The sequence below is a fragment of the Natronoarchaeum mannanilyticum genome, from assembly GCF_039522665.1.
In the GTDB taxonomy this organism is placed as follows: Archaea; Halobacteriota; Halobacteria; order Halobacteriales; family Natronoarchaeaceae; genus Natronoarchaeum; species Natronoarchaeum mannanilyticum.
In genome coordinates, this window is the sequence record NZ_BAAADV010000001.1 from 1 (window position 1) to 218,950 (window position 218,950).

Genomic DNA, 218,950 nt, shown 5'->3' on the forward strand with positions numbered 1-218,950 from the left:
TGCGGACGTACTTCCCAGGCGGCCCGTTTAGCGTCTTCACTGCGGCACAGCGTAGGCTCGTAGCCTACGCCACACCTAACGGGCATCGTTTACGGCCAGGACTACCCGGGTATCTAATCCGGTTCGTGACCCTGGCTTTCGTCCCTCACCGTCGGATCCGTCCTCCCGAGGCGCTTTCGCCACCGGTGGTCCGGCCGGGATTACAGGATTTCACTCCTACCCCGGCCGTACCCCTCGGGCCGTCCGGTCCCAAGCCACGCAGGTTTCGCCGGACGCCCACATGTTGAGCATGTGGATTTCCCGACGAACTTGCGTGGCCGGCTACGGACGCTTTAGGCCCAATAAGAACGGCCATCACTCGAGCTGCCGGTATTACCGCGGCGGCTGGCACCGGTCTTGCCCAGCTCTTGTTCCACCACCATCGTACGGTGGTGAAAAGCGAGGACTGTATGCCCTCGCACTGGGGATCCCCTTATCGCACTGGCGTGCAGTGTAAAGGTTTCGCGCCTGCTGCGCCCCGTAGGGCCCGGTATCTTGTCTCAGATACCGTCTCCGGGCTCTTGCTCTCACAACCCGTACCGATTACTGGCACGGTGGGCCGTTACCCCACCGTCTACCTAATCGGCCGCAGCCACAGCCTCTGGCGCCGGAGCGTTTGGCTCTCCGCCCATTCCAGGGCAGGAGTAGTATCAGGTATTAGCCTCAGTTTCCCGAGGGTATGCCTGTCCAGAGGGTAGTTTGGCCACGTGTTACTGAGCTATCTGCCACGAGTCTAAACTCGTGCGACTAGCATGGCTAAATCGGATCCCCATAGCAATGGCCTCCGGCAGGATCAACCGGAATGTGCCCCCAGAGTGGGGGCGGTGGGCGGGATGCTCTCCCAGAAGGGAGAGCAACACCATAATGTGTGGTCCCCGTCAGGGACCACGATCGTCTATTGCATGGGTCCGTAGGTCGACGACATCGCTCGATCGGCCGGATGTCGCCGAACTACCAAGGCTAACATCAGATCCCATCTGTACGGCGGACCGCAGGGGTGGAATCCTCATTTCCTTCGGACCTGAACGGAAGCGAGCAGGGCATATAACCCCTTCGGATCGGCCCGACGCCGATCCGTTCTCGCCCGTCCGGTCCGAGTCGTCGGCGGCGAACCGCCGTCGACCTCCGGACCAGAACGAAAGCGAGTGGGACGTATAAACCCTTCGACCCGGGACGGCCCCGGATCGATCTCGCGTGTTCGGCCCGTGATTGCGGGACGGTTTGAACGTCCCGCGACCACGTCGTGTCGTTCTTCGCATTACATTCCGAGGAGAGGGGTACATAAAAGGCCATCGTATCAGAGAAGCATTGGTAAGCGACACCTACCCCAGGAAGGGGAGAAGCTTGTGGCTCCACAAAAGATAGATAACGGTTCACACAGAATCGAATACACGTCACGAGGACGACGGGAACCGATGGACATCGACGCCCTACACGACCGCGGCCGTCGCCGCATCGAGACGCTAACAGCGGAGGTTGCCGCCGACAGCACCGTCACCGAGACGGCGACGGCGATCCTGAAAGCCGTGTACACCGAGGAGACACAGCAAGGTCGGTCGGTGACGACGATCGCCGCGGCGGCGGTCCACGTCGCCTGCAAGGTGGAGCGAGTGCCGGTGACGGCCGCGGCGATCGCGGACGCCGCCGACGTACAGGAGTCGCATCTGCTGCGACGTTCGAAGTGGGTCCAGTCCGAGATCGACCGTCCGGTCGAGGCGTTCGATCCCGGACCGTTCGTCGACGAGTACGCCGACGCGCTGGGGCTGAGCGACGAGACGCGCGAGCTCGCGCACAACGTCGTCACGGTCGGGATCGATCAGGGGATCGCCTCCGGCAAGTCGCCGGCGGGATTCGCGGCGGCGGCGGTGTACTACGCGGCGACGCTCCGCGACGAGCGCTGCACGCAAGACGAGATCCACGAGGTCTCGGGCGTCAGCAAGATCACGATCCGGAACCGCTACCAGGAGCAGGCCGAGGTCGTCGGCGACGTGACGTGAGGGCGCCGCGTCGAGGCGGGTCGGGCTATTCCTGAGAGCGCACGTGCGGCTCGCGTGCGAGCGCATGCGCGAGATGGATAACGAGTCTGCGAGCTTACGCCGGGTTAGTAACTTCTATACCGTCACGGTCCAACGCTCGTCATGAGAGTATGAGTCAGTCTTACAATCGTGGGCTCGTCGAGGACTTCGGCCGGTGGAAGGAGTTCTCGGCCGGGATGTGGGCCTGGATATTCCACAAGTTTACGGGATGGGTGCTGATCGGGTACCTGTTCACCCACATCGCGGTGTTGAGCACCGCAACGGAGGGGGCAACGACGTACAACCGGACGCTCGGAGGGCTCGAGGACCTGCTCCTCATCCGCGTGCTGGAGGTCGGTCTGCTCGCGGTCGCCGTGTTCCACATCCTCAACGGCGTCCGTTTGCTGATGGTCGATCTGGGTGTCGGCCTCGAGTCACAGGACAAGAGCTTCTACGCGTCGCTGATCGTCACCGCGGTGATCGTCGTCGCGAGCGTTCCGACGTTCCTCAGCGGGGTGGGTGCCTGATGGCCGAACACTACTCCTCGTTCGATCGGGGCGGCACTCGATGGCTGCTCCAGCGAGTCACGGCCGCGTTCCTGATCGTCGTACTGGCGTTCCACTTCTTCCAGCTCCACTTCGTCACCCACGCCTACGAGATCGAGCTCGCGGGCACGCAAGCGCGCATGGAGAACCCGGCGTACTTCGCGACGATGGTGCTGTTCCTCGTCACCGCGGCATTCCACGGCATCAACGGCGTCTACAACGCGCTGGTCAACCAGGGACTGGAGGGGACCCAGAAGACTGCCGTCAAGTGGGGTCTGATCGTCGCCGGTATCGTGCTGGTCGCCCAGGGAATCCGCGTCGCAACCGTCATGGCAGGTGTTTCGATCGCATGAGTACGCAAGAGACGAGCGCAGAGACCGAGGACGCACAGCCCGAAACGGAGCCGGCCGGATCGAGCCACCAGGACCGTCGGATGCAGGAAAAGCGCGAGCGACAGGCCGAACGGGACCGGCAGACCGAGGCGGACGCCGAAGCCGAAGCGGCCGAGAACACCGTCCAGATCAAGGTGTTCCGGTACGACCCCGAGGTCGAGGGCAAGCAGGAGCCGCGCTTCGACGACTTCCACGTCCCCTTCGAGAAGGGGATGACCGTGCTCGACGCGCTGATCTACGCGCGCGATCACTTCGACTCCTCGCTGACGTTCCGTCATTCCTGTCGACAGGCCGTCTGTGGCTCGGACGCCTTCTTCATCAACGGGAGCCAGCGACTCGGCTGCAAGACTCAGCTCGTCGAACTCGAAGAGCCCGTTCGGATCGAGCCGCTGCCACACCAGGACGTCGTCAAGGACCTCGTGGTGGATATGCAGCACTTCTACGAGCAGATGGAGGCAGTCGAGCCGTACTTCCAGGAGGAAGACCTCCCGGACGCCGAAAACCTCGAAGAGCAGCGCCAGGACCCCGAGAACCGCGAGAAGATCAAGATGTCCTCGCGCTGCATCTGGTGTGGCGCCTGCATGTCCTCGTGTAACATCGCCGCCGGGGACAACGAGTACCTCGGCCCCGCGGCCATCAACAAGGCCTACAAGTTCGCGATGGACGACCGCGAGGGCGAGGATCTCAAGCAGCACCGGCTCAACATCCTAGAGCAGGAACACGGCGTCTGGCGCTGCCAGACCCAGTTCTCCTGTACGAACGTCTGTCCGAAGGATATCCCGCTGACCGAGCACATCCAGGAGCTCAAGCGCGAAGCGGTCAAGAACAACCTGAAGTTCTGGTAACCACGAGATCACACTATGCACGAACACGACGTAATCGTGGTCGGCGCGGGCGGCGCCGGCCTGCGAGCGGCGATCGCCGCACAGAAAGCGGGGGCCGACACGGCCATCGTGACGAAACTCCACCCGGTCCGCAGCCACACCGGCGCGGCCGAGGGCGGCATCAACGCCGCGCTCCGGGAGGGCGACGACTGGGAACTGCACGCCTACGACACGATGAAGGGGTCGGACTACCTCGGCGACGCGCCGGCCATCGAGACGCTGGCCCAGGACGCCCCCGAGGACGTGATCCGACTCGAACACTGGGGGATGCCGTTCTCGCGCGAGGAGGACGGTCGCGTCTCCCAGCGCCCGTTCGGCGGACTCTCCTTCCCGCGGACGACCTACGCGGGCGCCGAGACGGGCCACCACCTGCTGCACACGATGTACGAGCAGGTCGTCAAGCACGGCGTGCAGGTGTACGACGAGTGGTTCGTCTCCCAGCTTGCGGTCACTGACCACGACGACCCCGAGGACCGGCGGTGCCACGGCGTCGTCGGCTACGACGTCAAGTCCGGCGAGGTCGCCGGCTTCAAGGCCAACAAGGGCGTCATCCTGGCGACCGGCGGCCCCGGCCAGGTGTTCGACCACACCACGAACGCCGTCTCCTGTACCGGCGACGGGCAGGCGATGGCCTACCGCGCCGGCGCGCCGCTGGAGGACATGGAGTTCGTCCAGTTCCACCCCACGACGCTCCCCTCGACGGGCGTCCTGATATCGGAAGGCGTCCGCGGAGAGGGCGGCATCCTCTACAACGACGAGGGCGAGCGGTTCATGTTCGAACACGGGTACGCGAACAACGAGGGCGAACTCGCGTCGCGCGACGTCGTCGCGCGCGCCGAGCTGACGGAAGTCGGCGAGGGCCGCGGCGTCGACGACGAGTACGTCCACCTCGACATGCGCCACCTCGGCGAGGAGCGCATCATGGACCGGCTGGAGAACATCCTCCACCTCGCGGAGGACTTCGAGGGCGTCGACGGCCTCGTCGAGCCGATGCCGGTCAAGCCCGGCCAGCACTACGAGATGGGCGGCATCGAGACCGACGAGAACGGCGAGACGTGCATCGACGGCCTGTACGCCGCGGGCGAGTGCGCCTGCGCGAGCGTCCACGGCGCCAATCGTCTCGGCGGGAACGCGCTACCCGAACTGATCGTGTTCGGCAAGCGCGCGGGCAAGCACGCCGCCGGCGAGGACCTCGGCGAAGCCGAGATCACGACCGGCCGCACCGACGAGACCGAACCCGGCGAGGTCGACTCGCCGGTTTCGCTCGGCGCAGTCGATACGTCGGACGAGGATGTCGCGGCCGACGGTGCGGCGATCGAGGGCGAATCGGTCGTCGAGCACGCCGTCGAATCCGAGCGCGAGCGCGTGAACCACCTGCTCGAAAAGGACGAGGGCGTCCAGCACGCCGAGATCCGCGAGCGCCTCCAGAAGGCGATGACCGAGAACGTCAACGTGTTCCGCAACGAGGAGGGGCTCAAAACCGCGCTCCGCGAGATCCGGAAGGCCCGCGAGGACTACCAGGACGTGTACGTCGACGACCCCTCGCGGACGTTCAACACCGACCTCCAGCAGACGATCGAGACACGCAACCTGATCGACATCGCGGAGACGATCACGCTCGGCGCGCTCGCGCGCGACGAGTTCCGCGGCGCCCACTGGCGCCAGGAGCACCAGGAGCGCAAGGACGACGAGTGGCTCAAGCACACGCTGATCTCGTGGGACGAGGGATCGCCGGATCTGTGGTACAAGCCGGTCGTGCTCGAGGGCGAGAACAAGACCTACGAACCCAAAGAGCGCAGCTACTGAACGCCCAGCGCTCCGAGCAGGTCGATCCCCACGTCCAACCACTGGATCAGTTTGTAACCGAGGTAGATGCCGACGATCCCCATCAGCCCTGGCAGCTCGGGCGGCGCCGGGATCGGGATCTGAAAGAAACTGAACAGCCCGCCGGCCAGCACGCCCGTCAGCAGCGCCAGAATCGTGAGGGTGAGGTCCATCTTCGGGAGACACATCCGCCGCCGGAGAGAAAAACCGTTGGGTCGCGGTCGGCCGACGATGACGGGACGGCGAGAGAGGATTTACAAGCGCCCCCCTCGTAGCGCACTACGAGGAAGGGTAGCTCAGTGGTAGAGCACCGTCGCGCCGGCGAACTATACACGTCGGCGGTGTGGCGTCAAGGCTTCGCGTGGTTCAAATCCCGCCCCTTCCGCTACGCTGTCGCGAACGGACGTGAGCGACGCGTCCGGAGACGGAGGGATTTGAATCAGGGAGTGGGAGGTGAGCGAGCGCGAGCGAGCGAACGGGAACGACCGTGGTTCAAATTCCGATCGACGCCGTCGGTCGGCGTTCGCGAACGCGACGCGTTCGCTCACTGCCGCCACTTCCGCTTCTCGAGTCACGGCCAGCGAGGCGTTTCATCGCCGAGCGATCGAGTGAATCGTGTACGGGCGACGCAGGAGCCCCTTGCATCACCGAGCAGCGGCGTCTCGACGCCCTCGGTCGGGCAGTTTGCACGACTGTCGTAACGGAGTCCCGGGACGGGGACCGATTATCGACAATCGTTGTAGGAGGGTTTTATTATCGTCGAAGAAATAGCTACGATCGATGACAGTGGCGTCTCACGACGGGTACGCGGCGACTGCCGCGGTCCCCGACGAACTCGAGTCCGCGGAGGCGAAGCTCGTGTATCTGAGTCTCAAAACGGCGGAGGGCGCGAGCGTGGACGAACTCCGCGAGAACGTCGGACTGAGCAAACTCACGCTGCACAGCATCCTGCGAACGCTCCGAAGCCGCGGCGTCATCCGGGAGGACGACGGGGAATACCGACCCGCCGCCGACACGCAGTAAATTCTGCAATCAGTTGCCGGTTATAGCTCGATTCGCTCGACCAGCGACTCGTCCTCGTCGGCGTGTTCGTTGACGGCGACGATGCGGATGTCGTCTTCGAGACCCGAACCCTGGAGCTTGTGCTTGAGGAGGTTGTCGACCTGGTAGACGCCGGCTGCATTAGTCATCTCGATCTCGACGAGCACGGCTCGTCCGTCGCCGGGCTTGAGCGAGACGTTGTGGATCGCCTGGCTGGAGATCGTGTTGATGCCGCGGCCGCCCTCCTCGTAAGGGATCCGCGAGCGGCCCCGTTCCATGTCCAAGGCGTCGGCGACGCGGATCACGCCCGCCTCGGTCGTCAGCGGCGTCTCCTCGGTGTGATGACAGAGGATCGCGTGGAGCACCTCGCCTTTCATCCTGACCGAGTCGGCGACGCCGTAGAACTCCGGCAGGATCCGGTCGAGCACGTCGGCCGCGAGCCACAGGGAGTGGTAGGCGTGGTCGTCGCGATGGACGACGTGCCCGATGTCGTGGAGCGTCGCGGCGAGCACGACGATGACGGCCTCGTCGGCTTCTTCGAGCCCTTGCTGAGCGGCGCCGTTGAACTCGACGCCGGCGTCCTTGAGCAGGTCGTAGAGACAGAGCGCCCGGTTGCGGACGATCTCGATGTGCTTGGCGCCGTGGTCGTTGTAGCGCTTCCGATCGACGGGGTTGACGTTCTGGGCCTCCAGGTACGCCTGGATCTCCTCGTCGTCCGCGACGAACTCCAGAACGTCGTTGACGCGCTCGTCGGGAAACGCGTGCTCGCCGTCCGGGTCGTAGATGCGGCCCGCAGTGTCAGTCTCGGCCATACCGGACACTGACGCTGCGGGCGAAAAAGCCCACCGGGCGTGACGTGTCGGCGGGGAGTGTAGTTCTCGGCGTGCAGTCGGCGAATTCCGTCGACGAGATCAGTCGGCGGCTTCGACGGCCTCGGCCTCGGCGGCGGCCTCACGAACCTCGTCGTAGTCCGGCTCGACGCCGGGGTCGTCGCTGACCCACGCGTAGGTGACCTCGCCGTCGGCGTCGACGACGAACACCGAGCGCTTGGCGACGCCGTAGACGCCGAGATCGTCGAAGTCCATCTCGACGCCGTACGCGTCGATGATCTCCTTGTTGAGGTCGCTGATCAGCCCGAAGCTCAGGTCGTTCTGATCGCGGAACTCGTTGAGGGTAAAGGGCGTGTCGCGGCTGACGCCGTAGACCGTCGCGCCGACGTCCTCGAATTCCGAGAGCTGGTCCTGGAAGCTGCACATCTCCGTGGTGCAGACGCTGGTGAACGCGCCGGGGAAGAACGCGAGCACGATCGGCCCGTCGCCGAGCTCCTCCGAGAGCGTGATCGAATCGACGTCGCCGTTCGCGAGCGGTGCGGTGAAGTCAGGGGCGGTGTCGCCTGTGTCGACCATTACGACCGTTCGTTTGCCGGATAGCACTATGTTAGTTACGTTTGTCTACGGCGAGCGTCCGCGGTAGTCGGTACGCCGGGCCTACCATCGCCTGAGATCGGCGCTGTCGTTCGCTCCCACCGCCTACCGGCGTTGCGAACGAACGTACAGAACGGGCGTCGAGCGAGACCGGCGGGAGCAAAAAGCCTATAATTGCGAGAGAGCAAGCAACAGGTAGAGATGGCACTCGAAACCACACCGCTGTTCGCCATTCCCGGCGGTCCGGAGATGCTGGTCGTCTTGCTCCTGGCCGTGCTCCTGTTCGGCGCCAACAAGATCCCCAAGCTCGCCCGATCGACCGGCGAGGCCATGGGCGAGTTCCAGAAGGGCCGCGAAGAAGTCGAGCAGGAACTTCAGGAGATGCGCGACGGACCTAGCACCGACAACGACCCAGAGATGGCCGACGACGACGAGTTCGTCGAGACCGACCACGTCGCCAGCGACGACGCCGAAACCGAGCGATCCGGCAACTAACTCGTTTTTCTCGCGTCGATTGGGCGTGTGGCCTAGCGGATAGGGCGAAAGGTTCCTAACCTTTCGATCGCGGGTTCGAATCCCGTCACGCCCGTACGCCGGCGAACGGCAGTGAGCCGTGCGTGCGGGTCCAGGGATTCGAAGTAGCCGAGACGCGCGCAGCGAAGCGAGCACGTCTCGGCGTGGTTCGACTCCCGCCACGCCCGCTGCCGTGCGAGGAGCGACCGAGACGCGTCAGTATCCGCCGGTGACGGCGTTGATCGTCGCCCCGAGCAGGATTATCACGCCCGCGAAGTACAGCCAGGTCAGAAAGAGCAAGATCCCGCCGAGCGCGCCGTAAGCCTCGAAACTCCCGGCCTGCGAAGCGTACACCTGAAATCCGGCCTGCAGGACGAGCCAGCCGACGGCGGTAAACGCCGCGCCGGGGAGCGCCTCGCGGGCCGTCATCTCGACCGGCGGCATCACGTAGAACAGCGGGAGAAAGACGACGAGCAGGCCGGCCAGCAGCGCGATCCAGCCGATGACGTTCAGGAACGGGACGCCGAAAGTTTCGGCGCGTCCGATCACCACGCCGATGCCGAGCATGAACACGACCGCGAGGGCGATCAGCAGGAGCGTCAGGATGCCGTCCCTGATCTGGCCGAGCAGCGACGTCTCGGCGTCCGGCAGGTACACCTCGTCGAAGGCGATGTCGACGGCGCGGAACATCTTGAGCGCGCTCCACAGCAGCGCGACGACGCCGACGATCGACGCTCCGGCCCGGCCCTGCGGGTTCGAGAGCGAGTCGGCGACGATCGACTCGCCCTGCGCCGAGAGGCTCCCGCCGATCGCGGCGACGATCCGGTCGGCGAAGGCCTGCCCGCCCACGAGCGACCCGATCGCGAGGATCAGCAACAGCAGCGGGAGGATCGAGAAGAACACGTAGTACGCGATGCTCGCGGCGAGAAATGTGATCTGCTCGTCGCGCGCGCGATCGACCACTGAACGAGTCGTCGAGGCCACGTCCATACGTGGAGTAAGACTTCCCCGACCACAAACCTTTCATCGGAGAGAGGTCGGCTGCGGGAAAGCTGGTACCGGCGCGATCGGCGAAGATACGATACCGTCCCGCTCCGCTGGAGCGCCCGCGAGCGGATGGGCAAGCTCGGAGAGCACGCCCCGAGGATGCGCTCGGTTTGTAAGCGAACGACAGCCGCTGCGACGGACTGCCGCATCCGGATCCGAGGCGACGCTGTTTTCACCGCTGCCTACGGACCCGTACGCAATGATCGACGACGCCGAGATTCCCGAGGACCACCCCCGACACGACTCGCTGGTCACCCGTCACCGGATCGAGGACGGCGTCGATCGGGGCATCACGAGCCGGCAGGGGCTGATCGCCCAGGGTCGGGGCGAGGCGTTCGACTACCTGCTCGGCGAGCGGACGATTCCCAGCGCCGACGACGCCGAGCGCGCCGCGGCGGCCGCGCTGCTGCTGGCCGACCACCCCGTGCTCTCGGTCAACGGTAACGTCGCCGCGCTCGTCCCCGGGGAACTGGTCGAGCTCGCCGACGCCGTCGACGCCGATCTGGAAGTGAATCTGTTCAACCGCACCGAGGAGCGCATGGCGGCGATCGCCGACTACCTGCGCGAGCACGGCGCCGAGGAGGTGAAGGGACTTGCGGCCGACGCGCGGATTCCGGGACTGAGCCACGAGCGGGGGAAAGTCGACCGCGATGGCATCTACGAGGCCGACGTCGTACTCGTCCCGCTGGAGGACGGCGACCGCGCCGAGGCGCTCGGCGAGATGGACAAGACCGAGATCGTGATCGACCTCAACCCGCTCTCCCGGTCGGCGCAGGTGGCCTCGATCCCGATCGTCGACAACGCGGTTCGGGCGGTCCCCGGAATCACGGCCCACGCGCACGATCTCGCGGACGCCGACGCCGCGACGCTCCGGGAGATCGTCGACGAGTTCGACGCCGACGCCGCGCTGGCGGCCGCCGAGGACGCGATCCGCGGCGGCGAAATGGAGTAACCGATCCGGCTCTGTTGAGGTCCGAACCGTTCTGTTGCCGTCGATACGCTCCGACAGCAGTGCGCCAGTCGTGACGCCGCCGATCGCCGGGGCGTACCGGAAACGCTTTCAATTACTTTGTGGTAACACTAGGTGGTATGAGCGAATTCGATCAGTTCAGCGACGTCGGCGAAGCGGAAGTCACCCGAGCGATCGGCCAGGAGTGGTCCGAAGAGTTCATGGACTTTTCCGAGACGGAGGTCATCATCGTCGGTGGCGGCCCCTCCGGTCTGATGGCCGCCAAGGAGCTCTCCGAGCGAGGCGTCCAGACGATGGTCGTCGAGAAGAACAACTACCTCGGCGGCGGCTTCTGGCTCGGCGGGTTCCTGATGAACAAGGTCACGGTCCGCGACCCGGCCCAACAGATCCTCGACGAACTCGACGTCGACCACAAGCAGTCCGAAGAAAGCGACGGCCTCTACGTCGCCAACGGCCCCGAAGCGTGTTCGGGCCTGATCAAGGCCGCCTGCGACGCCGGCGCGAAGATGCAGAACATGACGGAGTTCACCGACATCGTGATCCGCGAGGACCACCGCGTCGGCGGCATCGTGATGAACTGGACGCCGGTCCACGCGCTGCCCCGCGAGATCACCTGCGTCGACCCGATCGCCGTCGAGTCCGAACTGGTGATCGACGCGACGGGTCACGACGGGATGGCCGTCAAGAAGCTCGACGAGCGCGGCGTGCTCGACGCGCCGGGCTTCGCGGAGGAGGCAAGCGGCATGGACAACACGGACGACGACACCTACGGCGCGCCCGGCCACGACTCGCCCGGCCACGACTCGATGTGGGTCGGCGAGTCCGAGGACGCCGTCGTCGAGCACACCGGCCTCGCCCACGACGGACTCGTCGTCACCGGCATGGCGACGGCGACGACCTACGGCCTCCCGCGCATGGGCCCGACCTTCGGCGCCATGCTCGTCTCGGGCAAGCGCGCCGCGCAGGTCGCGCTCGACGAGCTCGGCGTCGACGCCGACCCGGTCGACGTGACCGCGAGCGCGGCGACGCCCGCCGACGACTGAGCGGACGGTCGGTCCCCGATTCGGCCCTCCGACCGGTTCCGATCTACCCTCTTTTTCAGCGCGGTTCGACGCCGACGGTTTTCAGCGCGGCTCGACGCCGACGCCCTCGGCGATGAGCTCGTGCGACCGGAGCGCGTCCTCGTGGTTCGACAGGACGTGCTGGATCATCATCTCCTCGACGCCGACGCGGTCGGCGAGCTGCTCCAGGAGACCTGCCAGCGTCTCGGGGCTCCCTGAGATCGCGCGCGGCCACTCGTCGTCGTCCAGCGTCGCGGGCGTCGGATCGGGGACGCCGCCGAGCTCGTCGATCGCCTCCTCGACCGACGGCGTCGACCCGACGACGCCGCGCTGCATGCGCTTGAACGACGCCTCGGCGACCGCCCGGAGCCGCGCGGCGGCCTCGTCGGTCTCCGCGGCGACGGCGTTCACCGCGACCATCCCCTCGGGCTCGTCGATGCCGCCGGCCAGCTCGGAGGACTGGAACGACTCGCGGTACTCCTCGAAGGCGTGCGTGGCGAACTGCGGCCGGATGAAGGCCGCGAAACAGAAGGGTAGTCCGAGTTCGCCCGCGATGGCCGCGCTCGACGGACTCGATCCGAGCACCCACGGCTCGGGCGGCTCGGCGCCGGAGCGGGGAATCTCCAGATCGCTGTAGGGGTGGCCCTCGGGAAAGTCGTCGTACAGGTGGTTGACGACGCTCTCGATCTTCTCGGCGTGATCCTCGTCGGGGTTCTCGACGTGGCGCTCGGTCCCCAGCGCGCGGTCCGAGGCCGGCGAGCCGTTCGCCCGCCCGAGCCCGGCGTCGATACGGCCGGGCGCTAACCCGTCGAGAGCGCCGAACTGCTCGGCGACCTTGAACGGGCTGTAGTGGTTGAGCAACACGGCGCCCGAGCCGAGCCGGATCCGGTCGGTCTCGGCGGCGAGGTGACCCAGCAACACCTCCGGAGTCGTCCCCGCGAGCCGGTCGGCCATCGCGTGGTGCTCGGCCACCCAGAACCGCGAGTAGCCGAGCCGTTCGGCCTGCCGCGCGGCCTCGACGGTGTTCTCGTACGCCTCGGTGGCGGTGCCGCCCTCGGGGACCGGCGAGAGATCGACGATAGAGAGGTCCATGCTCGTCCTCGGGGACTTCGAGAGAAAACGGTTGGGCTCGTGGGCGGTTCTCGCCGCGAAACGGTCGGTCAGGATGCCGTTTGATAGCGGCGTGGGGCGCGGTTCGACGGCGGCGGCGAGACGTGATTTCGACGGCGGCGGGGATGGACTGCGCAGCGGCGTCAGGACGCCGCGGCGGCGCCGGTCGTCGCCCCGCCGTTCGCCACCGCGCCGGTCGTCGCTGGACCGGCCTCGACCCGGAACCAGCCGTCGTCCTCGACCCGCGCGTCGACGTCGACGGTCACGTCGCCGTCCGATTCCGAGATCGCGGTTCCCTCGCGGAACTCGTCGGGCCCCATCGCGATCGCGACAGTCCGGTCGCCGACGCGCTCGACGCGCGTGCGGTCGGCCCAGTCGTCTGTCCGGCGATCGAGGCTCTCCTCGAACGCCGCGACGAACTCGTCGGCCTCGCCCGAAGTCTGCCACCGGAACGTCCAGACGAACGCCTCGGGATCTCCCCTCCCGTCGCTGTCGAAGGCGATCGCGGAGTCGTTGCCCCAGCCCGCGGCGGCCGCGGCCGCGGTGTCGTTGTCCAGAGTCGCCCGGAGCGCGATGCGAGTGAACAGCTCGCCTTTGCGATCTCGGCTCGTCGCGGTCCAGTCGCTGTCCTCGGTATCGACCGATATCGACATCGCGAGCTGCTCGCCCGCAGACTCGCCGTGGAGCAGCTCGGCGGTGGTGGCCGGCGGGTCCGCGTACACCCTCTGGAGATTCGCGGGCGTGTCGAGTCGCTCGTCGACGTACTCGGCGCCGAAGTAGTACGGCGCGACGAAGAACCGATCGCCCGACGCCGAGCGCTCGTAGCTGCGGCGCATCTGCTCGGACTGGAGCGGAACGTCCGAGAGGTGGCGCTCGGTGTACTCGTCGCCGACGTAGGTCGCCCCGCCCTCGATCAGCGCGGTTTTGGTCATCTGCCGGTCGGTCGAGCCCGTCGGCTCGATGAGCCACGCCCCGAACATCGACTCGGAATACTGGACCGCGTGGGCGTACTCGTGGGCCAGCACCTGCTCGACGACGACCGGCGGCCCGTCGGCGGGCTCGACGTACACGCCGAAGGGCGTCGTGACGCCGCGCGGGCCGGCGCCGCCGTCCGAGATGGACCCCGCCGCCGAGGCGTTCAGCGCCTGTTTGAACGTCGACCGATCGGTCGCGAACGCCTGCCCGGCGGTCGCCGACGGCACCCCGACGGTGAGCTCGGGCTGCTCGGCGTCCGTATCCATCATCGTCGCGACGCGGTTCCACACCGGATCCGGTTCGATCGGGAGCGAGCGCTCGGTCCCGTCATCGGCGTCGTCGCCGGCGTCCGCACCGTCGTTCGACGCCGTTTCTCCATCGGCGCCCGCCGCCGTTTCACCATCCGCGGCCGCTTCGCCGTCGGCGACCGACGAGTTCCCGGCGACCTCGGCGTCGTTCGGTGGAGAGACGGGCGCGGTACAGCCCGCAAGCGAGAGCGAGAGGACCGTCAGGACCGCGAGCAGTCGGCGACCGTTCATGTCGTACGACAAGTATTAGTGCGAAATAAAGCTGCCCCTCGAACCGGGAGATGGCGCCGAACCGAGTGATCGGAACTGCGCTCAATCGATCCGGCCGCCGGTCAACCGGACGACGCCGAGCGCGTGCGTCTCGTGGGCGATCGCGCTCGACCGATCCCGGAGCGCGTCGCGCGCGGCGTCGACTCGGCGATCGAGCGTCGCCTGCGGATCGCGGTCGTAGCGGAATCGGAGCGTCGGCGGCGTCGAGAGGATCACGACGGCGCGGAAGAGGGCGTTGACGGGCGCGGCGTACGCCCGTTCGCTGCTGGCTGCATCGACCAGGACGACGTTGCCGCCGTCGACCAGCAGGTCGCACCAGTCGCGGACGGCCGCGCCGGGGTCTTCGAGCATCCCGACGACGAACGTCGCGAGGACGGCGTCGACGGAGTCGAGAGCGGCGTCGACGGTGCCGAAAGTGGCGTCGCCGGCGTTCGCGAACGGCGGGCGGGCGGCGTCGCCCCGAACCAGGTGGACGTTGTCGTACGCCGCGACTGATTCGCGCGCTCGATCGAGAACGGGGCGAGTGAAGTCGACGCCGACGACGGTTCCCTCGGGACCGACCCGCTCGCGGAGGTACGGTAAGTTCGCGCCCGTGCCACAGCCCATCTCGACGACTGTGTCGCCAGATTCTAGTTCCAGCGCCGCGGCGGCGCGCTCGCGAAGCGACCCGATCCCCGGCGTGTAGCGGGCGAGCGCGTCGTACAGCGCGGCCCAGCGGCCGTAGAACGACTGCGCGGCGGTGCTTCCTGATCCCGACGTCCCGGCGCTCGATCGGCGATCCCCGAGATCAGACATCGGTCAGACCAGCGTCCGGATGGCCTCGACCACGGCGTCGACGTCCTCGCCGAGCACGTACAGGATCGGCTCGACGCCGAAGCCGCCGGTCTGGTACAGCACGGTCGCGTCGGGCGACTCCTCTATCGCGGCCCCGATCGCGGCGTCGGCGTCGGCCTCGGCGTCGAACTCGACGGTCTCGTAGCCGGCCTCCTCGAGTCGGGCGACGAGATCCGGGTCGTACCGGAGATTCGCCCCCGCTCGGGCGTCGCTGCCGTGCCGCCGGGCCGCCAGCAGCACCGTTGCGACGTGCTCGCTGACGCCGAACTCGGGGTCGCCGGGAATCGTCGCCCGCCCCTTGACGTCGAAGATGCGGCCGGGGACGCCGGCGACGTCGTCGACGCCCTCGGCGTCGGGCAGGCAGGCGACGAGATTCGATCCCACGTTGGGGATCAGGCCGGCGAAGCCGCTCGTCGTCTCGAGTTTCCGGAGCCCGCGCCGAAGCGCGGCGAGCACGCGCTCGGCCGAGCGCAGCTCGTTGTCCGGATCGTGGACCGCGATCGTCGCGTCGCGGTCCGCCAACTCGGGAACGGCGTCCTCGTGGAGCTTCGCCAGCAGGTCGCCGTCCTCGAGGCGGCGGATCAGCACCTCGACCTCGACGAGCGCCTGAACCGGGCGCATGTCGCCCGACGCCAGCCCGTCGGCGATCTCCTCGACCAACTCGGCCACGCGCTCGTCGTCGAGCACGCGCTCGTTCAGGCTCACGTCGCCGTGGACGTACTTCGAGACGGCGCTCTGGCTGATTCCCAGCACGTCGGCCACCTCGTTCTGTGTCAGCCCCCGCTCCCGGAGCGCCTCGGCGAGCATCGACCGGAACGTGGGGAGGAACTCGTCGACGACGATCTCCTCGATGAATCGCATTCTCGGTGGGGAGTTGGCCCTCCCGGGAGATAACTCTGCGGCTCCGCGGACGACGCGGGGGGACGATACCACCGGGATCGGTCGCAGTTTCAGCGCCTGAAACCGTCGCTCGGGCATTAATAAGACGGACCGTATCTGTGGAAACGAGATGGCAGCGATCGAAACCAGCGGTCTGACCAAGCGGTACGGCGACGTTGTGGCGGTCGACGGCATCGACCTCACGGTCGAGGAGGGGGAGGTGTTCGGATTTCTGGGCCCGAACGGCGCAGGGAAGACGACGACGATCGACCTGTTGCTCGATTTTATCCGGCCGACGGAGGGCTCGGCGACGGTGCTGGGGCACGACGCGCAAGCCGAGACCGACGCCGTGCGCGAGCGGGTCGGCGTCCTGCCCGACGGCGTCGGCCTGTACGACCGGTCGACGGGCTACCGGCACCTGGAGTTCGCGATCGAGTCCAAGGGCGGCTCGGAGACGCCCGACGAACTGCTCGATCGGGTCGGCCTCGACCGCGAGGCCGCCGAGCGTCCGGTCGGAGGGTACTCCAAGGGGATGACCCAGCGCCTGACGATGGCGATGGCGCTCGCCGGCGATCCCGACCTGCTCGTGCTCGACGAGCCCTCCAGCGGCCTCGACCCGATGGGGATCCGCGAGATGCAACGGCTCGTCCGCGAGGAAGCCGACAGCGGGACGACGGTGTTCTTCTCCAGCCACATCCTCGGGCAGGTGTCGGCGGTCTGCGACCGCGTCGGCATCCTCGACGAGGGCGAGCTGGTGACCGTCGACACGATCGAGGGGTTGCGCGAGGAGGCCGGCGTCGGCTCGCGGCTCGTGGTGGAGGTCGGCGGCGACGCCGACGGTCGACTGGGCGGCAGTCCGACCGGCGGCGTCGACCTGACGGCGCTGCCCGGTGTGACCGCCATCGACCGCGAAGACGGCAATATCGTCGTCTCCTACACCGACGCCGCGGCGAAGGCGGCGGCGATCCACCGTCTGGTCGACGCCGGCGTCGAAGTGCTCGACTTCTCGACCGAGGAGGCGACGCTGGAGGATCTGTTCGCCGCCTACACCGGGACGGATGCCGCGGCGGTGCAGGAAGCCGACGACGAGGCTGGCGAACACGGCGACGAGGCGAGCGGCGACGGGGTTACCGGGCGCGTCGCCGCCGGGATAGGAGGTGGTGACGAATGAGCTGGCAGCTCGTCGCCCGCAAGGACTTCGAGGACACGGTGCGCTCGAAGATGATCTGGTCGATCGTCGCGGTGTTCGTCCTGCTGATGGGGATCGTCGGCGTCGGCACGACCGCCGGCGGCTCCGGCGACCCGACTGCGTCGGACGTGATCGGGCTGTTCGTCTCGCTGGCGGGCAACCTGCTGATCCCGGTCACCGCGCTGGTCGTCGGCTACATGGCGATCGTCGGCGAGCGCCAGTCCGGCAGCCTGCGCGTGCTGTTCGGGCTCTCCCACAGCAGGCGGGACGTCGTGGCAGGAAAGTACGCCAGCAGGATCTCGGTGATGGTGCTGGTCGCGCTCGTGACGCTCACGGTGGCGGGCGTGATGATTCTCGGGATCGTGGGGTCGCTCCCGCTGGGCACCTTCGGACCGTTCCTCGCCCTGACGGTGCTGCTCGCGGCGGCGTTCACGGCGCTGGCGGTCGGCGTCTCCGCGATGACCGACACGCGCATGCAGGCGATGGGCGGCGCGATCGGCAGCTACGTCGGCTTCGCGCTGCTGTGGCACCCGTTCGTCGCCGGCGTCCACTACCTCGTCGAGGGCGAACTCGCCGGACTCGACGCGCCGGGCTGGTACTTCCTCCTGCTGCGTCTGGATCCGATGGCGGCCTACCGCCAGTCGATCAGCCTCCTGACCGAGCAGTACCAGTGGCCGCTGATCGGCTGGACGAACATCGTCGAGGACATCCCCGCCGAGCAGGCCGCGGGCGAGAACCTGCTGCTGACGAACCGCGTCGCCGGCGACCTGCCGTTCTATCTGACCGAGTGGTTCGGCGCCGTCGTGTTGCTGGCATGGGTCGTCGTTCCGGCGGCGCTGGGCTACTGGCGGTTCCAGCGCGCGGACCTGAACTGAGTCGGCGGTCGGCGCGCGGGGCGACATCGGCGGTCGCACGCGAGACGGCGGGACGCCGCTACGTCCGCGCCAACCCGGCACCGGCGTCGTTTCGGCCCCGACTCGACTGCATCGTTTCGGCCCTCCACGCGGCATCGTGCGTTTCGGCCCTCCACGCGGCATCGTGCGTTTCGGCCCTCCACGCGGCATCGTGCGTTTCGGCCCTCCACCCGACGGTACGCGCTTCGGCCCTCCAGTCGATTCGCGCCGTGACGATAGCGCGGCATCCGATCGCGGTAGCGCGGTATCCGATCCTCGCGCACGCTCGCTCGCGGGCACGATGAGCAATCATATAGGGGTTCGGGCGGGACTGTTGAGCATGAAACAGGCGATCGTCGCGCGGACCGACATCGACATGGGCAAGGGGAAGCTCGCAGCTCAGGTTGCCCACGCGTCGCTGTCGGCCTACGAGGACACCGGCGAGCGAGCTCGACGGGAGTGGAAAGGCGAGGGCCAGAAGAAGGTCGTGCTGAAGGAGGCCGGCGAGCAGGCGCTGTTCGAGCTGGCCGACATCGCCGAGCGCAAGGGGCTGCCCCACGCCATCGTGCGCGACGCGGGCCACACCCAGCTCGACCCCGGCACGGTCACCGCGCTGGCGGTCGGCCCCGGCGACGAGGAGCTGATCGACGAAGTGACCGGCGACCTCTCGCTGTACTGATGCGCGAGGCACACCCGACCGAGCGCGCGGTGGGGATGGAGTGGTACGTCAGCGACGCCGACGGCACCGGCGGGCGGCTGCGCGACGACGACGAGGACTTCCGGGTGCGCGAGATCGAGCGCTTCGAGACCGAGCCGGTCGACGCCGATCCCGGCGGCTACCCGCACGTCGTCCTGCGCGCCCGGCTGCGCGGGTGGGACACCAACGACTTCGCCGCGCGGCTTTCCGACGGGTTGGGGATCAGCCGCGAGCGCGTCTCCTGGGCCGGCACGAAGGACAAGCACGCCGTGACGACCCAGCTGTTCAGCGTCCGCGACGACGATCCGGACGCCGCCGCGAAGTTCCGCGACGCCGCGTCGGAGATTCGCGACGCCGACGTCGAGGTGTTGGGACGAGCGGGCCGGAGCATCGAGTTCGGCGACCTCGTCGGCAACGAGTTCGAGATCGTCGTCAGCGACGCCGACCGGCCCGAGCAGGCCGAGGCCGTGGCGTCGGAGCTTCGGGCGTTCTGCGGCGACGCGGACAGTAGCGACGGCGAAATCGGCGTCCCGAACTACTTCGGCCAGCAGCGCTTCGGCAGCCAGCGGCCGGTCACCCACGAGGTCGGCCTCCACGTCGTGCGCGGCGAGTGGGAGAAGGCCGTGCTAGCGTACGTCGGCAACCCGTCCGAGAGCGAGCCCGAAAGCACACAGGAGGCCCGGGCGCGCGCCGACGAGGCGGCGTCGGGCGACCGCGACTGGTCGGCCGTGCTGGAGGAGTACCCGCAGCGACTGCGCTACGAGCGCTCGATGCTCCACTCGCTGGTCGAGAGCGGTGGGGACGATCCGGAGGACTTCCGTGAGGCGCTAGAGACGGTCCCAAGCAACCTCCAGCGGCTGTTCGTCCACGCTGCCCAGTCGTACGTGTTCAACCTGATCCTCTCGGAGCGTCTGGTGCGGGGGCTGCCGTTCGATCGACCCGTCGAGGGCGACGTGGCGTGCTTCTCGGATCGCTCGGCGCCTGGCGAGCTGGTCGTGCCCGACACCGATCGGCTCCAGCGCGTGACGGAGAAGCGCGTCGACACGATGGCCCGCCACTGCGAGCGCGGCCGCGCGTTCGTGACGGCGCCGCTGGTCGGAACCGAAACGGAGCTGGCCGAGGGCGAACAGGGAGAAATCGAGCGCGAGATTCTGGGGGAGCTGGATCTCGAACCGGGGGACTTCGACCTGCCCGGCGAGTTCGACTCGACGGGCACGCGGCGTGCGATCCTCGTCCGGACGGATCTCGACGTGAACGTCGACGGCGACGACGTCGGCGTGACGTTCGCGCTGCCGAAGGGCTCGTACGCGACGGTCGTGCTGCGAGAGTTCCTGAAGGCCGATCCGATCGATCTGGGCTGAGGTAGAGCGATCGGGCTGCGAGGAGCGGTCGCACTGCGAGGAGCGGTCGCACTGCGAGGAGCGGTCGCACTGCGAGGAGCGGTCGCACTGCGAGGAGCGGTCGCACTGCGAGGAGCGGTCGCACTGCGAGGAGCGGTCGCACTGCGAGGAGCGGTCGCACTGCACGAACGGCGCGGCGGCGCACGAAGCCTTTTCTCCCGCGTCGTGGTGACAATAGGTGATGCACAGCCGCCAGCTCCGGAAACGACTCGACGCCGCGATCGCGGACGGGTGGCAGATCGAGCAAGAGACGCCGGACCGGGTCGTGCTCGTTCGACGCAGCTACGGCAGCGTCGGCGTCCACCTCCTGCTGGCCGTGTTCACGGCATGGTGGTCGTTCGGCGTCTTCAATCTGCTGTACGCCGGCTACTGCTACCTCGAGGAATCCGAGCGGCGAGTACTCCGGGAGCCGACCGAGCGGGTCTGTCCCGAGTGCGGCGCGGCGTCGCGACCGGGCGCGGAGTTCTGCAGCGAGTGCGGGACCGATCTCGGAAGGACCGCAACTGGAGCCGCGCCCGGCGAAACGGCGGGCGAGCCGAGGACCTGTCCCGAGTGCGACGCCGTCGTCGAGGACGGCGCGCGCTACTGTGCGAACTGCGGGGCCGAACTCGCCGAGACGGCCGCCCGTCGGCGCGACGACTCGAGCGAGTGACGGATGCGGGGCTCGCGAGCGACGAACGAGCGACAGTTGGGCGACAGCCGGGAGCGACGACCGGCGGGAAAGCGCGCCGCTTTACCGGATGGACGCCGTTGCAGCGTACATGGAGTGTGGGCGTTGCGCCAGTTCGCTCGAGCGGCCGGGAGACTACTGTCTGGTCTGTAACACCGGCAACGCCGACACCGTGGTGCTCGATCTCGACCGCGACCGGGCGACGGTGACGATGCTCGACGGCGACGACGTGCTCGGCGCGACGACCGTGACGACGATGCCCGAGGAGGAAGGCGAGAGCGCGGTGATCGAACTCCGGAACTACGCCGGGAAGATCGCCGACGAGATCCGACGCAAGCGCCCCGACGAAGTGTACGCGACCGGCGACCGCGAGGTACTCCGGGCCATTCGCGGGCAGTCCCACTACGAGTTCTATCGCGTCGCCGGCGACGATCCCGTCGAGGCGGTGATCGAGCGCCGCGGCGAGCGCGCGCTGGAGGTCGTCGACCTGCCGCCCATGGAGAAACTCGGCGGGTCGCACACGACGCTGATCGGGAGTCGGGACGGGCGACGGGCCGTCCAGACCGTCGCCGAGCATCCCCACGTCAAGAAGGTGATCCCGGGGCCGATCGACGCCGGCGGCACCGGTTCCCAGTCCGGACTGCGCGCGAAGGTCACGCGCGCCGACGGGAACGGGAACGTTCGCCTGTTGTTGCGGGACGGGTCCAGCGTGCAGGAGAACCGCATCGTGACGACGGCCCGCGACATCGACGGCGGCGAGCGAGTCCGGGAGGATCTCAACGAAGCGCTCGACGACGTCGATCTCTACTGATCCGATATCTGCTGCCCCGATCTCGACTGACCCCGTCCGTACTGACGGCCACGTGTACTGTCGCGACACCAGGACTGGCGGGGAACACTGCGCGCGGAGCGACGTTGCCACACACCACCCTGTCGAGTGTTCTACGAACGAGAATGCCGGCGCTTGCGGCCGATTTTATCGCCGGTCGGGGAAGAATCGATCACCGGTCCCACCCCACATTGTCGAGTGTTAGTCGAGTACTGGCGGGGAGGGGGAGATATTATTTCGGTCACCCACCCCACCGCGTCGAGTGTTAGTCGAGAACCGGCGGGTGGGGGTGAGAGGAGAACGTAGTCGCGGTTCGAACGTTACTTAACGTAGGTATCCGCTAGAAGCAATCCGGACTTCGAGAGCCGGTAGCCCGACTCGGTCAGACCGTCGAAACTCGAGCAACGGGGCAACGAAACCGTACTCGAGTGTAGGACCCGAGTGGTGGAACAGAGATAGGGGCGCGGGGTCGGCGAACACGCGACGCGGTGGGGCGGCTGGAAGGCGATGGAACGGATTGAATGCGGTCACCGAGCTCGACGACAGGAGCGGTGATCAAACGACGCGACGAACACTCGACGGGGAGGGGTGTTCTAGTACATAAGCGTTTATATCACGTGACGCACTCGACACGCCGGTTTTATGTAGGACCTGTCCTAGTGTTTCGGCAATGCCGCTGTTCGATCGGGACACGACCATCTTCCGCGACGAGGACGTCCTGCGGGAGGACTACCAGCCCGATTCGATCCAGGAGCGCGACGAGGAGATCGACGCTTACAAAACCGCCTTGCAGCCGGTTGTCAACGGCGCCCAGCCGCGGAACGTCTTCCTCTACGGCAAAACTGGCGTCGGCAAAACGGTCGCCACGCGCTTCCTGCTCGATCACCTCCGCCGGGACGTCGAGGAGTACGACGACGTCGACCTGTCGATCGTCTGGCTGAACTGCAACAATCTCACGAGCTCCTACCAAGTCGCGGCGAACCTGGTCAACGAGCTGCGGCCTGCCAACGAGCAGATCAGCACGACGGGCTACCCCCAGCAGAAGATCTTCGACATGCTCTACGACGAGTTAGAGCGGCTGGGCGGAACGGTGCTGATCGTGCTCGACGAGATCGACCACATCGGGGACGACGACGATCTGCTGTACGAGCTTCCCCGAGCGCGCGCGAACGGGTATCTTTCCGCCGGGAAACCGGGGATCATCGGCATCAGCAACGATTTTAGTTTTCGCAGCGGCCTCTCGCCGAAAGTGAAGGACGCCCTCTGCGAGGAGGAGATCCACTTCTCGCCGTACGTCGCGAGCGAACTGGAGTCGATCCTCGACCAGCGCGCCGCGAAGGCGTTGCACGACGAGGTTCTCGCCGACGGCGTCCTGCCGCTGTGCGCCGCGCTGGCCGCCCAGGACACCGGCAGCGCACGCCAGGCGCTGGACTTGCTGTACAAGGCTGGTGACCTCGCGCGATCACAGGACGTAGCGGAAGTGACCGAAAAGCACGTCCGGGACGCACAGCGCGCGCTCGAACGCGGCCGGATCAAGCAGGGAATGGTGGAGTTGACCCAGCACGGTCACCTCTCGCTGGTCGCCGTATTGAGTCTCGCCCTCGAAGAGGAGACGCCGGCGCGCGTCCGCGAGATCTACCCACGATACCGCTCGGCTGCCGAGTACGTCGGAACGAACCCGCTGGTGCGGCGCCGGATGCACGATCACCTCTCCGACCTGGCGATGCAAGGCATCCTCCACCGGAACACACGCAACGAGGGGCGAGCCGGTGGAAAGTACTACGTCTACGATCTCGACGTCGCCGTCGAGATGGTGATGGACGTCGTCGACGATCTCGAGATGGTCGACCTGCCGCCGACGGTCGTTCGTCAGGCGGAACAGACCGATCTGACCGCGCACTGAACGATCGACACCAGTTCGCTCTCGAATCTCGATGGTTTCTCAGTTGTCGTCGAAAACTAGCCTCGTCTCCTGAAGGGAACACTCGACGTAGTGGTGTGGGGGGTGAAGTACACAGCTGGAAGAGACGGGAACTAAGACGGACAGAACAGCACCGAAACAGGCATCTATCACTGCAGCAACCGAGCCGTGTCGGCGTCATCGAACCACTGATCATGTTAGTTAGGGCGACGAGAGCGCACACGGGCTGTCTCGCCGACGATGACAGCGCGAACGGGCCGCCCCGTCGACTGAATTTCACCTCCGGACTTCCTCGCTTCCGTCACCCCCTCCCCGCCATCTACCGATAACACTCGACACCGTGGGGTGGGGGACCCGTCAGAGCCCTCTCGACGTAGCGGTTTCTAGGACTACACCAGGAACCCGTAAAACACTCGACAAGGTGGGGTGAGTGTGGGAGAAAAGCCCCGACATCGCATGGCGTCGTTTTCGCCGATCTGTCCGGTATCGCCGATATTTGGACGCCGAGAGGGAGAGAGTATCTCGGCCGCTAGTCCCGGAAGGCTTGTAAGAAGTGGCCTTTCTGATCCGCCCCGTCGCGACTCACCACCTTTACAAGGAGAGCTCTAATTACATCTAATTAGAGATGGCCTCCAGGCACGACGTGGTTCTGGCGGTACTGCCGTTCCTGGTCCTGAGTGGAATCGTCGTCCAGTCGTTCGCGGGAGTACTCGAACGGGTTGCAGGGATCGGCGGTGGCTTCGAACAGCTACCGCTGGCGATCCCCGGAATCCTGGCTGCGGCGGCGCTGGTCGGTCACGAGATCGCGATCTCCCCGCCCACCGCCGAAGATTGCTGACTTCTCGGATCGCCTTCCCTGATCGCTCAGTTCCTTGATCGCTCAACTCCCGGATTGGCGCCCCGAGTCCACCTTCTGACGCTCACAGGCGAGTTCGAGCAACCCGTCACAACGATCGCTCCGCCCCGGGGCACACTCCGCGTCCGTCACGACTCAAAGGGTTTATCTGTACCGTAGAGCTATCTCACGGTACTATGGCCGAAGGCAAGAAGGGACGGACCGGGAGCGCGGGTCGCTTCGGCGCGCGCTACGGTCGGGTCTCCCGCAAGCGAGTCGCCGAGATCGAGGACGAGATGAACGACGACCACACCTGCCCCGAGTGCGGCGGCGACACCATCGACCGCGAAGGGACGGGCATCTGGGGCTGCCGGCGCTGCGGCCACAAGTTCGCCGGCGGCACGTACCGCCCCGAGACGCCGGGCGGAAAGAGCGTCGAGCGATCGATCCGCGCCGCGCTCGCCGAGGACGAGGAGTAACGATGGCGTACAAGTGCTCGCGCTGCAAACGCGACGTCGAACTCGACGAGTACGGCGGCGTTCGCTGTCCCTACTGCGGGCACCGGGTGCTCCTCAAAGAGCGGAGTCGCGACGTGAAGGAAGTCGACGTCAACTGAGTCGACTTCAATCGGATGGATAACCCCGTCCACGAGGCGACGTACGATTTCGAGTACGATTCTGCGGACGCGGCGTCGGTCGTCGAGCGTAGCCTCCGCCGTGAGATCGGCGAGATCGACGACGATCGCTCGACAGCCGCCCTCGAACGCGACGGACGAACGCTCTCGATTCGCGTCGAAGCCGCTGATCTGGTCGCGCTCCGGGCCGCAACCAACACCTGGCTCTCGCTGGTCGACGTCGCCGAGAGCGCCCGGTCGGCCGGAAGTGAGCGCGACGGGTCCCCGACCGCGTAGCGGTTCGACCGGATCGAGTCCGCGTAGCGACCCGACCGCCCGACGACAATGCAGGGGTTTTTCAGTCCGGGTCACCACTTCGGACGTATGCAGGGTAATCTGCCGCCGGAAGCACAAGAGAAGCTCGAACAGCTCCAGGACCTTCAGGAGACGGCTCAGGAAGTCGCCGTCCAGAAGGAAGAAGCCGAGACGCAACTCAGCGAGTCCCGCACGGCCCTCGACGAGCTCGAGGACATCGACGAGGACACAGTAATGTACCGCGAGGTCGGCGAGCTGCTCGTCGAGACCGACTACGACGAGGCCAAAGACGACCTCGAGGAGACGGTCAACGACCTCGAGATCCGCGTCGAGACGCTGGACAAGCAGGAAGAGCGCGTCCAGGAGCAGTTCGAAGAGCTCCAGGAAGAGCTCCAGGAGATGCTCGGCGGCGGTGGCGGCGGCGGCCCGATGGGCGGCGGCATGGGCCCCGGCGGCGCCTGATCGTCCGATGCCCACCGACGAGACGGTCGTCCAGACCGCCGCGGAAGCCGCCGAAGGCGTGATCTTCTCGCGCATGAAGCGCTCCGCGGTCGACGACTACGACGTGCGAGTGACCTTCGAGGACGGCGTCCTCGAAGTCGACGTCTACGTCGAGGCGCCCGAGACCGACGCCGACGAGGAGCGGGTCGCCGACGACGCCGCGCTTGCGGCGCGCTCGGCGGTCGACGATCTGTTCGACGACGCGTGAGCGAGCGCCGGCGGACTCGCCGCTGACCGCGGGCGAGTTCGGCCGGTCTTTTCCACTCTTTCCCGATCTAACAGCGGCGACTCCGCGCACAGTCGCCGCGGCAGCCCGGAGTTACGACAGTCGTCGGGACGCATCTCGATCCTGATAGCCTCGGCGAAACTCCCGTCCGATACGAACCGCGCTCACGACGAACGCGACGCCGAACGCCGCGGCAAACCCGATGACGACGGTACCGTACCGCCCCGAGGCCGCGGCGGATGCCATCACAACCGCAAGCGCTCCGCTAACCGCCAGCACGCCGACAGAGACGACCCCGGCGAGTGCGATCCGTACTACTCGAACCCGTCGGCTCCCGCGACGCAACCAGTCGCCGCCGTGGAGCCGCCACGCCGCGATCTCGGTCGCAACCAGCACGGCGATCAGGAACGCGGTCATGTCGACGAGCAGCCGGACGGGCGCGGACAGCGATACGCCGGCGACCGCCAGAAACTCCTCGACGGCCCATATCGTCCCGAGAAATGTCGGTGGGGCGAACAGTAACAGCGCGCCGACCCACACCGCGCCGGCGGTCAGGAGGCGAAAACGGGACTCAGACATAGTATGAGATCACCCGCCGAGAAAATAAAATCACCGCCCTCAGAGCACCACGGCGACGTCGCGACGGCTCAGCGATCGCAGATGTCGACGAAGTTCTCGAACAGCTCCTCTCCCTCCTCGGTGTGGGCGACCTCGGGATGCCACTGGACGCCGTAGAGATTCCGGTCGACGTCGCTCATCGCCTCGACGCCGCAGACGTCGCTGCGCCCGGTCAGCGAGAAGCCGTCGGGCAGCTCCTTGACCTCGTCGGCGTGGCTCGCCCAGACGCGGGTTTCGGGCGCGAGCGATCCGGTCAGCGGGTCGTCCTCGTCGAGCACCTCGACGGTGACGTCGGCGTAGCCGCCGTACTCGCCGCCGCCGACGCGGCCGCCGAGCTCGTCGGCGATGATCTGCATACCCAGACAGATGCCCAGCACCGGCACGTCGAGATCGAGGTAGTCGGCGCAGCGCCCGATGTCGTCGATGTCCGGGCCGCCCGAGAGCACGAGACCGTCGGCGTCGATCTCCTCGGGCGGCGTCTCGTTGTCGATCAGTTCCACGTCGACGCCCATGTCCCGGAGCGCGCGCTGCTCCAGGTGGGTGAACTGGCCGTGGTTGTCGACCACGTCGATCTTCGTCATTGGGGCGTCGTAGTCGCGCGGTCGTTAAAAGGCGTCCGGAACGCGCCGAAAACTGCCAGAAACGCGGTCGAGCGGCGTTCGAACTGTGCCGGCGCCATCCCCCGGCGATTGACTCCCGCCGGGAGACAGCCCGCTCTCGGCACCAACTGCTCGCCAGTTTTTCGACGTGCCAACAGTGTTAACTCTCCGCACGCGAACAGCGTTGGTATGACGATCGACGCCCTCGACGAGTTCGACCATCCGGCGTGGCTGACCGCGGCCAGCACCGCGGTCGCCTACGGCGTCGTGCTGCTGGTCATGTTCGCGGCGCTGTTTCTCGTGCCGTACGCGCTGTTCACTCTCTTGTAACTTCGGCGGCGTCAGCATGGCTGGACTCGACGGCGCCGGGCCGCCGATCGGCGCCCAGAACCGCGCCCGCGACCAGCAGCGGGGCACCGACGACCGTGACGCTGAGAACGGTTCCGATCGCGGCGACGAGGACGAACGCGACCGCGACGACGCCGGAGAACGGCCCGCCGAACGGACCAGCCCCCATCACCGGCGTCACCGACAGCGCCGCGACGCCGAACGCGACCGCGGCGGTTCCGACGCCGAGGCGGCGGCTCCCTCGGCCCAGTGCGCACCCGGCGGGAAGGAGCGAAAAGACGGGAACGAGCGTCGGAACCTCTGACGCCAGCCAGCGCGTCGAGCCCGGCGCGAGCGCCGCGAGGGCGAGCGTGACCGCACCGGCGACGAGGGCGCCGACGCTCGCGAGTCCGACGAGCGTTCGGTACGACGCGCGCTCGCGAACGCCCTCTCGCCGGATTCCGATTCCGAGCAGGGCGTACGCGATTCCCACGCCGAACAGGGGAAGCAACGACGGGCCGATCGTCCGGACCGCGCCGATCCCGAGCATCGCGAGCGTTGTCGCCGCACCGACCGCAGCCAGGCTGGCACCCGGGGCGTCCAGTACCCGGTCGGCGGTCAACCCGACGTGAGAGAGCGCTCGATCGGCCGCCCCGACGAGACCGTCGCGTCGCCCGAACAGCGGGACGGCGACCCCGACCGCGACGCCGAACAGGAGCGCCGGCGTCACCGCGATCAGGAGCGCGTTGGCGGCGGCGGACGGGGCGACGAGTTCCGCGACCGCGAGCGAACTCCACAGCCACCCGAGCGCGGCGTCCCGCGGCACGAACGTCACGAGGCCCCGGTCGTCGAGCTCGGTGAGCGTCATCCGACTCCCGTCGTCGGAGACCGTCGCGCCGGCGACCGTCCACCCTATCTGATACCCCTCCGGAGCGACGACGCGGAGTCGGTCGGCGCCCAGCCCGTCGAGATTCCGGTACCCGTACGCGCTCGTGAACTCGCCCGATCGGAGCGTTCCGCGGACCGACCGCTCGGCGAAGTCGTTTTCTCGGTAGCGCAGCTCTAGGACGTCGTCCTCGGACAGATTCGCCGCGAGGAGTTCGGCGTCGCCCATCGCGCCGTCCGCGATCCGGTCGCGGTAGCTCGCGTTCGATCGCAGCTCCTCGGTCCCCGTCGAGTCGTCGAGCCGGTTCCGCACGATCCACGTCGCGGTCCCGTTCTCCCGCACGCGGACCTCGGCGGTGCTCCCGACGACGTCGATCGGATGGGTGACGAACTCGCCGTCGACGGCGACGCCGCGCTCCTCGACCCGCTGCTCGAAGCTCTCCCCGCAGGCGTCACAGAGCGGTTGCGGCGGCGGCGCGGCGCCGGCGGGCGCGACCGTCGCCGCGAGCGAGACGACGAGCAGACAACAGAGCGCTACGTGGAGGGGCTTCCGCGGGACCATACCCACCGTTCACGTCGAAGTGACATATGATTTATCCGTGAGGGCGCGTCAGCTCTCCTGCTCCTTTACCGTCGACTCGCACCGACGGTGGCCGTCACTCTCGGTCGACCTGCAGCTAGAGCGGACGAGACAGTGCAGAAAAGCCGCAGTTCGAGCCGCGAAACCGGTGTGGACGACGCCGCCGTCCGATCAGGCGAACGTCTTGGAGACGTCCTCTTCCTCGGTCTCCTTTTGGATCTTCCGCCAGGCCTCCTCGAAGTCCTCCATCCGGATGTCAGTGCGGTCGTCGCGGATGGCGAACATCCCCGCCTCGGTGCAGATCGCCTTGACGTCGGCGCCGCTGGCCTCGTCGGCCATCCGGGCGAGCTCCTCGAAGTCCACGTCGTCCGCGACGTTCATGTCGCGCGTGTGGATCTGGAAGATGATCTCGCGTCCCTCCAGGTCGGGCTTGGGCACCTCGATGAGGCGGTCGAACCGGCCGGGGCGGAGGATCGCGCGATCGAGCATGTCGAAGCGGTTCGTCGCCGCGATGATGCGGATCTCGCCGCGGTCCTCGAAGCCGTCCATCTCCGAGAGCAGCTGCATCATCGTCCGCTGGACCTCGGCGTCGCCGGAGGTCTTGGACTCGGTGCGCTTGGCGGCGATGGCGTCGATCTCGTCGATGAAGATCACGGCGGGCTCGTGGTCGCGGGCGACCTGGAACAGGTCCCGAACCAGCTTCGCGCCCTCGCCGATGAACTTGTGGACCAGCTCCGAGCCGGCCATCTTGATGAACGTCGCGTCGGTCTGGTTGGCGACGGCCTTCGCGAGCATCGTCTTGCCGGTCCCGGGCGGCCCGTACAGCAGGACGCCGCTGGGCGGCTGGATGCCGACCTCGTCGAAGGCGCCGGGGTTCTTCAGCGGCATCTCGACGGTCTCGCGGACCTCGTTGATCTGCTCTTCGATGCCGCCGATGTCCTCGTAGGTGACCTCGGGCGACTCGTCGACCTGCATCACGCGCGCGCGGACGTCCGTCTCGTCCTCGAGGGACTTGACGACCGACAGCGAGTTGTTCACCGCGACGCGGTCGTCGGGTTCGAGGTCCTCGCGCATCTCCTCGGTGACCTCGGTCAGGGCCTCCTGGTTGTTGCCGTGCTGCTTGATGATGACCCCCTCGTCGGTGAGCTCCTGGACGGTCGCGACGAACAGGGGCGACTGCTTGAGCTTCTTGTTCTCGTGGGTGAGTCGTTCTAACTTCTGCTGGTACTTGTTGTTCTCCGCGTTGGCGTCCAGCAGCTTGTCGCGCATCTCCTCGTTCTGGGACTCCAGAACTTCGAGGCGCTCGCGGAGGGCTTCTATTTTCTCCTGCATTGACGTATCCTCCTCGTCGTACGGGAGGTCGACGTCGTCCACAGTATCGCTCATCACCCGCTCCTAGGGCGTTGGTTCATAAGAGGCTTCGGGTAGGGTCGATTTACTGCACCGACGCCGTCGCCGCTGAGGCTGCCGATTTCGTCGACGCCGGAAAGAGCAGATGAGCGAAAGTAATAATTGAGAAGGGTTAATATTATTAGTCCGTATCTACTACCTCGGAGTATCATGAGTACATCAGAGACAGCGCGGCTGGACGCCGACGCCGAGCCGACGTGGGACGACGTTCGCGACCTCCCGCCGAGCGCCAAGCTCGTCGCGAAAGTGCTCGAGTACAACGACACGCTCACGCAGAGCCAGCTCGCCGAGGAGACGCTCCTCCCGCCGCGGACCGTGCGGTACGCCCTGAACCGGCTCGAGGAGCAAGGCGTCGTCGACTCCCGGTTTTCCTTTTCGGACGCGCGCAAGCGCCTCTACACGCTCGCGATCGAGTGAACCGAGGTCGAGTGAGACCCGATCGAGTGGGTACCACCGGTGACGCCTCGTCGCGTCTTTCTCTCCAACGCAGTATTCTCTCTGGCGAAGACTACCCGACCGATTCGCTCTGACCCATTCCGAACGAACCGGGCGTCTACGGTCGATCCTCCCGCGAGCTGACGCTCCGTTCGTCGATCCAGACGAACTCCGAGTCCCCGTCCTCGACCACGGCGACGGCAGTGACGGCTTCCGGCGTCGCCTCCGGATCGGTCCGCCGCGTCGGGTCGGCGGCGTCGTCGACGCCGTCGCGGCCCCGCGTTGCGACGTCGCGCTCGAGTCCACGAAACAGCTCGTCGATCGCCCCCGGCTCCTCGTCGCGCTCCCGCGAGGACGACCCCAGTACCGGCGTCGAGGACGTCGCCGGCGACGCCGGATCCGACTCGTCTGCGGTCGCTATCGGCAAGACCTCCGAAAGGTCGTCGAGTAGCGCGGCCACGTCGCCCGACGCCGCTTCACGGGTCGGCTTCGCGTCACCGGCGACGGGCGATTCGGGGTCGACGTCGGCGAACGAATCGGTCGAACGGTCGATCCGTCCGGCCAGATCGGCGAACGACTCGCCGCCGCTCCGGAACGAACCCCCGCTCTCGGGGGCGTCCGGCGATTCTTCGGCCCAGTCGGGGACCGGTACATCGCCGTCGTCGTCCCCGGTGGGGACGTACTCACTGGGCTGATGTTGGGCGAGGAGCCCCCTATTTCCGAACCGGACCGCGGTCCCGTAGCGACACCGAAGGTTGTCCAGCGCCGCCGTCTCGCCGAGGGCGAACTGCCAGCGCCGACAGGGGCCGTCGAGCAGAACCAACTCGACGCCGGTGCCCGCGAGCAGGTCGCGGTTGACCGCGTCGAGCAGCGCGGGGTAGTTGTCCCGACCCAGGGGAGTGTCCGGATACGTCACTGTTGCGCGAAACTCCGTCTCGTCAGCGTCCTCGAGTACGATCCGCCGGGTGTCGTCGCGGCGCCACTCCACGGTCACCCGGCAGTCGAAGGGGGAAAACAGGGCGTCGAGGTGGACCTCCGGGGCGTTCGCCCAGTACCGGGTCGGCGCGTCGACGCCGCGATCCGACGCCACCAGCGTATCGCGGACGAACGCCACCGGGTTCGGGAACGCCGACGGTCGGCGTCGCGCAGCACGAACGAGATCGGCGACCGACCCGCAGTCCTCGTCTAGCTCGTCGTGGCATTCGGTGACGTTCTCGACGGTTAGGGCGAACGCCTCGAGGACGTTCCCGCACCAGTGGGTGACATCGTCCGTCGAGCGGAGGGCCGATTGCGTAGCCACTGTCGGGTCATCACTTCCCACTCTCTTAATTTTTTCTTCACTATTGTTCTGCACGGTCTTCAGCTGGTGACCGACTCTCCAGAAATACTAAAATTATAGAAACAGATATTGTAATTATTACGCGAAGCGAGTCGATGGCGATCGGCAGATCCCGTCACCGCTGAACGTATCGGACCACACGATGGCGGCTTCACTTCCACTACGGTCGCGGAACCGATTTAAGACGCCGACGCCAAAGACCGGCAATGACACGGGTGATCCACACCGGCGACACCCACATCGGGTACCGGCAGTACCACTCGCCGGAGCGGCGCCGGGACTTTCTCGCGGCGTTCGAACGGGTCGTCGACGACGCCGTCGAGGCCGATGTCGACGCCGTCGTCCACGCGGGCGACCTGTTCCACGACCGGCGTCCGGAACTGCTCGATCTCCAAGGAACCGTCTCGGCGCTGCGGGACCTCGCGGACGCCGGGATCCCGTTCCTCGCGGTCGTCGGCAACCACGAGACCAAGCGCGACGGCCAGTGGCTCGACCTGTTCGAGGACCTCGGGCTGGCAACTCGGCTGGGCGCCAGTCCCGAGATAATCGGAGAGACCGCGTTCTACGGACTCGACTTCGTCCCCGAGTCCCGCCGGGACGATCTCGACTACGAGTTCGAGCCGACCGACGCCGACCACCGCGCGCTCGTCAGCCACGGGCTGTTCGAGCCGTTCGCCCACGCCGACTGGGACACCGAGGAAGTGCTCGCGGAGGCCACCGTCGACTTCGACGCCGTGCTGCTGGGCGACAACCACGCGCCCGGCAAGCGCGAGGTCGAGGACGCGTGGGTCACCTACTGCGGGTCGACCGAACGGGCAAGCGCCGACGAGCGCGACGATCGGGGGTACAACATCGTCCGGTTCGGCGACGCCGCCGGCGCCGACGCGGACGCGACGGGCACCGACGCGGTCTCGATCGCCCGCCGCGCGGTCGCCGACACCCGCGAGTTCGCGTTCGTCGACGTCGAACTCGCCGACGGCGAGGGCACCGAGCGCGTCCGCGAGCGCGTCCGCGAGTACGACGTCGAGGACGCCGTCGTGATCGTTACTGTCGAGGGCTCGGGCGAGGAGATCACCCCCGCGGCCGTCGAGGAACTCGCGCTCGAACGCGACGCGCTCGTCGCCCGCGTCAACGACCGTCGGGAGATCGACAGCGAGACCGACGTCAGCGTGAGTTTCGCCGACCCGGACGACGCCGTCCGCGAGCGCCTGCGCGAGCTGGGACTGAGCCCCGCCGCCCGCGACATCGACGAGGCCGTCCGCGAGAGCAAGGTCGCCGACTCGAACGTCCGCGAGACCGTCGAGACGCAGATCCGTGAGCGGCTCGACGGCGACGGCCTCGACGCGTTCGAGGGCGTCGAGGACGATGGCACTGCCGACAACGCTGACGCCGCCGACAGCGCTGACGCGGAGGCGTCCACCGACGACGAAGGTACGGCTGCGGACGGCCGCGACGTCGCGGATCCGGAGGTCGACGTCACCGACGCTGCAGACGCCGAGGCGGAGGATGACGATGCCGACATCGCCGACGCCGACGATTCGGACGCCGACGTCACGACCGACTCCGGCGACGAGCCGGACGCCGAACCGCCCGCGGAGAGCGCGCAGAACGACTCGCAGGCCTCCATGGAGGAGTACCTGTGAAGTTCCGCGAGATCCGCCTGGAGAACTTCAAGTGCTACGCCGACGCCGAGCTCCGGCTCGACGAGGGCGTCACGGTGATCCACGGCGTCAACGGCAGCGGGAAGTCCTCGCTGCTGGAGGCCTGCTTCTTCGCGCTGTACGGCTCCAAGGCGCTCGACGACCGGACACTCGACGACGTCATCACGAATGGCGCCGAGGACGCCGAGATCGAGCTCGCCTTCGACCACGGCGGCGAGGCCTACCGGATCGAGCGCCGCATTCGATTTTCGGGAGAGCGCGCCCAGACCGCCAAGTGCGTTCTCGAAGCGCCCGACGAGACGATCGAGGGCGCCCGCGCGGTGCGGGGCTACGTCGCCGACCTGCTCCGGATGGACGCCGAGGCGTTCGTCAACTGCGCGTACGTCCGGCAGGGCGAGGTGAACAAGCTGATCCACGCCTCGCCGAGCGACCGCCAGGACATGATCGACGACCTGCTCCAGCTCGGCAAGTTAGAGGAGTACCGCGAGCGCGCCAGCGAGGCCCGCCTCGCGGTCAAGGACGTGCTGAGCGAGCTTCGCGGGAACGTCGACGAGATCGACGGCCAGATCGAAGCCAAGGAGGAAAAAGGCCTCCACGAGCGGCTCAACGAGCTCGAAAGCGAGCGCAACGAGACGACCGCCGAGATCGAGCGGATCGAGGACCAGCTCGACACCGCCCGGGAGACGAAAGAGAGCGCCGAGTCGGTTCTCGAAGAGTTCGAGGAGAAACGCGAGGAGATCGACGAACTCGCCGAGGACGTCGAGGAGTTAGAGGAGACGATCCGGGAGACAGAGTCCGAGCGCGACCGGCTCAAAGACCGGATCGCCGAGAAGCGCGAGCGCCGCGACGAGTTGCGCGAGAAGCGCGACGAACTACTCGCGGAAGCGCAAGAGGCCGGCGACCTCGACGCGGACGGCTCGGCGTCCGGCAGCGATGACGGCGCCGACCTCGCAGAAGCCGTCGAGGACGCCCTCGCCGAGATCCGCGAGACGGACGAACGGCTCCAGGAGGAGCTGAACGACCTGAGCGGCGAGATCCAGAAACACGCCAGCGAGGCCGAGACCGCCCGCGAGCGCGCCGACGAACTCGAATCGACGGCCGCCGAGAAGCGCGAGGAGGCCGACGAGCTCGAAGCCGACCTCGACGACGACGAGTCGACGCTGGCCGAACGCCGCGAGAAGCTCGACGAGATCGACGAGGAGATCGAGGCCGCGAAAGACCGCTTCGAGGACGCGCCGGTCGCGTTCGGCGAGGCCGAGTCGCACCGCGAGGAGCTACGGGAGCGCAAGGACGAGCTCGACGACGAGCTCGGCGACGTGCGCGCCGAGCTCCGGACCGTCCGCTCGCAGATCGAGGAGGCCGAGGAGCTGCTCGAGGAGGGGAAGTGCCCCGAATGCGGCCAGCCCGTCGAGGACTCGCCACACGTCGACGCGCTCTCGGACGACCGGGAGCGCCTGTCGGAGCTCGAAGACGAGCGCGACGAGCTGAAAGCGGAGATCGAAGACGTCGAAGCCGATCTCGAAACCGCGAACGAACTCGTCGAGGCCGAACGCGAGGTCGACCAGCTCCGGGAGAACCGATCGAGCGTCGAGCAGCTGATCGACGAGCGCGAGGACGCCCTGGAAGATCGCCGCAAGCGCGTCGAGCGGCTCCGCGGGGAAGCCGACGAGCACGAGGCCGACGCCGAAACCAAGCGGAGCGAGGCCGCCGACGCCGAGGACCGCGCCGACGAGCGCCGCGAGCGGATCGCCGAGATCAACGCCGAGCGCGGCGACCTCCGCGAGCGCCGCGAGCGCCTCGAATCGCTGGGCGACGCCCTCGACGAGCTCGACGACGCCGAGGCCGACATCGAGGATCTGCGCGAGAAGCGCGCGGCGAAGGCCGACCTGAACGACGAGCGCCGGCAGCGACTCTCGGAGAAGAAAGAGCGCAAACGAGCGCTGGAGGACGAGTTCGACGCCGACCGCGTCGAGGAGGCCAGAGCCGAAAAGAAGCGCGCCGCGAACTACGTCGAGCAGGCCGAGTCGACCCTCGAAGACCTGCGCGAGGAACGGGACGACCTGATCGACCGCATCGGCGGCGTCCGGAACGAACTCGACGAGTTAGAGTCGCTCCGGGAACGCCGCGAGCGCCTCGTCGAGCGGCGCGACGCGCTGGACTCGCTGTACGAGGAGGCAGAGCAGCTCCAGGAGACCTACGGCGACCTGCGCGCCGAGCTACGCCAGCGCAACGTCGAAACCTTAGAGCGGATGCTCAACGAGACGTTCGATCTGGTGTACCAGAACGACTCGTACTCCCACATCGAGCTCGACGGCGAGTACGAGCTGACGGTGTACCAGAAGGACGGCGAACCGCTCGATCCCGAGCAGCTCTCGGGCGGCGAGCGCGCGCTGTTCAACCTCAGCCTGCGCTGCGCGATCTACCGGCTGCTCGCCGAGGGGATCGACGGCGCGGCGCCGATGCCGCCGCTGATCCTCGACGAGCCGACCGTGTTCCTCGACTCGGGGCACGTCGCCCAGCTCGTCGAGCTCGTCGGGTCGATGCGGGATCTGGGCGTCGAGCAGATCGTCGTCGTCAGCCACGACGAGGAGCTGGTCGGCGCGGCCGACGCCGTCGTCCACGTCCGCAAGGATCCGACGACGAACCGCTCGACCGTCGAGCGCGGCGAAGCGCCCGCGCTGCTGGCGGAGTAGCGTCCGGAGAAGCGCCCGCGCTGGACGCGGAGTAGCGTCCGGAGAAGCCGCGACCGCCGTTTTACTACTCGCGCAACGTCGCTATCGCCGTCTGCGCCGCCTCCGTGGCGTCGTAGCCGCGTTCCCCGGCGACCGTCGCCTCCTCGATCAATCCGGCGGCGCGGAGCTCGGCGAGCCGGCCGTGGAGGTCGCTCTCGCACTGGTCGTACGCGCCGAGCATATCCCGGATCGCGACCGGGCCGCGGTCGACGAGATCGGCGAGCAGCCCGATGCCGGCGTCGTCGTGGACGGCCGAGACGACGCGCCGCACCGGCTCGGAGACGCCGGCTGCGGCAGTCTCGAGGGGCTCCTCGCCGTCGACCGGTTCGATCCGGTCGTTCTCGACGTACTGCTCGCCTCCCGTCTCGGGATCGCGGACCAGACTGCTGTCGGTCGATTCTTTGAGGAGTACGTAGCGCTTGCCGGACTCGTCGCAGACCGTTCGCATCGGTCGACGGTTGGGCTCCAGTCCGGTTAGGCCCACCGGTGTCGCGCTGTGGAGCACGCCGAAAATGTCGCGCTACGGGGGCCTCGTCGCCGGCGTCGCGGGCTACTCGTACTCGTAGCGCCGGTAGATTCGATACGCGTGGAGACCGCCCAGCAGACCGACCAGAATCAGCCCGCCGCCGAGCTGGAGCCGGCCGCGGAAGATGATGTACATGACGCCGAGGCTGGCCGCGAGAATAGCGAGGTTCAGCAGCACGACGACGCTCCAGAACATCTTCTGGAGCTCCTCGGAGGCTTCCGACGCCGGCGGCGGTTCGGGCGCTTGCGGAATCTCCGGGGGAAGCGTCGATTCGGAATCGACGACGTCGAAGTCCAGTTCCTCCTCCGGAGCAACCTCGTCCGGTTCCTCGTCGGCCGGTTCGTCGAACACTATCGCGGTACTTCGAGGCCGAGCACAAAAAGCGTCCCGTAACGCCGAGCGGCGGAGAAGCCGCCCGGCAGAAGAGGATAGAGGAGCGGGCGGGGATCAGGCCGTTACACTTGCTCGGCGAGCGAGAGTGTGACGGACGCCTCCACCCACGCGAGCGGGTTCTGCGCGTCGAAGAACACCGTCCCGTCGTCGGTCTCGTAGCGCTCGACGCTCTCGGCGCCCCGCGGCTGCGTCGCTCCGGTCGTCGCGCTGTCCCACTGGCCGGCTTCCGGGTGGTCGGACATTTGCGTCACCTCTGGGGCTTGGTATGTAGTACCACAATATATGCTTTGTTGCCGTGCCACCGAACCGGCCAGCGCTTTAGTATCAGAAATTCCTAGTGGGCTCGAAATGTCAGAGCGCCCAATCGACAGGCGACGGGTTCTGGCGCTGGGCGGCGCCGCGCTGACGACCGCTCTCGCCGGCTGTGGGTCGAGGACCGAGGCCGAACAGCCCCAGCACCCCGAGCAGGCAGATCAAGCGTCGACCGAGAGCCCCTACGCAGCGGTGTACCGGGACGTCGCAGACGCCGTCGCGCTGATCCGAGCGCCCGGCGGACAGGGGTCGGGATTCGCGTACGACGAGCACCACGTGGTCACGAACGCTCACGTCGTCGGGACGGCCGACGCCGTCGACGTGCAGTTCCGGGACGGGCAGTGGCGTTCGGGCGAGGTGGTCGGCGTCGATCCGCACAGCGACCTGGCCGCGGTCGCGCTCGACGACCTCCCCGACGGCGTCGAGCCGCTCGCACTGGCCGAGGAGCCCGCGGTCGTCGGCCGGGAGGTCGTCGCGATCGGCAGTCCCTACTCGCTCGACGGAACCGTCACGACCGGGATCGTCAGCGGCGTCGACCGCTCGATTCCGGCGCCGACCGGGTTCCGGATTCCCGACGGCATCCAGACCGACGCCGCGGTGAACCCGGGCAACAGCGGCGGTCCGCTGGTGTCGCTGGACGGCGGCGTGCTCGCGGTGATCAACTCGGGCGGCGGCGACAACATCGCCTTCGGCATCTCGGCGCCGCTCGCGCGCCGGGTCGTCCCCGAGCTGATCGAGTCGGGGAACTATCGACACCCGTACCTCGGCGTCGCGCTCACCCCGGTCACGCCGGCCGTCGCCGCGGCGAACGACCTCGACGAAGCTCGGGGGATTCTCGTAGTGGACGTCGCGCCGGGCGGGCCCGCCGCGGAGCGGCTCCGACCGGCGACCGGGTCGGCGGCCGTCGACGGCGCCCGCGTGCGGACGGATGGCGACGTGCTGGTCGAGATCGATGCCACCGAGGTCGTGACCACCGAGGACCTCGGAAGCTACCTCGCGCTAAACGCCGCTCCCGGCGATACGGTCGAGTGCCGGGTCCTGCGCGACGGAACCGAACGGACCGTCGAGGTCGAACTCGGCGTCCGCCCGGGACGGCCGTCCGACGCCGTGTGATCGATACGGCGCGTCCGCTGTCGCCGCCGCTACTCCCGCAAGTCCCCCGGCCTCCGCGACGACGACCGAACGTACACTTTTGCCCGCTCGGTATCAACTGCCACCATGGCACGGAGGAGCGTGCTGTTCACGCCGGGGGACCGCCCGTCGATGCTCAGGAAGGCGCCGGCGTCGGGCGCCGACGCCGTCGTGTTCGATCTCGAAGACGCCGTCGCGCCCGATCGGAAAGACGAGGCCCGCGACGCCGTCGCCGAAACGCTCGCGGATCCCGAGTTCGATCCGGCGTGCGAGGTCTGCGTCCGCGTGAACCCGCTCCCCGACGGTCGAGCCGATCTGGACGCCGTCCTCGACGGGGAAAGCGCGGCGTCGATCGACGCGCTCGTCCTGCCGAAGGCGTCGGGCGCCGCGTCGGTGACCGATCTCGCCGCGGCCGCCGTCGATCGCGGGCGCGACCTGCCGGTGCTGGCGCTCGTCGAAACCGCAGCCGGCGTCCTCGCCGCCCCTCAAATCGCCGCCGCCGACCCGACGGACGCGCTGATCTTCGGCGCCGAGGATCTGGCGGCCGACCTCGGCGCTACTCGAACCGAGGAGGGGACGGAGGTACTGTACGCCCGCGAGCGCGTGGTCGTGGCGGCGCGAGCCGCCGGCGTCGACGCGATCGACACGCTCTACACGACGATCGACGACGAACGGGGGCTGCGCGAGGACGCCGCCGTCGCCCGGCAACTCGGGTTCGACGGGAAGCTGGCGATCCATCCCGTCCAGGTGGGGACGATCCACGACGCGATGACGCCGGACCCCGACCGCATCGAGTGGGCCAGGCGGATTCTGGACGAACGTCCGGACGACGCCGACGCGCCCGGCGCGTTCGAGGTCGACGGCGAGATGATCGACGCGCCGCTGCTCCGACAGGCCGAGCGCGCGCTGGAACGCGCTCCCGACGAGTATCTCGACGGCGGCGATCGATAGGGTTCAGATCGCCCCTCGGTGCCGATCGCTGGAAGTGTATAACCGAGACTTAGATCTTTGAATATACATATATCATAATACCCTCTTTGGGTATACATATACTATCAAGGAGCATTGAATACCGCTACTCTTAACCCTCACCTCCGATCATTCCGACGTATGGCAGAGGAAGTCAACCCGTTCGAGAGCCTACAAGAACAGATCGACGAGGCCGCGGAGTACCTCGACGTCGGCGACGACGTGATCGAGCGTCTCAAGCACCCCGAGCGCGTGCTGGAGACGAACCTGTCCGTCGAGATGGACGACGGCACCATCGAGGTGTTCAAGGCGTTCCGCTCGCAGTTCAACGGCGATCGAGGCCCCTACAAGGGCGGCATCCGCTACCACCCGCAGGTCTCCCGCGACGAGGTACGCGCCCTGTCGGGCTGGATGGTCTACAAGACCGCGACGGTCGGGATCCCGCTGGGCGGCGGCAAGGGCGGCATCATCATCGACCCCGACGAGTACTCCGAGAGCGAGCTCGAGCGCATCACCCGCGCCTTCGCCGAGGAGATCACGCCCCTGATCGGCGAGGACAAGGACGTCCCCGCGCCCGACGTCAACACGGGCCAGCGGGAGATGAACTGGATCAAGGACACGTACGAGACCCTCGAAAACACGACCGAGCCCGGCGTCATCACGGGCAAGGACATCTCCAGCGGCGGCAGCGCGGGCCGCGTCGAGGCGACCGGCCGATCGACGGTCATCGCTGCCCGCGAGGCGTTCGACTACCTCGACAAGGACGTCGAGGGTGCCACCGTCGCCGTGCAGGGGTACGGAAACGCCGGCTGGATCACGGCGAAGCTCATCGACGAGATGGGCGCCGACGTCGTCGCCGTCTCCGACTCCAGCGGCGGCATCTACAACGCCGACGGGTTCGACCCCGTCGACGCCAAGCAGCACAAGCGCGAGACCGGCAGCGTCGTCGGCTACAGCGAGGCCGACGAGGAGCTCAGTAACGAGGAGCTGCTGACGCTCGACGTCGACCTGCTGGTCCCCGCCGCGCTGGAGAACGCCATCGACGAGGAGCTGGCTCACGACATTCAGGCCGACGTGATCTCCGAGGCCGCCAACGGGCCGATCACGCCCGAGGGCGACGACGTTCTCGAGGACAAAGACGTGCTGGTCGTCCCCGACATCCTCGCGAACGCGGGCGGCGTCACCGTCTCGTACTTCGAGTGGGTCCAAAATCGCCAGCGCTTCTACTGGGACGAGGAGCGCGTCAACGAGGAACTCGAGGACATCATCGTCGAGCAGTTCGACACCCTCGTCGACGCCTACGAGGAACACGACCTGCCGAGCCTGCGCGTCGCTGCCTACGTCGTCGCGATCCAGCGCGTCGTCGACTCCTACGAGCAGTCCGGCAACTGGCCCTGAGCTGGGCTCTCGACCGGCACTCCCTTTTTTATTGCAGGCGTTCGGTCGTCTCGACCAGCGGATGCCGCGCGTAGTCGACGACCTCGACGTCGTCGAGTTCGGCCAGGCCCTCGCGGTCGGCCGTACGCTGCATTCCGAGATCGAGTTCGTCGTCGATCACGATCACGTACGCGTCCATCTCGTCGACGTCGATCCGGTGGGCCGCGAGCACGCGGTGGTGGCCGTCGGCGAGCAACAGCTCGCCCGCGTTGTCGATGACGACCAGCGGCTCGGCCAGTCCCCGCTCTAGCTCGTACCGACGCCCCTCGAGCTCGTCGGCGTACACCTCGCCCTGGGTCGGCGTCAGGGCGTCGAGCGCAACTTCGCGACGTTCCTGGCGCAGCTCGACGCCGTGGATGTTCTCCAGCGTCCGCATCAGCTTGCCCACCTTCTCGGGCGTCGCCCGCTCGATCTGGCTGCGGATCACGTCGGCGTTGCTGATGATCCCGACGAGGTGGCCCGCGTCGTCGACGACCGGGAGCTTCTGGATTCCCGAGCGCAGGATGACGCGTCCGGCGTCGTTGACCTTCATCTCGGGGTGAGCGACGATCAGGTCCGTCGTCATCACCTCGTACAGGTGCGCGTCGTCGTCGGCCAGCAGCAGGTCCCGTGCGCTGACGAACCCTTCCACCTGACGGCGGTCACAGACTGGAAAGCCGCTGTGCTCGTCGCTCTCTGCGATGCGAACCGCGACGTCGCCCACCGTGTCCTCGGGGGCGACAGTCGCGACGTCCTGCGTCATGTACTCGCGCACCCGCGCGTTCCCGGTGGTGCCGGCTATGCCCATGGCCGCCACAACGGTTCCCCTACCGAAAAACCTGTCTCGGACCCGTCCGAAGTCGCTCCGTTCGCATCGGCCCGTCGCTCACTCGTCGCCGCGTTCGCTCTCGCCGTCCGGCGGCGTGCGCTCCGACGGCGCGTCCGCCCCCACCGATCCTTCGGGCGCGAGCTCCTCGTGGCCGTCTTCGGACCGCAGCGGGAACTCGAACTCCGAGACCGCCGAGAGGTACTCGTTGGGCAGCTCGAACGGGCGTTCGCGCAGCGCGTCGAAAAAGCGTTCTCTGAGCACGGACTCGATCGCGTCGTTGGTCGCCTCGCCGTCCTCGTCGGCGGTCGCCAGCATCCCGACGGGGATCTGCGCGCCGGCCATGTCGGTGTGGCCGCCGGCGCTCCCGATCCTGTTGTAGGCGAGCCGGAGCGTCTCGCCGAGGTCGAGCTCCGAACCCTGCGCCCGCGCGGAGGCGTACACGACGCCGTCGAGCAGCCCGAACACGACCGTCGTCGTCACGCCCTCCATGTCGAGCAGCCTGTCGGCCGCCTGGGCCAGCGCGTCGCGATCCGACAGCTCTCCGACGAAGCTCGTCAGTATCGAGCCCTTCCGCTCGCGGTTCCTGATCGCGGCGGCGACGGTTTCCAGGGTATCGCCCGAGATGCTCGGCGACTCGACGCGCTCCAACAGTCCGACGTCGGCGTGGGGAACGAGCGTCCCGGCGGCCTCGAAGTCCGACTGGGCGACCTCCCGGGTGAAGTCCCAGGTGTCGATACGGATGCCGTACAGCAGCGCCGTCGCGACCGTCTCGTCGATCTCGACGCCGAACTCCGCGAAGTACTCCGTCAGGAGCGTGCTCGTCGCCCCGACGGTGCTTCGGATGTCGACGAACTCCGCGTCGACCGGCCCTCGCGGCGGGTGGTGGTCGACGACGACGTCGATCGGCAGATCCTCGGGAAGCTGGTCGTTGACGCCCGCCCGGCTGTGATCGACCAGCGCGAACCCCGCAAACTCCTCTAAGTGGTCGGGGTCGTCGGCGTCGAGTTGGCGCAGGTCCAGATCGAGCAGGTTGACCAGCGCGCGGTTCTCCTGGTGGGTGATCTCTCCGTAGTAACAGGCCTGGGCGTCGACGCCGATCGCGTCGGCCAGGCGGGCCAGCGCCAGCGCGCTGGCGATGGCGTCCGGATCGGGGTTGTCGTGGGCGACGACGGCGAGCGGCCCGTCGACGTCGCGTAGCGTGCGCCTGAGCTTCCGGGTTCGCTCGCCCGTCTCGCCGGACACGACGTTGAGCACGCGCGAGGCGGTGGCGACGCCAGGGTCGATCAGCCGGTCGGCGTGGCGCTCGATCCGCCGGCGGTCGGCGTCGGTCGGTCGGTAGCCCGTGTACGCGACGATCATCGCGCCGGGGTAGACGGTACGGGCCGCCCGCGCGATGGCGGCGTTTTGACTCGGTTCGTCACTGCCGACGAACACCACGTCGGCGGTCGGCTGGGCCGCTTCGAGTTCCTCCGGATCGGCCGGATCGGTTTCCGTGACGCGTCGGTTGTCACCCCGGAGCGTGTCCGTTCGGCCGGCGTCGTCCGTTACGATGTGCAGAGAGCGACCGTTCTCGGCGGTCCGATCGACGAGCGCCTGGCAGACGGCGCCGCTCCCCAGGACGAGCCGGGTGACCATACCGGTCGTATCCGGGCCTGTCGTTAAAACCTACCGTCTCCGGCGACGATGAAAGGCGCCCGCGCACGGCGAAAAAGCGACCAACAGCAGCGTCGAGACGCCGCGAGCGAAGCGACGGCGTCAGGCCAGCAGCGCGCCGGCGGCGTCGACGGCCGTCGAGACGACGGGGTTGAACGCGACCAGCAGCGCGACGGTGACGACCGCCGCGGCGATCACGGCGGTGTACAGCCCGACGGGCTGGCTCTCGATCCGGAGGTCGTCGGCCGGATCCTCGATCCACATCGCCTTGGCCAGCCGCGAGTAGTAGTACAGCGACAGCGCGCTGGTGATCGCGCCGACGGCGGCGAGCCACCAGATCCCGTTCGTGACCGCCGAACCGAACAGGAAGTACTTGCTGATGAACCCGGCGCCGATCGGCAGGCCGGCGAGGTTGAAGAGGAACACCGTCATCGCCAGCGAGGCGACCGGCGCCTTCGTCGCCAGCCCGTTGAAGTCCTCGAACGTGCGACCGACTTCCCAGTGTTCGGCCAGCGCGATGAACAGGAACGCGCCGGTGTTCATGAAGCCGTACACCAGCAGGTGGAGCATCGCGCTCCCGAGCACGAAGTCGTTGTACGCGCCGCCGCCGGTCAGCGCGGCGAGTCCGATCAGCGCGTAACCCGCGTGGCCGATCGAGGAGTACGCCAGCATCCGCTTGACGTTGTCCTGGACGGCCGCGGCGAAGTTACCGAGCACCATCGTCACGACGGCCAGCACCTGGAACACGAGCATCCACTCGATCCCGTTCGCGACCGACGCGATCGGGAACGCCTCGACGAACACGCGGAACGCCAGCACGAAGCCGGCGGCCTTCGACGCCGAGGAGAGGAAGGCGCTGATCGGCGCGGGCGCGCCCTCGTAGGCCTCCGGCGCCCAGAAGTGGAACGGGACGGAGGCGGTCTTGTAGGCGAGTCCGCCGACGATCATCAGCACGCCGATGGCGAAGATGCCCTGGTCGAACCCGCCCTCGGCGACCGAGGTCGCGATCTCGCCGAACTGGAGTCGACCGGTCGAGACGTACACCAGGCTGATGCCGTAGAGGAAGATCGCCGACGACAGCGCGCCGATCAGGAAGTACTTCAGCCCGGCTTCGACGCTGCCGCGGTTGTCCTTGAGGAACGCGACCAGCGCGAACGACGGCAGGCTCGCCAGCTCCAGCGCGATGAACGCCGTGACGAAGCTGTCGGCCATCGCCATCGTCGCCATCCCGGTCGCGGCCAGCAGCACCAGCGAGTAGAACTCGCCGGCGTGGGGCTGGTCCTCGAGGTAGTCGTAACTCGCCACCAGCACCAGCGCGGTGACGCTGGTGACCACGGCGACGAACAGCAGCGCCATCTGGTCGACGATCAGCGAGCCACCGAACAGCTCGAACAGTCCCTGGACGCCCGCCTCCTCGGGGTCGCCGGCGACGCCGACGCCGATCGCGATGTACCAGATCGTCACGCCCAGCGCGGCGAGCGTGCCGGCGATCGACGTGCCGGCGACCAGCCGGTAGTTCGTCGAGTCGGGGTCGACGCTGTCGATCAGGAACGCGAGCATCGCGGCCCCGACCAGCAGCAACAGCGGGGCGAGCACCTTGTACGTGTCGGGGTCTGAGATAGCTACTTCTGCCATTGTTATGCACCTCCCACCGCCGGGATCGCCCCGACGGCGTCACGGATCATCTCGAACGCGATCTCGGGCGCGACGCCCAGCAGGATGACGAGTCCGAGCAGGGCAAAGAGCGGCGCGACGTCGTGGAACGGCGCCCGCGTCACCTCGTAGTCCGTCTCCAGGCTAAAGGGCCCGAACAGGGTCCGCTGCATCGCGAACAGCAGGTAGCCCGCCACGATGACGATGCCGAACATTGCCAGCGCGGTAAAGACCGGCGCGAACGTTCCGATCGACTCGGTGGCGCCGAACGCGCCCGCGAACACGTAGAACTCGGCCGCGAACCCGCTCATCAGCGGCAGGCCCATGTAGCCGAAGGCGCCCGCGAGGAAGATGCCTGTCGTGATCGGCATCCGGTCGGCGAGCCCGGACATGTCGCCGACCATCCGGGTGTGGGTCGTGTTGTAGATGACGCCGACCGCCATGAACATCAGCCCGGAGATCAGACCGTGGCTGACCATCTGGAACGTCGCGCCGCCGACGCCGTAGACGGTGTAGGCGACCAGTCCCAGAATCACGTACCCCATCGACGACACGGAGGAGTACGCAACGATCCGCTTGAGGTCCTGCTGGGCCAGCGCCAGCATCGCCCCGTAGATCACCGACACCACCGCGAGCCCGGCCAGCAGCCAGGCGAACTCGGCGGCGATGTCGGCGAGCATCGTGAAGTTAAATCGGAGCAGGGCGTACGTCCCCATCTTCAGGAGGACGCCCGCCAGCAGCACCGACACCGGCGTCGGCGCCTCGACGTGGGCGTCGGGCAGCCACGTGTGGACCGGGACGACGGGCACCTTCACCGCGAACCCGGCGAACATCGCGAAGAAGACGGCCGTCTTGAGCGCGTCCGCGGAGACGCCCGGGAAGGCGTCGGGCGCGGCGCCGTCGACGACCAGCGCCTGCGCGACGTCGGCCATGTCGAACGTGTCGATGCCGAGGCCGATCACCAGCGCGACGTAGCCGATGAACATCACCAGCGACGCGATGTTCGTGTAGACGAAGAACTTGATCGCGGCGTACTTCCGGCGCGGGCCGCCCCAGACGCCGATGAGGAAGTACATCGGGATCAGGACGGCCTCCCAGAAGACGAACCAGACGAAGAAGTCCAGCGCGGCGAACACGCCGATCAGCGCGGCCTCCATGAACAGCACCAGCCCGTAGAACTGGGACTGGCGCTCGTCGATCGGCGTCCAGGCGCTGACGATCGCCAGGCTCGTCAGGATCGTCGTGAGCGCGAGCAGCGGCATGCTGATGCCGTCCAGCCCGACGTGCCAGTCGAGCCGGAACAGCTCGCCCACCTCGATCCAGGTCGTGCGCGTGTAGAACGCGACGTTCTCGGACGACGCGAGCAGGGCGTTCCCGCTGGCGTCGAACTGGCTGTACATGAACAGGCTCCCGACCAGCGGGAGCAGGCTCACTCCGAAGGCCAGGCGGCCGGCGTACCTATCGGGCGCCAGGAACGCCGCGGCCGCGCCGACCAGACAGACTGCGATGAGCGCTTCGATCATCATAGTAACCACCCTCCGGCGAGGCCGAAGGCAACCACAAGCACGACGAGGCTCAGCGCGAGCAGCGCCGCGTAGTTCGTCACGATGCCGGTCTGGATGCGTCGCACCCGTTCGCCGCTGAACAGGCTGACGCTGCTGGCGCCGTTGACGACGCCGTCGACGACGCCCTGGTCGAACGTGTCAGCGCTGCGAGCCGCGGGCAGCGTCACGCCCTCGGCGAGCCACACCTGGAACTCGTCCAGGTAGTAGTTGCTGAACAGGATCTCGCGCACCGATCCGAGGTTCTCCGTGTGGGGCTCGGGTCGCGAGACGTTGTACAGGAAGTACGCCAGCCCGACGCCGGCGAGCGCGAGGCCCAGCGACAGGCCGGCCGAGACGAGCACCGTCGCCACCTCGGAGCCGAACAGCGTCCCCGACGAGTAGGGGATCAGGCCGCCGTAGTGGTGGGCCGACAGCGCCGAGAACTCGCCCGTCTGGCTGTCGAGCCAGCCGTGCAGGAAGTCGATCCCCTCGATGTCCAGCACCTTCTGGACCGGCACCATGTTGACGAAGCCGGCGACGACCGCCAGCGTCCCGAGCACGGCCAGCGGCCCCTTGACGTTCCAGCGAACGCCGTGGGGGTCGCGCGCCGTGTCCGAGCGAGGCTCGCCGTGGAACGTGAGGAACACCATCCGGAAGGTGTAGAACCCGGTGAAGAACACCGCGAGCAGGCCCATCGCCCACGCAGCGAGCAGGAGCGGGCTCTCCAGGCCGTGGACGAGCGCCTCGTAGAGCACCTCGTCCTTCGACCAGAAGCCCGAGAACGGGAAGATGCCCGCGAGCGCCAGCGAGCCGGCGAGGAACGTCGCGTAGGTCACGGGCATCTTGTCCTTGAGTCCGCCCATGTCCCACATGTCCTCGTTGTGGTGCATCGCGATGATCACCGACCCGGCGCCGAGGAACAGCAGCGCCTTGAAGAACGCGTGGGTCATCAGGTGGAAGACCGCGGCGACGTAGCCGCCCGACCCCAGCGCGAGCATCATGTAGCCGTACTGCGAGATCGTCGAGTACGCCAGCACCTGTTTGAGCTCGTTCTTGACGACGCCCATCGTCGCCGCGAACAGCGCGGTGAAGCCGCCGACGAACGCGATGATCGCCAGCGCGGTCGGCGAGAGCGCGTAGAAGCCGTACATCCGCGCGACCAGGTAGACGCCGGCCGCGACCATCGTCGCGGCGTGGATCAGCGCGGAGACGGGCGTCGGGCCCTCCATCGCGTCGGGGAGCCAGGTGTGGAGCGGGAACTGCGCGGACTTGCCGACGACGCCGCCCAGCACCAGCAGTCCGAGGATCGTGAACCACGTCTGGACGTCGAAGTTGAGGAACGTCTCCGGTTGGTATTCGCCGTTGAGCGCCTGCTCGGCGAGCGCGGGGAACGACTCCGCGCCCGCGAACTGCGTCGTGCCGAACGTCGCGAGGATGCCGACGACGCCGATCAGGAAGAAGTAGTCACCGAAGCGGGTGACCAGGAACGCCTTCTTCGCCGCCGACGGCGCGCTCTCCGTGCGGAAGTGGAACCCGATCAGCAGGAACGAGCACAGGCCCACCAGCTCGAAGAACATGAACGCCATCAGCAGGTTGTCGGCGAACACGAACGAGAGCATGCTGAACGTGAACAGCCCAAGTCCGGCGTAGTACCGGGGCAGACCCGTCTCGCCCTCGTCGTTCATGTAGCCCAAGCTGAACACGTGGACCAGCAGCGCGACCAGCGAGACGATCACCAGCATCAGCGAGGACAGCGGATCGATCAGGATGCCGAACGTGAGCTGCGGATCGGCGTCAACCCACGTGTACAGCGTCTCCTGGTAGGACCCGTTGCTCCGGACCTGAACGAGCGTCAGGACCGACAGGATCAGCGACCCGGCCGTGGCGGCGATCCCCCCGAACGCGCCGCCTTTGGGCATATACTTGCCCGCGACCAGCGCGAGCAGGAACGATACGAACGGAAGCGCGGCGATCGCCGGAACGTATTCGTAAGCCATCTGTTACCACCTCATTGTCGTAGCCTTCCGAACGTCCACGTCGCGGAAGTTCCGCACCAGCACCAGGATGATCCCGATGCCGATGGCGACCTCCGCGGCGGCGAGTCCGATCGTGAACAGGGCGAACACCTGCCCGGTGAGGTTCCCGTGGAAGTACGAGAACGCGATCAGGTTGATGTTCGCGGCGTTGAGCATCAACTCGACGGAGATCAGGAACATCAGCGCGTTCCGTCGCGTGAGGATGCCGAACAGCCCGATGCAAAACACCGCGGCCGACAGCACCAGGTAGTAGTTCATCGGGACCGTCATCGGTCCTCACCCCGTCCGGTGCGGTCGTCGCCCCCGTCGGTCTTCAGCGCCGACGTGAGGTCGTCGTCTTCCTCGCGGCGCGCGAGCATGATCGCCCCGTCGAGCGCGGCGTCGAGCGCGACCGCGATCAGGATAAAGGCGACGAGGAACCCTTCGACCGGAACGCCGTCCGCGACGTCGACGTTCAGCAGCGCGAAGCCGATCGCCTCCATCACGGAGGCGTCGCCGAACCCGGCGGGATCGGCGAAGCCGGCGGTGAGAAACACCGTCGCCATGACGGCGAACAGCGCCACCGCGACGAGGCCCGGAAGCAGGTGCGAGCCGACGTCGAACTCGGGCTTTGTCACCGACACCACCTCCGAGTGCGGCCGGCCGTCCCGTCAGCTACCATGCCGCATCACCTCCTCGTCCGATTCGCGCCCGCGGGTCAGCATCACGCCGAACGTGATCAGGATCAACACGCCGCCGACGTACACGAGGATCTGGATCACTGCAAGGAACTCGGCTTGCAGCATGATGTAGAACCCCGCCACGCTGACCAGCGCGACGCCGAGGAACAGTGCGGCGTGCCACACGTCACGTACCAGCACCGCCCCGGCGCTGCTCCCGACGGTCAGGAGCGCGAACAGCGCGAACGCGATGTAATCAAGTGCCATTAGTACCCTCTCGTCGCGGATGCCCTTTGAAGATTTCGAGACTGTTCGGAGAGCGACCCCGCGACGGCCGAGTTTCGGTCGACTGTCCCGGCTCAGAGCGGGAAGTCGAGGGCGATATCGCCGTGTCAGGTCGGCCGAGCGATGGCGACGCACTTCGTCGTCGCTCGCGCGCACAGGAGGGGACCTCACGCGCTGGACAATTACCGGCATAATTGTTATGCGTGCAGAGCGGCTATCGCCTCATATGGCGACGGACGAGAACGAAACCACGGTCAACGAAAGCTTCGCCGTGACTATTCCGAAGACTATCCGTGAGCACCTCGATTTGGAACCCGGCGATCGGCTTCGGTGGCACGCCGACGACAACGGCGACCTCGTGGCCGAAATCGTCCGCGAACGTCACGGAGCGGCGTCCGACCTCAATCCTGTCGACATGGGAGAAACGGACGCTGTAGAGGTAACAGACGAGTACGACTGGTCCTGATGGCCGACGCTATCGTCGACTCTAACGTCATCTTTGCGTTCCGGAGTGCTCAGGATCAGTATCACGATCAAGCAGCGACGATCGTCGAAGCGATGGACACTGGTAGCCTCCCGAGAGGCGTAGTGACGAACTACACCTTGCCGGAAATTCTCAACCCCCTCTCGAAGCGTGCCGGTCACGACCGCGCCGTGGAGACCCTGACATTTCTCGAAGAGAGTCGCGGTTTCCGGATACGTCATCTCGCGCGTGAGGACTTGGCTCGCGGTCGAACCGTGTTTCGGCGTCACGAGGGAGTCGAAATAACCGATGCGATCCTCGTCGCACACATGCGACGGACCGAGACGGAGTTCGTTTACAGCTTCGACGACGACTTCGATCGGTTCGACGAGATCACCCGGTTGACGACGGCGGAAAACCCGTACGAACAATAAACCGAATCGCCGAAGAAAAGCTGAACTACGCTACTGGTAGTCGACTTCGCCTTCGCCCTCGCCGATCCAGGCGTCCCGATCGGGTTCGCGCGAGTTCAGTGGGTCGGATGCCACCTTTTTCTTCGTCGGGTGCGCTCACTGCGTTCGCGCACCTCTCCTCGAAAAATCTGGGCCAAAAAACCGGACGCTCTACTCGCTTCGCTCGATCGCGTCCGGAAAAACGACTCGCGCCGATGGCGCCCGTCGTATGATTACTGGTAGTCGACTTCGCCTTCGCCTTCCCCGATCCAGGCGTCCCGGTCGGGTTCGCGCGAGTTCAGCGGGTCGATGTCTTTGTACCACGGCACCGACTTGAGCTGCTCCTTGTTGTACACCAGGTCGTCCTTTGTGTCGCCCGTGAACTCGAAGTTCTGGGTCAGCAGGATCGCGTCGACGGGGCAGACCTCCTCGCACAGCCGGCAGTAGATACACTGGCCGATGTGGAGGTTGTACTGCTCGCCGTTGCGCTGCTCGTCGGTGACGATCTGGATCGTGTCGTTCGGGCAGACGTTCTCGCACTGCCGACACCAGATGCACCGCTCCTGGCTGAACTTGTGGACGCCGCGGAACCGCGGCGACACTTCGGGCGCTTCTTCGGGGTACTCGACGGTGAACGTGTTGCCGTCGAGCGCGTGCTTCATCGTCGTCGCCATCGATTTGAGGAGTCCGATCATAGCGTTAGCACCCCCACGATTACGGCCGTGAGCACCAGATTAGCGAACGAAAGGACCAGCAGGCCCTTCCAGCCGATCTCGATGAGCTGATCGATGCGGACCCGCGGAATCGCCGACCGCGCCCACTGGGTGAACAGGAACACGGCCCACATCTTGATCAGCATCCACACCAGTCCGGGCAGCACCGGTCCGGCGGGGCCGCCGAGGAAGACGACCGCGACGATGGCGCCGCCCAGGAAGATGTGGACGAACTCGCCGAGGTAGATCAGCACGAAGTAGATCGAGGAGTACTCCGTCTGATAGCCGGCGACGATCTCCGTCGGCGCCTCGGGCGTGTCGAACGGGTTCCGCCCGACTTCCGCGAGGTTCGCCGTCAGGAACAGCACGAACGCGAACGGGTTGACGAACGCGTACCACGACGGGATCGAGATGCCGGCGATCGTGACGAGCGTCTCGGTCTGGGCCGCGACGATCGTGCTCATCTGGAGCGACTCCGAGAAGATGACCACCGACGCCGCGGTGACGATCAGCGGGATCTCGTAGGCGATGTTCTGCGCGACCGCGCGCAGCCCGCCCAGCAGCGAGTACTTGTTGTTCGAGGCGTAGCCGCACATCACCAGGCCGACGCTCGCGATCGAGGCGATCGCGAACACGAACACCAGCCCGATCTCGGGGTCGGCGATCTGGAAGTTGATGCCGCCCAGCGTGCCGAAGGGGATCACCGCGAAGGCGAACAGCGCCGAGAACGCGATGAGGATCGGCCCGATGTCGTAGGCCGGGCGATCGGCGCCCTCGGGGACGATCAGCTCCTTGGACATCAGCCGAACCGCGTCGGCCACGATGATCAGCAGGCCGAACGGGCCGTGGCGGTTCACGGCGATGCGGTCGGTGAACGCGGCGGTGATCTTCCGCTTGGCCCACGGGCCGGCGAGCGCGGCGTTGGTCAGCATCAGCGTCGCGATCAGCGCCGAGGCGATGATGCCGGCGACGAACGTCCCGGCGCCGCCGTAGGCGTCGAGGCCGAGCCAGTTCGCCAGCTGCTCGGGCATCATCGCCGACTGGAGCGGCGCCGTCATCGGTCCACCTCCCCGAGCACGATGTCGAGGCTACCCAGCGAGGCGATCAGGTCGGCGATGTACTCGCCCTCGGACATCTCCGGCAGCGTCTGCAGGTTCGAGAAGCAGGGGCTGCGGATCTTGAATCGGCCGGGCTTGTCGGTGCCGTCCGATCGGATGTAGATGCCGAGTTCGCCCTTCGCGCCCTCGACCGCGCGGTAGATCTCGGTGTCGGGGTCGGGCTTGATCGTCCGCGGGACGTTGCTCTGGATGTTGCGCTCCTCCTCGGGCCAGTCCTCGAGCAGATCCACGCACTGGTCGATGATCTTCGCGGACTCCTCGACCTCGCGCATGCGGACGAGCAGGCGCGAGAAGTTGTCGCAGCCGTCCTCGACGACGACGTCCCAGTCGAGCTCGTCGTAGTAGCCGTAGGGGTCGTCCCGTCGAAGGTCGTAGTCGACGCCCGAGCCCCGAGCGACGGGGCCGGTCGCGCCGTACTGCTTCGCTTCCTCGGGCTCCAGAACGCCGGTGTCGATCGTCCGGGCCTGCAGAATCTCGTTGTTGGTGAGCAGGTTGTGGAACTCCTCGGAGGCTTCGGGCAGCCCGTTCGTGAAGTCGCGGGTCTTCTCGAAGAACTCCTCGCGGGGTTCCGGCAGGTCCCAGGCGACACCGCCGAGCCGGAAGTAGTTGAACATCAGGCGCTGGCCCGTCAGATCCTCGAGGATGTTCTGGGCCTTCTCGCGCTCTCGGATCGCGTACATGAACGTCGCGGTGAAGTCGCCGTTGATGTCGAGCGCGAACGTCGCGAGCGCGAGCAGGTGCGAGGCGATCCGACAGAGCTCGGCGCCCATCGTCCGGATGATCTGGGCGTACTCGGGAACGTCGAGATCCGCGAGGTCCTCGGCCGTGCGCGCGTAGGCCCACTCGTTGAGCAGCCCCGCCGAGATGTAGTCCCAGCGGTCGGGGTAGGGCATGATCTGGTGGCGGTAGGTGCCCTGCTGGCACATCTGCTCCTCGCAGCGGTGCAGATAGCCGATGTCCGGATCGACGTCGAGCACCTGCTCGCCGTCGAGCACCGTCTTCAGGTGGAGGACGCCGTGGGTCGCGGGGTGGTGGGGACCGATGTTGAGGAACATCGTGTCGGTCCCGTCGTCGTCGTTCTCGACCTTGTGATCGTCCTGCAGCGGGTTGGCGTGCTCGGTCAGCGAGACGACCTGCGGCTTGGTCTGGTCGTAGTCGCCGCCCAGCGGGTGGCCCGTCCAGGTTTCGGGTAGGAGGATCCGCCGGAGATCGGGATTGTCCTCGTACTCGATGCCGACGAGGTCGTAGGCTTCGCGCTCGTGCCACTCCGCCGTCCGAAAGACGGGCTCGGCGCTCTCGCTGACCGGCTCGTCCGTCGGCGTCGGGACGATGACGTTGACCTCCTGGGTCGGATCGTCGTACTTCTTGAGGTGATAAATCGACTCGTAGCGGTCCTCGTACTGCTGTGCGGTGACGTTCGAGAGGTGATCGAAGCCGGCCTCGTGGCGCAGCGTCGAGAGCACGTCCTGGACGTCGTCCGGCCGGATAACGAACCCGCCGGCGTTGATGTGATCCTCGCGCTCCAGAACCCTCTCGCCGAGCAGCGCTTCGAGCTCGTCGTAGTCGACCTCGCCCTCGTCGACGCCGACTTCGGGCGTGTCGGGGAGCTCCGACCGACTCATGGTGAATCAGCCCAGTTGTACCGCATCACGAGCTCTTCTTCGTCGATCTGGTCGGCCAGCTCGTCGACGATCTCGTCGCGCGGGAGATCGCCGAACTGCTCTAACTCGTAGGGTTTGACGGTGACCGGCGCCGACTCGCCGTTGGCGACGCGCTCCTGGAGCTTGACGACGCCGTAGATAAGCGCCTCGGGCCGGGGCGGACAGCCCGGGATCTGGATGTCGACCGGGATGACCTCCTCGGCCCCCTTGACGACGTTGTACCCCTCCTGGAACGGACCGCCGGAGATCGTACACGAGCCCATGCCGACGACGAACTTGGGCTCGGGCATCTGGTCGTAGACGCGCTTCATGCGCGGGGCGAACTTCGAGACGATGGTCCCCGGAACGATGATCACGTCGGCCTGGCGCGGCGACGCTCGCGGGACGCCGGAGCCGAAGCGGTCGAGGTCGTGCTTGACCGCGTAGGTGTGCATCATCTCGATGCTGCAGCAGGCGATCCCGAACTGCAGCATGAACATCGAGGAGCCCCGCACCCAGTTCATGAAGGAGTCGAACTTCGTGAGGATGAACGGAGACGCCCCCATCGCCTCGCGGAGCTTCGAGTTGAACCGATCGTCCGCCTCCGACCCCATCCGCGCCTCGCGGGTCTCTGTTAGCGGGTCTGTACTCCCGGTAATCGCTTCCCGTGGTGTGTCGCTACTCATTGTTCAATCTTCCGTGACCGGTCTTCGACCCGCGTGCTGCGGGCCCACTTGACTGCGCCGTTGCGCCAGGCCCAGACGAGGCCGACGACGAGGATGCCGACGAACACCAGCATCGGGACGAGGGCGCGCGCGAGTCCGACCTGCTCGATCGCGGACTGGTAGACGACCGTCCAGGGGAGGATGAGCACGGTCTCGACGTCGAAGACGACAAACAGGAGCGCGACCATGTAGTACTGGATGTTAAATCGGATGCGCGTCCCCCCTGTCGGGATCTCGCCGCTCTCGTAGGTGGCGCGTTTACTGTCTTCGGGCACGCTGGGTCGCAGCAGCCACGATACCGCCAGCATACTGAGCGGTACCAGCACGGCCACCAGCGCCAGCGCGCCGACTGCTATCCATGACATACGATGTTCTCCGTGACGTCCGGAGCTTAGGAACGCACCCATATAAGGGTTGATTCTTCCGTTTCCGCCCGCCAGCGCGGCGTCGGCCGGTTCTGCGGCCGGCCGAGCCGAGTCGACCGCCGGCGGAGGAGACTGCCCCGGAACCGGCTACTCCCGACGCTCGCGGAACGCCGGCGTCCCGAGTTCGTGGAGCTCCCGCGAGACGACGCCGACGTCGTCCTGCAGCCCCTCGTGGTACTCGACGAGCCGCTCCCGAACCTCCTCGTGCTCGCGCGCGAGGATCTGGGCGGCCGACAGCGCCGCGTTGAACGACTTCCCGGCGTCGACGGCCGTCAGCGGCGCGCCCTGGGGCATCCCGATCACCGAGTCGACCGACTTCTCCTGGACGGGGACGCCGATCACCGGGAGCGGGTAGGCGATCGAGGCCGTCATGTTCGGCAGGTCGGCGGACTTCCCGCCCGCGCCGGCGATGATCACGTCGATCCCGCGATCGGCGGCGGTCTCGCCGTAGGCGTACATCAGCTCCGGCGTTCGGTGGGCCGACACGACGAACGTCTCGAACGTAAATCGGCTCTCGGGCGGCTCCTCGTAGTCGGTCTGTTCCTCGAAGCCGAGCTCGTCGACGAACGCGTCGTACGCGCCGCCCCGGCCCTCCTCGCTGCCCATCATCACGTCGAGGTCGGAGTCGCTGCCCATGATGATCCCGACGTCCGGCGTCGTCTCGGGGTCGCGATCCTGTTCGGCCTGCGCTCGGAGCTCGTCGATTAACGCCTCGACCTCCTCGGATCCGGTCATACGGGAGAGAACGGACAACCGGTCAATGTACGTTTTGGGTTCGACTCGTCGTCGTTGCGTCGGAGAACGTTCCGGGACTCCGCCCGCTCAGCAGTCCGGCGACAGCGACGCCCCCTCGACGACCGCCGACTCGCCGGCGCCTATCGGCTCCGGCGTGACGCTGACGCTGCCGTCGCCGCGGACCGTCACGCCACAGCCCGCGTACGTGAACTCCACCTCGGGACCGTCTGCGCCGTCGCGGTCGTACAGCGCCTCGAGCGCGTCGGGATCGACCGCATCGTACAGCGGCGGGAGATCGAGCGGGTCGGCTCCGGCAACGTCTGTGGTCGACTCGACGATCCGTTCGGTGAGGCTGGCTGCGTCGGCGTCCGCGTCGTCGGGGGAAACGTTGAGTGTCACGAACCATCGTACACGGTTGTCCGGGAAGGGCGTTGCACCTACATCTACACCCCCGCCAATCGAACGAGGCTATTCATCTAGGGTCGGAGTCGCAGCGACGCCGAAAACGGCCGCGACGAATCAGCTCTCGTCCACGAACGTCGCCGCATCCCGGAGTTCCCGAGCGCGCGCGAGGAGGTCGTCGACGGACGCGCCCTCGTCGCTGGTTCCGGACGATCCATCGTCGCCGGTCAGCGTGACGTGGCCCATCTTCCGCAGCGGCCGGACATCGCGCTTGCCGTACCAGTGCAGGCCGGCACGCGGCGTACCGAGTACTTCGTCGACGCCACGAAGCTGGGCGGGCTGCGTTTCCTCGACGTCGCCCAGCAGGTTCGTCATCACCGTCGGCGAGCGCTGCGCGGTCGATCCCAGCGGCCGCCCGGTCACCGCGCGAACGTGCTGTTCGAACTGGGAGGCGACTGCCCCCTCGATCGTCCAGTGCCCGGAGTTGTGCGGGCGCGGCGCGATCTCGTTGACCAGGATTTCGTCGTCGGGGCCCTGGAACAGCTCGATGCCGTAGACGCCCCGACCGTCCATCAGTTCGAGGACGTCCGTCGCGACTTCGTGGGCTCGCTGCCGGACCGCCTCGTCGGCGCGCGCGGGCACGATCGTTTCTCGGAGGATCTCCTCGCGGTGGACGTTCTCGCCGGCCGGGAACGTCGCGACCTCGTCGTCGCCCTTGACGCCGATCACCGACAGCTCGCGCTCGTAGTCGACGAACGCCTCGACCATCGCCGCGCCACCGATCTCGTCGAGCACGGCCTCGGCGTCATCTGGCGACTCGATCGGCGCGTTCCCGCGGCCGTCGTACCCGCCCTCGCGGGCTTTCACCATCGCCGGCGTCCCCAGCTCGTCGAGGGCGTCGCGCAGCTCGTCGGCGTCGTCGACAGCGCGGTACTCGGGCACCGGGACCCCCACCTCTGCCAGCGCGTCCTTCTGGACGAGCTTGTCCTGAATCGTCCGGAGCGTGTCGGGCGAGGGGTGGACCGGAACGCCGGTTTCCTCTCGCACGCGGTCCAGCAGGTCCGGATCGGCCAGTTCGATCTCGAACGTGAGGAAGTCGGCGCGCTCGGCCAGTTCGCGAACGGCGTCGGCGTCGTCGAACTCGCCGACGATCTGGTCGCGACACACCGGCGCGGCCGGACAGTCCGGCGTGGGATCGAGGACGACCAGCTCGACGCCGAGCGGGCCGGCCGCCTCCGCGAGCATCCGTCCGAGCTGTCCGCCGCCGACGACGCCCAGCGTCGGGCCGGGCGTGGAGAGTGGGGTCGCCATATAGAAACAGGATTTCGTTCACCCCCGCTTAAGAATTGCCAACCTCGGGCGATCGTTTCGGTCGGCATCCGTCCCGAACGTCCGAAGAACTCGTTCCTCAGCTATCAACTATATATAATAACCTAACGGTCATGTGTATTTCCGAGCAGCTTTATATGATACTTTTGTCTCACAGCGTATGCTGGGGAAGGTTCGTCAACTCGTACCGCGGATCGTCAGGCGCAGTTACGCCGCGAAGTTCGGCATCACGCTGTTGATACTGGGACTTCTCGTGGGGGGAATCGGAATTACGGCGACGCAGGCGATCGAATCAGGCGTCGCGGAGAACACCAACGACGACTACGCCACGATGGCCGGCCAAGAGGCGAGCGCGGTCGAGTCCTGGAACGACAAGCAGCGCCTCGTTGCGGGCATGATGAGCGAGTCCGGGGTCGTCCAGAGCGGCAATACGACGCAGATCGGGCCGTATCTGAACCAGTGGCAGAGCCAGCTCAACGGTCGGAGCGACGGACCCCGCGGCGATTACGCGTACGCGATCCACTACGTCGACGTCGAGGAGGGGATGGTTCTGAACAGCACGGCCGGGTACGCCGGCGAATCTGTTTCTGCACTGGCGCTGCCGGAGGACGATCGGGCGGTTCTGACCGGTGATCCGCCGACCGAGGAGACCTACACGACCAGTCCGTACAAGATCGGCGCGGAGGACGTCTCTGGCACCCCGGCCGTTTCCTACGTCCGGCAGGTCGCGGGTGATCCCAGCCACGCGATTCTCTATACCGCCGACCTCTCCTCGTACTCGGCGAACTTCCAGAGCGCCGGTAGCACTACGACGACGATGGTGGTCGACGAGAACGACCGGGTGGTGTTCGACGACAGCTACTTCGGCGCCGAAAACCAGCTGTTCCTCGAACCGTACGACGGCAACGGCGACCTCACCGCCGCCGCGAGGGCGGCCGGTTCCGGGGACCCGCAGGCCCAGCGGATCGACGCGAACCCGCAGGGAGCGCTCGCGAACGGCGTCTACGGCTTCCCCGCCGAGTCCTACGTCGTCGGCGCCGCGCAGGTCGAGGGGACCGACTGGGTCGTCCTCGTTCACGAACCGGTCAGTCAGGCCTACGGCTTCGTCAACGCGGTCTCGACGTACGGCGTCTGGATCACGGGCGCCGTCGTTCTGCTGATCGGGCTCGTCGGCGCGGTGCTCGGTCGGAACACCGCGGTCGCGATCGACCGGCTCACCTCGAAGACCGAGGAGATGGAGGACGGCAACCTCGACGTCGACTTCGAGACTCACCGCATCGACAGCATCGGCCGACTGTACGACGGGTTCGCCAACATGCGCGACGCGCTGCGCGAGCAGATCCGCGAGGCCCAGGGCGCCCGGAGGGAAGCGGAAACCGCCCGCGAGGAGACCGAGCGGATGAACGAGCACCTCGAAACCAAGGCCGAGGAGTACCAGCAGGTCATGAAATCTGCCGCCGCCGGCGATCTGACCGCCCGAATGGACCCAGAGAGCGACAACGAGTCGATGGCCCAGATCGGCCGCACGTTCAACGACATGCTCGCCGAACTGGAGGCGACGACCGACCGGCTGAAGGCGTTCGCCGGCGAGGTCGCGACCGCCAGCGAGCAGGTGACCGCCTCCAGCGAGGAGGTCCGTTCGGCCAGCGAGCAAGTGTCCGAGTCGATCCAGGAGATTTCGGACGGCGCCGAGCGCCAGAACGAGTCGCTCCAGGCCGTCTCCCAGGAGATGGACGGGCTCTCGACGACGACCGAGCAGATCGCCGCCTCCTCGAACGAAGTCGCCGATCTCGCGGCTCGAACCGCCCAGACGGGCCAGGAGGGCCGCGAGGCGGCCCAGCAGGCGATCGAGGGGATGAACTCGATCGAGGCCGAGAGCGAGGACGCCGTCGCGGAGATCGAGCAGCTCCAGGAGGAGGTCGCCCAGATCGACGAGCTCCTGGAGTTCATCACCGAGGTCGCCGAGCAGACCAACATGCTCGCGCTCAACGCCAACATCGAGGCCTCCCGTTCGGACAGCGGCGAGTCCGGCGAAGGGTTCGCCGTCGTCGCCGAGGAGGTCAAGGAACTGGCTGCCGACACGAAAGACGCCGCCGAGGACATCGAGGATCGCCTCGACCGCATCAAGTCCCAGACCGACACCACCGCCGAAGAAGTTCGCCGGACGTCCAGCGAGATCACCGAGCACACCGACTCCGTGCGCGAGGCCGCCGACGCGCTCGAGGAGATCGCCGGCTACGCCCAGGAGACCAACGACGGCGTCCAGGAGATCTCGGCCGCGACCGAACAGCAGGCCGCCTCCACGCAGGAAGTCGTCGCGATGGTCGACGAGGCCGCGACGATCAGCGAGGAGACGACCGCCGAAGCCGAGAACGTCGCCGCCGCCGCCGAGGAACAGACTACCGCGATGACCGAGGTGTCCGGCTCCGCGGCGTCGCTCTCACAGCAGGCCGCCCAGCTCTCCGAGGCGCTCGACCGGTTCGACACCGACGTCGACGCGGGCGCTGATCGAAGCGCGCTCCCCGGCGACGGCCGATCCGACAGCGGAACCCCGGAGGAAGAACTCGACGCGCTGACTGACGAAGCGACGCGTGACCAAGAGATTCCGGACGAAGCGAGTCCCGACGGCGACGAAACGGCGAGCGCTCCTGCGGACGTTGAGTCGGAACGGTCGGACGACGATCAGTCCGAGGACGCGTTCACGTTCGGCTCTGCTGCATCCGAGTCGGAGGAAAAGTAGTCCTGCCGCCCCGTGCCGAACGGGTTCACTCTCGACGGTAGATCCGAAGTCGGCCGTCGAGGATGGTGAACTCCGACTTGAGGCCCGGCGGGATCGTCTCGGCCTTCCCGATGACGAGGTAGCCGCCGGGGCGCAGCGAGTCGGCGATCGTCTGTAAGATCGACTGCTTGTACTCGTTGTCGATGTAGATGAAGAGGTTCCGGCAGATCACCAGATCGAAGCCGGATTTCGGGTCGCCGTTGATCAGGTCGTGGCGTTCGAACGCGACCATCTCCTTGACCGGATCGCGGATCGCGAAGCGATCGCCGCTCTGGTCGACGTAGCGGTGGTAGTTCGAGAGAAACGTCAGCTGCTCGCCGACGTCGATGGTACGGGTGCTCTCGTAGACGCCCTCGTTGGCGTCGTCCAGCGCCGCCCGGTTGATGTCGGTCGCCAGGATCGAGAGCCGGTCGCCCGCCGTGCGCGGGTCGTCGAGCCCGAGCATCGCCAGCGAGTAGGGCTCGCGGCCGTCCGCGCAGGCGGCGCTCCAGGCGTGGATGCGCTCGCAGTCCTCCGAGAGACTCCGAAGGACCGACCGGATCCCCTCCCAGACGTCGGGGTTCCGGAAGAACCCGGTGACGTTGATCGAGAGCGTGTCGAGCAGTTCTTGCCCCTCGTCGGGGTCGTCGCGAAGGATGTCGAGGTACTCGGCGTAGTCGCCCGCGCCCGTGCGTCGCATCCGCGAGGAGAAGCGTCGCTGCAGGTAGCTGTCGTTGTAGTGGCTGGTGGCGAAGCCGAGGTTCTCCTCGACGTGGGCCGTCAGCCGATCGAACGCGTCGTCGTCGCTCACAGTTCCCTGACTTCCTGGTCGCCGTCGGCGGTTTTGATCGAGAAGGAACCGGTGTCGGTCTCGAACACGACCGTCCGGCCCCGCTGACCGCCGACCTCCTCGGCGACGATCGGCACGCCGAGCTTGTCGAGCTCCTCGCGGGCGGCGACGATGTTGCGCTGGCCGACGCCGTCGCCGAAGCTCTCGAAGTCGAACATGTCGCTGCCGCCCGCGACCTTGGCCTGGACGTCGGTGTAGCTCGCGCCCTTCTCGACCATCTGGCGCAGCATCGCGCGGACGGCCGTGTCGGCGAACTTGCCCGGCTTGTCCTCGCTGGCGTCGTTGGCGTCGCCGTCGGGCAGCATGATGTGGGCGAGCCCGCCGACGCCCGAATCCTCGTCGTACAGCGCGACCGCCAGACAGGATCCCAGCCCGTAGGACTTGAGCGTCTGGCCGCTGTCGCTGACGACGAACTCGGAGATGCCGACGCGGATCGGATCCGGGTCGGGCGCGCCCGGTTCGCTCCCGTAGGTTTTCATGTGTCAGTTTCGACCTCTTCGATGCTGGCCTTGGTCGGCGCCTCCTCGATGCGGTCCATCGGCAGGTCGTTGATCGCGCGTTCGAGATCGGCCTCGTCGGGGATCGCGTAGATGTTGCAGTCGAACTCCCGGTCGGCGGCCTGCACGACCGTGTCGAACACGAACGCGAACTCCTGGTTCTCGCCGAGTTGGATCACGACCGGGTCGATCACGGCCGCGCCCATGTCGTGGATGTACTCGGGCGGCGAGTGATCGATCGTCGTGTCGAGCACGTTGGCCCACCCGTCCAGGAAGCCGCTGGCCATGATGTTGCCCAGCTCCTTGATCGCGCTCTGGCCCATCTCGCCGAACTCGTCGTCCGGTTCGTTGGGAACCATCGCGCGCACGATCTCCCGGGCGGAGGACTCGTCGAACAGGAAGAGCAGGTAGCCGCTGGGCGTCCCGTCGAACTCGAAGGCGACGCCGACGAGCTGCTCGTCGTCGATCTCCTCGGGGAGCGCCTCCAGCGGGACGAAGTTGAGCCGCCGGATCTCGACGCTGGTGTCGATGCCGGTCAGCATCGTGACGTTGTTGGCCACCTCGTCGGCGCCCCGCTGGGCGAGCCGGTCGAAGCCGGCGAGCTTGTCGTACTCGATGCCGGACTCGCCGTCGGCGCCCTGGCGTTCGAGCACGTCGGCCATCGCGTCGTGCTCGGGGAACAGGTAGTACCGAAACTTGATCTCCGTGTCGATCGCCTCGATCTGGCTCTGGAACAGCAGCGCCAGGTCGTCGGCGCCCGGCGTCGTGTCGATGTCTGTGAGGAACGCCTCGGCGGTGTCGCCCTCGACGAACTCCGGCGTCGCGACGTCGATCGCGGTGCCGAGCACGTCCGCCCAGCCGTCGATAAAGCCGCTGTTCATGATCTGGCCGACCTCGGTGATCGTGCTCCGGTTCATCTCGTCGAACTCGTCGTCGGGACCCTCGGGCAGCGTCGGCGCGTCGTCGATCGTCGGCTGCAAGGTCTCGACGAGTCTGATCGCGCTCGCGCGATCGAAGACGATGACGGCGTGGCCGCCCAGCCCGCCCGACAGCTCGACGCGCACGCCGACCTTCTTGGTCTCGTCGGCGAGCTCCGCGCGGATGTCCGAGCCGCGCATGAAGTTGAGCTTCGTGACGCCGACGCGGGTGTCGACGCCGGTCAGGCGCGTGAGCCGGCCGGCCGCGAGCCCCGCGCCCTCCTGGGCCATCTGGTAGAACGTTCCGAGTGCGTTAACATCTAGTTTCATACATCACCTAAGCGTAGGAGGTCTCGATGCTGTTGACCATCTCGACGAACTCCTGGAGGTCCGGAAACGCGTAGATCTCGGCCTCGATCTCGTAGCTGGGCACGTTCAGGCTGGAGTCGAAGAACAGCGCCAGATCCTCCTCGCCGAGCCCGGCCGTCCGGCCGACGATCTCGGCGGCCGGCGCGTACACGAGCTGGGGCGTCGCGATGTCGATCGTCGTGCCGAGCACGTCGGCCCAGCCGTCGATGAAGCCGCTGGCCATCATGTTGCCCAGCTCCTCGACGGCGCTGCGGGCCATCTCGCCCGACACCGAGGACATGTCGTCGACCATGTCGTTGAGCATCAGCGCCGTGATCTTCTTGGCGCTCTGTTCGGGGAACAGGATGAGGATGTGCCCGTGGGGCGGCTCCATCAGCCGGACCCGGACGCCGACGCGCTTGCCGTCGTCGAGCTGGGCCGTCAGATCCTCGACGTCGATGAAGTTCGTCTTCGTCACCTCCATCTTGGCGTCCTCGCCGGTCAGCTTGCTCATGTTGTCGGCGACGCCGTTCGTGCCGACTTTCGCCATCTCGTTGATGAAGCTCAACTTCCGTATGTCGACCATCAGACTCATTGTATCACCATCATAGTGTTTCCACGTCCAGGATGTTCACGACGTCTCCCTCGCCCAGCACGGTCGCCCCGCTGAGGCCCGGGATGTCCCCGAGGAAGCCTTCAAACGGTTTGACCACGACCTCCTGCTGTCCGCTGATCCGATCGCAGTGGAGCGCAACCGGGCGGACGTCGTCGCGAACTTTCACCGTCATGCCGTCGCCGTTCCGGCCCCGCTCGGGCGTCTCCAGGGCGTCGGCGAGCCGGATCAGCGGGTAGCTCTCCTCGCCCCGCGAGATCACCTCGCGGCCGTCTTCCGTCGAGACCGACCCCGAGGGGCCGATCTCCTCGACGACCTTGATCGGGATGCCGTACTCCTCGCCGCCGGACTCGACGAACAGGACGTCGGCGATCGCAACCGAGATCGGAACCCGGAGCGTCACCGTCGTCCCCTCGCCGACGTCGCTGTCGACCGACACCGAGCCGTCGAGCTCCTCGACGGTCCGAGCGACGACGTCCATCCCGACGCCGCGGCCGCTGACGTCGGTGACCTCCTCGCTCGTCGAGAAGCCCGAGTGGAACACGAGGTCGTACACCTCCTCGTCGTCCATCTCTAAGAGCTCCTCGTACTCCGCGATGCCCTGCTCGACGGCCTCGTCGCGGATCGCGTCGACGTCGAGCCCGCGCCCGTCGTCGGCGATCTCGATGACGACCTCGTCGCGCTCGCGCCGCGCGCGGAGTTCGATCGTGCCCTCGGGATCCTTGCCCGCCGCTTCGCGCTCCTCGGGGGGCTCGATCCCGTGGTCGATCGCGTTCCGGACCAGGTGCATCAGCGGGTCGCCGATGTCGTTGAGGATCGAGCGGTCGAGCTCGACGTCCTCGCCGTCCATCTCCAGGGCGACCTGCTTGTCCTGGTCGCGCGAGAGGTCCCGGACGAGCCGGGGGAGCTTGTTGGCGACGGTCTTGAGCGGGACGAGCCGCACGTCCATCACCGTGTCTTGCATCTCGGAGGTGATCGTCTCCAGCTCGTCGACCTCGCCCTCGATCACGGTCCGGGGCTCGTCGGCCTCGACGGCCCGCCGGAGGCGGGCGCGGGTCGTGACCAGCTCCTCGACGAGGTTCATCAGGTCGTCGACCTGGTCGACGTCGACCCGGATCGACTGGATCTCGTCGGCGCTGACGCCGGTGCCGGCGGCGGCCGACGGCGCGGAGTCCGCGTCCGCCTCGTCGGTCCCGTCTGCCGCGCCGGCGTCGGTCGCCGTCGGGCCGGTTGACGCCGTTGCCGCAGCGTCGTCCGCGTCGGCATCGGCAGCAGTTCCGGCTTCGGCGTCGGCCTCGCCGGTGTCGATTTCATCGGACGCGGTTCCGGCGTCACCCGCCGCCGGTTCGGTGACCGACGATTCGGCGTCCGCCGGTTTCGCTTCGCTGGCGTCCGCGTCTTCGGGTTCGTCGGTTTCAGCGTCCGTCCCGTCGTCCTGCGACAGGGCGTCGGCACCGAACGACGTGGTCTCGACCGACGGTTCGTCGTCCGCGTCCTCCTCGTCGGAGTCGTCCAACCCCATCGAGAGGTCTAGCTCGTCGGCCGATCCGAACTCCTCGTCCTCGTCGGGGCCGTCGGGGTCGCTGAAGTCGATGTCCTCGAACTGCCCCGCGTCGCTGAGCTCGACGTCGTCGCCGTCCGCGGTGTCGCCGTCGTCGGTAGCGTCGTCGGGACCCGCGGCTGCGACGGGCTGGCTGTCGTCGTCGTCGCTGCCGAAGGGATCGTCCAGTTCGAGGTCCGGGCCGTCCTCGCCGACCTCGTCGCCGGTCGTCTCCGACTCGCCGAACGAGATGTCGTCGAGTTCGTCGTCGGTCGCGCCCTCATCTTCGGGCTCGCTTGCATTCTCCTCGTCCGATTCGGACGCGGAGGCGTCGAGCGCGCCGTCGAGGGCGTCGCCGATGTCGGTCGCCGTCGCGTCGTCGGACGCCGATTCGTCGGCGGCCGTCTCTGGGTCTGCGGACGAGTGTTCGTCCACGGCATCCCCGGACGCGTCGCCGGGAACCGGTTCGTCGTCGGCGTCCGCACTCGCGGACACCTCGTCCAGTTCCGGTTCGTTATCGGCGTCCGCAGACGGCTCGTCGGCGAACGGGTCGTCCGCGAACGGATCGTCTTCGACGCCCGCGGCGTCGGCATCGTCCACGTCGCCCTCGACAAGTTCGTCGACCGACGGTTCGTCGGTCGCCGGTTCGTCCTCGGATTCGTCCGAATCCTCGCCGATCAGCTCGCCGACCGACGGTTCGTCCGCGTCGCCGGCGCCGAAGGGGTCTTCCGCGACCTCGCCGGAGGCGAACGGGTCGTCGCCGCCGAGCTCGTCTTCGTCGAGCAGCTCGTCGAAGCCGACCTCGTCGTCGTCGAGTTCCTCGAACTCCAGCTCGGCGAGTTCGTCCTGGAGCTCGTCGAAGCCGACCGGGTCGACCTCCTGTTTGAGCTCCTGGAACGTGTCCGACGCGTCGCCCTCGCCGGCGTCGTCTGCCGTCGCATCGTCTGCGCCAGCGTCGTCCGCTGCAGCACCGTCCGCGGTCGCCTCGGCGTCGCCGGGATCGACCTCGTCGGGCGAGGGCGCGTCGACGTCGACGTCGCCGACTTCGACGTCGTCGAACGTCCCCGCGTCGCCCAGATCGTCGAACCCTTCGACGTCGTCGACCTGCTCGACCATCTCGTCCAAGTCGTCGTACTCGCTGAACTCGTCGAGCAGGTCGTCGACCTCCATGTCGTCGGGGTCGACGTCCTCGGCGGGCTCCTCGACGGCCGTCTCGTCGGACGCCGCCTCGGCCGCGGCGTCCTCGCGGTCGAGGCGATCGGTCACGTCGGCGATGATCGCGCCCTCGACTGCGTCGACGGGATCGAGCGCGGCCGATATCGAGCCCTCATCGACGGCGCTGGCGAACACGGCGTCGAAGCTGCCGCCGTAATCGCCGGCCGCGATCTCGTCCGCTTCGGGGGCGGTTCCCAGGAGGTCGAACGCGTCCTCCAGCGCCTCGACGACGAGCATCCCCTGGGATTCGAGCTCCTCGGAGACGTCGAGCCGGACGTGAAAGAGGTTGTGCGAGCCGTCGGACGGGGCGTTCGCGGCCTCGACGAGCTCGTCGATCTCGCGGTCGCTGGGCTCGGTCAACCCTTCGGCCGCCGCGAGCTCCTCGCGGAGCCGTTCGATCGTGTCTGCCGGATCGGTCCGGGGCTCGCCGTGCTCGGGCACCTCGTCGATCATCGCCTCGAGCTCGTCGACGCCCTCGAAGATGCGATCCATCAGCTCCGGCGACACTTCCAGCTTGCCGGAGCGCACGGCGTCGAGCAGGTCTTCCAGCGCGTGGGCCAGATCGCTCGCGTCGGTAAAGCCCATCGCCCCGCAGTTGCCTTTCAGCGTGTGGGCCGTCCGGAAGATCCGCTCCATCGCCTCGTCGTCGTCGGGATCCCGCTCCAGCGCGAGCAGCGCGTTGTTCAGCTCCGTTATGTTCTCCTCGCTCTCCTGAACGAACTCCCTGACGTACTCATCCATGCGTTTCCACCTCCGTCGAAAGGGCGTCTCCGATGCCCGCGGCGATCTCGTCGGCCGGCAACACGTGGTCGACGGCGCCCGTCGCGATCGCCTGGCGCGGGATGCCGAACACGGGGCTCGTCTCGCTGTTCTGGGCGATCGTCGTGCCGCCGGCGGCCTTGATCGCGCTGATGCCGGCCGCGCCGTCCTTGCCCATGCCGGTCAGCGCGACGCCGACCAGCGGCGGGTCGACCAGCTCGGCGGCCGACTCCATCGTCACGTCGATCGCCGGGCGGACACCGTGAACGCGCTCGTCGTCGGTCAGCCGCACGCGCAGTCCGCGATCCGAGGCGTGGGCGATTTCCATGTGCCGGTCGCCGGGGGCGATCAGCACCTCGCCGCCCGTGATCCGGTCGCCGTCGCTGGCTTCGCGGACGTCGTACTCGCACAGCGCGTCGAGTCGCGCCGCGAGCCGGTCGGTGAACTCCGCGGGCATGTGCTGGACGACGAGCACGCGGGCGTCGAGCTCGATCGGGAGATCGTACAGGATCCCCTCGACGATCTTCGGGCCGCCCGTCGAGGCCCCGACGACGATCGTGGGGTGCTCGCTGAACTCCCTGTCGGCGGGATCGGATCCCGCGTCGGGAGCGTCGGGCGCGCTCGGGTCGGACGGGGCCGTCGTGGCCTCGCCCGCCGAGCGGGTGTCGGCCGTGGCGGCTCCCGGCCGTCGGTCCGCCGCGCGGGCCTCGCTGGCCGACGCGCGGTGGGCCGCCGCCGCGGCCCGCGAGGGCGCCAGCGACGAGACGTCGGCGTCCGCGACGGCGTCGACGGTCTCGACCAGGCGGTCTTTCAGCCCGGCGATGTCGGTCGACACCTCCCCGCTCGGTTTCGCGAGGAAGTCGACGGCGCCCCGCGAGAGCGCTTCCAGCGTCTCCTCGGCGCCCTCGCGCGTGTGCGCGCTCAGCATGATTATTCGCGTCGGGTTCGTCGCCATGATCTCGCTGACGGCCTCGATGCCGTCCATCTCGGGCATCTGGACGTCCATCGTGACGACGTCGGGATCGTGCTTCCGGACGGCCTCGACCGCCCGCCGGCCGTCGCTCGCGCGATGCACGTCGTAGCCGTGCTCGGCCAGGACGTTGCCGATGACGGTCCGCATGAACTGCGAGTCATCGACAACGAGTACGCTCGTCATGCCGGGACGACGTCCTTGAGCGCCTTGCGGACGCTCGGCTCCTCGAACGGCTTCGTCACGTAGCCGTCTGCGCCGGCCTTGACGGCGAGTTTCATCTTCTCGCGCTGGCCGACGCTCGTGCACATGATGACCCGCGAGTCCGGGTCGAGTTTCTTTATCGCAGCCGTCGCCTTGATGCCGTTACACTTCGGCATCACGATGTCCATCATCACGATGTCCGGCTGCTGCTCTTTGTACAACTTGACCGCTTCAGCTCCGTTGGACGCCTCCCCTACGATGTCGTAGTCCTCCTCCAGAATCTGCCGTAGGAGATTCCGCATAAAATGAGAGTCGTCCACGATGAGCACCCCTGTCGACATTCAGTTGTTACACCAACCACCGCTTGGCGAAACGGGACCATAAATGCTGTCTCTACATTATCACATACGATAACCGAAAGGATCCGGTCGATCCGCCGTCGCTGGCGCCGGAAACGCCGAGCATCGCGCTCCCGGCTTGCCGGACGGGCAGCATCGCTCGCCGGGAGTCACGCGAGCGACCGAGGGGAGCGAGTGTGACGTCGGGGAGTCCACTGACTGAACGGAGCGAAGCGGAGTGAAGGAAATGGACTCCCCGGGAGTGACCGACACGCGAGAAGGTGGTCGTTCCTCAGGCGTCGCCCGCGACGGCGACCAGCCCTTCGACGTCGAGCAGCGAGATGCGCGTGTCGTCGGACGGGTCGCTGATCACCGCGCGCACGAGCTCGTGGGCCAGCGCGGCGTCGTCGACGCCGGCCTCGGGCGCGGGACGACGGTAGATCCGACTCACCGGGATCGACTCGACGCCGGTCACCCTATCGACCCGGATGCCGGCGCCCTGCCGGTCCGAGGACCGATCGAACACCAGAACGCGCTGGTCCTCGAGATCGGACGAAACGGATTCGCCGACGGGCAGATAGACCCGCGGATCGATGATCGCGGTGATGTCACCGCGGAGGTCCATCACGCCGTCGATGGCGTCCGAGGAGCGCGGGACCCGCGTGTACTCTCCGACCTCGACGACGCTCCGGACCGACTCGACGTCGACGGCGTAGCGATCCGCGCCGATCCGGAACACGACGAATCGCTCGCGCTCCTCGGTCTCTTCGTCCTCTTCTTGCGGGTCCGGATCTCGGTCGCCCGCCTCCTCGTCGTCGAGTTCGAGGAGTTTCTCCGGTAGTTCCGTCGACATCGTTTTGCTATTCACCGCGCCGGAGCACCAAAAACGTTGACCACCTCGCCTCGAGTACGTGCCGATCGCCCGTGTGCACTTGCCGTAAGATTCAAATCTGATAGATAGATAGTTGTGCGGACGAGATGTCCCAGGAACGTTCCGAGCAACCGATCGACGACGACGCGGCGCCCGAGCGGCTCCTCGCGGCGCTGGGCGGCAAGTACAGCGCCCAGATTCTCGCGGCGACCCGCACGCCCACCTCGGCCCAGGCGCTGAGCGACAGCCTCGGGATCCCGATCGCGACCTGCTACCGCCGGATCGAGGATCTGACCGAGGCCGGACTGCTCCGCTGCGAGGGCCGACAGCTCTCCGAGGAGGGCCGACGCACGAGCGTCTACAGGCGCACGCTCGACGGGCTGACGCTGGATTTCACCGGCGACGAGCCGACGATCGATCGCGAGGAACGCTCCGAGGCCAAAAATCGCCTGCAGGATCAGCTCGACGAGTAGCGGCGTCCCGATCGACTCGGCGGCGGCAGCGGTGGGGACGATCCGATCGCGGCGGCGGGAACGATTGCGCTCGGGACGAACGATTTAAGGTATTCTCCCTATAGTACTGCAGTATGACCGAGTCAGGAGCGGTCGCCCGCGACGACGACGCGGCCGACGCTCGAACGCCCGCCACCGACGAGCGCGTGCTGTACGTCGGCCGGGACCGACCGATCCGCATCAGCGCCGGACACCGCCTCATGCACCACGACGGCAAGTGCAGCCGCCCGCACGGTCACAACTACGAGATCGCGGTGCGCGTGACCGGCGATCTCACCGAGGAGGGGTGGGTCGTCGACAAAGGTGATATTACCTCGGTAATATCCGAGTGGGACCACATGTTCCTACTGGAAGCCGACGATCCGCTTGTCGAGGCGTTCGAGTCCTCTGGCGACGGCGACGCCGTCGTCGAACTGGAGCGCCCGCCGACCGCTGAGGTGATGGCCGCCGTTCTCGAGGAGCGGCTCGCCGACGCGCTGCCCGAGACCGTCAGCGACGTCGCGGTCCAGGTCAGCGAGACGGCCGAACTCTGCGGCGGGAGCCCGATCTGACCGTGCCCGTCAGCTCCGACGTCGAGGCCGAACGCGACGCCGACGCCGGTCAGGACGCCGACGCCGAGGAGTCGCCGATCGACGCCGGCGACGGCCTGCCGATCAACGAGCTGTTCTACTCGCTGCAGGGCGAGGGCCGGCTCGCGGGGACGCCCTCGGTGTTCGTCCGCACCTCGGGCTGCAACCTCCGGTGCTGGTTCTGCGACTCCTATCACACCTCCTGGGAGCCGACCCACGCGTGGGAGTCGCTCGAGGACATCGTCGCCGCGGTCGAGGAGTACGAGGAGGCCGACCACGTCGTGCTGACGGGCGGCGAACCGCTCGTCCACGACGCCGCGGTCGACCTGATCGAGCGCCTCGATGCGGCGGGCTACCACGTCACCGTCGAGACCAACGGGACGATCCACCGCGACGCGCCGATCGACCTCGCGAGCGTCAGCCCCAAACTTTCCAATAGTACGCCGACCGCCGAGCGCGATCCGGCGGGCGAGGGCGAGTGGGCCGAGCGCCACGACGACCGGCGGATCGATATGGACGCGCTGACCGCGCTCGTGGAGGACTACGATACCCAGCTGAAGTTCGTCGTCGCCGACGACGAGGACCTCCCCGAGATCCTCGACCTGCTCGACCGACTCCGGGCCGCCGCCGCGGTTCCTGTGCCCGACGAGGACGTCCTGCTGATGCCCGAAGGCGCGACCCGCGAGCGACTCGCCGAAACCCGCGAGCGCGTCGCCGATCTCGCGCTCGAACACGGGTTCCGATACACGCCCCGCCTGCACGTCGACCTCTGGAACGACGCCCCCGAAACCTGAACCGACGACAGACACGAACCCATGACCGACACTCCCGCGACCGAACCTGACGAGACGACCGACGAACAGTCCCCCGGCGCCGTCGTGCTGGCGTCCGGTGGTATGGACAGCGCGACCGCGGCCTACGAGGCCCGCGACCGGGGCTACGAGCTGTACCTGCTCCACACCTCCTACGGCCAGCGCACCGAGGGCAAGGAGTACGAGTGCGCCCGCGCGCTCGCCGAGGAACTCGACGTCGAGGATTTCCTTCGGGTCGAGACGAGCCACCTCGCCCGCATCGGCGCCTCGAGCCTCACCGACGACGAGATCGACGTCGAAGACGCCGATGATACCGACGACGACGAGATTCCCGACACCTACGTCCCCTTCCGGAACGCCAACCTGCTCTCGATGGCCGTCTCCTACGCCGAGGCCAACGACTGCGAGGCGATCTTCATCGGCGCCCACAGCGAGGACTTCTCGGGGTATCCGGACTGTCGTCCCGAGTTCTTCGAGGCGTTCCAGACCGTGGTCGACGCCGGAACGAAGCCCGAAACCGAGATCGAGGTCGCGGCGCCGTTCGTCGAGTTCTCGAAGACCGACATCGCCGAGCGCGGCGACGATCTCGGCGTCCCCTACGAGCTCACCTGGAGCTGCTACCGCGAGGAAGCGCCGGCCTGTGGCACCTGCGACGCCTGCGCCTTCCGGCTGGAGGCGTTCCAGAACCTCGGCCTTCGTGATCCGATCGAGTACGAGGAGCGGCCCGAGTACGCCGACTGACTCGCGGCGCCGTTCTCTCTCCCGCTGACTCACTCCCCGCTCGCGTTCGACGCCGACGACGCCGCGGCGTCCCCGCGCCGAGCGGTGCTCGTGACGTAGATCCCCGCCAGCACTACGGCGCCGCCGACGAGCGTGACGGGCGGGGGAACTTCCGAGAGTAACAGGAGCGCGAGCAGCGTCGAGCCGACGGGCTCGCCGAGCAGCGACACGCTGACGACGGTCGACCGGACGTGCTCGAGCGCCCAGTTGAGGACGGTGTGGCCGAGCACGCCCGGGCCGACGGCGAGGCCGAGAAAGAGCAGCCACTCGCGGGCCGGGTAGGCCAGGAGCGGGTTCCCCTGCGCGAGGACGATCCCCAGCAGCGTCGCGGCGCAGGTCGCGTACACCACCGTGACGTAGGGGAACAGCGACACGCGCTGACGGATCGACCGGCCGGCCAGGAAGTAGACCGCGGCCATCACGGCGCCGACGACCGCCAGCGCGTTTCCGACGCGGGCCTCGCCCGCGACCGCGACCGACGCGTCGGGATCCGCGACCGACATCACCACCGCGCCACAGACGGTCACGCCGATTCCGAGGGCGATCCGCCGATCGACGAACTCGCCGAGCAGCAGGTACGCGCCCAGCGCCACGAAGATCGGCTGCGTCTGGACGAGCGTCACCGAGGCCGCCACGGTTGTCAACGCCAGGCTCTCGAACCACGCCGCGAAGTGCAGGGCGAGCGCGACGCCCGCGACCACCGCCGACGCGGCGTCGCGACGAGAGAGCCGCCGGAACTCGCCTCGGCGGCGCCCCAGCGCGAAGGGAGCGACCAGCGCGAGGGTAAACAGGACCCGGTAGAACGCCGCGACGCTCGCGGCGGCGCCGCTCCAGCGGACGAGGATCGCAGCGGTGCTGACCGCGGCGACCGCGACGGCGAGCGCCGCCATCGGCGGGACGCGATCGTCGGCCCAGTCGCTGACGTCACCGGACACGTCCCTACAGGAACCTCCCCGACGCTTGAACGTTACTCCCGCGCGGCGGTCTCAGTCTTCGAGCAACTCCTTCGTCCGGCGGTGGCGGTACCGGAACATCGGCTCGAAGCCGACGACTGCGAGCGGTCCGACCGCCCGGCCCGCGGCGCCGCCCGGCAGTTCGTACTCGATGCGATCGCGAGCCAGCGTCTCGCCGCCCTCCGCCGCGAAAAACGAGTGCGTGTGGACCCAGCGCGCGAACGGCCCGTCGACCATCTCGTCGCGAAACCGGGCGACGCCTTCGCCCGATTCGCGCTCGACGATCCGGGACGTCCAGCGCTGGCGCGGCCCCACGCCGAACGGGCGGACCGACGCCCGAATTTCGGCGCCGGTGTCGAGCACGTCCGGGTCGCGCTCGCCGTCGGGCCCGACGATCGACTCGACGCGCATTCCCATCCAGTCGGGCGTCAGCGCGACCAGCCCGTCGACGGTCGAGTGGAACGCCCAGACGTCTTCGAGCGGCGCGCGGACTCGCGTCTCGCGCTGATACGTCGCCATACCGAGCCTACGGACGGGACGACCAAAACGGTCCGGACTCCGACAGTCGCGGCGAGGTTACTTCAGACGCTCCTGCAGGAACGATGGGTGGGCCGCGGTGACGCCGTCGATCTCCATGATCCGGTCGCCGATCACGTCGGCCAGCTCGTCGCCGTCGCCGGCGCGCACTTCGGCCATCAGCATGTGGTCGCCGCTGGAGGTGTACAGCGACTCGATCTCCTCCAAGTTCTTCAGCGCGCGGGTCGCCTCGACGTAGCGCTCGCTCTCGACGTCGATGCCGACCAGCGCGATCGACTGGCTCGACAGCTTCTTCGGATCGACGTCGGCGGAGTAGCCGACGATCACGCCCTCGTCTTCGAGCTTCTCGATGTACTTTCGAACCGTCGGCTTCGAGACGTTCGCCCGGTTCGCGATGTCCGCGTAGGACGCCTTCGCGTCCTCCTCGAGAACAGAGAGGATACGATCTTCCGTAGACTCGGTGCTCATGGGCGTATATTTTGCGCCGAACGGAAAATATCTTTTGAATCGGTTAACCCGCGTTCGTCGATCGCGACCTGTCGGCGCGACGAACCGTCGGCCGGTTCAGGCGTGCCGGTCGAGCAGGTCGTAGGACCGCTCGGACTCCCAGTCGTAGTCGTCGTCGAAGTACCGCTCCGCGAGCGGCTCGTCGGGCATCTCGCCGATCGCCTGCTTCTCCTCGGTGTAGGAGGGACGGTCGTCGTCGACGTAGAACCGGCCGGTCAGCACCTTGCCGTCGGCGAGGGACTCCTCGGCTTCCTGGGCCATGTTCGCGGCCGCGCCGCGGTCGTGGATGTCGTGCTCGTAGTCGTCGGACTCCTGGATGTCGATGTAGGGGACGTACTGCTTGGCGTCCTTGTTCCAGGTCGGGCACTGGGTCAGGAAGTCGACGTGGGCGAACCCGTCGTGCTCCATCGCCTCGACGAGGATCTCCTTGGCCTGGTTCGGGTTGACCGCGGCCGTCCGCGCGACGTAGGACGAACCGGCGGTCAGCGACAGGCTCAGCGGGCGGATCGGCGACTTCGCCGAGCCCGAGGGCTGGGTCTTGGACTTGTGGCCCTTGGGGCTGGTCGGCGAGGTCTGGCCCTTGGTGAGCCCGAAGATCTCGTTGTTGAACACGATGTAGGTCATGTCGTGGTTCTCACGAGCGGTGTGAATGAAGTGGTTCCCGCCGATGCCGTAGCCGTCGCCGTCGCCGCCCGCGGCGATCACTTCGAGGCCGGGGTTGGCGAGGTTGGCGGCGCGGGCGACCGGCAGCGACCGGCCGTGGATCGTGTGGAACCCGTAGCTGTCGAGGTAGCTGTTGAGCTTGCCCGAACAGCCGATGCCCGTACAGAGCAGCGTCTCCTCGGGCGAGCGGCCGACTTCCGGGAGGGCCTGCTTCAGCGCCTTGAGGACGCCGAAGTCGCCACACCCCGGACACCAGGTCGGCTGGGGCTCGATGCCAGGCGTGTACTCGTCGCGGTCGATCTCTCGTTCTTCACCGATTGCGTTGAATGCGCTCATACGTGAATCACCTCGTGGTTAGTCCCCGGCGGCGGGCTCGATGCGGGTGTTGGTGCCCGGCGTCTGGCCCTCGCCGTCGATCTGCGCCTCGAAGCCCTCGACGATCTCCCAGGGCTCGAAGGGGTTGCCGTTGTACTTGAGCAGGCTCGAGAGCTTGTCACCGAACCGGCCGAGCTCCTTCTGGGTCAGGCCGCGGAACTGGGCGGTGGCGTTCATCTCGACGACGATCGCCTCGTCGACGCTCTCGAGGAACTCGGTCATCTCCTTCTTGGGGTACGGCATCAGGTCGCTGACGCCGATGGACTTGACCGAGTAGCCCTGGTCGTTGAGTCGGTCGACCGACTCCTCGACGGCGCCCTGCTGGGAGCCCCAGACGACGAGCCCGTAGTCGGCGTCCTCGGGACCGTGGTAGGACTGCTGGGACTCGTGGTCCTCGTCGAGCTCCGTGCGGATGGACTGGAACTTCTGCATGCGCCGGTCCATCTGGGCGACGCGGTTTTCGGGGTCCTCGCTGATGTGGCCCGAGAGGTTGTGCTCGTTACCCGTGGCGAGGTAACGGCCGCCCTTCTGGCCGGGCAGCGAGCGCGGGCTGACGCCGTCCTCCGTGTCGTGGAGGAAGCGCTGGAACTTGCCCGACTCGTCGTGGGCCGCCTCGGCGATCTCCTCTTCGGTGAGGACGCTGCCCGGGTCCGGATCGGGCTGGCGGTCGAAAAAGTCCTTGGGGACGCTGCGGTTCTCGCCGGAGAGCTTCTGGTCGATGATGACGATCGCCGGGATCTGGTAGTCGTAGGCGATCTTGAACGCCATCCGCGTCTGCTCGTAGGCCTCGGCGGGGTTGCCGGGCGCGAACACGACGCGGTTCGAGTCACCCTGACTCGTGTACAGGATGTGCTCGAGGTCGGACTGCTCGGGCTTGGTGGGCATCCCCGTCGAGGGGCCGGCCCGCATCGCCTCGATCAGCACGATCGGCGTCTCGGTCATCTCGGCGAGGCCGAGGGGCTCGCTCATCAGCGCGAAGCCGCCGCCCGAGGAACCGGACATCGACTTCACGCCGGCGTGGCTGGCGCCGACCGCCAGCGCCGCGGCGGCGATCTCGTCCTCGACCTGCTCGGAGATCCCGTTGAACTTCGGCAGGTTCTGGGACATGATCGTGAACACGTCGGTCCACGGCGTCATCGGGTAGCCGGCGATGAAGCGGCAGCCGGCGTCCAGGGCGCCGTAGGCGACGCCGTTCGAGCCCGAAACGAGCACCTGCTCTTCCTCGGTGGACCCCTCGGGGACGCGCAGGTCGTGCTCGAACTCGTACTCGTCCTGCACGAGTTCGTAGGCGTCGTGGAGCACCTCGATGTTCTGTTCGAGGATGTCGCCGCCCATGGCCTCCTCCATGAGGTCCTCGAACGGTTCGAGCTCGATGTCCAGCAGCGCGGCGGTGACGCCGACGCCGGCGGTGTTGCGCATGACCTCGCGGCCGTGCTCCTTGGCGATCGAGCGAAGATCGATGTCGAAGACGTGCCAGTCGTTCTCCTCGGCGCGCTCCTCGAGCTCCGGGACGTCCTCGGAATCGAGCAGGCCGGAGTCGTACACGATGATCCCGCCCTCTCGGAGGTCGTCGAGGTTCTCCGAGAGCGGCTTGATCTCCTCGTCGCCGTAGTATGCTTCGTCCTGCGGGTTCCGGGCGAACGAGTCCCCCAGCGCGAGCAGGAAGTTGTACCCGTCACCGCGCGACTGTACGTCGTGGTCGGCGGCGCGAATCTCCACGTACGTGTGGCCACCGCGGATTCGCGACGGGTAGTGACGATGCGTGAACACGTTCAGCCCCGATCGCATCAGGGCCTTGGCGAAGTTCTGGCTCGTCGAGTCGATTCCGTCTCCGGAACCGCCCGCGATTCGCCAGATGAGTTCGTCGTCAGTCATATTTGGTGTCCCGGCCCGTAGCGGGCCAGCAGTATCTGAATCTTTGGACTGACCCGAACTAAAGCCTTTGCTATCCGTTGGCAAGGAACTATTATGAAGGTCTCCTTACACCGCAGAAATTCTAGCGTATATTCGTGATAGATTCGGATCGCCGCTGCTACGCGACCTCCGTCTACCGCCAGTTGGTACCACGGGCCCCGGCCGCTCGACTGCTCCGACTGGCGACCCGTCAGATCCGTTGCCTGACCGATCGGACGATCTCGTCGACGTCGAACTCGTCGTCGGCGACGTCGAAGACCGTCTCGCCGTCCACGTCGACTCTGAACACGCCGCCGTCGCCGGTTCGGAGCGTGACGGCTTCGACGTCTCGCTCCAGCGCCTGGAGGATCGCGCGCTGAAGGTCCATCGCCCGGTCGAGGTGGCCGCAGGGGACGCAGTACTCGATTTCGACTGTCGTCATGTGCGACGGTTTCGGCCGAACCGGCAAAAAGGCGCGGCCGGTCGACCGGCTCCGTTACTCGCGATCGTCGGCCTCGGCCGCGATCGCGAAGGCGGTGATGCGACGACGCCGGAGCGAGGCGATGTGGTAGCGCGTCGTCATCGCGGCGTACGCGACCAGCGCCGCGGCCGCGGGAAGCGCGATCGAGAGCGAGGCGCCGAACGCGAAACCGTTGACTACGAGTGCGGCCGCCAGCAGGAGCGGCAGGAACGTAAACAGCGTCGTGCGGGTCGGCGCCGCCCGGTAGAGCGTCGCCAGCGTCTGCAGTCGTGCGTCCATCGTGCTCGTCCGTCACAGACTCCCGCCGCCGGCAAAAACAGTTTCGGTCGGTCACCCGGAGCACGCGGTCGTACACTCCGTGCCGGGGCGGTCAGAGTTCGACGACGCTCTCGCCAGCCAGCGTTTCGGGGACTCGCAGCGTGTGCGTCGTGGTCGCCCCGGCCGCCGTCGTCAGGCGGACCGTCACCTCGTCGCCGGGCGATAGGCCCTCCCCCTCGTCGAGTCCCGCCTCGCCGTAGATGCGGACGTACCCGATGTCGCTCCCCTCGGTCAGTACCGCGTCGTCGTCGCCGACGACCTCGACGGAGGGAGACGGCTCGACGCCGTCGCCGACCGTCTGGACCGACGCCGACCCCAGGTCGACCGAGTCGGCCCCCGGTGCCGTCCGAACCCTGAGCTTGACCGTCTCGATGGTCCCATCATCGCCGACCTCACCGAGCGCCGAGACGACCTGCACTCGTTCGGTGAGTTGGTCGAGGCTCTCCTCGCCCGTCTCCTCGGCCTGAGCCTGCAGCGCGAGCGCCGTGTTCAGCAGGAGCGACGCCGCGATCGCCGCGACGAGGACCGCCGCGATGAACACCACCAGCAGCTCGACGCCGACCTGCGCGCGGTCGTCCTCTCCGTGTCGCCGGCCCAAATCCATCTTCGCCTATCGGCTAAAATACTATCGTGACCTGAACAAAAATACGTCGGTTCTTGGCGATGAACGAATCCGGAATCCGGGAGGAAAATCTCACCGCGACGGGTACGACTCGACGACGGCGTCGAGCGCCTCGTGGTGCTCGGTGGTGTGGGGTGCGGTCAGCGGGGAGACACTCACACGTCCCTCCACGACGGCCCGGCGATCCGTCCCCTCGGCGTCCTCGATGTCGCCCTCGGCCATCCGGTCCCAGATCCGGTCGTGGAGCGCGATCGTGTCGCCGTTGTGCGTCGCGTCCATGTCGTAGACGTGGGAAGGGCGCGTGACGGTCATCGGCGCCGGGTCGCCGTCCGGCAGCGGGGCGTTGACGTTGAGGTAGTCGGCCTGCTCGAACACGCCGTTCCCCGCGGCATTCTCGACGAGGTACTCGGTCGCTCGGGCGGCCTCGGCGTAGTCCTCGCGGGTCGTTTCGACCTCGTGGAACTCCATGTCACCCGTGGGCACGTACAGCGAAACGGCGATCGCGGGGATGCCGAAGAAGGCCGCCTCGACCGCCGCGCTGACCGTCCCCGAGCGACCGAGCACGTACTCGCCGAGGTTCGCGCCGCGATTGCAGCCCGACACCACCAGATCGGGGTAGGGACCGATCGCCTCCAGCCCGGCGACCACGCAGTCCGACGGCGTCCCGGCGATGGCGTAGCCCAGCTCGTGCTCCTCGATCCCGACCTCGGTCGACATGGCGCGACCGACCGCGCTCTGGTCGTCGGCCGGCGCGACCACGGTCACGTTGCCGATGTCGGCCAGCGCGTCGTGGAGCGCCCGGATCCCGACGCTCCCGATCCCGTCGTCGTTCGTCAGGAGGATCTCCGGCTCCTCGGACTCGTCCATGCCGGGACGGTCGGACGCCCCGGCGAAAAGCACACCGGTCGCCGATCGAACACTGCGCCCGCTCGACGCCGATCCTCGATCGGAACCGCCCGAATCCGGCGCGAGCGCCTCCCGTCCCGAATGCGAAGGCTCCGCACACTCGGGGCGGATTTATGCGTCCCGTCGACAACTGTTGACGCGTGACTACGTTCGTCGTAGTCGGCGGCGACGCCGCCGGCATGTCGGCCGCGAGCAAGGCCAAACGAGACGATCCCGATCTCGACGTCGTCGTGTTCGAGCGGGGCGAGTGGGTGTCATACGGCGCCTGCGGGCTGCCGTACTACGTCAAGGGCGAGATCCAGTCGCTGCAGGATCTGGTTTCGGTGACGCCCGAGGAGTTCCGCGAGGAACGCGACATCGACCTCCGGACTGGCCACGACGTGATCGACGTCGACCCCGACGACCGCACCGTCACCGCCCGCAGCGACGACGGCGAGGTGACGGTGGCGTACGACCACCTGCTGCTGGCGACCGGCGCGGCCGCCGTCGAGCCGCCGATCGAGGGGCTCGACCGCGAGGGCGTCTTCACGCTCGGCTCGATGTCGGACGGCAACGACCTCCGCGAGTACGTCGCCCGATCGCGATCCGACGACGACCTCCACCAGCCCGATCGGGGCCCGGCCTGCCAGTTCCTCGACACCTGCAGCGGGCCGGTCGGGGTCGTCGGCGGCGGATACATCGGCGTCGAGATGGCCGAGGCGCTGGCGGCCAACGGCTTCGAGGTCCACCTGTTCCAGCGCGGCGACCGCATCCTCAAGCAGTTCAGCGAGGCGACGAGCGAGCGCATTCTCGATCACCTCCGCGATCAAGACGTCGCGGTGTACCTGGAAGACGAGGTCGAGGCGCTGGTCGGCGACGACCGCGTCGAGGCGATCGAGACGACCGACGACCGCGTCCCGATCGACATGGCGCTGGTCGGCACCGGCGTCCGACCGCGGACGGAACTGGCCGAGGACGCCGGGATCGAACTCGGCGAGACGGGCGCGATCGCGACCGACGCCTACCGTGAGACGAACAAACCCGACGTCTACGCGGCGGGCGACTGCGCCGAGGCCGAACACGTCGTCACGGGCGAAGCGGCGTACGTCCCGCTGGCGCTGACGGCGAACCGCCACGGGCGCGCGGTCGGTCAGACCGTCGCCGGGACGCCGTCGAAGGGCGGCGGAATCGCGGGGACGGCCGCCGTCAAGGCCTTCGAAGTCGAGGCCGCCCGGACCGGCATCCTCGACCACGAGGAGGGCCGCGCGGCGGGGTTCGATCCGATCACCGAGACGATCGACGCAAAGTCCCGCGCGGGCTACTACCCCGACGGCGGGACGGTGACCGTGACGCTCACCGCCGACCGCGACTCCGGTCGGATCCTGGGCGGCTGTCTCGTCTCGGAGTACGGGGAGGGCGCCGTCCACCGGAGCCACGCGCTCGTCGGCGCCGTGACCGAGGGCGTCACCGTCGACGAACTGTCGGACTACGACCTCGCCTACGCGCCGCCGTTCAACACCACATGGGACCCCGTGCTGACCGCGGCGAAGGTGCTGGGCGGGAAGCTCGAACCGGATCGGTAGTTCTGGCGCGTGCGGCTCGCCGTCGACGCTGTCGCAGCGAACCGCGGCAGTGCGGTCGCTTGCTTCGAACTACGAAGTCAGGGCGCTCGACGTCAGAACGTGATGATCTCGTAGTCGCGGCCGACCGGCGAGCGGACGCTGAGACGTCGATCGTGACGAGGCCGGCGTCGTCGATCACCTCGTCGGCGCCGAACGCACCTGCACGGTGTGCGGTATCGGTCGGTATCAGTGTGATGCTGGCGGTATCAGTGATGGTGGTGATGCTGGTGGTCGCCGCCGCGAGTGAACTGCCCGGAGAACGCCCGCTGGACGACCTCCGAGAGCGCGGGGTGGATGTGGACCGACTCGCGAATATCTCGCACGGTCCCGGACCCGGCTTTCATCGCGACGACGACCTCCTCGATCAGGTTCGACGCTTCCGGACCGACGATGTGACAGCCAAGAATCTCGCCCTCCATATCGATGAGCGGCTTGACGAACCCCTCGGCCTTCATCGCGCTGCCACGGGCCGTGTCCTCGTACCGGTAGGTTCGCTTGGCGTACTCCGTGTCGGCGGTCCGCAGCTCCTGTTCGGTCGCGCCGACGCCGGCGACCTCCGGCGAGGAGAACACGGCGAACGGCATCGCGGTGTAATCGACCGGCTCCGGCTCGTCGCCGAGGACGTTGCGCGCGACCGCTTGCGCTTCGTGGTTGGCGCTGTGTTTCAGCAGGTACTCGCCGACGATGTCGCCCAGCGCCCAGACGCCGTCGGCCGTCGTCCGCAGGTACTCGTCGGTCTCGACGAACCCGGCGTCGTCGGTCTCGACGCCCGCCGCGTCGACGTTCAGCGTGTCCGTGTTGGGAGTTCTGCCGGTCGCGACGAGCAGTTCGTCGCCGCTGATGGTCACGCGCTCGGCGGCGCCCTCGCCGGATTGGGGTTCCGGGTACGGCTCTTCTCCCGGCTGCGGGTACTCCCGGGCCTCCACGGCGATCTCGCCGTCCGACTGCGAAACCGCCGTCGCCTCGTAGCCCGCGTACACGTCGAGGCGATCGTCGAGTCGCTCGGTGAACTCGGCGGCGACTTCCTCGTCGGCGTCCGGCAACAGGTTCGGACGCCGACCGACGATCGAGACGTCGCTGCCGAACGTGCCGAAGAAGTGGCCGAGCTCGGCGGCGATGTACCCCCCGCCGATCACGACGAGGTGTTCGGGCGGCGCTTCGAGCTGGAGCGCTTCCTTGCTGGTCACGTAGTCGACGTCCTCGATGCCGTCGATCGGCGGAATCGACGGTCGCGCTCCGGCGGCGATCAGCACGGTCTCCGCCCGTAGTTGCTCGCCCTGATCGTCGCCCGCGACGAGTTCGACCGTCTTCTCGTCGACGAACCGGGCTTCGGCCTGATACAGGTCGTGCCGGGAGGACGAGCTCAGGCCCCGCTCGATCGAGTCGGCGTCCTCGGCGACCTCCTCGTTGACCCCCCGGACGATGTCGGCGAACTCGACGCCCTCGACCGACGCGTCGATGCCGAACTCGTCGGCGCGCTCGATCGTTTCGAGGACCTCCGCGCGGTACAGCAGCATCTTCGAGGGGATGCAGCCGCGGTTCAGACACGTCCCGCCGAGCGGCCCCTTCTCCACGACGGCGACCGATTGCCCGCGGTTCGCCGCCGCGTTGGCGACGTCGAGGCCGGAGCCCGAGCCGATCACCAGAAAGTCGTACCCTTCCATGCGTCCGATTATCACGCCGGACGCAATGAATCCGGGCCCGTCATTGCGACCCGCGCGTCCGAACGCGGCGGGTTCTCCAGACCGAAACGGGGCGTCGTTACTGCGATCGAAACACGGAGGAAAACGTGTGGACTCGTCGGGAGTCACGCGAGCGACCGGAGGGAGCGAGTGTGACGTCGACGAGTCCGCTGACTGAGCGAACGAAGTGAGCGAAGGAAGTGGACTCGTCGGGATTTGAACCCGAGGCCTTCCCCGTGCCAGGGGGATGATCTACCGCTGATCTACGAGCCCTCGAACGCACTACTGGCTATCTGCCGCTCCGGTATAAACCTCTCGAAATAGACGACGGGACGGGATTGTGTGGCACGGGACAGAGATCCGTGACGGTCCGATGGCATCCCGAACCAGCTGATTTCGGCAGCTCCGGCGAGCGTTACGAAATCCTTTAGTCGGCGTCCGCGCAAGTTCCCGTCGGGAACAGCACGGCCGCAAATCTGACACGCCGCGTTTCTCGCGGCTCGGGATTGCGGAAGTGCGCCCGGCCCGCAGCGGCCGGATTACGTCTGCGGTTGTGCGGTTCCTATCCTCAAATACATGGCACGAATGCACACTGATCGCCGTGGGTCGTCCGGATCGGACCACCCCACGGCAGACGAACCGCCGGAGTGGAGCGACGTCGACGCCGACGAGATCGAAGAGCGCGTCGTCGAACTGGCAGAGCAGGGCCACGACCCGAGCCAGATCGGGATGAAACTGCGCGACGAGGGCGTGAAGGGCACGCCCGTCCCGGACGTCAAGCTGGCGACCGGCAAGAAGGTCAAGGAGATTCTCGAGGAGAACGACGCCGAGAGCGACCTCCCCGAGGACCTCCGGAACCTGCTCGAGCGCTCGGTTCGCCTCTACGAGCACGTCGAGGAGAACCCCCAGGACCACCAGAACAAGCGCGCGCTCCAGAACACCGAGTCGAAGGTTCGCCGCCTGGCCAACTACTACCGCGGCGACGAGATCGACGAGGACTTCAAGTACACCTACGAGCGAGCCAAGGAGCTCCTGTAGATCACGATGTCCGCCGCCGGTCGCACCGAACCCGACGCCCCCGCCGCCAGCGATATCGCCGCCGCCGTTCGCGACGCGCCGTTCGTTCGGCTGTTCGCGAACGCGGACGGCGACGCGCTGGCCGCCGCGGGCGTCCTCGCGCGAGCGCTCGACGACCTGCGCCGGCCGTTTCAGGTCGGCGTCGTCGAGACGGCCGCCGAGAGCGCCGACCGGATCGCCGCCGGCGATCCGGAGACGCTGGCCGTGACGGTCGGGAACGGCGTTGCGCCGACCGACGTCGACGCCGAAGCTGAGGGCGCCGGCGCACTCTCGATCTCGGCGACCGACCGACCGGCGAGCCTCACCGCCTTCGAGAGCGCGCGGGAGCTGGGCGCGACGCCCGATCCCGTCCTCGCGCTCGCCGGCGTCCTCGCGGCGGGCGAGACGCCCGGCGCGGGCGACACCAGCACGGTGCTGGAGGCCGCGCGCGAGGCCGGCGTCGAGCGGCGCCCCGGCGTCGGGACGCCGACGGCCGATCTCGCGGACGGGCTGGCCCACACCACGCTCGCCCGCGCGCCGTTCTCGGGCGACCCCGGTGCGGCGCAGGCGACGCTCGCCGAACTCGGGCTGCCGGCCGAACTCGACGCGGACGCGCACCGGCGCGTCGCATCGCTGTTCGCGCTGGAGGCGACCGAGACTGACGCGGCGACTGAACGCGCCGTCGACGCGATCGAGCACGCGCTCCGACCGCACGCCGCGCCCGCCGACGCGCCGTTCGCGACCGTCGAGGGGTACGCCGACGTGCTCTCGGCGGTGGCGACCGACGCGCCGGGCACCGGCGTCGCGCTCGCGCTGGGCCACGACGCCCGCGCGGACGCGATCGAAACCTGGCGCGCTCACGCCGCCGCGGCCCACCGCGGACTCGACGAAGCGACGACCGGCCGGTACGACGGCCTGTTCGTCGCGCGCGTCGACGACGCTCCGGTCCGGACGACCGCCCGGCTCCTGCGGGACTTCCAGTCCCCGGAGCCGGTCGCGATGGCCGTCTCGGACGACGAGGCCGCCGTCGCGGCCGCCGCGGCGTCCGGCGTGGACGCCGCGCTCGCCGCTGCCGTCGAAGAGGTCGGCGGCGCGTCGGCCGGCGGCCCCGAGCGCGGGTTCGCACGGTTCGACGGCGACACCAAGGCGTTCATCGCCGCGTTCAGGGAGGCGCTATGAGACGGGCGACGATCCGCTCCGAACTTGACGACGCGCACGTGATCGCGCGGGCGATCCGCCCCGACAACACCGACGAGATGTCGACGCGCGTCGAGCGGCCGGACGGGGCGACGGACGCCTCGTCCGACAACGCCGACGCGCCGGCCGACGCCGGGGAAGACTCGGCGACCGTCGTCACCGAGATCGAGCGCGAGACGACCGGCGGACTCAGGACCAACGTCGACGACTACGTGGTCAACGTGGACGTCGCGACGCGAGTCGCACAGCACGCGAAACGACACACCAACACACAATCATGAGCGAACGATCCGTATCGAAGCAGGCACAGGAAAAGCGGTGGTACACCATCCACGCTCCCGAGCAGTTCGACCGCGAGGAGCTGGGCGAGACCCCCGCAGACGAACCGGACAAGGTCCTCGGTCGCACGATCGAGACCACGCTGGGCGACCTCCGCAACGAGTCCAGCGAGAACAACACCAAGCTGAAGTTCAAGATCAACGACGTCGGGAGCGACGCGGCCTACACCGAGTTCGTCAAGCACGAGCTCACCCGCGACTACCTCCGCAGCCTCGTCCGCCGGGGCGCGTCGAAGGTCGAGGCGTACGTCACGGTGCTGACGACCGACGACTACCGCGTCCAGGTCCAGCCCGTCGCGTTCACGACGAAGAAGGCCGACGCCAGCCAGGAGCAGGCGATCCGCCGAACGATGATCGACCTGGTCGAGGAGTCCGCCGAGGAGCACTCCTTCGAGCAGCTGCTCGACAGTATCGTCGACGGCCGCCTCTCCAGCGCGATCTACGGCGAGGGGAAGGAGATCTACCCGCTGCGCCGCGTCGAGATCCAGAAGACGACGCTGGAAGCCCGACCCGAAGAGGTCGCCGCCGAGGAGGAGACCGCGGTCGACGTCGACGACGACGACGTCGAGGTCTGATCGGCGATTCCGAACTGAACCTTTTTCGCGCGCTCGACCGGCGAGTGGTAACGCCGCTCGGCGCCATGAGAGACTGCGACGGCGCTACTCGGTGACGACGATCGTCCCGTCCATCCCCTGCGGAACGTGGGGGATGCAGTAGTAGCCGTACTCGCCGGGCACCTCGAAGGTGTGCTCGAACGTCTGGCCGCGCTGGATGTTGCCGCTCCGGCTGTTCGTCCAGGCGTCCTCGGCCTCGGACTGGCTCTCGTGGCCGCCGGTCGCGAAGTACTCCGCCTCTTCGGGGATGTTGTCCTCGTAGGCCGTCACCGAGTGGCCGCGCGAACTGGTGTTCCGCCAGACGACGGTGTCGCCGACCGACACCTCGTAGGTGTCCGGCAGGAAGCCGTTCGCACTCATCCCGATGTCGTAGTCGTCGCCGCCGCTCTCGCCGAGTCCGAGGACGGTACAGCCCGACAGTCCCGCCGCGGCGACGCTCCCGACCGCGGCCAGGTACGCGCGACGCTTCATGCCTCTGTCTCGGGACCGGGAGGATTTATGAGCGCCGATTCGTTCGAGCGTGACTGATGCTCCCCGAGTCTCTCCACGGAAACTGCGACCACCTCGAAAGCCCCCGTCTGCGTCGGCTGACCTAACAGGCCATCGGGTGGGACTGAAAGGGGCCGGGGGCTTTCGAGGTGTTGACAGCGTCGATTGCCCCACCAAGAACAGCGAACGGTACTGCTAGCGCGGGGAATGTAAAGACGTAAGTCCCGCGTGGGCATTTCCGACGCACATGCAGCCTCGGTTCGTCGGCCGGGTGAGTCTCGCCGACGCGGTGACGGTGGCCAACGCGGCGCTTGGCTTTCTCGCCGTCCTGACGACGTTCGAGGACGTCGAGCTCGGCGCCCGGCTGCTGTTGCTCGCGGCCGTCGCCGACGGGCTCGACGGCGTCGTCGCGCGCCACGTCGGGAGCTCTGCGGCCGGCCCCTACCTCGACTCGCTGGCCGACGTCGCCTCCTTCGCGGTGGCGCCGGCGGCGCTCGTGTTCGTCGCCGTCCGAGACGGCTGGGGCGTGACGGCGCCCGCCCCGACGCCCGAAGCCGCGCTGACAGCGGGCGTTCCCGCGCTGTTCGTCGCGATGGCCGTGTTGCGCCTGGGGATGTACACCGCCTACGACACCAAAGACGAGTACACCGAGGGCGTCCCGACGACGCTGGCCGCGACGATCCTCAGCGCGGCCGTCCTCGCGGGGATGACCGACCCCGACGTGCTGATCGCGGCGACGGCCCTGTTCTGTTACCTGATGGTCTCGCCGATCGAGTACCCCGATCTGCTGGCTCGCGACGCCTTTATCATGGGCGTGACCCACTCGCTCGCGATTTTGCTGCCGTCCTACGCGAACAACTCCTTCCCGTTCGCGCTGCTCGTCCTCGCGCTGGCGTACCTGACGCTCGGGCCGCGGTTCTACTGGCGCGACGGGCTACCCGAGCCCCCGCTGGTGGGGTCGAAAGGAAACGCTTAGGGGACGTACGCACACAGGTTCGAGTATATGGTCACGAGTCCGAGCGGCGCGACGTCCCGGTCGGGAGCCGACGGCGCGCTCCCGGGGGTGTCCGCATGAGCGACGAGGAGAGCGGGGACGCCGAGGAGAACGGTGACCCCGAGCAAAACGGCGACGCCGCCGAGGAGATCACGGTCGAGTCGCTCCGCGAGCGCCTCGAGGCGATCGAGGCCCAGCTCGACGAGGCCGAAAGCGAGGACGATCTCGACGAGGTCGAGGCCGAGCTGGAAGACCTCGAGACCGATCTCGAGGCCGCGGACCTCCCCGAGCCGGACGACGAGGACGAGGACCCGCCCGAGGAAGAAATCGAGTCCGAAAAAGAGGACCTCGAAGAGCAGCTCGAAGAACAGCGAGGCCCCTACGCCGAGGACGTCGTCGCCGAGATCGAATCGGCGATCGACGAGATCGAGTCGAGCGAGTGGACCGAGGCCGGTGCCGCGGAGCTCGCGACGGTCGTCGACGAGTTCCTCGACGCCGCCGGCGACGAACTCGACCAGGCCTTCGAGCGGACCGGCGAGGAGACCGACGACCTGGCCGAAGCGCTCGAGGCGGCGATCGACGGCGTCGAAGACGCCGATCTCGACGCCGACGAGGACGCCGAGACGATCGCAGCGCTGCTCGAGCACGCCGAGGCGCTCGTCGCCGGCGTCGAGGACGCCGAGACGTGGAGCGACCTCTCGGTGCGCGAGAAACTCGACCATCACGGGTTCTACGACGTGCTCGACCACCGGAAGGACTTCCCGCCCGAGTGGCACGCGCTGAAGGTGTTCGAGAAGCGCGGCGAGGTCGACAAGATCCTCGTCGCGCTCGACCTGCTCGACTCCGATTTCATGGAGGAACACTGCCTCGAGGCGCTCCGCCGGATGGGCCCCGAGGAGGCCGTCGAGCCCATGATGGAACGCGCCCAGAAGCGCGACCAGGACGCCATCGAAATTCTGGGCAAGATCGGCAGCGACGAGCCGGTCGACACGCTCGTCGAGTACATCGAGGGCGACGGCAACCCCGGCCTCCAGAAGGTCGTCCTCAAGGCGCTGGGCGAGATCGGCAGCGACGAGGTGACCCAGGACGTCGCCGACAAGCTCGTCTCCGACAACGAGGAAATCCGCTCGCGCGCCGCCCGATCGCTGGGAATGATCGGCGACACCCGCGCGGTCGAGCCGCTCGCGGACGTTCTCGATAACGACGACTCCGACACGGTTCGCGCGAGCGCCGCCTGGGCGCTGGTGCAGATCGGCACCGAGGACGCCCTCGACGAGGTTAGTCGGTACAGCGACGACCGCGCGTACCTCGTTCAGTCGGAAGCCGAGAAGGCTATCTAAGTAGCGAGCGGCTCCGACCGCTCACAGCAGCAACTCGATTTCTAACTCCGTCTCGCGGATCGTCGCGTCGTCGGCCGCACAGGTCGCTTCGACGTCGCCGGTGCTTCCCGACGGCCCGTCCACGTCCGTCCATCCGTTCTCGTCGAAGTACCGCTCCCAGGCGTCGGCGTGGGTCGAATCCTCGATGGCGACGGTCAGGTTTCCGGACGACCTATTGAGGCCCGTCCGGTCTTTCGTCGCGCGGATGCGAAGCGTCGACGACGTCGACACCGACGACGGCTGCGTGGCCGTCAGGTTCGTGTACGACACGATGGCGCGATCGGGGCCGCTCGACGACGTCGTGCAGACGAACTCGGGCGGCCGCACCATCACGCTGTGTCCATCGTCGGCGCGGAACGCCGCGCCGAGTTCGTAACTGATCTCGGTCCCCTCGTGGTTGTAGTCGAGCGTGCCGACGGGCCCGTCGTACCAGGGAACCCCGTCGACGGACACGTTCAACCGGGTGCTGTCGTCCACGCTCACGCCGCCGCCGCGCGGGTTAAGCTGGCTCAGTCGTTCGACGCCGCGGCCCGTCTGCAGGTCGCTGAAACTCACCGTCATCGTCTCGAACGCACGCTCGGCGTTCCTGTTCTGTTCGTTGATCTGCGCCTCGCCGAGCGCGCCCATGCCGAACACGTACACGAGTCCGACCGACGTGATGATGATCGAGAACACCAGGATGAACGCCAGCACGTCGCTGACCGCCCGGTCGTCCGTGGGGTCGGGCCGTCGCATCGGCGTCGGTCCGATCATGCTTCCTCCAGCGTGATCTTGTCGTCGACGGTCTCGTTGTAGGTGATCCTGATGTCGCCGCCGGTGACGGAGGTCGGTTCGACGGCCGTCACGTTCTTGAACGGCACTTCGACGTCCTCGGACGTCTGGCTCGCGGAGAGTATCAGACACGTTTCCCGATCCCACGTCCCGCACGCGTCGTCACCGTGTGCAAGTTCGATGCGATAGGAGCTGCCAGCGACAGTATTCGGGTGTGAAACAGTGACGTTCGTCGTGCCGTTCGATGATCGGTTCGCCGCCTGGTCGACGGCGGTGATCTCCGCCCCGAGGCGTTCCCCGATCGTCTCCATCTCCTGGTAGGCCGCGCGGTCCATCTGGCTTTCGAGCATCGTCGTCGTCCCGATGAACAGCCCCGAGATCAGGATCGTGGTGATACCGATCGTCAGCACGTGAGTCAGCGCCGTCGAGACGCCGCGGTCGTCCGTGCTGAAGGTTCGTTTTCGTCTCATGGTGCGCTCACGTTGATCGTGGTTTCGCGCTGGACGGCTGACGTTTCGTAGATGATTCGGACCTCTGCCCAGTCGATTTCGGCGTCCGAATCTGATGGCCCGGTTTCGACCACGGTGACGTTGACGTACGTCGGACCGGACGCCGCGGTGCTGTTCGCTAACAGGTTGTTGTACGTCGAGACGTTCTCTTCGAGCTCGTCCGGGTAGCCATTGTCGACGTCCTCGTTGACCTCGTGGATCAGCGTGGCCGTCGTGTTCTCGACCGACTGCTCGACGCCGGTCCCGTCGGCCACCGTCTCGACGGTGCCGCTCGATCCGACGCTGGCGGTAAACAGCGTCGTCGAGAACACCAGCGCGATGGCGATGAGTATCAGCGCGAACGACACCGCGCCCGCGAGGATGAGCTGGCCGCGATCGGATTGTGTGTCTATCATGGTTACCAGATGATCGTCAGCCGCACCTCTACGACGTTGTAGATGTGGTTCGACTCGGACGTCGCCGGTGGGATCGGATAGTTCTCATCGTGCGCCTCTCGAAGTGTAAGTGGGTCCGAGTCATCGGTACACGACGACGTTAGCGTCTGGTCCTCGTATAGCGTGACAGTGTGTGAGACGGTGATCGACTTGCGAAGCGCGTTCCCCTGTTCGATGACCGATTGTTCACCTCCTTCGATCGCGTCTTCGCCCTCTTCCGGTCGATACACTGCCTTCATGGTGTAACTGCTGTATCTCTCCGAGAACGTCTCCGTAAGCATCGTCCCCAGCGAGTTGTTGATCTCATCGCCGTTGCGGTAAGCCCCCTCCGCGCCCGTTGACCCATTGAACCTTCCGTCTCCGGAAGTGTCCCAGCACCGTAACGTCGCCGAGAGATTGCCGTCCTCGTCGGCGATCCTGAGAACGTCGGTCGCCTGCTGCCCGACGTCTGACTGGACGCCCCTGTCGATCGTCCCCGAAGTCGAGGGAAGCAACACCGCCGAGTTTAGCGCCATCAGCACTGCGGTGAGCAGGATCATCGCGCCGATGATCCCTTCGAGGGTGTAGGCCTGTCCACGGTCGTCGTCGGATCCACCGTTCCCGATCATGGTCACCACACCCTCACGACTAGTCTGTACGCCGGACCAGGATCGTCTACCCAGTCGTTATCCCCTACGGTGACGATTCGAGCCGCCGTCGAGGTATCGCGTCCCTCCGGCGACGGCCCGACTGCCGCTTCGTCGGCGTCGATATCGGCGTCGTCATCGTCGAGAGCGATCGGACCCTCGCGATCAGTTCCGATAGTGGTTAGCGTCACGTTGACCTGAGTGTTCGAGGAGACGCCGACGGCTCTGCGAAGGTCATCCTCGTCCCCAGCGAACCAGTAGTTGATCTCGCTGCTGGTTAGCTCGTTCGTCCCCTCATCACCGGTCACGTTGTCGGCGATCAACATCCCGATCCGGTCGGCCTGGCTGTCGGGGCCCTCGTCGGCGATCGCCTGCTCGTAGGGGGTGAACAGCGACGGGAACATGAGAAACACCGCGCCCACGACCAGCAGGAAGATGCTGATGCCGACCGCGAAGTCCTGGACGGTCTGGGCGCGCTCGTCGTCGCCGAACGCCGCGCCGGGAAGTCGATCGCCGGACATGTTATCCGACGACCGCCCAGACGGCGAGCGCGATAGTCACCAGCACGACCACGAACTTGCAGCCGCTGAGCAGATCCGCGTCGCGGATGTAGCCGCTGATCAGGCCCGACAGGATCGCCTGCATCGTCACGGCGTGGAAGAACAGCATCGACATCAGCTGGGTGTCGACGTTGGCTCCCAGCGCCGCGGGGCCGCCGGCGCCGCCGCCCCCGCCCGCGCTGTCGGTCAGCCCGGCCATCACGTCGAGGAACTGCGTCTGCAGGATCGCCATCACCGCCAGCAGCGTCAGGTACGTCATGATGATGATGACCATCTGCATCCGCGTTCGTGACTTGCGCTCGCGGACGATGTCGTCCTGGTTTTCGCTGGCCTGCGCGGCGGTCGAAAGCACGTCCGAGATCTGGCTCGACGCCTCCTGGGCCTTGCTGATCAGCTTCACCGTGCGGGCGAGTCGCGGGACGTGGTACTTGTTGTTGAACTCGACCAGCGCGTCCCGCAAATTCATCCCGTAGTTGACCTTCGCGTACATCGTCTCGAACTCGGTTGCGAGTTTCCCCGTGGACGTCTCGGCGACGGTGTTGAACGACTCCAGCAGCGTCAGCCCGGTGTCGTTGGCGCTCGAGAGCTTCCGGAGGTTCTCCGAAATCTCACCGAGTACGCGCTTTCTGTAGCGGACGTTCCACTCGTAGAACACCGTCAGCGGCACCAGGATGATGTACAGCGGGAGGTAGACGTACACGAACGTCCCCCAGACGGGGTTGGACTTCATCGCACCCAGCGACGTCGGCGCCGAGCCCGCGACCAGCGCGGTCGAGACGATGACCAGCGCGGCGGGGACGGTCAGCGCCAGCGTCATCAGCGGGTTGTCCCGGAAGAAGATGTGCGGCCGCCGGAGCACGTCGAGTGTCTCCAGGGTCCCCTCGCGGTTCTTGATCCGGTCGAACACGCTGAACTCGCCGGTGTACGCCTCGATCAGGCCGAGATCGAGTAGGCCGCTGTCTTTGTCGACTTGCACCCACTGGCTCGATCCCTGCGGGTTGAGGAACCCGTCGCCGACCTCGTCTTCTTTCACCGTCGAGACCAGCACCAGGAAGCCCAGCCCCGTCAGCGGGATCATCCCGTAGACGGTGCCGTACAGCATCTCGGTCCTGCTCTGGCCCATCATCTGCATGATGACGAGGATGATGATCAAGAGCAGCGGGAACAGCGACAGCGTCATGTACATCTCGCCGAACAGCTCGAGGGTCTCGAGAGTGAGCTCCTGTTGCTGCTTGGCGGTTCGCATGTGCTTTTCTTTCTTGTCGTTGAGAAAGTCCTGCATGTCGCCGCCGCTGTTGACGATCGACAGCATGTCGGTGAGGAACTGGCTCAGCTCGTCGCTGGGCGTGTTCATCGACTGGTTCCGGATCGCCGAGCGGTAGTCCGTGTCGAAGTACTCGGTCTCCTGGACGATGCTCTGGAACTCCTTTGCGACCTCGCCGTACGTGTCGTCGGCTTTCGCCATCGCCTCCAGAATTTCGAGCTGGTTGAGCCCCCCGATCGAGAGGGCGTACATGAACGAGACGGCGTCGGGCAACAGCATGTTGATCTCGCGCTTGCGCGCCGACGATCTGGAGTACGGCACCGCGATCAGCGTCCCGAATCCGATGCCGAACCCGATCGCGCCGAACACGAGCCCGCTGGCGAAGATGATCGCCGGTATCTTGACCGTCTGGATGAACTCGAGCACCGCCTCGTTGGGGACGGGCATCCCGAGCAGCGGTTCGGTGCTGCTGAACACGCCGATCGAAACCAGCGAGTAGCCGACCAGGATCCCGAGCACCCACAGCACGACGCCGCTCATGACGCCGATCGCCAGCGCGCGCGAGATGTACATCTCGACGGTGACCGGCATCCGCGCCTCGCCGAGCTTTCGCTCGACGTCCCTGACGAAGTCGCTGTCCTCGCTGAACAGCCGGTCGTACAGCGGGTAGAACGCGTCGCCGAGCCCGCTTCCGGTGCTGAATCCGCTGCCGCCCGGTCCGTTACCGGCCGTATCCAGGCTCATCGTCAGTCATCACCGTCCTCGGCGTCGAAGTCGACGTACTCGAACCCCTCTATCTCCTTGTCCGGACCGCCGCCGTCGTCCTCGTCGTCTTCCGTGAAGATCGAGTCGTCGTCCGCGCTGTCGATCTCGTCGAAGATCGACCCCGACTCCTCGACGTCCTCGGCGTCGTCGTCGCTGAACACGTCACCGCCCTCACCGGTGTCGAACATCGACTCGGCGGCTGCCGGATCGACCGACGTTCGGTCCTCGGTGGCGTCGGTCCCCTCGTTCTCGTCCGGCGCCGACGCGTCCGCGGCGTCGGGCGTCCGTTCGGCCTCCACGTCCGGCGTTTCGGCGCCCGGCGTCCGTTCCGGGTCCGGCGTTTCGGCGTCCGATGCAGTGTCCGCGGACGTGTCGACGCTCGGCGTTTCGGCGTCGGTCGGCGGTCGGTCCGTCGAGTCCTCGTCAACCGGTCGGGCGGGCTCCGCGTCGGCGTCCGGTTCGGTCGCCGGTTCGTCGGTGGCCGGTGCCGGTTCGGCTGGCTCCGGTGTCGGTTCGTGTGGTCCAGTCGCTGGTTCATCCGGCTCAACCGATTCGGGGGCGTCGTCAGCCGAACTGTCCGGTTCCGAGTCCGACCGGTCGCCGAACGGGCCGTCGACGTCGCCCTCGAAGTCGTCGGTCGTCGGACCGCCGAATCCGTCGTCCGCGTCGTCGAACAGCGACCCGTCGTCCGCGGGTTCGGGGTCGTCGCTGAACACTCCTCCCGCTTCGGCGTCGTCGCCGAAGACGGAGCCGGCTTCGGTCTCCTCGGCATCGGGTTTCTCGGAGCCGAACCCGGTGTCGGCGTCTTCGGTCTCAGTCGCGGCTGCTGCTTCGGTCGACTCGGTTTCGGCGGGCTCCGCGTCGGCGTCCGGTTCGACCGGTTCCGTTTCTGCGTCCGCCTCGGCCGAGTCCGCTCGGGCGGCCGCTTCAGCAGACTCCGCCCCGACATCCGGTTCGGCGGACTCGGGGTCGGCGTCGGCAGGTTCCGTCGCTGCTTCGGCGTCCGTCCGGTCGGTCGACGCCTCGGCTTCAGCCGTTTCGATGGGCGTATCCGTTTCGGACGGCTCGGACGCCGAGTCCGCGTCGATGCCGGAGGCAGCGTCCGACTCCGCCGGTTCGGCAGCCGGCAGCGCGTCCGAAGTTTCGCTCGACTGGTCCTGCGAGGGCGACGCCGACTCCCCAGCGTCGACGGTCTCGCCCCCGCTCGCCGGCGACGGTTCGTCCGGCGCCTCCGCGTCGTCCGGGCTCTCGATGGCCGGCGTCGACGCGCTCGGCGAGTCGGCCGCGTCGGCGGACGCTCCGTCGGCCGCGGCGTCGGCGTCGCCGGTCTCGGTGTCGAGGTTGTCGATGGCGTCCCGGGCTTCGGACGGTACCTCCTCGCCCGACGCGTCCGCGTCGGCGCCGTCGTCGAAGAAGAAGCCGCCGTCGTCGCTGAACCAGTCGGGCTCCTCGACGTCCTCGCCGGCGTCGCCGAAGGAGATGCTGTCGCCGTCGATGCCGAAGGCGTCCTCGTCGGGCGTCGAGTCGTCGAACTCGAACTCGTCGCCCCCGTCGTCGCCGGTCAGTTCCGGCTCCGAGGCTTCCTCGACGCCGTCGAGGGCGCTCGCCAGACCGCTCGGGGTCTTGCCCTTGTACTCCTGGAGGATCGACTCCTCGGCGCGTTCGAGAACGTCGGTCACCTCGTTCATCCCCTCCTGATCGGGGTCGGGACGGGGGACGAGCTCTTCTTTCTCGGGATCGACGTCGATCAGGACGCTCTCCATCTCCCGGAGGTCTTCGAGACTGTCCTCCAGAACGCCGTTGGCGATCAGCGTCAGGATCGTCTCCGGATCGTTGATGAAGGCCTGGATCGTCGCCGCGACCTGCGCGTACTCGTTGAGGTCGTTCTTGATGAGGTACGCGAGGATCACCCGGCGCTTCTCGAGTTCCCGGTCGAGCCGCTCCTGGCCCCACCCGCGGTCGAACTTGATCTCCTCCAAGGTGTTCGACTCGCCCATCTTCAGGAACTCGTCTGTCTCGGCCTGCCACTGGTAGACGTCCTGGACGTTGATTTCGTCGTTCTCGGCGTCGTAGTGGTTGACCTCGGTCAGCACCTTGTTCCGGCGGACCTTGTTGCCCTGGACGCGGGTCTGGGTCTGGATCGACACCAGGTCCAGCGCCGTGAACATCGTCTTCGAGACGTTGATCGGCGCCGTGGTGAACCGCTTGAGCACTTCGCCGACCGAGTCTGCGTGGAACGTGGTGTAGGTGGTGTGGCCGGTCGACATCACCTGGAACAGCGTCCGGCCCTCCTCCCCGCGGATCTCGCCCATCACGATGTAGTCGGGACGCTGGCGGAGCGCGGCCTCCAGCAGGTCGAACTCGTCGACGTCGCCCTGCGAGTCGTCAGAGAACGACGGGCGCGTGATGCTGGCGATCCAGTTTCGCTGGGGTAGCTCGACCTCGCGGGTGTCCTCGATGGAGACGATCTTCGTGTTGCTCGGGATGAACAGCGAGACGGCGTTCAGGCTCGTCGTCTTCCCCGAAGCCGTACCGCCCGCGAAGATCAGGCTCTTGTGGTTCTCGATGCAGAGCCAGAGGAACGCCATCTCGTCGAGCGAGAACGTCGTCCAGTTGATCAGGTCGATCGGCGTGAAGGGGACGTCCTTGAACTGACGGATCGTGTAGTTGGTCCCGTGGTCGGACACCTCGCGCCCCAGCGTCAGCTGAGAGCGCGACCCGTCGGGTAGCGTGGCGTCGACCTGGGGTCGGCGCTTGCTGATCCCTTTGCCCGAGCGCTGGGCCATCTTGACGACGAAGTCGTCGAGCTCCTCCTCGCCGTGGTAGATGTTCGTGATGATCTGCTCGTAGTCGCTGTGGTAGACGAAGACGGGCGAGTTGTACCCGTCGCAGGAGATGTCCTCGACGTTGATGTCGTGCTTGATCGGGTCGATCCGCTCGTAGCCGATGAAGTTCCGCTTCAGCAGGTAGAGTAGCTTCTCGACCTGGTACTCCGTCAGCGTCTCGGGGTCGTCCTCCAGTACGGCGGGTTCGGGTCGCGCCTCGATGCCGTGGAGCCCGCCGTCGTCCTCGTCGTCGGGCTCGACGTCGCGGCCGAGCAGCTTCTTGATCTCCGTCACGTAGTCGCCGCTGCCGCTACCGGGGCTGGTAAAGAGGTCGTAGCGCTGGAGCAGTTTCTTGGTCTCCCGATCGATCACGTCCTTGCGGACTGACTCGTCGCCCCCGGTCGCGATGTCGTCGTCGGCGTACTTGATCGCGGTTCGGAGCTTCCCGGAGAGGAACTCCTGCAGGTCGATTTCGATCTCGTTGAGGTGGGGCTCGATCGCGTAGTACTTCTTCTCGTTTTCCTTCTCGGAGTGAAACAGGATGATGAACGAGTAGGGTTTGTTGACCCAGTAGCGGTTCTCCTCCCGGAAGTGGATCTTCTTCTCCATCGGGACGGCCTTCTCGAGGTCGTAGCGGTTGACCACGGTGGTGTGGCCCTCGACTGTCGAGAAGAACTCGTCTTCGGCCTCGTGTTCGACGTTGACGGTCCGTTCGTCGACGAGATCGGCCAGCTCCTCGGCCTTCGAGTTGCCCTCGAACAGCTTGTTCTCTACGTCCTCGGGCTCGAAGCCGAGATGCTCTTCGGGCTCGAAGGGAACTTTCTCGCCGTCCTCGCGGGGCGCCTCGACGCCGGTGCCGCGCCCCTCGTAGTAGAACTCCTGTTTGAAATGCTCCCACTCGTAGGCGTCCTTGACGCAGGGCGTCTGGACGGGGTCGATGTACTCCCAGAGCGTCCGGTCGACGTCCTCGGCGATCTCCTCGTGGTCGCCGAACACGGACCCCAGCTCGTCGGGATGAAATCCGAGATACGGGACGGGGTCGAACTGCACGCGGTTCCAGTCGGCTCCGGACGGTTTCTCCGGTTCGGCGTCCTCGTCGTCGTCGGCACCGGCGTCGAGGCCGAGACGCTCGTCCTCGGGATCCGGATACAGCTCCGAGACCTCGGTACCGTATCCGAACTCCTCCATGAAATCCGCCCACGTGTACCCCCCGACACTCGCGGGCGTCGCGTCCGATGACGGATCCCCGTCGTCCTCGGAGGTGGCCGACTCATCGGCGCCGTCGAATCGTCCAGAACCCGACTGGTCGGCGTCGTCGATAGCCATTGGATACACCCTTTCTTTGACCAATCATAAAACCTTCCGACAATTATTACTGCTGATAACTACGTTGGCCGCCGGACAGTCACGACGGTAGATTGGCCGACCCCCGGACACGTGCCGCGCTCTCGGCATCTATCGTCGATTATTGCTCAGCCATCCCGCTATCATTACTTCTACCTAGTTATAGAATTTTAACGTGTTTGGGACCCCGTTCATAAGGCGGTCATGGAAGATTCGAGGCTACAACCCCACCCTTCTGGGCGGGGAGGATGTCAAATGCAGCTACCTGAGCATCGCGCCTGCGGGATGCGTGGCACAAACTTCCGGATCGTACCCTGCGTCGGTCAGCCCGGTCCCGAGTGCGAACACCGTCTCGCCGAGCATCGCCATCGACGCCTGCCCGCCGGCCTCGCTGACGTCCTGAATCGCCTCTCCGACCCGCTCGCTCAACAGCTCCGCCTCCCGAGCGAAGCGGCGCGAGGCGAAGATAAAACTCGACAGCGTCGGCTCGCGCACGACCCGGGAGAGCGCGCGCTCGCCCGCCTCGTCGATCGGGTCAGTCTCGCCGCCGAGCACCGCTTCGGTGTCGAGTTCCCCGAACGTGACGTATTCGACGCGTGCGCGTGCGGGGACGGCGTCGAGCAGGTTGTGCTGGGGCCCGCCGGGTTCGAGCCTGATCGGGACGCCGCCCCGCGCCTGCGCGACCACGTCCCCGAGCCCGGTTCCGGACTGGACCTCCGCGCCGTGGGCGATCGTCACGAGCTCGTTCTCCGAGAGCGCCAGTCCGAGCGCGCGGTTGGCCGCCAACGCCGTCCCGAGCGACAGTGCCCCCGAGACGCCGAACCCCGATCCGAGCGGGAGCTCCGATTCGGCCGTCACGACCGCGTCGGCGTCCAGCGCGTCGAGGACGCGCTCGACCGGCTCGACGTCGATGCTCGCGCCGTCGAGATACATCTCGCGCTCGTCGGCCGGCCGCACCGTCACCTCGACGCCGTCGGTCAGCGCCAGTCCGGCGCCCTGCGATCCGGCCTTCGTCGGGTCGTCGTCCTCCGAGACGGTGAAAAAACCGGTGACGTGGCCCGGCACGAACGCGGTCGCCTCGTCGCTCATCGTCGTCCTCCTCGGTCTCGTCCCAGCCCGGTCATTGGAGCGGTCTTTCCGGCGGATCCCAATAAGCGTACAGATTGGCGGTCGGCGATACTCGTGTGGATCGAGACCGGCGCCGCGGCGTCTCGACGAGCAAAGCGAGTCGGGGCTCGAAGCGCGACGCGCTTCGGCGCCGAGACGCCGCGCCGAAACTGCTTCAGTTTCGATCGGGCAACTGCACCCGCCCTTCCCGGTTCATGTCGGCGTCCATCTCGAGGTCGCCCCGGTCGCGCAGCTCCTCCAGTTCGGTCTTGGCGCCGCCGCGATCGTAGTCGGCGAGCACGGTCGCGGCGTCGAGCAGTAGCTGTTCGGGGACGCCCCGGCCCTGCCCGCCGCGGTCGGTGCCGCGGGGCGAGGTTTCGATGTCCTCGGCCATCACCCGAACGAACGCTCGCAGATCGTCCCCGGGACCGAGCTGCTCGTGCCAGCGCTTCGGGAAGTTGCTCACCCGGTCGGTACCGACGCGGTAAAACGCATCCTCTCCCGTCCACGTCTCGCTGTCCTCGGTGCGCCGGTCGATCTGTTCGCGGACGACGTCGGCGCTGCGGGGGAAGACGTTCTTCTCGACGAGCGCCTCGACGTAGGCGTCGAGCTGGTCGTCGCTGACGCCCGGCCGCTCGTCGTCGTCGTAGCGTTCGATGTACAGGAGCAGCTCGCCGACGAGCAGCGACTCGCCCTCGCGCTCGGCCTGTTCGAGAACGTAGTCGTTCGGTTCCGGATCGGTCACGTGCGAGTTGCCCACGGGCGCGCGCAAAAGCGTGGGGGCAGGACCGGCCGGGCGACCGAGTCAGCGGTCGACCGACCCGATCAGCGCACCGACTCCAGCAGCAGGCGCTGCTCGACGCGCTCGACGCGCTGTTGGACGTCGCGGACGGCGTCGGCGTTGGCGCTGATCGAGGTGATCCCCTCGTCGACGAGGAACTCCACCATCTCGGGCTTCGAGCCCGCCTGCCCGCAGATGCTGGTCTCGACGCCGCGCTCGCGGCACGTCTGGATCGTCTCGGAGATCAGGTCGAGCACCGCGGGGTGGAGCTCGTCGAAGCGGTCCGCGACGGCGCCGTTGTTGCGGTCGACCGCCAGCGTGTACTGGGTGAGGTCGTTGGTCCCGAACGAGGCGAAGTCGATGCCCGCGTCGGCCATCTTCTCGACGCCCAGCGCGGCGGCAGGCGTCTCGATCATCGCGCCCCACGAGCGCTTGTCGGGGTCGATGCCCGCGGCCTCCATCTCCCGGCGGGCGCCCAGCACGTCCTCGGCGTCGTTGACCAGCGGGAACATGATCTCGACGTTGTCGTACCCCTTCTCGTAGAGGCGCCGGAACGCGGCCAGTTCGTGGCGGAACGTTTCGGGCTTGTCGAGGCTCCGCCGGATGCCACGGTAGCCCAGCATCGGGTTGTGCTCCTCGGGCTCGTCCTCACCGCCCTCCAGTTCGCGGAACTCGTCGGTCGGCGCGTCGAGCGTGCGCACGCGGACCGGTCGGGGGTAGAACTCGTCGGCCACGGTGCTGATGCCGTCGACCAGCTCGTCGACGAACGCGCGCTCGCCGTGATCCTCGACGTAGCGCTCGGGCGTCTTGCCCAGCGAGATGACCATGTGCTCCATCCTGAGCAGGCCGACGCCGTCGGCGCCGGTCGCCGCCGCGCGCCGCGCGGCCGACGCCTCCGGGATCGAGAGGTTCACCTTCACCTCCGTCGCGGTCATCGGCTTGGCCTGCCGGGGCTGGCCGGCGCTCTCGCCCGCAGCCTGCTGGGCCCCGCCAGCGTCCTCGGCGGTTGCGGTGTCGGTCTCCCCCTCGGTGACGGCCCCTCGTTCGCCGTCGATCGTCACGACTTGACCGTCCTCGAGCGTCGAGGTCGCGCCGCCGGTGCCGACGACGGCGGGGACTTCCAGTTCCCGCGAGACGATGGCGGCGTGGCTGGTCATCCCGCCCTCGTCGGTGACGAGCCCGACGGCCCGTTTCATCGCGGGCACCATGTCCGGCGTCGTCATCTCGGTGACGATCACGTCGCCCTCGCGCACACGGTCCAGTTCGTCGAGCTGGTCGACGACGCGAACGGCGCCGCTCGCTCTGCCGGGACTGGCGCCCAGTCCGGAGACGAGGACCTCGCCGGTCTCGTCGCCGCCGGACTGCTCGGCGACGGTCCCGCTGCCGGACTCCTCGGCGACTGCCCCGCTGCCGTCGGTCGCGCTGGCTCGGGCGTCCCCCGAATCGGCGCCGGCGCCCTGGGAATCGAGGTCCATGTCGCCGAGCGCGCCCTCGGACGCCGACCCCGACTCGTCGTCGATCGTCGTGATCGGGCGGGACTGGAGCATGTGGACCTCGCCGTCCACCATCGCCCACTCGACGTCCTGGGGCGTCCCGTAGTGGTCCTCGACGGCCTCGCCGAGTTCGACGAGCGCCGCCAGATCGTCGTCGGAGAGTACGCGTTGCTCGCGGCGATCCTCGGGCACCTGTCGCTCGACGGTCTCGCCCGTCTCCTCGTCCTTGACGTGCATCACCTTCTTGTCGGCGACGGTGACCTGTTCGACGGCGCCGGTCTCGCGGTCGACCACGTAGTTGTCCGGCGACACCGATCCGGAGACGACCGCCTCCCCGAGCCCCCACGCGGACTCGACGACCATCCGCGGATCGCCGGTCGAGGGGTGGCTCGTGAACATGACGCCGCTGCGGTCGGCGTCGACCATCCGCTGGACGACGACCGCGATGTCGACGATGCTGTGGTCGAACCCCTGCTTCTGCCGGTAGTAGATCGCGCGCCGGGTGAACAGCGACGCCCAGCACTCCCGCACGCGTTCGAGCAGGTCCTCCTCGGTGACGTTCAAAAACGTCTCCTGCTGGCCGGCGAAGCTCGCGTCCGGCAGGTCCTCGGCGGTCGCCGACGAGCGCACGGCCACGAACGGGTCGTCGCCCAGTTCGCCGTAGGCCTCGAGGATCTCGGCCCGAAGCTCGTCGGGTAGGGGCGCGTCCAGGATTAGCTCCTGGGCGCGCTCGGCGGCGTCGGACAGCGCGGCCGAATCCTCGACGTCGACGTCGACGACCGAGAACAGCTCCTCGTCGATCCCGGTCGACTCGAGGAACGACCTGTAGGCCGACGCGCCGACGACGAATCCCGAGGGGACGGGCAGATCCGCGCCCGTCAGTTCGCCAAGCGACGCGCCCTTACCGCCGACCGCGTCAACATCATCGGCACCGATCTCGTCCAGCCAGAGCACTCCCATCTGTGTTCGGGTGATCCACGAGGGCGGTTAAGAACTTTTCTAATAACTATTATAGATTGGAACGCGTATCCGAGTAAATTCTGTGAGCGGAAGCGCCTCGAAGTCGACCGAACCGGCGCAAGCCCGGTCGAGCGGTGACGTCTCGCCGCCTACATTTATCTGGGACGAACGTCTCTCCAACGAGCATGCGACTGACAACCTCGCTTCGGTGGGCACTGTACTACCGCGGCCTCGCGCTGCTTTCCTTCCTCGTCGGCGCGGCCGTGGCGGCCGCCGGCGTCTGGATCGGCCTCTACGACGTGCTGGTGGCGGTGCTCGATCTGGCCTCGGGCGGCGGATCCGTCTCGGACGCCCTGGCGTCGTCGCGCCCGATCGCGGGCGGCGCGCTGGTGGTGCTCGGCTTCGCGATCTGGCAGCTCGGCAAGACCGCGGCGTTCTACAAGACGCTGACGCAGGCGACCGAGTCGGAGATGGCCGATCGGTTCGACACTCAGACCGTCAAAAGCGAGATTCTCGCGGCGCTCGACGAGCAGCTCTCGGAGCTGCACGCGGACGTGGAGACGACCCGTCGGCAGGTCAGCCGGCTGAACCGCGAGGACCACGCGGACGAGCTCGTCGACGACGCCGTCGGGGCCGAAACGCCCGCGAGCGGCGACGATCGCGGTACGGCGTCGGGCACCGGACGCGGAACGGCGTCGAACAGCGACGATCGCCGGTCGGGGGAGTCGCCGACGGAGAACGAGACGCCCTCGGGAACTCCCGAGAACCGGTAAGTCGACCCGCCTCAGGCTTCGACGATCTCGTCCGATTCGATCTCCGGCACCGCGATCGTTCCTTCCAGACTCGTCACGCCGGCGCCGCCGACGCGGATCTTCTCGCCCACTTCGACCCGCACCTCGCCGGGCCGATCGAGCACGTGGCCCTGCTCGAACAGCAGCTCGTCGGGGAGATCGCCGCCGAACGCGTCCGTGCGTCGGAGGTAGGCGCCGACGGCGCCCGAGGCGGTGCCGGTGACCGGATCCTCGGGGACGCCCGCGCCGGGCGCGAACATCCGACCGTGGAGCGTCGCGTCGGGCGAGAGCGCGTCGAACGTAAAGAGGTAGAGCCCGGTCGCGCCGACCTCCTCGCACAGCGCCTCGATCGCGGCCGGGTCGGGGTCGGCGCCCGTGACCTGCCGGAAGTACGTCGCCGGGACGACGAGGAAGGGAAGGCCGGTCGAGGCGACCGCCAGGGGGAGGTCGATCTCCAGCTCGCGGAGCGCGACGCCGTCGATCCCCAGCGCGTCGGCGACCCGATCGTAGTCGAGGTCGACCTCGCGGAACTCGGGGCGGTCCTGGGTCATCCAGACGACGCCGTCCTCGCCGATCTCGACGTCGAGGACCCCGACGTTCGTTTCGAGGGTGTGCTCGCCAGCCGGCAGCTCCTCGGCCTCGCGAAGGTAGACGTGGCTGCCGATCGTGGCGTGCCCGCAGAGGTCGACCTCCTCGGTCGGCGTGAAGTAGCGCACCTTCCGGTCGGCGGGCCCGCTGGGCAGCAGGAACGCGGTCTCGCTGACCGACAGCTCCCGCGCGATCGCCTGCATCTGCTCCTCGGACAGTCCCTCGGCGTCCGGGACGACCCCGGCCGGGTTGCCGGCCAGCGGCTCCTCGGTGAACGCGTCGACGAGGGCGACCTCGAGTGTGTCGTCGCTCATGCCAGGGTACAACGGGGACCGCACTCAAAGGAGTGACGCCACGGGCGGGTCGGTCGGACGAGCCGATCGACGGCGTCAGCGTCCGGCGGCGTCCGCAGGCGTCTCAGAGCCCGTCGAGCCAGTCGGCCAGATCGGTCACGACCGACTCGGCGACGTTGTTCGGGACGGAGTACTCCGCCGGAACGGAGGTGCCGTATCCGGGCATGAACATGTGGTTCAACTGTTCGTACGACTCGAAGGCGGCGTCCGAATCGTCGGATAGCTCGGACTGCCAGAGGCCGAAATCGTCCTCCGGCGACACCTGATAGTCCCGCTGGCCCTGAAGGAACTGCATCGGAACGGACAGGTCGGCGGCCGTCGCGACCTGATCGTAGTCCGCGATGCTGTCCCAGAACGCGCCGGACTCCTGGAACAGCTGCTCGTCGTCCTCGTAGTTCCCGTTACGGATCTGCTCGGCCATGTTCCGGGCGGCCTGCAGCTGGTTCTGCGCGACGTCGAGGCTGTGATCGCCGAGGTTCGCGAGGTACTCGTACTGCTCGACGAACACGTCCGGCAGCGGGCGCGCGGGGGCCGCGAGCGCGACACCGCCGGCCAGCTCGTCCGATCGCTCGACGATCCGCGGCATCGCCATGCCGCCGAGGCTGTGGCCGACCGCCGCGACCGGACCGACCGGCTCGGCCTGCCGGATGCGGTCGACGGCCGCCAGCGTGTCCGAGACGACGATCCGGTCGAACGTCGCCTCCGCGGGCGCCACGTTGCAGGCGTACGTGCGCTTGTCGAACCGCAGCGCGGCGACGCCGTTGCTCGCCAGTCCCTCGGCGATGTCCTTGAACGGCTTGTTCGGACTGCCGCGGCGGGACTCGTTGCGGTCGACCGGACCGCTCCCGTGGACGAGGACGACGCCGGGCACCTCCCCGTCCGCGTCCTGACGAGCCTGCGAGTCAGGGCTCGACGAGCTTCGCTCGTCGGCGTCGGGAAGCGTCAGCGTCCCCTCGATGAGACAGTCCTCGACGTCGAGTTCGACCGTTCGCTCCTCGAACGAGTTCGCGTCGACGTACGACGGGCTGGCGTACTCGCCGACGACGACGGCACCGAGCAGCTGCGGGTCGTCGGTGTGGGTGACCTGCAGATCGGCGTCGGCCTCCGCGAACGCGAGCGTCGCGACGACGGCGCTCCGTCCCTGTACGGTCGTCGTCTCGGTTTCGGCGATCTCGACGTACTCGTTGCCGGCGGCCGTTAGCCCCATCCAGAGCCGTTCGAGCTGGGCGACGAGGCGGTCCTGACTGGCGATCTCCGAGGAAAATCGTTCGGCAGCGCGCTCGTACTCGCCGGCCGAGAGGTCCCCGACCATGGCGGTCACGAGCGCTTCGGGCGTCTCCGGCTCCCCGTCGTCGCCGGTCGACTCGTTGTTCTCGCCGGGCGACGGGTCGTCGCCGTCTCCGGGATCGTCCGAGAACAGCCCCGTACAGCCTGCGACCGACGCCGCGGTCGCGGTCGTCACCCCGGCGAGTAGCGATCGCCGGGTCGATTCTCGTTTGTCCATCGTGTCGAGAATACGTAAGGTGGCGTTAAATTATTTTACATTCCGCGGAACGAATCTTTAGTCGGTACTCTCCACCCCGCGTCCGGCATACGCGTCTGCGGTGTCGAGACGCACCACTTTAGGCGGTGCGACGCCCTCCCGTAGGCATGGGCGAGCTTCCGGACGAGTTCAAGTGCACGGTCTCCGACTGGGACTACATCTACAGCCTCTGTCGGACGGTTAGCGAGCAGGTCAAGGCCGCGGAGTTCGAGCCCGACGTCGTCGTCGCGCTCGCGCGAGGCGGCTGGTTCGCCGGGCGGTGTCTCTGTGACTTCCTCGGGCTCGACGACCTGACGAGCCTGAAGATGGAACACTACGTCGGAACGGGTCAGAAGGCCGACGAGCCCCAGGTCCGCTACCCGATGCCGGAGGGCAGCGTCGAGGGCAAGGACGTGCTGATCATCGACGACATCGCCGACACCGGCGGGTCGATCGAGCGCGCCCACGAGTACGTCACCGACCGGAACCCCGGCGAAGTGCGGACCGCCACCCTGCAGCTGCTCCAGACAAGCGAGTTCGAGCCGGAGTTCGTCGGCGAGCGCTTGGAGGAGTGGGCCTGGATCGTCTACCCCTGGAACTTCATCGAGGACATGATCGAGCTGATCGAGGGCGTCATGGAGAAAGCCGACCAGGACGCGTTCGACGACGAGGACGTGCGCCACTACCTCTCGGAGTTCCACGACGTCGACCGGATCGAGATGGAGATCGCCCAGCCCGACCGGCTGGACGAGGTGCTGACCGAGATGGAACGCCGCGACGTGATCGAGGCGACGACCGGCGACGGGGACCGCTGGCGGCTGGCGGAGTAGACCGGTCTGTCCGGACGAGCGCCACGGCCGACCACTCAGTCCAGGCGCACGTTGTCGAATACGTGCCGAACGTCGGTCTCCCAGACGATGTTCATGCCGACGGCGACGGTCGCCGCCCCGTCGACGTCGCCGACGTCGTAGCTGAACGTCTTCCAGCCGGAGTGGGCCTCGACGTCGTTGTCGCGATCGAAGTCGACCTCGACGAGCTCGCTCGAGGACTTCTCGCCGGCGTAGAACGCTACCTGCGTCAGGATGTTGAACGACTCCTCGTCGTTGTACACGTCGACGCTGACGGACTCGACGTCCGACAGGTCGACCGTCTGGGCGACCCAGACGGTGCCGTCGTCCGCGCTTCCGTCCAGGTAGAACTCGACCGAGGCGTCCCCATCCGAGGCTCGCCGGTCGACGGTCGTGACGCCGTGGTCGACTTTCTCGGTCGAATCGCCGGGCTCTTCGGGGAGATCTGTACCGACGGTCCAGCCGTTGAGACCGTTCTCGAACGACGGATTCTCGAACGCGACCGGATGGGGCTCGCCCGACTCCGACTCGTTCGGATCGGAATCCTCCGGCTCGGTCTCGTTCGGTGCGGAATCAGACGGATCCGATTCGTCCGGGTCCGTCTCGTTGGGCTCGCCGTCCGAGTCGTCCTCTAGCATTCCTGTGCAACCGGCTGCGGCGGACGCGCCGAGCGCGCACGCCGCGGTGGAGAGCAGTTGTCTGCGTCGCATCGTCGTCGACTTCGGGGTCCCGAGGTAGGTATCTTCTCTAAGCTAAAACGTCCGTTTGATCCACCGCACCGACGACGTGACCGCTCAGCGACGGTTACCGCATCAGAAGGTTCTTACTTGGCCTCACCTACTATCGTCAAGACCCGCTTACCATGCCCGCATCCGATTATCTCGACCTCGCCCGCGCCGAGCCGGGCCGCGTCGTCGCCTACTCGGTCGTCCCCGTTCTCGTCGCGCTCGCGCAGCTGGCGAACGTACTGCACCACGGCATCTCGCCGGTGTACCCCGGTCTGTTCGCGCTGGCGCTGATCGCGTTCGCGGCGCTCGCCGCGCAGTACCACGTCGCGGCCAACCGCGTCGAAGAAGCGTGGTCGGCGACTGCCGGGCAGTCGGCCGACTGAATCAGGCCGTCCGGATCGCGGTGTCCCGATCCTCCGCCTGGCTCCCCTTGTAGGCGTTGTACGCGCCGATCGCCGCCACGATCAGCCCGCTGACGACCGTGCTCCAGAACATTCCGGTTCCCATCGTGAACGTGATGAAGGGAGCGACCAGCAGCCACAGCCCCAGCAGCGCGACCAGCCCGGCGGCCGCGCGGCTGACGTTTTCCTCCTTGGACAGCCGGTAGAAGTTCGCGCCGGCCACCAGGAAGATCGCGGTCCCGACGATCACGTTGTTCCAGCCGGCCGCCGCCAGGCTGATGCCGTCGGCGACGTCGCCGTACACGAACGGGGAGAGCGCGACCCAGGCCCCGAACAGCGACGCGAGTCCGGCCAGCAGCTTCGAGCCGCGCAGATCGACCGTCCGGTGGTCGTCGGCCTCGCGGCGGTCGTCGGTCGTCTCCGCGGTCATATCTCTGTCGGATGTGTCTGCCATGATTGTACCCTCCAATCGGAACGACGTCGCTAAGCCGGGAAAAGGAGTCGACTGTTTATCTCCCGACCTGCGATCGCAGGTAGCTAGCGGCGACTTACTCGCGACGCCTGCGACCGTCGTCCCGGACGTACTCCAGCGCGGAGACGTACTCGGTTGGGTCGACGCGCTCTTCGGACTCGCGGAGACGTTCACGAATTTTCGTTGGAGTCATGTGCTATCATACGACACGCTAGAGCATAACTGCTACGGTGAGCGGTGCTGCGTCGGCAGCGCGACGAGATCAGGTATCGGCGCCGGCCAGCGGTCGTCGACAGCGCCGCTCAGTCCGCGACCGCCGGCTCCTCGGCCTCGACGGCGCTGGGATCCTGGACCCAGAGATCGCCGAACAGCTCGTCCTGCTGGAGCTCGACGTGGCCGCGGTTCGCGAGAAAGAGCAAGGCGAGGTACGTCTCGACGCGGGAGCCGCCGGCGTCGTCGATCTCGGCGTACAGCACCTCGCGTCGCCCCGCGTCGTACTGCTCGCGGAGCACCCGATTGACGTCCTCGATCACCGTCTCGATGTCCTCCTCGTGGGCGTTGCCGGTCACCTCGTCCTCGGTCGGCTCGTCGGCCGCCCGGAGGTCGTCGCCGGAGTGGTAATCGAGCGTCTGAGTGCCCCGCTGGAACCCCTGGGGCGACTCGGTCGTGTCGTACTCGCGGGATTCCTTCCACCAGGTGTCGCGCTCGGCCTCCCGCAGCTCGCGGACGAGCTCGTCGAGCGTCTCGGGCTTGCCCCGGACGCTCTTCCGATCGAGGCGGCGCTCCATCTCGGCTTCGAGCCCCGCGACCGGATCGGGGCCGGCGGGGGCGTCGCCGCCGCTCTCAGGGTCGTCGACGAACGGCTGCTCCCACGGCTCGGGCTCGTCGGGCTCCTCGGTCCCCTCCGAGAGCAGCCCGTCGCCTTTCATCCGGAGGAGCACGCTCGCGTAGAACAGCGCCCGCCCCGAGGTCCGGAGGTCGGCCTCGTCGAGCCGGTCGAGGTACTTGTCGGTCACCGTCACGACGTCGATGTCCCACGGGTCGATCTCGCCCTCCTCGGCGAGATTCACCAGCAGCTCGACCGGTTCGACCTCCTCGTCGTCGTCCTCTCCGTCGCCGGACGCCGCTGCGGCGTCGGGTGAAGCCGTTGCGTCGTCAGGGTGTGCGTCTCCGGCTTCCCCGTCGCCGGACGCCGAAGCGTCCCCGCCGAGACCGCCGGGGAGTCCGTCGTCGCCCGCGTCGTCCGGCCGCTCGCGGTCCTCGTGGCCCGCGATGTTCAGCGGCACGTCGTCGTCAGTCATCCGCGCTCACCTCCCCGTCGCCCGAGCCGTCGAGCTGGATGCCGGTGACCGCGCTGACGTTGTCGCCCTGCATCGTGACGCCGATGGCGCGCTCGGAGCGATCCAGCATCGCCGAGCGGTGGGACACGACGACGAACTGCGCGTCGCCCGCGAGCTCGTCGACCATCTCGCCGACGCGCTCGGCGTTGGCGGCGTCGAGAAAGGCGTCGACCTCGTCTAACGCGTAGAACGGCGCCGGGTTGTACCGCTGGATCGCGAAGATGAAGGCGAGCGCGGTCAGGGACTTCTCGCCGCCCGACATCGCGTCGAGGCGCTGGATCGGCTTGTCGCCGGGCTCGGCCTTCATCGTCATGCCGCCCTCGAAGGGATCCTCGGGATCTTCGAGGTGGAGCGTCCCGGTGCCGTTCGAGAGCCGCTGGAAGATCTCCTCGAACTGGTCGTCGATCGCCTCGTAGGCTTCCATGAACGTCGCTTTCTTCTGGGCCTCGTAGGAGTCGATCCGCTCGCGGATGCCGTCCCGCTCCTCGACGAGGGTGTCGCGGCCCGCTTCGAGTTCTTCGAGGTCTTCCTCGACCTCGTCGTACTCCTCGATCGCGAGCATATTTACGGGTTCGAGCTCCTCCATCTCGGATTCGAGCGTCTCGACCCGCTCGGTGACCTCGTCGTGGTCGGGGATCTCCTCGGGATCGTACTCGCCGACGGCGGCTTCGAGCTCCTCGACCTCCCACTCGAGCCGGTCTTCGGCGTCACGCAGATCCTCCAACTTGCTCTCGACGCGGTCGACGTCGTCCCGGGCGCTGTCGCGCTCGGACTTTGCCGCCTTGAGTTCGTCCTTGAGCTCGGAGCGCTCGTCTTTCAGCTCGGCCAGCTCGTCTTCGAGTTCGAGGACCTCCTGGCGTTTCTCTTCCAGCAGTTCTTCCTTCTCGTCGATCTGATCTTCGAGCTCCGATATCTGCTCCTCGCAGTCGGCCTTGCGATTTTGAGCGTCCTCGATCGTCTCGTTGAGCTCCTCGATCGACTCCTCGGCGTACTGCTTCTCGAGCTGGTACTCGTTGAGATCGGCGTCGAGATCGTCGAGCGTGTCCTCCAGCTCGTCGATCTCGTCCTCGACGGCCTCGGCCTGGCTGGTCAGCTCCGGAATTTCGGAGTCGGCCAGCTCGGTCTCTAGCTCCTCGATGTCGGCGTCGATCTCGGCCAGCTCGTCGTCGGCCTCGTCGAGCTCCTCGTCGATCTCGCTCATGCGCTCGTCGACCGACTCGCGCTCCTCGCGGAGCTCTTCGAGTCGGTCTTCCTTCTCGCCGATGCTCTCGCGAACCGCCTCGATCTCGGCCTCGGTGCTCTCGATCTCCGATTCGATCGAGCGCACCTGATCGTTCGCGTCGGTCTTGCGGTCGCGCGCGTCGTCGAGGCGGTCCTCGACGCCCTGGAGGTCCTCGCGCAGCGAGTCGCGCTCGTCCTGTAGTTCCTGGATCGCCTCTGCGACCCGTTCGAGCTGGCCCTTGCCGGACTTCGAGAACGAGTACCGAGAGCCGCTGGTCGAACCGCCGGTCATCGCGCCGCTCTTCTCGACGAGTTCGCCGTCGAGCGTGACCATCCGGAAATCGCCCATGTACTCGCGCGCGGTGTCCATGTCCTCGACGACGAGCGTGTCGCCGAGCACGTACGAAAAGATGCCCGAGTAGCTCGAATCGAAGTCGACGAGATTGTACGCGAAGTCGACGACGCCCGGATCCGAGGGCTTCGAGGGGAGGCTCCGGGAGTGCATCTCCGTCAGCGGGAGGAAGGTGGCCCGACCCGCGTTGCGCGACTTCAGGTACTCGATGCAGTCCTGGCCGACGCCGTCGTCGTCGACGACGACGTTGGCGAGCCGGCCGCCCGCCGCCGTCTCGCAGGCGGTCGCGTACTGCTGGGAGACGCCGCCGAGCTGGCCGACGGTGCCGTGGACGCCGTCGAGGTCGCCGTTCAGAATCGTCGTCACCGCGCGGCCGTAGGAGCTGTCGCCGCTCTCGTCGGCGCGGGCCTCGAGCTCGGCGTACTCCTGTTGCTTGGCCTGGATCTCGTCCTCGACGTCGGCGATGTCGTCCTGCAGCGACCGCTTTTGCTGCTTGAGATCGTCGACGACCTCCTCGATGTTCTCGGCGTTCGACCGGGCCTTCGTCAGCTCGTTCTGCAGGTCCTCCACGTCGGACTCCAGTTCGGGGATCTGCTCGCGCGCTTCGTCGATCTCGGCCTCGAGGTCCGCGATCTCGTTGGAGCGGCGCCGCGCCTCGTCGAGCAGCCGATCCTTCTCGCGCTGGAGGTCGTTGCGTTCCTCCTTGACCGACTCGCGGTCGGCCTTGCGCTCCTGCAGGTCGGCCTTCAGCTCGTCGAACTCGGTGTCGATGTCGTCGATCTGCTGCTCGATGTCGGCGAGCTCGGCCTCCTTGGACTGGATGTCCGCCTTGACGGAGGACTTCTCGACCTTGATCTCCCGGATGTCGGACTCCAGGTCGTCGATCTCCTCCTGCTTGCGGTCGACCTCGACGAACGCCTCACGACGCTCGTTTTCGGCGGCCTCGCGCTTCTCTTCGGTCGACTCGATCTTGTCCTCGAGCCGGGCGACGTCGCCTTTGATCCCCTCGATCTCGCTTTTGATCTCCAGCTGTTCGTCCTCGCCCTTGCGCTCGATCTCGGCGTTGAGATCCTCGAGATCCTCTTCCAGCCGGACGACCGTACCTTGCTTCTCGTCGAGGTCGCGCTGGAGCTCTTCGAGTTCCGCCTCGCGCTCGGCGATCGACTCGCGGACGTCCGCGAGGTCGTCGCGCTTGTCCTCGAGTTCCGCGGCTTTGAGGTAGCCCTCGTACTCCTCTTTCTCCTCGCGGAGCGACTGGTACTCCAGGGCGGTCTCGCGCTCGTCGCTGAGCTGGTCGAGGCGCTCCTGCTTCTCGTCGATCTTCAGCTGGGCCTCGTCGATCTGGTCCTCGACCGCCTCCAGTTCCTCGAAGGCGTCCTCCTTCTTGGCGTCGAACTCGGCGACGCCGGCGATCTGGTCGATGATCTCCCGGCGCTCGTGGGGCGTCATGTTGATGATCTCGGTCACGTCGCCCTGCATGACGACGTTGTACCCCTCTGGCGTGACGCCGGCCTGCGCGAGCAGGTCCTGGATGTCCGAGAGGTTGACCGAGCGCCCGTTGAGATAGTAGTACGAGTAGTAGTTGTCCTCGGTCTCCTTGACGCGCCGCCGGATCGTCACTTCCTCGACGTCGCCGACGTCCTCGCTCCCGGCGGCGTTGACGATCTGCCCCCGGTCGAGCGAGCCGTCCGAGTTGTCCAGCACGACTTCGACGCTGGCCTCGTTCGGCCCGGCGTTCTCGGCGCCGTCGTCGAACCCAGGGTTGTAGATCAGGTCGGTCAGCTTCTGTGCGCGGATGCCGCGAGCGCGGGCCAGTCCCAGCGCGAACAGCACCGCGTCGATGATGTTCGACTTCCCGCTACCGTTCGGGCCGGTGACGACTGTGAAGTCCTCGTAGAACGGGATGCGGGTCTTGCGGCCGAAGCTCTTGAAGTTTTCCAGAACGAGCTCTTTTATATGCATGCGTTGTCATCTCCCGGGCGACGCCCGCGGTCGGCCCCGGCGATCACGCGACGATGATGTCGTCGCCGAGTCCGGAGCCGTCGGTTTCGTCCTCCCCGTTGTCCCCATCTCCCTTATCCGCTTCGGCTGCCGCCTCCTGGACGTCCTCGGGTGCGGCTTCGTCGGAGGGCGCGTCGCCCTGTTCGGATTCGGACTCCGCGTCGGCGTCGGCGGCGTCCCGCCGTGCGGTGGCCGGGGTGCCCGTCGTGGCGCCCTCGCTCGGTTCGAGTTCGGCTTCCAGCAGGCGGACGCGCTCTTTCGTCTCGACGAGCTCCTCGGTGAGCCCGCGAACGGTCGACTCCAGCTCGGACACCGTCGCTTCGAGTTCCTCGACCCGATTGTTCGACATATGAATGAAGGGGCGGCTCTGTACCCTTAAACGTGCGTCAGACAAACAAAAGAAATCTGAGCATTACGCCGCGGCCGGTCACCAGGTGTTCCGGTCGACGGCCGTCAGCGCCGAGCCGTAGCCGATCGCCAGCCCGCCGGTGAACACGAAGAAGACGGTGATCATCGCGCTCTGGTGGTCGACGCCGTTGCGCCAGTAGATCGTCAGCAGTCCGATCCCCAGCGCCACGGACGCCAGCCCGATCGTCCGCAGCTGCGCCGGAGAGAGGCCGAACGGAATGTACACCATACCGGCGTGAATCCGTCGAACCGGCAAATATGTTGTGCTCGACGGCGGCGGTGTTGCCGGCGGGACAACCACTGATGAGCGGCGCGACGCCGTGCGCGCGCTTGCGTTAGTCTTTAGCGGTCCCGTCCCGAACCCGTCGCCAATGACCGCGCAGGCGACTCAGCAGGACGCCGACCTCGCCGTCGTGATCGGGCTGGAGGTCCACGTCCAGCTCGAGACCGACACGAAGATCTTCTGTCGCTGCTCGACCGACCAGACCGACGCCGAGCCCAACTCGAACACCTGCCCCGTCTGCCTGGGGCTGCCAGGCGCGCTGCCGGTGCTCAACGAGGGCGCCGTCGAGGCCGCGGTGAAGGTCGGCAAGGCGATCGACGCCGACATCCCCGAGGAGACCCGCTTCCACCGGAAGAACTACTACTACCCCGACCTGCCGAAGAACTTCCAGATCACCCAGTACGACGAGCCGATCTGCCAGGACGGCGAGTTAGAGGTCGGCGTCGAGGGCGAGCGCCGCGAGATCGGCATCGAGCGCGCACACCTCGAGGAAGACCCCGGCAGCCTCCAGCACGTCGGCGGCTCGATCGACACCGCCGACTACACGCTGGTCAACTACAACCGCGCGGGCGTCCCGCTGCTGGAGATCGTCACGCGGCCGGACTTCCGGAGCCCCGACGAGGTTCGCGCGTTCCTCGCCAAGCTCGAAGAAGTTCTGGAGTACCTCGGCGTATTCGATAGCACGCGCGACGGTAGCCTGCGCATCGACGCCAACATCTCGCTCGTCCAGACCAGCGACGCAAACCTCGATGCCGACACCGGCGAGTTCAGCGACGAGGCGCTGGAAGAAGCCAACCGCACGGAGGTCAAGAACATCTCGAGCCACAAGGGCGCCGAAAAGGCGCTGGCCTACGAGGTGACTCGCCAGAAGAACGCGATCAAGCGCGGGCGCGGCGTCGAGCAGGAGACCCGCCACTGGGACGAGGCCAAGGGGATCACCGTCTCGATGCGCTCCAAGGAAGAAGAGAAGGACTACCGCTACTTCGGGGAGGCCGACCTCCCGCCGCTGCAGGTCGCCGACTGGAAGGAGAAAATCGCCATCCCCGAACTACCCGACGCTCGCCGCGAGCGCTTCCGCGAGGAGTACGGCCTGGGCGAGGAGGCCGCGAGCAAGCTCACCTCCACGAAGCAGGTCGCGGACTTCTACGAGGACGTCGCCGAGGAGTACGACCCGGACCTCGCGGCGACGTGGGTCGCGGATAACCTGCTGGGCGAGCTCAACTACCGCGACATGGAAGTGACCGACGTCGAGAGTCGTCTCGACGAGGTGACTCGCCTCGTGGAACTCGTCGCGACCGACGAGATCACCGCGAAGAACGCCCGCGAGACGGTGCTCCGCGAGATGCTCGACGAGGGCCGCGCGCCCGACGAGATCGTCGAGGACGAGGGGCTGGGCAAGACCGACGACGACGAACTCCAGCAGGCCGTCGAAGCCGCCATCGAAGAGAACCCCGACGCCGTCGAGGACCACGAGAACGGCGAGGACGGCGCCATCAACTTCCTCGTCGGGCAGGTCATGCAGAAGACGGGCGGCTCGGCCGATCCGGGCGACGTGAACCAGCTGTTGCGAGACGAGCTGGCGGAGTAACGAACGGCGCGAAGCGCCGTACCACTCCAACCGGAGCGCGGCGTCCTCCCGACGCGAAATAGAGCGATCGGCGGCTTCGCCCACCCAGGTAGTAAGAAAAACTATATGTTTTCGTGACAGTGGTCCGCTATGGACTGTCCGCGATGCGGCGAGCAGTTGATCCACTACAGCCTCGGGGACAGCGAGACGTGGAACTGTCAGAGCTGTTCGTACTCGGGCATCACCGTCGAACACCGGAGCGACCGCCCCGAAACCGAGTCCTGGGCGGAGAGCTTCGAGCGGTTCTACGAGCAGACCGCGGAGGCCGAGACGCCCGACCGAACTGAGACGCCGGACCGCTGCGTCGCCGCGACGGCCTCCGGCCAACGGTGTTCGCGCGACGCGAAACCGGGCGAGCGGTACTGCGGCCAGCATCTCGCGATGGTCGAGCGCGACGGCGCCGACGCGGTGACCGATCACGGCCGATAGGTTGGAGGCGGCCGCGCCCGCGGCGCAGCCGCGGCAGATGCCGCGGATCGGCGTCGGATTTCAATCGTTACGGAAGAAAAAATCGATTCTCCCCGCCCGTCATTTAAATACCACCCCGAAAATCGGGGAATCATTCAAGTAGTCTCGTCCTGCAGACCCGTGTATGGACGAAGAACAGTTTCATCGCCTCTCAGCCGACGCCGCCGATCGCGACGGCGACGACGAGATCCAGCTCGACGCCGACGCCCCGAAGGCGATCTTCGAACCGTCGACGGGCGGTTCGGCGACCGAAGCGATCGTCTCGCTGGTGGCTCAGGAGGAAGACTGCGCGCCGCTCGAGCTCGACCCGCTGTACGACGCCGTCGATCCCGAGGCGCTCGACAACATCTGTACCGCCACGCCCGACACCTCGCTTCGCCTCTCCTTCGACTACGCCGGCTACACCGTCCTGGTCGACGGGAGCGGGATCGTCCAGCTGATCCAGACCGACCACTGAGCGGGCTCGACAGTTCGTTTTCGGCTTGCTTCAGCCGGTCAGTCCCCGCCGCAGTCGTCGTGTTGAGCACCCCGAAAGGTTTACCAGCCGGGTTGTCCTACGGCTGATAACGACCGACAGAGCGGAGTCGGAGGTGCCATCCTGTGGAACTCATCATCACCGAGAAGGACAACGCGGCCCGACGGATCGCCGACATCCTGAGCGGCGAGTCCGCGAGCTCGACCCGCCGGAACGGCGTCAACGTCTACCGGTGGGGCGGCAAGCGCGTGATCGGCCTCTCCGGTCACGTCGTCGGCGTCGACTTCCCCGAGGAGTACAGCGACTGGCGCGACGTCGAGCCCGTCGAGCTGATCGACGCCGAGGTCGAGAAGACGCCGACCCAGGAGTCGATCGTCGCGGCGCTGCGCTCGCTGGCCCGCGACGCCGACCGGGTGACGATCGCGACCGACTACGACCGCGAGGGCGAACTGATCGGCAAGGAGGCCTACGAGCTCGTCCGGGACGTCAACGAGGACGCCCCGATCGACCGCGTGCGGTTCTCCTCGATCACCGAGCGCGAAGTGCAGAACGCGTTCGACAACCGCGAGGAGCTGGACTTCGATCTCGCGGCGGCCGGCGAGGCCCGCCAGACGATCGACCTGATCTGGGGCGCCGCCCTGACGCGCTTTCTCTCGCTGTCGGCGCGCCAGCTCGGCGACGACTTCATCTCGGTCGGCCGCGTCCAGACGCCGACGCTGCGCCTGCTGGTCGACCGCGAGCGCGAGATCCAGGCGTTCGAGCCCGACGACTACTGGGAGCTGTACGCCGATCTGGAGAAAGACGACGACGATTTCGAGGCCCAGTACTTCTACCGCGACGAGGACGGCAACGAGGCCGAGCGCGTCTGGGACGAGGACCTCGCGGACGCCGTCTACGAGGCGCTCGCGGCGACCGACGCGAGGACGACCGTCGAGCGCGTCAACCGCCGGACCCGGACCGACAGCCCGCCCGAGCCGTTCAGCACCACGCAGTTCATCCGCGCCGCGGGCACGCTGGGCTACTCGGCCCAGCGCGGGATGAGCGTCGCCGAGGACCTCTACACCGCCGGCTACATCACGTACCCGCGGACCGACAACACGGTCTACCCCGACGATCTGGACCCCGAGGAACTGCTCGACGAGTTCGTCGGCCACTACACGTTCGGCGACGACGCCGAGTCGCTGCTGGAGATCGAGGATATCGAGCCCACCGAGGGCGACGAGGAGACGACCGACCACCCGCCGATCCACCCGACCGGCGAGATCCCCAAGAAGAGCGAGCTCTCCGACGACGAGTGGGAGATCTACGAGCTCGTCGTCCGCAGGTTCTTCGCGACGGTCGCGGAACCCGCGGTCTGGGAGCACCTCAAGGTCGTCGCCGAACTCGACGGCGCGGTGTCGATCGACCTCCCCGAGGAGACCGACGACGTGACGCTGAAGGCCAACGGCAAGCGCCTCGTCGAGGCGGGCTACCACGACGTCTATCCGTACTTCAACACCAGCGAGAACTACGTCCCCGACGTCGAGGAGGGCGAGCAGCTCGCGATCGCGGAAGCGCGCCAGGAGGACAAGGAAACCCAGCCGCCCCGCCGGTACGGCCAGTCCAGACTCATCGAGACGATGGAGAAGCTGGGCATCGGGACGAAGTCGACTCGCCACAACACCATCGAGAAGCTCTACGACCGGGGCTACGTCGAGGGCGACCCGCCGCGGCCGACCAAGCTCGCGATGGCGGTCGTCGAAGCCGCCGAGGAGTACGCCGACCGCGTCGTCAGCGAGGACATGACCAGCGAGTTGGAGCGGGACATGACCGCCATCGCCGAGGGCGAGGCGACGCTCGACGACGTCACCGAGGAGTCCCGTGAGATGCTCGGACGTGTGTTCGAGGAGCTAGTCGAGTCCCGCGAGGAGATCGGCGATCACCTCCAGAAGTCGCTCAAGGCCGACAAGACCCTGGGGCCTTGCCCCGAATCGGACCACGACCTGCTGGTCCGCCGCGCCCGGGGCGGCTCGGCGTTCGTCGGCTGCGACGGCTATCCGGAGTGCGAGTACACCCTCCCGCTGCCGAGTACGGGCAAACCGCTGATCCTCGACGAGACCTGCGACGAGCACGACCTGCGCCACGTCAAGATGCTCGCCGGCCGCCAGACGTTCGTCCACGGCTGCCCGCAGTGCAAGGCCGACGAGGCCGGCGAAGGCCCGATCCTCGGAGAGTGCCCCGACTGTGGCGACGAACACGACGGCGAACTCGCCATCAAGCAACTGCGCAACGGCTCGCGGCTCGTCGGCTGCACCAGATATCCGGACTGCGACTACTCGCTGCCCCTTCCCCGCCGCGGCGAGATCGAGGTCACCGACGAGCACTGCGAGGAACACGGGCTGCCCGAACTGATCGTCCACAACGGCGACGAACCCTGGGAGCTGGGCTGTCCGATCTGCAACTACCGCGAGTACCAGGCCCGCGAGAGCGACTCGGGCAGCGACCTCGAAGCGCTCGACGGCATCGGCGCCAAGACCGCCGAGAAGCTCGCCGACGCCGGCATCGAGAGCATCGACGATCTGGAGTCGGCCGAGCCGGACGCCGTCGCCGGGCGGGTCGACGGCGTCAGCGAGGACCGGATCCGGAAGTGGCAGGCGAAAGCCTAACAGACGACCTTTTTATCGCTCGGGTGGGCTCGCTCGGGCCCGAACGCCCTCGCTCGCCACCGCTCGCGATAAAAATCTCGGCCAAAAACTCCGCTTACTCGCTCGCGCCCTGTCGGGCGCTCGCTCGTGCGCGGTACAACTACTCAGTCTCTAACCGCACCGCTAGCACAACCTCAGCACCGCGACCGCGCCGCATGACGCCGCTGCGGAGTCAGCTTTAGGGCGCCACGCCGCCATCGTCCGGGTATGAGCGATCCGGAGCCGACGATCCGACGCGCCGAGGAGATCGAGTACGAAACAGTCGACGCGGCGGAGGGGTTGTCGAAGGGCGTCCTGATCGGCGAGGACGAGGACGCGCCGAACTTCGCCGTCCGGCGGTTCGAGCTCGACGCCGGCGCCGAGGTGCCGAAACACACCAACGAGGTCGAACACGAGCAGTACGTCCTCTCCGGCGAGTACGTGGTGGGGATCGACGACGAGGAACACGAGGTGAGCGCGGGCGACTCGCTGTTGATTCCGGCGGGGACGGTCCACTGGTACCGGAATGAGGCCGACGAGCCGGGCGCGTTCATCTGCGCGGTACCGAACGGCGACGACGAGATCGAACTGGCGGAGTGACGCGTCGGCGTCTCTCGCAGCTTCAGAGTTCGAAGCGACTATACTTTGAATTTCGAAGTAATCGGATAGAGCGACGTAGCGTCTCTCTTCAGTCGTCGCCGGCTGCAGCCGCTTCGATCTGTTTTAGGGCCTCTTCACGGAGTTCGCCGGTCATGTGGAGACCGTTCTCGTCGACCCTGCGAAGCAGATTCGCCGCCTCGTCGGCGTCGCGGCCCTCCTTGACGGACCGTCTGATCGCCCCGACAGTTCCCGTTACGGTTGCACCGAGTCCGTCGGCCATCGTCCGAACACGCTTATCGTCGGAGACGACCCCTGCTTCCATTCCCCGTTCTCTCCAGTGAAGCACGGCACCGATAATCGCTGCGTCCCCCGAGGGTTCGCCGTCACCGAGCAGATCGAGCGCCTGACCGACCGGATCTACCGGAATCGACTCCGTACGCGCGGGACCGTCGAGCAGCCGCTCGACGTTCGTCCGAGCGGGTTCCGTCGTTACCTCCGAGAAAACGCGATCGGGAACGACTAACTCGCCGTCGAAAGCCGTGAGGACATCGAGTTCGCCGACCGCGCCTAACGCGATCAGCGGCGTCGCATCGAGATAGATCTGCCTCACAGTTCGCTAGCGGCGTCGGCGTCCCGGCGCAGATCCTCCGGCGTCAGTTGCGTCGTGAGATTGCGCTCGCGGGCGATCTCCAGCCACTCGGCGACGCTCACGTCGGCGATGCGCGCCGCCTCGTTGACCGAGATCTCGCCGGACTGGTACTGCTCGACCGCTCGCGTGATGCGCAGTTCGTGGAGCCCCTCGCGGAGCGCCTTCCTGACGACGCTGCTCTTGTCCTCGTCGAGCAACTCCGCGACGGCTTCGAGGTCGTCGGCCTCGTCGTCGGGGAGCCTCGCGCTGATCGACGCCATGTATACAATGTACTACGGCGTGCTACGGCAAAAGTCCTCGGTCGAGGATTCGTTTCGCCGGGCGCTACTGCAGGTACGCCGACTCGAGGTACTCCTCGACCTCACCGACCAGATCCGACTCGAACGTCCAGAAGCCGTCCCACAGCTCGGGCTCGCGCTCGACCGCGACCAGCGCGGCCTCCTGGACGTCCTCGCGTTCACTCGTGAAGACGACGAACCACGAGGTTCGGATCTCCTCGGCGTCGATTCCGTGGAGTGCGACGCCGGGGTGATCGAGCGGGTCGGCGTCCGGAATGCCGTAGACGTGCACGTCGAGATCGGCGTCGCCGAGCGTCTCGTAGGCGGCGAGCGTGCCGCGCTCGTCGTCGAGCCGCGAGAGCTCCTGGAAGCCGCTGTGCAGGACGCCCTCGCCCGCCTGGAGCGCCATCGCCTCGATCTCGCGGGAGAGCTGGATCAGGAGGTACTTCTGGTGCCCCCCGACCGAGAACGTCGTCTCGCCCAGTCCGGCGATCACGTCGGGCGTGTCGACGTTCTCCAGCGGCCGCGAACCGGTGATGTAGAGATCCGAGTTCACCGTGAGCACGCTGTCGCGGACCTCGGTGAGCGAGGAGACCGCCAGCGCCTCGCCGGCCTCGCAGAGCAGGACCTCGTTTTCCGGGGCGTCCGCGTCGTCGATCTCCTCGACGACGACGTCCTGGTCCGCGAAGCGATCTTCGAGCATACCGTAGACGGGGTCCTCCTCGGTGCGGTTGACCACCCGCAGCGTCAACTCTCGCCCCTCGACCCCGTCGACGAACTGTGCAAACGTCATCTCTCGTCTCGGCATGGATGCGGGATCGCTTATAGGTTGGGTCCGCCGGAGCGGCAGTTCCGAAGGGGTTTTAGCCGATCCTTTAGATTGCTCGGGTATGACGACTCGCTGGGCCGAGTGGGACCACATCGTGAAGATCGACCCCGACAAGACGTTAGTCGAGGGCGAGACGTTCGAGGACGTCTGCGAGACCGGCACCGACGCCATCGAGATCGGCGGGACGACCGGGATGACCACCGACAAGATGCAGCGCGTGATCGACGCCTGCGCGACCCACGACGTGCCGCTGTACCTCGAACCCAGCGCGCCCGAGGTCGCGGTCAACGACGAAGCGCTCGACGGGTATCTCATCCCGACCGTGTTCAACGCGGGCGACCCCTTCTGGACCGTCGGCGCCCACAAGGAGTGGGCCCGCATGGAGGAGGATTTGCCCTGGAACCGGATCACCACCGAGGCGTACGTCGTGATGAACCCCGACGCCAGCGTCGCGACCTACACCGAGGCCGACTGCGATCTCGGGCCGGACGACGTCGCGGCGTACGCCGAGGTCGCCGAGGAGATGTTCGGACAGGAGATCGTGTACGTCGAGTACTCCGGCACGCTGGGCGATCCCGAGGTCGTCGAAGCGGCCGACGAAGCGCTCGACGACGCCACGCTGTTCTACGGCGGCGGCGTCCACGACTACGACTCGGCCTACCGGATGGGCGAGCACGCCGACGTGATCGTCGTCGGCGACCTCGTCCACGCCGAAGGCGTCGACGCCGTCGAGGAGACGGTGCGGGGCGCCAAGGAGTCCTGAGCTGCGGCTTCTACACTCACTGCGACGCCGGAACGCGGCGTGCCAACGCCTCTCGACCCGTTCCGCGACCTGAAGGCCTAAGAGCGACGATCGATTAGCTCCGCTGTGTCTTCTGCGACGAGCCGACTGCCCAACCCGGTCCGCTGGCTCCTGCTGTCGATCGGTCGCCTGCTCGCGCGAGCGGGCCTGATCGACGGCCGCAGAGCCGAGCGGACGACCGACCTCGCGTGGCCCCGGATCGTCACCGGGCTGGCGCGGATGTCCAAGTCCGCCGCCGACGTCGCGATGGTCGGGGCCGCGCTCGGGTCGGCGGCGATCGCCGGTGTCGGCGTCGCGACGCCGTTCTGGGGGCTGGCGTTCGCGTTCGGCGGCGGCGTCGCCGGGGCGACGATCGGCCTCGTCTCCCAGCGCTACGGCGCCGACGCCCGCGAGGAGCTGTCGCTGGCGGTCACGACGGGCTGGCTGGTCGTGCTCGCGCTTACGCTCCCGCTCGCGGCGCTGTTCTGGACGTTCCCCCGAGAACTCGTCGCGCTGGTCGGCCAGGCGCTGGCCGACGACAGCCCCGCCGCGATCGCCTACGGGGCGGACTACCTCAAAGTCGTCGCGCTCGGGGTGCCGTTCGCGGGCCTGAACCTGATCGGGAGCCGGACGCTCGTCGGCGCCGACGACGCCTGGACGCCGATGATCCTCCGGGCCGGCGGCGCCGCCGTCAACGTCGCCATCAACGCCGTGCTGATCTTCGCGGTGGGGATGGGCGTCGTCGGCGCCGCGATCGGGACGGTCGTCGCCAACGTGCTCGTCCTCGGCGCGTTCGTCGCCGGATTCGCCGGCCTAAGGCTGCCGCTGATCGGCGAGTTTCCGGTGACGCTGACCCGCTCGGCCCCCGTCGCCACGCTCGGCGAGGTTCGCGACGTCGTCACGATCGGCGCGCCGCTGGTGTTTACCAACACCGCGCGGCGGGCCGCCCAGTTCCCGATGCTGGCGATCGTCGCGCTGTTCGGCGCCGACGTGCTGGCGGCCTTCGTCGCGGCGCGGCGCGTCCGCGACCTGATGGACACGCCCGGCTGGGGCTTCTCGCTGGCCTCCAGCAGCCTCGTCGGGCAGGAACTGGGCACCGGCGACGAGCGAGACGCCGCCACCTACGGCTCCGAGGTGCTCCTGTTCGGCGTGGCGGTGTACGCGGTCGCCGCCGGGCTCGTGTTTGCGTTCGCCCGGCCGATCGCGGGCGTCTTCGCCGACGATCCCTCGATGGTGCCGCTCGTCGCGACGTTCATAGTCGTGGCCTGCGTCAGCGTCGTGTTCCGCGGCGTCAGCGGCGGTGCGACCGGTCCGCTACGCGCCAGCGGCGACACGCGCTGGCCGTTCTACGCGCAACTGCTCGGACTGTACGCGTTCACGCTGCCGATCGCGTACGCCGGCGCGGCGTCGATCCCGTTGCCCGGCCTCGCCGCGGTGACGCCGCTGGGCATCGAGGCGCTGTACGTCGCGCTGGTCGTCGAGACGCTGGTGCCCGCCGTCGTCACCTACTACCGGTTCAAGAGCGGCCGGTGGATGGCGATCAGCCGGTCCTATCGCCCCGAGGCGTCGCTGAGCGACTGATTGGTCTCGATAGTCCGCCGAATCCGTTTCCCTCGATGTGTGGTAACACCAAACAATAAATACGACAGACGTAGTCATAGTTCGTTGTCCATGTCTAGTTCGCGACGTACCCTTCCGATCCGACCCGACGCGATCCCCACGTCGCTGCTCGCGCTGGCAACCGTCGCCGCGCTGACGCTGACCGGTGCCGATGTTGGCGTCAGGGCGCTGATGGCTGCTGGACTCTCGAAGAACGCGGCGGGCACCGGAACCATGCTTGTCGCCATCGTCGTCGGGCTCGCCGTACTGATGCGACTGACGAGAGCCGTCTCGACCCGATAATTGGCGGCCGGACGCTCAATTTCGAGTTTCGGGCATCCGAATCGTTGTTTTTCGCGCTCTCGCTCCGAGAGCGACTGCGTCGCCCTCGCGACGCTCTCCCTGGGTCACCCTCAGATTCTATATCGCAATATGAGATTTATCACTTCGTTCAGACACCGCTTCGGCGTCGCACCGAAATCAGGACAAATCGAGGCGTTAACCCGTGAAGTGCTCAAAATCGACACATAGAAGCGCATTTTGGTGGATCGCAAGCGAACGGAACCCGCTCGAAGCGGCGCCTCGGGCGTCGAGCGCGCCTGCGCCGAACCGACGCAGTTTAAGGCGCGGCACTCCGAACCCGGAGGTATGCAGGACCGCACTTACACAGCGGACGCCGAGCCGGGCGACGCCGTCACCGTCGCCGGCTGGGCTCACGAGATCCGCGACCTCGGCGGGATCGCCTTCCTCATCGTTCGAGACCAGTCCGGGAAGATCCAGGTCAAGTTCGAGAAAGACGAGATGGACGACGAGCTCGTCGAAACGGGACTGGACATCTCCCGGGAGAGCGTCGTCAAGGTGACCGGCGACGTCGAGGAAGAACCCCGCGCTCCGACCGACGTCGAGATCGTCCCCGAAGACGTGGAGGTCATCGCGCCCGCGGACCCCGAACTGCCGCTCGATCCCTCGGGGAAGGTCGACGCCGAACTCCCGACGCGACTCGACAACCGGACGCTCGACGTCCGAAAGCCCGAGATACAGGCGATCTTCGAGATCCGCGCGGAGATCCTGCGCGCGGTTCGCGACTACTTCCGATCGATCGGCAGCACGGAGATCAACACGCCGAAGATCGTCGCCACGGGCACCGAGGGCGGCACCGAGCTGTTCCCGGTCACCTACTTCGGCCAGGAAGCGTTCATGAACCAGTCGCCCCAGCTGTTCAAGCAGCTGATGGTCGGTTCCGGACTCGAGCGCGTCTTCGAGGTCGGCCCGATCTTCCGCGCCGAGGAGCACAACACGCCGCGACACCTCAACGAGGCGACGATGATCGACTTCGAGTCGGCCTTCATCGACCACGAGGAGGCAATGGACGTCTGCGAGGGCACGCTCCACGCCGCCTACCAGGCCGTCGAGGAGAACTGCCAGGAGGAGCTCGAACTCCTGGGGTACGACGACTTCGCGGCCCCTGAGGAGGACTTCCCGCGACTCACCTACGAGGAGGCTCTCGAGCGCATCAACGCCACCGGCGAGCTTGACGAGCAGCTCGTCTGGGGCGACGACCTCTCTACCGAGGCCGAAAAGGCGCTCGGCGACGAGATCGGCGGCCACTACTTCATCACCGACTGGCCCAGCGAGATCAAGCCGTTCTACATCCAGGACTACGACGACGACGAGGAGCTCTCGAAGGGCTTCGACCTCATGCACCCGCGCATGGAACTGGTCTCGGGCGGCCAGCGCGAGCACCGCTACGAGAACCTCGTCGAAGGGTTCGAGCAGCAGGGGCTCGATCCCTCGCAGTTCGAGTACTACACCAAGATGTTCAAGTACGGCATGCCGCCCCACGCCGGGTGGGCCTACGGCGTCGAGCGCGTCGTGATGACGATGCTCGACCTCGACAACATCCGGGAGGCCGTGCTCTTCCCGCGAGACCGGCAGCGGCTGAGTCCGTAGGACGAAGCCGCTGGGAGCCAGCGAGACGAGCGGAGCGAGTCTCGCCGGACCGGCAGCGACTGAGTCTTTGACGCCGTAATTCGCCGTCACTGCTTCTGCCCGCGATCTCGACGCCGAACAGACAACTGAAGAGCACGCGCGGTCGTCGATCCGTCAACCGGTAGCTGCTATATCAAACAGCGGGGCGCGGCCTCGTCGCCGGCCGATTCGTCGATGAAACGACCCGGCGCCACGCGTCGAGTCGTGAGCGACGCTCCGTCGCGCCCGCGGCCCGACAACTCGCCACTCGTTGCCGCCCTTCGGAGAACGCAATCCCTAAACGCCTGTCCGCCTACATTCTGGCTATGCGAGCCGAGCCGCAGGATTTCAGCCGGGTGCTCTCCTCGATGTGTACCGAACCGCACCCGGTGGCGCGCGAGGCCGCCGAAGCTTTCCTGGCGACCAACCCCGGCGACCCCGGAACGTACCAGACGGTCGCCGAACTCGAAACCGATGCGGTCGACGCGCTGGGCGAGATCGTGGGGCTGGACGATCCGCACGGCTACGTCGCCAGCGGCGGGACCGAGGCCAACATCCAGGCCGTGCGGGCCGCGCGCAACCTCGCGGCGACCGAGGACCCAAACGTCGTGCTGCCCGAGAGCGCCCACTTCAGCTTCCGGAAGGCGGCGGGGCTGCTCGGCGTCGAACTTCGGACCGCGCCGGTCGACGACGACTATCGGGTGCACGTCGACGCCGTGACGGAGCTGGCCGACGCCGACACCGCGCTGGTCGTGGGCGTCGCCGGTTCGACCGAGTACGGCCGCGTCGACCCGCTCGACGCGCTGGCGGACGTGGCCGACGACGCCGGCGCCCTGCTCCACGTCGACGCCGCCTGGGGTGGATTCGTCCTCCCCTTTACCGACCGCGAGTGGCGCTTCGACCACGTCGACGCGGACACGCTGACGATCGATCCGCACAAGATGGGCTGTGCGGCGATCCCCGCGGGCGGGTTTCTCACCCGATCGCCGGAGGTGCTCGACGCGCTGGCCGTCGACACGCCGTACCTCGAATCGACCGATCAGGCGACGCTCACCGGGACGCGCAGCGGCGCCGGCGTCGCTAGCGTCGTCGCCGCGCTGGAGGAACTCTGGCCGGAGGGCTACCGCGAGCAGTACGTGCGCGCCCAGAACAACGCCGACTGGCTGGCCGACGCCCTCGCCGAGCGGGGGTACGACGTGGTCGAGCCCGAACTGCCGCTCGTGGCCGCCGACGTCCCGCCGACGCTGTTCGATCGCCTGCGCGAGGAGGGGTGGCGCATCTCGCGAACGGGCGCCGGCGAACTCCGGGTCGTCTGCATGCCCCACGTCACCCGCGAGATGCTGGAGTCGTTCGTCGCGGACGTCGACGCGCTCCGGCGGACCGTCAGCACGGGCGACTGAGACGAAATCGGTCGTATCGGCACTGAAAACGGCCGAATCCGGCGCATACGGTTAAGCTCCCTGCGCACCTAGAGGTAGGTAGGAACGAGGTCGGTGCCGCCGACCGGATCGATTTTCTCTCTCGCGGCCGCGACGCCGACGTTCCGGTGATACCAATGATTTCAGAAGCCATCGACTACCCGCGCAGCAACGAAGGTTCCGTACGAACTCTCCTGATCGGGGGACTGCTCGCGCTCACGAGCGTTCTGATCGTCCCGGCGATCGTCCTGATCGGTTACTTCATGCGCGTGCTCCGCTCGGTCGCCCGCGGCGACGAGCGCGCGCCCGCCTTCGAGAACTGGGAGGGGCTGCTCCGCGAGGGCGTCCGCGGGTCGGTCGTCGCGCTCGCCTACGCGCTCGTCTCGGCGGTCGGCGCCGTCGTGTTCGTCGGCGGCGCGCTCGCGCTGACCGGCGACGCGACCGCCGTCGGCGTCGCGCTGCTGGTGATCGGCGGACTGCTGTGGGTCGCGCTCTCGCTCGCCGCCGCGTACGTCACGCCCGCCGCGCTGGCTAACGTCGCCGAGAGCGGCCGGATCGGCGCCGGCTTCGACGTCGCGACGCTCAGCCCCGTGCTGTTCAGCGAATCGTACGCGACCGCCTGGCTCGTCGCGGCGGGGTTCGTCCTCGCCGGCGGCGTCGTCTCGGGCATCTTCGCCGGCATCCCCGCGGTCGGAGCGGTCGTCGCCGCGTTCGTCGGCTTCTACGCCGGCGTCGCCGCGTACTACGCGATCGGGCGGGCCTGGGGCGACCGCGAGGAGGTCGACGTCGCCGAGATCGACCCCGAAACCGTCTCCCGGCCGGCCGCCTGACGTCGGTCGCCAGACTGAATCTCCCGGTCGGCACCCCGCCGACCGAACTACCGCAACCTGACGGTTTTTCCGACGCCGTGCCGACTCCCGTACCATGGACCTCGGTATCATCAGCACTGCGGACATCGCCCGCGGATCGCTCATTCCCGCTCTGGAGGGCAGCGACCACGACGTCGCCGCGATCAGTTCGCGCGACGCCGACCGCGCCCGATCGGTCGCCGACGAGTACGGCATTCCCCGGAGCTACGGCTCCTACGAGGAACTGCTCGAAGACGACGGCATCGACGGCGTGTACAACCCCCTACCCAACGGGCTCCACGCAGAATGGACGAAGAAGGCCGCCGACGCGGGGCTGCACGTGCTCTGCGAGAAACCCCTGACCGAGGACGCCGAGGAGGCCCGCGAGGTCGTGGACCACTGCGCTGATCGCGGCGTCACGCTGATGGAGGCGTTCATGTACCGGTACCACCCCCGCACGGAGCGCGCCGCCCAACTCGCGCGCGAGGAACTCGGCGAGATCCGGTCGGTGAACGCCTCGTTCAAGTTCCCGCTGTACGGCCGCCCCGGAGACGTGCGCCTCGATCCCGATCTGGCCGGCGGGAGCCTGATGGACGTGGGCTGTTACGCCGTCTCGGCGGCGGGGCTGTTCCTCGGGGAACCAGATCGCGCGTACGCGCACACCGACGACTCGCGCGGTAGTGGTGTCGACACCGAACTCGCCGGCGTGCTGGAGTACGAATCTGGAGCTTCGGCCCGCGTGGCCTGCGGCTTCGACACGCAGCTCGTCCAGCGCTACCGCGTCGAGGCGACCGACGGCTGGATCGAGGTGGGCGACGCCTTCGACGCGCCGACCGAGGAGCCCGTCGAGCTGGAGTACCGGATCGACGGCCGGCACGGCGTCGAGACGTTCGACCCGATCGACCAGTACCGCCTTGAGGTCGATCACTTCGCGGAATCGATCGAGGCCGGCGAGGAGCCGCGCACCGGCGGCACCGAGGCGATCGCGAACATGCGCGTGATCGACGCGCTCTACGAGAGCGCCGACCGCGACGCGCCGGTATCGGTCGAGTGAACGGGCGATACACCGGCTAGAAGCTCAGTTTTCGGAACCTTCGACGTTCGTATCGCGCCCGATCGTCAGCGACTGCTCCGGCGCCGACCGGCGGGATAAATCCTATACCGCGATAGCAAATCGGTGTCGGCGTCGCGATGCCCTGCCGAGGCGGCCGTCGCGAAAAAGATGAGCGGCCGTCTGTCGGTCGATCGCGGATCGCACGGTCAGTACTCCGACCCGAGCAACCAATTCGCGCCGAGAAGTACGAGCACGACCGCCATCAGCACCGCGAGCATCGTGAACGAGGCCGCCCACCCGAACTGATCGGCCACGGTCCCGGTGGCAACCGATCCGGTCGCGGCGATCATCATGTACACCGTCCGCACCAGACCGAAGCCGGCGCCCCGCTCCTCGTCGGAGAGCTGGTCCATGAACCGCGGGATCACCGCGGCGCCCCAACCCATCCCCAGGCCGAGCAGGACGATCCCGGCCGACACCGCGGCGATCCCCGGCCCCGCGACGAGCAGCCCGAACCCGGCGATGCCGGCGCCCATGCACAGCGCGGTGGCGACGTCGCGCCCGAACCGGTCGGCGACCGACCCGACCGCGACCTGCAACACCCCCTGGATCACGAAGTAGACCGCAAACAGCGTCCCCGACAGCGTTCCGGAGTACCCCCGGAAGTTCTCGAGGAACGTCGGCAGGAACGACGCGACGCCCTGCCACGTGAAATCGCAGATGATCGCGACGGCACCCGTAAAGACGATCGAGGGCCGCGAGAGCAGATCGAGGATCGGCGCGAGTTCGAGCCGCTCGCGCATCGGCTGGTCGGGTCGCCGCGGCTCGGTCGGCCGGACGCCGCGCGCGAACAGCGCCAGCGCCGGGATCGCGACGACGACGGTGATCCCGACCGCCGGCCGCCAGCCGTGTCGAACCGCGATCCACGAGACGACGATGGGCGTGAGCAGCCCGGCGGCGGGCGCGCCGGCGTTGTGCAGGCCGACCGCAGTCCCGATGTCGTCGTACGTGCGCGTGAGCAGCGTCGTCGCGACGCTGTAGTGCAGTCCTGCGGCGGCGCCCAAGAGCACCGTTCCGAGGACGAACACGGCGAACTGCGGGGCCGAGACGATCAGGAGACTCGTCGCGCCGGTGCCCGCGATCGACGCGAGGACGACGATCCGCTCGCCGTACCGGTCGGCAAGGAGGCCACTGGGGAACTGCGCGAGCGCGTAGGTCATCCACATCCCCGTCAGCGCCAGCCCGATCAGGCCGTTCGAGACGCCGAACTCCGCGGTGAGATCGGGGACGACCGGACTGATCGCGAGCCGGCCGACCATCGTCACGAAGAAGGCCAGCGTACAGAGGGCGAGGACGGTGTCGCGGTAGCGCCAGCGCATCGATACGCTCACCCGTCTCCGGCGCGGGGACGTACGCCTTCGGATTTCGGGCGCGGCTTCCGCCTTCCGAAGGTTCAATTCGGCGGGCGGTGCAGATCCTCGACGATGACTGAGAGTCCCTTCGACGTCACGATCAGGGTCGGCGAAGTGGTCGACGCCGAACCGTTTCCCGAGGCGAACAAACCCGAGCTCGTGAAGCTGTGGATCGACCTCGGCGACGAGGAGGTCCAGTCGGCCGCCCAGTTAGGGTACAACCACGATCCCGAGGAGCTGCCGGGGCGACAGGTGCTCTGTGCGACCGATCTCGGAACGGTCCCGATCGCGGGTTTCGAGTCGCAAGCGCTGACGGTTGGCGTCCCCGACGCCGACGGCAACCCGATGCTGGTCGGTCCCGACGAGGACGTCCCGCTCGGTGGCGAGTTGTACTGAGCGGCGGCCGGGACGGAGAAAGGAGGTGTCGGCAGGGGCGGCGACTGTTCGGATTCAGCAGTCCGGACGGGCGTCGTCGCGAGCGGCCAGTTCGAGGTACGGCGCGAGCGCGGTCGCGGCCCGGGTCGACAGCGTCACGACGTCGGTCCGGGGATCGTACTCGGCGACCCCCGTCTCCTCGAACTTCGGTAGGTGCGTGTGGTAGAGCCCGGTCGCGACGCGCTGGCGGCGCTCGTCGGTCGGCTCGCCCTCCCGCTCCGCGACGGCCTCGGCGAGTTCCGAGAGCGGGACGGCGCCGACGCGGTCGGCGAGATAGTACAGCGCGTTGCGTCGCCGCGAGTGGTTCAGCACGTCGAAGATGACGTCAGCCCGCAGGCCGGGGTCGATGCGGTTCCGCTCGGGGTTGGCAGTGTCGGTCGTCATGATAACATCACCCCGCCCTCACGTTCGATAGCGCGGCTGTACCGACGGTAGGGCGTGACGATTACGGCTTGCCGCGGGAGTAATATAGCCCTATCTGAAGAATGCTCGCGTTCCGCCTCGTTTGCGTGTCGACCGTAGCGTGACGCGAGCGTTTACGTACCGAAAGGTGTTCGACGCGTTCGTTTACGACCCGACGCGCGACGAGCGCGCGAGACGAGATCAATCGTCGGCGTCGAGCGCGTCGCTCGCCCGGCGGCTGATCGTCACCGTCCAGTCGGGGACGCTGGGCGACTCGGTTTCGACCGTCCAGTCGCCGTCTACCGGCGACCCGGCGGCGAATGCCCGAAGCAGCAGGTCGGAGAGCTCGCGGTCGAACTCGACAGGCTCAGTGGGGGTGTCCGAACAATCTGTGGGATCGTGAGAGTACATGGTCCGTCGTGGGTGTCGTCCGGCGGGTCGCGTCAGGGCGCGGGGCGGCGACACTCAGAGGGAAGGGAGGCGCGACGACAGCATAACGCTTGCGCGCGCCGGAGCAAGCACCGCGGCCGGAATCCCGCCCGTCGGCAGCGGCCGGAAACGCAGGTGAGCGATCCACGGCCGAAACCAGCGGCTTTTACTCGCGGAAGCGACCAAGCGATAGTATGAGCCGCGAAGAGTTCCCGACCGACGATCCCGCCGTGGTGACCTGCGGGCTGCCGTACGCCAACGGCGACCTGCACATCGGTCACCTGCGGGGGTACATCGGCGCCGACGCGTTCGACCGCGCCCTGGAGACGCTGGGCCAGAAAACCGCCTACGTCTGCGGGTCGGATATGCACGGCACGCCGGTGGCCGTCAACGCAGAACAGGAGGGCGTCGATCCCGAGGCGTTCGCCCTGGAGTGGCACGAGCAGTACGAGGAGACGTTCCCGAAGTTCAACGTCGACTTCGACAACTACGGCCACACCCACGACGAGACCAACACCGAGCTCACCCGGGAGATCGTCAGAACACTCGACGAGGCGGGGTACGTCTACGAGAAGGAGATCCAGGTCGCCTACGATCCCGACGCCGATCAGTACCTGCCCGACCGGTACGTCGTCGGCACCTGCCCCTACTGCGGGGAGAAGGCCCGCGGCGACGAGTGCGACGAGGGCTGCCAGCGCCACCTCGAACCCGGCGAGGTCGAGGACCCGACGAGTTCGATCACGGGCAACCCCGCCGAGTACCGCGAGCGCACCCACAAGTTCTTCGAGGTCTCGGAGTTCTCCGACTACCTGACCGAGTTCCTCGACGGCCTCGAAGGGACCTCGAACGCGCGCAACCAGCCGCGCCAGTGGATCGAGGACGGCCTGCAGGACTGGTGTATCACCCGCGACATGGACTGGGGGATCGACTATCCCGGCGAGACAGAGGGCGAGGACGACCTCGTGCTGTACGTCTGGGTCGACGCGCCGATCGAGTACATCGCCAGCTCCAAGCAGTACTCCGAGCGCGTCGGCGCCGACGAGTACGACTGGGAGGAAGTCTGGAAGGACAGCAACGCGACGGGCGAGTCCGGCGGCGAGATCGTCCACTTCATCGGCCGCGACATCATCCAGCACCACACCATCTTCTGGCCGGCGATGCTGGAGGGCGCCGACTACAACGCGCCCCGCGCTGTCGCGGCGACGGGCTTCATCACGATCAACGGCAAGGGCCTGTCGACCAGCCGGAACCGCGCGATCTGGGCCGAGGAGTACCTCAACGAGGGGTTCCACCCCGATCTGCTGCGGTACTACCTGACGACGACCGGCGGCCTCCAGCAGGACGTCGACTTCTCGTGGGACGCGTTCCAGGAGAAGGTCAACGGCGAGCTGGTGGGCAACGTCGGCAACTTCCTCTACCGGAGCACGCTGTTCGCCTACCGCAACTACGAGGGCACGCCGGACGCCGACGTCTCGGAGGAGGTCCGCGAGCGAATCCAGGACGCCGTCGAGCAGTTCCGCGCCGGCGTCAACGACTACTCGCTGCGCGACGTCGCGGGCGCCACGACCGAGCTCGCGAAGTTCGGCAACGAGTACATCCAGCGCAACGAGCCCTGGAACCTCGTCGACGACGACCCCGAGGAAGCCGAGCAGGTGATCCGCGACTGCGTCCAGATCGCCAAGGCCGTCGCGGTGCTGCTGGAGCCGATCGCCCCGGACAAGGCCCAGCAGGTCTGGGAGCAGCTGGGCGAGGACGGGGACGTCGCCGACGCGCTGCTCGAACACGCCCTGGAGGCGCCGCCGGCCGAGTTCGACGAGCCCGTCGAGCTGTTCGACAAGATAGAAGACGACCGCGTCGAGGAGCTCAACGAGAAGCTCGCCGAGCGGGTCGCGGCGGCGAGCGACGATCAGGACGCCGACGCGGACGACGCCGAAGCCGAGGATGACGCCGACGCGGCGTCGAGCGACGACGGCGACGCGGCCGACGCGGCTGCCGCCGATCTCGAAGCGCTCGCGGACGAGCGCATCGGCTTCGAGGAGTTCCAGGACGTCGACATGCGCGTCGGGCGCATCGAGAGCGCCGAGGGGATCGAGGGCGCCGACGAGCTCGTCCGCCTCGAGGTCGACATCGGCGTCGAGACGCGCCAGATCGTCGCCGGCCTCAAGCAGCTCCACGACGTCGACGCGCTGCCGGGGACGAAGGTCGTCGTGCTGGCGAATCTGGAGAAGGCCGAGCTATTCGGCGTCGAGTCGAACGGCATGGTGCTGGCGGCGGGCGAGCAGGCCGACCTGCTGACGACCCACGAGGACGCCGCGCCGGGCACGAAGATCAAGTAATCGCAGCGTCGCTCCGTTCCGGCCGAGTCGGATCCGATCGGAGCCGACGCTCGTTTTCCCGCAAGTTCTAACCCGCCCTACCGCTCAACGGCTACTAGCTATCGTGTCTCGATTCCTCTCGAACGCGGGCGGGCGACGCGTGATCCTGGCTCTCGGGGGCCTCTACGTCGCGTCCGGCATCGCGTGGCCGCTCGCACAGGTTCGAGCGGGCATGCCGCCGCGGGAGGGACTGAGCGTCGCCGTCCTCTCCGGCGGCGCCGGGATCGCCCTGCTCTACGGCGGCTATCGCCTGCCGGAAACCGACGTTCGCCCCGAGTTCTTCGCCACCGTCGCCGTGTGGTGTCTCCGCGGCGTCGTCGCGATAGCCGCCGTCCTCGTGTTTCTGGAGCTCCTCGTCGACCTCACGAACGTCGTCGCCAACGTGCTCATCCTTTCGCCGCTCGCCGGCGTCGCCGGCTTCGCCGCGGGCCTGTACGACGCGCGCGCCAGAACGCGAACGCGAGAACTCGAACTCCGAAATCGTGAGCTGGAACGAACGAAGGCCGAACTCGAGGACACGGTCGACCAGCTCCGGACGTCGAACGAGCGCCTCGAGGAGTTCGCCTACGCCGCCTCCCACGATCTGCAAGAGCCCATGCGGATGGTGTCGAGCTACCTCCAGCTGCTGGAAAAGCGGTACGGCGACGACCTCGACGAGGACGCCGAGGAGTACATCGACTTCGCGGTCGGCGGCGCCGACCGGATGCGCGCGATGATCGAGAGCCTGCTGGCGTATTCGCGGGTTTCGACCGGCGGCGAACCGCTCGAACCGACGGACGCCGAAGCGGCGCTCGAGACGATTCTCGACGACTTCGCGCCGACGATCGAGGAAACCGACGCGACGATCACCGCCGACGAACTGCCGACGGTGCGCGCCGATCCCGAACAGCTCGAACAGGTGTTCCGGAACCTGCTCTCGAACGCGCTGGCGTTCAGCGGGGACGACCCCCCGAAGGTGCACGTCGGCGCCGACCGCGAGGGCGACGAGTGGCGGTTCTCGGTCGCCGACGAGGGGATCGGCATCGAGGGAAAGTACCAGGACCAGATCTTCAACGTGTTCGAGCGCATGCACGCCGACCAGTCTGGTGCTGGCGACGACCACGGCGGCATCGGGCTCGCGCTCTGCGAGCGCATCGTCGAGCGCCACGGCGGCCGGATCTGGGTCGAGTCCGACCCCGGCGAGGGCGCGACGTTCTACTTCACGGTCCCGGCGGTCGGCAGCGACGCGGACGACCCCGAGCGACCCGCCGAACCGGACAGCGATCTTATCTAAGATCTCAGCACCTACGTCGTTTGGCGCGTAACATACCCCCTACCGGTTCCTTCGATAGAGTACGATGTCAGTAACCCGCTTCGCCGACGACCGCGCTCTCTCGGAAGCCACGCTTACCAGCGTCGTCGACCCGCGACGCCGAGCCGTCCTCGCCGCGCTGCAGGGCGAACAGACGGTCGTCGACCGGCGCGACCTCGCCGCGAAGGTCGCCGCCGTCGAGAACGACGCCGCGCCCGCGGCGGTCGAGGCGGACGCAGTCGACGACGTGCTGCTGACGCTCCACCACGTCCACCTCCCGAAGCTGGACGACGCCGGCTACCTCACCTACGATACCGAGGAGAACGAGATCGAACCCCGGACAGCCGACGTCGGCGAGCCCCCGCTGCTCGCCGAGTTCTGAGAACTGAGCGGTCCGGCGGTTCCTTCTTCACGCCGCGACCGGAGTACCGCGGTGTGCTCGGCACCCATCAAAACGAGCGCGCGTCCGGCGGCGTCAGGCCGAGAGCGGACTGTCCACCGTTTTGTGGAGCGTTACGGTCTCGTTCGCCCCGACGACGACGGCGTACCCCGCGTAGTCGAATCGCAACTCGCCGCCCGCCGCGTCCGACGGAAAGAGGCTGTCCAGCGTGTCGGGATCGACAGTGTCGTACAGCGGCGGCAGGCCGGTCGCCGCCGTGTTCGACGCCGTCGCGACCGCCCGCACCACGGCGGCGCTGGTCGGCTCCTCGTCGCCGGCCGAACACGCGAAGATCGCGGAGTCGTCGGCGGTGTCCGTAGCGGGGTCGTCCATAACTACGTTACAGCTTTCTAACGGGTAGTCCCCGTGGCTAGGATTTAACCCCACAGGCGCCGAACGCCCTCACTGATGACAGTGAACCAGCAGCGTCCGGTGTCCGAGGGGGTGACGCGGGTCGAGTTCGCCGTCTCGGACCCGGAGTACCCCTTCGTCGGGGCGTCCGCGATCGACGGATGCAGGATCTTTCTGGAGGAGATTCTCCCCCGCGGCGCGAACTCCTACGCCGAGTTCTTCGCGGTGGTCGGCGCCGATCCCGACCGCATCCTCGAACTCGCGGACGAGCATCCCTCCGCCGACCCGACGCTGCTCAACGAGTACGAGTCGGGCGGGCTGTTCGAGTTTCACGTCGCCGAGGCGTGCCCGGCCGTCTTCCTGAGCGAGCGCGGCGCGCTGCCGCGGCGCGTCTACAGTACCGGAGGCGAGGGGCACATCCGCGCCGAAATCCCGGCGGACGAAGACGCCGGCGAGATCGTCGACGCGTTCCTCGACGCCCACCCCGACGCCGAGCTGGAACGCAAGTGCGACCAGCCGTACGTGACGCCGATGTTCAGCCACCGCCAGTTTCGAGAGGCGATCGATGAGCGACTCACCGACCGCCAGACGGAGGTGCTGGTCGCGGCCCACGAGTCGGGCTACTACGACTGGCCACGCGGGATCACCGCCGAGAAACTCGCCGACCGACAGGGCATCTCGACGTCGACGCTGCTCAAGCACCTCCGGGCCGTCGAGCGCAAGTTCATCGGCGCGTTCTTCGAGCGGCCCGAAGAGACGGGCTCCGCTCGATCGGGTGCCGCCGCCGACGCCGAGTGAGTCGATGTAGGAGACCGGCCGTTAGTCGGCGGCGCTGTCGGCCACACGGCCGTCGACCATCACCCGATTTCGAACTCCGTTTCCGCCTGGTACTTTCGTTCGGCGTGCTTCGACGCTTCGAGTCGGATCTCCTCTAACGCGTCTTCGAACTCGCCGTCCGCGTAGGTCGCCTCGCGCTCGGCCGACCATCCGTCCTCGGGTTCCAGCGAGAGGTACCAGATCCGGTCCTCGGTCGCGAACAGCACGTCCTCGGCGTGGTCCTCGTTCGGCCCGTCCGGCCCGCCGGGACCGCGCACCAGCACGGGCGAGGCGTGACGCACGGCGTCGGCGTCGCCCAGCGAGTCGATGGCGTCCCGGGTCAGCGGCGCGTCGGGCAGCGACGACAGCACGCTCGGATCCTCGGTCATGGTCCGGAATGGGACGCCGCCGGGCAAGAAAGCCCCGGTCGAAACGCCGGCCGCGCCTCATCGGTCGACGCGACGGCCCACACCCATCGAGCGCTACGGTCGGCCTCCGTACGCTGCACACGTTCGGCTCGATCCGATACCGACGCCGAGCTGTCACGAAACTCCCGACGATAGTGAGCAAACGCACCACGCGCGACCGGAACAAAGCGTTTTTTGAGTAGGTCGGGCGTACACCCTGGCATGAGAAACGCGAAGATAGTCTGTACGCTGGGTCCGGCATCGGAATCCCGGCGTACGATTCGGGATCTTGCGGACGCGGGGATGTCGGTCGCGCGGCTCAACGCGAGCCACGGTGACCTCGAGACGCGGGGGGAGCTGATCGACCGCATCCAGGCGGTCGACGAGGCGGCCGACGAGCCGCTGGCCGCGATGCTCGACACCAAGGGCCCCGAAATCCGCACCGCGCCCCTGGAGGAACCGATCGAGCTCGAAGCCGGCAGCGAAATCCGGTTCGTCGAGGGCGAGGAGGCGACGCCCGAGGAGGTCGGCCTGTCGGTCTCGATCTCCGGCGTCGCCGAGGGCGACCGCATCCTGCTCGACGACGGGCGGATCGAGACGACGGTGACCCGGGTGGACGGCGACGCCGTGTACGCGCACGTCGAGGACGGCGGCCCCTTGCCCGGCCGCAAGGGCGTCAACATCCCCGGCGTCGACCTCGATCTCGACGTCGTCACCGAGAAGGATCGCAAGGACCTGGAGCTGGCCGCCGAGAAGGGCGCCGACTTCGTCGCCGCGAGTTTCGTCCGCGACGCCGACGACGTCTACGAGGTCAATCAGGTGCTGGAGGAAGCGGGCGCCGACATCCCGATCATCGCGAAGATCGAGCGGGCGGGCGCGGTCGACAACCTCGACGAGATCATCGACGCCGCGTACGGCGTGATGGTCGCGCGCGGCGACCTGGGCGTCGAGTGCCCGATGGAGGAGGTCCCGATCGTCCAGAAGCGGATCATCCGGAAGTGCCGCGACGCCGGCGTCCCGGTCATCACGGCGACGGAGATGCTCGACTCGATGGTCCACGAGCGCCGGCCGACTCGCGCGGAGGCCTCGGACGTCGCCAACGCCGTGCTCGACGGTACGGACGCCGTGATGCTGTCGGGCGAGACGGCCATCGGCGAGCACCCGGTTCGCGTCGTCGAGGCGATGGACCGGATCGTCGCCGAGGTCGAGCGCAGCGGCGAGTACCGCGAAGTTCGGGAGGGCCGCGTCCCCGCGGCCGACGACTCGCGGACCGACGCGCTGGCCCGGTCGGCGCGCTACCTCGCGCGGGACATCGGCGCCGGCGCGGTCGTCGCCGCCAGCGAGTCCGGCTACACCGCGCTCAAGACAGCGAAGTTCCGCCCGGGCGCGCCGGTCGTCGCGGCGACGCCGAACGATCGCGTCCGCCGCCAGCTCGCGCTCTCGTGGGGCGTCCGTCCGGTGTACGCGCCGTTTACCGACGAGGGATCCGACGCCGTCATCGAGAACGCCGTTCAGGCCGCGCTCGACTCGGGCGCCGCCGAGAGCGGCGACACGGTCGTCGTCCTCTCGGGGATGATGACCGAGCTCGAAGGAACCAGCACGACGAACATGCTCAAAGTCCACGTCGCGGCTGACGCGGTCGCGGCGGGACGCGTCGTCGTCGAAGGCCGCCTGTCGGGACCGGTCGCCAGAACCACCGACGGCGATCTCTCTGACGTTCCGGAGGGCGCGATCCTCGCGCTCGACGAGTCGTTCGACGGCGAGTTCGACGGCGACGCCGCGAAGCTCGGCGGCATCGTCGACGCCCGCCCCGGCATGACCGGCTACCCCGCGATGGTCGCCCGCGAGCTCGACATCCCGATGGTCAGCGGCGCCGATCTGAGCGGCGACGTCGACGTCGGCGAGACGGTGACGATCGACGCCCAGCGCGGCGTCGTGTACGCCGGGGACGTAGTCTCCGCGCGCGAGCGCGCCGAGCAGACGGGCCGGGCGCCGGCCGAGCGGCATCGGTAGGCGTCCCGGCTCCGGTAGGCGTCCGGGAGTCGGCGGCGCCGACGTGCGCCGCACTCGGACGGGTCGCTTTTTGTGCTGGCCCGGCTACGATAAGGTATGGCTGCGCCGAGCGACGACGACGACGAGGGGCGCGAGTGGGAGTACAGCCTCGCAGATCTGGAGGACGACGACGACGCGGGAGACGAGGCGTCGGACGAGAGGGGGCCCAGCGCTGAAGACGGTGAGACCCCCTACGAGGCGATCGACCGCTCGATCGAACCCGAAGAGATCGACCTCGAGAACGCGGCGTTCGTCGCGCTCGGCGCTCTCGTGGGGGTCCTGATCGTGCTGCGGACCGCCACGGTGTTCGTCGGGTGACCGTCGCCCGGGCCGCCGGTTCCCTGCCACGCTTGCACAAGCATTAATCGGTCACGTTCCCAACACCCGCGTATGGTGTTGGAGGCCGTCGACCCGCCGCTGTTGTTGGTGATCGCCGGGATCGTCCTCTTAGTGATGGAAGCGATGGCGCCCGGGGCTCACCTGATCGTGCTCGGCGTCGCGCTGCTGTTCGCGGGGCTGCTGGGAATGGCGTTTACGCCCCTCGCGGCGCCGATCGCGATGGCCGCGACGGTGCTGGTCGTCGGTGCGGCCGCGCTGTGGATCTACCGGGAGTTCGACTTCTACGGCGGGAAAGGGACCGCGCGAACGAGCGACTCCGATTCGCTGAAGGGTCAGACCGGGAAAGTCACCGAGCGCGTCACCGCGACCGAGGGACAGGTCAAACTGGAGGACGGCGGGTTCAACCCGTTCTTCCAGGCCCGCGCGTTCGACGAGGAGATCCCCGAGGGGACGGAAGTGATCGTCGTCGACCCCGGCGGCGGCAACGTGGTGACGGTCGACTCGATGGAGCAGTTCGACCGGGATCAGATCGACCGCGAACTCGAACGGGACAGCAGAGCTTCGGAGGCGTCTGAGGACGCCGATACCGCGTCGAGGGACGCCGAAGCCGCATCGCAGGACGACGACGGGGACTCGCACGACGCCGCGGCGGGGGACGCCGACGCCCAGTCGGACGACGAGCGCGACGTCGAAACCGAAGAGGCGGGGTAGGGCGAACCGGTCTCCTGTCGCGCGGCCGGAAATGATAGACCGTGATGAACAGAGAACTCTTATTACGCTCCCGACATAAATTGCGATCATGGCCGGAGAAATACTACTGCAGGCCGTCCCGACGATTACGGTCCTCGGGGCCCTCCTGCTGCTGTTGGCGGTCGTAACGCTCGCGAGTTCGATCGAGATCGTCGACGCGACCGAGAAGCGCGCGCTGACGGTGTTCGGCGAGTACCGCAAACTGCTCGAACCGGGTATCAACTTCGTCCCCCCGTTCGTCTCGAACACGCACAAGTTCGACATGCGAACCCAGACGCTGGACGTCCCCCGGCAGGAAGCGATCACCCGCGACAACTCGCCGGTGACCGCCGACGCCGTCGTCTACATCAAGGTGATGAACGCCAAGAAGGCGTTCCTCGAAGTCGACGACTACAAGCGGGCCGTCTCGAACCTCGCCCAGACGACGCTCCGGGCGGTGCTGGGCGACATGGAACTCGACGACACGCTGAACAAGCGCCAGGAGATCAACGCCAAGATCCGCAAGGAACTCGACGAGCCCACGGACGAGTGGGGGATCCGCGTCGAGTCCGTCGAGGTCCGCGAGGTCAACCCCTCGAAGGACGTCCAGGAGGCGATGGAGCAACAGACCAGCGCCGAGCGCCGCCGCCGCGCGATGATCCTCGAAGCGCAGGGCGAACGGCGCTCCGCCGTCGAGCAGGCCGAGGGTGACAAGCAGTCCAACATCATCCGCGCGCAGGGTGAAAAGCAGAGCCAGATCCTCGAAGCGCAGGGTGACGCCATCTCGACCGTGCTGCGCGCAAAGTCCGCCGAGTCGATGGGCGAGCGTGCGGTGATCGACAAGGGGATGGAGACGCTCGAAGAGATCGGCAAGGGCGAGTCGACGACGTTCGTGATGCCCCAGGAACTCACCTCGCTCGTCGGTCGGTACGGCAAGCACCTGACCGGCAGCGACGTCGAGCAGCAGGACGGGTCGCTCGACAGTCTGGAGTTCGACCAGGAGACCCGCGAGATGCTCGGCCTCGACGACATCGAGGAGATCCTCGGCCAGATCGACGCCGAAGCCGAGATGGACGTCGAGCAGATGGAGGAGGAAGCCCAGGCGATCAAGGAGGGCAGTGCGGGCGCGAACATCCGCAGCGCCGACGAAGTGATCGAGGAGATGGACCAGGAGGTCGAGGAGCAGGCCGACGTCGAACAGGAATTGGAATAACTGCCCCGCGGAGGCGCCGTCCGCCGCCGCTCCGTCGCCGTCACCTCGGCGTCGACGCGACCTGTTCCGCCCCGCGCCGACCCGACCCGCAACTAATCGGACCGATCTGCAGTCATTTTTATTCGAACTTGAGCATCGGAAGCAACTGCGACCATCCGAAGCGGTTTTATTTCGACGCGCTCTACTCCGCGGTAGATGTCCGGTCCCCGAGACGTCGACGAGTCCAAGCGCGCCACGCTGCGGCGCTTCGCCGCCCTCGGCGCCGCGGCGCCGTTCGCCGGCGGCGTGGCCGCGGGCGAGGAGGCCGAGAGCGACGACAGCGAGGCCCGGAGCGCGATTTCGGGCTACCTCGCGACGACGCCCGGCGCGCACTTCTCGAAGGTCCGCGACGACCTGCAGCTGGGCACGGGCGAGACCCAGCACCACCTCCGGGAGCTGCTCGACGCGGGCCGGATCGAGTCGCGCCGCGACGGCGACTACCGGCGGTACTTCCCGGCCGACCGCTTTTCGGAGTTCGAGCAGGTGGCGCTCGGGTATCTCCGCCGCGAGACGCCGCGGGGAATGCTCGTCGAACTCCTGCGGGATCCCGCCGCGACCGGCGGCGACATCGCCGACGCCGTCGGCGTCTCGCGCCCGACAGTCAGCAAGTACGCCGGCGAACTGGAGTCGGCTGGGCTGCTCTCGCGGGAGGACGGCTACGCGGTGCGAGAGCCCGAGACGGTGCTGACGCTGATCGTCCGGTACGCCGATTCGTTCGGCGAGGACGCCGAGGCGCTGGCCGGCGAGGCCGACGAGCTGATCCGGTTCGATCCGTAGCCCGCCGCGGCGCTCCCGATCGGACAGTCGGAGCGAGTGACCGCGAGAAGAGTTTTGACGCGCGTTCTACGAGTCGCCGATTCAGGCGCTGACCTTCCAGGTCGTGCTGGAGGAGTAGCCCCACTTCTCGACGTCGACGTCGAAGTTCCCCTCCTGGATCGCGGTCATGTTCGCGCCGACTTCCTTGGCGGTCATGTCGAGCGCGTCGCCGATCAGCCGCGACTTGAAGTACGTCTTGGTCGCCGCGCGCTCGCGCAGGTACGAGAGGATGCGCCGTTGCTTGTCGGACAGGTCGGGAGCGGTCTCGGACTCGGCGGCGGTTTCCGCTTCGGCGGTCGCGGTTGCGGTCGTGCTCATACTACAGGGTAGAGGTAAGACCGCCTTAGGGGGTTTGGTACGAGGGGCTAACCCCGTGCAGTCTTGCGATTTTGGCGCCCAATTCGACCGAAAGAAACCTACCTGAGGGCGCCGTTGGTACGGCTGGTTAACGCCCCGGCGGCCGGACCGGTCCGGTAACGCACAGTTACCAGCGATGGCGCGGTGGCGTCTCTCACCGATCCCCGGCCTCGATCACTCGTCGTAGTGGGGCGTCACGAACGGTCCGAGCGCCGCGCCGACCGCGTGGGCGAGCGACGACCGGCGATCGATGGCGTCGCCGGAGAGGATGCCCGCCGCGCCCTTTCCCTCGCCGACGTTCTCGGTCCCCAGTACCTCGTCGACGACCGGACCGAGCTCGCGCCCCTCGCGGACGGGGTCGGCCATCGATTCGGGCAAGCGGATCGTCGGCCCGGCGCCGCGGCCCGTTCGTTCGCCGTCGGTCGCCGCGGCCCACATGATCAAGTACAGGCCCGGCCGCGATTCGATCTCCGCGACGCCGCCCTCGACGCCGACGCCGAGATCGTAGTCGCCGGCCGCGAGGGCGCGCTCGGCGCGCGTCTCGGCGCCCTCGATCGTCTCGGCGCGCCCCCGCGGTTGCTCGGGGACGCCGGAGTCGACGTCCGCGCTCTCGACCGCGACGCCCGGCACGTCCGCCAGGGCGTCCTCGACCGCCGCTACTTTGACCGGGTTCCCGCTCCCCACGCTCACTCGCATTACCCGAAGCAGTCGCTCGGGCTATCTGTAAGCAACGATTCGGACGGTGGGAAAATCGAACGTCGGCGTCTCGACTACTCGTTACGCGGACTGCTCGGGTGGTAGTCCGTGTCGTACTCGCCCACCTGTCCGTCGACGCGGTCGGGGTTGATCCGACCCGAGAGCAGCATGAAGTCCACCAGGGTGAGCGCGAGCATCGCCTCGACGACGGGGACGCCGCGGGGCGGCAGCACCGGGTCGTGGCGCCCGATGACCTTCTCCTCTTTTTCCTCGCCGGTCTCCCAGTCGACGGTCTGCTGGGTCTTGGGAATCGACGTCGGGGCGTGGAGCGTCACCTCACCGTAGATCGGCTCGCCCGACGTTATGCCGCCCTGCAGGCCGCCGTGGTCGTTTTCGGCGGGGACGGGCTCGTCGTTCTCGTCAAATTCCCAGTGGTCGTTCCGGTCGTAGCCCGAAACCTCGCGGGCATCCTTGCCGAGGCCGAACTCGAAGGCGGTCGTCGCGGGGACGCTCATCATCGCCTGCCCCAGGCGGGACTCGACCGAGTCGAACCGGGGCGCGCCCAGCCCGCGCGGGACGCCGCGGGCCTCGAAGTAGATCGACCCGCCGATCGAGTCGCCTTTTTCCTGGTAGTCCTCGATCAGTTCCTGCATCTCCGCGGCGGCGTCGGGATCCGCGCAGCGCACGTCGTTCTCCTCGCTGTGTTCGAGCATCTGCTCGAAGGAGACTTCCGGCGCCTCGACGTCGCCGATCTGGTTGACGTGGGCTTTGAGCTCGACGCCCTCCTGTTTCAGGAGCTTCTTCGCGATCGCGCCCGCGGCGACCCAGTTCACCGTCTCGCGGGCCGACGAGCGCCCGCCGCCGCCCCAGTTGCGCGTGCCGAACTTCGACGAGTAGGTGAAGTCGCCGTGGGAGGGCCGGGGCGCCGTGATGAACGGCTCGTACTTGCCCGAGCGAGCGTCCTTGTTCTGGATGACCATTCCGATCGGCGTCCCGGTGGTGTAGCCGTCCTGGACGCCGCTTTTGATCGCGACGTCATCGGGCTCGCCGCGGCTGGTCGAGATCTTCGACTGGCCGGGCTTGCGCCGGTCGAGGTCGCCCTGGATGTCCTCTTCGGAGAGTTCGAGCCCGGCCGGACAGCCCGACACGGTCACGCCCATCGCCTCGCCGTGGCTCTCGCCGAACGTGGTCACCTGGAAGAGGCGACCGAACGAGTTCCCGTTCATTACCCGCTTCTGAGGGGGCCGGGCATTTAGATGTTGCAATTTCTGTAAGAAGGTCGATTTGCGTCGGCTGCGCGCGAGCGCCGACGATGACGCGGCGTCTCGCAGCCGTCGATCCGGACGCAGCGCCTCAGTCGTTCGATTCGAGCTGCTCGACCAGCTCCCGCAGCGTCGCGAGGTCGTACTGGCCGGGCGCGGTCGCGTCTTCGGGGTCGACCGGCGCGTAGCCGATCCGCGAGCCGTACAGCGGCGCGACGGCGCGGGAGTGGCGTCCGGCCTCGCCCATCGCCATCGTCGCGACGCGCTCGCCCCTGGCGTCGAACTCCTGCGTGGCGGCGAGCAACACGAGCACGTCCTCGCGCGAATGGGCGGTGACCGCGAGCTTGCCGACGTCGCCGAACGCCGCCGCCTCTTCGAGGACCTTCCGCAGGTCCGCGGGCGAGGGCGTGCGCTCGAAGTCGTGGGCCGAGACGACGACCGAGACGTCCCGGTCGCGGGCCGCGGCGGCGACCTGCTGGCCCTTGTCGGTGCGGACGCTGTCGAGTTCCAGATCGATCGCCTCGACGGCATCCAGCTTCGCGGCTTCGTCGAGGGCGTCCAACCGTCCGCGGTCGGACGCCTCGCCGCCCTCCCACTCGGCGCGGTTGGTCGCGAGGATCGGCAGCTCGCCGTCGTACGATTCCAGCGCCTCGATCGGGTCGTCGGCCAGGTCCATCCGGAACTCGACGGCGTCGGCGTCGTCGCGCGCGGCCGGCTCGTCGTCGAGACTCGCCGTGGACGCACAGAGGACGAACGAGTCGAAGTTCATACTGTATCGGGCGCGTTCCGGCATCAAAAAAGCACCTTCTCGGGCGGTTCTGCCGGCGAAGATCCCGAACTGCGGCCGATCAGGCCAGCCCGAGGCTCTCCTCGGCTTCGAGCAGCTCGTGGTAGCGGTTGCGGATCGTGACCTCGGAGATGTCGGCGACGTCGCTGACGGCGGCCTGCGTCGTCTTCTCGTTGGTCAGCAGCGCGGCGGCGTACACCGCGGCGGCGGCGAGGCCGACGGGGCTCTTGCCGGAGTGGACGCCTTTCTCCTTGGCGTTCTGGAGAAGCTTGCGGGCGCGGTGCTCGGCCTCGTCGGAGAGTTCGAGCCCCGACGCGAAGCGGGGGACGTAGCTCTCGGGATCGGCGGGCTGGACTTCCAGGCCGAGCTCTCGGACGACGTAGCGGTACGTCCGGGCGACCTCGTTCTTCTCGACGCGGGAGACCTCGGCAATCTCGTCCAGACTTCGCGGCACGCCGGCCTGGCGGGCGGCGGCGTAGACGCAGGCCGTCGAGACGCCCTCGATCGAGCGCCCGGGCAGGAGGTCCTCGTTGAGCGCGCGGCGGTAGATCACACTGGCCGTCTCGCGGACGTTGCTCGGCAGGCCGAGCGCGGAGGCCATCCGGTCGATCTCGCCGAGGGCCTGCTTGAGGTTGCGCTCCTTGGAGTCGCGCGTGCGGAAGCGCTCGTTCCACTTGCGGAGGCGCTGCATCTTCTCTCGCTGGCGCGAGCCCAGCGAGTTACCGTAGGCGTCCTTGTCGCGCCAGTCGATGTTCGTCGAGAGGCCCTTGTCGTGCATCGTGTTCGTCGTCGGGGCGCCGACGCGTGACTTCTCGTTCTTCTCGGCGGCGTCGAACGCGCGCCACTCCGGCCCGCGGTCGACGGAATCCTCCTCGACGACGAGGCCGCAGTCGGCACACACCGTCTCGCCGTGTTCCTCGTCGTTGATGAGCTGGCCGGAACACTCCGGGCAGGAGACGCTCTCGTCGGCCGACTCTGTTTCTTCTTGCTGTTCGTCCGTTCGGGTTCGCGTCCGTGCGTTTGACTCTGTCATTGTGCGAAGGCGGGGGCTGACCGGGCAGGAGAATCCTGGAAAAACCCCGGGTGAAACCTTTCGTAGAAATTGCTACCCGGCATATTTAAATTATTCGGTATCATCGGAGCTCACTCGCGAGCGAGCGTTCGAGCAGCCGAAATCTCTACAAAAATCCAAACGTTCATTACAGATCACGCGACGAGCTTGTCGACGATAGTCTCGTCGTCCACGACGAGATTGTACGCCTCCTCGTCGTCGTTCCACAGCGCCAGCGCCGACTCGATCGAGAGCAGGTCGCCGTAGTCGGCGGCCGCCAGCTCGCGGTTCAGCGACGTCTCGCGCGTGAGAACGGCGTAGTGCTCGGTGGCCTCGCTGCCGTCGCTGATCTTGTACAGCGGGTTCGCGTCGCCCTCCGAGAGCGACCGGCTCAGCTTCAGCGCCAGCAGGTCGATCCGCTCGGAGACGTGGCGTTCCATCTCGGCCATCTTCGCGTAGCGATCCGGCTCGGGATCCAGCGCGTACTTGCGCAGGCCGTCCGTCCGCAGGATCGAGTGGGAGAACTGCACGTCGACGTTGACGAACTCGCCGTGCTCGTGGTCCGGGTCGGACGCGCCGGCGTCGTCGAGGCGCCGCTGGAACTCGGGCACTTCCAGATCGGGGCGGACGTCGAACGACCAGCCCCGGTCGGTCGGCGCCTCGCCGGGCCAGAGGCGCACCGTCGGCGAGAAGACGGTCGCGGGGGGTCGGTCGGCGGCGTCCCCGGCGTCCTGAGCGTCCGCCCCGTCGCCGGCGGACTCGTCGGCCAGCGCGCGCTCGATCTCGCGGAGGCCGGTGCTCGTGTTCCGATCGGCGGGCGCCAGCGCGACCATCGACCCCTCCGGCGCCAGCGCGCCGAGGTAGCGCCGAGCGACCGAAACGGGGTCGTCGAGTTCGCTCAACACGTTGGCGAAGATGATCAGGTCGAACCCGGGGCCGGCCGAGCCGTCGGCGCCAGCCGCGCTGTCGGCGTCGTCCGCGCCGTCGTCGCCGCTCGCGAACTGCGCGTCGAGGACGCTATCGGGATCGAACGCCTCGGCGCGCTCGCGGTGGATCGTCGGGTGGAAGTTCCGCGACGTTTCCGCGAGCAGCTCGTCGAGCACGTCCGCGGCCGCGCTCGGCTCGACGGCGTGGTACTCGATCAGCGCCTCGTCGGCCAGCAGGTCGTGCAGGCCGAGCGCCGGCCCGCCGACGCCGGCGCCGACGTCGAGCACGCGCAGTCGACGGTCGACCAGCCCGCGCTCGGAGAGATCGGCGAGCGCGTACTGGACGACGGCGTAGTAGTCGGGCAGGTGGTAGAGCGCGTAGCCCAGCGCCGCCTCGCGGTCGTACTCGACGGGGTGCTGGCGGTAGTAGGCGTCCTTGAGCCGCCGGATCGTCTCGCGGAGCCGGTCGCCCGACTCGCCTTTCGGCCAGTCGTGACCGTACTCCTCGACGAGCAGGTCCTCGACGCGCTCGGCGTACGCCTGCGGGAACGCCTCGACGGTGCCGGGTCTTGCCGTCACCGGCTCCTCGGAGATCGGGACGAACGTGCCGTCCTCCCGCTCGCGGAGGCCCAGCGCGACGGCTTCCTCGCGGAGCGTCTGCCGGACCACCGCGGGATGGGGCTGGCTCTCGACGTACTCGTAGATCTCGTCGGGGTCGATCGGGCGCACCTCGCGCAGGTACTTCGCGTTCTCGACGATCGCGCGGCGCTCGTCGTCGGTCATCGGTCCTCCTCCGCGCCGGACGCTGAGGCGTCAGTGTCGGTGCCGGGCGCCGACGCGTCTGTGACGGCGCCGGACGCCGAAGCGTCGGCGACGCGGCCGGCCTCGCGGTACAGTTCGTCGAACGCCTCGTCGTCGGCGTCGGCGATTTCCCGAGCGGCCGCGGCGACCGCTTCGGCGCCGTCGAACGTCGACTGGATCTCGCCGTACACCCGCGGGTTGGTGCCGGTCACCTGCTCGACCAGATCGAGCAGCCCCGACGAGATCGGCGTCTGGAATCGCTCGGGGACGTCCTCGGCGGCCAGCGCGTACGCCAGCACCGCGGTGTGGGCGCCGGCCTGAACGGTCGCCATCGCCCCGTCGTGCTCCTCGGGCGTGGTCTCGAACACCTCGTTGCCGGCTCTCGCAATGGCGTCGAGCACGGCGTCGGTCGTCGGCCCCTCGCGAGGCCGGACGGCGGCGACGTTGCCCGGCGCGTTCTCGGGCGCGAACAGCGGGTGGAGGCTGGCGCGCTCCAGTTTCGGGGCGTGCTCGGCCATCGCTTCGACGGGGCCGGCCATCTCGCCGGTCACGTCGACGACCGCCTCGGTCGCCCGATCGGCGTGCTCGGCGATCGCCTCGGCGGCGGCCGACATCGGCACCGCGACGCAGACGAGCTCGAACCGATCGTCGGTATCCGGGGAGACGGCGCGACCGCCCGCGGCGTCGGCTGCAGCGGCGGCGGCGTCGGCGTCGAGATCGGTAAAGGCTACGTCGGCGTCGAGATCCGCGGTCCCGGCGTCCGCTGTCGCGTCGTCGTCGGCATCCGGTTCGACGGCCGCCGCGCCGCGCTCGCCGGACAGCGCCGCGCCGAACCAGCGTCCCATCGCCCCCGCTCCGACGACCAGTACGTCCATTGGCGCGAGATAGCCGGGGGCGGTCAAAAAAGGCTACGAGTCGGTCGCCGCCGACCGATCCTCGCACCACTCGTCTTCGAGCAGCCCGAACGCGAGCAGGTCGTGGTACTCCCCGTCGACGAACGCCTCGTCGCGGTGGCGTCCCTCCCGCTCGAAGCCGATCGACTCCAGCAGCCCGATCGAGGCGTCATTAAGGGCGATCGTGTGGGCGATCAGCTTGTGCAGGCGACGGTGCTCGAACGCGTACTCGACGGCGAGCGCGACGGCCTCGGCGCCGTACCCCTCGCCCTGCTGGTCCGGCGCGATCCAGAACGACAGCGCCGCGTTCCCCCAGTTGTCGTTCAGTTCCGTCAGCGAGACGAAGCCGACGCGGGACTGGCGCGTGGTGACCAGAAACGGGACGGTGGCGTCGTTCTCGCGCAGCTCCGCGACCGTCTCGCGCTGTTCGGCGCCGCTTGCCGGCGTCGCCCGTTCCATCGCCCGCCAGATCGCGGGGTCGTTGACGCCGTCGCGGAGGAAGCCGACGTCCTCGTCCTCGATCGGTCGGAGCGACACGGCCTCGCCCGTCAGAAACTTCGGTCCCGGCATCGACCGTGCGGTTGGTCGCCGGGGTAATGATCCTAGGGGCGGCGAGTCGATCGAGAGCGGCGGCGATCGGGTGCAGCGCAGCGCCCGCTGGCGGCGCTTCGTAGCGCCGAACGGTACATTTAAACTCGCGGACGCACGCCACTAGAACAATGGCTTTTGAGGATCTCCTCGAGGACCCCGTCATCCAGAAGTACTTGCACGAGCTCGTCGGTCCGAAGGGTATGCCGGTCGCGGCCGCCCCGCCGGACGGCGAGGTCACCGACGAGGAACTCGCCGAGGAGCTCGACATGGAGCTCAACGACGTCCGCCGGGCGCTGTTTATCCTCTACGAGAACGACCTGGCGTCGTACCGCCGGCTCCGCGACGAGGACTCGGGCTGGCTGACGTACCTCTGGACGTTCGAGTACGACAAGATCCCGGAGAATCTCGAAGAGGAGATGCACCGCCTCTACGAGGCCCTGGAGGAACGTCGCGAGTACGAGCGCACCCACGAGTTCTACCTCTGTGAGGTCTGCTCGATCCGCTTCGAGTTCGGCGAGGCGATGGACTTCGGCTTCGAGTGCCCCGAGTGCGGTTCGCCCCTGGAGTCGATGGAGAACACCCACCTCGTCGACGCGATGGACGAGCGCATCGCCGAGCTCCGCGACGAGCTGAACGTCGAGATCGAGGCCGAGGCATAATGGTCGTCCTGGCCACGAAGCTGTACGTCTCGGGCGACGCAGAGGACCGCGCGCTGGACTCGCTGCGTTCGCTGATCGACAACGCGCTGGGCGAGCTCGACGTCACCTACGAGCTGGGCGTCCGCCACGACGACTTCCCCTCGGTGACGATCGAGGGCGAGGACGCCGTCGCGGCCCGGAACGTGCTCTCCGAAGAGTGGGGGGCGATCACCGACAGCTTCGAGGACGGCGAGACGTACGTCGGGACGCTCGAATCCTGGGACGACGACGGGTTCGTGCTCGATTCGGGCGGCGCCGTTCGCATCTCGGCGGCCGACCTCGGGCTCGGCCAGGGGGGCCCCGAGCAGATCCGCCAGCGCTTCGGCATCGTCCAGCACACGCCCCTTGAGTTCGTCTACGGCGACGCCGAGGACGACGCCCGCCTCTCGGAAGCCCAGCAGGACCGGCTCTACGAGTGGACCCGCGGGACGGGCCGGGTCAACGTCAACAGCGCCACGCGCGCGGAGGTCCGGGCGACGGTCAACCGGGCCGGCCACGCCCAGGACATCATCACGGTCGAGCGCCTCGGGCTCTTAGAGCAGAGCGTCATCTGCGCCGAAGGAACCGACCCGCCGGGACTGGTCGCGAGCATCGGCCAGTACCTGCCCGCCGAGCTGCGCGCCGTCGTTCCATGAACCGCCGGCTGCTCCTCGCGACGGTCGCGGTCGCGCTCCTCGCGATCACCGCGGGCTGCGTCGGCGGCGGCGGGCCCGACGAGGAGCGGCTCAACGAGGACGCGACGTACAACTGGAGCGTCCAGCAGGACGTGTACATCGACATCGCGAACGCCGGCTCGCTCACCAGCGACGCCGAGTTCAAGGCGGTGTACGACGTCTCCGGGAAAGACGAGATCGAACTGTACAGGAGCGGCATCACCAGCGACCGGCCGCTGCGGATCAGCGCGATCAAGTTCCGCGGCGAGAACGGCAGCTTCACGAACGGCACCGACCTCGACGTCGAGCGCACCGACGAGCAAACCGTCGTGAATCTCCCGAGCGAGGACGGAAAGCTTGCCTTCACGTCCGAAACCGATCCCAAGGAGCTTCGCATCCCGGCGTACGTCGAGGGCTCTTACCGCGTGGCGCTTCCGCCCGATCACAGCACCGAGGACTTCCTGCTCGGGCACGTCAGCCCGCGCAGCGGCTACCGAACCGAGACGGTCGACAATCGGGTCAACATCGTCTGGAGCGACGTTTCGAGCCCGATCTTCCTGAAGTACTACGTCGACCGCGACCGGTACTTCTTCTACGGGCTGGTCGCCAGCCTCGGGCTGGTCGCGCTCGGCGGGTACTTCCACTTCAACCGGCAGATTCGGAAGTTAAAGCGGATGCGCAAGGAGCACGGCCTCGAACTCGATCCGGAGGACGACGACGGCAAGCGGCCGCCGCCGGGGATGGGCTGACCGGGGCGTAACACTGTCCGGCCGCCCTGCGGCGTCGAACCGGCCGCCCCATACCCTTCCCGCGAACTTTTGTCTCGGGCCGCGCAACGGTCGGGTATGCACGTCGCGGTCATCAACGTCGGCGACGAGATCCTCGCCGGCGACACGACCAACACCAACGCGACCTGGCTCTGCGACCGCCTCGACGAGCGCGGCGTCGACGTCGAGCGGATCACGGTCGTCCCCGATCGCGTCGCCGACATCGCCCGCGTCGTCAACGAGTACCGCGCCGAGCACGACGCCGTCGTGGTCACCGGCGGACTCGGCCCGACCCACGACGACGTGACGATGGAGGGCGTCGCCGCCGCGTTCGGTCGCGAGGTCGAGCGCAACGAGGAGGCCGTCGAGTGGCTCGTCGAGCACGGCGGCTACCAGCGCGACGATCTCGTCGAGGGGACGAGCCACCTGCCCGCGGGCGCACGCGTGCTCCACAACGAGGTCGGCGTCGCGCCGGGCTGCGTCGTCGACGACGAGGTGTACGTCCTGCCGGGCGTCCCCCAGGAGATGGAGGGGATGTTCGAGCGGGTCGCCGGGGAGTTCGCCGGCGAGCGCACGCACGTCGTCGTCGTAACTGTCGACGAACCCGAGAGCGCGCTGCTCGATAGAGTTGAAGAGCTCCGGGAGCGCTTCGACGTGACGGTCGGCAGCTACCCCGGCGAGTTCGTCCGGGTGAAACTCAAGGACGTCAACGCCGACGCGGTCGAGGCGGCGGCCGACTGGCTCCGCGAGCGGGTCGACGTCGTCGAGACCGAGGAGCGCTGACGGCGTCGGTCGGTCGAGGACCGCGGGCGCCGTTACCGGTACAGGTAGAACAGCCAGGCGATCGTAATCAGCAGGCTCGATCCCAGCACGGCGAGGCTCGTCGGCCACATCGGCAGGTCGGCGGCGAGGGGTGCGACGGTCATGGTCGCGTGTTTTTGCGGCGCGCTCTTAAGCTTTGAGAAGCTGTCCCACCGGCGGGGCACCGCACGGACCTCCACCGTCGAGCGGCGGTCTTTTCCCCCCGCTCGCCCAACGTGTCCGTATGCGTCGGATCGGCGTCGTCGTGAACCCCGTCGCCGGAATGGGCGGGCGCGTCGGCCTCAAGGGAACGGACGGGAAAGTCGCGGAAGCCGTCGAGCGCGGGGCGACGCCGCGGGCCCCCGAGCGCGCGATCGAGGCGCTGGAGTCGCTGGCCCGCCACGCCGAGGATGAGATCGATCTGCTCGCTGCCGGCGGGCCGATGGGCGCCGACGAGGCGGTAGCCGCGGGGTTCGAGCCGGCGGTCGTCTACGAATCGGCCGGCGCGGCGTCAAGTACAGACGCCGCCGATCCCCCCGAAACGACCGCGGAGGACACGCGAACGGCCGTCGAGGCGTTCGTCGATCGCGGGGTCGATCTCGTGCTGTTCGTCGGCGGCGACGGCACCGCCGTCGACGTCGCCGCGGCGCTGGACGACGTCGAGGCCCGCGGCGACGCCGCGACCGGCGACGATACCGCCGCAGAGGAGACGCCGATGCTCGGCGTCCCGGCGGGCGTGAAGGTGTACTCGTCGGTGTTTGCAGTCTCCCCGCGGGACGCCGGGCGGATCGCGGCGACGTTCGAGCGCGTCGAGGACCGGGAGATCAACGACATCGACGAGGACGCCTACCGCGGCGGCGCCGTCGAGACCGAGCTGCGCGGCGTCCGACCCGTGCCGGTCTCCGAGGAGCTGCAGTCGAGCAAACAGCTCGGCGGCGGCAGCGTCGAGACGCTCGCGGAGGGGTTCGTCCGCGATATCGATCCGGGGACGACCTACGTGCTGGGGCCCGGCAGCACCGTCGGCGCGATCAAGGAGCGGCTCGGGTTCGAGGGGTCGCCGCTGGGCGTCGACGTCTGGCGGGCCGCGCCCGAGAGCGTCGAAGCCGAGAGCTACCACGAGCCGGCGTCGCCGGCCGGCGAGTTGCTCGTCCGCGACGCCACCGAGGCCGAGATCCTCGACGCGATCGAGGAGCCGGCGGTCGTCGTCGTCTCGCCGATCGGCGGCCAGGGGTTCGTGTTCGGCCGGGGGAACGACCAGATCTCGCCGGCCGTGATCGAGCGCTGCGACCTGGAAGTCGTCGCCTCCCGGCGGAAGCTCGACGACCTGAACGTGCTCCGGGTCGACACCGACGACGAGGACCTCGACGAGTCGCTCCGCGGCTGGCTGAAGGCCCGCGTCGGTCGCTTCGAGCGGCGGATGATGAAAGTCGTCTAAGACCTTATATATTGGACGGCCGTTCGCAGCAGTGTATTATTACTCCCGTGTGGATAATGCAGATATAGACAAGATTAAGGTCGGCTCCGCCGTACCTCCCTCCATGGAAACGCGCAAGGTCCAGCGGCTGGGGCCCTCCACGCTCGCGATGACGCTCCCGGCGGAGTGGGCGAGCGAACAGAACGTCGAGAAGGGCGACGAGGTGTCCCTGCGGATGGGCGGGAAGGGGACGCTGACGGTGATGCCCGAGTCCGCGAGCACCGAGGAGTCAGAGGCGATCATCCGCGCCGACAATCTCGACGCCAACGCCGTCGAGCGGGCGATCGTCGCCCAGTACGTGCTCGGTCGGCGCGTCATCCGGATCGACCAGTCCGAGGGGGCACTCTCGTCGGATCACATCAACGCCGTCTACAAGGCCGAAACCCAGCTGATGGGCCTGGGCGTCATCGAGGAGACGCCGGAAAGCATCGCCATCCGCTGCTCGGTCGATCCCGAGGACTTCACGCTCGACAACCTCATCGAGCGCCTCGAATCGACCGGCTCGACGATGCGCGGCGAGGGGATCAAGGCGCTCGCGCACGGCAACCCCGATCTCGCCCAGCGCGCGCTCAACCGCGAGCGCCAGGCGAACAAGATCTTCGTCCTGATGCTGCGGCTGATCTTCACGGCCTACCAGAATCCCAACCTCGCCCGCGCCGTGGGACTCGAATCGGGCTTCCCGCTGATCGGCTACCGCTCGATCGCGAAGAACCTCGAACTGACCGCCGACAACGCCGAGGACATCGCCGAGATCGTCCTCGACGCCGAGGACCACTCGCTGAGCGTCGACCAACAGACGATGCGGCGCATCCGGGAGTTCACCGACGACGTCGACGAACTGACGAAGATCGCCGTCGAGTCGGCCGTCGAACGCAACTACGACAAGACGATCGAGGCCCGCCAGCGATTCCACGAGGTCGGCGACCGCGAGCAAGAGATTCTCTCGGATCTCCCCGAGATGGACAACGAGGACCTCCTGCAGGTTCGGGAAGTGCTCGTCAGCCTCCAGCAGACCGCCGAGTACGCCATGCGGAACGCCGAGATCGCCGCCAATCTCGCGCTCAACGAGGAGTCAGAGCACACGACTATTAACTAGAGACGACGCTACGACCTTTTTTCGCCTCGGGTCGCCTTCGGCGACCGCTCGGCCAAAAAATCTCGGCCAAAAAAGCCGCTCGCTCACTCGCTTTGCTCGTTCGCTCGCGGTTGTTGCGCTGGACCACTACAGCACCGCTACCGCGCGCTATCCGGCAGTACGCGACCGCATCCGGACGCCGACACCGCCGCGGCGCGACGCCGTCAGTCGGCTGGTAGTTCCGCCGTCGCGTCGTCGGCGCTCGTCGTCCCCTTGCTCTCCCCGCCGGTCTTTTCGGCGCGCAGCGGCTTCCGCGAGGCGATCTCGCAGTCGAACGCCGAGTGCTCGGCGACGTGCCGGACGATCATGTGGCGGCGCGAGCCGGTGATGCCCGTGCGGCCCACGTCGTCGGCGTCGAACTCGTCGGGCAGGCGATCGTACAGCCGGCGCAGCTCCTCGAAGTCCCGGAACACCTTGGCGTTGCCCGCCGAGTCGGCGCCGCAGCGGCTGACCTCGTACGTTCCGTCCTCGCGGTACTCGCCGGCGGTCCGGAAGAACTCGGTGCGCTCGGTCAGCGCGTCGCCGACGGCGTCCTGCAGCTCGGCGGCGTCGCTGCGGGACAGTCGGAACTGGGTGCCGTCGATTGTTACTTCGATACACTCGTCGTCGCTCGACGCCGCTACCGGTGTCTCATCGCCCGAGAAGAACGCGATCAGGAGCGGAGTCACTCCGTGTCATGCGTACGTTGCTTCAGGTCGAGACCACAAAACGTTACCGGCGAAGCGCGACGCCGTCATCGCGGCGTCGGGGTGCCGAACTACCGCTTATCAGCTGTCCTCGCCCTCGAAGATGCTCGTCTCGATCGTCTCCTCGTGGTCGAGCGCCCGTACCGGGACGCGGAACTCCTGGCCCTCGATCTCGACCGTGGCGTAGAAGCGGATCTCCAGCTGGGTCACCTGCTCGTTCTCCAGGTGGGTCACCCACCACTCGTCGAGGTTGTCGTTGGTGATCGCGGTCGTGGTCTCGATCCGCTCGGACCGATCCGGGAGGATGGCCGCGTTCGTCTCCGAGCCGCCCTCGCCGACCAGCACGTCGTTCATCGTGATCTCGTAGTCGATCTCGGTCACGGTCAGCGGGTAGGCCTGCGGGTTGTACGCGACGAACTCGACGTTCATCGGCGTCCGATCGCGCGAGACGGTCCCCCAGTCCGCGCTGGTCTCGTTGACGTACAGCACCGGGTTCTCCACGAGCGGCGTCGCCGTGATCGCCGAGTCCTCGACTTCGACCGGACGCGTCTCGTTCGAGTCGAACTGGCCGATCAGGTCGGTCTCGATCGATCGCTCGATCGAGAACTGCTTGCTGCGGCCGAGCCGCTCGGACGTGACGTCGGCGTCGACGACGAGCCGGCTCCGCTCGCCGTTCCGGACGTGGCTGGCGAACCACGGCGGGATCTGCCGGTTGTCCATCCGGGTCGTGAGCTCGGTCGTGCTGTTGCCCGGCCGGAGCGAGACGCCCTCGCGAGAGCCGTTCGCGACGCGGACGTCGTTCATCGAGACGCCGTAGTCGATCCGCACGTCGCCGAGCGTGACGCCGACGGGATTGGGGTTCGAGATCACCAGATCCGTCTCGATCGTCGTCGTCGACTCGTCGACGGCGCCGAACTCGTTGTCGACGGCGGCGACGCCCGGGACGCCCAGCACGCCGAGGCCGACGGCGGCGCCGAGCATCACCGACAGCGTCAGGACGACGGTGCCCGCGACGCGCAGCTTGCTCCCCAGCAGCAACGCCTGGAGAGCGCCGAAATCGTCAGGTAGGTCCATCTTATCCCGGGATGGACACCCCGGCTGTAAAAGCCTCTCGTCAGTCGCTCTGACAAGAGCTAAGTTGCTGCCCTCGCAAGCCGCGGGCATGACAGCGTCCGCTTCGCAGTCGACCGACAAGGGAATCGGGATCGCCGTACTGTGCGCCGTCGTCGCCGGGCTGGGCGCGCTCGCGATGTTCGGCGGCGCGCCGGACGTCACCGCGGCGTGGGGCTTCGCCGCCGCGATGGCGTTCGGCGCGCTGTCGGTCGTCGCGCTCCACGTCTACGAGGATTGAGAATCGGTCGGGACGCCGTCCCGTGGTAGTCCTGCACGATCAAAAACCGTTAAGCGCGTCGAGCGCCTAGCGCGGGCGTAATGTCCGACTACAGCGACGAGGACCGGCGCATCGTCTCGTACCTCCGCGAGAGCGCCGCCCGCGGGGAGCGGTACTTCCGGGCGAAAAACGTCGCCGAAGCGATCGGGCTCTCGGCCAAGCAGGTCGGATCGCGGCTCCCCCGCCTCGCGGAGGAGGCCGACGAGGTCGACATCGAGAAGTGGGGTCGCTCCCGGTCGACGACCTGGAAGGTAACGGTCAGCTAGAGTGTCGCCGGAACGGGCGGCTTTTTACTCCCGAGCGCCTCAGTTTGGCCAATGACAGTCCGGGTCGAGCGGACGTTCGAGTTGCCCGTCGAGCGCGAGCGCGTCTGGGAGTTCATCTCCGATCCGGAGCAGCGCGCGCGGGCGATCAGCGTGGTCTCGGACTTCGAACTGGACGACGCGGACGGGCGACGGGCGACGTGGCACGTCGAACTGCCGATCCCGCTACTGAATCGGACGGCGGCGGTCCGCACGGAGGACGTGGAGCGCAGACCGCCCGAGTACGTCAAGTTCGTCGGCCGGTCGAAGGTGATGCGCGTCACCGGCGAACACGAGATCGAGGCGACCGACGGCGGGTCGCGGGTCGTCAACCGCTTCGTCGTCGACGGCCGCCTGCCGGGCGTCGAGCGGTACTTCGAGCGCAACCTCGACGGGGAGCTCCAGAACCTGGAGGCGACGCTCCGCGAGAGTCTGGGGGTCGAGCAGTGATCGGGGACGGGCGCAGGGTCGAGCGCAAGGGCGTGACCGGGGTGGCGAGAGCGTGACTGAGGACGACTCGTCCGCCGGCGTCACGCTCGCGCTCGCACAGATCGAAGTCGAGCCCGGTGCGGTCGAAGCCAACCGAAAGCGGGCGACCGACGCCGTCGCCCGGGCTGCCGACCGCGGCGCCGACCTCGTCGCACTCCCCGAGATATTCAACGTCGGCTACTTCGCGTTCGACCTCTACCACCGGCAAGCCGAGCCGCTGGGCGGCGAGACGCTCTCGCGGATCGCCGACGCCGCGGCCGAGCACGACGTCGCGGTGCTCGCCGGCAGCATCGTGGAAGATCTGGCGGCGACGAGCGGCGTCGAGACGCCGGCCGCGGAGGGGCTGGCGAACACCTCCGTTTTCTTCGATCGCGCCGGCGAGCGTCGGGCGGTGTACCGCAAGCGCCACCTGTTCGGCTACGACTCGGCGGAGGCCGAACTGCTCGTCCCCGGCGAGCGCACCGCGACCGCCGAGTTCGAGGGTTTTACCGTCGGGATGACGACCTGCTACGACCTGCGCTTTCCCGAGCAGTACCGCGAGCTGACCGACGCGGGCGCGACGCTCGTGCTCGTACCGTCTGCGTGGCCCTATCCCCGCGTCGAGCACTGGCAGACGCTCTCGCGCGCGCGAGCGATCGAGAACCAGTGCTACGTCGCCACGATCAACGGGGCGGGCGAGTTCGACGACGCGACGCTGCTCGGGCGCTCGACGGCGTACGACCCGTGGGGGACGCCGCTGGCGTCGTGCGACGACGATGCCGCGATCGTCACCGCGGAGATCGATCCCGAGCGCGTCGACGCGGTCCGCGAGGAGTTCCCGGCACTGCGAGACCGGCGCGTCTGATCCGGCGCTGCGCGACCGGCGTCCGACCCGGCGATCGCAGGCGTCGGCCTCGGCCTCGGCCGCTTCCGCAGACCGTGCCTTTATACGTTCGCCCGCCCAACGAACGCCTGCCGGACACACGGCGCTTTTCACGTCGTTCCGGCACAACGCTCGTCGCGCTCGACCCGACTCCGGGATCGACCTAGGCGATCCCGCCGCTCCGGTTCGGCGTCCCGCTGCTCGCTCGAAGCGGGCCCGACGCCGGAGCCACCCGGCGTCCCACCTCGGCCCACTCCGCCTTTCGCGCTTTCACAATAGCACAACCGTGTAGCTGCGGCGCTCTCAGTCGGCGACCTTCTCGATCTCGCCTTTCACCAGCGCCGCGTCGAAGTCGTGGTCCGGGCGCATCTTCACGAAATCGAGGAACTCGCGGGCGGCGAGCACCTCTTTCGGCGAGTAGTGCGTCGTCGCTGCCTCGATGGCGTCTCGGGCGCCGATCGTCGGCGCGAGCACGGCCAGCGCGCAGGCCAGATCGTACGAACGGGCCGACGCCAGCCCCTCCTCGCGGACGTAGGTGGCGTCGATGAAGTACAGCTCGTCGTCGGCGATCAGAACGTTCTCCCCGCGTAAGTCGCCGTGGGCGAGCTCGTCGTCGTGCATCCGCCGGAGCGCGCCGAACAGCTCGTCGGCGCGGCGTCGCTTCTCGGCGGTCGAGAGGTCCTCGAAGGTCCGGAAGTCCTTCAGGTACTCCAGCACGAGGACGCCGAACTCGTCGAACTCGAACACGCCGACCGGCGCCGGGGCGTTCAGCCCGATCCGGCGCATCTCGCGTGTCGCCTCCAGTTCGTGGCGCGCCATCTCGACGGGTCCGTCGAACCGGCCGAAAAAGCCCTCGGTCCCGCTGGAGAAGACCCCGGCGTTTCTCGCGCCGGTGAGCACGGCGTGGACGAGCGCGTTCTGGGGCGTGATCACCTTCACGAACCAGCGCTCGTCGACGACCAGCGGCGTCGACAGCCAGTTGTCGGCGTCGAGAAACGTGATCCGCACTTGCTCGCGGTCGGCGCGGCGCGCCAGCTCGGCGCCGATGGCTTCCAGCTGGGGCCAGCCGACGGTGCCCCGGACGATGCCGCGCAGGTCCATCACGCGAACGGTGGGCTGGGAGCGTTAAATGCCTCTCGCCGGCTGAGTGTATCAATCGTTCGTGATCTTTATGCTCGGCGTCCGCGAACTCTCACGCATGGAGTTTCGCGTCCCCGACGAGCACCGGATGATCCGCGAGAGCGTCCGGGACTTCTGCGAGGCCGAGATCGCGCCGATCGCCCAGGAGATCGAGGACGAGCACCGGTTTCCCGACGAAATCTTCGACCAGCTCGCGGAGCTGGACGTGATGGGCGTCCCGGTCGACGAGGAGTACGGCGGCCTCGGCGGCGACCAGCTGATGTACGCGCTCGTCGCCGAGGAACTGGGCCGAGTGTCGGGCGCGATCGGGCTGTCGTACGCCGCCCACGTCAGCCTCGGCTCGAAGCCGATCGAGATGTTCGGCACCGAGGAACAGAAAGAGCGCTGGCTCCGCCCGCTCGCAGAAGGCGAACACATGGGCGCGTGGGCGCTCACCGAGCCCGGCAGCGGGAGCGACGCCAGCGACATGGACACGCGCGCACGAAAGGACACCCCCGAGCAGAGCTCGGCGAGCTCTGAGACGCTGGAGGCGTCTCAGAATGGCGACGAGTGGGTTCTCGACGGGACCAAGCAGTTCATCACGAACGCCAACGTCGCCGGTTCGATCCTGGTCAAGGCCGTCACCGATCCCGACGCGGGCTACGACGGCATCTCGACGTTCATCGTCGACCCCGACGCCGACGACGGGTTCGAGGTGACGACCGTCTGGGACAAGCTCGGGCTGAACGCCTCGCCGACCTGCGAGATCCGGTTCGACGACTGCCGGCTCCCCGAGGATCGCCTGCTCGGCGAGGAGGGCGACGGCTGGCGCCAGACGACGAAGACGCTGGACGGCGGACGCATCTCGATCGCCGCGCTGTCGGTCGGGCTCGCGCAGGGGGCCTACGAAGCCGCCAGATCCTACGCCACCGAGCGCGAGCAGTTCGGCCAGCCGATCTCCGAGTTCGACGCGATCCGGGACAAGCTCGTCGCGATGGACCGGAAGATCGAGCGCTCGCGCCTGCTGACTCACAAGGCCGCCTGGACCTACGACGAGGGCGAGGACTGCACGCGGCTGTCCTCGCTGGCGAAGTTAGACGCCAGCGAGACCGCCCGCGAGGTCGCCGAGGAGGCGATCCAGACGCTGGGCGGCTACGGCTACACGACCGACTTCGCGCCCCAGCGGTTCTACCGGGACGCCAAACTCATGGAGATCGGCGAGGGGACCAGCGAGATCCAACACCTCGTCATCGGGCGGGAACTCGGGCTCTAACTGCTGCCGACGGCTGCCGCGTCCGTCCGGATGCCTCTTCAGTTAGGCACGACAATTATGTCCGTTCGCCGGACAGGTACTCGGAGAGTGCGCCGATCGAGGTCTCCGGAGTGTAACCACGGGGGGCGACCCTGACAGACGCTTCGCCGCGGCGCCGCGGTCAGGTCGGCGTCGAGACGCTGATCGTGTTCGCCGCGATGATCGTCGTCGCCGCGCTCGGTGCGACGCTGCTGATCTCGACCGCCGGAATGCTCCAGAACACGGCCGAGGCGACCAGCGAGGACTCCTCTGCGCAGGTCAGCGACCAGATCCTCGTCGTCGGCGCCACGGGCACGATCGACGTCGACGGCGGCGACCGGACGGTCGACGGCGTCAACCTGACGGTGACGACCTCGCCCGGCGCCGGCGAGATCGATCTCTCGGGGGCGTCGATCGAACTGGTGGGCGCGACGCGCCAGCGGACGCTCGGCTACGGCGAGACGGCCGACGCGGGCTCGTTCGCGGTCGAGCCGCTGGTCGACGACGACGCCAGCGCGCCGGTACTGAACGACAGGAGCGACCGCTTTTCGATCCGGATTTCGCTCGACGGCGACGCGCGGCTCGAACCGGGCGAGCGGGCGACGATCCGGGTCGTCGGCGCCGGCGGGAGCGTCCAGACGAAGATCGTCGGGGCACCCCAGTCGCTCCGGTCGTACGAGGAGGGCGACGACGTCGCGCTCTGACGCCGCTGTGGTATCGGAGTGTTCAGACTGCGCCGCGGCGTCTCGACGCCGCTGCGCGACGGGATCGGACGGTCAGTCCAGCACCAGTCGCTTCTCGTAGTCGGTCAGATTCTCGCAGCCGTCTTCGGTGACGACCACGAGGTCCTCGATCCGGATCCCGCCGAACTCCGGATCGTAGAGGCCCGGCTCGACGGTGACGATCTGGCCGGCCTGCAGCTCCTCGCCGGTCGGGTTCAGCGTCGGCTGCTCGTGGACGTCCAGCCCGATGCCGTGGCCCGTGCCGTGGATGTAGCCGACCTCCGTCGACGGGTCGGAGCGCAGCGTCGGGTAGCCCGCGTCCTCGTAGACGTCGCAGACCGCGTCGTGGACCGCCTTGCCCGTGACGCCCGCCGCGACGGCGTCGAGCGCGGCCTCCTGAGCTTCGAGGGTCGCGTCGTAGCGCTCGCGGACCTCCTCGGAGGGCTCGCCCCGCAGGAACGTTCGGGTCATGTCGGCGTGGTACTTGCTCTCCTTGTCCCGCGGGAAGATGTCGACGACGATCGGCTCGTCGGCGGACAGCGGCCCGCTGCCGCGGTCGTGGGGGTCGGCCGCGTCCGCGCCGCCGGCGACGATCGTCTCGTCGAGCGCGCAGCCGTTTCGCAGCAGTTCGATCTCGATCTCCCGCTTGACGAACTCGCTGGTCAGGGGCTCGTCGTCCCGGTACAGGATGCCGTCCCGGATCTCGGCGTTCGCGATCAGCTCCTCGGCTCTCCGCAACGCGGCCTCGTTGGCGCGCTGGGCCGCCCGGACGTGGTCGATCTCCTCGTCGGTCTTGACAGACCGGATCTCGGTGATCACGTCCGAGCGCTCGACGGCGACGCCGAGGTCGCGCTCGCGCAGCCCGTCGGCGGTGCCCGTCGGGAACGACCCGGGAACCAGCGCGGCGCCGACGCCGTGGTCGGCGAGGAACGCGGCGATCACGTCGAGTCGCGCTTCCTTCGGGCCGTCGCGGGCCGCCCGCTCCTGGTAGTCGTACTCGCCGAGGCGCGCGACCGTGGCGGCGCGGCTCTCCTTCTCGGCGCGGCCGTACTCCAGGCCCGAGACCAGCAGGTGGACGTCGGCACCGTCGTACAGCGCGAGGAACGGGTCGGGCGCGTCGAACCCGCAGACGTAGTACTGGTCGGAGTCGTCGTGGCCGTCGAACAGGTAGCCGTCGGCGCCGTGTTCCTCGACGGCGGCGGCGAGTCGCGAGAGGTCCGGATCCATACCCGATTGGTGGGCGGTGGCGGATAAAAGATATCGGGGTCCGGCGTCGTCCCGACCGAGCGGTCAGGGGCGTTCGAGCCGGTCGACGTGCCTGAGAAACGTCACGAGCCCGGGCTCGAACCCCCGTTTCTCGATCTCCCCGGTTTCGTGGTCGTACTCCACGAGCCCGGCCTCGTCGAGCCGCGGCAGGTGGTTGTGCACGAGCGCGATTTCGACCTCTCGGCGGTGGAGTGGCCCGGTCACGTCGCCGCGAGCTACTTCCCGATCGACGACCTCGTCGGCGAGCCGCTCCAGGGACGTGATCTGCGTCCGCGACCTGGCGAGCGCGTACGTGGCTCGACGCCGCCGCTCGTCCGCGAGCAACTCGAACACGTCGTCGAGCGAGTGATCGAGCGGCAGCTGCTCCGGCGAGGTCTCATCCGGGTACAGCGCCGATGTCTCGCCGCGGAACTGCGGCGCCTCGTCCCGCGAGGAGGTCGTCACGGTCCAGCCGTCCTCCGGGGCGTGTTCGACGACGGCGTCGAACAGCGGCCGGACGTCGGCGACGGTCTGCTCGTCGTGGGCCTCGGGGTCGAGGTGGTAGTGGGCGACGGCGTCGGTCGCCTCGAGTCGGGCGTCCAGCGCGTTGATCAACTGGACGACCTCGCCCCGGGCGAACGAGTCGAGCAGCTCGGACAGCGAGTGGATGCACGCGAGCGTCCGCTCGGAGTCCTCGGCCCACTCGCCCAGGTACTGGCCGATCGTCAGGGCGAGCTCCATCGGCCCGGCGGTGTCCGACAGCACGTCGACCGATAGTTCCGACACCTCCTCGGCGACCGCCGCCCGCTCGGCATCCGTCGACGACGCGCACCCGTCGACGACGGCCGCCCGGTTGGGTATCGTCCCGTCGCCTTCCCGTTTCCAGAGCGCCAGTCGCTCGGCGGGCGTCTGGGAGAGCGTGACGCTCAGAACGTTCTCGCGTCTCGGATCGTCGAACGTCAGCAGGTCCACGCAGGCGCGATCGTCGGCCGGGTCCGACGCCGGCGCCACGAGGAGTACCGACGTCGAATCCTCCAGTTGCGTCGACAGGGGCCTACTCGCCATCGTTGGGAGGACAGAGCGGTCCCGAACCCTTCAGTATTTTTTTATTAAGCATCAATACCCCTGGTTAATCAGAGTTTACCCCACTATCAAGCAAAAACTATATGATCGCAACTGTGACCTTTTAGCACTACCCGCTCCCGGGCTCGTCAGTACCTGTCCGGTCTCGACCTGTCCCTGCTTCGATCGTCGACCTCGCCAACGGTCGACGCCTGTCCCAGCTCCGGCGTCGACGAGCCGCCCGATCCGACGAGCCGCCCGGTTCCGGTACTGTGATACGCCCCCCGCCCGACCCATCGGGCATGAACGTCGAGATCTCACCGTCGAGGGTTCGGGGCGCGGCGGCGGCGCCGCCGTCGAAGAGCTACACCCACCGCGCGGTGCTGGCCGCGGGCTACGCCGAGGGCGCGACCGTGCGGGATCCGCTGACGAGCGCGGACATCCGGGCGACGATGCGGGCCGTCGAGGCGTTCGGCGGGTCGGTCGAGGAGCGCGAGGACGGGTCGCTGGACGTCGAGGGCTTCGCCGGCCGCCCCGACGTGCCGGCGGACGTGGTCGACTGCGCGAACAGCGGGACGACGATGCGGCTGGTGACCGCAGCGGCGGCGCTCGCCGACGGCGGCACCGTGCTGACCGGCGACGAGTCGCTGCGCTCGCGCCCGCAGGGCCCGCTGCTCGACGCCATCGAGCAGCTGGGCGGGAGCGCCCGCTCGACGCGCGGGAACGGCCAAGCGCCGCTGGTGATCGACGGCCCCATCGCGGGCGGCACGGCGTCGATCCCGGGCGACGTCTCCTCGCAGTTCATCTCCGCGCTGCTGTTCGCGGGCGCGGTCACCGACGAGGGCGTCGAGATCGATCTCGAAACTGAGCTCAAATCCGCGCCGTACGTCGACATCACGATCGAGCTGCTGGACGCTTTCGGCGTCGACGCGCGCCGGACCGACGCTGGGTTCGCGGTCGACGGCGGGCAGTCCTACGCGCCCGAGGGAGGGGAGTACGCGGTCCCGGGCGACTTCTCGTCGATGTCGTATCTCCTCGCGGCCGGCGCGGTGGCGGCCGCGGATGGCGAGACGGTCGACGTGCGCGGCGCCCAGCCGAGCGCGCAGGGCGACAGCGCGATCGTCGGCGTCCTCGAAGAGATGGGCGCCGCGATCGACTGGGATCGCGAGGCGGGCGTCATCTCGGTCGAGCGCTCCGACCTCTCCGGGACGACCGTCGACGTCGGCGACACGCCGGACCTCCTGCCGACGATCGCGACGCTTGGGGCGATCGCCGACGGCGACACCCGGATCGAGAACTGCGAGCACGTCCGCTACAAGGAGACCGACCGGGTCAGCGCGATGGCCGAGGAACTCGGGAAGATGGGCGCGAGCGTGACCGAGGAGCGGGACGTGCTGACGATCCACGGCGGCGAGACGGAGCTCTCGGGGGCTACTGTGGACGGGCGCAAGGACCACCGGATCGTCATGTCGTTGGCGGTGGCCGGGCTGGTCGCGGACGGGTCGACGACGATTCGGGGCGGCGAGCACGTCGACGTCTCGTTCCCCGGCTTCTTCGGGACGTTCGAGGAGCTGGGCGTCGACGTGGTGCGGGAGTAGTGCCGGGCTAGTTTCTGTCCGAGGGCTTGCTCGTCAAATACCGTACATTAATACGAGATGCGGCGAGTGATACGACCCAATGAGCCAGGCGACGTTGCCATCGGAGCCCTACCGGAACTCGAACCTGTTCTCGGGCTACTACCTCGACGAGCGCGTCGACGACCTCGACGCGTGGGACTGCGACGACGAGGCAGCCGAGGCGTTCGAGGAACTGCGCGAGCTGTGGGATCTCGAAGGCGATCTCGTGGCATCGTACAAGGAAGACGAGCTGCTCGACAGCTGGATCGACGAGGTGCTCGACGCGCTCGGGTTCGGCACGCTCTCGGAGACGACGCTGCCGGGCGACAGCAGCGGGTACAACGACCGACTGCTGTTCGAGTCGGCCGAGCGGCGTCGCGGCGCCGCGCTGAAGAAACAGTCCGGCGACGCCGAGGCGATGTACAGCCCCGCGAGCGCGGTGCTCGAAGCCAAGCAGTGGGACGCCGACTTCACGGAGCGCTTCGACGAGCGGCGCCAGTATCGCGACGCGTCCCACCAGATCCGCTACTACCTCGAACGCACGCCCGAGGACCTTCGCTGGGGCGTCCTGACCAACGGGCGCAAGTGGCGTCTTTATGGAACGAAGGATTACGCGACCGAGATATACTACGAGGTCGACCTGCCGGAACTGCTGGAGTCGGGGAGCCTGGAGGCGTTCAAGTACTTCTACGCCTTCTTCCGGCCCGACGCGTTCGTCGAGACCAACGGCACCTCCTTCCTCGATCGCGTGTGGTCCGAAAGCGAGACCGCAGCCAAGGAGCTCGGCGAGGACCTGCAGGACAACGTCTTCACCGCGCTACGAGTGCTCGGCGAGGGCTTTGTCGAGACGAACGACCTCGATATCGACCCCGACGACGAGGAGTCGCTCGCGGAGCTCAAAGAGCAGTCGCTGGTGTTGCTGTACCGGCTGATGTTCGTGCTCTACGCCGAGTCCCGCGACCTGATCCACCCGGACGACCCCGCGTCGGTCGCCGAGTACGAGGAGAACTTCAGCCTCGACCAGCTCAGGCTGGATATCCACGAGGACGTCCAGGGCGGGCAGGATCTCGACGAGTACAGCGAGTACTCCACGTCGATGTGGTCGCGCCTGCAGGACCTGTTCCGGCTCGTGGATTCGGGCGAGGAGTCGCTGGGCATCCCGCCGTACAACGGCGGGCTGTTCAACCGCGAGGAACACACCTTCCTCGCCGAGCACGAGGTCGCCGACCGCTACATCGCGGAGGTGATCTACCGGCTCGGAACCACGGAGGACGAGGACGGCGCGTTCGTGCTGGCGGACTACGCCGACCTGGACACGCGCCACCTCGGATCGATCTACGAGGGGCTGCTCGAACACGAGTTCCGCATCGCGTCCGAGCAGTACGCCGCGGTGCGCGAGGACGGCGGACAGGTCTGGAAGCCAGCCACCGAGGTCAGCGCGGCCGACTTCGTCGAGCTGGTCGAGGCGGGCGAGCTGTACGTCGTCAACGACGAGGGCGAGCGCAAGGCGACGGGCGCGTACTACACGCCCGACTACGTCGTCTCGTATATCGTCGAGGAGACGATCGACCCCCTGTTGGAGGAGATCGACGAGGACCTCCGGGCCGACGGGCTGGAGCCGAGCGACCCGGCGTACTTCGGGCGGTTCTACGGCCGCGTGCAGGATCTGACGATCCTCGATCCCGCGATGGGGTCGGGCCACTTCCTCACGAAGGCGACGGGGTATCTCACCGAGCGCGTGATGGCGGTCGTCCGCGAGGGCGAGCAGGGTCGCGACGAGCAGGCGATCCGGCGCACGATCGCGCGCGAATGCATCTACGGCGTCGACGTCAACGGGATGGCCGTCGAGCTGGCGAAGCTGTCGATGTGGCTCGAAACCCTGGCGGCCGACCAGCCCCTGGCCTTCCTCGATCACCACCTCAAGACCGGCAACTCGCTGGTGGGCTCGGACATCACGGAGGTCCTCGCGGAGGACGACGAGCCCTCGGACGGCCAGCTGACGCTCACCCAGGCGCTCGCGCACGTCCGCCAGTCCACGCTGGAGCACGTGATGGAGCTGATGCAGGACCTGCTGGCGATCGACAACGAGACGCTCTCGGACATCAAGTCGATGGAGGAGCTGTACGACGAGATCCGGGCCGATCCGCTGTACCAGCGCCTGTTCGCACTGGCGAACGTCGACACGGCCGAGCAGTTCGGGCTGGACGTCCCCGAGGGCGCCTACGAGGAGATGGCCCGTGCGATCGAGGACGACGACGAGTGGGCCGAGATTCAGGAGCGGGACTGGTTCCGGAGTGCGCAGGCGACTGCGAAAGAGGAGGACTTCTTCCACTGGGAGATAGAGTATCCCGAGGTGTTCTTCGGGGAGGACGGGGTGAAGCTAGATGGGTCTGGGTTCGATGCAGTGGTCGGGAATCCGCCGTATGTGCGGATGGAGGAATTCAAATCGCTCAAAGGGTATCTTGAGAGCTCATACGAGGTTCACGCCGCCCGCACGGATTTATACACGTACTTCATTGAGAAATCGATCGAACTATCGAGACAGAATGGCAAGTACGGCTCCATCATCTCGAATAAATTTCTTCGAGCAAACTACGGCAAGTCTGTTCGTTCACTACTCGGACGAGAGACGACCATTCAGCAAATCGTAGACTTCGGGGGACTCCCCGTATTTCCTGATGCGACTGTTCGCTCTGCGATTGTTTTGACCGAACAAGATGCGAAGTCGACAGACCCCGGGTACTACGCTTCGATCGAGAACCTAGAATTTGTTTCTCTTTCTGATGAGGTGGAGAAGATGGGGCACAAGGTATCTAGTGATGGTCTTAGCGGTGAGACTTGGCGTCTCGTCGATCAGAGTGTCTCGAATCTGATGGAAAAAGTCGAGGATCAAGGAAAATCCCTCGCAGAGTGGATCGAGGATGGACAAATAGGATGGGGGGTGAAGACAGGGCTCAATTCAGCGTTTATAATCAGCGAGGAACGGAAGAATGACCTCGTCGACAAAGATCCGCGAACAGAGGAACTCGCGAAGCCACTCGTAAGGGGAAAGCAACTCCGTCGGTATCACATCCAGACTGGAAAGGAATGGCTTCTGTACGTTCACAGTGATGTTGATATCGATGACTATCCAGCTGTAAAAGAGCATCTCGAACAGTACAGAAGTGACCTTGAACAGCGAGCAGCTATCGACTCCTGGTATGAACTTCAGCAACCACAAGAGGCCTATGCCGAATTTATTGAATCTGATAAAATCCTCTATCCAGAGATAGCTCCTGAGGCCCGTTTCGTATTTGATGACCAACACCGGTATCCGAACAACAAATGTTTCTTTATTCCGTCATCGAATCGTGGACTACTTGCGTTCTTGAATAGTAGTCTGTGTCTTTTTTATCTCTCGAAGATTGTTGCGAAACTCGAAGGAAGCACGGCGGACAGCCTGTATTACGAATTCCGTACGCAGTATATGGAGCAACTTCCTGTAGTAGAATCGTTCGATGCAGACGAACATTCACTTGGCGAGCTTGCGCAGGAAGCGACCAGACTGCGTGAGCGTTTGCATAATCTCAACCTCTCCCTCCTCGACCACCTCGGCTCCTACACCGAGGGCCAGACCCTCTCCGAAGTCGGCCTCACCCAGCCCCCGGAGGGCTCGGCCGATTCGGTGCTCCAGCAGACGACCGAGCAGAAGCCGAACCTGCGCGTCGGCGAGGTCGTCGTGCGGCGGGAGTCCGACAGCACCGTCGAGATCAAACTCACCGCGCGGTACAAGCCCGACGACGAAGATGCGCACGAAACCGACCAGTGGGGCTACACCGAGACCGACCCCCTGCCGGCGCTGCGGATCACCGACCTCACCGAGACCGAGGCGGACCTGATCGAGGCGTTCGTGCCGGTGGCGGTCGACGAGGCCGGCGGGTTCGCGGACTTCCGCGAGACCGCCACGAAGACGAACTCGCTGGTCGATCGCCTGCGGAAGCTGACGCTGCCCCGCGTCGCGGACGTGGAGGCCGGCCTGGAGAGCTACGTCGAGACGACGGCCCGGGCGGAGGAGTTAGAGGAGAAAATCGAGCAGACCGACGCGCTGATCGACGAAATCGTGTACGAGCTGTACGGATTGTCGGACGACGAGATCGAGATCGTCGAGGAGGCGGTCGGAGAGTAGCGGAATTGGGTGCTGGATGGGTCGGAGGTCTCGCGCTATCGGTCGCTCTCTGGAAGCGGGACAACACCTTGAAAGCCCCGCCGCGCGCTCTCGAACAGCACTCGACGACAATTCTCTGAAAGCCCCCGCCGCGCTCGACCGGTTGCGGCTCGCTGCGCGCTTCGCTCCCTCCGGTCGCTCCAGTGCTTGCTTCGCCTCACCGGACCGAGCGCGGCGGCCCCTTTCATTCCCGCCCGAAACCGCAGCCTCGTCCTCCCCAACCGGCTCACTCGGTCGCGGTGCTCCCTCGCTCGCCCCTCGCGCGGCGCTGTCTCGCCACGAGAGGCTCGACAGCGCGCGCCGATCACCCGGTATCCGCGGACAGAGCGACGATACTTCTCGGAAAGGGGAGAGACTTATTGCGTTCTATTACAAAGTAGTACACGTGCCGATCAACATCGACCGCCTCGACGAGGAACCCGCGGACGTGCTGGACCTCAAGGAGGGCACGCAGCCCTACCGAATCGTCCGGTTTCTCGCGGCGAACGACGACAAGGCGTACACGCAGACGGAGCTCCACGAGGAGACCGGCATCAAGCGCGGCAGCGTCGGCGCCGTGCTGTCGCGCCTGGAGAACCGAGGACTGGTCCGTCACCAGGGGCGGTACTGGGCGATCGCGGAGGACGACCGGCTCGCCTCCTACGCGGCACAGCGGGGAGCCAGCTCGTCGTCGACGACCGACGACTACTACGGCGAGGAATGACGGGGTACTCCCGCGGTGCCGTGGTCAAGGGGCCGGATCTGCTCGCCGACCACGACTATCGACCGTACGTCTGCCTGAGCGACGACACCCACCCGTTTGCCGACGAGGAATCCCTGTACGCGGCTGTGACGACGACTCGCCGATCGGTGGCGATCCCGCTTTCCGACGACGACTTCGCGAGCGGAACCCTCCCGCGCGAGAGCTACGTCAATCCGTGGACGGTCGTGACGATTCGGAACGACGACATCCACGGCGTGGAGTGCCACCTCGTCGATGACACTGTCGAGAAGATCGCAAACGAATCCGCCGAGTACCTGGGCGTCCGGTGACCGATCAATGAACGCCAGGACGGAAGACTCCGACAGAAGTAGCCTCCTCGACCGCGTCTCGACAGCGCTCGACGCCGACGCTACGGACGCCACCGAACTCGACGGCGGCAACGTCGGGACGGTGTACCGGGTCGCGTTCGCGGACCGCGCGCCCGTCGCGGCGAAGGTCGACGACGCGCCGCTGGGCGTCGAGGCCGCCATGCTCCAGTACCTCGCCCGCGAGACGCCCCTGCCCGTCCCCGACGTGTACCACGTCGAGCAGGGCCTGCTCCTGCTGGAGTTCGTCGCGGGCGACGGCCGGTTCGACGAGCGGGCCGAGCGCGATCTCGCGCGCCGGGTCGCGGCGCTCCACGACGTGTCTGCCGGCGCGTACGGCTTCCCGTTCGACACGCTCTCGGGGCCCTTCTCGCAGTCGAACCCATGGACCGACTCGTGGATCGGCTTTTTCAGGGATCAGCGGGTGGTGCCGTTCGCCGAGGCCGCGCACGCGGACGGGGCGCTCCCCGACGCGACCCTCGATCGCGTGCGGGAGTTCGCCGATCGGCTCGACGAGCTCCTCGTCGAGCCCGACGCGCCCGCGCTGCTCCACGGCGACGTCCACCCTGGCAACGTCGTGTTCGAGGAGGGCGCGGTGCGGGCCGTCCTCGACCCGGCGATCTTCTACGGCCACGACGAGTTCGACCTGTCGTACGTGCTCCGGTCGGACGCGGTGGGCGACGCGTTCCTCGACGAGTACCGACGGCACCGCGACGTCGACCCGGCGTTCTTCGAGACGCGACGGGACGCCTACGACGCGTTCCACGCGCTGGAGAACGTCCGCTTTTTCGGCGATCGGGTGCTGGACCGGCTGGAGCGGGCGCTAGACGGCGTCGGAGTGTGAAGGGTCAGTTCGTGCGGCCACGGCCCGAACGACCGGACTCACCCGGCGTCCGAACGGAAATCCGAAGCGTAATGGGCGCAGCGTCGTAACCCCGAGAAAAGATAATGGTACGGAAACGTCCTCTGATCGCCGCCGCGCTGTCGCTGTACCCGGGGCTGGGACACGCGTACCTGCGGCGCTGGCTGCGCGCGCTGCTGTGGTTCGGGCTGGTCGTTTCCGCCGTCGCGTTCGTCGCGCCCGAAGCGGCCTTAGACGGCTCGGTGGGCGTGTTCGAGGGGGCTCAGATGATTTCGGGGAACCTCTCCACGGTCGAGGAGTTCGCGCTCGTCTCGATCCTGGGCTTTAGCATGCTCGACGCGTACCTGCTGGCCGAGCACGGCGAGCGTCAGAGCGACGACGGCGTCCCGACGTGCCCCCACTGCGGGCAGGAACTCGACGAGGACCTGGACTTCTGTCACTGGTGTACGAGCCGGCTGGACGAGCCAACCGAAGAAGAGTCGGTCTGAAAGCACCCGCTCGCGACCGCCCGGACTTCACTTCTCGATGATGCTCTCTTCGACCGCCTCGCCAAAGTGGCGAGCTTCCGCGCCGTAGTACAGTTTGACCTCGTCGCCCTCTTCGAGGTCGGTGACCGCCGTCCGGCCGTCGCTCGTCGCGACTTTCACCGTCTCGGCGTTCTGGATCAGCGTCTCGACCCGGTCGCCGTCGACGTCGAGTTCGACGCGGAACATCGGGCGCTGCTCGATCTTGACGCGGCCGACGACCGCCTCGCGCGTGTTGCCGTCGAGGTCGACGATCTGGACCTCGTCGCCGCTCTTGAGCTCCGAGAGGTACTTCGTGCCGCCGTCGGGCGTCCGGATGTACGCGTGGACCGCGCCCGCGTTGACCCGAAATGGTCGAGAAGCGACGTACGGCGATTCGGCGGTCTCGGCGTGGACGAACACGAGTCCCCGCGACATCGAGCCGATCAGCATCCCCTCGTCGTGGTCCATCAGACTCCCGGTATCGACGCAGACGCGGTCGGCGCTGCCGGCGCGCTCGATCTCCAGCACCTCGCCGTACTGCAGGTCGAGCGTCTCGCGCTCGGCCTCGTCGCGGACCGCGACGGTCTCGCGGATCTCGTCGGGGTCGGAGCTATCGAGCAGCACCGCGTCGGCGCCCAGCTCCAGCGTCTCGTAGGCGGTCTGGGCCTCCTCGGCGGTGGTGACGCCCGCGATCAGCGTCGTCTCCTCGCCGATGCGCGCGATCAGGTTCTCCAGAGGGATGATCGTCCAGTCCTCGGCGACGACGATCGTGTACTCGGCGTCCTGCGCGGCGGTCTCGGCGAACGCCTCGTAGTCCTCGTCGAAGATGCGGACGTACGACCCCTGCGCGCGGTCGTCGTCCCGGCGGAGCGTGGAGAGATCGGCCGAGCCCGAGAGGTCGCCCGGCAGGTCGACCGTGCCGTCGCCCTCGCCGTTCTTGCCGACCACGTAGGCGTCCGGCTCGGCGTCCTCCGCGTCGTCGGCTTCGGCGTCGTCGATCACGTCGACGTCGCCGCCGCTGCGGAACGCCGCGACGTTCACGTCGCCCAGCTCCCGGACTCGGGCCACGTCGTGCTCGTCGACGAGCACCCAGTCGACGCCGGACTCCAGCCCGGCGGTGATTCGCTTGCGCCGCTCGTCCCAGTCGCCGACGGAGTCGTCGGCCTTCAGCCAGACTGCGCGTGTCATGCTCGAACGCTCGCAGGCGGCGGGCTTGAACGTGGCGGAACGTCGGAAGTTTGCGCGGGCGGGTGCGTCCGCTCCCGACGGTGCGGATAGTACTGATAGTTACGGTAGTACCGATACTATCGACATAGACGATAAGACCCGACGGCGCCCTCCCTCTGATATGGCGCCGAACCTCGACGACGACGCCGGCAGCACGGACACCGATCGCAGCGACGCCGTCGCCTGGACGCCGTCCCGGGACAGCGACGACCGCGCCGAGTTCGTCGCGCGAGTGATCGTGGAGCAGTTCGGCGGGCCCGCGCTGTGCGAGTTCGGGCGCGACCCGACCGTGGTCGCGGCCCGCCGGATCGCACAGCACCGGACCGGCCGCGACGCCACGCCGCTGGAGGACGCCGCGGCGGCGGCCGAGCTGTCGGTGCCGACGGTCGCCCGCGCCGAGAACGCGCTGCTCGCGGAGCTCGGCGCGCCCGCCGCCCCCGCCGAGGTTCGGCGCCTGACCGACCGGGTCGAACGGTGCCGCCAGGTGCTGGTCGCGACCGCCCGCGACCGGGCGGGGGCGCCGCGGCTCACGACGGTGCTCTGCGGCGGCGGCCCCGACGATGTCGATCCGGAGGATGTCGACGTTCCCGACGCCGTCGACCCGCTTCCCCCCGCCGAGAGCGCCGAGGAGCTGAAGGCGTACTACCACCGGCTCCGGTCGGACCTGCGCTGCGCGCGGCTCGGCTTCCGGCTCTACGAGGCGGTCGTCGAGGCCGAACTCGGCGGTGCCTCGCAGCGCGGTCGCGACTGATCGGCGGCGGCTTCGCGCCACCGAGTTCGGCCCTCCACCCCGCTGACGCTCGGCCCACCGCTCCGCTGACGCTCGGCCCTCCGCTCCGCTGACGCTCGGCCCTCCGCTCCGCTGACGCTCGGCCCTCCGCTCCGCTGACGCTCGGCCCTCCGCTCCGCTGACGCTCAGCCCTCCGCTCCGCCGACGCCCGACCCCACACTGTCCGTCGCGGCGATGCCGCCGCGGCATCGCCCGCCGCCGGCCGCCGACTACTCTGGGTGTTCCAGTTTGTGCCGGAACGCCCGGAGCGCGTTGTGCCCGCGCTCGGTCAACTCGACCAGATGGCGCCGCCCGACCTCCCGGATCTCCAGGTAGCCGTCCTCGACCAGCGGCGAGACGACGTGCGTGTCGAGCAGTCGGAACTTCGCCTTGTCGTTGGCCGGGTCGCGGTCCGCGACGAACGAGAGGCCCGCCTCCTCGGCGTGGTCGATCAGGTCGCGCTTTTTCGGCCTGGCCGTCCCGCCCTCGCGCTCTGCGAGGTAGTCCATGACCGCGACCTGATCGCGCGAGGGCGAGTCGACGGGGTAGGTCGGCAGCGTCGCCAGGTCCGAGAAGCCCTCGCTGATCGGCTCGGCGTCGGCGTCGTGGGCGTACTCCTCGGGTTCGACGTAGTAGGCGGTGGCGTCGGTCGAGACGTCCATGCAGGCGATCGTCGCGCCGATCGCCGCGAGCGTGCCGGCGCCCGAGACGTTCACCCGCACCGAGTCCCCGCGGTGCTCGGCGGCGATCGTCGTGACGACGCCGAGCACGTCGTAGACGTCCCGCAGGTCGCAGTCGCGACGCCGGACCTCGAGGCCTTCCGCGTCGAGCGCGGCGACCACCTCGTCGTGGTACTCCGGCGTCTCGTGGTGCGGGTCGTCGTGTTCGAGCAGGTACACCACGTCGGCCCGGTAGCGCACGACCGGCTCGACGATCCGGTCGAGCTCGCTACCGAACGGCACGACGTGCACCCGGTCGACGGCGTCCATGAACGAGGGCGCGCACCCTCGGCGCAAAACAGTTACGTTCGCTTACGATTCGCCCGCTTACGCTTCGACGGCCAGGCCGGCCCGCTCGAGCGCCTCGTCGACGCCCGCGTCGTCGTGGATGACGGCGGAGATGGCCCGCGAGATGGCCTCGGGATCCTCGTGCTGGAAGATCGACCGGCCCATCGAGATGCCGTCGGCGCCGGCGTCCATCGCGCCGCGGACGTTCTCGACGGTCTCTCGATCGGTGCCGGGGCTCCCGCCCGCGATGACGACCGGCAGGCGCGTCGACTCGGTGACGTGCTGGAAGCTCTCGGCGTCGCCGCTGTAGGCCGTCTTGACCACGTCGGCGCCGACCTCCTCGGCGAGCCGCACGGCGTGGCCGAGATACTCGGCGTCGTGCTCGGGGTCCTCGCCGTCGAGGTGCTCGCCGCGGGCGTACGACATCGCCAGCACCGGGATGCCCAGCCGGTCGGCCTCGGCGGTCATCTTCGAGAGGTCCTCGATCTGGTCGGGCTCGTGCTTGCTGCCGACGTTGATGTGGTAGGAGACGGCGTCGGCGCCCGCGCGGACGGCTTCCTCGACGGTGCCGGTGCGGCGCTTCTCGTTGGCGTCCGGCCCGATCACCGTCGAGGCGTTGAGGTGGACGATGTACCCCTGCCCGTTCTTGTTGTCGTGGACCCGCGGGGCGATCCCCTTCTGGGTGAGGACGGCGTCGGCGCCGCCGCGAGTGATCGCGTCGATCGTCGATTCGATGTCTTTCAGTCCCTGTACCGCTCCGAGCGTGATCCCGTGATCCATCGGGACGATCATGTACTTCCCGTCTGTCCCGATGCGTTCGAGTCGCGCGTCCGTTCCGATAGTCATGGTATGTGGGTCTCTGGCAACCTGCGGTAATGTGTTTTCCGATTCGCGAGGTGGCCCGCCGCTCTCATCGGGCGCCGTCGGTGACCTTCCCGGATCGCTCGTCCGCGCCGTCGAGAGCGCCGGCTTTCAGCTCCGCGGCCTTGGCTTCCAGGCGCTCGGCGACGGTGCCCTCGTCCGCGTCGCCCTCGGCCACGATGTCGACGAACACGCTGCCCGCGACGACGCCGTCGGCGCCCGTCGCGACGATCTCCTCGGCGTGCTCGCGCTCGCTGACGCCGAATCCCACCGCTTTGGGGACCGACCACTCGGCGAGCCGCGCGAGGCTCTCGTGGGTGGCGTCGCTGACGTCGGCCTGCGCGCCCGTCGTTCCGAGGCGGGCCTGCACGTAGACGAATCCGGAGACGCGCTCGCGCATCGCCTCGAGGCGCTCGTCGGTGGTCGTCGGCGCGACGACGAAGATCAGGTCGACGCCGAACTCGTCGCAGGCCTCCCGGAGCGGATCGCTCTCGTCGACCGGCAGGTCGGGGATGATCAGCCCCGAAATTCCCGCTTCGGCGGCGCGCCGGACGAACGGGCGCAGGCGTTCGTAGTCGCTTCCCTCCTTCCGGTCGCCGTACTGGTACAGTAGGTTGTAGTAGGTCATGCAGACCAGCGGGACGTCGACGTCCAGGGTCTCGACGATCTCGAAGAAGCGCTCGGGCGTCGTGCCCGCCGCGAGCGCGCGCTGGATCGCGTTCTGGATCGTCGGGCCGTCCGCGATCGGCTCCGAGAACGGCATCCCGAGTTCGATCACGTCGGCGCCACCGGCCGCCAGCGCCTCGACGTACTCGGCGGTGGCCTCGGGCTCGGGGTCGCCCGCCGTGACGTACGGCACGAGCGAGGGCTCGTCGCCGGCGATCGCCTTTTCTATATCACTCATGGAAGACCCCCATGTCGGGCGCGGCGTCGATGTCGCGCTTCTCGGTCTCCTCGATGGCGGATTCGAGGTCCTTGTCGCCCCGGCCCGAGAGGTTGAGCACGATCACGTCGCCCAGGTCGCGCTCCGCCGTCCCGGCGGGGACGCCGTCGGGGCCGAGTTGCTGTTCGAGGAACGCGACGGCGTGGGCCGACTCCAGGGCGGGGATGATCCCCTCGACCTGCGAGAGCCGGTGGAACCCTTCCAGCGCGGCGTCGTCGTCGACACTGACCGGCGTGACGTGGCCCTCGTCGACGAGGTAGGACAGCTCCGGCCCGACGCCGGCGTAGTCCAGCCCCGAGGAGACGCTGTGGGACTCGACGATCTGGCCGTCGGCGTCCTGCAGCAGTTTGGTGCGGGCGCCGTGGAGCACGCCCTCGTCGCCGGATGAGAGCGACGCCGAGTGCGGGGCGACGCCCTCGTCCTCGTCGACGAACAGGCCCTCGCCGCCGGCCTCGACGGCGAACAGCGTGGTGTCCCCGTCTTCGGCGTCCGGGACGAACTCGTGGAACGCGCCCATCGTGTTCGAGCCGCCGCCCGCGCAGGCGACGACGCTGTCGGGCAGGCGTCCGGCTTTGTCCTGAATCTGCTCGCGGGCCTCCTCGCCGATGACGGCCTGGAAGTCCCGGACCATCCGGGGGAACGGGTGAGGACCGACGATCGAGCCGATCACGTAGTGAGTGTCCTCGACGCTGGTCGCCCACTCGCGCATCGTCTCGTTGATCGCCTCCTTGAGCGTGCCCCGCCCGACGGTCACCGGGACGACCTCGGCGCCGTTCAGGCGCATCCGGAACACGTTGGGGCGCTGGCGGTTGATGTCGCGGCGACCCATGTAGATCTCGCAGGGCATGTCGAGGTGGGCCGCTGCCATCGCCGTCGCCGTGCCGTGCTGGCCGGCGCCGGTCTCTGCGACGATGCGCTCCTTGCCCATGTATTTGGCAAGCAGCACCTGCCCAAGCGCGTTGTTGAGCTTGTGGGCGCCGCCGTGGAGCAGATCCTCCCGTTTGAGATAGACGTCGGCGTCGTAGCGCTCGCTCAGCTGGTCGGCGCGCTGCAAGGGAGTGGGCCGGCCGCCGAAGTCGGCCAGGCGCTCGCGGAACTCGTCCATGAACCCGTCCTCGTTCTCGAGGACGTAGCGCTCGTAGGCGTCCGTGAGCTCTTCGATCGCCGGCATCAACACCTCCGGCACGTACTGTCCGCCGTACTCTCCGAACTTCGTCGTGCTCATTCGTTGTCTCCTCTCTGGGACTCCGCCGTGGTCAGTCGTTCGGTGTTCTCTCGAACCGTTGCGGCCGGATCCGCTCCGTCGTCCTCGCGAGGCGAAGCCGAGCGAGGGCTCGATGAGCTCCGCTCATCGGTGTCGTAGTCCATGATCGCGCTGCCGATCAGCAGGGCGTCCGCGCCCGCCCGACGCATCCGCCGGACGTCGTCCGGCGTCGAGACGCCGCTCTCCGCGATCAGCGTCGCGTCGGTTCTGTCCCGCGCGTGGGCGGCGACGTCCTCGAACGTCGCGAGATCGACCTCCAGCTTCGCGAGGTCGCGGTTGTTCACTCCGACGAAGTTCGCGCCGGCGTCGACCGCTCGCTCCAGTTCCTCGCGCGTGTGGACCTCGACGAGCACCTGAAAGCCCCGATCGCGGGCCGCCGCGAGCAGGTCGGCGAGATCGTCGCCGACGAACCGCGCGATCAGCAGCACGACGTCGGCCGCGACGGCGTCGAGCTGGGCCTCGCGCAGCAGGAAATCCTTGCGCAGCACCGGCACGTCGACGGCCTCGCGCACCCGTTCGAGATACTCCGGGCTGCCGCCGAAGTGCTCAGGTTCGGTGAGCACCGAGAGGGCGGCCGCCCCGCCGTCGACCATCGCGCGGGCAAGTTCGACGGGATCGTCGGTTCGGGTGCCCTCCGTCGTCGGGCTGGTGGGTTTGACCTCGGCGATCACCGGCGTCCGACCGTCGGCGTCTGCCGCCGCGACGGCGTCGTCGAGCGATCGCGGGTTGACCGACACCCGGTCGGCGGCGGGCGAGTCGCGCTGCCGCGCGGCGTCGAGGATCGATCTTACCGCTGGCGCTACGTCTTCATCAGCGTCCATTATCGTACATTAACGGACGGAAATGCACATAAGGCTTGCGCACCCGACGCGCTCGGTGCGACCGGAAGCGCTGGCCGTCGGTCGCGTCGGCGGCGACGTACCAATCTTCAAGTCGGTGACCGACCGAAGCTATCGCATGGACGCAGACGACGCCGGCATCTACGCGCGCGACTCGGAGTACCTCGACCGCTCGATCCAGCTCGGCGTCGCCAGCAGCAAGGTGCTGCGGGTGACGTTCCCCGAGTCGCCCGACGCCGACGCGGCGACCGACCATCCCCTGCTCGATCGGATCGACGACTACCTCACGGGCGTCGAGGAGGAGGACTTCGCGGACGTGCAGGTCGCGCTGACGGTGCCGACCGACCAGCGCAAAGTGCTGGAATCGGTCAGGGACGTCCCCTACGGCGAGTCGGTGACGGTGGCGGCGATCGCCCGGATGACGCCCTCGCTGAACGACGACGACGAGGAGGCCCTGACGCTCGTTCGCACCGCGCTGGCGGAGAATCCGGCGCCCCTCGTGATCCCGGACCACCGCGTCAGCGACGGGCCGAGCGCGGCGCCGCCGGCCGTCGAGCAGCGACTCCGCTCGATCGAGGGACTCTGAAGCGCAGCGTCAGAACCCGCGCGCGCTCAGAAGCCCAGGGCGCGCTTGATCGTCGTCAGCACCCCCGGATCGTCCGTCGGTAGCTCCCGGGCCAGCGCGTCGAGTTCCTCGTCGCCGAACCGTTCGTCCTCCCGGGCCGAGCGCAGCCACACTTCCCACTCGTCGTCGGTCATCGTCCCCCGTGACTCGGGACCCCACTGGTCGACCAGCGCCTCGCGCCCGGGAAACGGGACGTCCATGTCGCCCCCGCCCCAGTACAGCGGGACGAGCTTGAACTCGTACTCCTCGTGGTCGAGCGGCTGGAACCGGTAGGGGTACTCCTCGTAGAGAAACACGTCCTCGGGCGTGACGACCTCGCCGTCCGGAAGCTCCAGCGTCTCGGGCATCTGTGCGGTTGTTCGGCGCGCTCGCCCTTGAGGATTGCCGACTAGGAACTATCTGGTTGTCCTCTGGAACGAGAGAGTTCCGCACGGATACTACCGCCTCGAAAGCCCCCGCGGGCTGGACTCGGGAGGCTTGCTGCGCGCTTCCCCGCCTCCGGCGGGTCCAGTGCTTGCTGCGCCTGCCTTCGTCCAGCCCGCGGCCCCTTTCAGTCCCACCCGATGCCGGTTAACCAACTGGCGCGGGCGGGACTGAAAGGGGCTGCCTGCTCCGGGAAGACGGCCGAAGTAAGCACTGCACCGAACGAAGTGAGGGAAGCGCGCAGCGAGGCCATCGACCGGAGCAGGCAGGGGCTTTCGAGGCGGTGATATTGGAAGCTACTCTGCGGGTCCAGCTACAGTCAGAAACAACTGCTAGTCGGCCCACTCGAGCCCGAACCCCTCGTGGACGACGAACTCCAGGGCGTTGATCAGGTAGTGAGCCACGATCACCGTCAGCAAACTCCCCGTCAGAACGAACGCCGCCGCGAGGACGCCGCCGAGCATCCCCGTCACGATCATCCCGCTGGGCCCCTGGATGCCGTGGCCGAAGCCAAAGGCCAGCGAGGAGGCGGCCGCGAGTACCCACGGCGAGACGCCGAAGCCAGTCGACAGCGCGCCGATCAGCGCGGCGCGAAAGAGCAGCTCCTCGAACACGGCGATGATCGGCAGCACGACCGCCAACAAGACGATCCAGCCTACGATGGAATCCGGCCCGAGCGCGCCCCTGAGCTCCTCGCTGTACTCGACGCCGACGCGTTCGAGGTTCGCCGCGAGCAGTTCGTTGCCGGCGTACAGCGCGACGCCGAGTCCCAGCCCGACGCCGAGCGCCGGCCAGCCGACGTTGGCGGCGGCGTCGATCCCGAGCGCCGTCGCGGGGACGTCGGCGGCCCACGCCGCGACGAGCACGATCGCGCCGAGCGCGCCGTGGGTCACCGCGACGTTCGCGAGCAGGGCACCCGTCGAAAGCGATTGGAGGTCGGCGTCGGGCCGCGGGTTCCGACGGTGGTCGGACGCCGATTGCAGGTCGTCGGGATCGTTCAAGTCATCGACTCTGTTCTTGGCCGCGTCGGCGTCGTGGCGCTCGGCGTCGACGTCGTGCCGCTCGGCACCGGCGTCGTGTCGCTCGGGGGCGGCCTCGCGCAGTTCGTCGCCGTGGTCCGGTGGGTCGGCAGTCGTCCGCGGCGACCGCTGTTCGCCCGAGCCGACGCTCGACGCCGACTGCGTGGCGCGTGCGAGTGTGAGTACTACTGCGAGGACGGCGAGCGCGACCAGCGCGAAAGCTACCCACCGAGTCACGTTGCACCGTACGGAGCGGCGATAGAAAAGATGCCCCCTTGCGGGCGAGAGCCTACTGCGGGCTCGGGTTCGAGCCGGCCTGGCCGACCTGGGGATCCAGCGCCTGGCCGGTGATGCTCTTGAGCCGGTCGACGAGACTGTCCTTCTCGGTCTCGCCGGCCAGCGCCACGTCGAGCACCTCGCTGATGTTGCTGACCGGGACGATCTCGACCATCTCCTCGTACTCGTCCTCGATCATCACGTCCTGCTCGTTGGCCTTCGGGATGATGATCGTCTCGATGCCGGACTTCGCGGCGGCCTCGATCTTGTGGGTGACGCCGCCGACGGGCAGCACGTCGCCCCGCACCGACAGCGAGCCGGTCATCGCCAGGTCCTGGCGCACCGGGATGTCTTCCAGCGCCGAGATGACGGCGGTGGCGACCGTGATCGACGCCGAGTCGCCGTCGACGCCCTGCTGGCCCGCCTGGACGAACTGGATGTGGACGTCCTTCTCGGAGAGGTCGACGTCCGAGAACTTCTTGATGATCGCGGAGACGTTCTGGACCGACTCCTCGGCCATCTCCTGGAGCTTCCCGGTGGCGATCACCTGGCCGCCGCCCTGCGCGGGCGCGACCTCCGCCATGACGGGAAGCATGATGCCCGAGTCCTCGCCCATCACGGCGAGGCCGTTGACGCGGCCGACGACGTCGCCGTCGGCGACCGTGAGCTCGTAGTCCTTGCGGCGCTCGATGTAGGTGTCGGCGAGCTGCTGCTCGATCGAGCGCGAGCGCTTCTTGGCCTGCAGCACGTCCTCGCGCTCGGTGAACTCCTTGTCCTCGGCGCGGGCGATGTCGCCCGCGACGCGGACCAGCCCGCCCAGGTTACGGAACAGCAGCGTCAGGTGGCCCTTCCGGCCCGACCGGCGCTTGGCTTCCAGCACCACTTCCTTCGCCGCTTCGGGCGTGAAGTGGGGCAGGCGGCCGTCCTTCTCGACCTCCTGGGCGATGAACCGGATGTACTTCCGGCGCATCTCGGGGGTGTCCTCGATGGTGTCGTCCATGAACACCTCGTAGCCGTACCCCTTGATCCGGGAGCGCAGCGCCGGGTGCATGTTCTCCAGCGCGTCGCGGTTCCCCGCGGCGATCATGATGAAGTCGCAGGGGACGGGCTCGGTCTGGACCATCGCGCCCGAGGAGCGCTCGGACTGGCCCGTGATCGAGAACTCGCCCTCCTGGATGGCCGTCATCAGCTTCTGCTGGCTGCGGATGTCGAGCGTGTTGATCTCGTCGACGAACAGCACGCCCTTGTTGGCCTTGTGGATCGCCCCCGGTTCGACGCGGTCGTGGCTAGGGGTCTCCATCCCGCCGGACTGGAACGGGTCGTGGCGGACGTCGCCCAGCAGCGCGCCGGCGTGGGCGCCGGTGGCGTCCTCGAACGGCGCCTGAGTCTGATCGGCGGCGTTGACGATCATGTTCGGGATCATCGCGTCGCTGCCGCGCTGGGTGTAGCGGAACAGGATGTAGACGGCGACCGCGGCGATGATCCCCAGCAGGAGCGACGCCCCCGTGATGAGGGTGTACCCGAGGATGATCGCGACGATGATCAACATCAGGAAGGTGCGCAGCTGGTTTCGCTTGCGCGCTTCCTCCTTGTGGGCGTCGATGATCTGCTCGCCCTTGCCGGCCGGAACCGTCCGGACCTTCGGCTCGTTGCCGTCGTCCGGGTTATGGTAGACGAGAACGTCCTGGAGATCCTCCTTGGGCAGGAGGTGGCTCATCGCCTTGGCCAGCATCGACTTGCCGGTCCCCGGCGAGCCGATCATCATCACGTGGCGGCGCTGCTTGGCCGCCTTCTTGACGATGTCGCGGGCCTCGTCCTGGCCGATAACGTGGTCGACCAGCTCGTCGGGGATCGAGATCTCGGCGGTCGAGTCGATGTCGAGCCCCCCGAGCAGGTCGTCCTCGTCGAACTCGTCGCGGATGTCGGCTTCGACCTCGCTGCCGAGGTCGTCCTCGAGGCCGTACTCGTCGTCGAGGTCGTCGGCGGACTGGGTCGACGTGTCCTCCGCCGCATCCTCGCCGTGCTCGTCGACCGTTTGCTCGTCGTCCGTTCCCTCCCCCGTTTGCTGTGCTTTCCCCGACGGCGCGCCGTCCGACGCGTCCTCCGTCGGCTCCGTAGACTCGCCCGTTCGCTCCGCGGCGTCCTCCTCCCGGGACGCCGGGGTCTCCGCGGGCGATTCGCTTCCCCCGTCCCTGCGGGGGTCGTCGTCGGTATCCGTGTCGTTACTCATAGAATCGTTCTGCTACCTAATTCGAAGGCTGCGCTACTGATATACTTTCTCCCTCAGTGCGTCGTCCACGCACGCGAGGACCGCCGTACGGCGGGTTGGCGGCCGGTTACTCGGCCGCTCGATCGACCGGTCGCGGACCCTGGACGTGTCGCTCGGCAATCATCACGAGCGCAGCGGCGGCCGAGTCCCGGCGCGGCGTCTCGCCACGCTTATGGCCCGAGCCACGAAGGTTCGAGCATGACCCGCGGGTGCTACATCGGCCGGTTCCAGCCGTTTCACAACGGCCATCTCAGCATGGTCGAGGCGATCGTCGAGGACGACCACGTCGACGAGCTCGTGCTCGGCATCGGGAGCGCCGACGCCTCCCACACGAGACACGACCCGTTCACGGCCGGCGAGCGCATCATGATGCTCACGAAGTCGCTCGTCGACCTCGACCTCGTGACGTACGCGGTGCCGATCGAGGACCTCGATCGCAACTCCGTCTGGGTGAGCCACGTCCAGAGCATGAGCCCCGATTTCGACGTCGCGTACTCGAACAATCCCCTCGTCATCCAGCTGTTCGAGGAGGCCGGCGTCGAGGTGCGCCAGTCGCCGATGTTCAACCGCGAGGTGCTGGAGGGCTCGGAGGTCCGCGAGCGCATGATCAAGGACGGCAACTGGGAGTCGCTGGTGCCCGATCCGGTCGTCGACACGATCGAGGAGATCGACGGCATCGAGCGCATCCAGCGCGTCAGCGAGACCGACAGCAACGGCATCTGAGACGGCGTACTCCATCCCCGATTCACACCACGCACCCATGATCACGCTCTCCTCCGATTTCGGCTCGCCGTACCCCGCCGCGATGAAAGGCGTCGTCCTGCAGCGCACCGACGCCCGCCTCGTCGACGTGAGCCATACGTTCCCCCGCCAGGACGTCCGCGCCGCCGCGTTCTGGCTCCGCGAAATTCTCCCGTACTTCCCGCCCGCGACACACCTGGTCGTCGTCGACCCCGGCGTCGGCACGGATCGGGCCGCGATCGCCGTCGAAGCCGGCGAGCACGTCCTCGTCGGCCCCGACAACGGCGTCCTGCTGCCGGCCGCCAGAGAACTGGCTGGCGCTGCGGACGACGCCGACGCCGAGGCGGCGACGAGCGCCGAGGCCGACGCGATCCGCGTCCACGAGATCGGCTACGAGGACGCCGCATCGAGCACGTTCCACGGCCGCGACGTGTTCGCGCCGGCGGCCGCCGCCGTCCACGAGTCGTGGGCCGCTGACCGCACCGTTCCGGACGCCGTCGACGGGCTGGGCGCCGTGACGCCGACCGACGAGTTCGTCGACCTCGAACTCCCCGAGCCGGCGATCGAAGGCGACGCGGTCCGGTGCGAGGTGCTGGTCGTCGACGACTTCGGCAACGCGATCACGAACGTGCCGGGCTACGTGCTGGAGAGCCTCGACGAAGTTCGCGTCGACGGGCGGGCGGTGCCCGCCGTCGAGACGTTCGCCGAGGTGCCGGAAGGCCAGTGGCTCGCGACCGTCGGCAGCCACGGCAACGTCGAACTCGACGTCAATCGCGGCCGAGGCGACGAGGCGTTCGGCGTCGAAGCGGGCGATTCGGTGCGGTTAGAACTCTGAAATTCTCGGCGTCGAACCGGACCAGACGCCGTGCCGCGCGTCAACCACGAGTTGATAGGTCAGGTATGCGAAACTGACCAGCACCAGCGCGATCGATCCCCAGACGAGCAGGTCGAACGCGGTCGGGCCGAGCGCGCTCATCGGTTCACCTCCGACGCGGCGGCGTCGGCGTCAGGCGTCGCCCCGCGGTTCGCGTCAGACTCTTCGTCGGCGTCCCGCCCGCCGTCGGTCATCGGCTGCTCGATCTCGCGAATCTCGCGAGCCAGGCCCGCGTGATCGAAGTCGGCGTCGGCGACCCGCGCGGCGACGAGCGTCAGCAGCGCCGAGACGGCTGTCGCACCCACAAACGCGTGCATGAACGACGGTGCGGGCAGCGCTCCGCCGAGCCCCGGAATCGTCGCGAGCGGCCCGCGCAGCGTCGGGAAGAACGCGACGCCGACGGCGAGGCTCGCGAGCGAACTGGCGAGCGCGCCGGTTTCGGTCAGCCGGCTGGAGTACAGTCCTGCGATGAACGGGATAAACGTCGCCGCCGCCAGCAGGTCGGCGGTCAGAAACAGCGAGAGGACGCTGTACCCCTGCGATCCGATCGCGATCGCGCCCGCCGCGACGACGACGGTCAGCGCCCGGCCGGTCCGCGAGAGCGTCGCGGCGTCCGCATCGATCAGGCGAGCGAGGTCCGCCGTGACGAGGCTCGCGATGGCGTTGAACATCGTGTCCGCCGAACTGGCGACCAGGAGGACGGCCAGCACCACGACCACCAGCGCGACCCACTCGGGGAACGACTCGGCGACCAGCACGAAGAAGGCGACGCTGGCGTTGCCGTCCCCGATCAAACCGAGTCCCGCCGCGGCGACGCCGAACAGTCCCGACAGCAGGATCAGCGGAACGCTCATCGCCGCGGCGGCGACCAGCGAGCGCCGGAGCGTCGCGTCGTCCTTCGCGGCGTAGACGCGCTGCCACCGACCCTGGTTGAGCATCCCCGCGCCGAGCACCGCGAACGCGACGTAGATCCCGAACTCGACGCCGGCCGCGTAGCCGGGATCGAGCAGGTGGGCGTTCGCGCTCGCGATGTCGGCGTGGACCTCGCCGGTGCCGCCGAGCGCGAACAGCGCGCCCGCGAAGCCGACCGCGAGCAGCGGGAGGATCACGAGCGTCTGGACGGTGTCGGTGACGATCGTCGCCACGAGGCCGCCGTAGGCGGTGTAGACGAGCACGAACCCGCCGATCAGCGCGGCGGTCTGCCAGAGCGGAACCCCTGCGAGCATCGCCAGCGCGCCGGCGATACCGGTCATCTCCGCGGCGAGGAACACGAACATGTAGAGCATCGAGACGACCAGCACGTACGCGTACATCCGCGGACCGAACCTGACGAGGGCGTACTCGGTGAGCGAGTGACCCTCGGGCATCAGCCGCCGGATGCGGACGCCGACCGGGACGAGCAGGAGCAGCGGGATCGCGCTCCCGATCGTGTAGCCGAGTACCGCTGGCAGGCCGCCGAACGCGGCGCCGGCCTCGGCGGGACTCAGCAGGATCCACGCGCCCATCGACGAGGCGACGAGCGTCGCCGTCGACGCGCCGGTGCCGATCGAGTTGCGCGCCGAGACGTAGTCCTCGACGGTGTCGACCCGACCGCGCGAGTACAGCAGGCCCAGCGCCGTCACCGCGGCGAGCGTGACGGCGGTGACGCCGAGCGCGAGGGCACTCGTTACCATCAGACGTCCCACCCTTCGCAGGTGTACGCCATCTCCCAGAAGTCGTGCTCCAGGCGCGCGCTCGTCAGGAACGCCTCGCGCATGGCGTCGCGCTCGCCGGGGAACTCCTCGCCGCAGCGATCGACGAACTCCCGAGCACGGTCGACGGCCGCGCGGAACTCGTCGCTCGTGTACTTCTCGATGAACGGCGTGTACCGGTGCTCGGCGTCGCCCTGGATCTCGGCCATCCGCTCTGCGACGTCGAGATACCCCTGCGCGCAGGGGTAGATCGCCGCGGCGATCTCGGCCAGCGAGCCCTCGTGGGCGGTTCGGACGAGGAAATTCGTGTAGGCGACGCAGGTCGGCGCCTTGGCCGTGGCTTCGAGATCCGCTGGCGTCAGGCCGTACTCGGCGGCGAACTCGCGGTGCAGGTCCATCTCGTCGTTCAGAATTCGGTCGGCGACGCCGAGCAGGTACGCCATCGTCGCCTCGTCGCGGGCCTTCGTCCCGGCGATGGCGTACGTTCGCGCGTAGTCGAGCAGGTAGCGGTAGTCCTGCCGGACCCACGTCTCGAACGCCGCCGGATCGAGCGTTCCCTCGGCGAGTTCCCGCACGAAGGGGTGTTCGTACTGCGCTTGCCAGATCTGTTCGCCCTCGTCGAGCAGTTGGTCGCTGAACGCCATCACTCGGGTGAACGCGATCCGGGCGTGATATAACTTGCTGATATTAGTTAGTTATAGCACTTCGTTCCGGTGTCGAAGGGGAAAATCTATCGCGGATCGGTTCGACGGACAGATATGATCGTTCGCCGCCTCCGTGAGGACGATCTCACCGAACTCGTCGAGGATGTCTGGCACCCCTTCGCCAGGGAGATGGCGGAGCTGGACTCGTACAACGCTCTCGTTCCCCGGTACGAGGAGCTGACCGACGAGGCTCGCTCGGAGGCCGTTGCGTACCGACGGGAGCAGTATCAGGACGACGACCACGCGATATTCCTCGCGGATTGGGACGGGGAAATCGCGGGGTACGCCCACGTCAAGGACAGCGAGACGCCGAAGGTGTTCGCGCGCGGTGCGGAAGCGAATATCAGCGAAGTGTACGTCGCGCCGGATCATCGAGGGAACGGAATCGCGGGCGAACAGATGGATCGCGCCGAAAAGTGGGCTGACGACCGCGACTACGAGTACGTCACGCTCTCGGTGAACGCCGACAACGAGACCGCGAGGCAGGTCTACGAGTCGCGGGGCTACGAGCCCCGGCGGCACAAGATGGACAAACGGCTATAGGTCCGACGTCCAGTCGCGCTTGAGATCTTCCGGTGAGTGGTCATGCGCGTCGGGATGCCGCGACTCCTCGTCGATACAGCCTTCGAGAACGTCGATAGCGTCGACGCGGTCACTGTCGCGGTCGGTCACGACTCGGTGTTGTGGCGGACGTCTGGAAAGTGTTTGTCATAGCTGATCGTAGACCGACCGAAGAAAATAGGAAATTAGAATCTCGCTGAAACGCTCAACCGCTTACTCTGCGGCTACTCGCTGCGGAAAACGGTCCCGCGGCGAGATGCCCGACTGGTTATTCCGCCGCGATCACGTCGTCGATCCGGGCGATCAGCGTCGCGGCCTCGGTCGCGGACTCGACGGCCTCGTGCTTGACGGCGGCGGGGTCGACCGTGCCGTGCTCGACGGGGTCGCCGACCTCGCGGGTCTGGCCGTCGACGATCAGGCCCGCGCGGCCTTCGGCTTCGTGCTCGGAGCGCAGGTCGACCAGCGCGTCGATCGGATCGAGCCCGGCGTTGGCGGCGAGCGTGCGCGGGACGGCGTCGATCGCGTCCGCGAACGCCTCGACGGCGAGCTGCTTGCGGCCGGAGACGCCCGCGGACTCGGCGCGGACGCGGTCGGCGATGGCGATCTCCGCGGCGCCGGCCCCGGGGACCACGCCGCCGGAATCGAGCGCCGCGGTGACGACGTCGAGCGCGTCGCGGACGGCGCGTTCGAGCTCGTCGACGACGTGCTCGGTGCCGCCGCGGACGAACAGGGTGACCGACTCGGCGGCGGCGCCGCCCTCGACGAACACGAGCTCCTCGTCGCCGTACTTCTCCGTGCGGACGCGCTCGGCGCTGCCGAAGTCCTCGTCTTCCAGATCCTCGAGCGCGCCGACGCGGCGAGCGCCCGTTGCGCTCGCGATGCCGCGAACGTCGTCGTCCGAAAGGTTCTCGAAGACGAGCACGCCCTCGTCGGCGAGCGTGGAGGCGACCCGGCCGTCGACGTCGTCTGTAGCGAACACGACGTCGGCGCCCGAGTCGGCGACGGTCTGAGCGACTCCCTTGATTTCCTCCTCTTCGGCGTCCATCGCGGCGGTGAGCTGGTCGACGCTGTCGACGCTGTACTCGGCGTCGACGTCGCCGGTGCGCACGCCGAGCTCGACGTCGAGCAGGGCGATCGAGGCGTCCTCGACGTCGCCGGGCATCTGCTCGTTGACGGGTTCCTCGTCGACGAGGATGCCCTCGACGAGCTCGGTCGCGCCGGAGCTGGCGCCGACCTGCGTCTGGATCGAGATGTTGTCGCGGTTCACGCCCGCGTCGCCGCGGACCTGCTCGACGGCGTCGACGACCGTCCGGGCGAGCGACTCCGCGGTGACGCCGCCGGTACCCTTGCCGGTCATGCTGGACTCGGCGACCGCGAGCAGCAGTTCCTCGTCGACGTCGCCCTCCAGCGCGAGTTCGTCGACGGCGTCGTGGGCGATCTCGGCGGCCTCGTGGTACCCCTCGACGACGGTCGTCGCGTGGACGTCGTCGTCGAACAGGTCCTCGGCCTGGGCGAGCAGCTGGCCCGCGAGGATCGCCGCGGTCGTCGTGCCGTCGCCGACCTCGTTCTCCTGGGTCTCGGCGACCTCGACGATCATGTCGGCCGCGGGGTGCTCGATGTCCATCTCCTGGAGGATCGTCGCGCCGTCGTTCGTGATCACGACGTCGCCCGAGTCCGACACCAGCATCTTGTCCATCCCGCGGGGGCCCAGTGTGGTGCGTACGGCCTCGCTGACGGCCTTCCCGGCCGAGATGTTCGAGTCCTGGGCGTCCTTGCCCGACGTTCGCTGACTGTCCTCGCTCAGAATGAAGAGCGGCTGTCCGCCCATGCGCCGCTGAGAAGCGTTGTCTGCCATGTGTTCGGTAAAGTGTACTTAGCGGTTCAATATAAACTTTGCTGTGCCGCTCGCGAGTCGTCCCCGCGCCGTCGTGGACTCTCGGGGCGATCGCGGCGGGGTATCGGCCGAACCGGTAGCTCAAAATACCCCGATCCGAAAGGGTACGCCGATGCTGGAACTGGAGCACCGGTTCCGGGTGGTCGACGTGCACGCCCGGCTGGACGCCGACAAGGGAGCGACCGGTCGGTCGATCACGCCCGACACCTTAGAGCGCGAGATGCACCAGGCCGGCGTGGTTCGGTCGGTCGTGTTTCCCGGCCACCGGGCCGGGACGGACTACCTGCGGGCGAACAACGCCGTCGCCCGGATGAGCGTCGAGCGACCGTTCATCGCGTTCGCGCGGATCAACGGCCCCCGCGACCCCGGCGAGAGCGCGACCTCGCAGCTCCGAAACCTCGCGGCCTCGCGGAAGGACCACCACACTGCGCCCGAAGACGTCGAGAAGTACGCCTACGACGATCGCTTTCACGGGTTCAAGCTCGATCCTGCCCGCGACGGGCTGCCCGACGAGGACGTCCTCGCGGAGCTCGCGGACGTCGGGCTGCCGGTGCTGATCCACGGCGGCGAGGGGTTCCCGCCCGAGGCGATCGCGGACTCGCTGCTGGGCCACTCGTTCCCCGTGATCGTCGCGCACTTCGGGGGCCACCCGCTCAATCGCGATCTGATGGGCGCGGCCATCGACATGCTCGACGAGCACGACGACTGCTATCTCGACACCAGCTACGTTCGGTTCCGCGACTACCTCGAACGGGCGCTGCTGGAACATCCCGACCGCGTGCTGTTCGGCAGCGGCGCCCCTGAGACGCACCCGAACGTCGGCGTCATGGAGATGCTGACGCTGGACGTCTCGGAGGACAAGCTTCGCAGAGTGTTCAGCGGCAACGCCGAGCGCGTCGTCGACGGGCTGTCGCCCGACGGCGGCTGATCTACCGTCGAGCGACGCCGAGCGGCGGCATCGCCGCGGATCAACTTCTCACCGCCGTCAGGCCTTCGGCCTGACGAGGATCGCCTCGCAATGCTCGGTTCACCGCCAGTCGTACCGCCGGACGGCCCGGTCGTGGCGCGTCGAGACGCCGTTGGGATTGCGGCGGGGCGTCTCGTCGGCCTTGCGCGCCCGGAGCCCCGCCGCGACGCCGCCGGTGAGCCCCGAAACCACCTCGCGGCCGGTCCCGAGCCAGGTCGTCGGGGTGACGTCGCCGCGCGTGACTTCGCGGGCGGCCGACACGGAATCCTTGAGCGCCGACGCGATCGTCGATCGGGCGACGGCGGGGCGCAGTCCGTAGTTCTTCGCGAGCTGGTAGGCCAGCGACCGGTATCGCGCGCCTAGATCGCGGTCGGGACGCCCGCCGTCGGCGCCGTACTCGCCGCGGACGCACATGTCGCCGTTCCAGACGACGTCGTACTCCATCGCGGCGAGCCGGTGGGAGGCGTCGCGAGCGCCTTCGGTTTCCAGGTACTCGTCGAACCCGTCGAGCGCCTCGACCGCCGCGCGATCGAGCGCGACGTTGTCGCCGCTGAAAAACGCGACGTCGCGACCGGCGACGGTGTCGGACGTCTCGCTCTCGGTAGTCACGCCCGCGCGCAGGGTCCGGTGGGTCGGCCCCGTGACGACGTCGGCGCCGGCGTCGAGCGACGCCGCGACGGCGTCGCGCCACGACGGCTCGATCGCGAGCTCGTCGTGGACGAAGGCGACGGCGTCGCCGGTGGCGACCTCTATTCCGGCGTTGCGGGAGACGTTGACGTTCCTGTCGGACAGTTCGACGAGCACGTCGACGTCGTCGCGCTCGCGAACCATCCCCGTGGTCCCGTCGGACGAGGGGCCGTTGACGACGATCACCTCGACGTCGGGGGCCCGCTCGGAGAGGGCGTCGAGACACCCGGAGAGCTGCTCCCGGGCGTTCAACGTCGGGACCACTACCGAGAGGTCCATACTCCCCGATACTTCCCGCAAACCATAAAAGCATCTCCACCGGCCGCGCCGGTCACTCTACGCTCGCGTGCCAGTAGGAAACCGACGCCGCGGCGTCGCCGCCCGGAGCGCCGCCGAGCGTCGTGTCCAGCGACCGAAGCGGGCTGGCGAGGACATTGGGAATCTTCCGGTAGAAGCCGTAGGGCAGGAGGAAGTCGTGGGAGTCCTCGACGAGTTCGAGCCCGGCGCCCTCGATCAGGGAGCCGACCTCCGAGCGGGAGTAGAGCCGCGATCCCATCGGGAGCGCCCAGTTGTACACGCTCCGCGCACTGTAGCGCTTGAACGTGTCGAACATCACCTGATCGCCGGAGACGCGTCTGATCTCTTCGAGGTAGGCCGCCGGCGTGTCCGCGAGGTGGAAAAACCGCATCGCGACGACGGCGTCGAACTCGTCGTCCTCGAAGGGGAGCCGCCCGGCGTCGCCGCGCAGGAACTCAACGGCGTCGCCGACGCCGCGTGCTCGGGCCTTCGCGCGGGCCTCCGAGAGCATCTCCGCCGAGATGTCCAGCCCGACGACGTTGGCGCCGCGTTCGGCGAGCATCACGGTGAACCGACCGGTACCGCAGGCGATCTCGAGGACGTCCTTGCCCTCGACGGGCCCGATCGCGTCCAGCACGGCCTCCTTCTCCCGGCGATCGATGAGCCGACCGCCCCGGGAGAAGCGCTTGTCGTCGTACTCTTGGGCGACGTCGGTCGCCTGATACCACTCCTGCCCTTTCACGCTGCGATTTGCTACCTGCCCCGGGGATAAAACGATACTGGAAACGATTCGTCACCTCGCGGACCGATCGACCGCGGCCGCGGCGTGCGCAAGGCCGACTCGTATCGCGCATCGAACCTCGACGATCTGCGAGTATCGTGCAGCTGCGTCGATCCCTCGGGACTCGCGGCACGCTGCGATACAATCGACCATTCGCCCACCGTCTCGGACGATAGTCTGAGTGGGCTGTCGGTTTAGGGCGGCTGCGTCCCGCTGGACCGATCTCGGAACGCCAAACTGGGCACATCCAGAAAATAGGTATGGCATATATACACTATATATTGTCTCAATTCATATGTCCTCCATATAGCCAAGTTTTACCAGCGGTGACGGACCACCGCTGAGTATGAGCACCACCACGGGCGAGGAACGCGCCGACAGAGTAGAAGAGCCCCTCTCCGACAGCGAGTACCGCGAGCGGCTTCGCGAACTGCCCCCCAGCGCCAAGCTGATCGCCAAGGTTCTCGAGACGGACGCGCCGCTCTCGCAGGGCCAGCTCGCCGAGGAGTCGCTGTTGCCCGACCGCACGGTCCGGTACGCGCTCAACCGCCTCGAGGAAGTCGGCCTCGTCGGTTCGCGCTACAGCTTCCGCGACGCCCGGAAGCAGGTCTACTTCCTGCACAACTGAGCCGGCCGTCCCGCCTCCGGCCGTCCGGCCTCCCACCACCTGCGCTCGCCGCCTTTTTTGCGGACCGGGCGGTACCCCCGCCCGATGGATCGGATCGCCGGCGTCCCGATTCCCGTCTCGGGACCCGCGCCGACGGGCTCGACCAACGCGTACGTTATCGGCCGATCGGACGCCTTGCTCGTGGATCCGGCCGACGAATCGGACGAACTCGAGCGGGCGCTCGACCGCCGGTCCCCCGCCGCGGTGCTGGCGACGCACGCTCACCCCGACCACGTCGGCGCGCTAGCGCACTACGCCGACGAGTACGACCTGGACGTGTACGCCCGATCGGGGTACGAGAAACGATTCGAGCGCGCGACCGGCGTGACGCCCGACGCCGGCGTGCGCGACGGGGACGTAGTCTCGGCCGGCGAATTCGGCGTCGACGTCACCTCGATGCCGGGACACGCCCCCGACCACGTCGCGCTGACGATCGACGGCGTCGACGCCACCTCGATGCCGGGACACGCCCCCGATCACGTCGCGCTGACGATCGACGGCGTCGACGCCACGCCGGGTGACGGCCGACAGGTGCCCACCGAGCGACGAGGCGCTCGCGTCCTGGTCGGCGATCTCGCCGTCGCCGAAGGAAGTGTGTTCGTCGGCCCACCGGACGGCGACATGCGCGGCTACCTCACCGCGCTTCGGCGTCTACACGCGCGAGCGCCCGGCGAACTGCTGCCGGGGCACGGCCCGGCGATCGACGACCCCAGGGCGGTCCTGGGCCGTTTGATCGCCCACCGGCTCGATCGCGAGCGGGCGGTGCTGGCCGCCGTCCGGAACGGACACGAGACGCCCGACGCCGTCGTCGACGCGGCGTACGAGAAGGACCTCTCGGGCGTCCGCGACCTCGCCCGGCGGGCCGTGATCGCCCACCTCGAAAAGCTCGCCGTCGAGAGCGCGGTCGAGTGGGATGGCGAGCGCGCCCGACCGGTCGGCGATCGTTGATCGCTCCCGCCCGCCCGACCGCCAGCGGTCCGATCGGCGCCCCGGTCGCCAGCGCGACGCTTTTCCCCGCTCGGGCGCTTCGTCCCGCTATGGAATCGCTCGAAGCCGAACTCGCCCGCGCCCGCGACCTCGACGTGGCCGACCTGGCCGACGCCATCGAGTCGATCGGCTTCGAGTGTACGCGCTGCGGCGCCTGCTGCAAGGCCGAGGACGACGACCCCCACACCGCGACCGTGTTCCCCGACGAAGTACGGGAGATCCAGTCCGCCGACGACGGCGAGTACGACTGGCGCGACGTCGCGCGCCCGATGCCGTACGGGCTCGAAGAGAAAGACGGCGAGGCGGCGGACGACGACGAGAGCGACGGCGACGCCGAGCCGGCGAACGGTGGCGCGGACGGCTCCGACGCCGACGGCGGCCACCTCACCGGCGAGACGTTCGAGTGGGCGCTCCAGACGACGGAGTGTGGCGACTGCACGTTCTACGAAGAAGCCGAGGACGGCACCGGCGCCTGTTCGGTCCACGATGACCGCCCGCTGATCTGCGCGACCTACCCCTTCAGCGTCGCGCTGGCGGGGACGAGCCAGCCGATGGGCGAGGCCGTCGACGAGGCGGGGATGGTCCGGGCCCACGAGTGCGAGGGGCTGGGCCGGGACATCTCGCGGACGGACGCCGAGGAGTTGGCGGCGACGCTTAAGGAGCGGGCGGTCAGAGAGCTAGAGGAGGCGATCGACGTCCGCGACGCCTACGCGCCGGTCGACGCCGAAGATCGCGTGGTGGTTCACGACTCGGAAGGTGCAAAATCGATAGACGGGGCGCCGATCGAAGAGTGATTCGGTCGCCGGAGCGGGTGCCCCGGTCGCGCACCGAGGACGGACGGGCGACGCCGCGACTCAGAAGGACTCCTCGATGACTTCGCCGACCGCGAAGTTCGACTTGACTTCCGTCACCTCGACTTTGACGCGCTCGCCGACTTCCGCCCCGGGGACGATGATCACGTACCCTCGCTCGACGCGGGCGATGCCGTCGCCCTGCTTGCCGATGTCCTCGATCTCGACGTAGCGCGTCTCGCCGATCTCCACCGGCGGTTGCGGTTCCGGCGGCGCCCCGGCGTTCTGCTCCTCGTCGGACTCCGCCTCGACCTCCCGCGAGATGAGCGCGACGCGGTAGGTATCGCCCGGGTCGATATCCCCAGTCTCGACCTCGCGACGGGGGATCTCGACGACGTAGTTGTCGTCGTCGGCTGATACCTCGGCGCTGAACAGACACAGCAGTTTATCAGATATCTCCAATGTCAGATACCTCCATTTTCTCCGTGGTAGTCATTCGTAATAGAACTGTCGACAGTTCGTACGCCGGTCACGGGCATCGACGCGCGAGCGACCTGCACCGGCGCTGAAGTGTTAGATTTCCATCCAATCGTCGCGGAGAGATGGCGCCGAGATCCGCCGTAACCCGTCGTCCCGTCCGAAAATACCGGCTGACCGATCAGTCCGCGCCGCCCGGCTGCCCGGCCGTCGCGAACGCCGACAGGTGCGACGACCTTTTTCCGGTTCGGGTGGCCTCGCTACGCATCGGCCACCACTCACCGCAAAAAGCTCGGCCAAAAAGGCTGCTCGTTCGCTGCGCTCACTCGCAGTTACGATCAGTCCGCCCCGCCGGTCCGCCCCGCAGTCGCGAACGCCGACAGATCGACGTCCGCATCTATCTCCTCGGGCGACTCGTACGGCCGATTCACTACGATGTCGCCCGCGCGCTGCTTGCCGATGCCCGGGATCGCGGTGAGCTCGTCCATCGAGGCGTCGTTGAGATCCAGCGGGTGGGGAACGCCGGTAACAGAGCGGAACCCGTGGTCGACGATCGCGACGTCAATCGTCCGACCGAGTTCGAGCTCGCCGGGGATGCCGACGAGCAGCGGGTAAGTGCCCAGCTGGCGGCCGAACGTCTTGCCGTCCTGGTGGTACTCCAGGTGGACGTCCGGAAGCCGGGTGCCCGGCGGCGCGAGGCGCTGGAGCATCGGGTTGTCGATCTCCTCGCGGACCTCGCGTTTGTACTGCTTGAACAGCTTCTTGTGGTCCTTGGCGATCTCGGCGCCGGTTTCGGACATGTCGGTGCCCGAAAAGGCCATCACCTGGCGGATGTTCACGCGGCGCAGCATCAGCCCCTCGTCGTACACGCGCTGGAGGAACCGCTTGTTGTGCTCGAACGTCTCCTCGGTCTCGCCCTTGAGCCCGTGGACGAGGTTGATGCCAGGGAGCAGTTTCGGGAGCCGATTCGCGGCGTCCGAACCCCAGGAGGGACCAGTTCCCGGTTCCTCGCCGGGGCGCCAGCCGCCCTCCTCGTTGACGATCCGCACCGCCTCGAGGCACTCGTCGGCGGTGACGTTGAGGTTGTTGTCGCTCATCACGTCCGGATCAGCGGATTCGAGGCCGAACGCGGCGGTGTCGCCGGGCGTGTTGTGCTCGGCGATGATCCGGATTCCTTCCCTGGCTTTCTCGGGCCACTTTACCACGGTGATCGGGTTCATGTTGTCGAGGTGGAGCGTCTCCAGGTCGGGCGCCACCTCGCGGATTCCGCCGTACAGCGTTCGCAGCGCGTCGGGATTCGGCGCCTCGCCGTCGCCGCCGTACGCGAGGATGTCGGCCTGTCGGCCGAGCCGGTAGTGTTTCACGCCGTGGTCCGAGAGCCGGTCGACCTCGTCGACGACGGACTCGGGCGGCCGGAACGAGGGGTTGCCGTACAGCGGCTCCGTACAGAACGAACAGCGGTACGGACAGCCCCGCGAGGTCTCCATCTCGGCGATCAGGTACTCGGGGTGGTTCGGGTGCTGTTCGACGACGAACGCCCCCTTCGCGGCCCAGCGGTCGACCTCCTCGACGTCGCGCATCCGGTCGCCGAACCCCTCCAGCCCGCTCTCGACGAGGTCGTAGGCGGCGGCCTCGACGTCGCCCTTCGCGACGAAGTCGTAGTCCAGGTCGTCCCGTTCGGTCTCGCTGGCGCCCTCGTTCTGGTCGCCGACGCCGAACTTGACGGGCCCACCCATCAGGCAGGTCCCTTTGGCGGTCCAGGCGATCTCGCGGACCTCGTCGGGTTCGGCGGGCGTGCCGCCGACGTACTTGCCGGGGACGGTCATCCCGCCGAGGTAGCAGGTCAGGTCGGCCTCGGCGACGTCGCGCCACTTCGAGCGGTCGTCCCGGAGCTCGTCGATCGTGTGGTAGGTGATCTGCGCTTTCGGGACGCCGGCGTCGACGAGCGCGCCGGCGGTAAAGCGCGGGTACGTGGAGATGTACGGCGGGACCCCGAAGTGGGCCGGCTCGTCGACGTAGCCGTCGACCAGCGTCACGTCGAGATTCGCGGGGTCGGTCATGGAGGCTCGTAGCCGCTCGACGGGGAAAACTGATGCGGATCGGCGGGCCCCGCGGTCGGCGCCGACGCCGCAATCGAACCGCCGTCACCGGCTGTTGCCAGTAGTTATATACGTCGCCGGTTGGACCCGCATAGCAGAATGTCAGAGGAGACTACGCGGCGGGAGCTGCTCGGCGCCGCCGGCGCGCTCGCCGCGACCGGCGCGGCGACGAGCGTCGCCGGATGTTTCGGCGGCGGCGAGGGCGGGAACGACGACGATGACGAGCAGGCGGATCCGCCGGCGTTCTCGCTCGACTCGTGGCTCGCCGCGCCGGGTGAGGTATCCGGCGGCGAGCACCACTCGGTCGAGTACTTTTCGTTCGAGGCGCTGCTGGCTGCCGAAAACTCGCTCGCCGAGGGCGCCTACTCCGAGCTGGTCGATCGGACCAACGGGAACGGCTCCGCGCCGTTTCCGCTGCCCTCCGCGGCCGGAAGCCCGATCGACACGTTCGACGAGTACGTCACGGTCGACAACAACAGCCAGCAGGTGCTGTACGGCGACCACCCCGCCGACGCGATCGGCGAGGGGCTCGTGGAGAACGTCGGCTTCGAGCGGGCGGGCGAGCACCGGGAGTTCGAACTGTTTCTCAGGGAAGTCCAGAACCAGTCCGCGAACGTCGCCATCGGCATCAGCGAGTTCGTGCTGCTGTGGGTCGAGACCGAGTCGCCCGTCGAGGGGCTCCGAACGCTCGCGGACACCCAGACCGACGAGACGCCGCTGTACGGCGACGAGAACGACGATCTCGGAGCGGTGCTGGATCACGTCGGCGACGGCGACCGGGTCCTCGCCCAGACGTCCGCCGAGCAGTCCGAAACCGACCTCGATGCGCCCGTCTTCGAGGGACAGGTCGGGTACGGGTACGCGCTGGACCTGGAGGGGGACCCGATCGACGAGACGTACGCGATCGTGTTCGCGGACGAATCCTCGGTCGACGTCGACGCCGTCGAGGAGTGGGTCGGCCAAAACGAGGGCGAGGACGGACGGTTTGCTCCGCACACTTCCGTGTCGACCGAGCAGGACGGCCGCTCGGTGCTGGTGACGGGATCGCGGGAGACCGCCGATCCCTTCGTCGAACTGTTCGATTAGCGGACACGCGGCCCGGACGACGCCGGCGCGGACGGCGTCGAAAAGCGACCCCCGATCGAACGCTCCGGACGCGATCCCTCCCGGCTATCTGACACTTGAGGGGAAAGGTAATTAACCTCCATCCTGTAACAGTGGGGCAAGAATGGACTCGATCGTAGACGAAGCCATCGACGAGGCCGAGAACGCGGCCGACGACGCTCCGGCCCACGACGACGGGGCGAGCGACGCCGGCGGGCCCTCCGGGAAAATGACCGACGACGAACTGAAAGACGTCCTCGAAGATCTCCAGACCAACATCACGGTCGTAGGTTGCGGGGGCGCCGGGGGGAACACCGTCAACCGGATGGCCGAGGAGGGGATCCACGGCGCCAAGCTCGTGGCCGCCAACACGGACGTCCAGCACCTCGTCGACGTCGAGGCCGACACGAAGATCCTCATGGGCGAGGAGAAGACCCGCGGCCGCGGCGCCGGATCGCTCCCCCAGGTCGGCGAGGAGGCCGCGATCGAGAGCCAGGAAGAGATCTACGACGCCGTCGACGGCTCCGACATGGTCTTCGTCACCGCCGGGCTCGGCGGCGGCACCGGCACGGGCAGCGCGCCCGTCGTCGCCAAGGCCGCCCGCGAGAGCGGCGCGCTGACGATCGCGATCGTCACGACGCCCTTTACCGCGGAGGGCGAGGTTCGGCGCACCAACGCCGAGGCCGGCCTCGAACGCCTGCGGGACGTCGCCGACACGGTCATCGTCGTCCCGAACGATCGCCTGCTCGACTCGGTGGGCAAGCTCCCCGTCCGCCAGGCGTTCAAGGTATCCGACGAAGTGCTGATGCGATCGGTCAAGGGCATCACCGAGCTGATCACCAAGCCCGGCCTCGTCAATCTGGACTTCGCCGACGTCCGCACCGTGATGGAGCGGGGCGGCGTCGCGATGATCGGCCTCGGCGAGTCCGATTCGGACGCCAAAGCGCAGGACTCGGTCAAGACCGCGCTGCGCTCGCCGCTGCTCGACGTCGACATCTCGGGCGCCAACAGCGCGCTCGTCAACGTCACCGGCGGCTCCGACATGTCCATCGAGGAAGCGGAGGGTGTCGTCGAGGAGATCTACGACCGGATCGACCCCGACGCGCGGATCATCTGGGGGACCTCGATCGACGAGCAGCTCGAGGGGTCCATGCGCACGATGATCGTCGTTACGGGCGTCGAGTCGCCCCAGATCTACGGTAGCAACACCGAGAGCCAGCAGGACCAGGAAGCCGCCGACCAGGTCGAGGACATCGACTACGTCGACTGATCGGCCACTCTCCCGTCGACGTCTTCTTCGATTTCTTCCGTCCGGAGCGACCGCGGCATCGCCGCAGTGCGCCGACGCCGCTCCGTTTTCGTCCAGTTTCGAGATCGAAACCCCGAGTCGATGGCCGCTGGTCCAGCGTTTAACCGTACGCTCGCCGAATGGTGACTCATGACAGACGTAGCAGTCGTCGGCGGCGGTCCCGCCGGCCTCAGCGCGGCACTGTTCACGGCGAAAAACGGCCTCGACACGGTCGTCTTCGACGGCGACGAGACGTGGATGCACAAGGCCCACCTGTTCAACTACCCCGGAATCGAGAGTATCGACGGATCGGAGTTCATGACGGTCACGCGCGAGCAGGTGGAGGACCACGGCGCGGACGTCCGCACCGACGAGGAGGCGACCGCGGTCGAGCAGTCCGACGACGGGTTCGCCGTCGAGACAGAGGACGGCGAGTACGACGCCGACTACGTCGTGCTGGCGACCGGCGCCGACCGATCACTGGCCGAGGAGATCGGCTGCGAGTTCAGCGACGACGACACGGTCGACGTGAACCTCTCGATGGAGACCAGCGTCGACGGCCTGTACGCGACCGGCGCGATGGTCCGGGCCGAAGAGTGGCAGGCGGTGATCGCGGCGGGCGACGGCGGCGCCGCCGCGCTGTCGATCCTCAGCGAGGAGAAAGGCGAGCACTACCACGACTTCGACGTGCCGGACGACGCGCCCTGACGCCGATCGGCGACCGGCCGCGAACGACGACGCAGTTTTTCGGGCAACGTGAGACACCAGAGCCAGCAACGCCAGTTTGACGAGCCCCCGGTCCGTCCCGGAACGCATGAACGAGAACGCGAGCAGACCTCCCGACGGCGACCGGACGCTGCGCGTCGGCGTCGACGTCGGCGGGACGTTCACCGACGTGGTGCTGGTCGACGCCGCGGCCGACGCGGCGTCCGGCGACGACGCCGACGCGGTCCCGAACGGCGGCCGGCTCGTCACCGCGAAAGTACCGACGACGGCCGACCAGAGCGAGGGTGTCATCGAGGGGATTCGGAAGGCCTGCCGAGCTATGGGGGTCGACCCCGCAGACATCGACCGGTTCCGCCACGCGACGACGGTGACGGTCAACGCGCTCCTGGAGGAAACCGGCGCCCGGACGGCGCTGGTGACGACCGAGGGGTTCCGCGACGTGCTGGCGATCCGCCGCCAGGATCGCCCGGCGCTGTACGACCTCGACGCCGCGCCGCCCGAGCCGGTCGTGCCGCGGCGCCGACGCTTCGAGGTCGACGAGCGAGCGACGCCCGAGGGAGTAGAGCGGCCGGTCGACGAGGACGCCGTGCGCGAACTGGCGGCGAAGCTCCGCGAGCGCGAGGTCGAGAGCGTCGCCGTCGCGTTCCTCCACGCGTACGCCGATCCCGAGAACGAGCGCCGCGCAGCCGAGATCCTCCGCGAGGAGCTCGACGTTCCCGTTTCAGCGAGCCGCGAGGTGCTCGCGGAGTTCCGGGAGTACGAGCGCACCGCCACGACGGCGCTGGACGCCTACGTCCGGCCGGTCGTCGACGAGTACCTCGAACGGCTCGTCGAGCGCGCCGACGCCGCGGGCGTGCCGGAACCTCGCGTCATGCAGTCCAACGGCGGCATCGCCGAGGCCGATCTCGTGCGCGAGCGGGCCGTCACCACCGCGCTCTCGGGACCGGCCGCTGGCGTCGTCGGCGCCGGAGAAATCGCGGAGCGAGCCCGCAACGACTCAGCGAACGGTGAAGACGGCGCGCTGGCCGACTACGACGGCGTCGTCACGTTCGACATGGGCGGCACCTCGACCGACGTGAGCCTCGTCCGCGAGGGATCGGCCGAGCGAACGACCGACGCCGAGATCGGCGGGCGCCCGATCGGGCTGCCCGTGGTCGACGTGACGACCGTCGGCGCCGGCGGCGGCAGCCTCGCGCGAGTCGACGCCGGCGGCGCGCTCCGGGTGGGTCCCGAATCGGCGGGCGCAGAGCCCGGTCCGGCGTGTTACGGTCGCGGCGGGACCGAGCCGACGGTCACGGACGCCGCGGTCGTACTGGGCTACGTCGGCGCCGACGCCGATCTGGGCGGGGAGCTGTCGATCGACGCCGACGCCGCCCACGAGGTTCTCGCCGACCTGGCCGACGAGGCGGGCCTGGAGGACGCCCTCGCCGCCGCCCGCGGCGTCCACGAGGTGGCGGTCGCCGCGACGACGCGGGCGATCCGCTCGGCGACCGTCGAGCGCGGCCTCGACCCCCGCGAGTTCGCGCTGACGGCCTTCGGCGGCGCCGGGCCGATGCACGCCGCGGCGCTGGCCGAGCAGCTGGGGATCGACGCCATGCTCGTCCCGCGGGCCTGCGGCGTCCTCTCGGCGTACGGCCTGCTCGCGGCCGACGAGATCCACGACGCCGCCCGGACCCACCGCGCGACGCTGTCGGTCGGGAACGCAGATAGGAAGGAAAACAGCGTCCCGGACGCCGACGGCGAGACCATCGAGAGTATCTACGCCGAACTCCGCGAGGACGTCCTGGCGTCGACGAGCGATCCCGGGGCGGCTCGGGTCGAGCGCTCGGCCGACCTCCGGTACGCCGGCCAGAGCTTCGAACTGGAGGTCGACGCCGGCGCGCCGGTCGATCCCGCCGCGCTCGCCGAGCGGTTCCACGCGGCCCACGAGCGCACTCGGGGCTACCGGATGGACGAGGCGGTCGAACTCGTCACGCTGCGATCCCGAGCCGTGGTGTCCGGGCCCGACCTCCCGGTCGGGGACGAGTCCGGCGGCGATCCCCTTCGCGGCGAGCGCGAGGTCGCGTTCGGCCAGGAGGGCGGGCGCGTCTCGACGCCGATCTACGATCGAGCGGGGCTCGATCCGGGGCGCGAGTTCGACGGCCCCGCGATCGTCGAGCAGGCCGAGAGCACGACGGTCGTCCCGCCGGACTGGCGCGCCGCGGTTCGCGCGGACGGAACCATGCTACTAACGAGAGGTGATCGTGATGAACGGTGACGCCGACGAACCGGCCGACGCGAGCGCCGACCTCGACCCCGTCGCGCTGGAGGTGCTGCGCAACCAGTTAGAGGGGATCGCCGACGAGATGGGCGAGGTGCTCGTGCGGGGCGCGTACTCCCCGAATATCAAGGAGCGCCGGGACTGCTCGACGGCGCTGTTCGACGCCGACGGCCGGCTGGTCGCGCAGGCCGAGCACATCCCGGTTCACCTCGGGGCGATGCCTGCAGCGGTCGAGGCCGTGCTCGACCGCGACCCGGCGCCGGGCGACGCGTTCGTGTTGAACGACCCCTACGCCGGCGGGACGCACCTGCCGGACGTGACGATGGTCTCGACGATCGACAGCGACGGCGAGATCCTGGGGTTCGCCGCCTCGCGGGCCCATCACGCCGACGTCGGGGGAATGGCGCCGGGCAGCATGCCGGCGGGCGCGACCGAGATCACGCAGGAGGGCGTCCGGATCCCGCCGGTTCGGCTGGTCGACGGCGGCGATCGGGTCGACGACGTGCTCGATCTGTTCCTCGCGAACGTCCGGAACCCCGAGCAGCGCCGGGCGGACCTGCGCGCCCAGCGCGCTGCCAACGACCGAGGCATCGAGCGCCTCGAAGAGCTCGCCGCCGAGCGCGGCGACGAGCGGCTTCGGGCGGCGTTCGACGCGGTGATCGACTACTCGCGCGAGCGGACGGTCGCCGAGATCGAGGCGCTGCCGGACGGCGAGTACCGCGCCCGAGACGCGCTAGAGGGCGACGGCGTCACCGAGGACCCAGTCGAAATCGCCGTGACGGTGACCGTCGACGGCGCCGCTCTCTCCGTGGACTTCGCCGGCACCGACGAGCAGGTCGCGGGCAACGTCAACGCGCCGCTGGCGGTCGCCCGGAGCGCCGTCTACTTCGCGGTGCGCTGCGCGACCGATCCCGACGTGCCGCCGAACGAGGGGTGCTACGACCCGATCTCGGTTTCGGCGCCCGAGGGGTCGGTGCTGAACCCCGAGCCGCCCGCGGCGGTGGTCGGGGGCAACGTCGAGACGAGCCAGCGCGTCGTCGACGTCGTGTTCGCCGCGCTGGCGGACGCCGCGCCCGAGCGCGTCCCGGCGGGCGGCCAGGGGACGATGAACAACCTCACGATCGGCGCCGGCGGGCGGGAGGGCTTTACCTACTACGAGACGATCGGCGGCGGCGCGGGCGGTCGACCGTCCGGCGACGGGCTCGACGGCGTCCAGGTCGGGATGACGAACACGCTGAACACGCCGGTCGAGGCCCTGGAGACCGAGTACCCCCTGCGCGTCGAGCGCTACGCGCTCCGGCCGGACAGCGGCGGCGCGGGCGAGCACCGCGGCGGACTCGGCCTCGTACGGTCGGTGCGCGTCCTCGCGGACGCCACCGTCTCGCTGCTGACCGAGCGGCGCCGGACCGCGCCGAGCGGCGTCGCCGGCGGCGAGGACGGGTTGCCCGGCCGAAACCTGATCGACGGCGAGCCGGTGCCGGCCAAGGCCACGCGGGAGGTCGACGCTGGGACGACGGTCACCGTCGAGACGCCGGGCGGCGGCGGGTACGGCGACTCGGGCGATCGACCGCCGGAGGCGATCGAGCGCGACGCCGCCGACGGGCTGGTCGATCGGGAGGAGTGAGTTCACGCCACACGATTGGCAGCCCGAGCGGTCGAACTGCTCGGGCTGCTTGTAGAAAGATAGAAAAAGCCCCATCTGCAAGGATCGGACAGAAACTATGGACGTTCCACTTGACCTCACGTCGTACGTGCGGGTGCTCAAGATGGCGAGCACGCCGGCGTGGGACGAGTTCTCACAGGTCGCCAAGATCGCCGGCGCCGGCATCCTGCTGATCGGGCTGGTCGGCTTCCTCATCGCATCCTTCATGTTCCACCTCGTGCCGCCCTACGAGGCGGGCTCGGTGATCGGACTGGCCGCGCCGCTGGGGGTCTAACAGCCGTGCCGATGTACGCCGTCAAGACGACCGCGAGCCAGGAGCGGACGGTCGCGGACATGATCATGAACCGCGAGGTCGACGACATCCACGCCGCCCTCGCGCCGGACTCGCTGACCAGCTACGTGATGGTCGAGGCCGAGGACGACGCCGTCCTCTCGCGGGTCCTCGAGGAGATTCCCCACGCCCGCGACATCGTCCCCGGCGAGAGCTCTATCTCGGAGGTCGAGCACTTCCTCTCGCCGACGCCGGACGTCGAGGGCATCGCGGAGGGCGACATCGTCGAGCTCATCGCCGGCCCGTTCAAGGGCGAGAAGGCCCAGGTCCAGCGCATCGACGAGGGCAAGGATCAGGTCACGGTGGAGCTCTACGAGGCGACCGTCCCGATTCCGGTCACCGTTCGAGGCGACCAGATCCGCGTGCTGGACTCGGAAGAGCGATAACGTAGAACGTCCGGCGGCGAAGCCGTCGGTTCGCTGCGAGCGAACGGAGTGAGCGAGCAGAGTTTTTCGCCCACGTTTTTGCGCCGAGCGGTAGCCGAGCGTAGCGAGGCTACCCGAGGTGGAAAAACGTGGTAGGGGAAAAGGTCGTATTTAGAGTTCGGCGTCGTTCAGCCGGTCGACGACCTCCTGGAGGTCGGCTTCGGCCTCGATCTCGTCTTTGATCTCCTCGCGCTGACGGACTTCCTCGGAGTCGGCGCCGTAGGCGCGGACGTACTCCGCGCGGGTGTGCTCGTTGAACGCGTGGCGGATCGCGAGGTAGCCGTCCGGGACGACAACGCCGCAGACTTTGCACTCGCGGCGCGTGTGCTCGTTCGTCTGGTGGACGACCGCGTCCTCGACCGCGTCGAAGGTCTCCCCGCAGTCGTCGATGCCGCAGGCCCAGGTCATCGTTGCCGATGCTTTCGCCGGCGATCCTAAAACTGTTCCGCCGCGGCGGCGGGAAACCGGTCGAGTCCGGCGACCGGTCCGGAATCAGAACCCATATTGTGACCTGTCGAGAATCCGAGCGCGTGAGTGAGGAGGGTTCCCGGGTCGACATGCACGTCAAGGTGCTCGACGACGGCGTCGTCGAGCGCTCGAAGGCCCGGGGGATCGACGTGCTGGTGTACGCGCCCCACTTCGAGCGACTGCCGACGATCCGGCAGCGTGCCGAGCGCCACAGCGACGGCGAGCTGCTGGTCGTTCCCGCCAGAGAGATCTTCGCCGAAGCCTGGCGTGAGCGCAAGCACGTCCTGGCGATCGGTCTCGACGACCCGGTTCCCGACTTCGTGACGCTGGAGGGTGCGATGGACGAGCTCCGGCGTCAGGACGCCGCCGCCGTCGTCCCGCATCCGGAGTTCCTGTCGGTCGGGATGTCACGGCACGACGTTCGACGGTACGCCGACGTCGTGGACGCCGTCGAGGTGTACAACCTCAAGCACTGGCCCCACCACACGCGCCGCGCCCGCCAGATCGCCGAATCGGTCGAGAAGCCGACGTTCGCGTCGTCGTACGCTCACATGCGCCGGACCGTCGGCGAGGCCTGGACGGAGTTCGATCGGGCGATCGACGACGAGCAGGACCTGATCGAGGCGCTCCGCGAGGGCGCACCGCGGGACGTCCACTGTCGTAGCGGCGTCGAGTACAGCCTGGCGTCGGCGGCCGAGTTCGCGCACCTGGGGTGGGAAAACTCCTGGAAGAAGGTCGATCGCATTTTGCTGTCCGGCCGGGAGCCGACGCATCCGCGACACGAAGCGTACGACGGTCGGTTCGACGACGTCGCGGTGTACTGAGCGGGCTCAGAGACCGACGGACTGGCGAGCCATGTCGACCGCACCGAGCGGCAGCCGGGAGACCACAAGCGCGATCAGCGCGAGCTCGGCGCCGGTCACGAGCGCGGTGACGATCGTCGCCCGTTCGCTGCTGACGTTGACGCCGATCGGGAGGCCGAACTCCTTCTTCCAGACCGGATAGAACAGCGCGATGCCGCGCTTGCTGCCCGCCACGTCGAGGACGTAGTGGGTCAGGATGCCGAGCCAGACGTACTGCAGGTTCCCGAAGTAGTAGGGGAAGGCGAGAAATCCGACGAGGATCGGCAGGTTGTGGAGCGTCTTCCGGTGCTTGCCGAAGGCGGTGTCGACGTCGGGGAACAAGGCGCCGAGTACGACGGGGGCACCCACCTCGAGGATTCGGAGAAACGTCGTCTCGTCGCCGGCCGGTTCGAGAATGTAGCCGAGACCGATGCTCAACAGCACGGCGTTCAGAACGTGACCTTCTTTGTTCATGAGATGAGGTAAGTACCCTCTCATGAGAACTCCCGATAGATGGTACTTTCCCTTGAGCTACAATCATTCGCCGAAGACAGATCAGACGTCGAAGCTATCCGGTGTCGCGATCTTCCCGATCACCCCGGCCGTTCGGCGGCCGTCTCGACTTCCGCGAACAGGTCCGCGAGCGCTCGTCGGACCGCTCGCTCTCGAATCTCCGCGCGGTCGCCGTCGAACTCGTAGCGCTCGACGGTCGCGTACGACGACTCGGATCCCCACGGCCCGGCGTACGCGACACCCACGTACACCGTGCCGACCGGCGTCTCCTCAGTGCCGCCGTCCGGTCCGGCGACGCCGGTGACGCCGACGCCCCAGGTCGTGTCCGACGTGTCGCGGACGCCGCGGGCCATCTGGCGCGCGACCGGTTCGCTGACGGCGCCGCGCTCGTCGAGGGCCTCGCGGGTGACGCCGAGCAACTGTCGCTTCGCCCCGTAGGCGTACGTGACCAGCGACCGGTCGAAGTAGTCGCTGGAGCCCGGCACCGAGGTCAGCTCGGCTCCGATCAGTCCGCCGGTGCAGGACTCGGCGACCGCCACGGTCGCGTCGGCGTCCCGCAGCGCGTCGCCGAGCCGCTGGACGATCGGCGCCTCCTCGCCCGGTCGGTCGGCGTGTTCGGCTGATTCCCCGGCGGCATCGTCGCCGCTTTCCGCCGCGCCGTCCTGGTTCGAGGCCATACCGAGTGGTCTCGCCGCGGCCGCTTGAATGTCGGGGCGCCGACCGGGGCGACGGCGACCGCGCCCCGCCGGCCGTTCGGTCCCGAAAGAATCACTGTGCCCGCCGCGCACCTGCCGGGTATGGACTACGAGCGGCCGCTGTTCTTCCGCGTCATGCAGTACGCGGCCCGGGCCGATCGCGACGTCGTCGGCATGGTCAGCGGCAACCCCGACTGGGAGCCGCCGGCCGCGCTCCGCGACGGGCTTCGGGCGTACGCCGACGCCGACCCCGAAGCGTTCCAGTACCCGCCCAGCGAGGGGCTGACGAAGCTGCGGGCCGAGATCGCCGAGCGCCGCGGCGTCGACGTCGATCGGGTGATCGTCACCAACGGCACCGGCGAGGCGAACTACCTCGCGATGGCGTCGGCGCTGGATCGGGGCGCGGGCGACGAGATACTGCTGACCGACCCCGTCTACCCCTACTACCCGGGCAAGACCGAACTGCTCGGCGGCACCCAGCGGTACGTCCCGGCCGACGAGGACGGCCAGCTCGACCCCGCTGCGGTCCGCGAACGGGCGAGCGAGGACACCGCGGCGATCCTGGTGAACACGCCGAACAACCCGACCGGCGCGGTGTACGACGAAGCGACGATGCGCGACCTCGTCGCGATCGCCGAGGCCAACGACGCGCTGCTGCTCAGCGACGAGGTGTACGACCACTTCGACTACTCTGGCCGGTTCGCCAGCGCGCTCGGCGTCGACTCCGAGCATCGGATCGTCACGAACGCGTTCTCGAAGTCGATGGCGATCACCGGCTTTCGCGTTGGCTACGCCGTCTTTCCCGAAGAGCTGGTCGACGCCGCCAAGACTCGCCACATGCTGGTCAACGTCGCTGGGAGCCGCCCGGCCCAGCAAGCTGTCCTGACGGCCCTGCAAGAGACCGATCCCGCCTACTACGAAGCCAACCGGGAACTGATGGCCGAGCGCGTCGAGACGTTCACCGCCGCGCTCGACGACGCCGGCGCGGAGTACACGACGCCCGACGGCGGCTTCTACGTGCTCGCGCGCTTCGAGGACTTCCCGGGCACGCTGGCAAACGTCGAGCGACTGATCGACGAGGCCGGCGTCGCGGGGATGCCGGGCGACGCCTTCGGCACGGCGCGCGAGGATTGGCTCCGGTTCGCGCTGGTAACGCCGCGCGTCGAGGAGGCCGCCGATCGGCTGGCGGAGTTTTTCGGATAGCGATCACTCGGAGTTGCCACCGACGTCGGCCGATTCGTCGCGGATGTCGCCTCCGACATTCAGCTCGTACAGCCGGCCGACGAGAACCAGCACGAACAGCAGATAGTGGACGAGAACGACGTACGAGAGGATCGCGAAGACGTCCATACTCACAAACGCCCGGTACAGAGCGCTCGAATAGTACAGATCTCCGACGTAGCGTACCGAGGAGCCGACGGCGGTCCGAAGCGAGAGGTCCAGAAGCCCGACGGCAACGTAGGCGATCCCGACGAGGATCACGTACCCGAGCACTGTCCGCAGTCGGGTGATGTCGTCGACGTCCGACCGATCCGACGCCGCCGTCGGGAGACCGGATAGAGCGACGAGCGACAGAACGGCAAATCCGGTTCCCGTCACGACGACCAGCAAGAAGTCTCTCGCGAAGTAGATCCAGTCCGGAGCGAGTAGTCCGTAGAAAACGCCCGCGAACACCGGGAACCCGATGAATACGAGATAGACGCGAGCCCGGGCCACGGCGCCGTCACCGCGAGCCTCGTCGACCAGCAGCTCGTAGTTGTGCTCCACGAGCCGCCCGACGGTTCGGAAGGCGTTCATCGATCCACCTCGCTCGTCGGCGATCGCCCGGCGTCGTCGACAGCCGCCCGATACAATCGCCCCACGACGACCAGCGCGAACAGGAGGTAGTGAACGAGCATCACGTGTGAGACGAGAGCGACGAGCCCCAGATCCACGGCCGCCCGAAAGAGAGCGCTCGAGTGGTACAGAGAACTACTGCTCATGAACGTGACCTCGAAGAACGAAACGAAGAGATAGCCGATCCCGGCGAGAACCAGATAGGCGAGAGCGGCGTGGAGTCGGGTCGTCACGTCCTCGTCGAGTCGGGCCGTCCGACTGACGGGGAGACTGTAAAGAAACACGGCCGAGAGGAGAGCAAATCCCGTGAGCACCGCGACTGCGAGAACGAATTCGTGGGCAAATCCACCCGGGTCCTGGTCCAGCACCCGGTACAGGATGCCGGCGACAACCGGACAGGCGACAAACACGAGCAAAACGAGCGCACGCGATGACCGTCCCTCCCCGCCGACCTCGTCGAACAACAGCTCGTAATTGTGCGCTACGAGTCGCCGAACGCTTTGGAAGACTCTCACCGGCTCACCTCGACGGATCGGCTCATCCCGTCGTCTCGTCTGATGGCCGATCGGCTCGTGTCCTTCGCTCGGTGGCGTCCGGCCGCGCTCGGCGACATCATCGTCTAGGCCGAATAACACGAGTTGCATATGGGTTTTGCGGTGGCGACGGTCTGCCAGCGAGCAGCACCGATGAGAACACATGTTTGAGGATCGGCATCAAATGCCTCCGTAGATGTCCAGCGTGGCGCCTCAGATCGCCGTCCTCGCCCTCACCGTCGTCGGGCTGGCCGTCGGCGCCCGGCTGTTCGTCGACGCCGCGGTCCGGTTCGCCCGGCGCTTCGGCCTCTCGGAGTTCGTCATCGGGCTGACGATCGTCGGGATCGGGACCTCCGCGCCCGAGTTGGTCGTCTCGGCCGACGCGGCGCTGATCGGCCGTGGCGACCTGGCGGTCGGTAACGTGATCGGGTCGAACATCTTCAACCTCGCGCTGATTCTCGGCGGCCTCGCGCTGTTCGGCGCGATCCCGGTCGACCGATCGGCGGTGCGCCGCGACGGCGCCGCGCTCGTGCTCGCGACGGCGATCGGCGGCGTCGTCCTGCTCGACGCGACGGTCGCCCGCGCGGAAGGAGTTGCGATGGTCGCCTGCATGGTCGCATACATCGCGTACCTGCTGGGTACCGGCGACGAGGCGGCGTCCGAACCGGGCGACGGGTCGAGCGCGTCGTCGACCGCCCGCAACGTGGCCGAATCGACACCGCCGGGCGGGCTGGCTCGCGGACCGACGCGATGGTCGCGGACCGCGGCCGAACTGGCCGCGGGGTTGGCGCTGGTGCTCGCCAGCGGCCACTTCATGGTCGAGTCGGCGTCGGCGCTCGCGCTGGCGGCCGGGATCTCCGAACTCGTCGTCGGCGAGACGATCGTCGCGGCGGGCACGTCGACGCCGGAACTCGCCGTCTCGCTCGTCGCGGTGCGCCGCGGGCGCGTCGGCGTCTCGGTCGGGAACATCCTCGGGAGCAACGTGTTCAACCTGCTCGGCATCCTCGGCGTCGCGGCGATCGTCCGACCGCTGGCGGCGAGTCCGGCGGTGCTGACGGGCGTCGCGTGGCTGGCGGCGATCACCGTCGCGGCCGTCGCGGCGCTGTGGACCGGCCGCCGGCTCTCACGTCCCGAGGGCGGGCTGCTCGCGCTCTCGGAACTGGTCCGGTGGGGCAGCGACCTGTTGTAACAAAGCTCGGATCGGCGAGCGACCGCGGCTGCGACTACGCGCCGTCGTCCGACGGACTCTGCCCCCGGTCGTACAGTAACCGGTCGGCGGCGTCCTCGACGGCGTTGGGAATCTCGTCGAACGTCGTGACGAACTCCTTGAGCAGCAGCGGATCGTCGACCCGCGGATCGTGGAACAACCGGTCGAGAAGTTCGTACTTGCGCTCGTCGCATTCGCGTTCGAGCGTCCGGACGCGTTGGCACCGGCCGCTGATCCGATCGCCCGATCGAAGCAGCATCTCTTCGTCGATGGCGTCGACGAACAGCTCAGTCGCTTTGCTAGTCGTGCGAGCCATATCCAGCAGTGCGCCGTCCACGGAGACGGGCAGGTCGGGACGGATCGCCGCCAGCTCTTTGGCGAAGCACTCCGCTCGGGAGACGATCCGATCCGCGTCGTCGAGCAACTGAAGCGTCCGGCCGGCGGACGAGCCCGCGGCGTCGGTCGTGACCAGTTCGTGTCGGAGTCCCCGCACCAGCGAGTCGCACCGCGATTCGATGGCGTCGATCCGGTCGACAGTTTCGGCGAACGCCTCGTCGTCCCGGCGATACTGGCTCATCAGCGTCGGCAGTAAGTTGACGCACTCTCGCACCGACTCGAAGAACGCCCGCAACCGCTCGTTGTCGTCCGTCACCCAGTCTTGCGATGCCATACGTTCGGACTGAACCCGGGATCGTAAACCGTTGCTATGAGCGGTGCGTGTCGCTCGGTAGCGGTACGTAGGCGACAGCCGGTGATCCCGACCGACGAGTACACAAGTCCCTGGCCGATACCCTCGGGCATGAACTCGCTGGACGTCGAGCCCGTCGATAACGTGGACGACGATACCGAGTACCTGCCGGATGACGAGCCGGACCGCTCCGACCAGGACGACGACCCCCGAATCGACGTCGGGGCGGTCGACGACCTCTCGCCGGACGCGCCCGACTACGTGCTGTACGGCGGGAAGGGCGGCGTCGGCAAGACGACGATGGCCGCGGCGACCGCGCTGACCAGCGCCGAGTCGGGCGCGGCGACGCTGGTCGTCTCGACCGACCCGGCGCACTCGCTGTCGGACACGTTCGAGACCGACATCTCGCCCCGCCCCGAGCGCATCCGCGAGGACGTGCCGCTGTGGGCCGCCGAGATCGACCCCGACGACGCGATGGCCGAGACCGCCTCGGCGTTCGGGATGGGCGGGCAGTCCGACGAGAGCGGCCGGTCGGGCGCCGACGACGCGACCGGCCAGGCGGATCCCTTCGGGACGGAGGGACAGGCCGGCGGTGCAGGACAGGCCGGCGGCGCGGGACAGGCCGGCGACACGGGCCCGATGGGCGGTGCCGGCGGCGGCCCGATGGGCGGTCTGGGCGAGATGCTCGGCGGCGACGGCCCGATGGACGCGCTGATGGGCGGTGCGATGCCGGGCGCCGACGAGGCCGCGGCGATGCAGCTGCTCGTCGAGTACATGGACGATCCGCGGTTCGATCGCGTCGTCGTCGACACGGCGCCGACCGGTCACACGCTGCGCCTGCTCGAACTGCCCGAGATCATGGACACGATGGTCGGCCGGATGGTCGCCTTTCGGGAGCGCATCGGCGGGATGGTCGACGGCATCAAGGGGATGTTCGGCGGGCAGGATCCGACCGACGAGGAGGGGATCGACGACCTCCGCGAGCTCCAGGATCGCATCGAGAAGCTCCGCGGGACGCTGCGAGACCCCGCCAAGACCGACTTCCGCGTCGTGATGGTGCCCGAGGAGATGAGCGTCGTCGAGAGCCAGCGGCTCGTGAGCCAACTCGACGAGTTCGAGATCCCCGTCGGAACGGTCGTCGTCAACAAGGTGATGGAGAACCTCGCCGACGTGACCGACGACGTCGACACCTCGCAGTTCGTCTCGCCGAATCTGGAGTCCTGCGAGTTCTGCCAGCGCCGCTGGGACGTCCAGCAGGACGCGCTGGCGTCCGCGCAGGACCTGTTCCGCGGCCACGACATCAAGCGCGTTCCGCTATTCGCCGACGAAGTTCGGGGCGAGCGAATGTTGCGGATCGTCGCGCGCTGTCTCGATTAGGGCGAACCCACTCAGACGAGCCGTCGGACGACGCCGTACAGCCGGTCGCGCACCGAGTCCGGGAGGAAGCGGGCGTAGTCGCCGTACTTCGCGACCGGGCCGACCGGATACCGCGCGGGCGGCGAGGTCCGGGTCGCCGAGTCGAGGATGGCTTCCGCGACCGTCTCGGCGGACACGGCGCCGACGCCGCCCCCGCCGAGGATCTGGGTGTCTTCCATCACGTCGTAGAACCACTCGTAGGCGCCCGACCGCTCGGTGTTCGACTCCGCGGCGTCGACCACCCGGTCCTCGAACTGCGTGTCGACCGGACCGGGTTCGATCACCACCACGTCCACGCCGAAGGGATCGAGTTCGGCCCGGAGCGCGTCGCTGATCGCCTCCAGCGCGAACTTCGAGCCGCTGTAGACGCCGCTGCCGGGGTAGGACAGACGGCCGGCGACGCTGGAGACGTTGATTATCGTCCCCGTCTTGCGCTCGCGCATGTGTGGCGCGACGGCGCGGATCAGTCGATGAGGGCCGTAGACGTTCACGTCGAACTGCTCGTGGACGACCTCGGTCGGGAGTTCCTCGACCGGGCCCATCTGTCCGTAGCCCGCGTTGTTCACGAGACAGTCCACGCGGCCCGTCTCGGAGATGACGCGCTCGACGACCGATCGACACTGGTGTTCGTCCGTCACGTCCAACTCGGCCGTCTCGCAGCCCGCTTCGTCGAGCGCGGCGATGTCCTCGACGTCGCGGGCGGTGGCGTACACCGTCCAGCCGTCGTCGAGGAACGCCAGCGCGCTCTCGCGTCCGATCCCCGAGGAGCAGCCGGTGATCAGGACGGTCTTGCGGACGCTCTCTCCCGACCGGCGCTCCTCGCCGGTCGTCTCGTCGGATTCCGTGTCGGCCATACTGAAACGTTCAGGGCCCGAGCAAAAAAGCGTGTGCGAAACGGCGACGACGGTCGTGGTTGTTGCAGGCCGTACTCAGGCGTCGAGCAGCGACTTCGCCTCCTCGGCGTAGGCGTCGGCGCGCCGCGTGGGTTCGGGGAGTTTGTAGCCGCTGGTCAGCGCCAGCACGAGGTCGGTCGCGGCGTCGGCGTCGACGCGGTGGCCGGGGCTGACGATCAGCGGGTTGATCGACTGACTGCCGGACTCGTACTGGCGCGTCTGGACGGCGTGGCCGATGACGGTGCCGTTCGGCGCCGTGACGTCGGCGTCCGATTCGATCGGGACGCGGGCGCCCTCCACCAGATCGTCCGTGGCGTCGACCGGCGTGCCACAGAGCAGGCTCTTGGCGACGCCGACGCTGGGCACGTCGAAGACGACGCCCATGTGGGTCGCGATGCCGGCCTCGCGAAAGTGGATCCGGCCGCTCCCGTCGAACAGGACGAGATCCGGTTCGGCGCTCAACTCCTCGAAGGCGTCGACGATCGGCCCGCCCTCGCGAAAGGACAGCAGGCCCGGAATGTAAGGGATCGACAGGTCGGTGACGGCGTAGACCTGCTCGACGACCTCGCCGCCCCGCGAGACGACGATCGCGCTGATCGCCCGGTCGTCGAGAAAGGACTGGTCGACGCCGGCGACCAGCGGCGGTTCCTCACCAGGCATCGAGAGCGGCCCCTCGGTGATGACGGCTGGGTCGAAGGAGAGGTCGTTCTCAAAGACTGCCTCGTCAGCGATCTCGCGCTGGAGCGACTCCATCTCCTCGCGGGAGAGCCCGGGGTCGGGAAGCAGGTCGGGGCGTTTGACTGAAACCATGAGTGGCGAATAAAATCGGCTGCTGGGCGTCAGAATCGGCCGCGTCCGGGGCCGCCGGGGCCGCCGGGGCCGCCGGGGCCGCCCGGGCCGCCACCGCCGCCGAATCGCACCTGATTCGGCGTCCTGATCTCGTTTTTCACGCGGCTGCCGTACAGCAAGCCGATCGCCAGCCCGATCAGGTGTGCGAGGTGGCCGACGCCGGGAGCGATCCCGGCGCCGATTCCCAGCACCGAGTAGCCTGCGTAGAACACGGTGAGCACCCAGACCGGCACCGGAAGCACCATCCAGATGTACACCTTCAGGTCGGGGTTCAGGATCGTCAGGACGCCCATCAGGGCGAGCGCGGCGCCGCTGGCGCCGAGGCCGAACGAAACCTCCCCCATCGCGAGCGCGATGAGGGTCTGGCCCAGCCCGGCGAGGACGCCGCTGACGATGAACAGGATCGCGAAGTCGCGCGAGCCGATGTAGTCCTCGACCAGCCGGCCGAAGAAGTAGATGATGATGCTATTGATCGCGATGTGGCCGAAGCCGCCGTGGGCGAACACCGAGATCACCCACGTCCAGACGTACTCGATGTGGATCGTGTTCACCGAGAACACGGCGGGCCAGTATCTGCTGACGTTCAGCGTCGCTTCGGCGACCAACTGCGCCATGAACGTCAGCCACATCAGCACGAGGAACACGAACGTCATGTTCCCGCGGAAGTAGCCCAGCGGGCCGCCGGGGCCGGTGTCGATACCGATCCGATCGGCGATGCTCTTCGACCGCCCGCCCTGGTTCTGGACGCTGTCGTCGAAGCCGCTGTCGAAGACGCCGTCCGGGTCGTTCCACTGGTCCAGCCCCGGACAGTCGTGATTCTCGGGTAGGCGGTGTTTCGAGCAGAACGTGCCGCCGCACTGGTTGCAGTTGTACGGCATATTCTCGTCCCGCCCACACTGGTCACACGTCGCCATTTGTCGAGGGTTCGGGGGGAGGTCCAAAGGGGCTTGCGGTCCGCTGTGGTATTTTCCGGGGCTTCGGCTCGAGGAACGAGCGACCTGTCGGCGGGTCCCGTCGAGGTTCTCGGCCGTCGGATCGAACGGATTCACCTCGACCAGAGTCGGCCCGTTCGCGATACCTGCGGCGGATATCCGTATCACGTTCGGAGAGTGCGCTCCCAAAAGCCCCAACCGCTCCTGGCCGGAATCGAACCCATCTATCAGTAGTTGTCGTCGGAGCTACTTCGTTGAGAACTGATACTGGAGATTTCCCATCGGCCGGAGTTACAGCGACGCATTCGGTCCGATGACTATCCGTGTGATATTGAACGCCAATTACCATCTGGACCAATAGATAAATATGAAAGGCATACATAGATATATGTAATAGATAATCATGAAGGTACAGGACGGCGATCAAAACGGGGGTTCGTTAGAGGAAGATATACAGTTGATAGTTCAATTTAGAGAGTTTAACGTAGATACCGCTGCAGAACTCACGAATAGCATCAAAACCACGCTCCAATCGTTACTCTCGGATCAGATCGCCACCATTGAAGAAACTCCACGAGACAATTCAAAAGATTTACTCATAAATGAGGAGATAGCTATCAAAATATTCACGCAGTTTTCACAAACTGAGGTGGCAATCGTTAGCCGCAATTACAAATCCGAGTCTTCGGTCCCCACGATCTATATCGGCAATAACCTACCAGGCCGTCAGTACGATCAATGGAGACATATCCAGTCGAAATACAGCGGGTCTAACTCAATCAGCTCGTGCTCGTTCGTTACTTTCACCACAGAAGAATCCCAGAAGGAGGTGAGTCGAAACCCCTCACTTGAACAAGAGTACAACAAAATATTCCTCTATATGTTCGTTTCCGCTATCGTACTGACGCTCTCATTTATAGCTTGGTACATATTCACCGTAGGAGTCCCCGCTATTCCTGCCCCGTACTGGTAGGACCACTCCATACTCCACGGAAGCGGTCGCGAGCATTCTCGCACGGATTCTACCCGGGGATCGAACGAAGAGTGCTTCGACAGATCGAATCGCTCCCTTCCGTCGCTAACGAACGTGATCCGCTCCGAATCAATCCATCCCTGCGTTCGCGTCGCTAGTTGGTTTTTTCACCGTGCAGCCCCCACCTACGGCCGTGAAGGAGTACGAGCGCAAGCAGCTCATCGAGCGCCTCGACCGGGAGGGCGCCACGGTGGGCGCGGAGATACCGGAGCGCATCGACGTCCAGGGCGAGCAGGTCGAGCTGCGGGAGTTCGTCTTCGAGATCAAGCGC

The 218,950-nt window shown here is 67.7% G+C and carries 225 protein-coding genes, 3 tRNA genes, 1 rRNA gene and 1 pseudogene (1 of these 230 cut by a window edge); 110 read left to right on the forward strand and 120 right to left on the reverse strand.

All coding sequences use genetic code 11. The annotated features are described in order from the left end of the window. Nucleotides 1–843: ribosomal RNA gene (locus ABDZ81_RS00005) — 16S ribosomal RNA — on the reverse strand; the annotation flags it as partial. Between the two features lie 611 nt (nt 844–1,454). Here ABDZ81_RS00005 and ABDZ81_RS00010 point away from each other — a divergent pair. From ABDZ81_RS00010 to ABDZ81_RS00030, 5 genes are all read left to right on the forward strand, one after another. Further along, on the forward strand, nt 1,455–2,036 hold the full coding sequence (locus ABDZ81_RS00010) for a transcription initiation factor IIB family protein (RefSeq protein ID WP_343771745.1): 582 nt from the start codon (nt 1,455–1,457) through the stop codon (nt 2,034–2,036). Between the two features lie 149 nt (nt 2,037–2,185). After that, on the forward strand, nt 2,186–2,581 hold the full coding sequence (sdhC, locus tag ABDZ81_RS00015; RefSeq protein ID WP_343771746.1) for a succinate dehydrogenase, cytochrome b556 subunit: 396 nt from the start codon (nt 2,186–2,188) through the stop codon (nt 2,579–2,581). Then, nucleotides 2,581–2,952 (forward strand): succinate dehydrogenase hydrophobic membrane anchor subunit, encoded by a 372-nt coding sequence (locus tag ABDZ81_RS00020; protein ID WP_343771747.1) that lies wholly within the window; start codon nt 2,581–2,583, stop codon nt 2,950–2,952. Before sdhC ends, ABDZ81_RS00020 begins: the two co-directional genes overlap by 1 nt. Then, nucleotides 2,949–3,836: a succinate dehydrogenase/fumarate reductase iron-sulfur subunit gene (locus ABDZ81_RS00025; protein WP_343771748.1), complete on the forward strand. Its 888-nt coding sequence runs from the start codon at nt 2,949–2,951 to the stop codon at nt 3,834–3,836. The genes ABDZ81_RS00020 and ABDZ81_RS00025 overlap by 4 nt, the downstream gene beginning before the upstream one ends. Before the next feature lie 15 nt (nt 3,837–3,851). Then, the gene (locus ABDZ81_RS00030; RefSeq protein ID WP_343771750.1) at nt 3,852–5,681 is read left to right on the forward strand and encodes an FAD-binding protein; all 1,830 of its coding nucleotides are present in this window, start codon (nt 3,852–3,854) and stop codon (nt 5,679–5,681) included. On the opposite strand, the gene ABDZ81_RS00035 is transcribed toward ABDZ81_RS00030, so the two are convergent. Beyond that, on the reverse strand, nt 5,675–5,872 hold the full coding sequence (locus tag ABDZ81_RS00035) for a XapX domain-containing protein (RefSeq protein ID WP_343771751.1): 198 nt from the start codon (nt 5,870–5,872) through the stop codon (nt 5,675–5,677). The genes ABDZ81_RS00030 and ABDZ81_RS00035 overlap by 7 nt on opposite strands. 112 nt (nt 5,873–5,984) lie before the next feature. On the opposite strand from ABDZ81_RS00035, the gene ABDZ81_RS00040 reads away from it, so the two are divergent. Both ABDZ81_RS00040 and ABDZ81_RS00045 read left to right on the forward strand, forming a co-directional pair. Further along, a tRNA-OTHER gene (locus ABDZ81_RS00040) sits at nt 5,985–6,084 on the forward strand. A gap of 395 nt (nt 6,085–6,479) precedes the next feature. Continuing rightward, complete coding sequence (locus ABDZ81_RS00045; RefSeq protein ID WP_343771752.1) at nt 6,480–6,722, forward strand: TrmB family transcriptional regulator; 243 nt, start codon at nt 6,480–6,482, stop codon at nt 6,720–6,722. Nucleotides 6,723–6,742: 20 nt separating this feature from the next. On the opposite strand, the gene ABDZ81_RS00050 is transcribed toward ABDZ81_RS00045, so the two are convergent. Next, nucleotides 6,743–7,552: an HD domain-containing protein gene (locus ABDZ81_RS00050; protein WP_343771753.1), complete on the reverse strand. Its 810-nt coding sequence runs from the start codon at nt 7,550–7,552 to the stop codon at nt 6,743–6,745. A 99-nt stretch (nt 7,553–7,651) separates the two neighbouring features. Continuing rightward, nucleotides 7,652–8,146, reverse strand: a complete 495-nt coding sequence (locus ABDZ81_RS00055) for a redoxin domain-containing protein (protein WP_343771754.1) — start codon at nt 8,144–8,146, stop codon at nt 7,652–7,654. A gap of 219 nt (nt 8,147–8,365) precedes the next feature. On the opposite strand from ABDZ81_RS00055, the gene ABDZ81_RS00060 reads away from it, so the two are divergent. Next, nucleotides 8,366–8,659 carry a twin-arginine translocase TatA/TatE family subunit gene (locus ABDZ81_RS00060; protein WP_343771755.1) on the forward strand — a complete coding sequence of 98 codons (294 nt, stop codon included), beginning with the start codon at nt 8,366–8,368 and terminating at the stop codon, nt 8,657–8,659. 21 nt (nt 8,660–8,680) lie between these two features. After that, nucleotides 8,681–8,753 (forward strand) — tRNA-Arg (locus ABDZ81_RS00065). A gap of 140 nt (nt 8,754–8,893) precedes the next feature. Here the strand turns inward: ABDZ81_RS00065 and ABDZ81_RS00070 are convergent. Beyond that, complete coding sequence (locus ABDZ81_RS00070; protein WP_343771756.1) at nt 8,894–9,667, reverse strand: YihY/virulence factor BrkB family protein; 774 nt, start codon at nt 9,665–9,667, stop codon at nt 8,894–8,896. Nucleotides 9,668–9,926: 259 nt separating this feature from the next. Between ABDZ81_RS00070 and ABDZ81_RS00075 the strand changes: the two genes are divergently transcribed. Both ABDZ81_RS00075 and ABDZ81_RS00080 read left to right on the forward strand, forming a co-directional pair. Next, complete coding sequence (locus tag ABDZ81_RS00075; RefSeq protein WP_343773340.1) at nt 9,927–10,676, forward strand: 4-phosphopantoate--beta-alanine ligase; 750 nt, start codon at nt 9,927–9,929, stop codon at nt 10,674–10,676. Nucleotides 10,677–10,813: 137 nt separating this feature from the next. Continuing rightward, complete coding sequence (locus tag ABDZ81_RS00080) at nt 10,814–11,737, forward strand: sulfide-dependent adenosine diphosphate thiazole synthase (protein ID WP_343771757.1); 924 nt, start codon at nt 10,814–10,816, stop codon at nt 11,735–11,737. An 81-nt stretch (nt 11,738–11,818) separates the two neighbouring features. Here ABDZ81_RS00080 and ABDZ81_RS00085 read toward each other — a convergent pair whose 3' ends face one another. The 4 genes from ABDZ81_RS00085 to ABDZ81_RS00100 form a co-directional block, all read right to left on the reverse strand. Beyond that, on the reverse strand, nt 11,819–12,847 hold the full coding sequence (locus tag ABDZ81_RS00085; protein ID WP_343771759.1) for an LLM class flavin-dependent oxidoreductase: 1,029 nt from the start codon (nt 12,845–12,847) through the stop codon (nt 11,819–11,821). Between the two features lie 161 nt (nt 12,848–13,008). Next, the gene (locus ABDZ81_RS00090; RefSeq protein WP_343771760.1) at nt 13,009–14,379 is read right to left on the reverse strand and encodes a hypothetical protein; all 1,371 of its coding nucleotides are present in this window, start codon (nt 14,377–14,379) and stop codon (nt 13,009–13,011) included. Nucleotides 14,380–14,460: 81 nt separating this feature from the next. Beyond that, the gene (locus tag ABDZ81_RS00095) at nt 14,461–15,213 is read right to left on the reverse strand and encodes a class I SAM-dependent methyltransferase (RefSeq protein ID WP_343771761.1); all 753 of its coding nucleotides are present in this window, start codon (nt 15,211–15,213) and stop codon (nt 14,461–14,463) included. Between the two features lie 3 nt (nt 15,214–15,216). Then, entirely contained in the window at nt 15,217–16,113 is an 897-nt protein-coding gene (locus tag ABDZ81_RS00100; RefSeq protein ID WP_343771762.1) for a thiamine-phosphate synthase family protein, read from the reverse strand. A 148-nt stretch (nt 16,114–16,261) separates the two neighbouring features. Here ABDZ81_RS00100 and ABDZ81_RS00105 point away from each other — a divergent pair, with 148 nt between their 5' ends. From ABDZ81_RS00105 to ABDZ81_RS00165, 13 genes are all read left to right on the forward strand, one after another. Beyond that, a complete protein-coding gene (locus ABDZ81_RS00105; protein WP_343771763.1) occupies nt 16,262–17,302 on the forward strand; it encodes an ABC transporter ATP-binding protein in 1,041 nt (346 codons plus the stop codon). Next, nucleotides 17,299–18,195: an ABC transporter permease subunit gene (locus tag ABDZ81_RS00110; RefSeq protein ID WP_343771764.1), complete on the forward strand. Its 897-nt coding sequence runs from the start codon at nt 17,299–17,301 to the stop codon at nt 18,193–18,195. Before ABDZ81_RS00105 ends, ABDZ81_RS00110 begins: the two co-directional genes overlap by 4 nt. 358 nt (nt 18,196–18,553) lie before the next feature. Beyond that, complete coding sequence (gene pth2, locus ABDZ81_RS00115) at nt 18,554–18,892, forward strand: peptidyl-tRNA hydrolase Pth2 (protein ID WP_343771766.1); 339 nt, start codon at nt 18,554–18,556, stop codon at nt 18,890–18,892. Next, nucleotides 18,892–20,271, forward strand: a complete 1,380-nt coding sequence (truD, locus tag ABDZ81_RS00120) for a tRNA pseudouridine(13) synthase TruD (protein ID WP_343771768.1) — start codon at nt 18,892–18,894, stop codon at nt 20,269–20,271. The genes pth2 and truD overlap by 1 nt, the downstream gene beginning before the upstream one ends. Nucleotides 20,272–20,491: 220 nt before the next feature. After that, the gene (locus tag ABDZ81_RS00125; protein ID WP_343771770.1) at nt 20,492–20,962 is read left to right on the forward strand and encodes a zinc ribbon domain-containing protein; all 471 of its coding nucleotides are present in this window, start codon (nt 20,492–20,494) and stop codon (nt 20,960–20,962) included. 109 nt (nt 20,963–21,071) lie between these two features. Then, nucleotides 21,072–21,791: a DUF2103 domain-containing protein gene (locus tag ABDZ81_RS00130; RefSeq protein WP_343771771.1), complete on the forward strand. Its 720-nt coding sequence runs from the start codon at nt 21,072–21,074 to the stop codon at nt 21,789–21,791. A 688-nt stretch (nt 21,792–22,479) separates the two neighbouring features. Further along, on the forward strand, nt 22,480–23,712 hold the full coding sequence (locus ABDZ81_RS00135; RefSeq protein WP_343771772.1) for an orc1/cdc6 family replication initiation protein: 1,233 nt from the start codon (nt 22,480–22,482) through the stop codon (nt 23,710–23,712). Between the two features lie 643 nt (nt 23,713–24,355). Beyond that, entirely contained in the window at nt 24,356–24,568 is a 213-nt protein-coding gene (locus ABDZ81_RS00140) for a DUF8015 family protein (RefSeq protein WP_343771773.1), read from the forward strand. Nucleotides 24,569–24,762: 194 nt separating this feature from the next. Beyond that, nucleotides 24,763–25,044: a 50S ribosomal protein L37ae gene (locus tag ABDZ81_RS00145; RefSeq protein ID WP_343771774.1), complete on the forward strand. Its 282-nt coding sequence runs from the start codon at nt 24,763–24,765 to the stop codon at nt 25,042–25,044. Between the two features lie 2 nt (nt 25,045–25,046). Beyond that, nucleotides 25,047–25,181, forward strand: a complete 135-nt coding sequence (locus ABDZ81_RS00150; protein ID WP_256392347.1) for a DNA-directed RNA polymerase subunit P — start codon at nt 25,047–25,049, stop codon at nt 25,179–25,181. Between the two features lie 15 nt (nt 25,182–25,196). Beyond that, nucleotides 25,197–25,475 carry a KEOPS complex subunit Pcc1 gene (locus ABDZ81_RS00155; protein ID WP_343771775.1) on the forward strand — a complete coding sequence of 93 codons (279 nt, stop codon included), beginning with the start codon at nt 25,197–25,199 and terminating at the stop codon, nt 25,473–25,475. Between the two features lie 87 nt (nt 25,476–25,562). After that, nucleotides 25,563–25,955 (forward strand): prefoldin subunit beta, encoded by a 393-nt coding sequence (locus ABDZ81_RS00160; protein WP_343771776.1) that lies wholly within the window; start codon nt 25,563–25,565, stop codon nt 25,953–25,955. Nucleotides 25,956–25,962: 7 nt separating this feature from the next. Then, nucleotides 25,963–26,202: a DUF3194 domain-containing protein gene (locus ABDZ81_RS00165; protein ID WP_343771777.1), complete on the forward strand. Its 240-nt coding sequence runs from the start codon at nt 25,963–25,965 to the stop codon at nt 26,200–26,202. Between the two features lie 111 nt (nt 26,203–26,313). Here the strand turns inward: ABDZ81_RS00165 and ABDZ81_RS00170 are convergent, their stop codons facing one another. After that, nucleotides 26,314–26,799, reverse strand: coding sequence for a hypothetical protein (locus tag ABDZ81_RS00170; RefSeq protein ID WP_343771778.1), 486 nt, complete (start codon nt 26,797–26,799; stop codon nt 26,314–26,316). A gap of 68 nt (nt 26,800–26,867) precedes the next feature. Beyond that, nucleotides 26,868–27,419: a GMP synthase subunit A gene (locus tag ABDZ81_RS00175; RefSeq protein ID WP_343771779.1), complete on the reverse strand. Its 552-nt coding sequence runs from the start codon at nt 27,417–27,419 to the stop codon at nt 26,868–26,870. A 207-nt stretch (nt 27,420–27,626) separates the two neighbouring features. Between ABDZ81_RS00175 and ABDZ81_RS00180 the strand changes: the two genes are divergently transcribed. Further along, nucleotides 27,627–27,767: a hypothetical protein gene (locus ABDZ81_RS00180; protein WP_343771780.1), complete on the forward strand. Its 141-nt coding sequence runs from the start codon at nt 27,627–27,629 to the stop codon at nt 27,765–27,767. Here the strand turns inward: ABDZ81_RS00180 and ABDZ81_RS00185 are convergent. Then, nucleotides 27,754–29,211 (reverse strand): hypothetical protein, encoded by a 1,458-nt coding sequence (locus ABDZ81_RS00185; RefSeq protein ID WP_343771781.1) that lies wholly within the window; start codon nt 29,209–29,211, stop codon nt 27,754–27,756. The genes ABDZ81_RS00180 and ABDZ81_RS00185 overlap by 14 nt on opposite strands. A 189-nt stretch (nt 29,212–29,400) precedes the next feature. Then, nucleotides 29,401–30,615 (reverse strand): proteasome-activating nucleotidase Pan1, encoded by a 1,215-nt coding sequence (gene pan1 / locus ABDZ81_RS00190; protein WP_343771782.1) that lies wholly within the window; start codon nt 30,613–30,615, stop codon nt 29,401–29,403. 174 nt (nt 30,616–30,789) lie between these two features. Here pan1 and ABDZ81_RS00195 point away from each other — a divergent pair, with 174 nt between their 5' ends. Continuing rightward, nucleotides 30,790–31,056 (forward strand): MarR family transcriptional regulator, encoded by a 267-nt coding sequence (locus ABDZ81_RS00195; RefSeq protein ID WP_343771783.1) that lies wholly within the window; start codon nt 30,790–30,792, stop codon nt 31,054–31,056. A gap of 136 nt (nt 31,057–31,192) precedes the next feature. Here ABDZ81_RS00195 and ABDZ81_RS00200 read toward each other — a convergent pair whose 3' ends face one another. Further along, on the reverse strand, nt 31,193–32,374 hold the full coding sequence (locus tag ABDZ81_RS00200; protein ID WP_343771784.1) for a hypothetical protein: 1,182 nt from the start codon (nt 32,372–32,374) through the stop codon (nt 31,193–31,195). Nucleotides 32,375–32,619: 245 nt separating this feature from the next. Here ABDZ81_RS00200 and mre11 point away from each other — a divergent pair, with 245 nt between their 5' ends. Together mre11 and rad50 are read left to right on the forward strand one after the other, a co-directional pair. Further along, nucleotides 32,620–34,056 carry a DNA double-strand break repair protein Mre11 gene (gene mre11, locus ABDZ81_RS00205; protein WP_343771785.1) on the forward strand — a complete coding sequence of 479 codons (1,437 nt, stop codon included), beginning with the start codon at nt 32,620–32,622 and terminating at the stop codon, nt 34,054–34,056. After that, on the forward strand, nt 34,053–36,767 hold the full coding sequence (gene rad50, locus ABDZ81_RS00210; protein WP_343771786.1) for a DNA double-strand break repair ATPase Rad50: 2,715 nt from the start codon (nt 34,053–34,055) through the stop codon (nt 36,765–36,767). The genes mre11 and rad50 overlap by 4 nt, the downstream gene beginning before the upstream one ends. Before the next feature lie 64 nt (nt 36,768–36,831). On the opposite strand, the gene ABDZ81_RS00215 is transcribed toward rad50, so the two are convergent. The 3 genes from ABDZ81_RS00215 to ABDZ81_RS00225 all read right to left on the reverse strand — a co-directional run bounded on the left by ABDZ81_RS00215 (nt 36,832) and on the right by ABDZ81_RS00225 (nt 37,967). Continuing rightward, nucleotides 36,832–37,254, reverse strand: a complete 423-nt coding sequence (locus ABDZ81_RS00215; RefSeq protein ID WP_343771787.1) for a DUF7346 family protein — start codon at nt 37,252–37,254, stop codon at nt 36,832–36,834. Nucleotides 37,255–37,356: 102 nt separating this feature from the next. Next, complete coding sequence (locus ABDZ81_RS00220; RefSeq protein ID WP_343771788.1) at nt 37,357–37,683, reverse strand: DUF7322 domain-containing protein; 327 nt, start codon at nt 37,681–37,683, stop codon at nt 37,357–37,359. A 104-nt stretch (nt 37,684–37,787) separates the two neighbouring features. Continuing rightward, entirely contained in the window at nt 37,788–37,967 is a 180-nt protein-coding gene (locus ABDZ81_RS00225) for a DUF7331 family protein (RefSeq protein ID WP_343771789.1), read from the reverse strand. Between the two features lie 106 nt (nt 37,968–38,073). Here ABDZ81_RS00225 and ABDZ81_RS00230 point away from each other — a divergent pair, with 106 nt between their 5' ends. The 3 genes from ABDZ81_RS00230 (at nt 38,074) to ABDZ81_RS00240 (ending at nt 41,535) form a co-directional block, all read left to right on the forward strand. After that, nucleotides 38,074–39,150, forward strand: coding sequence for a S1C family serine protease (locus ABDZ81_RS00230; RefSeq protein ID WP_343771790.1), 1,077 nt, complete (start codon nt 38,074–38,076; stop codon nt 39,148–39,150). A 105-nt stretch (nt 39,151–39,255) separates the two neighbouring features. After that, nucleotides 39,256–40,119 carry an HpcH/HpaI aldolase/citrate lyase family protein gene (locus ABDZ81_RS00235; protein WP_343771791.1) on the forward strand — a complete coding sequence of 288 codons (864 nt, stop codon included), beginning with the start codon at nt 39,256–39,258 and terminating at the stop codon, nt 40,117–40,119. Nucleotides 40,120–40,278: 159 nt separating this feature from the next. After that, nucleotides 40,279–41,535 carry a Glu/Leu/Phe/Val family dehydrogenase gene (locus ABDZ81_RS00240; protein WP_343771792.1) on the forward strand — a complete coding sequence of 419 codons (1,257 nt, stop codon included), beginning with the start codon at nt 40,279–40,281 and terminating at the stop codon, nt 41,533–41,535. A gap of 28 nt (nt 41,536–41,563) precedes the next feature. On the opposite strand, the gene ABDZ81_RS00245 is transcribed toward ABDZ81_RS00240, so the two are convergent. From ABDZ81_RS00245 to ABDZ81_RS00280, 8 genes are all read right to left on the reverse strand, one after another. After that, nucleotides 41,564–42,361: a CBS domain-containing protein gene (locus tag ABDZ81_RS00245; RefSeq protein WP_343771793.1), complete on the reverse strand. Its 798-nt coding sequence runs from the start codon at nt 42,359–42,361 to the stop codon at nt 41,564–41,566. 78 nt (nt 42,362–42,439) lie between these two features. Then, the gene (locus tag ABDZ81_RS00250; protein WP_343771794.1) at nt 42,440–44,017 is read right to left on the reverse strand and encodes a DHH family phosphoesterase; all 1,578 of its coding nucleotides are present in this window, start codon (nt 44,015–44,017) and stop codon (nt 42,440–42,442) included. Nucleotides 44,018–44,137: 120 nt separating this feature from the next. After that, the gene (locus ABDZ81_RS00255; protein ID WP_343771795.1) at nt 44,138–45,670 is read right to left on the reverse strand and encodes an NADH-quinone oxidoreductase subunit N; all 1,533 of its coding nucleotides are present in this window, start codon (nt 45,668–45,670) and stop codon (nt 44,138–44,140) included. 2 nt (nt 45,671–45,672) lie between these two features. After that, nucleotides 45,673–47,214 carry a complex I subunit 4 family protein gene (locus ABDZ81_RS00260; RefSeq protein ID WP_343771796.1) on the reverse strand — a complete coding sequence of 514 codons (1,542 nt, stop codon included), beginning with the start codon at nt 47,212–47,214 and terminating at the stop codon, nt 45,673–45,675. Continuing rightward, on the reverse strand, nt 47,211–49,229 hold the full coding sequence (gene nuoL, locus ABDZ81_RS00265) for an NADH-quinone oxidoreductase subunit L (RefSeq protein WP_343771797.1): 2,019 nt from the start codon (nt 49,227–49,229) through the stop codon (nt 47,211–47,213). The genes ABDZ81_RS00260 and nuoL overlap by 4 nt, the downstream gene beginning before the upstream one ends. Before the next feature lie 3 nt (nt 49,230–49,232). Beyond that, entirely contained in the window at nt 49,233–49,538 is a 306-nt protein-coding gene (nuoK, locus tag ABDZ81_RS00270) for an NADH-quinone oxidoreductase subunit NuoK (protein ID WP_343771798.1), read from the reverse strand. Continuing rightward, nucleotides 49,535–49,885, reverse strand: coding sequence for a proton-conducting membrane transporter (locus tag ABDZ81_RS00275; protein WP_343771799.1), 351 nt, complete (start codon nt 49,883–49,885; stop codon nt 49,535–49,537). Before ABDZ81_RS00275 ends, nuoK begins: the two co-directional genes overlap by 4 nt. Nucleotides 49,886–49,918: 33 nt before the next feature. After that, complete coding sequence (locus ABDZ81_RS00280; protein ID WP_256392372.1) at nt 49,919–50,194, reverse strand: NADH-quinone oxidoreductase subunit J; 276 nt, start codon at nt 50,192–50,194, stop codon at nt 49,919–49,921. Between the two features lie 244 nt (nt 50,195–50,438). Here ABDZ81_RS00280 and ABDZ81_RS00285 point away from each other — a divergent pair, with 244 nt between their 5' ends. Together ABDZ81_RS00285 and ABDZ81_RS00290 are read left to right on the forward strand one after the other, a co-directional pair. Beyond that, entirely contained in the window at nt 50,439–50,678 is a 240-nt protein-coding gene (locus ABDZ81_RS00285; RefSeq protein ID WP_343771800.1) for an AbrB/MazE/SpoVT family DNA-binding domain-containing protein, read from the forward strand. Further along, nucleotides 50,678–51,109: a type II toxin-antitoxin system VapC family toxin gene (locus ABDZ81_RS00290; protein WP_343771802.1), complete on the forward strand. Its 432-nt coding sequence runs from the start codon at nt 50,678–50,680 to the stop codon at nt 51,107–51,109. Before ABDZ81_RS00285 ends, ABDZ81_RS00290 begins: the two co-directional genes overlap by 1 nt. A gap of 30 nt (nt 51,110–51,139) precedes the next feature. Here ABDZ81_RS00290 and ABDZ81_RS00295 read toward each other — a convergent pair. From ABDZ81_RS00295 to ABDZ81_RS00335, 9 genes and pseudogenes are all read right to left on the reverse strand, one after another. Beyond that, nucleotides 51,140–51,214 (reverse strand): annotated as a pseudogene (locus tag ABDZ81_RS00295) (NuoI/complex I 23 kDa subunit family protein); the annotation flags it as partial. Nucleotides 51,215–51,360: 146 nt separating this feature from the next. Next, nucleotides 51,361–51,822, reverse strand: a complete 462-nt coding sequence (locus ABDZ81_RS00300; protein WP_256392373.1) for a NuoI/complex I 23 kDa subunit family protein — start codon at nt 51,820–51,822, stop codon at nt 51,361–51,363. Continuing rightward, nucleotides 51,819–52,898: a complex I subunit 1/NuoH family protein gene (locus ABDZ81_RS00305; RefSeq protein WP_343771803.1), complete on the reverse strand. Its 1,080-nt coding sequence runs from the start codon at nt 52,896–52,898 to the stop codon at nt 51,819–51,821. The genes ABDZ81_RS00300 and ABDZ81_RS00305 overlap by 4 nt, the downstream gene beginning before the upstream one ends. Further along, nucleotides 52,895–54,580 (reverse strand): NADH-quinone oxidoreductase subunit D, encoded by a 1,686-nt coding sequence (locus tag ABDZ81_RS00310; RefSeq protein WP_343771804.1) that lies wholly within the window; start codon nt 54,578–54,580, stop codon nt 52,895–52,897. The genes ABDZ81_RS00305 and ABDZ81_RS00310 overlap by 4 nt, the downstream gene beginning before the upstream one ends. After that, a complete protein-coding gene (locus ABDZ81_RS00315; protein ID WP_343771805.1) occupies nt 54,577–55,284 on the reverse strand; it encodes an NADH-quinone oxidoreductase subunit B in 708 nt (235 codons plus the stop codon). Before ABDZ81_RS00315 ends, ABDZ81_RS00310 begins: the two co-directional genes overlap by 4 nt. Continuing rightward, a complete protein-coding gene (locus ABDZ81_RS00320) occupies nt 55,281–55,688 on the reverse strand; it encodes an NADH-quinone oxidoreductase subunit A (protein WP_343771806.1) in 408 nt (135 codons plus the stop codon). Before ABDZ81_RS00320 ends, ABDZ81_RS00315 begins: the two co-directional genes overlap by 4 nt. A gap of 147 nt (nt 55,689–55,835) precedes the next feature. Then, nucleotides 55,836–56,483: an AIR carboxylase family protein gene (locus ABDZ81_RS00325; protein ID WP_343771807.1), complete on the reverse strand. Its 648-nt coding sequence runs from the start codon at nt 56,481–56,483 to the stop codon at nt 55,836–55,838. A gap of 87 nt (nt 56,484–56,570) precedes the next feature. Then, nucleotides 56,571–56,882, reverse strand: coding sequence for a DdfA family disk-determining factor (gene ddfA, locus ABDZ81_RS00330; RefSeq protein ID WP_343771808.1), 312 nt, complete (start codon nt 56,880–56,882; stop codon nt 56,571–56,573). Nucleotides 56,883–57,002: 120 nt separating this feature from the next. Next, complete coding sequence (locus ABDZ81_RS00335; RefSeq protein ID WP_343771809.1) at nt 57,003–58,196, reverse strand: 5-(carboxyamino)imidazole ribonucleotide synthase; 1,194 nt, start codon at nt 58,194–58,196, stop codon at nt 57,003–57,005. 178 nt (nt 58,197–58,374) lie between these two features. Here ABDZ81_RS00335 and ABDZ81_RS00340 point away from each other — a divergent pair, with 178 nt between their 5' ends. Beyond that, nucleotides 58,375–60,954, forward strand: coding sequence for a methyl-accepting chemotaxis protein (locus ABDZ81_RS00340; RefSeq protein ID WP_343771810.1), 2,580 nt, complete (start codon nt 58,375–58,377; stop codon nt 60,952–60,954). Between the two features lie 25 nt (nt 60,955–60,979). Here ABDZ81_RS00340 and ABDZ81_RS00345 read toward each other — a convergent pair whose 3' ends face one another. The 8 genes from ABDZ81_RS00345 to ABDZ81_RS00380 all read right to left on the reverse strand — a co-directional run bounded on the left by ABDZ81_RS00345 (nt 60,980) and on the right by ABDZ81_RS00380 (nt 70,076). After that, the gene (locus tag ABDZ81_RS00345; protein WP_343771811.1) at nt 60,980–61,783 is read right to left on the reverse strand and encodes a CheR family methyltransferase; all 804 of its coding nucleotides are present in this window, start codon (nt 61,781–61,783) and stop codon (nt 60,980–60,982) included. Further along, entirely contained in the window at nt 61,780–62,301 is a 522-nt protein-coding gene (locus tag ABDZ81_RS00350; protein WP_343771812.1) for a chemotaxis protein CheD, read from the reverse strand. The genes ABDZ81_RS00345 and ABDZ81_RS00350 overlap by 4 nt, the downstream gene beginning before the upstream one ends. After that, nucleotides 62,298–63,566 carry a chemotaxis protein CheC gene (locus ABDZ81_RS00355; protein WP_343771814.1) on the reverse strand — a complete coding sequence of 423 codons (1,269 nt, stop codon included), beginning with the start codon at nt 63,564–63,566 and terminating at the stop codon, nt 62,298–62,300. Before ABDZ81_RS00355 ends, ABDZ81_RS00350 begins: the two co-directional genes overlap by 4 nt. Before the next feature lie 7 nt (nt 63,567–63,573). Continuing rightward, on the reverse strand, nt 63,574–64,179 hold the full coding sequence (locus ABDZ81_RS00360; RefSeq protein ID WP_343771815.1) for a chemotaxis protein CheC: 606 nt from the start codon (nt 64,177–64,179) through the stop codon (nt 63,574–63,576). A gap of 10 nt (nt 64,180–64,189) precedes the next feature. Continuing rightward, on the reverse strand, nt 64,190–67,693 hold the full coding sequence (locus ABDZ81_RS00365) for an Hpt domain-containing protein (protein WP_343771816.1): 3,504 nt from the start codon (nt 67,691–67,693) through the stop codon (nt 64,190–64,192). Then, nucleotides 67,686–68,867, reverse strand: coding sequence for a chemotaxis-specific protein-glutamate methyltransferase CheB (gene cheB / locus ABDZ81_RS00370; protein ID WP_343771817.1), 1,182 nt, complete (start codon nt 68,865–68,867; stop codon nt 67,686–67,688). Before cheB ends, ABDZ81_RS00365 begins: the two co-directional genes overlap by 8 nt. Then, the gene (cheY, locus tag ABDZ81_RS00375) at nt 68,864–69,226 is read right to left on the reverse strand and encodes a chemotaxis protein CheY (protein WP_097009074.1); all 363 of its coding nucleotides are present in this window, start codon (nt 69,224–69,226) and stop codon (nt 68,864–68,866) included. The genes cheB and cheY overlap by 4 nt, the downstream gene beginning before the upstream one ends. 289 nt (nt 69,227–69,515) lie before the next feature. After that, nucleotides 69,516–70,076 (reverse strand): chemotaxis protein CheW, encoded by a 561-nt coding sequence (locus ABDZ81_RS00380; RefSeq protein ID WP_343771818.1) that lies wholly within the window; start codon nt 70,074–70,076, stop codon nt 69,516–69,518. Between the two features lie 125 nt (nt 70,077–70,201). Here ABDZ81_RS00380 and ABDZ81_RS00385 point away from each other — a divergent pair, with 125 nt between their 5' ends. From ABDZ81_RS00385 to queC, 4 genes are all read left to right on the forward strand, one after another. Further along, the gene (locus ABDZ81_RS00385; protein WP_343771819.1) at nt 70,202–70,567 is read left to right on the forward strand and encodes an ArsR/SmtB family transcription factor; all 366 of its coding nucleotides are present in this window, start codon (nt 70,202–70,204) and stop codon (nt 70,565–70,567) included. Between the two features lie 113 nt (nt 70,568–70,680). Continuing rightward, nucleotides 70,681–71,157, forward strand: a complete 477-nt coding sequence (locus tag ABDZ81_RS00390) for a 6-pyruvoyl trahydropterin synthase family protein (protein WP_343771820.1) — start codon at nt 70,681–70,683, stop codon at nt 71,155–71,157. A 2-nt stretch (nt 71,158–71,159) separates the two neighbouring features. Next, complete coding sequence (locus ABDZ81_RS00395) at nt 71,160–71,969, forward strand: 7-carboxy-7-deazaguanine synthase QueE (protein ID WP_343771821.1); 810 nt, start codon at nt 71,160–71,162, stop codon at nt 71,967–71,969. A 21-nt stretch (nt 71,970–71,990) separates the two neighbouring features. Beyond that, the gene (queC, locus tag ABDZ81_RS00400) at nt 71,991–72,728 is read left to right on the forward strand and encodes a 7-cyano-7-deazaguanine synthase QueC (protein WP_343771822.1); all 738 of its coding nucleotides are present in this window, start codon (nt 71,991–71,993) and stop codon (nt 72,726–72,728) included. A gap of 29 nt (nt 72,729–72,757) precedes the next feature. On the opposite strand, the gene ABDZ81_RS00405 is transcribed toward queC, so the two are convergent. From ABDZ81_RS00405 to surE, 9 genes are all read right to left on the reverse strand, one after another. Further along, nucleotides 72,758–73,657, reverse strand: a complete 900-nt coding sequence (locus tag ABDZ81_RS00405) for a DMT family transporter (RefSeq protein WP_343773341.1) — start codon at nt 73,655–73,657, stop codon at nt 72,758–72,760. Nucleotides 73,658–73,753: 96 nt separating this feature from the next. After that, nucleotides 73,754–74,239, reverse strand: coding sequence for an SRPBCC family protein (locus ABDZ81_RS00410; protein ID WP_343771823.1), 486 nt, complete (start codon nt 74,237–74,239; stop codon nt 73,754–73,756). Between the two features lie 57 nt (nt 74,240–74,296). Beyond that, nucleotides 74,297–74,725: an HTH-type transcriptional regulator LrpA1 gene (gene lrpA1, locus ABDZ81_RS00415; RefSeq protein ID WP_343771824.1), complete on the reverse strand. Its 429-nt coding sequence runs from the start codon at nt 74,723–74,725 to the stop codon at nt 74,297–74,299. Between the two features lie 96 nt (nt 74,726–74,821). Beyond that, complete coding sequence (locus ABDZ81_RS00420) at nt 74,822–75,763, reverse strand: thiamine pyrophosphate-dependent enzyme (RefSeq protein WP_343771825.1); 942 nt, start codon at nt 75,761–75,763, stop codon at nt 74,822–74,824. 18 nt (nt 75,764–75,781) lie between these two features. Beyond that, on the reverse strand, nt 75,782–77,677 hold the full coding sequence (locus tag ABDZ81_RS00425) for a 2-oxoacid:acceptor oxidoreductase subunit alpha (protein ID WP_343771827.1): 1,896 nt from the start codon (nt 77,675–77,677) through the stop codon (nt 75,782–75,784). 229 nt (nt 77,678–77,906) lie between these two features. Then, nucleotides 77,907–78,137, reverse strand: a complete 231-nt coding sequence (locus ABDZ81_RS00430) for a SelT/SelW/SelH family protein (RefSeq protein ID WP_343771829.1) — start codon at nt 78,135–78,137, stop codon at nt 77,907–77,909. Between the two features lie 54 nt (nt 78,138–78,191). Further along, nucleotides 78,192–78,455, reverse strand: a complete 264-nt coding sequence (locus ABDZ81_RS00435) for a hypothetical protein (protein ID WP_343771830.1) — start codon at nt 78,453–78,455, stop codon at nt 78,192–78,194. Between the two features lie 91 nt (nt 78,456–78,546). Further along, on the reverse strand, nt 78,547–79,098 hold the full coding sequence (locus ABDZ81_RS00440; protein WP_343771831.1) for an archaellin/type IV pilin N-terminal domain-containing protein: 552 nt from the start codon (nt 79,096–79,098) through the stop codon (nt 78,547–78,549). A gap of 90 nt (nt 79,099–79,188) precedes the next feature. Continuing rightward, on the reverse strand, nt 79,189–79,983 hold the full coding sequence (gene surE / locus ABDZ81_RS00445; protein WP_343771832.1) for a 5'/3'-nucleotidase SurE: 795 nt from the start codon (nt 79,981–79,983) through the stop codon (nt 79,189–79,191). 179 nt (nt 79,984–80,162) lie between these two features. Between surE and ABDZ81_RS00450 the strand changes: the two genes are divergently transcribed. Further along, on the forward strand, nt 80,163–81,584 hold the full coding sequence (locus ABDZ81_RS00450; protein WP_343771833.1) for an FAD-dependent oxidoreductase: 1,422 nt from the start codon (nt 80,163–80,165) through the stop codon (nt 81,582–81,584). Nucleotides 81,585–81,829: 245 nt separating this feature from the next. Here ABDZ81_RS00450 and ABDZ81_RS00455 read toward each other — a convergent pair whose 3' ends face one another. Next, the gene (locus ABDZ81_RS00455; RefSeq protein WP_343771835.1) at nt 81,830–83,287 is read right to left on the reverse strand and encodes a dihydrolipoyl dehydrogenase; all 1,458 of its coding nucleotides are present in this window, start codon (nt 83,285–83,287) and stop codon (nt 81,830–81,832) included. Between the two features lie 219 nt (nt 83,288–83,506). Continuing rightward, nucleotides 83,507–83,578: transfer RNA gene (locus ABDZ81_RS00460), tRNA-Ala, on the reverse strand. Between the two features lie 303 nt (nt 83,579–83,881). Between ABDZ81_RS00460 and ABDZ81_RS00465 the strand changes: the two genes are divergently transcribed. From ABDZ81_RS00465 to ABDZ81_RS00480, 4 genes are read left to right on the forward strand one after another with little or no spacing between them, the layout of a single operon-like run. Beyond that, complete coding sequence (locus ABDZ81_RS00465) at nt 83,882–84,343, forward strand: 30S ribosomal protein S15 (protein ID WP_343771836.1); 462 nt, start codon at nt 83,882–83,884, stop codon at nt 84,341–84,343. A 6-nt stretch (nt 84,344–84,349) separates the two neighbouring features. Further along, entirely contained in the window at nt 84,350–85,540 is a 1,191-nt protein-coding gene (locus ABDZ81_RS00470; RefSeq protein ID WP_343771837.1) for a serine/threonine-protein kinase, read from the forward strand. After that, on the forward strand, nt 85,537–85,839 hold the full coding sequence (locus ABDZ81_RS00475) for a KEOPS complex subunit Pcc1 (RefSeq protein WP_343771839.1): 303 nt from the start codon (nt 85,537–85,539) through the stop codon (nt 85,837–85,839). The genes ABDZ81_RS00470 and ABDZ81_RS00475 overlap by 4 nt, the downstream gene beginning before the upstream one ends. Further along, nucleotides 85,836–86,471 (forward strand): 30S ribosomal protein S3ae, encoded by a 636-nt coding sequence (locus tag ABDZ81_RS00480; RefSeq protein ID WP_343771840.1) that lies wholly within the window; start codon nt 85,836–85,838, stop codon nt 86,469–86,471. Before ABDZ81_RS00475 ends, ABDZ81_RS00480 begins: the two co-directional genes overlap by 4 nt. Nucleotides 86,472–86,555: 84 nt before the next feature. Here ABDZ81_RS00480 and ABDZ81_RS00485 read toward each other — a convergent pair whose 3' ends face one another. Continuing rightward, nucleotides 86,556–86,981 carry a cupredoxin domain-containing protein gene (locus tag ABDZ81_RS00485; RefSeq protein ID WP_343771841.1) on the reverse strand — a complete coding sequence of 142 codons (426 nt, stop codon included), beginning with the start codon at nt 86,979–86,981 and terminating at the stop codon, nt 86,556–86,558. 265 nt (nt 86,982–87,246) lie between these two features. Here ABDZ81_RS00485 and ABDZ81_RS00490 point away from each other — a divergent pair, with 265 nt between their 5' ends. Together ABDZ81_RS00490 and ABDZ81_RS00495 are read left to right on the forward strand one after the other, a co-directional pair. Beyond that, nucleotides 87,247–87,975 (forward strand): protein sorting system archaetidylserine synthase, encoded by a 729-nt coding sequence (locus ABDZ81_RS00490; RefSeq protein WP_343771842.1) that lies wholly within the window; start codon nt 87,247–87,249, stop codon nt 87,973–87,975. 95 nt (nt 87,976–88,070) lie between these two features. Then, nucleotides 88,071–89,333, forward strand: a complete 1,263-nt coding sequence (locus ABDZ81_RS00495) for a HEAT repeat domain-containing protein (protein WP_343771843.1) — start codon at nt 88,071–88,073, stop codon at nt 89,331–89,333. A 21-nt stretch (nt 89,334–89,354) separates the two neighbouring features. Here ABDZ81_RS00495 and ABDZ81_RS00500 read toward each other — a convergent pair whose 3' ends face one another. The 10 genes from ABDZ81_RS00500 to ppsA form a co-directional block, all read right to left on the reverse strand. Continuing rightward, a complete protein-coding gene (locus ABDZ81_RS00500; RefSeq protein ID WP_343771844.1) occupies nt 89,355–90,125 on the reverse strand; it encodes a DUF7289 family protein in 771 nt (256 codons plus the stop codon). Continuing rightward, on the reverse strand, nt 90,122–90,613 hold the full coding sequence (locus tag ABDZ81_RS00505) for a DUF7266 family protein (protein WP_343771845.1): 492 nt from the start codon (nt 90,611–90,613) through the stop codon (nt 90,122–90,124). The genes ABDZ81_RS00500 and ABDZ81_RS00505 overlap by 4 nt, the downstream gene beginning before the upstream one ends. Continuing rightward, entirely contained in the window at nt 90,610–91,047 is a 438-nt protein-coding gene (locus ABDZ81_RS00510) for a DUF7261 family protein (RefSeq protein WP_343771846.1), read from the reverse strand. Before ABDZ81_RS00510 ends, ABDZ81_RS00505 begins: the two co-directional genes overlap by 4 nt. A 2-nt stretch (nt 91,048–91,049) precedes the next feature. Further along, on the reverse strand, nt 91,050–91,694 hold the full coding sequence (locus tag ABDZ81_RS00515; protein WP_425541901.1) for a DUF7288 family protein: 645 nt from the start codon (nt 91,692–91,694) through the stop codon (nt 91,050–91,052). 2 nt (nt 91,695–91,696) lie between these two features. Further along, nucleotides 91,697–92,233, reverse strand: a complete 537-nt coding sequence (locus tag ABDZ81_RS00520; protein ID WP_343771849.1) for a DUF7287 family protein — start codon at nt 92,231–92,233, stop codon at nt 91,697–91,699. 1 nt (nt 92,234) lies between these two features. Continuing rightward, complete coding sequence (locus ABDZ81_RS00525; RefSeq protein ID WP_343771851.1) at nt 92,235–94,280, reverse strand: type II secretion system F family protein; 2,046 nt, start codon at nt 94,278–94,280, stop codon at nt 92,235–92,237. A 2-nt stretch (nt 94,281–94,282) separates the two neighbouring features. Continuing rightward, nucleotides 94,283–98,452: an ATPase, T2SS/T4P/T4SS family gene (locus ABDZ81_RS00530; RefSeq protein ID WP_343771852.1), complete on the reverse strand. Its 4,170-nt coding sequence runs from the start codon at nt 98,450–98,452 to the stop codon at nt 94,283–94,285. A gap of 279 nt (nt 98,453–98,731) precedes the next feature. Then, nucleotides 98,732–99,559, reverse strand: coding sequence for a pantoate kinase (locus ABDZ81_RS00535; RefSeq protein ID WP_343771853.1), 828 nt, complete (start codon nt 99,557–99,559; stop codon nt 98,732–98,734). A 193-nt stretch (nt 99,560–99,752) separates the two neighbouring features. Next, nucleotides 99,753–100,322, reverse strand: coding sequence for a hypothetical protein (locus ABDZ81_RS00540; protein ID WP_343771854.1), 570 nt, complete (start codon nt 100,320–100,322; stop codon nt 99,753–99,755). Nucleotides 100,323–100,402: 80 nt separating this feature from the next. After that, a complete protein-coding gene (gene ppsA / locus ABDZ81_RS00545; RefSeq protein ID WP_343771855.1) occupies nt 100,403–102,811 on the reverse strand; it encodes a phosphoenolpyruvate synthase in 2,409 nt (802 codons plus the stop codon). Between the two features lie 185 nt (nt 102,812–102,996). Between ppsA and ABDZ81_RS00550 the strand changes: the two genes are divergently transcribed. Continuing rightward, complete coding sequence (locus ABDZ81_RS00550; protein ID WP_343771856.1) at nt 102,997–103,584, forward strand: hypothetical protein; 588 nt, start codon at nt 102,997–102,999, stop codon at nt 103,582–103,584. Nucleotides 103,585–103,595: 11 nt separating this feature from the next. On the opposite strand, the gene ABDZ81_RS00555 is transcribed toward ABDZ81_RS00550, so the two are convergent. Both ABDZ81_RS00555 and ABDZ81_RS00560 read right to left on the reverse strand, forming a co-directional pair. Then, nucleotides 103,596–104,504, reverse strand: coding sequence for a PhzF family phenazine biosynthesis protein (locus ABDZ81_RS00555; protein ID WP_343771857.1), 909 nt, complete (start codon nt 104,502–104,504; stop codon nt 103,596–103,598). 103 nt (nt 104,505–104,607) lie between these two features. Then, nucleotides 104,608–106,047 carry an alpha/beta hydrolase gene (locus tag ABDZ81_RS00560; RefSeq protein WP_343771858.1) on the reverse strand — a complete coding sequence of 480 codons (1,440 nt, stop codon included), beginning with the start codon at nt 106,045–106,047 and terminating at the stop codon, nt 104,608–104,610. 146 nt (nt 106,048–106,193) lie between these two features. Between ABDZ81_RS00560 and ABDZ81_RS00565 the strand changes: the two genes are divergently transcribed. Then, a complete protein-coding gene (locus tag ABDZ81_RS00565; RefSeq protein ID WP_343771859.1) occupies nt 106,194–106,895 on the forward strand; it encodes a phosphoribosyltransferase in 702 nt (233 codons plus the stop codon). A gap of 35 nt (nt 106,896–106,930) precedes the next feature. Here the strand turns inward: ABDZ81_RS00565 and ABDZ81_RS00570 are convergent, their stop codons facing one another. After that, entirely contained in the window at nt 106,931–107,623 is a 693-nt protein-coding gene (locus tag ABDZ81_RS00570; RefSeq protein ID WP_343771860.1) for a hypothetical protein, read from the reverse strand. A 152-nt stretch (nt 107,624–107,775) separates the two neighbouring features. On the opposite strand from ABDZ81_RS00570, the gene ABDZ81_RS00575 reads away from it, so the two are divergent. After that, on the forward strand, nt 107,776–108,024 hold the full coding sequence (locus ABDZ81_RS00575; RefSeq protein ID WP_343771861.1) for a hypothetical protein: 249 nt from the start codon (nt 107,776–107,778) through the stop codon (nt 108,022–108,024). A 1-nt stretch (nt 108,025) separates the two neighbouring features. Here the strand turns inward: ABDZ81_RS00575 and ABDZ81_RS00580 are convergent, their stop codons facing one another. From ABDZ81_RS00580 to ABDZ81_RS00600, 5 genes are all read right to left on the reverse strand, one after another. Next, nucleotides 108,026–108,496 (reverse strand): SPW repeat protein, encoded by a 471-nt coding sequence (locus tag ABDZ81_RS00580; RefSeq protein ID WP_343771862.1) that lies wholly within the window; start codon nt 108,494–108,496, stop codon nt 108,026–108,028. Nucleotides 108,497–108,816: 320 nt separating this feature from the next. After that, complete coding sequence (locus ABDZ81_RS00585) at nt 108,817–109,815, reverse strand: segregation/condensation protein A (RefSeq protein WP_343771863.1); 999 nt, start codon at nt 109,813–109,815, stop codon at nt 108,817–108,819. Next, on the reverse strand, nt 109,808–113,389 hold the full coding sequence (gene smc, locus ABDZ81_RS00590; RefSeq protein WP_343771864.1) for a chromosome segregation protein SMC: 3,582 nt from the start codon (nt 113,387–113,389) through the stop codon (nt 109,808–109,810). The genes ABDZ81_RS00585 and smc overlap by 8 nt, the downstream gene beginning before the upstream one ends. Before the next feature lie 43 nt (nt 113,390–113,432). Next, nucleotides 113,433–113,777, reverse strand: a complete 345-nt coding sequence (locus tag ABDZ81_RS00595) for a DUF7518 family protein (protein ID WP_343771865.1) — start codon at nt 113,775–113,777, stop codon at nt 113,433–113,435. 78 nt (nt 113,778–113,855) lie between these two features. After that, nucleotides 113,856–114,065, reverse strand: a complete 210-nt coding sequence (locus ABDZ81_RS00600; protein ID WP_343771866.1) for a hypothetical protein — start codon at nt 114,063–114,065, stop codon at nt 113,856–113,858. 142 nt (nt 114,066–114,207) lie between these two features. On the opposite strand from ABDZ81_RS00600, the gene gatB reads away from it, so the two are divergent. The 5 genes from gatB (at nt 114,208) to ABDZ81_RS00625 (ending at nt 119,952) form a co-directional block, all read left to right on the forward strand. Then, nucleotides 114,208–115,707 carry an Asp-tRNA(Asn)/Glu-tRNA(Gln) amidotransferase subunit GatB gene (gatB, locus tag ABDZ81_RS00605; RefSeq protein WP_343771867.1) on the forward strand — a complete coding sequence of 500 codons (1,500 nt, stop codon included), beginning with the start codon at nt 114,208–114,210 and terminating at the stop codon, nt 115,705–115,707. 129 nt (nt 115,708–115,836) lie between these two features. After that, nucleotides 115,837–116,175 (forward strand): hypothetical protein, encoded by a 339-nt coding sequence (locus ABDZ81_RS00610; protein WP_343771868.1) that lies wholly within the window; start codon nt 115,837–115,839, stop codon nt 116,173–116,175. A gap of 163 nt (nt 116,176–116,338) precedes the next feature. Continuing rightward, entirely contained in the window at nt 116,339–116,671 is a 333-nt protein-coding gene (locus ABDZ81_RS00615) for a HalOD1 output domain-containing protein (protein WP_343771869.1), read from the forward strand. Nucleotides 116,672–116,814: 143 nt separating this feature from the next. Next, the gene (locus tag ABDZ81_RS00620) at nt 116,815–119,334 is read left to right on the forward strand and encodes a DNA topoisomerase I (protein WP_343771870.1); all 2,520 of its coding nucleotides are present in this window, start codon (nt 116,815–116,817) and stop codon (nt 119,332–119,334) included. A gap of 246 nt (nt 119,335–119,580) precedes the next feature. Further along, nucleotides 119,581–119,952: a cupin domain-containing protein gene (locus ABDZ81_RS00625; protein ID WP_343771871.1), complete on the forward strand. Its 372-nt coding sequence runs from the start codon at nt 119,581–119,583 to the stop codon at nt 119,950–119,952. Between the two features lie 88 nt (nt 119,953–120,040). Here ABDZ81_RS00625 and ABDZ81_RS00630 read toward each other — a convergent pair whose 3' ends face one another. From ABDZ81_RS00630 to ABDZ81_RS00640, 3 genes are all read right to left on the reverse strand, one after another. Further along, on the reverse strand, nt 120,041–120,562 hold the full coding sequence (locus ABDZ81_RS00630; RefSeq protein ID WP_343771872.1) for a PIN domain-containing protein: 522 nt from the start codon (nt 120,560–120,562) through the stop codon (nt 120,041–120,043). Next, entirely contained in the window at nt 120,559–120,861 is a 303-nt protein-coding gene (locus ABDZ81_RS00635) for a UPF0175 family protein (RefSeq protein ID WP_343771873.1), read from the reverse strand. Before ABDZ81_RS00635 ends, ABDZ81_RS00630 begins: the two co-directional genes overlap by 4 nt. A gap of 64 nt (nt 120,862–120,925) precedes the next feature. After that, a complete protein-coding gene (locus ABDZ81_RS00640; protein WP_343771874.1) occupies nt 120,926–121,672 on the reverse strand; it encodes a DICT sensory domain-containing protein in 747 nt (248 codons plus the stop codon). Between the two features lie 97 nt (nt 121,673–121,769). Between ABDZ81_RS00640 and ABDZ81_RS00645 the strand changes: the two genes are divergently transcribed. From ABDZ81_RS00645 to ABDZ81_RS00675, 7 genes are all read left to right on the forward strand, one after another. After that, complete coding sequence (locus tag ABDZ81_RS00645) at nt 121,770–122,471, forward strand: phosphoglycerol geranylgeranyltransferase (RefSeq protein ID WP_343771875.1); 702 nt, start codon at nt 121,770–121,772, stop codon at nt 122,469–122,471. 126 nt (nt 122,472–122,597) lie between these two features. Next, nucleotides 122,598–124,070 carry an MATE family efflux transporter gene (locus ABDZ81_RS00650; protein WP_343773342.1) on the forward strand — a complete coding sequence of 491 codons (1,473 nt, stop codon included), beginning with the start codon at nt 122,598–122,600 and terminating at the stop codon, nt 124,068–124,070. Between the two features lie 90 nt (nt 124,071–124,160). Beyond that, entirely contained in the window at nt 124,161–124,391 is a 231-nt protein-coding gene (locus ABDZ81_RS00655; RefSeq protein ID WP_343771876.1) for a hypothetical protein, read from the forward strand. A gap of 345 nt (nt 124,392–124,736) precedes the next feature. Next, nucleotides 124,737–126,038 carry an aspartate--tRNA(Asn) ligase gene (aspS, locus tag ABDZ81_RS00660; RefSeq protein WP_343771877.1) on the forward strand — a complete coding sequence of 434 codons (1,302 nt, stop codon included), beginning with the start codon at nt 124,737–124,739 and terminating at the stop codon, nt 126,036–126,038. 344 nt (nt 126,039–126,382) lie between these two features. Then, nucleotides 126,383–127,456, forward strand: coding sequence for a tyrosine decarboxylase MfnA (gene mfnA / locus ABDZ81_RS00665; RefSeq protein WP_343771878.1), 1,074 nt, complete (start codon nt 126,383–126,385; stop codon nt 127,454–127,456). A 155-nt stretch (nt 127,457–127,611) separates the two neighbouring features. Further along, nucleotides 127,612–128,304, forward strand: coding sequence for a DUF4013 domain-containing protein (locus ABDZ81_RS00670; RefSeq protein ID WP_343771879.1), 693 nt, complete (start codon nt 127,612–127,614; stop codon nt 128,302–128,304). Nucleotides 128,305–128,398: 94 nt separating this feature from the next. Further along, nucleotides 128,399–129,376: a Gfo/Idh/MocA family protein gene (locus tag ABDZ81_RS00675; protein WP_343771880.1), complete on the forward strand. Its 978-nt coding sequence runs from the start codon at nt 128,399–128,401 to the stop codon at nt 129,374–129,376. A 206-nt stretch (nt 129,377–129,582) separates the two neighbouring features. Here the strand turns inward: ABDZ81_RS00675 and ABDZ81_RS00680 are convergent, their stop codons facing one another. After that, entirely contained in the window at nt 129,583–130,755 is a 1,173-nt protein-coding gene (locus tag ABDZ81_RS00680) for an MFS transporter (RefSeq protein ID WP_343773343.1), read from the reverse strand. Between the two features lie 105 nt (nt 130,756–130,860). On the opposite strand from ABDZ81_RS00680, the gene ABDZ81_RS00685 reads away from it, so the two are divergent. Then, on the forward strand, nt 130,861–131,184 hold the full coding sequence (locus ABDZ81_RS00685; RefSeq protein ID WP_343771881.1) for a tRNA-binding protein: 324 nt from the start codon (nt 130,861–130,863) through the stop codon (nt 131,182–131,184). 54 nt (nt 131,185–131,238) lie between these two features. Here ABDZ81_RS00685 and ABDZ81_RS00690 read toward each other — a convergent pair whose 3' ends face one another. Together ABDZ81_RS00690 and ABDZ81_RS00695 are read right to left on the reverse strand one after the other, a co-directional pair. Next, a complete protein-coding gene (locus ABDZ81_RS00690) occupies nt 131,239–131,607 on the reverse strand; it encodes a DUF7344 domain-containing protein (RefSeq protein WP_343771882.1) in 369 nt (122 codons plus the stop codon). Between the two features lie 219 nt (nt 131,608–131,826). Then, nucleotides 131,827–132,036, reverse strand: coding sequence for a hypothetical protein (locus ABDZ81_RS00695; protein WP_343771883.1), 210 nt, complete (start codon nt 132,034–132,036; stop codon nt 131,827–131,829). Between the two features lie 212 nt (nt 132,037–132,248). Here ABDZ81_RS00695 and metG point away from each other — a divergent pair, with 212 nt between their 5' ends. The 3 genes from metG to ABDZ81_RS00710 all read left to right on the forward strand — a co-directional run bounded on the left by metG (nt 132,249) and on the right by ABDZ81_RS00710 (nt 136,102). Further along, nucleotides 132,249–134,390: a methionine--tRNA ligase gene (metG, locus tag ABDZ81_RS00700; RefSeq protein ID WP_343771884.1), complete on the forward strand. Its 2,142-nt coding sequence runs from the start codon at nt 132,249–132,251 to the stop codon at nt 134,388–134,390. 139 nt (nt 134,391–134,529) lie between these two features. Further along, nucleotides 134,530–135,702 (forward strand): sensor histidine kinase, encoded by a 1,173-nt coding sequence (locus ABDZ81_RS00705; protein WP_343771885.1) that lies wholly within the window; start codon nt 134,530–134,532, stop codon nt 135,700–135,702. A 64-nt stretch (nt 135,703–135,766) separates the two neighbouring features. Beyond that, entirely contained in the window at nt 135,767–136,102 is a 336-nt protein-coding gene (locus ABDZ81_RS00710) for a DUF7344 domain-containing protein (protein WP_343771886.1), read from the forward strand. 93 nt (nt 136,103–136,195) lie between these two features. Here ABDZ81_RS00710 and ABDZ81_RS00715 read toward each other — a convergent pair whose 3' ends face one another. Then, a complete protein-coding gene (locus tag ABDZ81_RS00715; protein ID WP_343771887.1) occupies nt 136,196–136,492 on the reverse strand; it encodes a HalOD1 output domain-containing protein in 297 nt (98 codons plus the stop codon). A gap of 75 nt (nt 136,493–136,567) precedes the next feature. Between ABDZ81_RS00715 and ABDZ81_RS00720 the strand changes: the two genes are divergently transcribed. Beyond that, nucleotides 136,568–137,308, forward strand: coding sequence for a helix-turn-helix domain-containing protein (locus ABDZ81_RS00720; RefSeq protein WP_343771888.1), 741 nt, complete (start codon nt 136,568–136,570; stop codon nt 137,306–137,308). A gap of 59 nt (nt 137,309–137,367) precedes the next feature. On the opposite strand, the gene ABDZ81_RS00725 is transcribed toward ABDZ81_RS00720, so the two are convergent. Further along, nucleotides 137,368–137,715: a DUF7964 domain-containing protein gene (locus ABDZ81_RS00725; RefSeq protein WP_343771890.1), complete on the reverse strand. Its 348-nt coding sequence runs from the start codon at nt 137,713–137,715 to the stop codon at nt 137,368–137,370. A gap of 240 nt (nt 137,716–137,955) precedes the next feature. On the opposite strand from ABDZ81_RS00725, the gene pyk reads away from it, so the two are divergent. From pyk to ABDZ81_RS00750, 5 genes are all read left to right on the forward strand, one after another. Next, nucleotides 137,956–139,746: a pyruvate kinase gene (pyk, locus tag ABDZ81_RS00730; protein WP_343771891.1), complete on the forward strand. Its 1,791-nt coding sequence runs from the start codon at nt 137,956–137,958 to the stop codon at nt 139,744–139,746. A gap of 96 nt (nt 139,747–139,842) precedes the next feature. Continuing rightward, on the forward strand, nt 139,843–140,103 hold the full coding sequence (locus ABDZ81_RS00735; protein WP_343771892.1) for a DUF7312 domain-containing protein: 261 nt from the start codon (nt 139,843–139,845) through the stop codon (nt 140,101–140,103). Nucleotides 140,104–140,175: 72 nt separating this feature from the next. Continuing rightward, nucleotides 140,176–140,835: an NfeD family protein gene (locus tag ABDZ81_RS00740; protein ID WP_343771893.1), complete on the forward strand. Its 660-nt coding sequence runs from the start codon at nt 140,176–140,178 to the stop codon at nt 140,833–140,835. Between the two features lie 88 nt (nt 140,836–140,923). Continuing rightward, nucleotides 140,924–142,066, forward strand: a complete 1,143-nt coding sequence (locus ABDZ81_RS00745) for an SPFH domain-containing protein (RefSeq protein ID WP_343771895.1) — start codon at nt 140,924–140,926, stop codon at nt 142,064–142,066. Between the two features lie 195 nt (nt 142,067–142,261). Further along, the gene (locus ABDZ81_RS00750; RefSeq protein WP_343771896.1) at nt 142,262–142,882 is read left to right on the forward strand and encodes a winged helix-turn-helix transcriptional regulator; all 621 of its coding nucleotides are present in this window, start codon (nt 142,262–142,264) and stop codon (nt 142,880–142,882) included. 81 nt (nt 142,883–142,963) lie between these two features. Here the strand turns inward: ABDZ81_RS00750 and ABDZ81_RS00755 are convergent, their stop codons facing one another. The 8 genes from ABDZ81_RS00755 to ABDZ81_RS00790 form a co-directional block, all read right to left on the reverse strand. Continuing rightward, nucleotides 142,964–143,239 carry a DUF7123 family protein gene (locus ABDZ81_RS00755; RefSeq protein ID WP_343771897.1) on the reverse strand — a complete coding sequence of 92 codons (276 nt, stop codon included), beginning with the start codon at nt 143,237–143,239 and terminating at the stop codon, nt 142,964–142,966. 213 nt (nt 143,240–143,452) lie between these two features. Further along, entirely contained in the window at nt 143,453–143,974 is a 522-nt protein-coding gene (yjjX, locus tag ABDZ81_RS00760) for an inosine/xanthosine triphosphatase (RefSeq protein WP_343771898.1), read from the reverse strand. A gap of 74 nt (nt 143,975–144,048) precedes the next feature. After that, entirely contained in the window at nt 144,049–145,200 is a 1,152-nt protein-coding gene (gene aroC / locus ABDZ81_RS00765) for a chorismate synthase (RefSeq protein WP_343771899.1), read from the reverse strand. 127 nt (nt 145,201–145,327) lie between these two features. Continuing rightward, nucleotides 145,328–146,005 (reverse strand): type I 3-dehydroquinate dehydratase, encoded by a 678-nt coding sequence (locus ABDZ81_RS00770; protein WP_343771900.1) that lies wholly within the window; start codon nt 146,003–146,005, stop codon nt 145,328–145,330. A gap of 79 nt (nt 146,006–146,084) precedes the next feature. Further along, the gene (locus ABDZ81_RS00775; protein ID WP_256392492.1) at nt 146,085–147,056 is read right to left on the reverse strand and encodes a transcription initiation factor IIB; all 972 of its coding nucleotides are present in this window, start codon (nt 147,054–147,056) and stop codon (nt 146,085–146,087) included. Between the two features lie 173 nt (nt 147,057–147,229). Further along, the gene (locus ABDZ81_RS00780; protein ID WP_343771901.1) at nt 147,230–148,783 is read right to left on the reverse strand and encodes a small ribosomal subunit Rsm22 family protein; all 1,554 of its coding nucleotides are present in this window, start codon (nt 148,781–148,783) and stop codon (nt 147,230–147,232) included. Then, complete coding sequence (locus tag ABDZ81_RS00785) at nt 148,780–149,676, reverse strand: prephenate dehydrogenase (RefSeq protein ID WP_343771902.1); 897 nt, start codon at nt 149,674–149,676, stop codon at nt 148,780–148,782. The genes ABDZ81_RS00780 and ABDZ81_RS00785 overlap by 4 nt, the downstream gene beginning before the upstream one ends. Nucleotides 149,677–149,709: 33 nt before the next feature. Then, nucleotides 149,710–150,264 (reverse strand): GNAT family N-acetyltransferase, encoded by a 555-nt coding sequence (locus ABDZ81_RS00790; RefSeq protein WP_343771903.1) that lies wholly within the window; start codon nt 150,262–150,264, stop codon nt 149,710–149,712. 149 nt (nt 150,265–150,413) lie between these two features. Here ABDZ81_RS00790 and tfe point away from each other — a divergent pair, with 149 nt between their 5' ends. The 6 genes from tfe to ABDZ81_RS00820 all read left to right on the forward strand — a co-directional run bounded on the left by tfe (nt 150,414) and on the right by ABDZ81_RS00820 (nt 155,774). Then, nucleotides 150,414–150,944 carry a transcription factor E gene (gene tfe, locus ABDZ81_RS00795; RefSeq protein WP_343771904.1) on the forward strand — a complete coding sequence of 177 codons (531 nt, stop codon included), beginning with the start codon at nt 150,414–150,416 and terminating at the stop codon, nt 150,942–150,944. Continuing rightward, nucleotides 150,944–151,618: a DUF2110 family protein gene (locus ABDZ81_RS00800; RefSeq protein WP_343771905.1), complete on the forward strand. Its 675-nt coding sequence runs from the start codon at nt 150,944–150,946 to the stop codon at nt 151,616–151,618. Before tfe ends, ABDZ81_RS00800 begins: the two co-directional genes overlap by 1 nt. After that, on the forward strand, nt 151,615–152,385 hold the full coding sequence (locus tag ABDZ81_RS00805) for a DUF5803 family protein (protein ID WP_343771906.1): 771 nt from the start codon (nt 151,615–151,617) through the stop codon (nt 152,383–152,385). Before ABDZ81_RS00800 ends, ABDZ81_RS00805 begins: the two co-directional genes overlap by 4 nt. 96 nt (nt 152,386–152,481) lie before the next feature. Next, nucleotides 152,482–153,186, forward strand: a complete 705-nt coding sequence (locus ABDZ81_RS00810; RefSeq protein WP_343771908.1) for a competence/damage-inducible protein A — start codon at nt 152,482–152,484, stop codon at nt 153,184–153,186. Between the two features lie 262 nt (nt 153,187–153,448). Beyond that, entirely contained in the window at nt 153,449–154,639 is a 1,191-nt protein-coding gene (locus ABDZ81_RS00815) for an ATP-NAD kinase family protein (protein WP_343771909.1), read from the forward strand. Nucleotides 154,640–154,742: 103 nt separating this feature from the next. Beyond that, nucleotides 154,743–155,774 carry a PhoU domain-containing protein gene (locus tag ABDZ81_RS00820; RefSeq protein WP_343771910.1) on the forward strand — a complete coding sequence of 344 codons (1,032 nt, stop codon included), beginning with the start codon at nt 154,743–154,745 and terminating at the stop codon, nt 155,772–155,774. Nucleotides 155,775–155,977: 203 nt separating this feature from the next. Here ABDZ81_RS00820 and ABDZ81_RS00825 read toward each other — a convergent pair whose 3' ends face one another. Then, entirely contained in the window at nt 155,978–156,376 is a 399-nt protein-coding gene (locus tag ABDZ81_RS00825; RefSeq protein WP_343773344.1) for a DUF7528 family protein, read from the reverse strand. Between the two features lie 204 nt (nt 156,377–156,580). Further along, the gene (locus ABDZ81_RS00830) at nt 156,581–157,573 is read right to left on the reverse strand and encodes an LEA/WHy family protein (protein WP_343771911.1); all 993 of its coding nucleotides are present in this window, start codon (nt 157,571–157,573) and stop codon (nt 156,581–156,583) included. Nucleotides 157,574–157,661: 88 nt separating this feature from the next. On the opposite strand from ABDZ81_RS00830, the gene ABDZ81_RS00835 reads away from it, so the two are divergent. The 4 genes from ABDZ81_RS00835 (at nt 157,662) to ABDZ81_RS00850 (ending at nt 159,524) form a co-directional block, all read left to right on the forward strand. After that, nucleotides 157,662–157,850 (forward strand): DUF7525 family protein, encoded by a 189-nt coding sequence (locus ABDZ81_RS00835; RefSeq protein ID WP_343771912.1) that lies wholly within the window; start codon nt 157,662–157,664, stop codon nt 157,848–157,850. 80 nt (nt 157,851–157,930) lie between these two features. After that, nucleotides 157,931–158,155 carry a DUF7123 family protein gene (locus tag ABDZ81_RS00840; RefSeq protein ID WP_343771913.1) on the forward strand — a complete coding sequence of 75 codons (225 nt, stop codon included), beginning with the start codon at nt 157,931–157,933 and terminating at the stop codon, nt 158,153–158,155. A 51-nt stretch (nt 158,156–158,206) separates the two neighbouring features. Beyond that, nucleotides 158,207–158,641 carry an SRPBCC family protein gene (locus ABDZ81_RS00845; protein WP_343771914.1) on the forward strand — a complete coding sequence of 145 codons (435 nt, stop codon included), beginning with the start codon at nt 158,207–158,209 and terminating at the stop codon, nt 158,639–158,641. A 52-nt stretch (nt 158,642–158,693) separates the two neighbouring features. Beyond that, nucleotides 158,694–159,524, forward strand: coding sequence for a carbon-nitrogen family hydrolase (locus ABDZ81_RS00850; protein WP_343771915.1), 831 nt, complete (start codon nt 158,694–158,696; stop codon nt 159,522–159,524). Between the two features lie 321 nt (nt 159,525–159,845). Here the strand turns inward: ABDZ81_RS00850 and ABDZ81_RS00855 are convergent, their stop codons facing one another. After that, on the reverse strand, nt 159,846–160,643 hold the full coding sequence (locus ABDZ81_RS00855; RefSeq protein ID WP_343771916.1) for an RIO1 family regulatory kinase/ATPase domain-containing protein: 798 nt from the start codon (nt 160,641–160,643) through the stop codon (nt 159,846–159,848). A gap of 97 nt (nt 160,644–160,740) precedes the next feature. On the opposite strand from ABDZ81_RS00855, the gene ABDZ81_RS00860 reads away from it, so the two are divergent. Together ABDZ81_RS00860 and ABDZ81_RS00865 are read left to right on the forward strand one after the other, a co-directional pair. Further along, nucleotides 160,741–161,934: an acyl-CoA dehydrogenase family protein gene (locus ABDZ81_RS00860; RefSeq protein ID WP_343771917.1), complete on the forward strand. Its 1,194-nt coding sequence runs from the start codon at nt 160,741–160,743 to the stop codon at nt 161,932–161,934. A 131-nt stretch (nt 161,935–162,065) separates the two neighbouring features. Then, complete coding sequence (locus ABDZ81_RS00865; RefSeq protein WP_343773345.1) at nt 162,066–162,656, forward strand: archaellin/type IV pilin N-terminal domain-containing protein; 591 nt, start codon at nt 162,066–162,068, stop codon at nt 162,654–162,656. Nucleotides 162,657–162,728: 72 nt separating this feature from the next. On the opposite strand, the gene ABDZ81_RS00870 is transcribed toward ABDZ81_RS00865, so the two are convergent. Further along, nucleotides 162,729–163,901, reverse strand: a complete 1,173-nt coding sequence (locus ABDZ81_RS00870; RefSeq protein ID WP_343771918.1) for a M24 family metallopeptidase — start codon at nt 163,899–163,901, stop codon at nt 162,729–162,731. A gap of 63 nt (nt 163,902–163,964) precedes the next feature. Continuing rightward, a complete protein-coding gene (locus ABDZ81_RS00875; RefSeq protein ID WP_343771919.1) occupies nt 163,965–164,984 on the reverse strand; it encodes a DUF7504 family protein in 1,020 nt (339 codons plus the stop codon). Between the two features lie 299 nt (nt 164,985–165,283). On the opposite strand from ABDZ81_RS00875, the gene aroA reads away from it, so the two are divergent. From aroA to ABDZ81_RS00905, 6 genes are all read left to right on the forward strand, one after another. Next, entirely contained in the window at nt 165,284–166,579 is a 1,296-nt protein-coding gene (gene aroA / locus ABDZ81_RS00880) for a 3-phosphoshikimate 1-carboxyvinyltransferase (protein WP_343771920.1), read from the forward strand. Between the two features lie 79 nt (nt 166,580–166,658). Continuing rightward, nucleotides 166,659–170,762, forward strand: coding sequence for an Eco57I restriction-modification methylase domain-containing protein (locus tag ABDZ81_RS00885; protein WP_343771921.1), 4,104 nt, complete (start codon nt 166,659–166,661; stop codon nt 170,760–170,762). 424 nt (nt 170,763–171,186) lie between these two features. Further along, nucleotides 171,187–171,504 (forward strand): MarR family transcriptional regulator, encoded by a 318-nt coding sequence (locus tag ABDZ81_RS00890; RefSeq protein WP_343771922.1) that lies wholly within the window; start codon nt 171,187–171,189, stop codon nt 171,502–171,504. Further along, complete coding sequence (locus ABDZ81_RS00895; RefSeq protein ID WP_343771923.1) at nt 171,501–171,833, forward strand: hypothetical protein; 333 nt, start codon at nt 171,501–171,503, stop codon at nt 171,831–171,833. Before ABDZ81_RS00890 ends, ABDZ81_RS00895 begins: the two co-directional genes overlap by 4 nt. A gap of 7 nt (nt 171,834–171,840) precedes the next feature. Further along, nucleotides 171,841–172,713, forward strand: coding sequence for a fructosamine kinase family protein (locus ABDZ81_RS00900; RefSeq protein WP_343771924.1), 873 nt, complete (start codon nt 171,841–171,843; stop codon nt 172,711–172,713). Nucleotides 172,714–172,817: 104 nt separating this feature from the next. Further along, a complete protein-coding gene (locus ABDZ81_RS00905; RefSeq protein ID WP_343771925.1) occupies nt 172,818–173,219 on the forward strand; it encodes a DUF7575 domain-containing protein in 402 nt (133 codons plus the stop codon). A gap of 27 nt (nt 173,220–173,246) precedes the next feature. On the opposite strand, the gene ABDZ81_RS00910 is transcribed toward ABDZ81_RS00905, so the two are convergent. After that, a complete protein-coding gene (locus ABDZ81_RS00910; protein WP_343771926.1) occupies nt 173,247–174,425 on the reverse strand; it encodes a 3-dehydroquinate synthase II in 1,179 nt (392 codons plus the stop codon). A gap of 160 nt (nt 174,426–174,585) precedes the next feature. Between ABDZ81_RS00910 and ABDZ81_RS00915 the strand changes: the two genes are divergently transcribed. Continuing rightward, nucleotides 174,586–175,215, forward strand: a complete 630-nt coding sequence (locus ABDZ81_RS00915) for a hypothetical protein (protein WP_343771927.1) — start codon at nt 174,586–174,588, stop codon at nt 175,213–175,215. Between the two features lie 248 nt (nt 175,216–175,463). On the opposite strand, the gene ABDZ81_RS00920 is transcribed toward ABDZ81_RS00915, so the two are convergent. The 5 genes from ABDZ81_RS00920 to trpC form a co-directional block, all read right to left on the reverse strand. Further along, nucleotides 175,464–176,222, reverse strand: a complete 759-nt coding sequence (locus tag ABDZ81_RS00920) for an HFX_2341 family transcriptional regulator domain-containing protein (protein WP_343771929.1) — start codon at nt 176,220–176,222, stop codon at nt 175,464–175,466. Between the two features lie 57 nt (nt 176,223–176,279). Then, on the reverse strand, nt 176,280–177,086 hold the full coding sequence (locus ABDZ81_RS00925; RefSeq protein ID WP_343771930.1) for a 2-amino-3,7-dideoxy-D-threo-hept-6-ulosonate synthase: 807 nt from the start codon (nt 177,084–177,086) through the stop codon (nt 176,280–176,282). Nucleotides 177,087–177,150: 64 nt separating this feature from the next. Beyond that, nucleotides 177,151–178,005 (reverse strand): tryptophan synthase subunit alpha, encoded by an 855-nt coding sequence (gene trpA, locus ABDZ81_RS00930; protein ID WP_343771931.1) that lies wholly within the window; start codon nt 178,003–178,005, stop codon nt 177,151–177,153. Continuing rightward, nucleotides 177,998–179,269 carry a tryptophan synthase subunit beta gene (gene trpB, locus ABDZ81_RS00935; protein WP_343771932.1) on the reverse strand — a complete coding sequence of 424 codons (1,272 nt, stop codon included), beginning with the start codon at nt 179,267–179,269 and terminating at the stop codon, nt 177,998–178,000. Before trpB ends, trpA begins: the two co-directional genes overlap by 8 nt. Then, the gene (gene trpC / locus ABDZ81_RS00940; protein ID WP_343771933.1) at nt 179,266–180,129 is read right to left on the reverse strand and encodes an indole-3-glycerol phosphate synthase; all 864 of its coding nucleotides are present in this window, start codon (nt 180,127–180,129) and stop codon (nt 179,266–179,268) included. The genes trpB and trpC overlap by 4 nt, the downstream gene beginning before the upstream one ends. A 136-nt stretch (nt 180,130–180,265) precedes the next feature. On the opposite strand from trpC, the gene ABDZ81_RS00945 reads away from it, so the two are divergent. Next, nucleotides 180,266–180,733, forward strand: coding sequence for an MGMT family protein (locus ABDZ81_RS00945; protein ID WP_343771934.1), 468 nt, complete (start codon nt 180,266–180,268; stop codon nt 180,731–180,733). 26 nt (nt 180,734–180,759) lie between these two features. Here the strand turns inward: ABDZ81_RS00945 and ABDZ81_RS00950 are convergent, their stop codons facing one another. The 3 genes from ABDZ81_RS00950 to lonB form a co-directional block, all read right to left on the reverse strand. Next, nucleotides 180,760–181,119, reverse strand: coding sequence for a hypothetical protein (locus ABDZ81_RS00950; RefSeq protein WP_343771935.1), 360 nt, complete (start codon nt 181,117–181,119; stop codon nt 180,760–180,762). 408 nt (nt 181,120–181,527) lie between these two features. Beyond that, nucleotides 181,528–182,451 carry a CPBP family intramembrane glutamic endopeptidase gene (locus tag ABDZ81_RS00955; protein ID WP_343771936.1) on the reverse strand — a complete coding sequence of 308 codons (924 nt, stop codon included), beginning with the start codon at nt 182,449–182,451 and terminating at the stop codon, nt 181,528–181,530. A 52-nt stretch (nt 182,452–182,503) separates the two neighbouring features. Next, entirely contained in the window at nt 182,504–184,720 is a 2,217-nt protein-coding gene (gene lonB / locus ABDZ81_RS00960; protein ID WP_343771937.1) for an ATP-dependent protease LonB, read from the reverse strand. A 237-nt stretch (nt 184,721–184,957) separates the two neighbouring features. Between lonB and ABDZ81_RS00965 the strand changes: the two genes are divergently transcribed. Both ABDZ81_RS00965 and ABDZ81_RS00970 read left to right on the forward strand, forming a co-directional pair. Further along, nucleotides 184,958–185,482, forward strand: coding sequence for a nicotinamide-nucleotide adenylyltransferase (locus tag ABDZ81_RS00965; RefSeq protein ID WP_343771938.1), 525 nt, complete (start codon nt 184,958–184,960; stop codon nt 185,480–185,482). 37 nt (nt 185,483–185,519) lie between these two features. Then, nucleotides 185,520–186,335: an SAM hydrolase/SAM-dependent halogenase family protein gene (locus ABDZ81_RS00970; RefSeq protein WP_343771939.1), complete on the forward strand. Its 816-nt coding sequence runs from the start codon at nt 185,520–185,522 to the stop codon at nt 186,333–186,335. Here the strand turns inward: ABDZ81_RS00970 and ABDZ81_RS00975 are convergent. Genes ABDZ81_RS00975 through tenA form a run of 3 tightly spaced genes read right to left on the reverse strand, consistent with a single transcriptional unit; the run spans nt 186,324 to nt 188,709 of the window. Further along, nucleotides 186,324–186,476 carry a hypothetical protein gene (locus ABDZ81_RS00975; protein ID WP_343771940.1) on the reverse strand — a complete coding sequence of 51 codons (153 nt, stop codon included), beginning with the start codon at nt 186,474–186,476 and terminating at the stop codon, nt 186,324–186,326. The genes ABDZ81_RS00970 and ABDZ81_RS00975 overlap by 12 nt on opposite strands. Next, nucleotides 186,473–188,047: a sodium:solute symporter family transporter gene (locus tag ABDZ81_RS00980; protein ID WP_343771941.1), complete on the reverse strand. Its 1,575-nt coding sequence runs from the start codon at nt 188,045–188,047 to the stop codon at nt 186,473–186,475. Before ABDZ81_RS00980 ends, ABDZ81_RS00975 begins: the two co-directional genes overlap by 4 nt. Then, entirely contained in the window at nt 188,047–188,709 is a 663-nt protein-coding gene (tenA, locus tag ABDZ81_RS00985) for a thiaminase II (protein WP_343771942.1), read from the reverse strand. The genes ABDZ81_RS00980 and tenA overlap by 1 nt, the downstream gene beginning before the upstream one ends. Before the next feature lie 114 nt (nt 188,710–188,823). Here tenA and ABDZ81_RS00990 point away from each other — a divergent pair, with 114 nt between their 5' ends. Further along, entirely contained in the window at nt 188,824–189,312 is a 489-nt protein-coding gene (locus ABDZ81_RS00990; RefSeq protein ID WP_343771943.1) for a GNAT family N-acetyltransferase, read from the forward strand. Here the strand turns inward: ABDZ81_RS00990 and ABDZ81_RS00995 are convergent. Together ABDZ81_RS00995 and thsA are read right to left on the reverse strand one after the other, a co-directional pair. Beyond that, entirely contained in the window at nt 189,307–189,441 is a 135-nt protein-coding gene (locus ABDZ81_RS00995; protein WP_343771944.1) for a hypothetical protein, read from the reverse strand. The two genes, ABDZ81_RS00990 and ABDZ81_RS00995, sit on opposite strands and share 6 nt — an antisense overlap. Nucleotides 189,442–189,598: 157 nt before the next feature. Next, nucleotides 189,599–191,158, reverse strand: a complete 1,560-nt coding sequence (gene thsA / locus ABDZ81_RS01000; RefSeq protein WP_343773346.1) for a thermosome subunit alpha — start codon at nt 191,156–191,158, stop codon at nt 189,599–189,601. Nucleotides 191,159–191,336: 178 nt separating this feature from the next. Here thsA and ABDZ81_RS01005 point away from each other — a divergent pair, with 178 nt between their 5' ends. Then, nucleotides 191,337–192,152, forward strand: a complete 816-nt coding sequence (locus ABDZ81_RS01005; RefSeq protein ID WP_343771945.1) for an amidohydrolase family protein — start codon at nt 191,337–191,339, stop codon at nt 192,150–192,152. Between the two features lie 99 nt (nt 192,153–192,251). Here the strand turns inward: ABDZ81_RS01005 and ABDZ81_RS01010 are convergent, their stop codons facing one another. Further along, nucleotides 192,252–193,157, reverse strand: coding sequence for a glycosyltransferase family 2 protein (locus ABDZ81_RS01010; protein ID WP_343771946.1), 906 nt, complete (start codon nt 193,155–193,157; stop codon nt 192,252–192,254). Between the two features lie 52 nt (nt 193,158–193,209). Next, a complete protein-coding gene (locus tag ABDZ81_RS01015) occupies nt 193,210–193,917 on the reverse strand; it encodes a class I SAM-dependent methyltransferase (protein ID WP_343771947.1) in 708 nt (235 codons plus the stop codon). Between the two features lie 385 nt (nt 193,918–194,302). Between ABDZ81_RS01015 and ABDZ81_RS01020 the strand changes: the two genes are divergently transcribed. The 3 genes from ABDZ81_RS01020 to ABDZ81_RS01030 all read left to right on the forward strand — a co-directional run bounded on the left by ABDZ81_RS01020 (nt 194,303) and on the right by ABDZ81_RS01030 (nt 196,404). After that, on the forward strand, nt 194,303–194,584 hold the full coding sequence (locus ABDZ81_RS01020; protein WP_343771948.1) for a MarR family transcriptional regulator: 282 nt from the start codon (nt 194,303–194,305) through the stop codon (nt 194,582–194,584). An 84-nt stretch (nt 194,585–194,668) separates the two neighbouring features. Further along, nucleotides 194,669–195,571: an MBL fold metallo-hydrolase gene (locus ABDZ81_RS01025; protein WP_343771949.1), complete on the forward strand. Its 903-nt coding sequence runs from the start codon at nt 194,669–194,671 to the stop codon at nt 195,569–195,571. An 89-nt stretch (nt 195,572–195,660) separates the two neighbouring features. After that, nucleotides 195,661–196,404, forward strand: coding sequence for a YkgJ family cysteine cluster protein (locus ABDZ81_RS01030; protein ID WP_343771950.1), 744 nt, complete (start codon nt 195,661–195,663; stop codon nt 196,402–196,404). A gap of 60 nt (nt 196,405–196,464) precedes the next feature. Here ABDZ81_RS01030 and ABDZ81_RS01035 read toward each other — a convergent pair whose 3' ends face one another. After that, nucleotides 196,465–196,863 (reverse strand): TRAM domain-containing protein, encoded by a 399-nt coding sequence (locus ABDZ81_RS01035; RefSeq protein WP_343771951.1) that lies wholly within the window; start codon nt 196,861–196,863, stop codon nt 196,465–196,467. A 353-nt stretch (nt 196,864–197,216) separates the two neighbouring features. Further along, nucleotides 197,217–198,938: a radical SAM protein gene (locus ABDZ81_RS01040; RefSeq protein WP_343771952.1), complete on the reverse strand. Its 1,722-nt coding sequence runs from the start codon at nt 198,936–198,938 to the stop codon at nt 197,217–197,219. Between the two features lie 138 nt (nt 198,939–199,076). Between ABDZ81_RS01040 and ABDZ81_RS01045 the strand changes: the two genes are divergently transcribed. The 7 genes from ABDZ81_RS01045 to ABDZ81_RS01075 all read left to right on the forward strand — a co-directional run bounded on the left by ABDZ81_RS01045 (nt 199,077) and on the right by ABDZ81_RS01075 (nt 206,735). Then, entirely contained in the window at nt 199,077–200,063 is a 987-nt protein-coding gene (locus ABDZ81_RS01045) for a hypothetical protein (protein WP_343771954.1), read from the forward strand. A gap of 142 nt (nt 200,064–200,205) precedes the next feature. Further along, entirely contained in the window at nt 200,206–201,351 is a 1,146-nt protein-coding gene (gene ftsZ, locus ABDZ81_RS01050) for a cell division protein FtsZ (RefSeq protein ID WP_343771955.1), read from the forward strand. Nucleotides 201,352–201,519: 168 nt separating this feature from the next. Next, a complete protein-coding gene (locus ABDZ81_RS01055) occupies nt 201,520–202,077 on the forward strand; it encodes an NAD(P)/FAD-dependent oxidoreductase (RefSeq protein ID WP_343771956.1) in 558 nt (185 codons plus the stop codon). Between the two features lie 106 nt (nt 202,078–202,183). Next, nucleotides 202,184–204,352: a hydantoinase/oxoprolinase family protein gene (locus ABDZ81_RS01060; RefSeq protein WP_343771957.1), complete on the forward strand. Its 2,169-nt coding sequence runs from the start codon at nt 202,184–202,186 to the stop codon at nt 204,350–204,352. Then, nucleotides 204,342–205,979, forward strand: coding sequence for a hydantoinase B/oxoprolinase family protein (locus ABDZ81_RS01065; protein WP_343771958.1), 1,638 nt, complete (start codon nt 204,342–204,344; stop codon nt 205,977–205,979). The genes ABDZ81_RS01060 and ABDZ81_RS01065 overlap by 11 nt, the downstream gene beginning before the upstream one ends. A gap of 97 nt (nt 205,980–206,076) precedes the next feature. Beyond that, on the forward strand, nt 206,077–206,292 hold the full coding sequence (locus ABDZ81_RS01070) for a protein translocase SEC61 complex subunit gamma (protein WP_343771959.1): 216 nt from the start codon (nt 206,077–206,079) through the stop codon (nt 206,290–206,292). Nucleotides 206,293–206,297: 5 nt separating this feature from the next. Continuing rightward, nucleotides 206,298–206,735 (forward strand): transcription elongation factor Spt5, encoded by a 438-nt coding sequence (locus tag ABDZ81_RS01075; protein WP_343771960.1) that lies wholly within the window; start codon nt 206,298–206,300, stop codon nt 206,733–206,735. A gap of 150 nt (nt 206,736–206,885) precedes the next feature. On the opposite strand, the gene ABDZ81_RS01080 is transcribed toward ABDZ81_RS01075, so the two are convergent. After that, on the reverse strand, nt 206,886–207,182 hold the full coding sequence (locus ABDZ81_RS01080; protein WP_343771961.1) for a DUF7565 family protein: 297 nt from the start codon (nt 207,180–207,182) through the stop codon (nt 206,886–206,888). A 149-nt stretch (nt 207,183–207,331) separates the two neighbouring features. On the opposite strand from ABDZ81_RS01080, the gene ABDZ81_RS01085 reads away from it, so the two are divergent. Next, on the forward strand, nt 207,332–208,066 hold the full coding sequence (locus ABDZ81_RS01085) for a PHP-associated domain-containing protein (RefSeq protein WP_343773347.1): 735 nt from the start codon (nt 207,332–207,334) through the stop codon (nt 208,064–208,066). Nucleotides 208,067–208,072: 6 nt separating this feature from the next. On the opposite strand, the gene ABDZ81_RS01090 is transcribed toward ABDZ81_RS01085, so the two are convergent. Continuing rightward, nucleotides 208,073–208,558 carry a metal-dependent hydrolase gene (locus tag ABDZ81_RS01090; RefSeq protein ID WP_343771962.1) on the reverse strand — a complete coding sequence of 162 codons (486 nt, stop codon included), beginning with the start codon at nt 208,556–208,558 and terminating at the stop codon, nt 208,073–208,075. A gap of 119 nt (nt 208,559–208,677) precedes the next feature. After that, nucleotides 208,678–209,274 carry a CinA family protein gene (locus tag ABDZ81_RS01095; protein WP_343771963.1) on the reverse strand — a complete coding sequence of 199 codons (597 nt, stop codon included), beginning with the start codon at nt 209,272–209,274 and terminating at the stop codon, nt 208,678–208,680. Between the two features lie 120 nt (nt 209,275–209,394). Here ABDZ81_RS01095 and ABDZ81_RS01100 point away from each other — a divergent pair, with 120 nt between their 5' ends. Continuing rightward, the gene (locus tag ABDZ81_RS01100; RefSeq protein ID WP_343771964.1) at nt 209,395–210,495 is read left to right on the forward strand and encodes a pyridoxal phosphate-dependent aminotransferase; all 1,101 of its coding nucleotides are present in this window, start codon (nt 209,395–209,397) and stop codon (nt 210,493–210,495) included. A 3-nt stretch (nt 210,496–210,498) separates the two neighbouring features. On the opposite strand, the gene ABDZ81_RS01105 is transcribed toward ABDZ81_RS01100, so the two are convergent. Together ABDZ81_RS01105 and ABDZ81_RS01110 are read right to left on the reverse strand one after the other, a co-directional pair. Continuing rightward, nucleotides 210,499–211,089: a hypothetical protein gene (locus ABDZ81_RS01105; RefSeq protein WP_343771965.1), complete on the reverse strand. Its 591-nt coding sequence runs from the start codon at nt 211,087–211,089 to the stop codon at nt 210,499–210,501. Further along, entirely contained in the window at nt 211,086–211,772 is a 687-nt protein-coding gene (locus tag ABDZ81_RS01110; RefSeq protein ID WP_343771966.1) for a hypothetical protein, read from the reverse strand. Before ABDZ81_RS01110 ends, ABDZ81_RS01105 begins: the two co-directional genes overlap by 4 nt. Before the next feature lie 85 nt (nt 211,773–211,857). Between ABDZ81_RS01110 and ABDZ81_RS01115 the strand changes: the two genes are divergently transcribed. Further along, nucleotides 211,858–212,850, forward strand: coding sequence for a sodium:calcium antiporter (locus ABDZ81_RS01115; RefSeq protein ID WP_343771967.1), 993 nt, complete (start codon nt 211,858–211,860; stop codon nt 212,848–212,850). A gap of 34 nt (nt 212,851–212,884) precedes the next feature. Here the strand turns inward: ABDZ81_RS01115 and ABDZ81_RS01120 are convergent, their stop codons facing one another. After that, on the reverse strand, nt 212,885–213,538 hold the full coding sequence (locus ABDZ81_RS01120) for a DUF47 domain-containing protein (protein ID WP_343771968.1): 654 nt from the start codon (nt 213,536–213,538) through the stop codon (nt 212,885–212,887). Between the two features lie 129 nt (nt 213,539–213,667). Between ABDZ81_RS01120 and ABDZ81_RS01125 the strand changes: the two genes are divergently transcribed. After that, entirely contained in the window at nt 213,668–214,933 is a 1,266-nt protein-coding gene (locus tag ABDZ81_RS01125) for an ArsA family ATPase (RefSeq protein WP_343771969.1), read from the forward strand. A gap of 11 nt (nt 214,934–214,944) precedes the next feature. On the opposite strand, the gene ABDZ81_RS01130 is transcribed toward ABDZ81_RS01125, so the two are convergent. The 3 genes from ABDZ81_RS01130 to ABDZ81_RS01140 all read right to left on the reverse strand — a co-directional run bounded on the left by ABDZ81_RS01130 (nt 214,945) and on the right by ABDZ81_RS01140 (nt 217,628). Next, the gene (locus ABDZ81_RS01130) at nt 214,945–215,826 is read right to left on the reverse strand and encodes an SDR family oxidoreductase (protein WP_343771970.1); all 882 of its coding nucleotides are present in this window, start codon (nt 215,824–215,826) and stop codon (nt 214,945–214,947) included. A gap of 75 nt (nt 215,827–215,901) precedes the next feature. Beyond that, nucleotides 215,902–216,675 carry an endonuclease V gene (locus ABDZ81_RS01135; RefSeq protein ID WP_343771971.1) on the reverse strand — a complete coding sequence of 258 codons (774 nt, stop codon included), beginning with the start codon at nt 216,673–216,675 and terminating at the stop codon, nt 215,902–215,904. A 29-nt stretch (nt 216,676–216,704) separates the two neighbouring features. After that, entirely contained in the window at nt 216,705–217,628 is a 924-nt protein-coding gene (locus tag ABDZ81_RS01140; protein ID WP_343771972.1) for a rhomboid family intramembrane serine protease, read from the reverse strand. Between the two features lie 421 nt (nt 217,629–218,049). Here ABDZ81_RS01140 and ABDZ81_RS01145 point away from each other — a divergent pair, with 421 nt between their 5' ends. Both ABDZ81_RS01145 and ABDZ81_RS01150 read left to right on the forward strand, forming a co-directional pair. Beyond that, nucleotides 218,050–218,619, forward strand: coding sequence for a hypothetical protein (locus tag ABDZ81_RS01145; RefSeq protein ID WP_343771973.1), 570 nt, complete (start codon nt 218,050–218,052; stop codon nt 218,617–218,619). A 193-nt stretch (nt 218,620–218,812) separates the two neighbouring features. Beyond that, nucleotides 218,813–218,950, forward strand: the start of a protein-coding gene (locus tag ABDZ81_RS01150; RefSeq protein WP_343771974.1) for a DUF5788 family protein. 327 nt of this gene lie beyond the right edge of the window; the window shows 138 of its 465 coding nt (coding positions 1–138); its start codon is at nt 218,813–218,815; the stop codon falls past the right edge of the window.

Excerpts from the sequence above, each read along its gene's own strand:
- ABDZ81_RS00585 (WP_343771863.1), bottom strand. The coding sequence starts at position 109,815 with ATGACTGACGACGACGTGCCGCTGAACATCGCGGGCCACGAGGACCGC.
- ABDZ81_RS00185 (WP_343771781.1), bottom strand. The coding sequence starts at position 29,211 with ATGGTCCCGCGGAAGCCCCTCCACGTAGCGCTCTGTTGTCTGCTCGTC.
- ABDZ81_RS00150 (WP_256392347.1), top strand. The coding sequence starts at position 25,047 with ATGGCGTACAAGTGCTCGCGCTGCAAACGCGACGTCGAACTCGACGAG.
- ABDZ81_RS01005 (WP_343771945.1), top strand. The coding sequence starts at position 191,337 with ATGCTGGAACTGGAGCACCGGTTCCGGGTGGTCGACGTGCACGCCCGG.
- tfe (WP_343771904.1), top strand. The coding sequence starts at position 150,414 with ATGGCTTTTGAGGATCTCCTCGAGGACCCCGTCATCCAGAAGTACTTG.
- ABDZ81_RS00580 (WP_343771862.1), bottom strand. The coding sequence starts at position 108,496 with ATGGCAGACACATCCGACAGAGATATGACCGCGGAGACGACCGACGAC.
- ABDZ81_RS00285 (WP_343771800.1), top strand. The coding sequence starts at position 50,439 with ATGGCGACGGACGAGAACGAAACCACGGTCAACGAAAGCTTCGCCGTG.
- ABDZ81_RS00385 (WP_343771819.1), top strand. The coding sequence starts at position 70,202 with ATGTCCCAGGAACGTTCCGAGCAACCGATCGACGACGACGCGGCGCCC.
- ABDZ81_RS00785 (WP_343771902.1), bottom strand. The coding sequence starts at position 149,676 with ATGGACGTACTGGTCGTCGGAGCGGGGGCGATGGGACGCTGGTTCGGC.
- truD (WP_343771768.1), top strand. The coding sequence starts at position 18,892 with ATGCGCGAGGCACACCCGACCGAGCGCGCGGTGGGGATGGAGTGGTAC.
- ABDZ81_RS01100 (WP_343771964.1), top strand. The coding sequence starts at position 209,395 with ATGGACTACGAGCGGCCGCTGTTCTTCCGCGTCATGCAGTACGCGGCC.
- ABDZ81_RS00490 (WP_343771842.1), top strand. The coding sequence starts at position 87,247 with ATGCAGCCTCGGTTCGTCGGCCGGGTGAGTCTCGCCGACGCGGTGACG.
- ABDZ81_RS00340 (WP_343771810.1), top strand. The coding sequence starts at position 58,375 with ATGCTGGGGAAGGTTCGTCAACTCGTACCGCGGATCGTCAGGCGCAGT.
- cheB (WP_343771817.1), bottom strand. The coding sequence starts at position 68,867 with ATGACGAGCGTACTCGTTGTCGATGACTCGCAGTTCATGCGGACCGTC.
- ABDZ81_RS00365 (WP_343771816.1), bottom strand. The coding sequence starts at position 67,693 with ATGGATGAGTACGTCAGGGAGTTCGTTCAGGAGAGCGAGGAGAACATA.
- ABDZ81_RS00510 (WP_343771846.1), bottom strand. The coding sequence starts at position 91,047 with ATGATAGACACACAATCCGATCGCGGCCAGCTCATCCTCGCGGGCGCG.
- metG (WP_343771884.1), top strand. The coding sequence starts at position 132,249 with ATGAGCCGCGAAGAGTTCCCGACCGACGATCCCGCCGTGGTGACCTGC.
- ABDZ81_RS00975 (WP_343771940.1), bottom strand. The coding sequence starts at position 186,476 with ATGAGCGCGCTCGGCCCGACCGCGTTCGACCTGCTCGTCTGGGGATCG.
- ABDZ81_RS01145 (WP_343771973.1), top strand. The coding sequence starts at position 218,050 with ATGAAGGTACAGGACGGCGATCAAAACGGGGGTTCGTTAGAGGAAGAT.
- ABDZ81_RS01105 (WP_343771965.1), bottom strand. The coding sequence starts at position 211,089 with ATGAACGCCTTCCGAACCGTCGGGCGGCTCGTGGAGCACAACTACGAG.
- pth2 (WP_343771766.1), top strand. The coding sequence starts at position 18,554 with ATGAAACAGGCGATCGTCGCGCGGACCGACATCGACATGGGCAAGGGG.
- ABDZ81_RS00175 (WP_343771779.1), bottom strand. The coding sequence starts at position 27,419 with ATGACGAAGATCGACGTGGTCGACAACCACGGCCAGTTCACCCACCTG.
- ABDZ81_RS00050 (WP_343771753.1), bottom strand. The coding sequence starts at position 7,552 with ATGGCCGAGACTGACACTGCGGGCCGCATCTACGACCCGGACGGCGAG.
- ABDZ81_RS00715 (WP_343771887.1), bottom strand. The coding sequence starts at position 136,492 with ATGGACGACCCCGCTACGGACACCGCCGACGACTCCGCGATCTTCGCG.
- ABDZ81_RS00725 (WP_343771890.1), bottom strand. The coding sequence starts at position 137,715 with ATGACCGAGGATCCGAGCGTGCTGTCGTCGCTGCCCGACGCGCCGCTG.
- ABDZ81_RS00465 (WP_343771836.1), top strand. The coding sequence starts at position 83,882 with ATGGCACGAATGCACACTGATCGCCGTGGGTCGTCCGGATCGGACCAC.
- ABDZ81_RS00780 (WP_343771901.1), bottom strand. The coding sequence starts at position 148,783 with ATGACCGACGACGAGCGCCGCGCGATCGTCGAGAACGCGAAGTACCTG.
- ABDZ81_RS00300 (WP_256392373.1), bottom strand. The coding sequence starts at position 51,822 with ATGATCGGACTCCTCAAATCGATGGCGACGACGATGAAGCACGCGCTC.
- ABDZ81_RS00680 (WP_343773343.1), bottom strand. The coding sequence starts at position 130,755 with ATGCGCTGGCGCTACCGCGACACCGTCCTCGCCCTCTGTACGCTGGCC.
- ABDZ81_RS00915 (WP_343771927.1), top strand. The coding sequence starts at position 174,586 with ATGGCGCCGAACCTCGACGACGACGCCGGCAGCACGGACACCGATCGC.
- pan1 (WP_343771782.1), bottom strand. The coding sequence starts at position 30,615 with ATGAGCGATACTGTGGACGACGTCGACCTCCCGTACGACGAGGAGGAT.
- ABDZ81_RS00685 (WP_343771881.1), top strand. The coding sequence starts at position 130,861 with ATGACTGAGAGTCCCTTCGACGTCACGATCAGGGTCGGCGAAGTGGTC.
- ABDZ81_RS00480 (WP_343771840.1), top strand. The coding sequence starts at position 85,836 with ATGAGCGAACGATCCGTATCGAAGCAGGCACAGGAAAAGCGGTGGTAC.
- ABDZ81_RS00655 (WP_343771876.1), top strand. The coding sequence starts at position 124,161 with ATGTCTAGTTCGCGACGTACCCTTCCGATCCGACCCGACGCGATCCCC.
- ABDZ81_RS00180 (WP_343771780.1), top strand. The coding sequence starts at position 27,627 with ATGACGATCGACGCCCTCGACGAGTTCGACCATCCGGCGTGGCTGACC.
- ABDZ81_RS00835 (WP_343771912.1), top strand. The coding sequence starts at position 157,662 with ATGACAGCGTCCGCTTCGCAGTCGACCGACAAGGGAATCGGGATCGCC.
- ABDZ81_RS00525 (WP_343771851.1), bottom strand. The coding sequence starts at position 94,280 with ATGAGCCTGGATACGGCCGGTAACGGACCGGGCGGCAGCGGATTCAGC.
- ppsA (WP_343771855.1), bottom strand. The coding sequence starts at position 102,811 with ATGGGAGTGCTCTGGCTGGACGAGATCGGTGCCGATGATGTTGACGCG.
- ABDZ81_RS00535 (WP_343771853.1), bottom strand. The coding sequence starts at position 99,559 with ATGAGCGACGAGGCGACCGCGTTCGTGCCGGGCCACGTCACCGGTTTT.
- ABDZ81_RS00610 (WP_343771868.1), top strand. The coding sequence starts at position 115,837 with ATGGACTGTCCGCGATGCGGCGAGCAGTTGATCCACTACAGCCTCGGG.
- ABDZ81_RS00425 (WP_343771827.1), bottom strand. The coding sequence starts at position 77,677 with ATGACTGACGACGAACTCATCTGGCGAATCGCGGGCGGTTCCGGAGAC.
- ABDZ81_RS00735 (WP_343771892.1), top strand. The coding sequence starts at position 139,843 with ATGGCTGCGCCGAGCGACGACGACGACGAGGGGCGCGAGTGGGAGTAC.
- ABDZ81_RS00230 (WP_343771790.1), top strand. The coding sequence starts at position 38,074 with ATGTCAGAGCGCCCAATCGACAGGCGACGGGTTCTGGCGCTGGGCGGC.
- ABDZ81_RS00500 (WP_343771844.1), bottom strand. The coding sequence starts at position 90,125 with ATGATCGGACCGACGCCGATGCGACGGCCCGACCCCACGGACGACCGG.
- ABDZ81_RS00800 (WP_343771905.1), top strand. The coding sequence starts at position 150,944 with ATGGTCGTCCTGGCCACGAAGCTGTACGTCTCGGGCGACGCAGAGGAC.
- ABDZ81_RS00495 (WP_343771843.1), top strand. The coding sequence starts at position 88,071 with ATGAGCGACGAGGAGAGCGGGGACGCCGAGGAGAACGGTGACCCCGAG.
- ABDZ81_RS00755 (WP_343771897.1), bottom strand. The coding sequence starts at position 143,239 with ATGAGCACGACCGCAACCGCGACCGCCGAAGCGGAAACCGCCGCCGAG.
- ABDZ81_RS00080 (WP_343771757.1), top strand. The coding sequence starts at position 10,814 with ATGAGCGAATTCGATCAGTTCAGCGACGTCGGCGAAGCGGAAGTCACC.
- thsA (WP_343773346.1), bottom strand. The coding sequence starts at position 191,158 with ATGGGCGGACAGCCGCTCTTCATTCTGAGCGAGGACAGTCAGCGAACG.
- ABDZ81_RS01085 (WP_343773347.1), top strand. The coding sequence starts at position 207,332 with ATGCACGTCAAGGTGCTCGACGACGGCGTCGTCGAGCGCTCGAAGGCC.
- ABDZ81_RS00435 (WP_343771830.1), bottom strand. The coding sequence starts at position 78,455 with ATGGACGCACGACTGCAGACGCTGGCGACGCTCTACCGGGCGGCGCCG.
- ABDZ81_RS00135 (WP_343771772.1), top strand. The coding sequence starts at position 22,480 with ATGCCGCTGTTCGATCGGGACACGACCATCTTCCGCGACGAGGACGTC.
- trpA (WP_343771931.1), bottom strand. The coding sequence starts at position 178,005 with ATGAGTGATATAGAAAAGGCGATCGCCGGCGACGAGCCCTCGCTCGTG.
- ABDZ81_RS00505 (WP_343771845.1), bottom strand. The coding sequence starts at position 90,613 with ATGAGACGAAAACGAACCTTCAGCACGGACGACCGCGGCGTCTCGACG.
- ABDZ81_RS01055 (WP_343771956.1), top strand. The coding sequence starts at position 201,520 with ATGACAGACGTAGCAGTCGTCGGCGGCGGTCCCGCCGGCCTCAGCGCG.
- ftsZ (WP_343771955.1), top strand. The coding sequence starts at position 200,206 with ATGGACTCGATCGTAGACGAAGCCATCGACGAGGCCGAGAACGCGGCC.
- ABDZ81_RS00810 (WP_343771908.1), top strand. The coding sequence starts at position 152,482 with ATGCACGTCGCGGTCATCAACGTCGGCGACGAGATCCTCGCCGGCGAC.
- ABDZ81_RS00090 (WP_343771760.1), bottom strand. The coding sequence starts at position 14,379 with ATGAACGGTCGCCGACTGCTCGCGGTCCTGACGGTCCTCTCGCTCTCG.
- ABDZ81_RS01070 (WP_343771959.1), top strand. The coding sequence starts at position 206,077 with ATGGACGTTCCACTTGACCTCACGTCGTACGTGCGGGTGCTCAAGATG.
- ABDZ81_RS00325 (WP_343771807.1), bottom strand. The coding sequence starts at position 56,483 with ATGACCGGATCCGAGGAGGTCGAGGCGTTAATCGACGAGCTCCGAGCG.
- ABDZ81_RS01095 (WP_343771963.1), bottom strand. The coding sequence starts at position 209,274 with ATGGCCTCGAACCAGGACGGCGCGGCGGAAAGCGGCGACGATGCCGCC.
- ABDZ81_RS00035 (WP_343771751.1), bottom strand. The coding sequence starts at position 5,872 with ATGGACCTCACCCTCACGATTCTGGCGCTGCTGACGGGCGTGCTGGCC.
- surE (WP_343771832.1), bottom strand. The coding sequence starts at position 79,983 with ATGGACGAGTCCGAGGAGCCGGAGATCCTCCTGACGAACGACGACGGG.
- ABDZ81_RS00600 (WP_343771866.1), bottom strand. The coding sequence starts at position 114,065 with ATGGTGTACATTCCGTTCGGCCTCTCTCCGGCGCAGCTGCGGACGATC.
- ABDZ81_RS00030 (WP_343771750.1), top strand. The coding sequence starts at position 3,852 with ATGCACGAACACGACGTAATCGTGGTCGGCGCGGGCGGCGCCGGCCTG.
- ABDZ81_RS00310 (WP_343771804.1), bottom strand. The coding sequence starts at position 54,580 with ATGAGTCGGTCGGAGCTCCCCGACACGCCCGAAGTCGGCGTCGACGAG.
- ABDZ81_RS01020 (WP_343771948.1), top strand. The coding sequence starts at position 194,303 with ATGAGCACCACCACGGGCGAGGAACGCGCCGACAGAGTAGAAGAGCCC.
- ABDZ81_RS00815 (WP_343771909.1), top strand. The coding sequence starts at position 153,449 with ATGCGTCGGATCGGCGTCGTCGTGAACCCCGTCGCCGGAATGGGCGGG.
- ABDZ81_RS00515 (WP_425541901.1), bottom strand. The coding sequence starts at position 91,694 with ATGATCGGGAACGGTGGATCCGACGACGACCGTGGACAGGCCTACACC.
- ABDZ81_RS00250 (WP_343771794.1), bottom strand. The coding sequence starts at position 44,017 with ATGGTCACCCGGCTCGTCCTGGGGAGCGGCGCCGTCTGCCAGGCGCTC.
- ABDZ81_RS00390 (WP_343771820.1), top strand. The coding sequence starts at position 70,681 with ATGACCGAGTCAGGAGCGGTCGCCCGCGACGACGACGCGGCCGACGCT.
- ABDZ81_RS00790 (WP_343771903.1), bottom strand. The coding sequence starts at position 150,264 with ATGCCGGGACCGAAGTTTCTGACGGGCGAGGCCGTGTCGCTCCGACCG.
- yjjX (WP_343771898.1), bottom strand. The coding sequence starts at position 143,974 with ATGCGAGTGAGCGTGGGGAGCGGGAACCCGGTCAAAGTAGCGGCGGTC.
- ABDZ81_RS00520 (WP_343771849.1), bottom strand. The coding sequence starts at position 92,233 with ATGTCCGGCGATCGACTTCCCGGCGCGGCGTTCGGCGACGACGAGCGC.
- ABDZ81_RS00020 (WP_343771747.1), top strand. The coding sequence starts at position 2,581 with ATGGCCGAACACTACTCCTCGTTCGATCGGGGCGGCACTCGATGGCTG.
- ABDZ81_RS00170 (WP_343771778.1), bottom strand. The coding sequence starts at position 26,799 with ATGTCTGAGTCCCGTTTTCGCCTCCTGACCGCCGGCGCGGTGTGGGTC.
- ABDZ81_RS00560 (WP_343771858.1), bottom strand. The coding sequence starts at position 106,047 with ATGGACAAACGAGAATCGACCCGGCGATCGCTACTCGCCGGGGTGACG.
- ABDZ81_RS00775 (WP_256392492.1), bottom strand. The coding sequence starts at position 147,056 with ATGACAGAGTCAAACGCACGGACGCGAACCCGAACGGACGAACAGCAA.
- ABDZ81_RS00740 (WP_343771893.1), top strand. The coding sequence starts at position 140,176 with ATGGTGTTGGAGGCCGTCGACCCGCCGCTGTTGTTGGTGATCGCCGGG.
- ABDZ81_RS00875 (WP_343771919.1), bottom strand. The coding sequence starts at position 164,984 with ATGGCGAGTAGGCCCCTGTCGACGCAACTGGAGGATTCGACGTCGGTA.
- trpC (WP_343771933.1), bottom strand. The coding sequence starts at position 180,129 with ATGGACGCTGATGAAGACGTAGCGCCAGCGGTAAGATCGATCCTCGAC.
- ABDZ81_RS00555 (WP_343771857.1), bottom strand. The coding sequence starts at position 104,504 with ATGAGCGACGACACACTCGAGGTCGCCCTCGTCGACGCGTTCACCGAG.
- ABDZ81_RS00160 (WP_343771776.1), top strand. The coding sequence starts at position 25,563 with ATGCAGGGTAATCTGCCGCCGGAAGCACAAGAGAAGCTCGAACAGCTC.
- trpB (WP_343771932.1), bottom strand. The coding sequence starts at position 179,269 with ATGAGCACGACGAAGTTCGGAGAGTACGGCGGACAGTACGTGCCGGAG.
- ABDZ81_RS00635 (WP_343771873.1), bottom strand. The coding sequence starts at position 120,861 with ATGGCGTCGATCAGCGCGAGGCTCCCCGACGACGAGGCCGACGACCTC.
- ABDZ81_RS00895 (WP_343771923.1), top strand. The coding sequence starts at position 171,501 with ATGACGGGGTACTCCCGCGGTGCCGTGGTCAAGGGGCCGGATCTGCTC.
- ABDZ81_RS00885 (WP_343771921.1), top strand. The coding sequence starts at position 166,659 with ATGAGCCAGGCGACGTTGCCATCGGAGCCCTACCGGAACTCGAACCTG.
- ABDZ81_RS00475 (WP_343771839.1), top strand. The coding sequence starts at position 85,537 with ATGAGACGGGCGACGATCCGCTCCGAACTTGACGACGCGCACGTGATC.
- ABDZ81_RS00855 (WP_343771916.1), bottom strand. The coding sequence starts at position 160,643 with ATGGACCTGCGCGGCATCGTCCGGGGCACCGTCGGCTGGCCCCAGCTG.
- ABDZ81_RS00565 (WP_343771859.1), top strand. The coding sequence starts at position 106,194 with ATGGGCGAGCTTCCGGACGAGTTCAAGTGCACGGTCTCCGACTGGGAC.
- ABDZ81_RS00990 (WP_343771943.1), top strand. The coding sequence starts at position 188,824 with ATGATCGTTCGCCGCCTCCGTGAGGACGATCTCACCGAACTCGTCGAG.
- ABDZ81_RS00840 (WP_343771913.1), top strand. The coding sequence starts at position 157,931 with ATGTCCGACTACAGCGACGAGGACCGGCGCATCGTCTCGTACCTCCGC.
- ABDZ81_RS00130 (WP_343771771.1), top strand. The coding sequence starts at position 21,072 with ATGGAGTGTGGGCGTTGCGCCAGTTCGCTCGAGCGGCCGGGAGACTAC.
- ABDZ81_RS00240 (WP_343771792.1), top strand. The coding sequence starts at position 40,279 with ATGGCAGAGGAAGTCAACCCGTTCGAGAGCCTACAAGAACAGATCGAC.
- ABDZ81_RS00440 (WP_343771831.1), bottom strand. The coding sequence starts at position 79,098 with ATGGATTTGGGCCGGCGACACGGAGAGGACGACCGCGCGCAGGTCGGC.
- ABDZ81_RS00690 (WP_343771882.1), bottom strand. The coding sequence starts at position 131,607 with ATGACGACCGACACTGCCAACCCCGAGCGGAACCGCATCGACCCCGGC.
- ABDZ81_RS00830 (WP_343771911.1), bottom strand. The coding sequence starts at position 157,573 with ATGGACCTACCTGACGATTTCGGCGCTCTCCAGGCGTTGCTGCTGGGG.
- ABDZ81_RS00920 (WP_343771929.1), bottom strand. The coding sequence starts at position 176,222 with ATGGACGCCGTCGACCGGGTGCACGTCGTGCCGTTCGGTAGCGAGCTC.
- ABDZ81_RS00575 (WP_343771861.1), top strand. The coding sequence starts at position 107,776 with ATGCCCGCATCCGATTATCTCGACCTCGCCCGCGCCGAGCCGGGCCGC.
- ABDZ81_RS00770 (WP_343771900.1), bottom strand. The coding sequence starts at position 146,005 with ATGAACTTCGACTCGTTCGTCCTCTGTGCGTCCACGGCGAGTCTCGAC.
- tenA (WP_343771942.1), bottom strand. The coding sequence starts at position 188,709 with ATGGCGTTCAGCGACCAACTGCTCGACGAGGGCGAACAGATCTGGCAA.
- ABDZ81_RS00455 (WP_343771835.1), bottom strand. The coding sequence starts at position 83,287 with ATGGAAGGGTACGACTTTCTGGTGATCGGCTCGGGCTCCGGCCTCGAC.
- ABDZ81_RS00420 (WP_343771825.1), bottom strand. The coding sequence starts at position 75,763 with ATGAGCGCATTCAACGCAATCGGTGAAGAACGAGAGATCGACCGCGAC.
- ABDZ81_RS00550 (WP_343771856.1), top strand. The coding sequence starts at position 102,997 with ATGCGACTGACAACCTCGCTTCGGTGGGCACTGTACTACCGCGGCCTC.
- ABDZ81_RS01040 (WP_343771952.1), bottom strand. The coding sequence starts at position 198,938 with ATGACCGACCCCGCGAATCTCGACGTGACGCTGGTCGACGGCTACGTC.
- ABDZ81_RS01060 (WP_343771957.1), top strand. The coding sequence starts at position 202,184 with ATGAACGAGAACGCGAGCAGACCTCCCGACGGCGACCGGACGCTGCGC.
- ABDZ81_RS00095 (WP_343771761.1), bottom strand. The coding sequence starts at position 15,213 with ATGTCTGATCTCGGGGATCGCCGATCGAGCGCCGGGACGTCGGGATCA.
- ABDZ81_RS00100 (WP_343771762.1), bottom strand. The coding sequence starts at position 16,113 with ATGCGATTCATCGAGGAGATCGTCGTCGACGAGTTCCTCCCCACGTTC.
- ABDZ81_RS00645 (WP_343771875.1), top strand. The coding sequence starts at position 121,770 with ATGACGACTCGCTGGGCCGAGTGGGACCACATCGTGAAGATCGACCCC.
- ABDZ81_RS00380 (WP_343771818.1), bottom strand. The coding sequence starts at position 70,076 with ATGTCGACGGAACTACCGGAGAAACTCCTCGAACTCGACGACGAGGAG.
- ABDZ81_RS00155 (WP_343771775.1), top strand. The coding sequence starts at position 25,197 with ATGGATAACCCCGTCCACGAGGCGACGTACGATTTCGAGTACGATTCT.
- ABDZ81_RS00125 (WP_343771770.1), top strand. The coding sequence starts at position 20,492 with ATGCACAGCCGCCAGCTCCGGAAACGACTCGACGCCGCGATCGCGGAC.
- ABDZ81_RS01130 (WP_343771970.1), bottom strand. The coding sequence starts at position 215,826 with ATGGCCGACACGGAATCCGACGAGACGACCGGCGAGGAGCGCCGGTCG.
- ABDZ81_RS01010 (WP_343771946.1), bottom strand. The coding sequence starts at position 193,157 with ATGGACCTCTCGGTAGTGGTCCCGACGTTGAACGCCCGGGAGCAGCTC.
- ABDZ81_RS00085 (WP_343771759.1), bottom strand. The coding sequence starts at position 12,847 with ATGGACCTCTCTATCGTCGATCTCTCGCCGGTCCCCGAGGGCGGCACC.
- ABDZ81_RS01140 (WP_343771972.1), bottom strand. The coding sequence starts at position 217,628 with ATGGCGACGTGTGACCAGTGTGGGCGGGACGAGAATATGCCGTACAAC.
- gatB (WP_343771867.1), top strand. The coding sequence starts at position 114,208 with ATGACCGCGCAGGCGACTCAGCAGGACGCCGACCTCGCCGTCGTGATC.
- ABDZ81_RS00925 (WP_343771930.1), bottom strand. The coding sequence starts at position 177,086 with ATGACTATCGGAACGGACGCGCGACTCGAACGCATCGGGACAGACGGG.
- ABDZ81_RS00350 (WP_343771812.1), bottom strand. The coding sequence starts at position 62,301 with ATGAAAACCTACGGGAGCGAACCGGGCGCGCCCGACCCGGATCCGATC.
- mre11 (WP_343771785.1), top strand. The coding sequence starts at position 32,620 with ATGACACGGGTGATCCACACCGGCGACACCCACATCGGGTACCGGCAG.
- ABDZ81_RS00045 (WP_343771752.1), top strand. The coding sequence starts at position 6,480 with ATGACAGTGGCGTCTCACGACGGGTACGCGGCGACTGCCGCGGTCCCC.
- ABDZ81_RS00195 (WP_343771783.1), top strand. The coding sequence starts at position 30,790 with ATGAGTACATCAGAGACAGCGCGGCTGGACGCCGACGCCGAGCCGACG.
- ABDZ81_RS00405 (WP_343773341.1), bottom strand. The coding sequence starts at position 73,657 with ATGGCGGCGCTCGCCGTCGCGGTCGCCGCGGTCAGCACCGCTGCGATC.
- ABDZ81_RS01030 (WP_343771950.1), top strand. The coding sequence starts at position 195,661 with ATGGAATCGCTCGAAGCCGAACTCGCCCGCGCCCGCGACCTCGACGTG.
- ABDZ81_RS00900 (WP_343771924.1), top strand. The coding sequence starts at position 171,841 with ATGAACGCCAGGACGGAAGACTCCGACAGAAGTAGCCTCCTCGACCGC.
- ABDZ81_RS01045 (WP_343771954.1), top strand. The coding sequence starts at position 199,077 with ATGTCAGAGGAGACTACGCGGCGGGAGCTGCTCGGCGCCGCCGGCGCG.
- aroA (WP_343771920.1), top strand. The coding sequence starts at position 165,284 with ATGAACGTCGAGATCTCACCGTCGAGGGTTCGGGGCGCGGCGGCGGCG.
- ABDZ81_RS00710 (WP_343771886.1), top strand. The coding sequence starts at position 135,767 with ATGTCAGTAACCCGCTTCGCCGACGACCGCGCTCTCTCGGAAGCCACG.
- ABDZ81_RS00140 (WP_343771773.1), top strand. The coding sequence starts at position 24,356 with ATGGCCTCCAGGCACGACGTGGTTCTGGCGGTACTGCCGTTCCTGGTC.
- ABDZ81_RS01110 (WP_343771966.1), bottom strand. The coding sequence starts at position 211,772 with ATGCAACTCGTGTTATTCGGCCTAGACGATGATGTCGCCGAGCGCGGC.
- ABDZ81_RS00010 (WP_343771745.1), top strand. The coding sequence starts at position 1,455 with ATGGACATCGACGCCCTACACGACCGCGGCCGTCGCCGCATCGAGACG.
- ABDZ81_RS01065 (WP_343771958.1), top strand. The coding sequence starts at position 204,342 with ATGAACGGTGACGCCGACGAACCGGCCGACGCGAGCGCCGACCTCGAC.
- ABDZ81_RS00595 (WP_343771865.1), bottom strand. The coding sequence starts at position 113,777 with ATGTCGAACAATCGGGTCGAGGAACTCGAAGCGACGGTGTCCGAGCTG.
- ABDZ81_RS00055 (WP_343771754.1), bottom strand. The coding sequence starts at position 8,146 with ATGGTCGACACAGGCGACACCGCCCCTGACTTCACCGCACCGCTCGCG.
- ABDZ81_RS00305 (WP_343771803.1), bottom strand. The coding sequence starts at position 52,898 with ATGACGGCGCCGCTCCAGTCGGCGATGATGCCCGAGCAGCTGGCGAAC.
- ABDZ81_RS00905 (WP_343771925.1), top strand. The coding sequence starts at position 172,818 with ATGGTACGGAAACGTCCTCTGATCGCCGCCGCGCTGTCGCTGTACCCG.
- ABDZ81_RS01125 (WP_343771969.1), top strand. The coding sequence starts at position 213,668 with ATGAACTCGCTGGACGTCGAGCCCGTCGATAACGTGGACGACGATACC.
- ABDZ81_RS00860 (WP_343771917.1), top strand. The coding sequence starts at position 160,741 with ATGGAGTTTCGCGTCCCCGACGAGCACCGGATGATCCGCGAGAGCGTC.
- ABDZ81_RS00910 (WP_343771926.1), bottom strand. The coding sequence starts at position 174,425 with ATGACACGCGCAGTCTGGCTGAAGGCCGACGACTCCGTCGGCGACTGG.
- ABDZ81_RS00745 (WP_343771895.1), top strand. The coding sequence starts at position 140,924 with ATGGCCGGAGAAATACTACTGCAGGCCGTCCCGACGATTACGGTCCTC.
- ABDZ81_RS00965 (WP_343771938.1), top strand. The coding sequence starts at position 184,958 with ATGACCCGCGGGTGCTACATCGGCCGGTTCCAGCCGTTTCACAACGGC.
- ABDZ81_RS00970 (WP_343771939.1), top strand. The coding sequence starts at position 185,520 with ATGATCACGCTCTCCTCCGATTTCGGCTCGCCGTACCCCGCCGCGATG.
- ABDZ81_RS00750 (WP_343771896.1), top strand. The coding sequence starts at position 142,262 with ATGTCCGGTCCCCGAGACGTCGACGAGTCCAAGCGCGCCACGCTGCGG.
- ABDZ81_RS00570 (WP_343771860.1), bottom strand. The coding sequence starts at position 107,623 with ATGCGACGCAGACAACTGCTCTCCACCGCGGCGTGCGCGCTCGGCGCG.
- ABDZ81_RS00805 (WP_343771906.1), top strand. The coding sequence starts at position 151,615 with ATGAACCGCCGGCTGCTCCTCGCGACGGTCGCGGTCGCGCTCCTCGCG.
- smc (WP_343771864.1), bottom strand. The coding sequence starts at position 113,389 with ATGCATATAAAAGAGCTCGTTCTGGAAAACTTCAAGAGCTTCGGCCGC.
- ABDZ81_RS00070 (WP_343771756.1), bottom strand. The coding sequence starts at position 9,667 with ATGGACGTGGCCTCGACGACTCGTTCAGTGGTCGATCGCGCGCGCGAC.
- ABDZ81_RS00410 (WP_343771823.1), bottom strand. The coding sequence starts at position 74,239 with ATGGCGACGTATCAGCGCGAGACGCGAGTCCGCGCGCCGCTCGAAGAC.
- ABDZ81_RS00675 (WP_343771880.1), top strand. The coding sequence starts at position 128,399 with ATGGACCTCGGTATCATCAGCACTGCGGACATCGCCCGCGGATCGCTC.
- ABDZ81_RS00820 (WP_343771910.1), top strand. The coding sequence starts at position 154,743 with ATGGAAACGCGCAAGGTCCAGCGGCTGGGGCCCTCCACGCTCGCGATG.
- ABDZ81_RS00485 (WP_343771841.1), bottom strand. The coding sequence starts at position 86,981 with ATGAAGCGTCGCGCGTACCTGGCCGCGGTCGGGAGCGTCGCCGCGGCG.
- ABDZ81_RS00060 (WP_343771755.1), top strand. The coding sequence starts at position 8,366 with ATGGCACTCGAAACCACACCGCTGTTCGCCATTCCCGGCGGTCCGGAG.
- ABDZ81_RS00720 (WP_343771888.1), top strand. The coding sequence starts at position 136,568 with ATGACAGTGAACCAGCAGCGTCCGGTGTCCGAGGGGGTGACGCGGGTC.
- ABDZ81_RS01115 (WP_343771967.1), top strand. The coding sequence starts at position 211,858 with ATGTCCAGCGTGGCGCCTCAGATCGCCGTCCTCGCCCTCACCGTCGTC.
- ABDZ81_RS01090 (WP_343771962.1), bottom strand. The coding sequence starts at position 208,558 with ATGAACAAAGAAGGTCACGTTCTGAACGCCGTGCTGTTGAGCATCGGT.
- ABDZ81_RS00640 (WP_343771874.1), bottom strand. The coding sequence starts at position 121,672 with ATGACGTTTGCACAGTTCGTCGACGGGGTCGAGGGGCGAGAGTTGACG.
- ABDZ81_RS00025 (WP_343771748.1), top strand. The coding sequence starts at position 2,949 with ATGAGTACGCAAGAGACGAGCGCAGAGACCGAGGACGCACAGCCCGAA.
- ABDZ81_RS00695 (WP_343771883.1), bottom strand. The coding sequence starts at position 132,036 with ATGTACTCTCACGATCCCACAGATTGTTCGGACACCCCCACTGAGCCT.
- sdhC (WP_343771746.1), top strand. The coding sequence starts at position 2,186 with ATGAGTCAGTCTTACAATCGTGGGCTCGTCGAGGACTTCGGCCGGTGG.
- pyk (WP_343771891.1), top strand. The coding sequence starts at position 137,956 with ATGAGAAACGCGAAGATAGTCTGTACGCTGGGTCCGGCATCGGAATCC.
- aspS (WP_343771877.1), top strand. The coding sequence starts at position 124,737 with ATGCAGGACCGCACTTACACAGCGGACGCCGAGCCGGGCGACGCCGTC.
- ABDZ81_RS00215 (WP_343771787.1), bottom strand. The coding sequence starts at position 37,254 with ATGCGAACGGTCTGCGACGAGTCCGGCAAGCGCTACGTACTCCTCAAA.
- ABDZ81_RS00110 (WP_343771764.1), top strand. The coding sequence starts at position 17,299 with ATGAGCTGGCAGCTCGTCGCCCGCAAGGACTTCGAGGACACGGTGCGC.
- nuoL (WP_343771797.1), bottom strand. The coding sequence starts at position 49,229 with ATGGCTTACGAATACGTTCCGGCGATCGCCGCGCTTCCGTTCGTATCG.
- ABDZ81_RS00315 (WP_343771805.1), bottom strand. The coding sequence starts at position 55,284 with ATGAGTAGCGACACACCACGGGAAGCGATTACCGGGAGTACAGACCCG.
- ABDZ81_RS00670 (WP_343771879.1), top strand. The coding sequence starts at position 127,612 with ATGATTTCAGAAGCCATCGACTACCCGCGCAGCAACGAAGGTTCCGTA.
- ABDZ81_RS00430 (WP_343771829.1), bottom strand. The coding sequence starts at position 78,137 with ATGACGACAGTCGAAATCGAGTACTGCGTCCCCTGCGGCCACCTCGAC.
- ABDZ81_RS00335 (WP_343771809.1), bottom strand. The coding sequence starts at position 58,196 with ATGGCGACCCCACTCTCCACGCCCGGCCCGACGCTGGGCGTCGTCGGC.
- ABDZ81_RS00360 (WP_343771815.1), bottom strand. The coding sequence starts at position 64,179 with ATGAGTCTGATGGTCGACATACGGAAGTTGAGCTTCATCAACGAGATG.
- ABDZ81_RS00530 (WP_343771852.1), bottom strand. The coding sequence starts at position 98,452 with ATGGCTATCGACGACGCCGACCAGTCGGGTTCTGGACGATTCGACGGC.
- ABDZ81_RS01120 (WP_343771968.1), bottom strand. The coding sequence starts at position 213,538 with ATGGCATCGCAAGACTGGGTGACGGACGACAACGAGCGGTTGCGGGCG.
- ABDZ81_RS00870 (WP_343771918.1), bottom strand. The coding sequence starts at position 163,901 with ATGGATCCGGACCTCTCGCGACTCGCCGCCGCCGTCGAGGAACACGGC.
- ABDZ81_RS00470 (WP_343771837.1), top strand. The coding sequence starts at position 84,350 with ATGTCCGCCGCCGGTCGCACCGAACCCGACGCCCCCGCCGCCAGCGAT.
- mfnA (WP_343771878.1), top strand. The coding sequence starts at position 126,383 with ATGCGAGCCGAGCCGCAGGATTTCAGCCGGGTGCTCTCCTCGATGTGT.
- ABDZ81_RS00615 (WP_343771869.1), top strand. The coding sequence starts at position 116,339 with ATGGACGAAGAACAGTTTCATCGCCTCTCAGCCGACGCCGCCGATCGC.
- ABDZ81_RS00945 (WP_343771934.1), top strand. The coding sequence starts at position 180,266 with ATGGACGCAGACGACGCCGGCATCTACGCGCGCGACTCGGAGTACCTC.
- ABDZ81_RS01080 (WP_343771961.1), bottom strand. The coding sequence starts at position 207,182 with ATGACCTGGGCCTGCGGCATCGACGACTGCGGGGAGACCTTCGACGCG.
- ABDZ81_RS00625 (WP_343771871.1), top strand. The coding sequence starts at position 119,581 with ATGAGCGATCCGGAGCCGACGATCCGACGCGCCGAGGAGATCGAGTAC.
- ABDZ81_RS00255 (WP_343771795.1), bottom strand. The coding sequence starts at position 45,670 with ATGGCAGAAGTAGCTATCTCAGACCCCGACACGTACAAGGTGCTCGCC.
- ABDZ81_RS00105 (WP_343771763.1), top strand. The coding sequence starts at position 16,262 with ATGGCAGCGATCGAAACCAGCGGTCTGACCAAGCGGTACGGCGACGTT.
- ABDZ81_RS00245 (WP_343771793.1), bottom strand. The coding sequence starts at position 42,361 with ATGGGCATAGCCGGCACCACCGGGAACGCGCGGGTGCGCGAGTACATG.
- lonB (WP_343771937.1), bottom strand. The coding sequence starts at position 184,720 with ATGAGTAACGACACGGATACCGACGACGACCCCCGCAGGGACGGGGGA.
- ABDZ81_RS01135 (WP_343771971.1), bottom strand. The coding sequence starts at position 216,675 with ATGGTTTCAGTCAAACGCCCCGACCTGCTTCCCGACCCCGGGCTCTCC.
- ABDZ81_RS00845 (WP_343771914.1), top strand. The coding sequence starts at position 158,207 with ATGACAGTCCGGGTCGAGCGGACGTTCGAGTTGCCCGTCGAGCGCGAG.
- cheY (WP_097009074.1), bottom strand. The coding sequence starts at position 69,226 with ATGTCGACAGGGGTGCTCATCGTGGACGACTCTCATTTTATGCGGAAT.
- ABDZ81_RS00320 (WP_343771806.1), bottom strand. The coding sequence starts at position 55,688 with ATGTCATGGATAGCAGTCGGCGCGCTGGCGCTGGTGGCCGTGCTGGTA.
- ABDZ81_RS00980 (WP_343771941.1), bottom strand. The coding sequence starts at position 188,047 with ATGGTAACGAGTGCCCTCGCGCTCGGCGTCACCGCCGTCACGCTCGCC.
- ABDZ81_RS00280 (WP_256392372.1), bottom strand. The coding sequence starts at position 50,194 with ATGGCACTTGATTACATCGCGTTCGCGCTGTTCGCGCTCCTGACCGTC.
- ABDZ81_RS00145 (WP_343771774.1), top strand. The coding sequence starts at position 24,763 with ATGGCCGAAGGCAAGAAGGGACGGACCGGGAGCGCGGGTCGCTTCGGC.
- lrpA1 (WP_343771824.1), bottom strand. The coding sequence starts at position 74,725 with ATGAGCACCGAGTCTACGGAAGATCGTATCCTCTCTGTTCTCGAGGAG.
- ABDZ81_RS00225 (WP_343771789.1), bottom strand. The coding sequence starts at position 37,967 with ATGTCCGACCACCCGGAAGCCGGCCAGTGGGACAGCGCGACGACCGGA.
- nuoK (WP_343771798.1), bottom strand. The coding sequence starts at position 49,538 with ATGACGGTCCCGATGAACTACTACCTGGTGCTGTCGGCCGCGGTGTTT.
- ABDZ81_RS00290 (WP_343771802.1), top strand. The coding sequence starts at position 50,678 with ATGGCCGACGCTATCGTCGACTCTAACGTCATCTTTGCGTTCCGGAGT.
- ABDZ81_RS00165 (WP_343771777.1), top strand. The coding sequence starts at position 25,963 with ATGCCCACCGACGAGACGGTCGTCCAGACCGCCGCGGAAGCCGCCGAA.
- ABDZ81_RS01025 (WP_343771949.1), top strand. The coding sequence starts at position 194,669 with ATGGATCGGATCGCCGGCGTCCCGATTCCCGTCTCGGGACCCGCGCCG.
- aroC (WP_343771899.1), bottom strand. The coding sequence starts at position 145,200 with ATGAACGGGAACTCGTTCGGTCGCCTCTTCCAGGTGACCACGTTCGGC.
- ABDZ81_RS00235 (WP_343771791.1), top strand. The coding sequence starts at position 39,256 with ATGGCACGGAGGAGCGTGCTGTTCACGCCGGGGGACCGCCCGTCGATG.
- ABDZ81_RS00260 (WP_343771796.1), bottom strand. The coding sequence starts at position 47,214 with ATGATGATCGAAGCGCTCATCGCAGTCTGTCTGGTCGGCGCGGCCGCG.
- queC (WP_343771822.1), top strand. The coding sequence starts at position 71,991 with ATGACCGACACTCCCGCGACCGAACCTGACGAGACGACCGACGAACAG.
- ABDZ81_RS00355 (WP_343771814.1), bottom strand. The coding sequence starts at position 63,566 with ATGAAACTAGATGTTAACGCACTCGGAACGTTCTACCAGATGGCCCAG.
- ABDZ81_RS00950 (WP_343771935.1), bottom strand. The coding sequence starts at position 181,119 with ATGCCCGAGACGCTGGAGCTTCCGGACGGCGAGGTCGTCACGCCCGAG.